This window comes from Nitrosovibrio sp. Nv6 (assembly GCF_900110495.1).
In the GTDB taxonomy this organism is placed as follows: domain Bacteria; phylum Pseudomonadota; class Gammaproteobacteria; order Burkholderiales; family Nitrosomonadaceae; genus Nitrosospira.
Map to the genome: position 1 here is coordinate 1 of NZ_FODX01000006.1, position 206,491 is coordinate 206,491.

Annotated in this window: 168 protein-coding genes, 5 tRNA genes, 1 other RNA gene, 7 pseudogenes and 1 riboswitch; of the genes and pseudogenes, 122 read left to right on the top strand and 59 right to left on the bottom strand. The window is 52.4% G+C overall.

What is annotated here, in order from left to right; translation table 11 throughout:
• Window positions 1-561: 561 nt before the first annotated feature.
• Genes lolA through BMX66_RS11875 form a run of 4 tightly spaced genes read left to right on the top strand, consistent with a single transcriptional unit; the run spans window position 562 to window position 4,761 of the window.
• Window positions 562-1,185 carry an outer membrane lipoprotein periplasmic chaperone LolA gene (gene lolA, locus BMX66_RS11860; RefSeq protein ID WP_090882470.1) on the top strand — a complete coding sequence of 208 codons (624 nt, stop codon included), beginning with the start codon at window positions 562-564 and terminating at the stop codon, window positions 1,183-1,185.
• A complete protein-coding gene (locus BMX66_RS11865) occupies window positions 1,178-2,494 on the top strand; it encodes a replication-associated recombination protein A (RefSeq protein WP_090882472.1) in 1,317 nt (438 codons plus the stop codon). Before lolA ends, BMX66_RS11865 begins: the two co-directional genes overlap by 8 nt.
• 48 nt (window positions 2,495-2,542) lie before the next feature.
• Window positions 2,543-3,907: a serine--tRNA ligase gene (serS, locus tag BMX66_RS11870; protein WP_090882474.1), complete on the top strand. Its 1,365-nt coding sequence runs from the start codon at window positions 2,543-2,545 to the stop codon at window positions 3,905-3,907.
• A 53-nt stretch (window positions 3,908-3,960) separates the two neighbouring features.
• The gene (locus BMX66_RS11875) at window positions 3,961-4,761 is read left to right on the top strand and encodes a DUF6781 family protein (protein ID WP_255398938.1); all 801 of its coding nucleotides are present in this window, start codon (window positions 3,961-3,963) and stop codon (window positions 4,759-4,761) included.
• A 128-nt stretch (window positions 4,762-4,889) separates the two neighbouring features.
• Here BMX66_RS11875 and BMX66_RS11880 read toward each other — a convergent pair whose 3' ends face one another.
• Window positions 4,890-5,462 (bottom strand): redoxin domain-containing protein, encoded by a 573-nt coding sequence (locus tag BMX66_RS11880; protein WP_090882475.1) that lies wholly within the window; start codon window positions 5,460-5,462, stop codon window positions 4,890-4,892.
• Window positions 5,463-6,730: 1,268 nt separating this feature from the next.
• On the opposite strand from BMX66_RS11880, the gene coxB reads away from it, so the two are divergent.
• The 5 genes from coxB to BMX66_RS11910 all read left to right on the top strand — a co-directional run bounded on the left by coxB (window position 6,731) and on the right by BMX66_RS11910 (window position 11,225).
• On the top strand, window positions 6,731-7,867 hold the full coding sequence (coxB, locus tag BMX66_RS11890) for a cytochrome c oxidase subunit II (protein ID WP_090882479.1): 1,137 nt from the start codon (window positions 6,731-6,733) through the stop codon (window positions 7,865-7,867).
• Window positions 7,868-7,883: 16 nt separating this feature from the next.
• Window positions 7,884-9,464: a cytochrome c oxidase subunit I gene (ctaD, locus tag BMX66_RS11895; RefSeq protein ID WP_090882481.1), complete on the top strand. Its 1,581-nt coding sequence runs from the start codon at window positions 7,884-7,886 to the stop codon at window positions 9,462-9,464.
• 116 nt (window positions 9,465-9,580) lie between these two features.
• A complete protein-coding gene (locus BMX66_RS11900; RefSeq protein WP_090882483.1) occupies window positions 9,581-10,138 on the top strand; it encodes a cytochrome c oxidase assembly protein in 558 nt (185 codons plus the stop codon).
• On the top strand, window positions 10,139-10,345 hold the full coding sequence (locus tag BMX66_RS11905; RefSeq protein ID WP_090882485.1) for a DUF2970 domain-containing protein: 207 nt from the start codon (window positions 10,139-10,141) through the stop codon (window positions 10,343-10,345).
• A gap of 31 nt (window positions 10,346-10,376) precedes the next feature.
• Window positions 10,377-11,225, top strand: coding sequence for a cytochrome c oxidase subunit 3 (locus BMX66_RS11910; protein WP_090882488.1), 849 nt, complete (start codon window positions 10,377-10,379; stop codon window positions 11,223-11,225).
• Window positions 11,226-11,258: 33 nt separating this feature from the next.
• On the opposite strand, the gene BMX66_RS11915 is transcribed toward BMX66_RS11910, so the two are convergent.
• Window positions 11,259-11,453, bottom strand: a complete 195-nt coding sequence (locus tag BMX66_RS11915; protein ID WP_090882490.1) for a twin transmembrane helix small protein — start codon at window positions 11,451-11,453, stop codon at window positions 11,259-11,261.
• A 61-nt stretch (window positions 11,454-11,514) separates the two neighbouring features.
• Here BMX66_RS11915 and BMX66_RS11920 point away from each other — a divergent pair, with 61 nt between their 5' ends.
• From BMX66_RS11920 to BMX66_RS11935, 4 genes are all read left to right on the top strand, one after another.
• The gene (locus tag BMX66_RS11920) at window positions 11,515-12,228 is read left to right on the top strand and encodes an SURF1 family protein (RefSeq protein ID WP_255398939.1); all 714 of its coding nucleotides are present in this window, start codon (window positions 11,515-11,517) and stop codon (window positions 12,226-12,228) included.
• 25 nt (window positions 12,229-12,253) lie between these two features.
• Window positions 12,254-12,811 carry an SCO family protein gene (locus tag BMX66_RS11925; protein WP_090882492.1) on the top strand — a complete coding sequence of 186 codons (558 nt, stop codon included), beginning with the start codon at window positions 12,254-12,256 and terminating at the stop codon, window positions 12,809-12,811.
• Window positions 12,812-12,949: 138 nt separating this feature from the next.
• Window positions 12,950-13,846, top strand: coding sequence for a heme o synthase (gene cyoE / locus BMX66_RS11930; RefSeq protein ID WP_090882494.1), 897 nt, complete (start codon window positions 12,950-12,952; stop codon window positions 13,844-13,846).
• Between the two features lie 10 nt (window positions 13,847-13,856).
• Entirely contained in the window at window positions 13,857-14,483 is a 627-nt protein-coding gene (locus tag BMX66_RS11935; protein ID WP_255398940.1) for an SCO family protein, read from the top strand.
• Window positions 14,484-14,591: 108 nt separating this feature from the next.
• Here the strand turns inward: BMX66_RS11935 and BMX66_RS11940 are convergent, their stop codons facing one another.
• The 3 genes from BMX66_RS11940 to BMX66_RS11950 all read right to left on the bottom strand — a co-directional run bounded on the left by BMX66_RS11940 (window position 14,592) and on the right by BMX66_RS11950 (window position 17,206).
• Entirely contained in the window at window positions 14,592-15,959 is a 1,368-nt protein-coding gene (locus BMX66_RS11940) for an FAD-binding oxidoreductase (RefSeq protein WP_090882496.1), read from the bottom strand.
• Window positions 15,960-16,041: 82 nt separating this feature from the next.
• Window positions 16,042-16,629 (bottom strand): BON domain-containing protein, encoded by a 588-nt coding sequence (locus BMX66_RS11945; RefSeq protein WP_090882498.1) that lies wholly within the window; start codon window positions 16,627-16,629, stop codon window positions 16,042-16,044.
• A 238-nt stretch (window positions 16,630-16,867) separates the two neighbouring features.
• Window positions 16,868-17,206, bottom strand: a complete 339-nt coding sequence (locus BMX66_RS11950; protein ID WP_090882501.1) for a YraN family protein — start codon at window positions 17,204-17,206, stop codon at window positions 16,868-16,870.
• 153 nt (window positions 17,207-17,359) lie between these two features.
• Here BMX66_RS11950 and rsmI point away from each other — a divergent pair, with 153 nt between their 5' ends.
• The 3 genes from rsmI (at window position 17,360) to sixA (ending at window position 19,475) form a co-directional block, all read left to right on the top strand.
• Entirely contained in the window at window positions 17,360-18,205 is an 846-nt protein-coding gene (gene rsmI, locus BMX66_RS11955; protein ID WP_255398941.1) for a 16S rRNA (cytidine(1402)-2'-O)-methyltransferase, read from the top strand.
• A gap of 251 nt (window positions 18,206-18,456) precedes the next feature.
• Entirely contained in the window at window positions 18,457-18,696 is a 240-nt protein-coding gene (locus BMX66_RS11960; protein WP_090882505.1) for a thioredoxin domain-containing protein, read from the top strand.
• A gap of 326 nt (window positions 18,697-19,022) precedes the next feature.
• Window positions 19,023-19,475, top strand: a complete 453-nt coding sequence (gene sixA, locus BMX66_RS11965) for a phosphohistidine phosphatase SixA (RefSeq protein WP_090882788.1) — start codon at window positions 19,023-19,025, stop codon at window positions 19,473-19,475.
• Window positions 19,476-19,495: 20 nt separating this feature from the next.
• Here the strand turns inward: sixA and BMX66_RS11970 are convergent, their stop codons facing one another.
• Together BMX66_RS11970 and BMX66_RS11975 are read right to left on the bottom strand one after the other, a co-directional pair.
• Complete coding sequence (locus BMX66_RS11970; RefSeq protein ID WP_177168785.1) at window positions 19,496-22,039, bottom strand: NAD-dependent epimerase/dehydratase family protein; 2,544 nt, start codon at window positions 22,037-22,039, stop codon at window positions 19,496-19,498.
• A gap of 231 nt (window positions 22,040-22,270) precedes the next feature.
• Entirely contained in the window at window positions 22,271-22,783 is a 513-nt protein-coding gene (locus BMX66_RS11975; protein ID WP_090882507.1) for a PRC-barrel domain-containing protein, read from the bottom strand.
• 525 nt (window positions 22,784-23,308) lie between these two features.
• Here BMX66_RS11975 and BMX66_RS11980 point away from each other — a divergent pair.
• On the top strand, window positions 23,309-25,207 hold the full coding sequence (locus tag BMX66_RS11980) for a potassium transporter Kup (protein ID WP_090882509.1): 1,899 nt from the start codon (window positions 23,309-23,311) through the stop codon (window positions 25,205-25,207).
• A 105-nt stretch (window positions 25,208-25,312) separates the two neighbouring features.
• On the opposite strand, the gene BMX66_RS11985 is transcribed toward BMX66_RS11980, so the two are convergent.
• Window positions 25,313-25,389 (bottom strand) — tRNA-Arg (locus BMX66_RS11985).
• Window positions 25,390-25,528: 139 nt separating this feature from the next.
• Here BMX66_RS11985 and BMX66_RS11990 point away from each other — a divergent pair.
• The gene (locus tag BMX66_RS11990; RefSeq protein WP_090882511.1) at window positions 25,529-26,104 is read left to right on the top strand and encodes a c-type cytochrome; all 576 of its coding nucleotides are present in this window, start codon (window positions 25,529-25,531) and stop codon (window positions 26,102-26,104) included.
• A gap of 133 nt (window positions 26,105-26,237) precedes the next feature.
• Window positions 26,238-27,065 (top strand): symmetrical bis(5'-nucleosyl)-tetraphosphatase, encoded by an 828-nt coding sequence (locus BMX66_RS11995; RefSeq protein WP_090882513.1) that lies wholly within the window; start codon window positions 26,238-26,240, stop codon window positions 27,063-27,065.
• On the opposite strand, the gene BMX66_RS12000 is transcribed toward BMX66_RS11995, so the two are convergent.
• The 8 genes from BMX66_RS12000 to gcvT all read right to left on the bottom strand — a co-directional run bounded on the left by BMX66_RS12000 (window position 26,992) and on the right by gcvT (window position 34,628).
• Entirely contained in the window at window positions 26,992-27,807 is an 816-nt protein-coding gene (locus BMX66_RS12000) for a lysophospholipid acyltransferase family protein (RefSeq protein ID WP_255398942.1), read from the bottom strand. The two genes, BMX66_RS11995 and BMX66_RS12000, sit on opposite strands and share 74 nt — an antisense overlap.
• A gap of 218 nt (window positions 27,808-28,025) precedes the next feature.
• Window positions 28,026-28,478, bottom strand: coding sequence for an outer membrane lipoprotein (locus tag BMX66_RS12005; protein ID WP_369826987.1), 453 nt, complete (start codon window positions 28,476-28,478; stop codon window positions 28,026-28,028).
• Between the two features lie 19 nt (window positions 28,479-28,497).
• Window positions 28,498-29,433 carry a carbohydrate kinase family protein gene (locus BMX66_RS12010; protein WP_090882519.1) on the bottom strand — a complete coding sequence of 312 codons (936 nt, stop codon included), beginning with the start codon at window positions 29,431-29,433 and terminating at the stop codon, window positions 28,498-28,500.
• A 62-nt stretch (window positions 29,434-29,495) separates the two neighbouring features.
• On the bottom strand, window positions 29,496-30,941 hold the full coding sequence (gene gcvPB / locus BMX66_RS12015) for an aminomethyl-transferring glycine dehydrogenase subunit GcvPB (protein WP_090882522.1): 1,446 nt from the start codon (window positions 30,939-30,941) through the stop codon (window positions 29,496-29,498).
• Window positions 30,942-31,032: 91 nt separating this feature from the next.
• Window positions 31,033-31,530, bottom strand: coding sequence for a thiol peroxidase (gene tpx, locus BMX66_RS12020; protein ID WP_090882524.1), 498 nt, complete (start codon window positions 31,528-31,530; stop codon window positions 31,033-31,035).
• Between the two features lie 60 nt (window positions 31,531-31,590).
• Window positions 31,591-32,949, bottom strand: coding sequence for an aminomethyl-transferring glycine dehydrogenase subunit GcvPA (gcvPA, locus tag BMX66_RS12025; RefSeq protein WP_090882526.1), 1,359 nt, complete (start codon window positions 32,947-32,949; stop codon window positions 31,591-31,593).
• 104 nt (window positions 32,950-33,053) lie between these two features.
• Window positions 33,054-33,446 (bottom strand): glycine cleavage system protein GcvH, encoded by a 393-nt coding sequence (gene gcvH, locus BMX66_RS12030; protein WP_090882527.1) that lies wholly within the window; start codon window positions 33,444-33,446, stop codon window positions 33,054-33,056.
• Between the two features lie 42 nt (window positions 33,447-33,488).
• Complete coding sequence (gcvT, locus tag BMX66_RS12035; protein WP_090882792.1) at window positions 33,489-34,628, bottom strand: glycine cleavage system aminomethyltransferase GcvT; 1,140 nt, start codon at window positions 34,626-34,628, stop codon at window positions 33,489-33,491.
• Window positions 34,629-34,639: 11 nt separating this feature from the next.
• A riboswitch (glycine riboswitch) is annotated at window positions 34,640-34,748 on the bottom strand.
• A 348-nt stretch (window positions 34,749-35,096) separates the two neighbouring features.
• Between gcvT and BMX66_RS12040 the strand changes: the two genes are divergently transcribed.
• The 9 genes from BMX66_RS12040 (at window position 35,097) to metW (ending at window position 44,856) form a co-directional block, all read left to right on the top strand.
• Window positions 35,097-36,674: an ExeA family protein gene (locus BMX66_RS12040; protein ID WP_090882529.1), complete on the top strand. Its 1,578-nt coding sequence runs from the start codon at window positions 35,097-35,099 to the stop codon at window positions 36,672-36,674.
• Between the two features lie 107 nt (window positions 36,675-36,781).
• A complete protein-coding gene (gene gshA / locus BMX66_RS12045) occupies window positions 36,782-38,077 on the top strand; it encodes a glutamate--cysteine ligase (RefSeq protein WP_090882532.1) in 1,296 nt (431 codons plus the stop codon).
• 118 nt (window positions 38,078-38,195) lie between these two features.
• On the top strand, window positions 38,196-39,173 hold the full coding sequence (gene gshB / locus BMX66_RS12050) for a glutathione synthase (RefSeq protein ID WP_090882534.1): 978 nt from the start codon (window positions 38,196-38,198) through the stop codon (window positions 39,171-39,173).
• Window positions 39,174-39,440: 267 nt separating this feature from the next.
• Window positions 39,441-39,845 (top strand): PTS sugar transporter subunit IIA, encoded by a 405-nt coding sequence (locus BMX66_RS12055; RefSeq protein WP_090882536.1) that lies wholly within the window; start codon window positions 39,441-39,443, stop codon window positions 39,843-39,845.
• Window positions 39,835-40,104 carry an HPr family phosphocarrier protein gene (locus tag BMX66_RS12060; RefSeq protein ID WP_090882538.1) on the top strand — a complete coding sequence of 90 codons (270 nt, stop codon included), beginning with the start codon at window positions 39,835-39,837 and terminating at the stop codon, window positions 40,102-40,104. The genes BMX66_RS12055 and BMX66_RS12060 overlap by 11 nt, the downstream gene beginning before the upstream one ends.
• Window positions 40,101-41,828, top strand: a complete 1,728-nt coding sequence (gene ptsP / locus BMX66_RS12065) for a phosphoenolpyruvate--protein phosphotransferase (protein ID WP_090882540.1) — start codon at window positions 40,101-40,103, stop codon at window positions 41,826-41,828. The genes BMX66_RS12060 and ptsP overlap by 4 nt, the downstream gene beginning before the upstream one ends.
• A 247-nt stretch (window positions 41,829-42,075) precedes the next feature.
• Entirely contained in the window at window positions 42,076-43,203 is a 1,128-nt protein-coding gene (locus tag BMX66_RS12070) for a homoserine O-succinyltransferase MetX (RefSeq protein WP_090882542.1), read from the top strand.
• Window positions 43,204-43,363: 160 nt separating this feature from the next.
• Window positions 43,364-44,059 (top strand): HugZ family pyridoxamine 5'-phosphate oxidase, encoded by a 696-nt coding sequence (locus BMX66_RS12075; protein ID WP_090882544.1) that lies wholly within the window; start codon window positions 43,364-43,366, stop codon window positions 44,057-44,059.
• A 164-nt stretch (window positions 44,060-44,223) separates the two neighbouring features.
• On the top strand, window positions 44,224-44,856 hold the full coding sequence (gene metW, locus BMX66_RS12080; protein ID WP_255398943.1) for a methionine biosynthesis protein MetW: 633 nt from the start codon (window positions 44,224-44,226) through the stop codon (window positions 44,854-44,856).
• A gap of 21 nt (window positions 44,857-44,877) precedes the next feature.
• Here metW and BMX66_RS12085 read toward each other — a convergent pair whose 3' ends face one another.
• On the bottom strand, window positions 44,878-46,266 hold the full coding sequence (locus BMX66_RS12085) for an AmpG family muropeptide MFS transporter (protein ID WP_090882546.1): 1,389 nt from the start codon (window positions 46,264-46,266) through the stop codon (window positions 44,878-44,880).
• A gap of 73 nt (window positions 46,267-46,339) precedes the next feature.
• Complete coding sequence (locus BMX66_RS12090) at window positions 46,340-47,113, bottom strand: exodeoxyribonuclease III (protein WP_090882548.1); 774 nt, start codon at window positions 47,111-47,113, stop codon at window positions 46,340-46,342.
• Between the two features lie 27 nt (window positions 47,114-47,140).
• Here BMX66_RS12090 and pyrE point away from each other — a divergent pair, with 27 nt between their 5' ends.
• The gene (pyrE, locus tag BMX66_RS12095) at window positions 47,141-47,794 is read left to right on the top strand and encodes an orotate phosphoribosyltransferase (protein ID WP_090882797.1); all 654 of its coding nucleotides are present in this window, start codon (window positions 47,141-47,143) and stop codon (window positions 47,792-47,794) included.
• On the opposite strand, the gene BMX66_RS12100 is transcribed toward pyrE, so the two are convergent.
• A complete protein-coding gene (locus BMX66_RS12100; RefSeq protein WP_090882550.1) occupies window positions 47,791-48,306 on the bottom strand; it encodes an LEA/WHy family protein in 516 nt (171 codons plus the stop codon). The two genes, pyrE and BMX66_RS12100, sit on opposite strands and share 4 nt — an antisense overlap.
• Window positions 48,307-48,666: 360 nt before the next feature.
• Here BMX66_RS12100 and rnpB point away from each other — a divergent pair.
• An RNA gene (gene rnpB / locus BMX66_RS12105) (RNase P RNA component class A) lies at window positions 48,667-48,969 on the top strand.
• Window positions 48,970-49,164: 195 nt separating this feature from the next.
• Entirely contained in the window at window positions 49,165-49,761 is a 597-nt protein-coding gene (locus tag BMX66_RS12110) for a hypothetical protein (RefSeq protein WP_090882553.1), read from the top strand.
• 329 nt (window positions 49,762-50,090) lie between these two features.
• Here the strand turns inward: BMX66_RS12110 and BMX66_RS12115 are convergent, their stop codons facing one another.
• From BMX66_RS12115 to BMX66_RS12140, 6 genes are all read right to left on the bottom strand, one after another.
• Entirely contained in the window at window positions 50,091-51,278 is a 1,188-nt protein-coding gene (locus BMX66_RS12115) for a serine palmitoyltransferase (protein WP_090882554.1), read from the bottom strand.
• Window positions 51,279-51,530: an acyl carrier protein gene (locus BMX66_RS12120; protein ID WP_090882556.1), complete on the bottom strand. Its 252-nt coding sequence runs from the start codon at window positions 51,528-51,530 to the stop codon at window positions 51,279-51,281.
• A 42-nt stretch (window positions 51,531-51,572) separates the two neighbouring features.
• On the bottom strand, window positions 51,573-52,487 hold the full coding sequence (locus BMX66_RS12125; protein WP_090882558.1) for an NAD-dependent epimerase/dehydratase family protein: 915 nt from the start codon (window positions 52,485-52,487) through the stop codon (window positions 51,573-51,575).
• Between the two features lie 7 nt (window positions 52,488-52,494).
• A complete protein-coding gene (locus BMX66_RS12130; RefSeq protein WP_090882799.1) occupies window positions 52,495-54,321 on the bottom strand; it encodes a fatty acyl-AMP ligase in 1,827 nt (608 codons plus the stop codon).
• 642 nt (window positions 54,322-54,963) lie between these two features.
• On the bottom strand, window positions 54,964-55,308 hold the full coding sequence (locus BMX66_RS12135) for a SpoIIAA family protein (protein ID WP_090882560.1): 345 nt from the start codon (window positions 55,306-55,308) through the stop codon (window positions 54,964-54,966).
• Window positions 55,309-55,343: 35 nt separating this feature from the next.
• Window positions 55,344-56,450, bottom strand: coding sequence for an aromatic ring-hydroxylating oxygenase subunit alpha (locus BMX66_RS12140; protein WP_090882561.1), 1,107 nt, complete (start codon window positions 56,448-56,450; stop codon window positions 55,344-55,346).
• Between the two features lie 236 nt (window positions 56,451-56,686).
• Between BMX66_RS12140 and BMX66_RS12145 the strand changes: the two genes are divergently transcribed.
• The 15 genes from BMX66_RS12145 (at window position 56,687) to epsG (ending at window position 72,748) form a co-directional block, all read left to right on the top strand.
• Window positions 56,687-56,941, top strand: a complete 255-nt coding sequence (locus BMX66_RS12145; RefSeq protein ID WP_090882563.1) for an exodeoxyribonuclease VII small subunit — start codon at window positions 56,687-56,689, stop codon at window positions 56,939-56,941.
• A complete protein-coding gene (locus BMX66_RS12150; RefSeq protein WP_090882565.1) occupies window positions 56,931-57,824 on the top strand; it encodes a polyprenyl synthetase family protein in 894 nt (297 codons plus the stop codon). Before BMX66_RS12145 ends, BMX66_RS12150 begins: the two co-directional genes overlap by 11 nt.
• Before the next feature lie 49 nt (window positions 57,825-57,873).
• The gene (gene dxs / locus BMX66_RS12155) at window positions 57,874-59,718 is read left to right on the top strand and encodes a 1-deoxy-D-xylulose-5-phosphate synthase (protein ID WP_090882567.1); all 1,845 of its coding nucleotides are present in this window, start codon (window positions 57,874-57,876) and stop codon (window positions 59,716-59,718) included.
• A gap of 60 nt (window positions 59,719-59,778) precedes the next feature.
• Window positions 59,779-60,576, top strand: a complete 798-nt coding sequence (folE2, locus tag BMX66_RS12160) for a GTP cyclohydrolase FolE2 (protein WP_090882569.1) — start codon at window positions 59,779-59,781, stop codon at window positions 60,574-60,576.
• 148 nt (window positions 60,577-60,724) lie between these two features.
• Window positions 60,725-60,801, top strand: a tRNA-Pro gene (locus BMX66_RS12165).
• Window positions 60,802-60,836: 35 nt separating this feature from the next.
• Window positions 60,837-60,913 (top strand) — tRNA-Arg (locus BMX66_RS12170).
• Between the two features lie 63 nt (window positions 60,914-60,976).
• Window positions 60,977-61,051 (top strand) — tRNA-His (locus BMX66_RS12175).
• A 578-nt stretch (window positions 61,052-61,629) separates the two neighbouring features.
• The gene (locus BMX66_RS12185; protein ID WP_143058231.1) at window positions 61,630-62,481 is read left to right on the top strand and encodes a DVUA0089 family protein; all 852 of its coding nucleotides are present in this window, start codon (window positions 61,630-61,632) and stop codon (window positions 62,479-62,481) included.
• Between the two features lie 1,899 nt (window positions 62,482-64,380).
• The gene (epsA, locus tag BMX66_RS12190) at window positions 64,381-65,181 is read left to right on the top strand and encodes an XrtB/PEP-CTERM-associated transcriptional regulator EpsA (RefSeq protein ID WP_090882575.1); all 801 of its coding nucleotides are present in this window, start codon (window positions 64,381-64,383) and stop codon (window positions 65,179-65,181) included.
• Window positions 65,174-66,592 carry an undecaprenyl-phosphate glucose phosphotransferase gene (locus BMX66_RS12195; RefSeq protein ID WP_090882578.1) on the top strand — a complete coding sequence of 473 codons (1,419 nt, stop codon included), beginning with the start codon at window positions 65,174-65,176 and terminating at the stop codon, window positions 66,590-66,592. Before epsA ends, BMX66_RS12195 begins: the two co-directional genes overlap by 8 nt.
• Before the next feature lie 136 nt (window positions 66,593-66,728).
• The gene (gene epsL, locus BMX66_RS12200) at window positions 66,729-68,030 is read left to right on the top strand and encodes an XrtB/PEP-CTERM-associated polysaccharide biosynthesis outer membrane protein EpsL (protein ID WP_090882580.1); all 1,302 of its coding nucleotides are present in this window, start codon (window positions 66,729-66,731) and stop codon (window positions 68,028-68,030) included.
• A 529-nt stretch (window positions 68,031-68,559) separates the two neighbouring features.
• Window positions 68,560-69,528 carry an EpsD family peptidyl-prolyl cis-trans isomerase gene (locus tag BMX66_RS12205; RefSeq protein WP_090882582.1) on the top strand — a complete coding sequence of 323 codons (969 nt, stop codon included), beginning with the start codon at window positions 68,560-68,562 and terminating at the stop codon, window positions 69,526-69,528.
• Window positions 69,529-69,573: 45 nt separating this feature from the next.
• Entirely contained in the window at window positions 69,574-70,371 is a 798-nt protein-coding gene (gene epsE, locus BMX66_RS12210) for a polysaccharide export protein EpsE (RefSeq protein ID WP_090882584.1), read from the top strand.
• Between the two features lie 16 nt (window positions 70,372-70,387).
• Window positions 70,388-71,794, top strand: coding sequence for a chain length determinant protein EpsF (epsF, locus tag BMX66_RS12215; protein WP_090882586.1), 1,407 nt, complete (start codon window positions 70,388-70,390; stop codon window positions 71,792-71,794).
• Window positions 71,795-71,818: 24 nt separating this feature from the next.
• Window positions 71,819-72,748 (top strand): chain length determinant protein tyrosine kinase EpsG, encoded by a 930-nt coding sequence (gene epsG, locus BMX66_RS12220; protein ID WP_090882588.1) that lies wholly within the window; start codon window positions 71,819-71,821, stop codon window positions 72,746-72,748.
• A gap of 192 nt (window positions 72,749-72,940) precedes the next feature.
• Here epsG and BMX66_RS12225 read toward each other — a convergent pair whose 3' ends face one another.
• On the bottom strand, window positions 72,941-73,324 hold the full coding sequence (locus BMX66_RS12225) for a VanZ family protein (RefSeq protein ID WP_158593418.1): 384 nt from the start codon (window positions 73,322-73,324) through the stop codon (window positions 72,941-72,943).
• On the opposite strand from BMX66_RS12225, the gene xrtB reads away from it, so the two are divergent.
• From xrtB to BMX66_RS12295, 14 genes and pseudogenes are all read left to right on the top strand, one after another.
• Window positions 73,317-74,231, top strand: coding sequence for an exosortase B (gene xrtB / locus BMX66_RS12230; protein ID WP_090882590.1), 915 nt, complete (start codon window positions 73,317-73,319; stop codon window positions 74,229-74,231). The genes BMX66_RS12225 and xrtB overlap by 8 nt on opposite strands.
• Before the next feature lie 2 nt (window positions 74,232-74,233).
• A complete protein-coding gene (epsI, locus tag BMX66_RS12235; protein ID WP_090882592.1) occupies window positions 74,234-74,920 on the top strand; it encodes an exosortase-associated protein EpsI, B-type in 687 nt (228 codons plus the stop codon).
• A 4-nt stretch (window positions 74,921-74,924) separates the two neighbouring features.
• Window positions 74,925-76,028, top strand: a complete 1,104-nt coding sequence (gene gmd, locus BMX66_RS12240; protein ID WP_090882801.1) for a GDP-mannose 4,6-dehydratase — start codon at window positions 74,925-74,927, stop codon at window positions 76,026-76,028.
• A gap of 12 nt (window positions 76,029-76,040) precedes the next feature.
• Entirely contained in the window at window positions 76,041-77,030 is a 990-nt protein-coding gene (locus BMX66_RS12245; protein WP_090882594.1) for a GDP-L-fucose synthase family protein, read from the top strand.
• A gap of 412 nt (window positions 77,031-77,442) precedes the next feature.
• Window positions 77,443-78,945 (top strand): hypothetical protein, encoded by a 1,503-nt coding sequence (locus BMX66_RS12250; protein ID WP_143058232.1) that lies wholly within the window; start codon window positions 77,443-77,445, stop codon window positions 78,943-78,945.
• Entirely contained in the window at window positions 78,942-80,483 is a 1,542-nt protein-coding gene (locus BMX66_RS12255) for an oligosaccharide flippase family protein (RefSeq protein ID WP_090882598.1), read from the top strand. The genes BMX66_RS12250 and BMX66_RS12255 overlap by 4 nt, the downstream gene beginning before the upstream one ends.
• Window positions 80,484-80,530: 47 nt before the next feature.
• The gene (locus tag BMX66_RS12260) at window positions 80,531-81,766 is read left to right on the top strand and encodes a polysaccharide pyruvyl transferase family protein (RefSeq protein WP_090882601.1); all 1,236 of its coding nucleotides are present in this window, start codon (window positions 80,531-80,533) and stop codon (window positions 81,764-81,766) included.
• An 88-nt stretch (window positions 81,767-81,854) separates the two neighbouring features.
• Window positions 81,855-82,559 (top strand): methyltransferase domain-containing protein, encoded by a 705-nt coding sequence (locus BMX66_RS12265; protein ID WP_158593419.1) that lies wholly within the window; start codon window positions 81,855-81,857, stop codon window positions 82,557-82,559.
• 308 nt (window positions 82,560-82,867) lie between these two features.
• Window positions 82,868-83,417 (top strand): annotated as a pseudogene (locus BMX66_RS12270) (DDE-type integrase/transposase/recombinase); the annotation flags it as partial.
• 48 nt (window positions 83,418-83,465) lie between these two features.
• The gene (locus BMX66_RS12275) at window positions 83,466-85,679 is read left to right on the top strand and encodes a beta-galactosidase (protein ID WP_090882605.1); all 2,214 of its coding nucleotides are present in this window, start codon (window positions 83,466-83,468) and stop codon (window positions 85,677-85,679) included.
• A gap of 134 nt (window positions 85,680-85,813) precedes the next feature.
• Complete coding sequence (locus BMX66_RS12280; protein ID WP_090882607.1) at window positions 85,814-87,043, top strand: glycosyltransferase family 4 protein; 1,230 nt, start codon at window positions 85,814-85,816, stop codon at window positions 87,041-87,043.
• 7 nt (window positions 87,044-87,050) lie between these two features.
• Window positions 87,051-87,890, top strand: a complete 840-nt coding sequence (locus BMX66_RS12285; protein WP_090882609.1) for a WecB/TagA/CpsF family glycosyltransferase — start codon at window positions 87,051-87,053, stop codon at window positions 87,888-87,890.
• A 273-nt stretch (window positions 87,891-88,163) separates the two neighbouring features.
• Complete coding sequence (locus BMX66_RS12290) at window positions 88,164-88,862, top strand: class I SAM-dependent methyltransferase (protein WP_090882611.1); 699 nt, start codon at window positions 88,164-88,166, stop codon at window positions 88,860-88,862.
• 352 nt (window positions 88,863-89,214) lie between these two features.
• Window positions 89,215-89,868 carry a class I SAM-dependent methyltransferase gene (locus BMX66_RS12295; protein ID WP_090882613.1) on the top strand — a complete coding sequence of 218 codons (654 nt, stop codon included), beginning with the start codon at window positions 89,215-89,217 and terminating at the stop codon, window positions 89,866-89,868.
• A gap of 446 nt (window positions 89,869-90,314) precedes the next feature.
• On the opposite strand, the gene BMX66_RS12300 is transcribed toward BMX66_RS12295, so the two are convergent.
• The gene (locus BMX66_RS12300) at window positions 90,315-93,452 is read right to left on the bottom strand and encodes a right-handed parallel beta-helix repeat-containing protein (RefSeq protein ID WP_090882615.1); all 3,138 of its coding nucleotides are present in this window, start codon (window positions 93,450-93,452) and stop codon (window positions 90,315-90,317) included.
• Window positions 93,453-94,510: 1,058 nt separating this feature from the next.
• Between BMX66_RS12300 and BMX66_RS12305 the strand changes: the two genes are divergently transcribed.
• From BMX66_RS12305 to BMX66_RS12340, 7 genes are all read left to right on the top strand, one after another.
• On the top strand, window positions 94,511-95,530 hold the full coding sequence (locus BMX66_RS12305; protein ID WP_090882617.1) for a glycosyltransferase family 2 protein: 1,020 nt from the start codon (window positions 94,511-94,513) through the stop codon (window positions 95,528-95,530).
• 330 nt (window positions 95,531-95,860) lie between these two features.
• Entirely contained in the window at window positions 95,861-96,991 is a 1,131-nt protein-coding gene (gene wecB, locus BMX66_RS12315; protein ID WP_090882621.1) for a non-hydrolyzing UDP-N-acetylglucosamine 2-epimerase, read from the top strand.
• 134 nt (window positions 96,992-97,125) lie between these two features.
• Entirely contained in the window at window positions 97,126-98,160 is a 1,035-nt protein-coding gene (gene galE, locus BMX66_RS12320; RefSeq protein WP_090882623.1) for a UDP-glucose 4-epimerase GalE, read from the top strand.
• A gap of 116 nt (window positions 98,161-98,276) precedes the next feature.
• Window positions 98,277-99,716 (top strand): mannose-1-phosphate guanylyltransferase/mannose-6-phosphate isomerase, encoded by a 1,440-nt coding sequence (locus tag BMX66_RS12325; protein WP_090882624.1) that lies wholly within the window; start codon window positions 98,277-98,279, stop codon window positions 99,714-99,716.
• Window positions 99,717-99,998: 282 nt separating this feature from the next.
• Entirely contained in the window at window positions 99,999-100,922 is a 924-nt protein-coding gene (locus BMX66_RS12330; protein ID WP_090882626.1) for a PEP-CTERM sorting domain-containing protein, read from the top strand.
• 586 nt (window positions 100,923-101,508) lie between these two features.
• On the top strand, window positions 101,509-102,408 hold the full coding sequence (locus tag BMX66_RS12335) for a PEP-CTERM sorting domain-containing protein (protein WP_090882628.1): 900 nt from the start codon (window positions 101,509-101,511) through the stop codon (window positions 102,406-102,408).
• Between the two features lie 151 nt (window positions 102,409-102,559).
• Window positions 102,560-103,459 carry a PEP-CTERM sorting domain-containing protein gene (locus tag BMX66_RS12340; RefSeq protein ID WP_090882630.1) on the top strand — a complete coding sequence of 300 codons (900 nt, stop codon included), beginning with the start codon at window positions 102,560-102,562 and terminating at the stop codon, window positions 103,457-103,459.
• A gap of 221 nt (window positions 103,460-103,680) precedes the next feature.
• Here the strand turns inward: BMX66_RS12340 and BMX66_RS16045 are convergent.
• Window positions 103,681-103,802, bottom strand: a pseudogene (locus tag BMX66_RS16045) (IS200/IS605 family transposase); the annotation flags it as partial.
• Window positions 103,803-104,020: 218 nt separating this feature from the next.
• Here BMX66_RS16045 and BMX66_RS15700 point away from each other — a divergent pair.
• A complete protein-coding gene (locus BMX66_RS15700) occupies window positions 104,021-104,590 on the top strand; it encodes an FxDxF family PEP-CTERM protein (protein WP_177168786.1) in 570 nt (189 codons plus the stop codon).
• Window positions 104,591-104,729: 139 nt separating this feature from the next.
• On the opposite strand, the gene BMX66_RS12355 is transcribed toward BMX66_RS15700, so the two are convergent.
• Window positions 104,730-104,806: transfer RNA gene (locus BMX66_RS12355), tRNA-Val, on the bottom strand.
• Between the two features lie 107 nt (window positions 104,807-104,913).
• Between BMX66_RS12355 and BMX66_RS12360 the strand changes: the two genes are divergently transcribed.
• From BMX66_RS12360 to BMX66_RS12385, 6 genes are all read left to right on the top strand, one after another.
• Window positions 104,914-105,642, top strand: a complete 729-nt coding sequence (locus tag BMX66_RS12360) for a pseudouridine synthase (RefSeq protein ID WP_090882805.1) — start codon at window positions 104,914-104,916, stop codon at window positions 105,640-105,642.
• A 53-nt stretch (window positions 105,643-105,695) separates the two neighbouring features.
• The gene (gene rfbB, locus BMX66_RS12365; protein WP_090882632.1) at window positions 105,696-106,760 is read left to right on the top strand and encodes a dTDP-glucose 4,6-dehydratase; all 1,065 of its coding nucleotides are present in this window, start codon (window positions 105,696-105,698) and stop codon (window positions 106,758-106,760) included.
• Window positions 106,757-107,659: a dTDP-4-dehydrorhamnose reductase gene (gene rfbD, locus BMX66_RS12370; protein WP_090882634.1), complete on the top strand. Its 903-nt coding sequence runs from the start codon at window positions 106,757-106,759 to the stop codon at window positions 107,657-107,659. Before rfbB ends, rfbD begins: the two co-directional genes overlap by 4 nt.
• Window positions 107,656-108,543, top strand: coding sequence for a glucose-1-phosphate thymidylyltransferase RfbA (gene rfbA, locus BMX66_RS12375; RefSeq protein WP_090882636.1), 888 nt, complete (start codon window positions 107,656-107,658; stop codon window positions 108,541-108,543). The genes rfbD and rfbA overlap by 4 nt, the downstream gene beginning before the upstream one ends.
• Entirely contained in the window at window positions 108,540-109,091 is a 552-nt protein-coding gene (rfbC, locus tag BMX66_RS12380) for a dTDP-4-dehydrorhamnose 3,5-epimerase (RefSeq protein WP_090882638.1), read from the top strand. Before rfbA ends, rfbC begins: the two co-directional genes overlap by 4 nt.
• Window positions 109,092-109,160: 69 nt before the next feature.
• Window positions 109,161-110,267, top strand: a complete 1,107-nt coding sequence (locus BMX66_RS12385; RefSeq protein ID WP_090882640.1) for a fatty acid desaturase family protein — start codon at window positions 109,161-109,163, stop codon at window positions 110,265-110,267.
• Between the two features lie 55 nt (window positions 110,268-110,322).
• Here the strand turns inward: BMX66_RS12385 and BMX66_RS12390 are convergent, their stop codons facing one another.
• Entirely contained in the window at window positions 110,323-110,583 is a 261-nt protein-coding gene (locus BMX66_RS12390) for a hypothetical protein (RefSeq protein ID WP_143058233.1), read from the bottom strand.
• A 413-nt stretch (window positions 110,584-110,996) separates the two neighbouring features.
• Between BMX66_RS12390 and BMX66_RS12395 the strand changes: the two genes are divergently transcribed.
• Together BMX66_RS12395 and BMX66_RS12400 are read left to right on the top strand one after the other, a co-directional pair.
• Window positions 110,997-112,277: a nucleotide sugar dehydrogenase gene (locus BMX66_RS12395; protein WP_090882644.1), complete on the top strand. Its 1,281-nt coding sequence runs from the start codon at window positions 110,997-110,999 to the stop codon at window positions 112,275-112,277.
• Window positions 112,278-112,296: 19 nt separating this feature from the next.
• Window positions 112,297-113,352: an SDR family oxidoreductase gene (locus tag BMX66_RS12400; RefSeq protein WP_090882646.1), complete on the top strand. Its 1,056-nt coding sequence runs from the start codon at window positions 112,297-112,299 to the stop codon at window positions 113,350-113,352.
• A gap of 55 nt (window positions 113,353-113,407) precedes the next feature.
• On the opposite strand, the gene BMX66_RS12405 is transcribed toward BMX66_RS12400, so the two are convergent.
• The 5 genes from BMX66_RS12405 to BMX66_RS12425 all read right to left on the bottom strand — a co-directional run bounded on the left by BMX66_RS12405 (window position 113,408) and on the right by BMX66_RS12425 (window position 116,981).
• Window positions 113,408-114,019, bottom strand: a complete 612-nt coding sequence (locus BMX66_RS12405; protein WP_090882807.1) for a tetratricopeptide repeat protein — start codon at window positions 114,017-114,019, stop codon at window positions 113,408-113,410.
• Between the two features lie 248 nt (window positions 114,020-114,267).
• Window positions 114,268-115,164, bottom strand: coding sequence for a hydrolase 1, exosortase A system-associated (locus BMX66_RS12410; RefSeq protein ID WP_090882648.1), 897 nt, complete (start codon window positions 115,162-115,164; stop codon window positions 114,268-114,270).
• A 1-nt stretch (window position 115,165) separates the two neighbouring features.
• Window positions 115,166-116,011, bottom strand: a complete 846-nt coding sequence (locus BMX66_RS12415; RefSeq protein WP_090882650.1) for a hydrolase 2, exosortase A system-associated — start codon at window positions 116,009-116,011, stop codon at window positions 115,166-115,168.
• Complete coding sequence (locus tag BMX66_RS12420; protein WP_090882652.1) at window positions 116,008-116,259, bottom strand: acyl carrier protein; 252 nt, start codon at window positions 116,257-116,259, stop codon at window positions 116,008-116,010. Before BMX66_RS12420 ends, BMX66_RS12415 begins: the two co-directional genes overlap by 4 nt.
• Window positions 116,260-116,261: 2 nt before the next feature.
• Window positions 116,262-116,981 carry a GNAT family N-acetyltransferase gene (locus tag BMX66_RS12425; protein WP_090882654.1) on the bottom strand — a complete coding sequence of 240 codons (720 nt, stop codon included), beginning with the start codon at window positions 116,979-116,981 and terminating at the stop codon, window positions 116,262-116,264.
• A gap of 458 nt (window positions 116,982-117,439) precedes the next feature.
• Between BMX66_RS12425 and BMX66_RS12430 the strand changes: the two genes are divergently transcribed.
• Window positions 117,440-118,906 (top strand): PEP-CTERM sorting domain-containing protein, encoded by a 1,467-nt coding sequence (locus BMX66_RS12430; protein WP_255398944.1) that lies wholly within the window; start codon window positions 117,440-117,442, stop codon window positions 118,904-118,906.
• A 144-nt stretch (window positions 118,907-119,050) separates the two neighbouring features.
• Here the strand turns inward: BMX66_RS12430 and BMX66_RS12435 are convergent, their stop codons facing one another.
• The gene (locus BMX66_RS12435; RefSeq protein ID WP_090882658.1) at window positions 119,051-120,373 is read right to left on the bottom strand and encodes a hypothetical protein; all 1,323 of its coding nucleotides are present in this window, start codon (window positions 120,371-120,373) and stop codon (window positions 119,051-119,053) included.
• Window positions 120,348-121,943 carry an MBOAT family O-acyltransferase gene (locus BMX66_RS12440; RefSeq protein ID WP_304528646.1) on the bottom strand — a complete coding sequence of 532 codons (1,596 nt, stop codon included), beginning with the start codon at window positions 121,941-121,943 and terminating at the stop codon, window positions 120,348-120,350. The genes BMX66_RS12435 and BMX66_RS12440 overlap by 26 nt, the downstream gene beginning before the upstream one ends.
• A gap of 530 nt (window positions 121,944-122,473) precedes the next feature.
• Here BMX66_RS12440 and BMX66_RS12445 point away from each other — a divergent pair.
• From BMX66_RS12445 to BMX66_RS12490, 10 genes are all read left to right on the top strand, one after another.
• Entirely contained in the window at window positions 122,474-123,196 is a 723-nt protein-coding gene (locus BMX66_RS12445) for a WbqC family protein (protein ID WP_090882662.1), read from the top strand.
• A gap of 239 nt (window positions 123,197-123,435) precedes the next feature.
• Window positions 123,436-124,557 (top strand): dTDP-4-amino-4,6-dideoxygalactose transaminase, encoded by a 1,122-nt coding sequence (rffA, locus tag BMX66_RS12450; protein ID WP_090882664.1) that lies wholly within the window; start codon window positions 123,436-123,438, stop codon window positions 124,555-124,557.
• Window positions 124,558-124,561: 4 nt separating this feature from the next.
• Window positions 124,562-126,253 (top strand): ArnT family glycosyltransferase, encoded by a 1,692-nt coding sequence (locus BMX66_RS12455; RefSeq protein WP_090882666.1) that lies wholly within the window; start codon window positions 124,562-124,564, stop codon window positions 126,251-126,253.
• Complete coding sequence (locus tag BMX66_RS12460; protein ID WP_090882668.1) at window positions 126,253-127,470, top strand: TIGR04063 family PEP-CTERM/XrtA system glycosyltransferase; 1,218 nt, start codon at window positions 126,253-126,255, stop codon at window positions 127,468-127,470. Before BMX66_RS12455 ends, BMX66_RS12460 begins: the two co-directional genes overlap by 1 nt.
• On the top strand, window positions 127,467-128,585 hold the full coding sequence (locus BMX66_RS12465) for a glycosyltransferase family 4 protein (protein ID WP_255398945.1): 1,119 nt from the start codon (window positions 127,467-127,469) through the stop codon (window positions 128,583-128,585). Before BMX66_RS12460 ends, BMX66_RS12465 begins: the two co-directional genes overlap by 4 nt.
• A complete protein-coding gene (locus BMX66_RS12470) occupies window positions 128,582-129,958 on the top strand; it encodes a phenylacetate--CoA ligase family protein (protein WP_090882671.1) in 1,377 nt (458 codons plus the stop codon). Before BMX66_RS12465 ends, BMX66_RS12470 begins: the two co-directional genes overlap by 4 nt.
• Window positions 129,959-130,249: 291 nt before the next feature.
• Window positions 130,250-131,725: a lipopolysaccharide biosynthesis protein gene (locus BMX66_RS12475; RefSeq protein WP_090882673.1), complete on the top strand. Its 1,476-nt coding sequence runs from the start codon at window positions 130,250-130,252 to the stop codon at window positions 131,723-131,725.
• 754 nt (window positions 131,726-132,479) lie between these two features.
• Complete coding sequence (locus tag BMX66_RS12480; protein WP_090882676.1) at window positions 132,480-133,451, top strand: glycosyltransferase family 2 protein; 972 nt, start codon at window positions 132,480-132,482, stop codon at window positions 133,449-133,451.
• Window positions 133,448-134,641 (top strand): ATP-grasp domain-containing protein, encoded by a 1,194-nt coding sequence (locus tag BMX66_RS12485; RefSeq protein WP_158593420.1) that lies wholly within the window; start codon window positions 133,448-133,450, stop codon window positions 134,639-134,641. Before BMX66_RS12480 ends, BMX66_RS12485 begins: the two co-directional genes overlap by 4 nt.
• A 39-nt stretch (window positions 134,642-134,680) precedes the next feature.
• The gene (locus BMX66_RS12490) at window positions 134,681-135,430 is read left to right on the top strand and encodes a class I SAM-dependent methyltransferase (RefSeq protein ID WP_090882680.1); all 750 of its coding nucleotides are present in this window, start codon (window positions 134,681-134,683) and stop codon (window positions 135,428-135,430) included.
• A gap of 360 nt (window positions 135,431-135,790) precedes the next feature.
• On the opposite strand, the gene BMX66_RS15705 is transcribed toward BMX66_RS12490, so the two are convergent.
• A complete protein-coding gene (locus tag BMX66_RS15705; RefSeq protein WP_177168788.1) occupies window positions 135,791-135,955 on the bottom strand; it encodes a hypothetical protein in 165 nt (54 codons plus the stop codon).
• Window positions 135,956-135,991: 36 nt separating this feature from the next.
• Here BMX66_RS15705 and BMX66_RS12495 point away from each other — a divergent pair, with 36 nt between their 5' ends.
• The 6 genes and pseudogenes from BMX66_RS12495 (at window position 135,992) to BMX66_RS12525 (ending at window position 141,007) form a co-directional block, all read left to right on the top strand.
• Complete coding sequence (locus BMX66_RS12495; protein WP_143058234.1) at window positions 135,992-137,140, top strand: phenylacetate--CoA ligase family protein; 1,149 nt, start codon at window positions 135,992-135,994, stop codon at window positions 137,138-137,140.
• Window positions 137,137-138,222, top strand: coding sequence for a CapA family protein (locus tag BMX66_RS12500; RefSeq protein ID WP_090882684.1), 1,086 nt, complete (start codon window positions 137,137-137,139; stop codon window positions 138,220-138,222). Before BMX66_RS12495 ends, BMX66_RS12500 begins: the two co-directional genes overlap by 4 nt.
• A complete protein-coding gene (locus BMX66_RS12505) occupies window positions 138,219-139,178 on the top strand; it encodes a lysylphosphatidylglycerol synthase transmembrane domain-containing protein (RefSeq protein ID WP_090882686.1) in 960 nt (319 codons plus the stop codon). Before BMX66_RS12500 ends, BMX66_RS12505 begins: the two co-directional genes overlap by 4 nt.
• Before the next feature lie 89 nt (window positions 139,179-139,267).
• Window positions 139,268-140,215, top strand: a complete 948-nt coding sequence (locus tag BMX66_RS12510) for a class I SAM-dependent methyltransferase (RefSeq protein ID WP_090882688.1) — start codon at window positions 139,268-139,270, stop codon at window positions 140,213-140,215.
• Window positions 140,216-140,241: 26 nt separating this feature from the next.
• Window positions 140,242-140,720 (top strand): annotated as a pseudogene (locus BMX66_RS16050) (transposase); the annotation flags it as partial.
• A gap of 62 nt (window positions 140,721-140,782) precedes the next feature.
• Window positions 140,783-141,007, top strand: a complete 225-nt coding sequence (locus tag BMX66_RS12525) for a flippase-like domain-containing protein (RefSeq protein WP_255398953.1) — start codon at window positions 140,783-140,785, stop codon at window positions 141,005-141,007.
• A gap of 71 nt (window positions 141,008-141,078) precedes the next feature.
• Here the strand turns inward: BMX66_RS12525 and BMX66_RS12530 are convergent, their stop codons facing one another.
• From BMX66_RS12530 to BMX66_RS12540, 3 genes are all read right to left on the bottom strand, one after another.
• The gene (locus BMX66_RS12530; RefSeq protein ID WP_090882697.1) at window positions 141,079-141,954 is read right to left on the bottom strand and encodes a hypothetical protein; all 876 of its coding nucleotides are present in this window, start codon (window positions 141,952-141,954) and stop codon (window positions 141,079-141,081) included.
• Between the two features lie 59 nt (window positions 141,955-142,013).
• Window positions 142,014-142,772 (bottom strand): FkbM family methyltransferase, encoded by a 759-nt coding sequence (locus BMX66_RS12535; protein ID WP_158593421.1) that lies wholly within the window; start codon window positions 142,770-142,772, stop codon window positions 142,014-142,016.
• A 201-nt stretch (window positions 142,773-142,973) separates the two neighbouring features.
• The gene (locus BMX66_RS12540) at window positions 142,974-144,002 is read right to left on the bottom strand and encodes a glycosyltransferase family 4 protein (RefSeq protein ID WP_090882701.1); all 1,029 of its coding nucleotides are present in this window, start codon (window positions 144,000-144,002) and stop codon (window positions 142,974-142,976) included.
• A 326-nt stretch (window positions 144,003-144,328) separates the two neighbouring features.
• On the opposite strand from BMX66_RS12540, the gene BMX66_RS12545 reads away from it, so the two are divergent.
• A complete protein-coding gene (locus BMX66_RS12545; RefSeq protein ID WP_255398946.1) occupies window positions 144,329-145,303 on the top strand; it encodes a glycosyltransferase family 2 protein in 975 nt (324 codons plus the stop codon).
• Between the two features lie 97 nt (window positions 145,304-145,400).
• Here BMX66_RS12545 and BMX66_RS12550 read toward each other — a convergent pair whose 3' ends face one another.
• Window positions 145,401-146,384 carry a sulfotransferase family protein gene (locus BMX66_RS12550; RefSeq protein WP_090882703.1) on the bottom strand — a complete coding sequence of 328 codons (984 nt, stop codon included), beginning with the start codon at window positions 146,382-146,384 and terminating at the stop codon, window positions 145,401-145,403.
• A 689-nt stretch (window positions 146,385-147,073) separates the two neighbouring features.
• On the opposite strand from BMX66_RS12550, the gene cysC reads away from it, so the two are divergent.
• The 4 genes from cysC (at window position 147,074) to BMX66_RS12575 (ending at window position 150,861) form a co-directional block, all read left to right on the top strand.
• A complete protein-coding gene (gene cysC / locus BMX66_RS12560) occupies window positions 147,074-147,748 on the top strand; it encodes an adenylyl-sulfate kinase (RefSeq protein WP_090882708.1) in 675 nt (224 codons plus the stop codon).
• Between the two features lie 125 nt (window positions 147,749-147,873).
• Window positions 147,874-149,220: a putative O-glycosylation ligase, exosortase A system-associated gene (locus BMX66_RS12565; RefSeq protein ID WP_090882710.1), complete on the top strand. Its 1,347-nt coding sequence runs from the start codon at window positions 147,874-147,876 to the stop codon at window positions 149,218-149,220.
• 88 nt (window positions 149,221-149,308) lie between these two features.
• Window positions 149,309-150,331, top strand: a complete 1,023-nt coding sequence (locus BMX66_RS12570) for a polysaccharide deacetylase family protein (RefSeq protein ID WP_090882712.1) — start codon at window positions 149,309-149,311, stop codon at window positions 150,329-150,331.
• Window positions 150,332-150,387: 56 nt separating this feature from the next.
• Window positions 150,388-150,861 (top strand): DUF3565 domain-containing protein, encoded by a 474-nt coding sequence (locus BMX66_RS12575; RefSeq protein WP_090882714.1) that lies wholly within the window; start codon window positions 150,388-150,390, stop codon window positions 150,859-150,861.
• 152 nt (window positions 150,862-151,013) lie between these two features.
• Here BMX66_RS12575 and BMX66_RS12580 read toward each other — a convergent pair whose 3' ends face one another.
• Window positions 151,014-151,958 carry a PEP-CTERM sorting domain-containing protein gene (locus BMX66_RS12580; protein ID WP_090882716.1) on the bottom strand — a complete coding sequence of 315 codons (945 nt, stop codon included), beginning with the start codon at window positions 151,956-151,958 and terminating at the stop codon, window positions 151,014-151,016.
• Between the two features lie 322 nt (window positions 151,959-152,280).
• On the opposite strand from BMX66_RS12580, the gene BMX66_RS12585 reads away from it, so the two are divergent.
• The 12 genes and pseudogenes from BMX66_RS12585 to BMX66_RS16160 form a co-directional block, all read left to right on the top strand.
• Entirely contained in the window at window positions 152,281-152,670 is a 390-nt protein-coding gene (locus BMX66_RS12585; protein WP_090882718.1) for an ATP synthase subunit I, read from the top strand.
• A gap of 16 nt (window positions 152,671-152,686) precedes the next feature.
• Window positions 152,687-153,493 carry a F0F1 ATP synthase subunit A gene (gene atpB, locus BMX66_RS12590; protein ID WP_090882720.1) on the top strand — a complete coding sequence of 269 codons (807 nt, stop codon included), beginning with the start codon at window positions 152,687-152,689 and terminating at the stop codon, window positions 153,491-153,493.
• A gap of 68 nt (window positions 153,494-153,561) precedes the next feature.
• Window positions 153,562-153,834 (top strand): F0F1 ATP synthase subunit C, encoded by a 273-nt coding sequence (gene atpE, locus BMX66_RS12595; RefSeq protein ID WP_074796793.1) that lies wholly within the window; start codon window positions 153,562-153,564, stop codon window positions 153,832-153,834.
• Between the two features lie 35 nt (window positions 153,835-153,869).
• The gene (locus BMX66_RS12600) at window positions 153,870-154,340 is read left to right on the top strand and encodes a F0F1 ATP synthase subunit B (protein ID WP_090882722.1); all 471 of its coding nucleotides are present in this window, start codon (window positions 153,870-153,872) and stop codon (window positions 154,338-154,340) included.
• Window positions 154,341-154,343: 3 nt separating this feature from the next.
• Entirely contained in the window at window positions 154,344-154,880 is a 537-nt protein-coding gene (locus tag BMX66_RS12605) for a F0F1 ATP synthase subunit delta (protein WP_090882724.1), read from the top strand.
• Between the two features lie 12 nt (window positions 154,881-154,892).
• Window positions 154,893-156,434: a F0F1 ATP synthase subunit alpha gene (gene atpA / locus BMX66_RS12610; protein WP_090882726.1), complete on the top strand. Its 1,542-nt coding sequence runs from the start codon at window positions 154,893-154,895 to the stop codon at window positions 156,432-156,434.
• 3 nt (window positions 156,435-156,437) lie between these two features.
• A complete protein-coding gene (gene atpG / locus BMX66_RS12615; protein ID WP_090882728.1) occupies window positions 156,438-157,319 on the top strand; it encodes a F0F1 ATP synthase subunit gamma in 882 nt (293 codons plus the stop codon).
• 30 nt (window positions 157,320-157,349) lie between these two features.
• On the top strand, window positions 157,350-158,729 hold the full coding sequence (gene atpD, locus BMX66_RS12620) for a F0F1 ATP synthase subunit beta (protein ID WP_090882730.1): 1,380 nt from the start codon (window positions 157,350-157,352) through the stop codon (window positions 158,727-158,729).
• Window positions 158,730-158,817: 88 nt separating this feature from the next.
• The gene (locus BMX66_RS12625) at window positions 158,818-159,237 is read left to right on the top strand and encodes a F0F1 ATP synthase subunit epsilon (protein ID WP_090882732.1); all 420 of its coding nucleotides are present in this window, start codon (window positions 158,818-158,820) and stop codon (window positions 159,235-159,237) included.
• Between the two features lie 779 nt (window positions 159,238-160,016).
• The gene (glmU, locus tag BMX66_RS12630) at window positions 160,017-161,351 is read left to right on the top strand and encodes a bifunctional UDP-N-acetylglucosamine diphosphorylase/glucosamine-1-phosphate N-acetyltransferase GlmU (protein ID WP_369826988.1); all 1,335 of its coding nucleotides are present in this window, start codon (window positions 160,017-160,019) and stop codon (window positions 161,349-161,351) included.
• A 67-nt stretch (window positions 161,352-161,418) separates the two neighbouring features.
• Entirely contained in the window at window positions 161,419-163,266 is a 1,848-nt protein-coding gene (gene glmS, locus BMX66_RS12635; protein ID WP_090882734.1) for a glutamine--fructose-6-phosphate transaminase (isomerizing), read from the top strand.
• 141 nt (window positions 163,267-163,407) lie between these two features.
• Window positions 163,408-163,569: pseudogene (locus tag BMX66_RS16160) on the top strand (IS3 family transposase); the annotation flags it as partial.
• A 57-nt stretch (window positions 163,570-163,626) separates the two neighbouring features.
• Here the strand turns inward: BMX66_RS16160 and BMX66_RS12640 are convergent.
• The 5 genes from BMX66_RS12640 to BMX66_RS12660 form a co-directional block, all read right to left on the bottom strand.
• Window positions 163,627-164,127: an MEKHLA domain-containing protein gene (locus BMX66_RS12640; RefSeq protein ID WP_090882736.1), complete on the bottom strand. Its 501-nt coding sequence runs from the start codon at window positions 164,125-164,127 to the stop codon at window positions 163,627-163,629.
• 113 nt (window positions 164,128-164,240) lie between these two features.
• Window positions 164,241-165,968, bottom strand: coding sequence for a thiamine pyrophosphate-dependent enzyme (locus BMX66_RS12645; protein WP_090882738.1), 1,728 nt, complete (start codon window positions 165,966-165,968; stop codon window positions 164,241-164,243).
• Window positions 165,969-166,416: 448 nt separating this feature from the next.
• The gene (locus BMX66_RS12650; protein ID WP_090882740.1) at window positions 166,417-167,841 is read right to left on the bottom strand and encodes a hypothetical protein; all 1,425 of its coding nucleotides are present in this window, start codon (window positions 167,839-167,841) and stop codon (window positions 166,417-166,419) included.
• On the bottom strand, window positions 167,841-169,202 hold the full coding sequence (locus BMX66_RS12655; RefSeq protein WP_090882742.1) for a hypothetical protein: 1,362 nt from the start codon (window positions 169,200-169,202) through the stop codon (window positions 167,841-167,843). Before BMX66_RS12655 ends, BMX66_RS12650 begins: the two co-directional genes overlap by 1 nt.
• Window positions 169,203-169,234: 32 nt before the next feature.
• Complete coding sequence (locus BMX66_RS12660; RefSeq protein WP_090882744.1) at window positions 169,235-170,257, bottom strand: nucleoside hydrolase; 1,023 nt, start codon at window positions 170,255-170,257, stop codon at window positions 169,235-169,237.
• Window positions 170,258-170,806: 549 nt separating this feature from the next.
• Between BMX66_RS12660 and BMX66_RS12665 the strand changes: the two are divergent.
• The 3 genes and pseudogenes from BMX66_RS12665 to BMX66_RS12670 all read left to right on the top strand — a co-directional run.
• Window positions 170,807-171,189, top strand: a pseudogene (locus tag BMX66_RS12665) (integrase core domain-containing protein); the annotation flags it as partial.
• 98 nt (window positions 171,190-171,287) lie between these two features.
• A complete protein-coding gene (locus BMX66_RS15825) occupies window positions 171,288-171,479 on the top strand; it encodes a patatin-like phospholipase family protein (protein WP_199679322.1) in 192 nt (63 codons plus the stop codon).
• On the top strand, window positions 171,427-172,284 hold the full coding sequence (locus BMX66_RS12670; protein WP_199679323.1) for a patatin-like phospholipase family protein: 858 nt from the start codon (window positions 171,427-171,429) through the stop codon (window positions 172,282-172,284). Before BMX66_RS15825 ends, BMX66_RS12670 begins: the two co-directional genes overlap by 53 nt.
• Window positions 172,285-172,358: 74 nt before the next feature.
• On the opposite strand, the pseudogene BMX66_RS16055 reads toward BMX66_RS12670, so the two are convergent.
• Window positions 172,359-172,884: pseudogene (locus tag BMX66_RS16055) on the bottom strand (DDE-type integrase/transposase/recombinase); the annotation flags it as partial.
• A gap of 282 nt (window positions 172,885-173,166) precedes the next feature.
• On the opposite strand from BMX66_RS16055, the gene treS reads away from it, so the two are divergent.
• From treS to BMX66_RS12685, 3 genes are all read left to right on the top strand, one after another.
• Window positions 173,167-176,466, top strand: coding sequence for a maltose alpha-D-glucosyltransferase (treS, locus tag BMX66_RS12675; RefSeq protein ID WP_090882748.1), 3,300 nt, complete (start codon window positions 173,167-173,169; stop codon window positions 176,464-176,466).
• Window positions 176,467-176,475: 9 nt separating this feature from the next.
• Window positions 176,476-178,332 (top strand): malto-oligosyltrehalose trehalohydrolase, encoded by a 1,857-nt coding sequence (gene treZ / locus BMX66_RS12680; protein ID WP_255398947.1) that lies wholly within the window; start codon window positions 176,476-176,478, stop codon window positions 178,330-178,332.
• Window positions 178,333-178,427: 95 nt separating this feature from the next.
• Window positions 178,428-183,623, top strand: a complete 5,196-nt coding sequence (locus BMX66_RS12685; protein ID WP_090882751.1) for a malto-oligosyltrehalose synthase — start codon at window positions 178,428-178,430, stop codon at window positions 183,621-183,623.
• Between the two features lie 281 nt (window positions 183,624-183,904).
• Here the strand turns inward: BMX66_RS12685 and glgX are convergent, their stop codons facing one another.
• Window positions 183,905-186,028 (bottom strand): glycogen debranching protein GlgX, encoded by a 2,124-nt coding sequence (gene glgX, locus BMX66_RS12690; RefSeq protein ID WP_255398948.1) that lies wholly within the window; start codon window positions 186,026-186,028, stop codon window positions 183,905-183,907.
• Window positions 186,029-186,694: 666 nt separating this feature from the next.
• On the opposite strand from glgX, the gene BMX66_RS12695 reads away from it, so the two are divergent.
• Window positions 186,695-189,157: a choice-of-anchor D domain-containing protein gene (locus tag BMX66_RS12695; protein ID WP_090882753.1), complete on the top strand. Its 2,463-nt coding sequence runs from the start codon at window positions 186,695-186,697 to the stop codon at window positions 189,155-189,157.
• Between the two features lie 860 nt (window positions 189,158-190,017).
• Here the strand turns inward: BMX66_RS12695 and BMX66_RS12700 are convergent.
• From BMX66_RS12700 to BMX66_RS12730, 6 genes are all read right to left on the bottom strand, one after another.
• Complete coding sequence (locus tag BMX66_RS12700; protein ID WP_090882755.1) at window positions 190,018-191,487, bottom strand: alkaline phosphatase PhoX; 1,470 nt, start codon at window positions 191,485-191,487, stop codon at window positions 190,018-190,020.
• A 483-nt stretch (window positions 191,488-191,970) separates the two neighbouring features.
• Window positions 191,971-193,440 carry an OprO/OprP family phosphate-selective porin gene (locus BMX66_RS12710; RefSeq protein ID WP_255398954.1) on the bottom strand — a complete coding sequence of 490 codons (1,470 nt, stop codon included), beginning with the start codon at window positions 193,438-193,440 and terminating at the stop codon, window positions 191,971-191,973.
• 1,318 nt (window positions 193,441-194,758) lie between these two features.
• Window positions 194,759-195,757, bottom strand: a complete 999-nt coding sequence (locus BMX66_RS12720; protein WP_090882763.1) for a PstS family phosphate ABC transporter substrate-binding protein — start codon at window positions 195,755-195,757, stop codon at window positions 194,759-194,761.
• Window positions 195,758-196,212: 455 nt separating this feature from the next.
• Window positions 196,213-197,460 carry an MFS transporter gene (locus BMX66_RS12725; protein ID WP_199679324.1) on the bottom strand — a complete coding sequence of 416 codons (1,248 nt, stop codon included), beginning with the start codon at window positions 197,458-197,460 and terminating at the stop codon, window positions 196,213-196,215.
• Window positions 197,461-197,518: 58 nt separating this feature from the next.
• Window positions 197,519-197,653 carry a hypothetical protein gene (locus BMX66_RS16060; protein WP_255398949.1) on the bottom strand — a complete coding sequence of 45 codons (135 nt, stop codon included), beginning with the start codon at window positions 197,651-197,653 and terminating at the stop codon, window positions 197,519-197,521.
• Window positions 197,654-198,142: 489 nt separating this feature from the next.
• Window positions 198,143-199,249 carry a sulfate ABC transporter substrate-binding protein gene (locus BMX66_RS12730; RefSeq protein ID WP_090882767.1) on the bottom strand — a complete coding sequence of 369 codons (1,107 nt, stop codon included), beginning with the start codon at window positions 199,247-199,249 and terminating at the stop codon, window positions 198,143-198,145.
• A gap of 630 nt (window positions 199,250-199,879) precedes the next feature.
• Between BMX66_RS12730 and BMX66_RS15710 the strand changes: the two are divergent.
• Window positions 199,880-200,073: pseudogene (locus BMX66_RS15710) on the top strand (transposase); the annotation flags it as partial.
• A 140-nt stretch (window positions 200,074-200,213) separates the two neighbouring features.
• Window positions 200,214-200,678 (top strand): hypothetical protein, encoded by a 465-nt coding sequence (locus BMX66_RS12740; RefSeq protein WP_090882769.1) that lies wholly within the window; start codon window positions 200,214-200,216, stop codon window positions 200,676-200,678.
• A gap of 226 nt (window positions 200,679-200,904) precedes the next feature.
• Here the strand turns inward: BMX66_RS12740 and BMX66_RS16065 are convergent, their stop codons facing one another.
• The 3 genes from BMX66_RS16065 to BMX66_RS12750 form a co-directional block, all read right to left on the bottom strand.
• Window positions 200,905-201,036 (bottom strand): hypothetical protein, encoded by a 132-nt coding sequence (locus tag BMX66_RS16065; RefSeq protein ID WP_255398950.1) that lies wholly within the window; start codon window positions 201,034-201,036, stop codon window positions 200,905-200,907.
• A 13-nt stretch (window positions 201,037-201,049) separates the two neighbouring features.
• Entirely contained in the window at window positions 201,050-201,508 is a 459-nt protein-coding gene (locus BMX66_RS12745; protein ID WP_090882771.1) for a bactofilin family protein, read from the bottom strand.
• A 466-nt stretch (window positions 201,509-201,974) separates the two neighbouring features.
• Window positions 201,975-202,484, bottom strand: coding sequence for a hypothetical protein (locus BMX66_RS12750; RefSeq protein WP_090882773.1), 510 nt, complete (start codon window positions 202,482-202,484; stop codon window positions 201,975-201,977).
• Window positions 202,485-202,831: 347 nt separating this feature from the next.
• Here BMX66_RS12750 and BMX66_RS12755 point away from each other — a divergent pair, with 347 nt between their 5' ends.
• The 3 genes from BMX66_RS12755 to BMX66_RS12765 all read left to right on the top strand — a co-directional run.
• Window positions 202,832-203,125 carry a helix-turn-helix domain-containing protein gene (locus tag BMX66_RS12755; RefSeq protein ID WP_090882775.1) on the top strand — a complete coding sequence of 98 codons (294 nt, stop codon included), beginning with the start codon at window positions 202,832-202,834 and terminating at the stop codon, window positions 203,123-203,125.
• A 443-nt stretch (window positions 203,126-203,568) separates the two neighbouring features.
• Complete coding sequence (locus BMX66_RS12760) at window positions 203,569-203,790, top strand: hypothetical protein (protein WP_143058237.1); 222 nt, start codon at window positions 203,569-203,571, stop codon at window positions 203,788-203,790.
• 296 nt (window positions 203,791-204,086) lie between these two features.
• The coding region (locus BMX66_RS12765) for a sensor domain-containing diguanylate cyclase (protein WP_090882779.1) at window positions 204,087-206,491 on the top strand (2,405 nt) is incomplete at its 3' end.

Genomic DNA, 206,491 nt, shown 5'->3' on the forward strand with positions numbered 1-206,491 from the left:
TATCGCCACCGCCAGCATGGTGATCAGTCCAAACTTGTACCACCTTGAGTCATACCACAGCGACATGTCGTAATCCCGACCGCCCGACTTCGCCTTACTTGACGTTCCTAGTGTTGTTGCCATATCGTTTTCCTCCTGTGACCAATACTTGAACTTGAAAATAAAAGTCAACATTCAGTTGGCGGAAATAATATTCCGCCAGCGAATTTTAGACTTTCCTGTTTACAAAAGAGTTCCGCTTTTCTTCGATCTGGTTTTTTGCAGGTTTTGCACACCCACTCCTTAGCACCACCTGAGAAACCTTTAAACCTCCTCTCCCCGCAAAGGTTTACTCCGCTACAAGAACTACAAGAACCGATATCCTTCGATGATTGTGCTAAAGCGCGAGGACGTTTATGCTTCCGGTAAAGAGCGGATAAAATCACCGCCTCAGGCCAATAAACCAGTGCCCCTTCAGATTGCGAGGAACAGCAATTCTGCCGGATTCAGGTTGAGTGCAGCCGAAATTTATCTACGTCGCTAAAGCGTTTTTTTGACTGTCCTTGATTATAGGAAATATTCATGAATTTTTCAGACCGCTGCTGGTTTTTTTTTATGTTTTTTTTATTTGTTTCTGTTGCCGAGGCTGGCGCGATTAGCAGTCTCAAGAATTTTATGCAGAATACGCGAACTGTCCGGGCGGCATTTTCGCAGATGGTTCTCGATAAAAACGGACGTGTGGTGCAAAGAGGGGGCGGTACGATGCAATTCGAGCGCCCGGGTAAATTTCGATGGATTTACGAGAAACCGTACGAGCAACTGATTGTTGGCGATGGTGACCGTATATGGTTCTACGATCATGACCTCAATCAGGTAACCGTCCGCAAGCTTGATGTCGCTATCGGCAGCAGTCCAGCCGCATTGCTCGCGGGAAGCAGCGATATCGAGAAAAGCTTTGATCTTGCTGAAATGGGCCTGGATGACGGTATCGAATGGCTTGAAGCCACACCCAAAACCAAGGAAAGTACGTTCGAATGGGTCCGCCTGGGATTTACGCCAGAAGGCATACTAAAGGCAATGGAGTTGCGCGATCATTTTGGCCAGACCACGGTGCTTACATTTTCGGAGGTGGAACGAAACCCCAAACTTCCACAGGAATTGTTCAAATTCAGTCCCCCTGAGGGGGCGGATGTGATCAGTGATTGACCTGTTCGAGCAGCGCGAGCCTGCCGCGCCGCTTGCGGAACGCTTGCGTCCTCATGCACTGAAAGACATTGTCGGACAGCAACACTTGCTTGGTCCCGGGAAGCCCTTGCGTCTGGCGTTTGAATCGGGCAAGCCGCATTCAATGATATTGTGGGGACCTCCTGGCACTGGCAAGACCACTCTTGCTCGGCTCATGGCATTGGCGTTTGATGCGGAGTTCATCGCGCTTTCGGCAGTGTTATCCGGGGTCAAGGATATTCGTGACGCAATTGAACGGGCGCGGGCCGTGTTGCAGCAGTCGGGACGCCACACCATTCTGTTCGTGGATGAGGTTCATCGCTTCAATAAAGCGCAGCAGGATGCCTTTCTACCCTTTGTAGAACAGGGATTGGTGACGTTCGTTGGCGCAACTACCGAGAATCCTTCGTTTGAAGTCAATAGTGCCCTGTTATCACGGGCACAGGTTTATGTGCTAACGGCCTTATCGGAAGATGAACTCGCTATCCTGTTCGAGCGTGCAAAGAACCTGGCATTGCAAGGACTGGAGTTTACGGATGATGCCAGATCGTTATTGATCGAATATGCAGACGGTGATGCCCGGCGGCTACTCAATTTTCTTGAACAAATAAAAACCGCGGCGGTAACCGAAGGAATTACAAAAATAGGGGTGGAATATGTGCGGAGCGCGCTTTTTCGCAGCGGGCGCCGGTTTGACAAAGGTGGAGATGAGTTTTACGACCAGATCTCGGCGCTGCATAAATCCCTGCGGGGCTCCAATCCCGATGCCACGCTTTACTGGATGTGCCGCATGCTGGACGGAGGGGCGGACCCCCGCTATATCGCCCGGCGCCTGGTTCGAGCATCTGTGGAAGATGTCGGGTTGGCCGACCCGCGTGCGCTGCGGGTAGCCTTGGACGCCTCCGAGACATACGAACGTCTCGGCAGTCCGGAGGGCGAACTGGCGCTGGGGCAGGCAGCGCTATATCTTGCTTGTGCGCCCAAGAGCAATTCCGCCTACGTTGCTTATAATAAAACCCGGTCTGTTATTAGTGCCGATAAGTCGCGTCGCGTACCGGAGCATTTGCGTAACGCGCCTACCCGTCTGATGAAGGAACTGGGCTTCGGGCGAGACTATCGTTATGCTCATGACGATCCCGAGGCTTATGCCGCTGGGGAAAATTATTTTCCTGAAGGAATGCCGGCAACGAGATTTTATGAGCCGTCAACACGAGGGTTCGAAAGTAAAATTGCGGAAAGGCTGGCGCATTTGCGCGAGATGGACAAGCAGGCGAATAAAAATTCTAAATAAGGGCATTTGAATGAAGCGTTGTCCGGCCCCCGCTTTTTCGGAGTAAGCATGTTAGACATTCAGTTGTTGCGCACCCATCCAGACCATGTTGCAAGACTCCTCGCCACGCGCAACTATGTTTTTCCCTTGACGGAATTCGGCGCGCTGGAGGCGGAACGAAAGAATATTCAGACCTATACCGAGGAACTGCAGGCGCGGCGAAATGCTGCATCGAGACAGATCGGTAATGCCAAGAGCAGAGGAGAGGATGCCAGCAGCATCCTTGCGGAGGTGGCTCATCTCGGCGACGAACTGAGGCAGGCGGAAACTCGGCTGCAACAAACACAAGCGGCATTGCAGCATATATTGCTGCAAATTCCCAATCTGCCGCATAGCAGTGTACCTGAGGGTAAAAGCGAAGCCGATAATCGGGAAGTGCGCCGTTGGGGAACGCCGCGCTCGTTCGATTTTGCAGTGAGAGACCATGTCAGCATAGGCGAGAGTCTGGGATTGCTGGATTTACCAACCGCGACCAAGCTCAGCGGTGCACGGTTCAGCCTGATGACAGGCGGCCTCGCACGCCTCCACCGCGCTCTGGCGCAGTTCATGCTGGATATCCATACGCAGGAGCATGGTTATACTGAAGCGTATGTGCCATATCTGGTCAATGCGGATAGCTTGCAAGGCACCGGACAGTTGCCTAAATTCAAGGATGATTTGTTCGAGATCCCCCGGAAAAAAATGGGTATGGTCGAATCTCTTCCGCGAAATGAGGGGCATGCTCCGTTATCGAGCAACCTCCGATGTGAGTATGAAGATGACGATTTGTATTTGATTCCTACTGCCGAAGTACCGCTCACTAATATCGTACGGGATCGAATTGTTGCTCTTGAGTCGCTTCCCCTTAAACTTACCGCGCATACCCCGTGCTTCCGTTCGGAAGCCGGGAGCTATGGTAGAGATACACGCGGGATGATCCGGCAACATCAATTCGAGAAGGTGGAGCTGGTGCAAATCGTGCATCCCCAACGATCTTACAAAGCGCTGGAAGAGCTTACCGGGCATGCCGAAACGATTCTTCGGAAACTCGGACTGCCTTATCGCGTAATGGCGCTCTGCACGGCCGACATGGGTTTTGCGGCGACCAAAACGTATGACATCGAGGTGTGGCTGCCGGAACAGAATACCTATCGAGAAATTTCATCATGCAGTAATTGCGAGGCGTTTCAGGCACGGCGCATGCAGGCGCGTTTTCGCAATGAGAAAGGCAAACCGGAGCTGTTGCATACCCTGAATGGCTCGGGGCTGGCCGTGGGAAGAACGCTCGTCGCGATTCTGGAAAATTTTCAGAATCCGGATGGCAGCGTATCGATTCCTGAGGTTCTGCGGGATTATATGGGTGGCCTTGGCCGGCTCACAGCACAGACCGCATGATAAATGAATAGTAAACCATATAAATTTTTTAATCTTAGGGGGGTTTAACTATCATGGAGAAGAAATCTGGTGGCGAAGGTTCTTCTGACAAAACCGCAGGCAAAAAGGTCGACAAAACCGTGAGTAAAACTGCAGGCAAAACCGCAAGCAAAGCAGCGGGTAAAACGCCGGGTAAAACTTCGAACAAAACGGCAGTCGCGCTGGAAGCCGAAGTGCGCAACACGATGGCTCAGGGAAGTGATGTTCGGCAGGAAGTGCGGGATCTGACAGTGAGAGCCCTGAGTACGCAAAACCAGGATCGGGAATCGCTGAGGCACGTTATGACAGCTGTGATGAAAGGCGTACGCGAAGGAGCACAGCAAAAGCTGCAACAATCACCCTTACACACGCAAACCGCCATGAAACCTATGCGCGATGCCGTGGCTGGATTGGATTCCGCACTGGCGCAGCTCGCCGAAGCTTCGAAACTGGCATTGGAGGAGGCTGCAGGCCGTGCGCAAAAGTTTTCAGATGAGGAGCTTACGCGGGTCCGCACCGATCTGGAAGGTGTTGAAAATCTCTTCCTGGATGTCTTGCAGGGATCCGCTTCCGCTGCTCAGGATCTGGTGAAGGAAACCTTGGGTGATCTTGTGACGCACGCGAAGCGCAACGGGACAGCTGTCGGTTCTGCGTTGCAGGATACCCTTTTGACTTTCAACCGGCAGATGACCTTGGCCGGACAAAATCAGCTTGAAGCGGGCTTACAGTTGACTCATGCCATCACCAATCTGATGCGCCAAACGGCTGCTGGCGTTCTCACGGGCATTGCAGAGCGCGTTAAACCAGAGGATAAGCCCACAGGAAATCGGAGTTGAAAGATTTTTTGGCTGGCTGCTCAGCGAAGTCCTGCCGACAGACCCCTGGACGTCCCAATGCACGCTTGCTCTGCGGCATTTAAAGCAATTACAGGGAGCCCTGGCATTGCTCTACGCTGATATGCAAATCAGATGCTGCACCCATCTTCATCGCAGGCTCGATTTTCCGCGATTGCCGGACCTGTTTCCGGCGGGCTTGCCGATTCATCAATTTCTTCGGAAAGTAATGCGCCAATGGAAAATCCGACTGTGAGATCACTCACGTGTCCAAATTTATGCAAACGGATGCGGCCCGTTTTGTCTATCAAAATGAGGGTGGGCGTCCCCTGCATGCGGTAGGCGTGCATGGTCAGGGGAATGCCTTGTGGCTGGTCTTCATATTTATCAATACCAATCGGGAAGCGCAGCCGATATTCGTGCACAAAAACCTCGAGCGCCTCACGCCCCATCACGGCATGATGTTCGAAAACCGTGTGCAGTCCAATCACCGCTACGCGATTGGGATCAAACTCCTGATATATTTTCTGGGCCTGCGGAATACCGATCTGTACGCAACCCGGACAGAAGATTTGAAAGGTATGCAGCACAACCACCTTACCGCGTAATGAGGCGAGCGTAAGGGGGTGAGGTGTATTAAGCCAACCCGATGTCTGCAGTTCCGGCGCCAGGCTTGCCCTGATACTCTTGTTTGTTTCCGCCATTTTTATACTCTCAAAAATAATCCGTTTACTATTATAAGCGAGCGGCTGAATAAGTCCTAATAGCGGGGCGGGACGAATTTTGGCGGATGTGTGCTTAAAAACCCAAGGGCGAGGGGCGAAGGAGAGGACAGGAAACAAGGGCTAGGTTTTCTTCGTACCGGTCAAGCGGGAGGAGCCGGGGCAAATGAGTCGAAGTATTGCCCCGTCGATATTAGTTTGGCCGCAAACCGTTTTCGTCCTTAACGGTACGGCGATACCGGGAAAATTGTCCTGAAAGTAGCGGTTTCCGCTCGCGATCGCATATGTCGGCGCTTGCCGGTCGCTTGACTGGAACCGCGCCATTGCGAAACCGCCCCGTTTCCTTATGACGAGCCCAGCTTTGGGTCGTACTCCAGGTCGTATTTTGAAACTCCAAAAATGGGAGCGCCGTCATTCATGTGGCGGTAGATAATCGGAATCTGTTCCGATGCGGGTCAGAGGATCCGGCAATGACAAGTGAGTAAATTTGAGTTTGATGGCTGATAATCACCACAATGCAAATAGGGTAAAATCACCACAATTGGAAAAGGGGAAAATACCGATTTTTAGAATAAGGGCATTATTGGTACCGGCTGCCAGGATCATGTTTCGTTCTTGTACGCCCCATTCCCGTGTGGTAGAATTTTTCCGTTTCAGTAGTGGTGTTTCGGCGACCAATTAAAGCGGATACCGGAAAATTTTGAAAAGCTGGATCAGCTTGAATGGAAAAAAGCGGAAATATAGCCGAAAGACCAGGTAATACATGGATTTAAGTGACGCTTCAAGTCATGCGTTTTGATTAAGAAGATAAGCAAAAAACATAAAATGGATCATGATGAAAACATATATCCATTTCGTGGGCTTCCGCTTGATTCCCGATTTGATGAACGCGGTATTAGTATCAACCAGGGAATTTATTGTTCAGGTTCGAATAATGGCGGTGCATAATTTTTTATGTTTTTAGTTGAAACCCGGAACTTATGTAAATGCCGTTATTCTTAGTGTTTGAAATTCGCATAAAGCCAGCATAAAAAACCATAGTGAAACTATAGAATAACACAATTACCGACGTTCGCAACATGGCTATTTACGCAGGACAGATCTGGTAATGAAGAGACTTGCGTCCGCCGTCTGGCGGTATCGACCTAAGCAAAAAATGATCTGGAAGCCAGTCCGTGAGGCCGGTCACACATTGTGGAATTTTAGAATTATTGGCTCGTACTGTAATCAGTAATCAAGTGGGGGGAAATATGAGCAGTAAAGCAGCAGCAAGCATAGTGGGGATGATGGCGATCGCGTTGTATTCCGGATTGGGGATGGCGGCGGCGGATCCTTACCAGTTGAATTTGCCCGAGCCGCAGACGATCATAGCCAGGCAGATATATGATCAGCACACCATGCTTTTGTGGATTTGCCTGGCGATCTTCATTGGTGTATTTGGCGTCATGTTTTATTCGGTACTCAAGCACCGCAAGTCTGTTGGTTACAAAGCGGCAAACTTCCATCACAGCACCACGGTCGAGATCATCTGGACCATCATCCCGTTCTTCATCCTGGTGGGAATGGCTTTTCCTGCCACCAAGACCATCATCGCGATGAAGGACACCTCCAGTCCTGACATTACCATCAAGACCACCGGGTACCAGTGGAAATGGGGATATGACTATCTGACGGGAGAAGGGGAAGGGATCAGCTTCTTGAGCAACCTCGCCACGCCCCGGGCGCAGATAGAGAATGCCTCGCCCAAGGAGGAGAACTACCTGCTGGAAGTGGACAACCCCGTGGTAGTGCCTGTCGGCAAGAAGGTTCGCATCATCATCACCGCCAACGACGTCCTGCACGCCTGGTGGGTACCGGCATTGGGCGTCAAGCAGGACGCCATCCCCGGCTACATACGCGACGCCTGGTTCACGATTGACAAGCCCGGCACCTACCGCGGGCAGTGTGCGGAGCTGTGCGGCAAGGACCACGGCTTCATGCCGATCGTGGTGGAAGCAGTGGAGCCTGAAAAATATACCCAATGGGTGGCGGAACAGAAGAGCAAATCGGCTGCGGCAGTTGTGGATGTCAGCAAGGAATTCACGATGGACGAGTTGAAAGCCGAAGGCGAGAAAGTGTATGCCGCCAACTGTGTTGCCTGCCATCAGGCCAATGGCAAGGGTATTCCCGGCACATTTGCCGCGCTGGACGGATCGAAGGTAGCCACGGGTCCGAAGGCAGGCCACATCGACATCGTCATGAACGGCAAGACTGGCACGGCAATGGCTGCATTCAAGCATCTGTCGGATGTACAAATCGCGGCGGTGGTCACCTACGAGCGCAATGCCTGGGGTAATGCGGCAGGCGACGTAGTGCAGCCATCGGAAATCAACGAATTCAGAAAATAGCATCAAGGAGGAAACCATGGCAGCAGTACACGATCACGACGTTGCGCACGCCCACGACCATCATCCCAGCGGCATGATGCGCTGGATGATGACAACCAACCACAAAGATATAGGCACGATGTATCTGTGGTTCAGCTTCATCATGTTCCTGACGGGTGGGGTGATGGCGCTGACTATCCGCGCCGAGCTGTTCCAGCCCGGCCTGCAGATTGTCAATCCCGAGTTTTTCAATCAGCTGACCACGATGCATGGGCTGATAATGATTTTTGGCGCCATCATGCCGGCCTTTGTCGGATTTGCCAACTGGCAGATTCCGATGATGATCGGCGCTCCGGACATGGCCTTCGCCCGTATGAACAACTGGAGCTTCTGGCTGCTGCCGCCGGCGGCCCTGCTGCTGTTGAGCTCGTTCTTCGTACCGGGTGGAGCCCCTGCCGGTGGTTGGACCATTTATCCGCCGCTATCCGTGCAGATGGGCATGGGCATGGATATGGCAATCTTCGCGATCCATATCATGGGTGCTTCTTCCATCATGGGTTCAATCAACATCATCACGACCATTCTGAACATGCGCGCGCCCGGTATGACGCTGATGAAAATGCCGATGTTCGTCTGGACCTGGCTGATCACCGCCTACCTCCTGGTGCTGGTAATGCCGGTACTGGCGGGCGCGGTCACCATGCTGCTGACCGACCGCAACTTCGGCACCAACTTCTTTAACGCAGCAGGCGGCGGCGATCCGGTGATGTTCCAGCATATTTTCTGGTTCTTCGGGCATCCGGAAGTCTACATCATGATTTTGCCGGCGTTCGGCATTGTCTCCGAAGTCATCCCGACTTTTGCGCGCAAGCCATTGTTCGGATATTCGTCGATGGTTTACGCCACTGCCTCGATTGCCATCCTGTCGTGTATCGTCTGGGCGCATCACATGTTCACCGCGGGCATGCCGGTAACCGGACAGCTCTTTTTCATGTACGCAACGATGCTCATTGCGGTGCCCACTGGGGTGAAAGTATTCAACTGGACAGCCACCATGTGGCGCGGCTCCATGACTTTCGAGACGCCCATGCTGTTTGCCATTGGCTTTATTTTCCTGTTTACTCTTGGCGGCTTCAGCGGCGTGATATGTGCTGTTGTCCCGATAGATATTCAGGTGCAGGATACCTACTATGTGATTGCGCACTTCCACTACGTACTGGTATCGGGTGCGCTGTTCGGAATATTTAGCGGAGCTTACTACTGGCTGCCGAAATGGACCGGACACATGTATGATGAGACGCTAGGAAAAGTGCATTTCTGGCTGACCATGATCTTCTTCAACCTTACATTCTTTGTCCAGCACTTCCTGGGATTGGCGGGCATGCCGCGCCGTATTCCCGATTACGCACTGCAGTTTGCGGATTTCAACATGATTTCCAGTATCGGCGCCTTCGGCTTCGGCCTGAGCCAGTTGCTGTTCCTCTATGTTGTACTGAAATGCATCCGCGGTGGGGCAAAAGCACCTGCTAAAACCTGGGAAGGGGGCAAGACGCTGGAATGGACTCTTCCATCACCCGCGCCGTATCACTCCTTTGAAACACCCCCGGTTGTCAGGTAAACAGGGGCTGATATGAGGGATAACGCAGAGAGAAGGCGTGGTGCAATCAGGACAGCCCTCTTTCTGCTGGTGATCGTGGTCGGGATTTTCGTTGCCGTCATTGTGAAAAACTTGTGATGAATACAATCGAAGCCAACTCCGTAGTAATGAAAAAGCTGCTGATTTTTACAGTAGTGATGTTTGCCTTCGGCTTTGCATTGGTCCCATTTTACGAAAAGATCTGCGAGGTCACAGGTCTCAACAACCTGTTGCAGGCGGATACACTTGCGGAGAACCCACAAGTTGACACTACCCGGTGGGTGACGGTAGAGCTCGATGCCAATATCCAGGGGCTGCCTTGGCAGTTCAAGCCCCTCCAGTCCAGCTTGCGTGTACATCCCGGCGAATTGGTGGAAGTGATGTATGAAGTCAAAAACAATTCCGACCGGGAGATCAACGGTCAGGCAATACCCAGCTACAGCCCGCAATTGCTTGCCAAGCACCTGAAGAAACTCGAATGTTTTTGTTTCAGCAAGCAGGTATTAAAGCCGAACGAGACGCGGCAGATGCCGGTTCAGTTCGTCATTGAGTCGGGTTTGCCAACTGACGTCAACACCGTAACCATCTCGTACACCTTTTTCGAACTGGCGGGTGCCAACGCTGCAAATTTGGTTACCAAAACGAATCAGAGCTGAATGACATCGGCAGAAAAAAACAAGAAGGCGACGTTTTGGCAAATAGCAAAAGCAGTATCATGGGCTTTTTTCGGGGTGCGCAAGCAGAGCGATCTAGACATGGACGCGAGCAACTTAACGCCGAAGCAAGTGATAATTGGCGGTCTTATAGGTGCAACCCTCTTTGTTCTGACCTTGATATTGCTGGTTAAAGTAGTAACAAATTAGAGATTAATCAATTACACGCAGGAGAAAGAGCATGAGCCAGGGGAGTCACTATTACGTTCCAGCGCCATCGACTTGGCCTATCACCGGGTCAGTAGCGCTGTTATTCATGGGTTTCGGCGCGGCATTTTCAGTCAATAAGATGCCGCTGGGCTACGGGTTGCTGGCATTTGGTTTCGCCGTACTCATTTATATGCTGTTCGGCTGGTTTGGCACTGTCGCACGGGAAAGCGAAAGCGGCAAGTTCAACCAGCAGGTGGATAAATCCTTCCGCTGGGGGATGAGCTGGTTCATCTTTTCCGAAGTCATGTTTTTTGCCGCCTTCTTCGGTGCGCTGTACTACATGCGGATATATTCTGTTCCCGAGCTTGGCGACCTGGAGCATAAATCACTATGGCCGGATTTCACGGGGGACTGGCCTACCGCGGGTCCCGGCATTACCGAAAAGTTCATGCCCATGGGACCGTGGGGTCTCCCAGCCATCAATACCGTTCTGCTGCTGACCTCGGGGGTGACGGTTACGTGGGCGCACTGGGCGCTCAAGCTGAACAAGCGCGGACAGCTCAAACTGGGACTGTTTCTCACATTCGCCCTGGGATTTCTCTTTGTCGGCCTGCAGGCGTATGAGTATGGCCACGCCTACTCCGACCTCAATCTCAAAATGTCCAGTGGCGCCTATGGCGCAACATTTTTCATGCTGACGGGTTTCCACGGCTTCCATGTGACGCTGGGTTCCATCATGCTGTTCGTCATCTATTGCCGTGTGCTGAAGGGACACTTCACCCCTGAGAATCACTTTGGCTTTGAGGGAGTAGCCTGGTACTGGCACTTCGTGGACGTGGTCTGGCTCGGACTGTTCATTTTCGTTTACTGGTTGATATAACGGCTTGCGCACTCATACCGCGAATTCAGCCTATCATTGGCTTAGCGGTATGATGCCGAAATAAGTTCCGAGCATTAACAATGCGAACAAAAGAACCGACAGTCCGATACGCAGGGTTAAGGACTTGACCGCCCGTGTTCCTTGTCCTTTGTCCTTGATCAGGTAATACATGGCGGACGCCAGGCTGGCAAGGATAAAAAACATGAATAGAGCAGCAAAGATTTTCAAGATCAGTCCCTGTAATAATGGCGTTTAGGATTAAGTTTAGCGGAGTTCTGCACACTATCCAATGACTATTTTAGGCTGGCGGTTTACGCCGCGATTATGGTCAACGATAGCCGCGGCGGTTGTCATAGTGATAATGGTGCAACTTGGCAATTGGCAACTTTCCCGCGCTCGGGAAAAGGAATCACGGCAGGAGCAGCTTGATCTCCGTTCGCGGGAACCGGCCGTAGCGCTGTCAGCGGTTCCAGTCAAGCTGGAAGATTTTCAATACCGCCGGGTCGAGGTACGCGGAAAGTACGTTCCCGAGCACACGATTTATCTTGATAACAAAATATACAAGGGGTTGGTTGGCTATAACGTGATCACCCCATTGAGAATTGGAACAAGCTCAATGCATGTTTTGGTAAATCGGGGTTGGATAGTATCGGATCGGGACCGTAGCAAATTGCCGCAAATAGCTACGCCCGACGACCCGGTAGTTGTCTCGGGAGTCGCGACGACAGCGAATCAGAAAACACTGGAGCTATCAACGGAAATGATAGCTGGACAGGTTTGGGAAAATCTCGATCTTGAGCGCTATCGAAGCGCCACCGGGTTAGCAGTGCAGCCGGTAATGATATTGCAAACGGACGATGTGAAGGACGGTTTGGTGCGCGAGTGGGTGCGGCCGGGTTCGGGGTCTGGCAAGAACACGGGTTATGCCTTTCAATGGTTCGCGATGGCGCTCGCTGTATTGATTATTTATTTGGTGTTAAGTGTCAAACAAGAGCGTTCCTAACAAAAGCAGGCGCACGCTGATTTTAATGTTCGTACTGTTGTGCGCGCCTATTATCGCTTCTTATGCGCTGTTTTTCGGGAACGTACGACCTGGCACCGATAATTACGGCGACCTGCTCGAAGTCAAGACCTTGACGGGTACCGGATTGAACTACACTGACCAGACCATATTCCGTGTGCGTGACCTTCGAGGCAAATGGGCACTGGTGTCGGTGGATTCCGGAAAATGTGACGAGCAATGCCGCCAGAAACTGTATTACATGCGCCAGGTGCGCCTGATACAAAACGCGGAAAGGGAACGGATAGAGCGGGTATGGCTGATTGATGACGGCGAATTACCTTCGCCTGAACTCGTGAAGGAATTTGAAGGCACGTGGTTTATCAACGCGAAGGATAGTGACCTGCTCAAGTCGATTCCAGGGAAAACTTCGCAGCGCGACCACATTTACGTTATTGATCCTATCGGAAATCTCATGATGCGTTTCCCCAAGGATCCGGATCCGAAAAAGATGTCAAAGGATATTAAACGATTGCTCAAGGTATCCCAGTTGGAACATGCAATGGGGACCGATAAAAGGCACTGAGGCTTGCCGAACGCAATGAAAATCTGGATATGAAAGCCGATTACCTGCAACGGCCCGCAATTTTCTGGCAGTTGCTGTAATTTTCGAAAGTCGCTAGGTGCAGGCTCATTGCCTGCGATGAATAAGGAGAGGAATGTTATGACCACTACGAGTATTGCCTGGCAGCAAACTGCGTCGCGTATGCAGCAATTTTACCGGTTAACCAAGCCGAGAGTAGTGTCCCTCATTGTTTTCACTGCCGTCATCGGCATGTTTCTTGCGGTTCCTGGTGCTGTTCCCTTAAACGCCTTGATATTCGGCACGGTGGGAATTGCTTTCGTGGCGGGCGCCGCCGCCGCGGTAAATTGCCTGGTCGAACAAAAGATCGATGCGGTGATGGCTCGTACGCGCGGCAGGCCCTTGCCACGAGGAACCGTTACATCGCCCGAGACCCTGTTTTTTCTGGCGCTGATCGGTGGAACAGGCTTGCTGATGCTTCATCAGTTGGTGAATCCACTGACCATGTGGCTGACTCTGGGGACCTTCGTTGGCTACGCAATAATCTATACGGTGATACTGAAACCCAATACTCCCCAGAACATCGTCATAGGCGGCGCTTCCGGCGCAATGCCGCCGGTACTCGGTTGGGCCGCGGTAACCGGCGAAGTTTCCGCCGACGCTCTGCTTCTGTTCCTCATAATCTTCGCGTGGACGCCTCCGCATTTCTGGGCGCTGGCACTCTACCGAAAACTGGAGTATGCGAAGGTAGGCATGCCAATGCTGCCAGTCACACACGGTGATAAATATACCCGTTTGCAGGTTTTGTTATACACGTTGATACTCATCGCCGTGACATTGATGCCTTATGCCACGCAAATGAGTGGACTCATTTATCTTGCAGGTGCGGTAGTGCTGGATGCCGTATTTCTGTACTATGCAGTAAAAATCTACCTTGATTATAGCGATGAGCTTGCGCGGAGGGCGTTTCGTTATTCCATCGTGTATTTAGCCGCGTTGTTTGCCGTGCTATTAGTAGATCATTACATCCGTTTCTAACCGGTTGCGTGTGAGATATAGGCCCTTTACCTTTAACACGCTGGTATTAACGGCAATAGTTTTCCTGCAGGCACTTTTTCTAACGGCCTGCAGCGATACAGCGAAGCCCAAGCCGGAATTTCTCGCGACGGATATCAGCAGCGTCAGTTTCGGCAAGGATTTTCGCCTTGCCGACCACACCGGTAAAATGCACACCTTGTCGGACTTCAAGGGCAAGGTAGTCGTATTGTTTTTCGGCTACACTCATTGCCCTGATGTATGTCCCGCAACCATGGCCAATCTTGCCGCCGCCATGGAGAAACTCGGCCCGCAGGCCGACCGCGTACAAGTATTATTCGTAACGGTAGATCCAGAACGCGATACCCCTGCAATCCTTCAGCAATATCTTTCGGCGTTCAATCCCGCATTCCTTGGCCTTTCCGGTAACCCGCAGGCAACGAAAGATGTAATAAAGGAATTCAAAATTGTTGCTCAAAAGCAAGCTGGAGAATCTCCCGGGCATCATACCGTGGACCATTCCACCGGAACCTATATTTTCGATACCAGCGGCAAGCTCCGGCTATATGTCACTAGTGATAAAGGCCCGGATGTTTTTGCACACGATATTGCGGAACTGCTAAAAGCATCGGAAAAGTAACGGCTGACAGAAGTTCGCGCCGGGGGGAAGGAAAGTAGCGATTTCTCTTGAAACCGGATTAAAGCAGAGGTCGAGCAGTTTGCACTGACCTGCATTAGCGATCCGACATTAAGGAAATAGCTTCCCGGGGTTTAGAATATTGTTTGGGTCAAATACCCGTTTGATCTGTTTCATCAGGGCCAGTGTCGCGGAATCAATCTCTTTCCCGATATACGTGCGTTTTTCGCTACCAACGCCGTGCTCCCCCGACAATGTGCCGTTGAGCCTGATCACCAGATCGAATATCTCGTTCAGGCACATCTCGGCGCGCTTCATCTCCTGCTCAACCTCGGGATTCACCAGCAAATTCACATGAATATTGCCATTGCCGGCATGACCGAAATTGACATTTGCAATACCAAACCTGGCGCTCAGGCGGCCCAATTCATCCAGAAAGACCGGTAGCGCTGAAATGGGCACAACGACATCCTCGTTGATTTTCTTTGGGGCGATATCACGTAGTAACGGAGACAGCGATTTTCGAGCGCGCCATAAGGTCGAGGCATCCTCGGTTTTCTCCGCATGAATCAATCCCTCATTGCGGCATGCCGATAGAACCTCCGCGCATGACTCCGAAATATAATGTTCGGGTCCATCCACTTCGATCATCAGCATGGCACAAGCATTCGCCGGCAACATGTCTGGATACCGGCTACGTATCAGACCAAGCGCGCCCGCATCGAGGAACTCAAGCGCACTAGGGGTCTGAGGAAGCGCCATAACCTGAAGTATAGCCGCAGCACAGCTTGCGATATCCCGGTAGTGCGCTGTGAGACCACCATAGGCTTGAGGAAGGGGAGTGAGCTTGAGCGTTGCTTCTGTAATCACCGCCAGCGTACCCTCCGAGCCTATCAAAAGCCGCGTAAGATCGTAGCCCACCACGCCTTTGGTGGTATAGCAGCCGGTCCGGATTATTTCACCGCTTCCCAGAACCGCTTTCAATCCCAGCACATGATCACGGGTGGTGCCGTACTTCACAGCGTGAGGACCACCTGCGGAGGTGGCCAGATTCCCCCCAATGCTCGAGTAAGCCGCGCTGGACGGATCTGGCGGCCAAAAGAAACCATAAGGCTTGGCGGCATCCTGCACCGTTTGGTTAATCACTCCTGGCTCAGCAACAATCACGCGATTGGCGGGGTCGACCGTGATAATACGCAGCATCCGTTCCAGCGATAATGCAATACCGCCCTGTTCAGGAAGACTTCCGCCCGAGGTCCCGGTACCACGTCCGCGCGGCGTAAGCGGGATATGATACTCATTACAAAGCGCGACGACTGCTTGCACTTCCAACGCGGTAACAGGAAATACCACTGCATCGGGGGGGAAAAGTTTGCGGGTATTGTCGTAAGCATAGGCATAACAGTCCACTGGGTCCGTATAAAACCGGTCTGAGGGAAGCAGGCTGTCAAGTTGTGCGACGATAGCAGGCGACAGCATCAGGAAGCTGCGCCAGCCATTGGATCAACCCTACGACTACAAGAGTGCAAACACCTGATACGGCGAAAAGCGCCCAAAACAGTCACTCCAGGTACTCGAAAACTTTCACCACCTTTCGAACCCCGCCTGTTGACCTCGCGATATCCACCGCACTCTCGGCTTCATTGACCCGTACAAGCCCAAGCAGGTAGACGATCGCATCCTCCGTCACCACCTTCACGTGATTAACCTGAAATTTGCCGCCATCCATAAAACGCGCCTTGACCTTGGACGTAATCAATGCGTCATTACTACGGGAGGCAAATGAGCTCTCTCCTCCAACTGCTATCTCATTTGTAACCCCACGCACATTTTCCACGCCTCTCACCAGTTTCTCCACCTCCCTTTTCAAGGCTTCGGTTTGAGCTTCTCCGGTAAGCAGCACGTTACGGTTGAAGCTGGTGATATTGACATTAACACTTCCGCCCAGCTTTTCACGGATCCGCCGGTCGCTCTTTATCTCAATTCCTTCATCCTCCACGAACATACCGCTCGTACGCCGATCCTGGGATACCGCCACCCCGGCACCGACACCCGACGCGACCCCACCCGCAACCAGTAGCGCGCAGCCCGAAAGGAGGGGAAACAGCAATACGAGCAATAGCAGCCCGTTCCAATTCTTATATTGCATCAGTACCCCTAACAAAACCATTATCCAATGAACACGTGATGCAGTCATCCTTCAAAAAGAATTCCGACACCAGGAAAATACAACAATACAACGCTTCGCATTTGACCAAAACACCTTTGAATTGTCAAATGTCTGAATGCATTACAATTATCTAAAAATGCAGATCTCTCATGCCACCCGCCAGCCGGGACAACAGTCTAACCCAAAACCTGAAATTACTGCCACGCCAGCTCCAGTTCTATTCACCAAAAGCATTTTTGATCCATTCTACATCCTCACCGTCATGACCTGATAACAATACCGCATCGAAGCGGCAGGGTGGCTCAAACTTGAGAGAAGCGAGATAATGCCGCGCAGCGCGCAACAACTTCCCTTGTTTCACCGACGTTATGCTGGCTGCTGCGCCACCAAAGGCGGCGTTCGTCCGCATCCGTACCTCAACGAACACTAATGTTGTCCCGTCACGCATGATGAGATCAATCTCCCCAAAGCGACAGCGGTAGTTTCTCTGAATCAAAACAAGGTTATGATATCGAAGAAACGATTCCGCGTACCGCTCTGCCCCGCTACCATTCAAAATGAGCGCTCCAGTAATATGTTTACCCGCACTAATCGGATATCAGCACGTATGCGGATAAACCGGCAATAACTTTCTTACAATGCGCCTGACCCCGCTCATTAGCCAAACACCTCATCAATGCATTTCCCCAAAATAATAATATCACCGGGCATGTTATACGTCGTTGCCACGCCAATAGGGAATTTGCGTGACATCACTCTGCGGGCGCTTGATGTACTTGCGGCGGTAGACGTCATTGCTGCGGAGGATACTCGAACCACAGGGCATTTGCTCACCCATTATTCGATACAAAGAAAGATGGTTGCCTTGCATCGGCACAATGAAAGCACTACAGCAAAAAAAATCGTGGGTTTACTTTCACGCGGACAAGCTGTAGCGCTTGTTACCGATGCCGGTACACCGGGAATCTCCGACCCTGGCGGAATTCTGGTAAAACAGGTACGGGAACAGGGCTATAACGTGGTTCCGATTCCAGGTGTGAACGCGGCAGTATGTGCGCTTTCAGTAGCAGGTACCACCGAGCCGCATTTTCTGTTTTATGGTTTTCTTCCTGCCAGTGCCGGATTACGCCGACGCGAGCTGCAAAGTTTAAAATCCCATCCTTATACCCTGGTATTTTATGAAGCGCCCCACCGCATTCTCGAGTGTATTTCCGATCTAGCTGAGGTGTTAGGCGTACATCGCCAAATCACGATCGCGAGAGAGCTGACAAAGTTGTTCGAGACAATTCACACCTGTGCCACCGGCGAAGCGCTGGCGTGGCTCCAGGCTGACTCAAACCGGCAGAAGGGCGAGTTCGTGTTATTACTATCGGGAGCGGAAGCGCGGGGCCAAGGCGAACTGAGTGACCTGGCCCAGCGGACACTGGCAGTGTTACTGCAAGAGTTGCCGTTAAGACAGGCAGCTAAGCTCGCCGCAGAAATCAGCGGGGAAAGCAAAAATATGCTTTATTCCCTGGCACTAGCCCTACAGAGCGAAACTACTCCGAGAAAATAGCCAGCCAATCCTTATCTGGACTGCGGAATCCGAAAGCGCCATGGAAGGCTCATCATAAACAAACCCAAAACTCGGGTGATTCCTTGTCAGAAATCCCGGGAAAAAGAAGCCCGCAAGCATCGCGACTGATGAGTACTGGCGCAAGCATGGGGCAGCGACTATAATCACCCCGTCGCAGGGTGACAATTTGATCGGTTCTTGCGAACGTGGGTAGTCCCCACGGACATTTAAATTTTTTGGAGAGATTGACTATGAAAACACCTGCTACCTTTTATCACGCTGGCTGTCCTGTATGTGTCGAGGCCGAGCATCAGATTGCTGATGCGCTGGATCCCGACCGTTACGAGGTTGAGCTCGTAAATCTCGGCGAGCAAAAGGATAGAATCGCAGCTGCTGAAGCGGCTGGCGTCAAGTCGGTTCCCGCAATTGTTATCAATGGAGCACCTTTCCACATAAACTTCGGCGCCCCAATGTCGGCATTGAAGTCCTAATTGCGGCGGAATGGCGGGCGGACCGCCCGCCATTCATCCTCATGTCCATCGCAACCTCTGTGACGCCCCTGATACCATCCCCAAATGCAGTCCCTATAACCTGAACAGTACTCCCACTTCTTTTTTCCTCCTCCCCTCTCAAGAGCGCTTGGCTCGCCCGCCGACGAAGCTGCTGATAGTCTGACGAGAATCACCCCAGTGGCATGGCTGAATCCGCCAGAGCCAACTCACTGGCCAGCTCATTGGCATGTGGGCAAAACACATAGTTAGCCTCTATACTGAATACCGTCTGCCCTATTGACCAACGATTTATGCGGGAGGAACCAGTGGAACTCATTTTATGGCGTCATGCGGAAGCCGAGGATGGTTTGCCGGACAGTGCACGAAGACTTACGGAGAAGGGATTAAAGCAAGCCCAGTCAATGGCTGAATGGCTTAAACCGAGATTGCCAAAAAACACGCGAATCATAGCCAGCCCAACCATGCGCACCCGGCAGACTGCAGAAGCACTTGATGATGATTTTGAAACCGTCAAGGAAATCGGACCTGCCGTGTCGGCGAAAGCGATTCTCTCCGCAGCCGACTGGCCAAATGCCAAAGGCGCAGTTGTGGTGGTAGGCCATCAACCCACACTAGGGGAAGTCGCAGCCCGGCTCATGTCCTGCGATCCCATGGAGTGGAACATCCGCAAGGGTGCGGTATGGTGGTTCAGTTACAAAAAGAAGGAAGGTATCGCGGAAACAGTTTTGCGAACTAGCATATCTCCAGACATGTTGTGATACTCATCCGTAGTTCGAAATCAGGCATTCCACGGCAATTTCGTTGACCCAATCGAATTCCATCGATCCCACGCGCCATAATGGCTTTTGATCGGGCCTACAGGCAGTGCAAGCAGAACCAATAGTAATCCTGCGATAATGCTTGCCGCAGAACCCATATCAGAATAGCCCGTCAACACCAGGGGAGCAGGAATCAGCCACATCCCAAACATGATGTTGGCAAAGCGCAACGGACGGCCCACTTCACTCAACGCCATAATCGAGAATGTGACGACGAGCGAGCCGATCAGGTGGTCGCTATTCGCGGCCGCCCCGGTGGCATCGAAGGTGACGCGGGAAAACATCAGCGCAACGCCAATGATAACGCTGGCCGTCATATTCCACGTAAAGCGGACACCAGCTCCCATTATCTCGCGCAGCACCGCCATCGGGGGTCCTTCAAAGTTACTGGAATAATCCGGGCTTCCGCCTTCTATCGTGTCTCCATGCCACAATACATGCCACCATGATTTGCCATTCTTATGCCGGTCTTTGAGGAACTGCAGCGTCGCCAGAATCTCATCGAACGAATACGGAATCTGTAGCAGCATCGCTACCGCGGCGATCAGGCATAACGTGCACCACGTACCTATTACAATCGGCTGGATGATGATGAAGTAGATACTTACTACGCCCAGCGGCACAATCAATACTCCGAATAACAGCACCATCCAGGGCATAGTGCGCCAGCGCCGTTTGTCGCCGATCAGGCCGGTCAGAATTTCCATTACATAGACGGTTGCACCCAGGCCGGCATCCGCTACCGGCCATGCCTCGGATACCTCGGAAGTAACGATGCGCGCGGTGCCGTCGCCAAAGAATGGATCCCAGACATTTTCGATATGGCCCAATTGAAACGCGGCCATATAGCGCGAAAGAAATAAGCCCACAAACGCCAGCGCTACAATCGGAATACGATTGGTCATCCCCGAGGGGCTGTAGCTCCAACCGGGCGGTGTGTCGGGACCGCTCATCCGGGCGATGGCGCCGATACCGGGCGGAGGTGATACCACCACTGCCAACAAAATAACGAGCGCGCCTATCAGGGTATCGTTTGCATAGACTGCCGCACTAGGCGTCCAGAAAAAAAGCGGCGCAAACAACAACCAGATACCGAGAATGGCTGTAACCCAGCGTGCCCAGCCATTGTCACGCGACACCGATAGAAAGCCGAATAGCACGATCAGCAAGCCCGTGACGACATCACTGGCCGTCATCCAGGTGGCTGACAATGGAAGGCCGCGTTGAGTAGGCGTAACGAGATCCTCGGCTACCATCCACGATTCGGTTAGCCCAAAAATAAATGGACTCGATATCAGCCACAATCCCAGCGCGACGTTGGCAAAGTGGCACCAAACGGTTTGCCTGTGCTCGTGCCGTTCCTGCTGGTTGTTTTGAGCAATAAGGGTCGCGCTGGGAAGATGGCTTTTTTCCATTTCTTCCAGCCATAGCGGCATCGCTATTTTATTGCGCTTGTACCATGCGGCAGGGCTTTGTTTCAGATTACCGACCATTTTCGGCAGTGTTTCGCGCAGCGTATGACTGGGGCTCCAGTTCAGCACCTTCTTCGCCCGGGAAATATCCAGTTCGAAATGATCGTCGGACAACGCTACCATGAACGGTTTGACGAAAGGTTCAACCCCTCGATCAATGGTGTCCGGAACAACGTCTTCAATTTTGTTCTGCAACCAGGCACCCGCAACCGCCACTGTTTTTGGAACCTGATGAGTAGCCCACGGTTGGCCATGAATCAGCTGCCCCATCAAATTCTGCAGGCCTTCATAGCTTTCCGTGGTCGGCTCGCCTATCAACAGTGTAGTTTCCTCTGGTAACTGCGAGCGTCGCTCCACTGTTTCGCGAAATGCGCGCGCTACGTCATCCAGGTGTACAAAGGATTGACCATGAGACGGATTGCCGGGAAATACATGGCTCTGCAGTTGGCGCTCATAGATACGTTGAATCTGAGTACTCAGGGATGGCACTTCACCCCAGTCCGTATAGACGCCTGCCAGGCGAAATATCACGAACGGAATACGTCCGTGGTGCGCGCGAACCTCGTTTTCCGCCGCCACCTTGGATTCCGGATATGGCCATTTTGGTTCAAGAGGCCCTTCTTCGCTGATGGGCAAGCCCGGTTCCGAAGGCGCATGCACCAGCATGGTGCTGGCATATATGAACTGCTCGACGTCAAATGCCTGCAGCGCTTCCAATAGCCGCCGGGTCCCCTGCACATTCACCTCTTCATACAGGGGATTCGGTTCATCCGAGAAATCGTAAAAGGCAGCCAGATGAATGACGGATGCAATGCGTTGTCCATAGCGCTGCCGCAACTGTTCGCATGCGGTTGCCATTGCCTCATCGGACGATATGTCCACGGTAATGCAGTTCAATGCGCTATCGCATTTCTGCTCGAAACCGACGATCCTATAATCCTCGCCCAGTGCCGACGCAATGCCTTTACCGATTCTGCCTTCCGAGCCGGTAATGAGGACAAGTGGCTTTTTCGCAGATATGCGATTTTTCATTTCATCGCCGGAGTGATGGGAGCGAGCCATGCAGCGGTCCTGTTCGGCCACCTCTGTCCGCCACTGCCCTATCTCCATGCTCGTCCAGGTTCAGCCAACCGCGGGCGTAGCTGCCTCCCTATTCATAAATTATGCACAGGGAGCAAAGGTGCCAATTCCCTCTCGCGTTAGAACGGGCAGACGTCGGGAATCATGAGCAGGCTCTTTAACAGTTAGAGCCGTGCTGTGTATTTAGCTGATGCGTCCTGAATCCATTTTGGTCGTCTGGCGCTTGGTGTAGGGCGTCTCGTCATACGGTATGTCGGGTGTGTCCTTAGGCTGTGCAGGTTGTCCAGAGGATTCCTTATAGGACTTGGTTCCATAATAAGAATGAATCGTGGTCTGCCAAGTGGGATCCGCCATATCCGGCCAATTATCCTTGTCGAATCCGGGGGCGGATTCCAGCCGCTCCTTATCAACGTCAAGTATGAAACGCTTTTTCGCAGTATCCAGCTTCAGCGCATTCCAGGGCACAGCGAAGAGCTTGCCGCCCATGCCCATCAATCCGCCGAAAGACAACACCGCATAGGCAATCTTACCGTTGTTCATATCCAGCATGATTTCCTTGATATCGCCGAGGTCTTCGTCTTTTTGATTGTAAACATCCTCTCCCATGAGCGTGTCGGCACCCATCAGCCGGGGGCCAGGCCCCTTCTCGTCATAGCCTTTGTACATCCCATACGTATCGCGATCTTCGTAGCTCATGTTTGCCTCCTAGTGATTAGCGATGATTTTCAATCAATGTATCGGTGGATTTCCAGGCACCGCAATGATTAAAGGATAGGGGAGAGAATCATTTTGATCGGTACGGTAAGTCACACAAAGAAATTTTGTTATTGATCGGCCGGAGGAAATCTTTCTGCTATAAGGTGTAGGGCCATGGCAAGAATGACGTGTCGTTTCCTGCAAAATGTGCCCGGTTCTCTCGTGGAGACGCTGAATGAACCCTTTGCGTTGTCAGCATCCGGGTCGTGTACAATGCGGAAACGCTGTCGGTGCTGTCAGGGCTCGATTGGCGGCAGGCACGGTTTCCATAAGCGTGCGCAGGTACATTAACCCTTTAAACTCTTCAAAGACCCCTTTAACAAAGTCTTCAATTACCGCTTGTCTGCCTTGTTTAGCGTAAAGAAAGGTTTCCCGTAACTCGTGCCGTCCATTACTTAACGTTATGACTTTCTTAGTTCCCGCTATCGTCACACCAGGTCATCTCCGCGTCCGGATACATCAATCATGACCAGCCAAAGCACGGAACGCAAAAGCCCTGCTGGTCATCAATCCCTGGGCTTGCTGAGCCTCGCCGCGCTGGGTGTCGTCTATGGAGATATCGGTACAAGCCCCTTATACGTCATGAAAACCGTTTTCGACCCGATCCATGGGCTTGTTGTCAGCGAGGGCAATGTGATCGGTGTGATCTCTCTCATTTTTTGGGCACTCGTGATTGTGGTGTCGCTCAAGTACATAACATTGATCCTGCGCGCGGACAATAATGGAGAGGGCGGTATTATGGCGCTGCTGTCGCTTGCCAGTTCCTCGGTGGCGAACCGGCCGCGCCTGCGCAATATCCTGTTTCTCATTGGCGCATTTGGCGCGGCACTATTCTTCGGGGATGGTGTTATTACACCGGCGATCTCGGTTTTGAGCGCGGTGGAAGGCCTGGAGGTAGCAACGCCGCTGCTCAAGCCATATGTACTGCCAATAACATTGACTGTGCTGATTGCGCTTTTCATGCTGCAACAACGGGGTACAGGGGGAATCGGTGCGATGTTCGGTCCGATAACGCTGATATGGTTCACCACCCTGGGGTTCGTCGGCCTGGTGAATATCAGTCTCGCACCACAGATATTGGTGGCGTTCAGCCCTTTACATGCCGTATCGTTTTGCCTGAACAATGGTTGGCTTGCATTTATCGCGTTTGGAGCTGTAGTGCTGGCGGTTACGGGCGGAGAGGCGCTCTATGCCGACATGGGGCATTTTGGTGCGAAACCCATTCGATTGGCGTGGTATGGATGCGTCCTTCCCGCGCTCACGTTGAATTATCTCGGCCAAGGGGCGCTCCTGCTCTCGAACCCATCAGCAATCTCCAATCCCTTTTTTCTGTTGTTTCCCTCCTGGGCGCTTTACGCTGCCGTCGGGTTGGCGACGGTGGCGACCGTAATCGCATCGCAAGCGGTTATTTCCGGCGTCTTTTCGATGACCAAGCAAGCCATTCAGTTGGGATTCTTGCCGCGGATGCAAATCAAGCATACATCCGACCGCAAGATCGGCCAGATATATATCCCTTTCGTCAATTGGGCTTTGCTGGCGGCGGTAATTATGGCGGTACTGGGATTCGGCTCGTCATCCAGTCTCGCCTCTGCCTATGGGGTCGCTGTTACCACGACGATGGTGATTGAAACCATACTGACCTTTTTTGTAATTCGCTACGCCTGGAACTACCCCTTCTTCCTGTGCCTGTTGGCGACGGGATTTTTCCTGTTGATCGACACGACTTTTTTTGCCGCCACCATGCTGAAAATCGCGCAGGGGGGATGGTTTCCGCTCGCGATCGGAGGGGTAGTCTTCTTTGTCATGTCCACGTGGAATCGGGGGCGTCAAATTCTGGTTGAGCATTTGCGCTCGGCGGCAATCCCGCTCCAGCCATTCCTGGAATCACTAATGGCGCATCCGCCGGCGCGCGTCGCCGGCACATCGGTTTTTTTGACCGCGGATCCGGATGGCGTACCCCATGCGCTACTACATAATCTCGCACATAACCAGGTCCTGCATGAGCGCGTCGTGATTCTCACCGTGATGTACATCGAAACCCCGCGGATACTCAAAGAACATCGAATATCCGTGAAGCCATTGGTCGACAACTGCTACCAGGTTACGGTGCGATATGGTTTCAAAGACGAGCCCAATCTGCCCTATGCGCTTGAATTGTGCGAACCATATGGACTTGTGTTCGAGCCGCTTCAAACATCGTACTTTCTCAGCCGCGACATCGTCGTACCCAGTCCAGGCGCCGGCATGGGTTTGTGGCGGGAACGTATCTTTGCCGCAATGGCACGTAATGCAAGCAACGCTGCCGAATATTTCAAATTACCGGCAAATCGTGTCCTTGAACTCGGCGCGCGGGTAGAGATATGACCTTATTTTCCTATTCCACGAACCGTCAGGCCATTCACGTCATTCAGCTGAATAACGGGTACGGCACAGTAGGGTGTGAAATGGATGTAACCCACTTATTGAGATTGGCGCGCCCAACACGATTCGAACGTGTGACCCCCGCCTTCGGAGGGCGGTACTCTATCCAGCTGAGCTATGGGCGCAATATAGATGAGATAGGAGTGTTTATTGAATTTGCCGCTAGGATAACGTTTTTTCTCCCCCCAGTCCAACCTAAACAAATCGCTTTTGCTTGAATACGCGAACCTATACAATAATGATTTTTTTACTTGCGGAGTTATTGTGAGCGGCAGTGAAGATGATGGGCATTCCTCGGCTATAAAGACACCTAAACAATTAGTTACGGTCATCGTGGCCGCGTTTGTGTTTCCGGTTATGATTCTTTGGCTATTGGGCAAGTTTATTACCGGAGATGCTCCCATAGATCCAAATAGCCGTGCTTTTTCTGACGAAGCCGTTGCGCAGCGTTTGGAGCCGGTGGGTAAATTGGTGCTCGCGGGTGATTCTTCTCACGGTGACGTGCAACTGGAAGCTGGATCCGGTCCGGTAGCGGATGCCGCATCGGCGTCCGTGGCTGCTTCCGCCGCTGCGTCGGTGGCAGATGCGGGAGACCCGATAGAGAAAGCGAAGGCAATTTATACCGCCAGTTGCGCCGCCTGTCACACTACCGGTGCGGCAGGCGCACCCAAGCTTGGGGACAATTCGGCTTGGGCGCCGCGCATCAAGGCCGGCAACGAGACGCTCTACACGAGCGCACTCAAGGGCAAAAACGCAATGCCGCCCAAAGGCGGGAACGCCAGCCTATCGGACGCCGAAGTCAAAGCGGTAGTCGATTATATGGTGAGCCAGTCAAAATAATTCGGCGCGGGTAGTGGAACGGGTGTAACAGGGCGATAGGGGGTTCCGTATCGCCCTTGTTTTTGGCAAGGATGTCTTCGCTAATATACGGCTATACGATTGCATTAATCTCTGGTTAACTCTCCTTCAATCCATGGCCACATTCGCAATCGGTGACTTGCAAGGCTGTTATCAGGAATTCAGGGAGCTTCTTGACCTGATTCATTTCGACCGTGCAAAAGACAGGCTGTGGCTCGTCGGGGACCTCGTCAACCGTGGTCCTGATTCGCTGGCTATATTGCGTTTTGTGAGGGACTTGGACGAAGCAGCAGTAATGGTACTGGGAAACCATGATCTGCATCTGCTCATGGTCGCTGAAGGATGCAGCGAACTGCATCGGAACGACACCCTGCAGGATATCCTCGATGCACCCGACAGGGACGAGCTGCTCTATTGGTTGCGTCAGCAGAAGCTGTTGCATGTGGCGGGGAATTACGTGATGGTACACGCGGGCTTGCTGCCATCCTGGACCGTCGAGCAAGCCTCTCTGCTGTCAAAAATAGTGGAGACGGCGTTGCGCAGGACGGACTTCCACGAACTTTGCGCCAACATGTATGGAAACCAGCCCGACCATTGGGACGATAGTCTGGAAGGCTACGAGCGCCTGCGAGTGATCATCAACGCCATGACACGAATGCGTGTCTGCACCCCTGATGGAAAAATGGATTTTTCTCACAAGGGTCTGGTGCAGGACATTCCGGCCGGTTATCTACCATGGTTCGAGACACCAAATCGCGCCAGCCGGGAGGCCACCATTGTTTGCGGGCATTGGTCGGCGCTGGGTCTGCAAGTCCGGGATAACCTGATAGCATTGGACACGGGTTGCTTGTGGGGCGGGAGCCTTACCGCTATTCGTCTGGAAGATCGGAAGGTTTTTCAGGTGTCTTGTGCGGCAGAGGAAGAGACAAGGCGCTGGCAATAGCCTGCTCCGCGCCCCGTGCAAGTTCTCGCCGGTTTTTTCCGCTACTGTCAATCGGATCGGCGAAGATCAGTTCTACATCGATCCTGGGTTGCCGCAATACCCGGCGCAATGATTCCAGCAGAGAAATATTGACTAGCGGCGCCGCTTTACTGATTTCACCCGACATGCCGGTATAACGTATTGCGACGGGGTACAGCCTGGCTGAAACGGTTATCGCGGATTGCAGCAGTGACGCATGGAAATGCCGAAGCGCGTTGCCGTCGCCGGTAGTGCCCTCAGGAAATAGCGCAACCCGATCCCCAATTTTTAACGCATCGGCGATATCCTCATTTATTCTGGCCGTATCGCGGCGCTTGGTGCGCTCTATAAACAACGTACCGACGTTACGGCTCAACCAGCCGAACAGTGGCCAGCCGCGAATTTCAGCCTTGGCTACGAAACGGGCGGGACATACTGTTATCAGCGAGTAAACATCCAGCCATGAGACATGATTGGCGGCTAGCATCACCGGTCGTGCTTCCATCGGTGGCGGAGTGCCATGATAACGTAATCTGATACAAAGAATCGCAAGTAGTCGCGCTGACCATTTCTGGGCCATACGCCTTTGCGCTGGCTGACCGAGATGCGGATAAGCTGCGGACTGAATCAAGCCCGAAATAATATGCAACAACAAGCGGACGGAGCGAAAAACCTGCGTCAGTCGACTATTGATTTCATTTTTCATGTCATTATTATTATGCATCAATAATGACAGTACCTCGACATGGCATCAGGCGCTCTTTCCGGCGAAACTCCCCATGAATCCCCTCCTCGAACTCATCCCCGATGGAATCGCCGCGCTTTGGTTTAATCCGTTTATGGTTTAACCCGCGTTGAGGCCCAATTCCTCCCGGACGCCGTCGCTTGTACTCTCTATTCCTGAAATCCGGGGGTCATCCAGAGCCCCCTGCTATTTTCCGACTAGTGCGAGACGCGTGAGACCCCACCGCCTCCCAGAATCCTTACACGCTCGCCGGGTTTGAATTCCTCATCGGCTTCCTGGGTTATGGATACCAGAGAGCCGTTGTCCAGTTTGACGGTGATCTCCAGCCCAGTCCTGCTTGTAACACCTTGTTCCAGCGCCTGCCCCACCAGGCCGCCGCCGAGTGCGCCAAGAACAGCGGCAATGGCGCCCAGCCTGCCGCTAGCAGCGGTGCTGGCGCCTATCCCGCCGGCGACACCGCCGGCTACCGCCCCGATACCACTGCGGGTACCCTCGATCTTTACTTCCCGCACACTTTCCACTACCCCGGTACGCACGCTTTGTTCCTGACGGGCCTGACCGCGAGTGTAGTCGCTGCCCGACGACCCCGCTGCACAGCCAGTCAAAATAGCTACCGATGAGCATATAAGCGCTATCGCAAAGATATTCATCCGGTTCATTGCGCCCTCGCTAGAGAATGCGGCTGCCGAAATTTTCAAAATATCGCTGGTCTATTTCATCCCGCGTGAACTTGTGATTTTGCCCGCCCCGCTCCGCAATTTTAAGGGCTCCCATAAGGGAACCGAGCTGCCCGGTGCTCTGCCAATCCATTCCGTTGGTAATTCCGTACAGCAACCCTGCGCGATAAGCATCGCCGCAACCTGTCGGATCGATCAGCTTATCCGGTTTAACGCTTGGAATCTCGATCTGTTGACCATCAGTGTAAACTACCGACCCCTCGGCGCCTTTTGTGACAATCAATCCTTTTACAAGTTTTGCCAGCGCTTCCAGCGTGCGTCCGGTGCGCTCATGCAGTAGTTGACCTTCGTAGTCGTTCACCGCGATGTAATCCGCCTTGCGGATAAAATCCAGCAGCTCTTCACCGTTGAACATGGGCAACCCTTGTCCGGGATCGAACATAAAGGGAACTCCCGCCTCGTGAAATTCGCGTGCATGCTGCACCATGCCATCCCTTCCGTCCGGTGCAACAATGCCGAGGCTTACCTTTTTTGCATCAACTACGTGATTCTCATGCGAATAATTCATCGCACCAGGGTGAAAGGCGGTGATCTGGTTATCTGATAGATCAGTAGTGATGAATGCCTGTGCGGTAAACGTGCCCTGTACCTGACGAATATGGGTCTGCGCAATATCCAGACTCGCCAGACGGGATGCGTAAGGCTGATAGTCATCGCCAACGGTGGCCATGATAAGCGGCTCGCCGCCTATCATTTGCAAGTTGTAGGCAATATTGCCAGCACAGCCGCCAAACTCCCGGCGCATATCCGGTACCAGAAAAGCGACGTTCAGGATATGAATTTGTTCCGGCAGGATGTGGTTCTTGAAATGGTCTTTGAACACCATGATGGTGTCGTAAGCAATGGAGCCGCAAATGAGTGTATGCATGGGCCTGCCAAGGGATTAGAGAAAGTTTTTCAACTTTTGAATCAGAAGCTGTCTGGACACGTTCAAACCTGTTTCCAGGTCAAGTCCAGCTCGCGCGCGGCTTTTACATCGTCCAGCCTGCGTACGGGAGTGGTATGGGGCGCGTTTTTAACCAATTCCGGCTGATTGTGGGCTTCTTCCATGATTTCCTTCATGGCCGCCACAAACGCATCCAGCGTTTCCCTGGATTCGGTTTCAGCGGGTTCGATCAGCATGCATTCAGGTACCAGAAGCGGAAAATAAATAGTAGGGGCGTGGTAACCCTTGTCCAGCAGCCGCTTGGCCACGTTCATCGCAGTGATGCCCGTTTTTTCCTTGAGTTCTTTCAGCGTCACGATAAATTCATGGCTGGCGCGACGGGTCGGATAGGCGATCTCAAAGCCCGCCTTGCTCATTTCCGCCATCAGGTAATTGGCATTAAGCGCAGCGAATTCGGCTACGCGGTGCATGCCTTCCGCCCCCAGCAGACGCACGTAGACATAGGCCCGGAGCAGTACACCCGCGTTACCCATATGCGCCGAAAGTCTGCCGATCGTTTGCGGGATATCCTTTTCCGTCAGCCAGCGATACATTCCGTTGTCGGATCCCACTACCGGCACAGGCATGAAAGGCAATAAACGCGGCGCGACTCCTACCGGCGCCGACCCTGGGCCCCCGCCGCCATGGGGGGTGGAAAAAGTCTTGTGGAGGTTGATATGAATGACATCAAAACCCATATCGCCCGGCTTCACCTTGCCGAGTATGGCGTTCAGGTTTGCGCCATCGTAATACAGCAGCCCGCCCGCCTCGTGGACGAGTTTGCTCATCTCGGCGACGTTCTTTTCGAACACGCCAAGTGTCGAGGGGTTGGTCAGCATCAGTCCCGCCGTTTGCGGCCCAACGGCTGCTTTCAGCGCTTCCATGTCCACGTCGCCTTCCTTGTCGGTGGCTATCTCCACCACCTTGTAGCCGCACATTACCGCTGTGGCTGGATTGGTTCCGTGCGCAGCATCGGGGACGATGATTTCGGTGCGAGCGGAGTCGCCGCGAGATTCATGATAAGCGCGTATCATCGCGATGCCGATCAGTTCGCCCTGCGCACCCGCCATCGGCGTAAGGCATACTCCCGCCATGCCGGTTACATCTTTCAGGATTTCCTGCAACTCGTACATGCATGCCAGAAATCCCTGACCGGTACTTTCCGGCGCCCGCGGGTGCCGCGCCAGAAATTGAGGCAGCATGGCAAGCGAATTGCACGCCCGGGGGTTGTACTTCATCGTGCAGGAGCCAAGCGGATAAAACTGCGTGTCTATCGAAAAATTCTTTTGCGATAGCCGCGTGTAATGACGCACCGCATCCATTTCGGATACTTCCGGCAATAGTGGCGGTACTTTACGCATCAGGTTCTGCGGAATGCCAACTATTTCCGCAGCGGCTGGGGATTGAGAATAATTGCGCCGCCCCGGGCGTGAATGTTCAAATATCAGCATGGTTAAATCCGAGTGTTTACGATCAGTGTTTTTTTTGGGGAAGCAGGTTGGGGGAATCGGATGACCTGTGTCTTTTTTGCGCTGGGCACCCTTAGGATTGCAGCGCAGCCAAGGCCGCATCGTAGTTGGGTTCATCCTTGATTTCGGGTACGAGTTCGGCATGAATTATTTTATCGTTCTCATCCAGTACCACGACAGCGCGGGCAGTGATGCCGGCCAACGGACCGTCGGCGATGGCAACGCCATAATTTTTCATGAATTCAGACCCTCGCATGGTGGAAAGTGTCACAACCTTATCCAATCCCTCGATGTCGCAGAAGCGGCTCATCGCAAACGGCAGGTCAGCGGCGATTATCAGCACCACCGTATTGTCCATGTTGCTGGCCTTTTCGTTGAATTTGCGGGTCGACATTGCACAGACCGGGGTATCCAGGCTGGGAACGATGTTGAGCACCTTTTTCCTGCCCGCAAAATCGGCCAGCGTGACGTCTTTCAAGTCCTTGTTCACCAGCGAGAATTCTGGCGCTTTATCGCCCACCTTTGGAAAGGTTCCTTCAATTTTGATGGGATTGCCGGCGAGAGTGACCATGCTATTTCTCCTTAATTGAGAGTGAATAATTCCGAGTGGTTGAGAATCGACTAAATTGAATTACGAATTTTCGAGGACGCCGCGCAATTGGCCAGCGTACTTATCCAAATCCTCTGATGTTTTCGTTTCCGTCGCGCATACCAGCATTGCATGGCCAAGTTCCGGATAATACCCTTCCAGATCCAGTCCGCCCAGTATTCCCCGGGATTCCAGTGCATGCATGATTTCCCCGGCCGGCGCCGGCAGTGAAACGACTATTTCGTGAAACAACGATCCGTTGAAAAGTCTTTTCACCCCCTTTAGCGTTTCCAGTTTTTCCAGCAGGCTCAATGTGTTTGCATGGGACTGCGCGGCAGTTCGGCGCAAACCTTCCGGGCCCATGAGCGCGAGATAAATAGTTGCCGCAGTGACCATCAGCCCTTGATTTGTACAGATGTTCGAAGTGGCTTTGGAGCGTCGGATGTGCTGTTCGCGTGCCTGAAGGGTAAGTACAAAACCACTCCTGCCATCCTGATCCGTGGTGCGCCCAATGATGCGGCCGGGCATCTGGCGCACCAATGCCTGCTTGCAGGCCATGAAACCGAAATAGGGTCCGCCGCTTGAAAGGGGAATTCCAAGTGGCTGGCCTTCGCCCACTGCTACATCCGCGCCCTTTTCGCCCCACTCCCCCGGCGGGGTGAGTATTGCGAGCGCCATGGGGTTGACCACGCCTATGGCCAATGCATTTTTGCTGTGCGCCCAGTCGGTGAGCGTATCAACCTCTTCGAGCACGCCAAAAAAATTGGGTTGGGGAATGACCAGCGCGGCAAATTCTTCCTTGCCAAACTCATCCAGCGCTTCAGCCAGGGTCTGACCGGATGCCTTGCAATAAGGTAGTTCAACGACATCAATACCCTGATTCCTGACAATGGCGCGCACTACGCTGCGATAAACAGGGTGAACGGTCGACGGTATCAGAATACGGCGCGAGGACTTATGCGAGCGTACCGCCATCAATGCAGCTTCCGCCAAGGCGGATGCGCCGTCGTACATGCTGGCGTTGGACACATCCATTCCGGTGAGCGACGCCATTATCGTCTGGTATTCGTAGAGCAGTTGCAGCGTGCCCTGGCTGGCTTCCGCCTGGTAGGGGGTATACGAGGAGTAGAATTCGCCGCGAGTGGCTATTTGCCATACAGCAGCCGGGATATGGTGTTCATAGGCGCCGGCACCGATGAAGTTGAGATAGCGTCCGTCGGTCTCAGCCCGTTCCAGCATGAGCCGTGATATTTCCATCTCGCTCAAGCCGGGGGGAACCCCTTTCAGGCCGCCGCTTTTCAAGGCAGGCGGAATTTCATCGAACAGGTTATCTATGCTGTTTGCGCCGATGCTCGCAAGCATCGTTTGTACATCTTCTTGAGTATGTGGAATGAACGGCATGGGTGTGTGTTCCGCGATTCGTCTGGTAATGAAGTGAAGCCTGAATAATGAAAATATAAGGCTGAAAGTGTTAGCTGCGCGCTTCGTTTTCCATCGCCTGCAATTTATTGGTTTTCTTCGCTTTCGAGTATTTTCTGATACGCTGCATAATCGAGCAGGTTAGCCAGATCTGCCGCATTTACGGATTTCAGCTTGAAAAGCCAGGCTGCATAGGCATCCTGATTGATTTTCTCGGGGGCCGATTCCAGATCGGGATTGACGGCAGCCACTTCTCCCGCGATGGGTGCATATACGTCGGCAGCCGCCTTCACTGATTCGACGACGGCGCATTCCTCTCCCTGTTTGAGTTTGCGACCCACCTTGGGAGTTTCCACGAATACCATGTCACCCAGCAACTCCTGGGCATGCTGGGTAATACCTATGGTCGCTGTGCCGTCGTCTTCAAGCCTCACCCATTCGTGGGATTTGGTGTACTTCAGATCGTTTGGAATACTCATGTTTTGCTCCAGAATTAAATGACAGTTACTTCACTGCCCATATCAAACCAAAATTTTGCCGTTTCGCACGAAGGGATATTTCACCACTTTCGCTCTCAACATCTTGTCCCGCACCACTACCTGTACCTCATCTTCAGGAGATGCATTCAGAGGTAGCCGCGCGAGTGCGATGGACTGGTTAAGCGTCGGAGAAAAGCCTCCGCTGGTAATTTCGCCTTCGTCTCCGTGTTCGCCTTGGCCTGCCTTCGCATCGTACTGTATAACGATCTTCTGATGGCTTCGTAATACTCCCCGATCCAATAAAATCAGGCCAATCAGTTGCCGCGTCACAGGTTTTTCAAGAAGTGCCTGCTTGCCGATAAATTCCCGATCACTTTTCAAATCAATTGTCCAGCCCAACCCGGATTCTAACGGATTGGTAGTTTCATCCATATCCTGGCCGTAAAGATTCATTCCGGCTTCAAGCCGTAGCGTATCGCGCGCACCCAGTCCCGCGGGCGCGACGCCCGCGGCATGGAGCGCGTTCCAGAAATCTGCGGCATCAACTGCCGGCAGCATTATCTCAAACCCGTCCTCGCCAGTGTAGCCGGTACGTGCAATGAAATACTTGTCAAAAAAAGTTGCCTGAAACAGCTTGAGATTCTCTGTTTCAGCCTGAGACCCCGCAATGACTTGCCAAACCTTGGCACGGGCGTTAGGTCCCTGCACGGCGATCATGGCGAGATCACGGCGCGGGATAATTTCCAGGCCGGGAGCGATTTTATCTCGCTGGGCCTGCATCCACGCCAGGTCCTTTTCGGCGGTGCCGGCATTGACGACCGTACGGAAATGCGATTCCGCAAGAAAATAGATGATGAGATCATCTATTACGCCTCCCTCGGGATTGAGCATGCAGGAATAGAGTGCCTTGCCGGGCTGTGTCAGTTTGTCCACGTTGTTGGCGACGAGCCGACGCAAGAAATCACGCGCAGCCTCGCCCTTGATATCGAGGGCCAGCATGTGCGAAACGTCGAACATGCCCGCATCACTGCGCACCCTGTGATGTTCATCAAGTTGGGAGCCGTAATGCAAAGGCATATCCCAGCCGCCGAAATCGACCATCTTGGCGTTCATGTCGCGGTGGGTTTGATTAAGAGTGGTTGCTTTCAAAGATCGATACCTCAAAAAAAAGGGTGAAGTCATATGCGACATGACTTCACCCCTCTGTCCTTGTTACCTGAGAGATTACGGAATATGTGCTCCTCCATTCCGTCTGCCCCTTCGGTGGCCAACTCCATGTTGGCACTCTCCAGATTGCCCTTTCGCAAGCGGTTCTCAAGGATCAAGGCTGACATGATCTACGCCTGAGCGATTCCGGGGGGTTGCGCCTTCGGCGGCGCCACTGAAAATTGGCGCGCTCTTCCGCTTGGATATAAATGGCAGATACGAACTATACTCCAGCAATCGGGATCAAGACAAGGTGTATCACATCCTGAACTGTCCTCGCATTAGATTCCAATATTAATCGATCAAGGAATTTTGAACTTATAGTGGTATCTTATCCAAGCCCAGCAGGATTTTGACTCGAATTTTTCTGCTACTTGTCTGAACGAGTAAAGCGATTTGACGCTGTGATAACACCGGCGGGCTTTCCGAACGCGTGAGGTAATAATGTATTTTGGCCACTTTGGGCTTTCCGAGCCGCCCTTTGCCCATTCATCAACTACCGAATTTTTTTACGAAGGGTCCAACCGGGGCGCGACGCTGGATGCGCTCATCTATGTGCTCACACACGGTGAGGGAGTTGAAGGCGTTATCCAGGTCACAGGCGATGCCGGCAGCGGCAAAACCACGTTATGCCGGTCGTTGATGAAGCGATTGCCTGCACAGATGCAAACCATTTATGTCGCCAAGCCCGATTTGTCGCGAGAAGAATTTCTCCGTTCAATTGCAGACCAATTGAATTTCGGGGTCGCCGAAAGTTGCGCTGCCGCTGCGCGGTCCACACATGCGATAGAAGAACTGCAACGCGCGCTGGCCGAAAAATATACCGCTAGCAGGCAAGTAGTGTTACTCATGGATGAGGCCCATGCCATGTCTGCGGAGGCGCTCGAAGATGCATTGACGCTATACGACCTTGAATCGTCCTGTCACAAGTTGCTCCAGATTGTCCTGTTTGGGCAGCCCGAACTTAAAGATACGCTGGGTTTGCCGCAGATACGCAAGTTCAAGAATCGCTTCACTCATCACTTTGTCTTGCAGCCATTCAATGCTAAAGCGGTTGCGGAATATCTGATGTCCCGCCTACGTGACGCGGGCTACCGTGGCCCTGGTATATTTTCTGCCGAAGCCATACGAATGATTGCCAGGGCTTCCAGCGGACTCATCCGCCGGGTGGATATTCTTGCTGATAAGTCCATGCTGGCTGCGTCCCGTGCTAATGCTCGTGAAATAAAAGCGCAGCATGTTAAAGCAGCCTTTGAGGATGACGCAATCACGACCCGTTTCCACTGGCGGGACAGGCTGGATCTGTTGAACTATCGCCCAGTCAGTACACGCATCATATTTTCCACCTTAGCTGCAGGGATGCTGAGCGTGCTGGGCTGGCAGGCACTTTATTCCTCCCCAACGGAGGTTGCCTCTATTGCCGCTTCGGCGCCGCTTGAAGCACACCTGCCAGTGCGGGCTTCGATCACCGCGCCTGCTCCAGTCCCAGCTCCAGTGTATCCCGCGAGAACTCCCTCCTCAGTTTCGGTAGCGGCCTCTACGCCTCCCGCGCCCCCCTCCATATCTTCCAAACCTTCCATATCTTCCCAGTCTCTTGAAAATGCGGTGGAAATGTCAACTTTCCCTCAAAACCAGCCGGGTGCCGCGGCAGAGCAGCCGAGGAGTGCTAAATCGAGTATCGCCGGGGTAAAGTTGGCAGAGTATGCGTTGTTGGCGCAGCGGGTTGGGGAAACAAGGAAAGCCGTCGCTGCGGCGGATCCGGATTTCTATACAATTCACCTCTTTGCCACTGATAATGTCCAGCCAGACCGGATGGAGCGATTTCTGGCACGGGCTCAGGGTGTCGTTGATCTATCCGATCTCTATGTGCATCCGGTAACTGACGGAGACCAGGCCAAGTTCAGAGTCACCTACGGTATTTACTCCAGTCGCGATGAAGCCACTGCGGCAGTGGCCGAACTTCCACAGAAATATCAAAGCGCTTTTCACGCTGAACTGTATACTTTGAGCGAACTACGCTGATCCTTCATCGCATAGCTTTCCGCTTTAGCGGGTTACCGTAGCATGTAATCCAAACCCATGATGTTACAATGGTCACTGTCCGTCAACCTCGACCTCCACCCTATTCCATGCCGGCGCCTCATCTTGATACTGCCCTGAGCGGCCCAATCCTTGATCTGGAGAGATGCATCATCGATGCCATGCCCTCGATTGAGCACTGGCTGCGCAACGAGTGGCAGAAGCATTCCGTGCCGTTTTACTGCTCTGTGGATTTACGCAACAGTGGATTCAAGCTGGCGCCCGTGGACACGAATCTGTTTCCCGGGGGATTCAATAATCTCAACCCGGAATTCATGCCGTTGTGCGTACAGGCGATGATGGCGGCGGTTGAGAAAATATGTGCCGGTGCTCGAAGTGTACTGTTGATTCCCGAAAATCATACCCGCAATATTTTTTACCTGCAAAATCTGGCAACGTTGCAAGCCATTATGCGGCATGCGGGCATAGAAATTCGCATCGGTACTCTGCTGCCCGAGATCACCACCGCCACAACGGTCAGCCTTCCCGACGGTGGCAAGCTTACGCTGGAGCTGGTTCAACGCAAAGGCGATCATCTGCTTGTAGAAGACTTTGATCCGTGCGTCGTACTCCTCAATAACGATCTCTCAACCGGCATTCCCCCGATCCTGCAAAATCTCGAACAGACTGTCATTCCGCCTCTCCATGGGGGATGGGCGACGCGTCGAAAATCGCAGCATTTCGCCGCCTACGATAATGTGGCTCAACAGTTTGCCGGCCTGATCGGCATCGATCCGTGGCTCATCAATCCCTATTTTGCCGCCTGTGGAAAAATTAATTTTCGTGAAAAAAAAGGGGAAGACTGCGTCGCGAACACCGTAGACGAAATCCTGCGCGACATCCGGGAAAAATATGTGCAATATGGGGTCAAGGAAGACCCTTTCGTCATTGTTAAAGCCGATGCGGGTACTTATGGCATGGGTATCATGACGGTAAAGGACGGCGCCGAAGTCCGCGCGCTTAACCGTAAACAGCGTAATAAAATGGCAGTGGTGAAAGAGGGCCTGCAGGTGACCGAAGTCATGGTGCAGGAAGGGGTATACACTTTCGAGCGAGTTAATGAAGCAGTCGCGGAGCCTGTCATTTACATGATCGATCGTTACGTGGTTGGCGGATTTTACCGCGTGCACACCGGGCGCGGCATTGACGAGAACCTCAACGCGCCTGGTATGCAATTCGTACCGCTGGCGTTTGAAGACACCTGTCTGTTGCCAGACCGCGAAGCAGGGCCAGGCTGCAGCACCAACCGATTTTATGCTTATGGCGTGATTGCCCGGCTGGCGTTGCTGGCGGCTGCGCAAGAGCTGGAGAAAAGCGAAGGGCGCATTGCGGCCGCTGTTGCCTAGCAACAAATCCGACTCATGCGGCGCTGACAAATACTGTACAGGCTGTCTAATCTGAAACATCCCGCTCTTTACGATGTCTTGTACGCGAGCAGCGTGCGTAACCGAGGGTTCATGATTCATGAAGCTCGCTTTTATACTCGACCACCTCGATTCAATCAAAACATATAAAGACTCAAGCTTTGCCATGATGCGTGAGGCTGCTTCCCGTGGCCATAGGTTGTTCTCCCTGCAACAGGGCGACTTGGCCTGGAAAGGAGGTGAGACGATCGGTTTTGCGCGTGTGCTGGAGTTGGCGGGCGATGCCGATGGCGCGGATAGCGGGGATAAGGACCGCCGCTGGTATCGGACAGAAGACCCGGAGGAAATTCCGTTACAGGAATTTGACGTTGTGCTGATGCGCAAGGACCCTCCATTCGACATGGAGTATGTCTACAGTACCTATTTGCTGGAGCTGGCAGAAAGCCACGGTGCGCATGTAATCAATAGCGCGCGCGCGGTGCGGGATCATAACGAGAAGCTCGCCATAGCGAAGTTTCCTCAATATACCGTGCCTACCCTAGTCACAAGGCAGGAACACCTGATTCGCGATTTTCTTGCCGAACACCGCGATCTCATCCTGAAACCCCTGGATGGCATGGGGGGAGCGAGTATATTTCGCATCCACCGCGACGATCACAATTTAGGCGTGATAATAGAAACCCTGACGCATTACGGCACACGTACCATTATGGCTCAGCGGTATATTCCCGAAATCATTCAGGGTGACAAACGCATCCTGCTGATCGCTGGAGAGCCAGTACCCTATACGCTTGCACGCATTCCCAAACCAGGGGAATCGCGCGGCAATCTTACCGCAGGCGCTACCGGGTTAGCACAGCCTTTGACCCGGCGCGACCGTGAAATCGCGGAAGCGCTGGGGCCCGCATTATATGACAAGGGTTTAATGCTGGTTGGGTTGGACGTGATCGGTGACTACCTCACCGAGATCAATGTCACCAGTCCCACGGGCATGAGGGAAATTGCCGATCAGACCGGCTTCAACGTGGCTGGAATGATGGTGGATGCGCTTGAAGAGAGTGCCACTAAAAATCTTTGAGCAAGGTACTGCGCCAGAGACCCAATAAGATATTTCATTCCGATTCTTGTCTGCCCAGCCTGGACTTACGTTAGGCCGATTCTCTGTATTGTATTTTTGTGTGGCGCTGTTTGCCGAGCTATCCTCGCGAAAACCTGAAGCCATTCGTAGAAGTCTTTGAAGTCTTCCGTCGAAGACGCGATTGCCAAAGGACGTCGCTCAGCCGCACGAGGCCGACAATGCTAGAATGCTTTTCCATCCTCTGATAATCAAATATGGCAGCAGACCATGATTGGAATTTTAATTATCTCGCACGGTAATCTGGGCGATAGCCTTATCCATTGCGCTAATCACGTGATGGGGAGGAAGTCGCCGTATTTGACGCATCTGAGTATTACCATTCAGGACGACCCTGATGTTGTCATGCCGAGGGCGCTCGAGCTGGTCAGAGAACTGGACCAGGGCGATGGCGTACTGGTGTTGAGTGACATCTGCGGTGCAACGCCGTGCAATATAGCCAGTCGGCTGATTAGCTCGGGAAAGGTGGAGTGTCTCGCTGGCGTTAATCTGCCAATGCTGATACGGGCGCTTACCTATCGCAATGAATCACTTGGGGTAGTTGGGGAAAAAGCATTGGCAGGCGGCAAGGAAGGCGTCATGCGTCTGGATCCAGGACTGCAAAATGCAATATAGAGAAGTCAAGATTCTGAACAAATTGGGAATGCATGCCCGTGCTTCCGCAAAGCTTACCCAATTGGCCGGCCGATACCGCAGCGAAGTATGGTTGTCACGAAATGAGCGGAAAGTCAATGCAAAAAGCATTATGGGAGTCATGATGCTGGCGGCGAATCAGGGCGTCACCCTGGGCATTGAAACAACGGGCGCGGACGAGGCAGAAGCGATGCAGGCCCTGGTAAACCTGATCGAGAATCGGTTCGGAGAAAGCGAGTGAGCTTTGTGTTGCACGGTGTGGGGGTTTCCGGCGGCATTGCGATAGGACACGCTCATCTTGCATCCCATGCCGCGCTGGAGGTGGCGCATCACACCGTGCCGCAGGATCAGGTCAGCAATGAGATCTCCCGCCTCGACACGGCATTCACAGCAGTTCGTGAAGAGCTTGAGGCATTGCATGCCTCCGTTGTCAGTGGCCCCGCAGCCGCAGAATATGGCGCATTTCTCGATCTGCATCGGATGATTCTGGACGATCCCACGCTTTCCACCGCGGCAAAAACCTATATTGCTCAAAACCAGTGTAACGCTGAATGGGCTATCACCCAGCAGATGGACGTATTGATGGCGCAGTTCGAGGAGATTGAGGATGCATATCTCCGTGAACGAAAAACCGATGTCATTCAAGTGGTGGAAAGAGTACTGAAAGCTTTGCTGGGCCACCCCGGTTATGTTCCAGCCCCGCTAAAGCACGATGGGGACAGTATTCTGGTTGCCCATGATTTAAGTCCCGCCGATGTGCTGCAGTATAAACAGCACTGGTTTACCGCGTTTCTCACCGACTTGGGCGGTTTGACTTCACACACCGCTATCGTCGCGCGCAGTCTCAATATTCCCTCTATCGTGGCCCTGCATCATGCGCGCCAGCTCATTCGTGATAACGATGTGCTGATCGTGGACGGCAGCCAGGGTGTAGTAATAGTCGATCCTGACGAGCATGTGCTGTCTGAGTATCGGCTGCGCCAGAGCCAGCTCGAATTGGAAAAACAGAAGCTGAAGCGCATCAAGACAATTGCTGCGACGACGCTGGACGGCACGACGATAGAATTGCACGCCAACATCGAACTGCCTCAGGATGTTGAACAGGTAAAAGAAAACGGAGCGACCGGCATCGGCCTGTTCCGCAGTGAGTTCCTGTTTCTCAATCGCGATACGCTGCCCGACGAGGACGAACAGTTTGAAGCATATCGTACCGTGGCCCGAAAAATGCGGGGACTGCCGGTAACGATACGCACATTCGATCTGGGCGCCGACAAGAATCTTGACCACGCAAAGCGAGTGGCAGCCAATCCGGCGCTGGGATTGCGCGCCATCCGGCTGAGTCTGGCTGAACCGCAAATGTTCAATACCCAGTTGCGCGCGATTCTGCGCGCTTCCCGTTATGGCCAGATTCATATTCTGGTGCCGATGCTCTCCAGTGTTTCCGAAATCACGCAGACATTGCATTTTGTCGAAAACGCCAAACAAAGCTTGCGCAACGAAAAAATTCCTTTCGACGAGAAAATACAAGTGGGAGGAATGATTGAGATCCCTGCCGCTGCGCTGTGCCTCGATATTTTCATGCGCAAGCTGGATTTCCTGTCAATCGGCACCAACGATCTGATTCAGTACACCCTGGCGATAGACCGTGCCGATGACTCTGTGGCACACCTCTATGACTCGTTGCATCCGGCGGTGTTGCGACTGGTGGCTCATATCATACGCAGCGCCAACCGGACCGGGATACCGGTGTCGGTATGCGGCGAAATTGCCGGGGATCTGGTGTTCACCCGGCTTCTACTCGGTTTTGGGCTCAGGTCATTTTCCATGCATCCCGCGCAACTGCTGACTGTGAAAAGAGAGGTATTGAGAAGTAACCTGCCTGATATCATACCGCTCACGCAAAAAATACTTAAAGCCGACGATCCGGATAGAATTCATGCGTTATTGATGAAGCTGAATGGCTGACGTTTTTGTATGAGGACTAATGAGCAACGATGCGCAGTTGGATTTTCAGAGGTGTGTTTGACTATAATTGCCGGTTACGGATTGCATTCATCGCGCCCGAAGATACAACCGCCAAGTCACGCAGGATCTTTTTATACGCGAATACGCGAGATAAGGGAGATCAAAATTGCTGTTTATCTTTTACATGTATTTGCAGTTCATTAGTTATAAATCATCCTTCTGATCTCCTGACGGTTTTTTCACGTTAATGCAAGATTCTGATTCAATTAGTATCGTCGCGCCGCAAATTGCGCGTTTCGACACGCCCTTGCATTTAAAGAGCGGGACAGCGCTCGACAATTACGAGTTGGTATATGAAACCTACGGCGAACTCAACGCCGCCAGATCCAACGCTGTACTGATTTGCCACGCACTTTCAGGTAATCATCATCTCGCTGGCTTCTACGCGGACAATCCAAAGAGCGGAGGCTGGTGGAATAACATGATCGGCGCCGGCAAATCCATCGATACCAAAAAATTCTTTGTCATAGGAGTGAACAACCTTGGCGGTTGCCACGGTTCCACCGGACCTGCCAGCATCAATGCAAAAACCGGCAAATGCTACGGTCCGGATTTTCCGGTAGTGACGGTAGAAGACTGGGTGCAAACACAGGTAAGGCTGGCGGACTACCTCGGCATCGATCAATTCGCAGCAGTGGCGGGCGGCAGCCTTGGTGGAATGCAGGCCCTGCAATGGACGCTCGATTTTCCGGAAAGGGTGCGCCACGCACTGATCATCGCCGCTGCAGCCAAGTTAACCGCGCAAAACATCGCTTTCAATGATGTTGCACGCCAGGCGATCATTACCGATCAGGATTTTCACGGCGGGGATTACTATTCGCACGGCGTAGTGCCACGGCGGGGGTTACGGCTTGCCCGCATGCTGGGGCATATCACCTATCTGTCGGATGATGCGATGGCGGCGAAGTTCGGACGGGAACTGCGTAACGGCGCACTCGCGTTCGGTTACGACGTTGAGTTCGAAATAGAGTCGTACCTGCGCTATCAGGGAGACAAATTCGCCGACCAGTTCGATGCGAATACCTATTTGCTGATGACCAAGGCACTGGATTATTTTGATCCCGCATACCAGCACAACAACGATTTGAGCGCGGCATTCCGCGCCGCCAAGGCAAATTACCTGGTGTTGTCTTTTACTACCGACTGGCGTTTTTCGCCCGAACGCTCGCGCGCCATTGTCAGAGCATTGCTGGATAACGAACTGAATGTCAGTTATGCGGAAATCACGTCCAGCCATGGACATGATTCCTTTCTGATGGAAGATCGTCATTATCACAAGCTGGTTCGCGCTTATATGGACAACATTGTTATATAAGAAGACAGAGATAATCGTATGGAATGGATCCTTGAAAAATCGGCCATTAAGCGGTTAAATTATCCATTGTTTATGCGGATCGCCGCCATGACTTGCGTCCTCGGCAGATAAATGAGCATCGCCCGAAGCTTTATTTCCAGATACGCCTTACCGGAGTTCCATGAATAGTGCGTGTGCAGCTCGTCGGTTGTTACGAGCCCATCGCTATGGCGCGTTATGTGCCCTGTCGAAGAAGTTCAACGGCCATCCATTCGGCTCAATGACGTCGTATATGGTGGATCACGACGGCAGCCCGCTCATCCTTATCAGCACATTGGCGGAGCATACCAAGAATATCCAGCACGATCCTCGCGTCAGCCTCATTACATACAGCCAGGACGACTCGGATATCCAGTCACAAGCGCGCATCACGGTGGTGGGCGAGGCACAACCGGCAATGGATAAACAGCAGATCGGTACGCGCTATCTGCGCTATTTTCCGGAGGCACAAAGCTACCTCGTCATGAGCGATTTTTCTTTCTACCGCATCAGGCCGCTGACGCTGCGTTACATTGGCGGCTTCGGCAAAATCCATTGGGTTTCGGCAGCCAGCTATCTGGTAGCGCCCTATCCATTGATCGAACAGGAGGACGGCGTCATCACACACATGAACACGGATCATCGCGACACTATGCGCCGCTACTGCCGGCACGTTCATCAACGGGATACGCTGAACGTGGAAATGCTGGGTATCGACTGTGACGGTTTCGATGTGCGTGCCGATGACCGGATATTGCGTTTCGATTTTACGGAGAGGGTTCTGGATGCGCAGCAGGCCAGACGTGCATTAGTGGAAATGGCGCGAAGCGCAGGATAATCCTCCTACCACCGATGTGATCAGGGTGACTACACTCTGCGTGTAACTAATTAGACGCTACAATATTCGGAATTCTGTCACTCCCTTCGCCTGACGAGAACCGTTTGATGCCATTTGGCCCGAACCTATAAACAACATTTTTTGATGCGGGATTCATAACTCCTGTGAATACTGAAGACGTGGCTGACATTACTGCCCCATCCGTTGCCTACACGCATAGGCCCGATTTTGCCGTCATTGCTGCATGGGTAAAACCGGGCGCGAAAGTGCTTGATCTCGGCTGTGGGGATGGCTCGCTTATATGTTTTTTGCGCGACGCACGCAACATCCGCGGCTATGGCGTGGAAATTGACGATACCAATGTTCTGGCTTGTTTCAATAATGGGGTAAACGTAATACAGAGCGATCTGGAATCGGGGCTGCAAAGTTTCGAATCGGGATCATTCGATTATGTGGTTCTCTCGCAAACGTTGCAGGCAGTAAAAAATACGGAGAACATCGTCAAGGAAATGCTGCGGGTGAGCAAAGAAGGCATCGTGTCATTCCCGAATTTCGGGTACTGGAAAAATCGCCTGCAGGTTTTATCGGGCAACATGCCTGTTTCGGAAGCGCTGCCCTATCAATGGTTCGACACGCCTAACATTCACAACTGTACGTTGGGTGATTTTGAGGAATTCTGCAGCCAGCATGGCGCACGCATTCTCGAACGCAGTGTAATGAGTGGAAATCATCAGATCACATTTATGCCTAATTTGCTGGGAATGCTGGCGTTTTACCGGTTTGAACAGCAGAAATAGCGGCAGAAATACTTATCAGTATCACTTCAAACGCGCAGAGGACTCGGCAGTTTCGAATTTCGCCCGTCCGGCCAGCCATACCAGAATTAAAACCGGCAGGCCGAGTAACGCCGTGCCGGTAAAGAAGCTGGCATAACCGTACGCATCGACGAAGTCGCCGCTGAATCCGGCGATGAATTTTGGCAGCAACAACATCACTGAGCTGAACAGCGCGTACTGCGTAGCGGAATAGGCCGAGTTGGTGAGACCGGAAAGATAAGCGATAAAAGCTGAAGAGGCGATGCCGCCGGACAGATTATCGGCTGAGATGGTAAATATCAATCCGGTGACGTCGTGCCCGCGCCCTGTCAGCCAGACAAAAAGCAGATTAGTCGCCGCCGACAATACTGCTCCCAGAAAAAGCGTACGCATGATACCGATTTTCGCCGTCAGCACCCCTCCTATGGCTGCGCCGACGATCGTCATGATGACCCCATAAACCTTGGAAACCGTTGCCACTTCGTCCTTTGTGTAACCCATGTCGACATAAAAAGGGTTGCTCATCACGCCCATTACGACATCCGAGATGCGGTAAACGGCGATTAACGCCAGAATCAGCAAAGCCTGCCCGCCATGGCGCACAATAAAGTCACGGAAAGGCGCTACCATTGCTCCATACAGCCAGGCGAACAGCTGTTCGAGTTTGCTGTTCAGATGCCAGTGAGCGATGGTTTTCCGGGCGCGGTCCTCATTCTCGGAGATGAGACGAGTGACTGGAACTTCCGGCTCGCGGATAATCAGGGTGGTAACAATCCCGACCCCCATGCAGGCAGCCATCGTCAGGTAGGCAATACGCCAAGGCGCGTGCTCGTAAGTCACCTCTGAAAGATCTGCGGCCGCAGCGATCCACAAAGCACCAGCGGAAGCCAGAATCATCGCCAGGCGATAACCCGCCTGGTAAGTGGCGGCCATGGCGCCCTGTAGCCTCGGTGCGACGGCTTCGATCCGATAGGCGTCCAGGGCGATATCCTGAGTGGCGGAAGCGAAAGCAACAGCCAGGGCGAAGAAGACCATATGCGCCAGGTTCTCGAGTGGGTCGGTGCTGGCTATACCGACCAGCGCGACGGCAATGGCGACTTGCGATAGCAAAAGCCACGCACGCCGCCGGCCAAGCAATCGCGTTAATAACGGCAACGGCAGGCGATCCACCAGCGGAGACCACATCCATTTGAAACCATAAGCCAGACCGATCCAGCTCAAGTGGCCGATAGTGGAACGGTCGATTCCGGCTTCCCGCAGCCAGAATGAAAGCGTGCCCATTACCAGCAACAGGGGCAAACCGGCAGAGAAGCCCAGTGACAGCATTCCCAGCACCCTGGGATGCGTATATATGCGAAAAGCATGCAGCCAGCTGGATAGGGTGGCTGACATTATTCCAGACCCGGCATTCGGACAGGACGTGGTCTCCCAATCGGTTTTGAGCGGTCAACCGTCGGGATCGGAATCATAAATTGTAGTCGTAGTCGATAATAAGCGGCGAATGATCAGAGAAACGTTCGGTCTTGTAAATCGAAACCGCGTTGGCTTTGGCAGCAATTCCCGGCGTGGCAATCTGATAGTCGATGCGCCAACCGACATTTTTCGCCCAAGCCTGTCCTCGATTTGACCACCAGGTATATTGCTCAGGCTCTACATTGATTTGCCTGAATACGTCTACAAACCCAAGCTCTTGAAAAACGCCGGTAAGCCAGGTGCGTTCTTCAGGAAGAAAGCCGGAATTCTTCTGGTTGGATCGCCAGTTTTTCAGATCGATTTCCTTATGGGCAATGTTCCAGTCACCACATAAAATAATCTCACTGCCGCAATCAGCCAGTTTTTTAAGCATGGGGAAAAATCGCTCCATGAAAAAGAATTTGGCAGCCTGCCGATGCTCACCGCTCGATCCCGAAGGAAAATAGATCGATATCACACTCAAATGGCCAAAGTCCAGGCGTAGAAAGCGTCCTTCCGCATCAATCTCAGGAATGCCTAACCCCTCGATGACATTGTCCGGCTCATGCCGGCTATAGATACCCACACCGCTGTATCCTCTTTTTTCAGCACAGTGAAAATAACCATGGTAGCTATCAGGCGCGAGGATTTCCCCAGTAATGTCGCTGGTTTGTGCTTTCAGTTCCTGCACGCATACCAGATCCGCGTCCTGCATTTTCAGCCATTGAAAAAAACCCTTGCTTGCGGCGGAGCGCACGCCGTTCAGGTTAAGCGTTATAATTCGCACGTCTATTTTTTCCGATTTGTCATAGTGATATCCGATTTCCGGCAGGAGTTCATTGAATTTGCCATCAGCCGTAACGTATTGTGCTTTGGTGAATTCAAAACTAAAGCAGGGCGAATGTCGCCATATTTTTTTAACGCCGGGCTGTTCAATGATGGGGATTCTCTGAGGAAGCTGGGTCAATTTTACGCCAAAGCGATTCTTGCTGCCCATCTTCAATTTGACATGCTATTTGGCCCTGCTTACAAAGGCATTCCGCTGGTGAGTTGTATTGCCATTGCGCTGGCCGAGCGTGGATATAACTACCCTTTCTGCTTCAACCGCAAGGAGTCGAAAGATCATGGCGAAGGCGGAAACCTCGTGGGCGCGCCGCTTGCAGGACGCGTGCTGATCGCGGACGATGTGATTTCCGCAGGTACTTCCGTGCGTGAGTCTGTTGGCCATATTCAGGCTGCTGGCGCTACGCCGGCAGGTGTGATTATCGCGCTTGATCGGATGGAGCGTGGAAACGGGACGCTTTCGGCGGTGCAAGAAGTTTATTGTGCTTATGGAATTCGCGTCGCGAGCATCGTCAACCTGGACGAAATTACAACTTATCTGCGGACCAGAAAAGACCAGGCGCACAATCTGCGCAAGGTTGAAGAATACCGCGCACGATATGGCATAGCTGATCAGACAGCCTAGTTGCTTGATGGATGTTCAGCAGGGGGCTGATTCAGAGGTTCATATGGCATTTCCTCCGGCGGGGTTGGCAGCATGATTTCTCCCTTCGAGTCGAAGCGCCTTCCGCCGATGGGCCCCATTCCGCCCAGTCGGCCGTGCAGCTGGTAGTCAGCCTTGGTACGGTCGCCAGTTGCGAAGTCGAATGCGTGACGAATCATTGCCGTTGCGGGTACGGTAACCGGAACGGTAATGACCGTTTCTCCAAAGCGCGGAACAACACCGCGCTGGGCGCTCACGCCGCTCGCGAAACTCATCCCCCGTAAATCCAGATCAAGCGCGATACCATCGTAATCAAGTGGTTTTTCGCTATGATTCTGAATCCTGAGGTGTACTGCGAAGCGCGCCTCCATGCCTTTTCCCTCCAGAGGCTCAAGTCCAGCGACGGAAATCCGAAGCGGATCCTGCCGCTCCAATGCCGCACATCCGGAAAGGAGGAGAAACAACGCCGAGACAAGCAATATGAGGTGGTTCATAGGTTACCAGCGCTACAAACCGAAATCATAACTCGAATAGTTCATGGTTTGACGCATTTGCGCTTATTTTTTGCCTGATATGAAGAAGCAGCTGATCGAGTATTATTTTTTAAGGGTGCGTTTCCCAAGGAACGCCTTGCTCGAGGAGCAAATTGCTGAAGGACGCGTTGCCCGGGGAGCGGAAAGCATACTGGAGACTACCCCTGCCGGTATCTAACCAGCAGGTTTGGATCGTTTATTACCTGCTGAACGACAGCTCATACTCCCATACATGTTTCAGCTCGAGTCCGCAGATAAGACGTCACATGTTCGAACGGCTGAGTTTGCTCCGTTCGCCCAGGTTAGGGTATTATTCATATCGAAGCTGGCTAGACAGTCGCTGCTTGCCTTTCAGCAATGAAAGGCAAGGGGAGGAAAGTCCGGGCTCCACAGAGCAGGATGCCGGTTAATGACCGGCCGCCGCGAGGTGAGGAATAGGGCCACAGAGACGAGCGTATTAAGTTACGGTGAAACGCGGTAACCTCCATCCGGAGCAAGACCAAATAGGCAGGCTATGATGCTGCTCGCTGAGCCTGCGGGTAGGTCGCTTGAGCGCGCGGGCAACCGCGCGTCTAGAGGAATGATTGTCCAAGACAGAACCCGGCTTATCGGCCAGCTTCCTTTGTTTTTGAACCTGATACACGGGAACATACCGGAACACGGCGAAAATGCGGCGTCAGCAGGAGTTGAAGCCGCGGAAAGGATAACAGAATTTGAAGAAATACTCTGCTTCCTCCCGACCGGTTTGTTATACAATCGGCGATTGCTCGCGCGGGTGCGAGGCGCCTGATCAATTTGCGGATTTGAAACGGAGATATTATGAAGAGAATTTTTGGGTGGGCTGCGGGGCTGGCATGGGCTACGCTGGTAGCGCTGGTAGCGTTGCCGGCTCATGCGCAACTCATGCTCGCCCATGAAGGCCATCATTCAGGTGACTGTGCCATCAAGTCAGGAGCTTTTCCCGTAGCTTTCAGTGCTTATGAAAAACCCAAGGGCGACCTTCCGCCCACTCATGCGTATTGCGATCATGTTCCGGAAACGGGCGAGTTGTATTTCACGGTGGATTTGACCGATCTCGATTCTCGCGAAATCCCCATAGCGCTGCGTCTTGTCATGGAAGGGCATGGAGAAGGTGGGCATGAGATTATGTCCGTACCAGCTAAACCTTATCCATCGGGAAGTATTACATTTTCGGTGAATCTGGAGGAACTCGGTCAATACGCCCTGCTACTGGAGACGGAGAAAGCGGGTAAAATGACCACAGCGGTACGGATTCCGATACATGTAGGTGGCGGCGGTGGCCATGATGGACATGGTTCAGGCTTTGGCATGACAGAAATTGCTTTGTTGCTGGGCATAGGGGGGGCTGCCGCTTTCTTCCTGTTGCGCCGCCGAACGAGCGCGAAGATGTCCTGACTGGTTAATTCGATCTCTCTGTTCAGTTATAACACTCGTTCAATAGTTGCGTCCTGTCAAGCCGGTAGACTACTGGTTTGACAGGACGTAAATATTGGACTCCCGTAGGGCATCAATAACCTATCCCTTGGAATAGCCATCCTTCGATTCATGACGAAGGCGGTAGTTGTCACCTGCCGATCTATTCGGGCGGAGTCTTCCTATCTGAGATATTCGAATCTCATGTACGGGAACCACTATCAAAGTAGAGGGAGAGGGGTCAAACACAGACTTTCACGGATTTTTCAGAGATCGCTGTCAATCCTCCACAGGAATAAAATTTCCTGATGTTATTGGAAAATAGTTTTGCGTAGCTCGGAAAAAGCGTTGCCCACATAGTCCATCTGTTCACTGCTGTGGGCTGCGCTAACGCTGCAACGCACCAATGAATTTCCTTCGGGCGCGGCAGGCGGTACGACCAGATTGACATAGATGCCGTGTTCAAGCAGACCCCTCCATAGCGCCAGCGCCTGCTGCGGCGTGTCAAGTATGGTTGCGATAACGGGACTGGGCTCCGGACCAAGCCGATAGCCGAGCTTATCGAGCCGGGAATATAGTTTATGTACATTCTGCCAGAGCTGCCGGCGTAATCCGGTACCGCCCCGCAGTAACCTGAGCGCCGCCCGTGTCGATGCAATGGTAGCCGGTGTAGGCGACGCGGTGAATATATACGGGCGGCTGACATAGCGTAATTGATCAAGTTGTGGATGTTTGCTCACACAATAGCCACCGATACCGCCCAGACTTTTACTGAAAGTACCGGTGATGAAATCAACTTCGCCAACAAGTCCCGTTTCTTCCACCAGACCCTGGCCTGTCTTACCCAGCACCCCGAGGGAATGCGCTTCGTCCAGAAGAAGTGTGCTGCCGTAAGTGTCTTTTAATTTAACGACATCAGCCAGCGGCGCTCGATCGCCCAGCATGCTGTAAATGCCTTCAACAATGATGAGCGTGGAACGAGAGCGATCTCCCAAACGCCGAAGGCGCTTTTCCAGATCGACCATATCATTATGTCTGAACCTGATAATCTCGGCGCCACTTAAGCGGCATCCATCATAAATACTTGCGTGGGAGTCGCCATCAATAAGAACAACGTCACCAGCGCCCGCCAAGCCAGAGATCGTGGCGAGATTGGCTTGATAACCGGTTGTGAATACGATGCAGGAATGGCATTGGTAAAAATCTGCAAACTCCTGCTCAAGGGCGCGGTGACCACTGTAACTGCCGTTGGCCATGCGTGATCCCGTCGTGCCTGTGCCCTCGCTATCGATCGCCGCATGGGCTGCCTGCAGGCATTCGGGCGCGAATGTGAGCCCCAGATAGTTGTTCGTACCGAGGAATAGTATGCGGCGTTCGCCAATTTTTGCCTCGGTGGAAGAATAAACTGCATCTATGGGCGTACCAAAAACCTCAACGTCTTCAGGTAACAGGGCTTTTCGCGCCGCCGCAACGGCATCAAGCTTATCTAGCAAACTCATTTATTTTGCAGTTCTTATCTGATGAATTAACGTCGCGAGCTCGTGAACAGTCTGAACATCCGCAAGCGCATTGATTGGCACGGAAATATCAAACTCATCCTCGATTTCCATGATCAAATTCAATAACTTGACGGAGTCGATTGCAAGCTGATTAATAAGATCCGTGTCCGGTGTAATTTCTACATCAGGACCGGTAAATTGCTTGAGATGGTGGCACAGTTTCTGCAGTACATCGGTGTAATCGCTCGCCATGGCTTGGTTCTGATTTGATTTGACGGGTTAAAATTATATTGCTTATATTGCTTCAGGCAAGGCATCACGCAGTTGAACGGAAGGTTGCCAGTTGGGAAGCGCCCGGGTCAGAGGCGTAATATCGCACACCCAGTTGGGATGGCGTAACTCCCTGACCTTCCCCGGCGTCAGCATTGGGGAATATCGCAGTAACCGGGCCAACCACAAATTAATGGTGGCGATCACCGAAACAAGTGCTCCTGGAAAGAAAATGCAATGCACAGGCCGTTGCCAGACCCCTTGTGCAATGTCCGCCACGGATTGACTATCGTAGCCCCCCGGCATTCCGTCATCGAGCTCATAAAGTCCTCGCACAGGCGTCTCGCTGGAAAGCCAGCAGATAATAGCCGTGACCAAATCATCGACGTGCAGTAAACCAAAGCGCATCGCACGCGGCCCGACCATTGGTAATATCCCGCGTTGGGTCACTCTGAAGAGGGGGCTCATTTCCTTATCGCCTGGACCATAAACCGCAGTCGGGCGAAAAACTGCACATGCCATTTTGTCCGAGCAGTCGCTCAACACCTGCTCAGCCATGCGCTTACTGGTTGCATACCAGGAAAGCTCCGGTTGTCTTGCAGCAAGGGAGGATATAAGGAGAAAACGAGGCGGCGAACTTTGCTCCATCGAGGCGCGCGCCAGATTTTCCGTACCGCCAACATTGGTATGAACGAAATCATCAAGAGAACTGCCCCGGACCTGGCCGGCGCAATGCACGACGGCAACAGTATCTTTGACAAGTCGCCGCAATGCATCGACGTCGTCCAGATCGCCTTCGATCCATTGCGTAAACTCATCATCTACGCGTGGGCGCCTGGTCAAGGCCCTGACCTTCCACCCTTCCTTGATCAGTGACTGTAAAAGCGCACGACCAATAAAGCCGGTGGCGCCAGTCACGGCCACCAATGACTGCGACATCTCCCGATTATATGTCCCCAGACTCGGCTGATAGCTGGTCTGTCAGGTTGGTTCGCTGTATGAACCCCTGGCGTGCCGCAAAACGCGATAATTTCCCGGAGGAGGTCCGAGGCAACGTATGCGGAGGAACCAATTCAACCAGGCAATTAACGCCGAACGCCATGTACACAAGCCGCTGCAATCTGCTGGTGAGAGATTGCCGATCTGTTACTGACGTTAGGCGACATTCGATAACCAGAACAATCGTCGTAGCGTCATTAGCGTCAGTTATGCCAAAAGCGGATGCTTCCCGGGTCCTCACCTCAGGCTGCTGCTCGGCAAGTTCTTCTATATCCTGAGCGCGAATGTTCCGTCCGTTGACAATTATTACATCGGTGCGGCGGCCAGTAACATAAAGCTCGCCATCAAAAAGGAATCCCAGATCGCCCGTATCCAACCAATTGCCAGGCTGGAGCGTTTTCCGGGTATCTTCCGGATTATTAAAGTAACCCGTCATAATACTGCTACCTTGCACCAGAACGCTGCCAACCCTTAAATCCGGCAACTCCTGCCCGGCATCATCGACCACCTTGACTGTATGTCCGGGCAAGGCGCGGCCGCAATTTACAAATTCGCTATATTTCCTGCCATCCGCCTGTAATCGAATTGCCATCTTTTTATCAACCAGGGTTCCTGCATCAACTCGCAGGCTCTGAAAACCCTGACCAACTTGAGAAAAAGTGACCGCAAGTGTCGATTCGGCCAGCCCGTAGCAGGGGAGGAAGGCCCGTGCATCAAATCCCGCAGGTGCGAATTTTTCCGCAAAATTCCTCAGGGTATCGGGTCGGATCATTTCGGCGCCGACGCCAGCGGCGCGCCAGCTGCTAAGATCAAGATCTTCCAGGTCGGAATCGCGAACCCGCAGGGTGCAGAGTTTAAGACCAAATGGCTGACTAAACGCCACAGTAGCGCGATTCCTGCTAATCAGCCGCAACCATTGAAGTGGTCTGATCGCGAAATCCCGTGTTGCCAGATAATCAACAGAAACCTGTGCCACCATGGGGGCCATCACCATGCCAACCAGGCCCATGTCGTGATAAAACGGCAGCCAGGACGCGCAACGGTCACCCGCGTGAATTTCCAATCCATGGCGAACAATTCCCTGCAGATTGCTCATCAATGCGCGTTCTGTAATGATCACTCCGCGCGGAACACGGGTGCTCCCGGAGGTAAATTGGAGATAGGCGATTTCATCAGGATGATTCAGCGGCAGGGTCGCATCTGGAAGCGGGAAATTACCGAGTTGCTCCGGAGTACCGACCCAGCGCAATTGCTGCGACCCCTCGGCAGCTTCTTCGAGGAAGTTAATATAATCCACATTGGCGACTGCGGCACTCGCCTGGCCGGCTTCAAGCATGCCGCGAAGCTGTTGAACATACACCGCATGACTGCCGAGATTGACCGGGACGGGCATTGCAAAAGGAATCAGTCCCGCGAACCGGCATGCAAAAAATAATTCGACAAACTCCGGGGTGGTATCGGCAATAATTGCCACACGATCGCCACTGGTCAGACCAATGCCGAGCAGCCGTTGCGCCGAGATACGGGCATTTTGCCTTAGCGCTTGATAGGGAAGGACTGAGCGTAGATTGCCTCTGGCATCGTAAAAATTATATCCAGCAGTCCCCGCTGCCGCATATTCCAATGCAGCGGTCAAGGTTTCAAAGTCAGCCAATCTCTGAATTTGAGTGTTATGAGTCGGTGTTGGGGTTATTGCTATCGGTGACTCGTTTAATAACCGAGGATCAAACGCTTGCGTTAGCGGAGCGTTCAACTTCGCTATTGTTGAACTCAAGGTCTTCCCCTCCAAATTAATGGTGCTAGTCATCTTTTTGTAATGTAAAGGATTCCGATCGGAAACATTATTCTCGTTGCAATTATCCGCTGATGGCTGAATCGAGGCGCTCAGCTTGAAAATCAAATTATTAAAGCAAAAATCCCACGTACCGCCCCCTAAAACCGACACGTGTTAATTTAATCAATTAACGAGCTCCTATTATAGCTACCTGTCGGAGCACCGCGACCTATATATACGGGGTAAAAACACCAAACACCGCCGGGCCTCCGCACGCAGATGCCGTTTAAATAAATAATTGCAGGTTTTTCGCTCGTTTTCCAGGGCTGCAAGAGCAACAGGGTCCATTCTGTACGAGTTGGCAGCCAATATAAAGAGATTTTGGAGAATGGAAGAGAAATGTGTAGCTTTTTTGCAACACTTGCTCGAAACCAGCGATACCAATTTTGGTCCTGCGAAGCTGACCTCAATTTATCTGGCTGCACGTGCGGCATTCTACATCAACACAAGTGCCGAATGGACGAGTAGTTTCAATCGCCAAACGAGTCCCACCCCGTAGCCAGGCGTTTTACCAAGTGTTGTTAAATGCGCCCCTATTTTGCCGCAAGGTATCGGCAACTCCGGAAACCGGAACCCAATACTTCAGGCTCCAACCCATGCTTTCGCGTCCCCGTAATCATTGAATACCCTGATGTCGGCGTCAACGAATAAATTAGACACCCACGCACTCCAGGCACGCCATTGGTTCTCGGTGATTATTGCGACCCGATTGAATTCGCTGCCGTGTTCCCGGATGAACTTGATGTCCTCCCATACGACGTCGACGGTGTAATCCACCATATCGCGCCAATCGAACAGTACGTTCAATTTGCCGTCGCCCCGCGATTTCCGGAGCACCTGCCCCTCGAATTCCTTGTAGTCAGCCAAGGTAAATTCACCGAAAACGGCAACGCTGATCAGATTATCAGTTTCCTGAATGGTAATCATGGTAATCCCGACAAAACGCGAATTCTACAGGCATACTAATAGTCCTTGATGTGCGGTTCGATTTCCCGTCGCAAAAATTCATGGAAGTGTGCCATACCATCTTCCATCGGCGACTGATAGGGGCCGGTTTCGTTGATCCCCCGCTCAAACAGGGCCCGGCGTCCGGCGGTTATCAGCTTGCAGATTTCATCATCCTCGACCGCGGTTTCGTGGTAGGCCGCTTGTTCTGCTTCAATAAATTCACGTTCAAACAACGCTATGTCTTCTGGATAATAAAATTCGACCACGTTTGTGCAGCGCTCTGTTCCCGCTGGAAGCACCATGCTGATAATCAATACATGAGGATACCATTCTAACATGATGTTGGGATAGTAGAGCATCCAGATCGCGCCGTGCCTTGGCGTTTTTCCCGCGGTTTGACGTAATAGTTGTTCATGCCATCTGGCGTAAACCGGCGTACCTGGTCGAGTGAGATCATTGTTTATACCTACGGTCTGTACGTTGTACCATTCTTGAAATTCCCATGCCAACCTGGTGGTATCAACGAAGTTGCCCAGCCCTGGATGATACGATTCGACGTGATAGTCTTCGAGATAAACCTCGATAAAAGTCTTCCAATTGCAAGCGTATTCTTCTATCTGAACGCATTCCAGCACATGGCCGGAAAAGTCGAAATCCTGGAGCACGCTCAAGTTCGCCAGGTCGCGTGCCACATTTCGCTTGCCTTCAAAGAGCAGGCCGTTCCAATTCTGCAATGGCGTATTGCCAAGATTGAGGCAGGGATTTTCGGAAAAATGGGGAGCACCAAGCAGTGTGCCGTGCAAATCGTATGTCCAGCGGTGTATGGGGCAAACAATGTTTCGGGTATTGCCACGGCCCTTGAGCAGCAGAGATTGCCGGTGGCGGCAGACGTTCGACAATAGCTCAATGCCGCCTTTGTTACGCACCAGTATTTTGGCATTGCTCATCCATTCCGGCACATAATAATCACCCACCTCCGGCAGCATGATTTCATGGCCGACGTAACCGGGCCCCCGCTCAAATAAATAACGCTTTTCCAAATCGAGAATACGGGGATCGAGATACCAGTCAATAGGCAGTTGCGTCGGCGCCAGTTGGAAAACATCAACGAGATCGGACATATCCGTTACTTTAGACCTTTTCGAGGAGTAAAAAAGATAGTTGAAATATTAAAATGCTGACCAAATGCAGCAAGAAATCCGGAAAGGGCCTGCTCTCTCCCGGAAACGCTTATAATCTCGACTAAGAGACCCTTTTTGAGGGAAAGTTTCGTGGATATAATTGACCTGACCCCGCTTATTGCGTTATTTTTGTAGCTTCCCGGCAATATACCTATTCCGTGACAGATGTGTTTATCATGACAAAGCCCGCTAACCCCGTCAAATTTTCGCCGCCGGAAAGTTTTGAAGCCGCACTGGCCGAATTGGAAAGCATTGTAGTAGAAATGGAAGCAGGGCAAATGCCACTTGAGCTGTCGCTCGAAGCTCACAAACGTGGCACGGAGTTGTTACAATACTGCCAATCAAAGCTACAGAACGCACAACAACAGGTACGTCTTCTTGAGGCCGAAACACTGAAAAATTTCTCCCCATCCGGTATCGATGACCGCTGATTTCCAGGATTGGGCGAGGAGCCGCCAGGTACGCATAGAAAATTCCCTGCAGACCCTGCTTCCCGCCGCAAATGTTGCCCCCGAGCGTCTGCACGACGCGATGCGTTACACCGTTCTCGGTGGAGGCAAGCGCGTGCGTCCGCTGCTGGCCTTTGCGGCGGGAGAGCTGAACGGGGCGGATGAGGAGCGTGTGACAATCGCTGCCGCCGCAGTAGAGCTCATACATGCCTATTCGCTGGTGCATGATGATTTGCCTTGTATGGATAACGACGTGTTGCGGCGGGGTAAGCCGACTTGTCATGTCGAGTATGGCGAAGCCATTGCCTTGTTGGCGGGCGACAGTTTGCAAAGCCTGGCCTTTCAATTGCTGGCCGAAAACTGCCTGGCGGATAACCCGCAGATACAATTACAAATGATCAAGCGCTTGGCATACGCCTCGGGCTCGCGTGGCATGGCCGGCGGACAGGCGGTTGATCTCGCCAGCGTCGGCAAGATGTTAAGTCTGCCAGAGCTGGAATTCATGCATATTCACAAGACTGGAGCTCTTATCCGTGCTGCCGTCATGCTTGGCGCCTCTTGCGGTAGCCGCTTGTCCGAAAACCAGCTGATGAGCCTTGATCATTTCGCCAAATGCATGGGCCTTGCGTTCCAGGTAGTGGACGATCTGCTGGATGCAGAAGCTACCACCGCGACGTTAGGCAAAACCGCCGGGAAGGACGCCGAAAATAATAAACCAACATACGTGAGCATTCTGGGAGGCGTCCAGGCACGTGAACTGGCCGAAGCGTTGCGGCGCGATGCATATCAGTCGTTGGAGCCTTTTGGTGCAATGGCGGAGCGGTTGCGGCAAGTAACCGACTTCATCATCCAGCGGGAGTTTTAAGGCCGGTATATTTCCCATGGTAAAGAATATTATTATTTTCAAGGTTTAAATGTATCCACTGCTTGATACCATCACTTCCCCTTCCAAATTGCGCAAGTTGGAACGCAAGATGCTGCCGCAACTTGCCGATGAGTTGCGCCGGTTCCTGGTTGAATCTGTTTCCAAAACGGGCGGGCACCTATCCTCCAATCTTGGCACGGTCGAGCTGACGATAGCACTACATTATGTTTTCAACACGCCGCATGACCGCGTGGTATGGGATGTAGGTCATCAGACTTATGCCCACAAAATTCTGACCAGCCGGCGGGAGGGCATGAGCAAATTGCGAATGCAGGGCGGCATCGCGGGATTTCCACGGCGGGACGAAAGCGAATACGACGCCTTTGGTACAGCGCACTCCAGCACTTCCATCAGTGCCGCATTGGGCATGGCGGTCGCGTCGCAGCGGGAGGGTAAAGGCCGATGCGCAGTTGCGGTGATCGGCGATGGCGCCATGAGCGCGGGGATGGCATTCGAAGCCTTGAACAACGCCGGTGCCATGAACACCAATCTGCTGGTGATTCTAAATGACAACGACATGTCAATTTCGCGTCCGGTAGGTGCGCTCAACAATTATCTCGCAAGGCTCATGTCCGGGCGGTTTTATGCCACGGCACGCCGCGCCGGGGAAAAAATGCTGGGCGTGGTTCCGCCCGTGCTGGAACTCGCCAAGCGCGCCGAAGAGCATGTAAAAGGCATGGTAACCCCTAGTACATTGTTTGAAGAATTCGGCTTCAACTATATCGGTCCCATTGATGGTCATGACCTTGATGTGCTGGTTGGCACCCTCAACAACATCAAACATCTTGACGGCCCCCAGTTCCTGCATATCGTAACGCGTAAAGGCGCGGGTTATAAGGCGGCGGAGGAAGACCCGATTCTTTACCATGGGGTAACCAAGTTTAATCCCGACGCGGGAATTATCCTCAAAGCCGCCGCCAAGCCTTCCTATACGCAGATTTTTGGAGATTGGCTGTGCGATATGGCCGCATTGGATCAGCGTCTCGTAGGTATCACGCCGGCGATGCGCGAAGGCTCGGGCCTGGTGAGATTTTCCCAGGAGTATCCTGATCGTTATTTTGATGTCGGGATCGCGGAGCAGCACGCGGTCACTTTTGCCGCGGGCCTAGCTTGCGATGGAATGAAGCCGGTAGTGGCTATCTATTCGACTTTTTTGCAACGGGCTTATGACCAATTGATCCACGACGTCGCTATCCAGAATCTCCCGGTAGTATTCGCCATCGACCGCGCAGGATTAGTCGGCGCAGATGGTCCCACTCACGCCGGCAGCTTCGATTTAACCTATCTACGCTGTATTCCGAACATTACTGTGATGGCCCCCGCTGACGAGAATGAGTGCCGTCAGATGCTCTATACCGCGTTTCAGATGGATACACCGACAGCGGTGCGATATCCTCGCGGCGCCGGGACAGGCGTAACACCGCAAAAGCAAATGGAGATGTTACCGATAGGATGTGGGGAGATTCGCCGCGAAGGAGTAAAAATCGCGCTGCTGTCGTTTGGCAGCATGCTCAAACCCTGTCTTGAAGCGGCAGAAGAATTAAATGCTACCGTTGCGAACATGCGTTTTATCAAGCCGTTGGACAACGAACTGATCTTATCTTTAGCGGCAAACCACGAATTGCTGGTGACGGTGGAAGAAAATACCATCATGGGCGGTGCAGGTAGCGCTGTGCTGGAATCGCTGGCAAGCAGCGGACACGCCGTTCCGCTGCTGCAATTGGGTTTGCCGGACGTTTTCATAGATCAGGGCGATACCTCTCAAATGCTGACCGATTGCGGGCTGGACAAGGCGGCCATCATGAGGGCCGTCAGAGCGAGATTCTCTGAGTAGCCGGCTCCACTCTCCGGTATACATATTTCATGCTGTGCCCCCATCAGGAAGTCAACACCCATGAACGACATGAATGTTCCCATTGCGGATGTGCAGGGCGCGTTTGATACGCGGCATATTGCGATCAATCGGGCGGGGATCAGGTCAATTCGTCATCCGGTAAAGATAATGGACAAGGGGGTCATTCAGCATACGGTTGCCGTGTTCAATATGGGTGTGTATTTACCCCATCACTTCAAAGGGGTGCACATGTCGCGTTTCGTGGAGATACTGAACGACCACGACAGTGCAATCTCGGTAGAATCTTTTGAAAGCGTGCTACAAGCCATGATAAAGAGACTTGAAGCGGAGGCCGGCAGCATCGAGATGACGTTTCCTTATTTCATCAGCAAAACTGCGCCCGTTTCCCGAATAAAGAGTCTGCTGGATTATGAGGTAACTTTCGTCGGTCAAATTGATAGCGGAGGCTACCAGTTCACGATGAAAGTCGTCGTGCCTGTGACCAGTCTGTGTCCGTGCTCGAAGCAGGTTTCGGCATATGGGGCTCACAATCAGCGGTCCCATATGTCAATATCAATTCGGAGCAACAGCTTTGTCTGGATCGAGGAATTGATACGGATTGCCGAAGACCAGGCGTCATGTGAGCTCTATGGATTGCTGAAACGTTCGGATGAAAAGTATGTCACCGAAAAGGCTTACGACAATCCCAAATTCGTCGAGGATGTGGTGCGCGATTTGGCGGCAGTACTCAACCGCGATACGCGCATAGACGCATACGTAGTGGAGGCGGAAAATTTTGAATCCATCCACAATCATTCGGCTTACGCGCTGATTGAACGGGATAAATTGAAGAATTGAGCTTGTCATTAGCAGCGGTTGACGAAGGCTGCCTCGCACGCAATATTCATGGGCGAATTACCTTTTGCCGGTGGAGGTCGAGATAATCTCTTCTGAAGAAACCCAAAATTGACCTTTTCTTGACAGGAAGGTATATTATCGCCCTTTCCGGGGTGTAGCGTAGCCTGGTAGCGCGCCTGGTTTGGGACCAGGATGTCGGGAGTTCAAATCTCTCCACCCCGACCATTCATGTTAATCTGAGGCGAAATCCGATTTGAGTGGTGCCCGTAGCTCAACCGGATAGAGCACCAGCCTTCTAAGCTGGGGGTTACAGGTTCGATTCCTGTCGGGCACGCCATAGACTATCTTTTCTAGCGAATGGCGCCTGAGCTTCAGACGATGCATTATGGTTTCTCCGATGGTGGCTGTAGCTCAGTGGTAGAGTCCCGGATTGTGATTCCGGTTGTCGTGGGTTCGATCCCCATCAGCCACCCCATCAAAATCAAGGCACTAGAATACTTTTTTTGCCCCTTCCTGATTTTTCTAAAGGTTATCTTGGGCAATTGGAAAGTTGTCCAAGATAACAAGCCTGTTTTCCTGCCGAACTGATATAGCCGAGTCGAATGCCGCGTTTGGAGTATAGAACCTTTCGATGTAATCGAAGATGTCTGATTGCGGGTGTAAGTTGCCATCGCTGAGGCGCTCTATCTTCGGTGTGGAGAAGAAACTTTCCATCACGGCGTGTTATCACAGTTGACGAGTTGCCGTTGCTCCCGTACCCAGCGATGAAGCGTGTTGCTTTGATCCCCAAATCCCTCTAAATCCCTCTAAATCCCCACTTCGCAGATGCCAGACTGACTTGCGAGCCAGACCGCCTCGCGCTTGAACTGCAAAGAAAACTGCGCTTAAAACCGCAAATTTCCTGTCCAGAAGAAATGAGGGCTGCGGCGTCGATCGTTATTACACTCGTCCCTCGTCCAACTGCCGCTGGTGTCTCGTTATTCTATAAGCTACTGAATATGAGCCTGTTTTAAGCCAGGCATGAACCTTGCTTGGCGTTAAAAGGATCGATGATTGTTGCAATCAGAAGTCACGAGTAACCCAAACCACGAGGAGAATAAGAATATGGTTTCCGATAAGGCTCACGTTTTGGATAGTGCAACACCGGTAGCACGAATGAGAAAGGACGGATTGATGGAACGATTGACGTTAACAGTCGGCCGCGCCAGCCTAACCAGCATTGTTGTACTGTCTCTTCTCTTACTTGGAAAATCATCTTACGCAACAACGTTTACTGAGATTGGAGACACAGGCAATCTTCCGGGTACTGCACAGATAGCGAGTGTCGTTGGACTTCTCACAGAAATTCACGGAACATTGAGTCCGGCAGATGGAGACGCCCAGGATATGTATCTCATACATATCGCTGGCAGTGGAACTTTTTCAGCTACTACCGTGGGTGGGATAGGTTTCGACAGCGAACTATTTCTTTTCGATGCAAGTGGAAAGGGCGTATATGCAAATGATGATGTTGCTTCTAGAGACTTCGCCCCGTCAACGCTCCCTGCTGGCAATCCACTCACACCCATTACTGCTGGAGATTACTACCTGGCAATTACACAATGCTGTTCCGCGCCAATCAGTTCGGGTGGTCAAATCTTTACGATCGCAGGGCCGAACCATCGCGCTCTAAGCGGTCCGACCGGCGCTGGAGGTGATTCACCGGTTACAGGGTACTCGGGCGGATTTGTTCAGATTCCTACGCTGGGTGGGCCTTATCAGATATTTCTTACAGGTGCTCATTTTACAGGTACTCATGCTGCAGTCGTCTCGGAGCCACACACATTCGCGTTAATGCTTGCCGGGTTAGGCATGATGGGTTTCATCGGGCGCCATCATCGCAAAATAAAGTCAAAACCAAGCTAGCTTGGATCTAGATACTGGGCTGGGTTTTGTTGGCGATGGAAGGGAGACTTCTTTAAGGAAGCGTTGAACACATCATCAGATTTGAGATAATAGCGCATCCCACTCGCGTGGCCGTCAGCCCATGGTGCTGAGGAGTATGTTCGTATCTACTCATGCAGAACTGGTTCAATCTGTGGAATCTCTCGGCAAGTCAGAAGCAGCGCAACCGCAAACTTTCCTCTATCCGGGCACGGGTGGAACAATGTATTCCGGGTGACCAAGCGACAATTTGGCTTTGTCAGAACCCAGCACTATGCATAGCGTCAGGCATATGCCCATCTCCTATCACAGTGCATCCTGTCCGGTTCAATTGGGGGCTAGTCTAGGCTTGGCGAATCTGCACTTGCTGCGCAGGCAGTTATTGGCGCCTGAGGGGCGAAATCCATCCGCTACGCCCTAGGGCAACGATGAAACAGAAAAAAGGGAAACTCGGCAATAAAATATGGCCGGGAAATGAACTGTCGGTTTTCGTGCTAAATAAACAGCAGCTAGCACTTCCTTAAGCATCGGGCTTTTTTAAGTATTGAGCTTTAGTCCAATTATCTTTGCGCCTGCGCCTCTTAGGCTACAGGGACAATATTACCCGTAGGAGTCCTATGAAGTCGTGCAAGACGCAGGTGTGCTTTGCAGCCTCACTTCAAAGATAGAATTCTCAGGCCCGCCACTTTAATAACCGCAATAAGAACGGCATAGTCGGTTTGGCATCAGGCAGAACATCAACGTCAGCACGATTGATGAAATCCTCGCCATAGGCAATGATCGTAATCTTGTACGCGTTAACCCACGGAAATAATATCTCTTGGTTTTTCAGGGTTACCAGCAATCAAAGGCCACTCATCAGGCATTGCCATGTCATTGATTTAGCTATAAATCATGCCTTGGCGACTTTCCCTCATGTCTGGCGGTACCATTCAATACCGTCCAATTGGAAAGATTCGTCAATCCTTTCACGCTGTCCATACAAGCAGTTCACTTCTGGGACAACAATCTGTCAAATGTAACAAGAATTTTTCCTACCCGTGGTTCAGCCTTTGGATTGAACTGCGACCCCACTAAAGCGTCTCTTTTGAGAGACAACTAAAAGCCATAATAAACAGCACATTATCGATGCAGATAGATACTTGGTTCTTTTTTTGGAGACAATGTCGCCACGCAGTCTACCTGCTAACTCCATGGTTTTACGCCATTATAAGAAGGTACATATGATGGCATAGTTTTTGCTTAGTTAAAAGTGAATGAGGGAAAGGATGGGATTATGGCGCAGCAGAAATTATATGTTCGCTATCGTACAGACAGTCTCCGTCGCAAAAGGAAGTATCCGATTGTGGGTCGTTATCACTCTTCATCGCAGCCAGCATCCTAAATATCTGTAAATTGTTCGTTAATTTACCTAAGTTAAGTTAGGCATCTTTGTCATCTTTCTTAATTGTAGTTGTTGTGGATTGCTGTGCTGTTTCAATAGGTTGATTGCGGAAATACTCCAGTAACAATGATGGGTCATTATGGCGGCACAAGGAAAAGCTTCGGAAAACGCATTAACGCCTCCTTGTATTTTCAGCTTAAGCGATAGTGCTGGACCCATCCAAGACGTGCAGGCGCATGAAATCAGATTTGAAATACCCGTCCAATTTTGGTTTATGCTGAAAAAAAGAAATCTGCTTCCGCGCTAACAGCATTTGATGCTGAAAGCGGTTCCATATTAGGGCGTGGATGCTAGTCTGGATATAAGGATAAAACAGGCAGGGATAAAACAGGCAGGATAAAAAAGGTGCATCCGAGGCGGACTGATAATCAGGATACTAAGATAACTGCTTGAAACGAGCTTTCCAACCCATCTAACTAGACCAACTAATTCACGATATGGGTTTGTTCTCCTCTCTTTCCGCTGACCATCTCCAACGTTATTTCCGCATCATTCAGGAAGGACTAGCGGTGCGTCAACACTTTGACCTGCTAATGTGGCTACAGGGAGAAGTGCAGCAGTATCTGCCGCATGAGATCATGCTTGTCGGCTGGGGCGATTTCAGCTCGAATTCAATTCAGCACGACATTATTTCCCCATTACCCGGGGTTAGAACGGCGAGATCGGAATCGGCGGTCCTTTCTCCATTGTTGCGGACACTTTATAATCGCTGGATCGAACTAGGCAGAATGCCATGCGCATCAAATGTGGGGGCGACCGACACAGCTGGTTCCCGTATTGCGCAGGCAGGCAGCCCGAAATGTTCTTTTGGCATAGCTTTGCAAGGTATGCATTCATCGCTTCTGCATGGCATCAGCGACAAGCGCGGCCGCCACGACTGCCTTTACGTGATTTTCAGCTCACAGGATAAACTCAACGATTCCACACTTGGCGCAATGGAAATCCTGTTACCCTATCTTGACACCGCAATGCGCCGGGTAGCACCTTTGCCACAATCTTCCTGCCAGCCATCGTTCCTCGCGAATCCGCGAGAAAGCGAAAACCACGGACTGAGCGAGCGCGAAATCGAGATTATGGAGTGGGTAAGGAAGGGCAAAACCAATGCCGAGATAGGTAGTATTTTGTGCATTAGCTCCTACACTGTGAAAAACCATCTGCACCAGATTTTCCGGAAACTCGACGTTTACAATCGGGTGCAAGCGGTTTCCAAAGTTGAGCGCCGCGCCCGTCATGGCTGAAGCACATCCTACATTTTCCGCTTCAACCGTTTCCACGCGGCATGCCCAGGGGCCGCTCGGCAATAATATGCTTAGCGCTGTCGAGGCCATACTGGACCCTGCTGTACTGACACTTTCACTCTGGCTTGTGAGCGTCAGTATTGAAGGAGAATTGCTTCCGCCCTACCTGATCCTTGCCGTCATTGTGTTTTCGATCACCTTTCCGGGTTCCTCGCGTCTGCAATCTTCGGTCAAATTACTAATTTTCCATGTCCTCTACAGTTGGTTCTGGGTAGCTCTGCTGCTGTTCTTTCTTGGCTTTGCCACCGGCTACATTGCCGAATTCTCCCGTGAGGCCCTGATCACCTGGCTCTGGGTGGCGCCGATGAGTCAGATCGGGGCACATCTGGCGCTACGGTCCGTGGCTCCTTATCTGCTCATGCTGCAGGGACCACCGCAGCGGGCCATCATTGTGGGGATGAACGAGCAGGGCGTTGCGCTGGCCAGCCGGATTCATGAGACACGCTATTCGAAAATCGAACTGTCCGGTTTTTTCGATGACAGAAACCAGAGCAGACTTCATCAGGCCGGGCATGGCTCACTGCTCGGCAGGCTCCGCGAACTCCCTGATTTCGTCAAGGAAAACCGCATCCAATTTATCTATCTTTCGCTGCCGATGGCCTCACAGCCGCGCATTCTGCACGTTCTTGATGAACTGAAAGACACCACGGCCTCAATATACTTTGTACCTGACATGTTTATTACCGACCTTATCCAGGGCCGCAGCGGAACAGTTTGCGGCACGCCGGTCATTTCCGTATGCGAATCGCCTTTTACAGGCTCCAACGGTGCCATCAAACGGGCTAGCGATATCATTCTATCCCTGCTCATCCTGGCGTTGATTTCACCCCTCCTGCTACTTATCGCGATCGCCATAAGATTGGATTCGCCGGGCCCTGTCATTTTCAAACAGCGCCGTTATGGTCTGGATGGAGAAGAAATCGTCGTATATAAGTTCCGTTCGATGCGTGTCTGCGAAGATGGCGATACTATCCTGCAGGCGCAGAAGGGGGATAGCCGCATCACGCGCATCGGCGCTTTTCTGCGCAAGAATTCCCTTGACGAATTGCCACAGTTCGTCAACGTCCTGCAGGGCCGCATGAGCATCGTCGGCCCTCGGCCTCATGCTGTGGCCCACAACGAAATATATCGAAATCTGATAAAAGGTTACATGATCCGCCATAAGGTCAAGCCAGGAATTACCGGCTGGGCCCAGGTCAACGGCTATCGCGGCGAAACTCGAACTCTCGATAAAATGCAGGCGCGAATCGATCACGATCTTGATTACTTGCGCAACTGGTCGTTACGGCTCGATCTGCATATCATCCTCAAGACCATCCTGGTGGTCCTGAAGGATCGGGCCGCCTATTGAGATTCAATCATTGCCGCTACGCTTACATCTATCTACATTGTCCGACAATAATACTTTTGCTATCCTTCTCTATTCCCCAGCCGGGCAAGGTGATACCCTTGCGGTATTTTGTGTCATGGAAAGATAGAGCCCTCTAATGAAAAAAATATTGCTCCCAAATCTTTCTCTACCTTATAGACGCTGTCTCGCGATTATTATTCCTTCATGTTTCTTGCTGGCCGCGTCGCATTCCGCAGCACAACAGGCCAAAGTTGCCCCCGGGGATACGTTCGGCGCGACGGTTGGCAGCACGTTCATGTACGATACCAACGTTTTCCGTATTTCTCCCCTTATTGACCCGGCTGCTTTAACCGGCAAACCAACTAGATCGGATCAGATCATAACTTCAACGGCAACACTTAGCCTGAACAAGGTTTATTCGATGCAGCGTTTCGAGGTCAACGGCAGCCTCGTCGATAACCGTTATAACAATTTTGATTTTCTGAATTTCCTGGGGAAAAACTATACGGCCGCCTGGCATTGGTATCTGACTCCTTATCTTCACGGCAGGTTGACCAGCAGTCACAGTGAGGCGCTCAACAATTTCGCGAATCTAACCGGTTTCGCCAACTCTACCACTCGTAATCTTCGCACTACGGACAACTTCCATTTTGAGGGAATTTTCGAAATTGACAGGGCTTGGCACATCATTGGCGGTATTGACCACAACGTATACAAGAACAGTCGAGTTACTGTGCAGGACTTTAACAGCAAGGTTTTCTCAGTCGAAGGAGGCATTCGTTATTCTTTTCTTTCGAGCAGCTCGCTAACCTATAAGGTAAGAAGTGGGCAAGGAGAATTCATCAATAGAGCGGCACCCATTGTCGAAGCTCTCTTCGATACCCGTTTTGACGAGATGGAACATGAAGTTCGTCTGATCTGGCCCGTTACCGGAAAAACTTCCATTAACGCTCGCGCCGCCTACTTGAAGCGTGAACACGTACACTTTCCTCAGCGCGACTTCGGCGGATTCGTAGGTAACTTCAATCTAAACTGGGCGATTACCGGTAAAACACAGATCAACGCAGGTTGGACGCGCCAACTCTCCAACTATCAAACTGCGTCGTTTGCCTTTCGGCATCCTATCTTTGAGCGTTTCTCCAGCAGTTTCATTGCCACTGATCGCTTCACGGTAGCCCCGATCTGGCAGATTAGTGACAAAATCGCGTTGCGCCTGCGCTATGACTTTGTCCTTAGCGATTTCCAGGGCGCTGTCATCCCGCTCCCCGCGGGTGAACGCAGCGATTCGATGCATTCAGCTCTCGTTGCTTTGGATTGGCAACCTTTAAAAGCGGTGTTTATCAGCGGATCCCTCCATAGGGATCACCGTAATTCCAACCTCAGAGGTTTCGACTTCGATAGTTCTGCAGCCAGTATTTCGGCAAAACTTAACTTCTGATTATCAAGCAGGCAAAAGCCATGGTGAAATGTTGCGGAATATAGCTGATTCAACAAACGAAGCCCCGTCGGACCGGAGTAATTTTCCCGGCCTGACCGTCGTGCCTATCAACCTGTACATTGGGGGTTAATATAGTACATATGGACTATTGCGCTGAAAGTGCTACCTCCGCTACCGTGCATTCAGCCGAGTGGTATTTCGCGGAATCTCATACTGTGCAGTTTATTGATAAAAGACACTACTTGACGCATTCTTCTATTGTCGGGTTTTCCTTATGAGGTCATTGGATTTGAGCTTAAAAACTAAACTGACGACTGATAGCATTGGGTATATTCTTTCCGTAAGCTTTTCTTTTTTCGTGCTTCAACGACCGTTACGATAATGTAATTCTGTATGGGCAAGATGTGCTGTAACTCTCGCGTTAGCGAAGCCAGTTAGGGCATACAAGCTGATGGGCCTTATAAATATGGGGCGTTCTACTTAGGTTCTGAATGTTATTGGTATTTACATTTTTTCATTCAAGGCGCATATGAGATTCAGCCGCAAGAAAGTCATACCACAAATAATTTCCCTGTCACTTGCGCTAGGGCTGGCAGGTTGTGGCAGCAAAGATGTCGAGAAACCCGCCAGTCAGATAGCAGCTAAAGTCAATTCGGGCGAGATCTCCGTTCATCAAATTAATTACGTACTCTCTCGCGCCAGTGCGGGCGCCAGCAAACCTGAAATGGCGCCGAAGATTCGCCGCGAAATTCTCGACAGACTTATCGATCAGGAATTGGCCGTCGAACAAGCCGTGGGCAAGAAACTTGACCGTTCACCCGATGTCCTCATGGCAGTGGAAAATGCACGCCGGGAAATTCTTGCCCGAGCTTACATCGAGCAATTGACCGCGGCGATGGATAAACCCACTATCGATGAAGCCAAGAAATATTACTCGGAAAATCCGCAGCTCTTTGCCGAGCGCCGCATCTACAACATTCAGGAAATTGTGGTTCCGGCAACTGCCGGGGTCACTGAAGAATTGCGCGAAATGTTGGACACTGAGAAACCCATGGAAAGTATAGCGAATTGGCTCAAGGGCAAGGGAATCAAATTTGCGGCTGGCAGCGCTACACGGTCGGCCGAACAGATTCCGCTTGAACTGCTGCCTAAAATACATCCGCTGAAAGTCGGCCAAGGCCTGATTATTCAAAATCCGCAGTCCGTCACCGTAATGCGACTCGCCGCAGCGCAGTCGGTACCTGTATCGGAAGAAGCGGCGCTACCGCGTATCCAACAGTTTCTGGGAAATCAGCGTGCATCGGAAGCTGCGAAGCAGCAGTTCAAGGAGCTTAAATCCAAGGCTAAAATCACTTATATGGGTGAATTCGCGGATATGGATACCGGTACGGCATCCCAATCGGGTTCAACTCCGGCTATGGCGCAGGCTACAGATGTGAGGGCGCTGAAATCCAAGGCTGATATCGGTGTGGAAAAAGGTGTTGCAGCTTTGAAGTAGAAGTCTTGTCCAATTTATAGAATGTGCATAAGGAAATTTGAAACCATGATCCAAGCTCTAATACGTATACTGGCCCTTCTTTTTGCCCTGTCTGCGGGAAACGCGCTGGCGGGAGACAATCTCGACTATCCACTTGGCCCGGGGGACGTGTTGCGTATTCAGGTTTTCCAGAACCCTGATCTCACAACTGAAACCCGCGTTTCCGAAAACGGCTCTATCACTTATCCCCTTGTCGGCCCGGTGGAAGTCGGCGGCCTGTCTATTGCTGACGCCGAGCAGAAGATTGCCACCGCACTCAAGAACGGCCGCTTCGTCAAGCAACCGCAGGTTAACATCGTCCTCTTGCAGATGCGCGGCAATCAGGTAAGCGTGCTCGGCCAGGTCAACCGACCGGGGCGTTTCCCGCTCGAAACTCTCAGTCGCGTCAGCGATATGCTTGCCGCTGCCGGCGGAGCCTCCCAGACCGGCGACGACTTTGCCATTGTCACAGGCATACGCGATGGCAAACCCTTCCGCAAAGTAATAGACATCCCCGCACTCTACCTCACCGAGAGATCAGACGAAGATATGATCCTCGCCGGTGGAGACACAATCTATGTCCATCGCGCACCAGTTTTCTACATTTATGGCGAAGCACAGCGTCCCGGCGCCTATCGAATCGAGCGTGGCATGACAGTCATGCAAGCGTTGGCTCAAGGCGGTGGCCCAACCCAGCGCGGCAGTGAGTGGTGGTTGCGTCTTCATCGGAAGAATGCTGATGGCAATGTCGAGAAGATTTCCCCCGAGATGACTGACACCGTGCTGCCTAACGATATCATCTACGTTCGCGAAAGTATTTTCTAATCATGGTCGAGATGTAATGACACTCCAACAATTCCTGCTTATCCTGCGAGCGCGTTATAAGATAGCTCTTCTCACGCTGCTGGTTACGGTATTAACTACCCTTGTGGTCAGCCTGCTGTTACCTAAGCAATATACCGCCAGTTCCGCGGTGGTTGTTGATGTCAGATCGCCCGATCCTATTGCGGGCATGGTTCTGCCCGGTATGGCCAGCCCCGCATACATGGCTACGCAGGTAGATATTATCGATAGTGATCGCGTAGCTCAGCGTGTAGTCAAGCTGCTACGCATGGACGAAAGCCCGGTTATCCGAGAGCAGTGGGTAGACGCCACGGGGGGCACAGGTGATTTTAACGCCTGGCTGGCTGATCTGTTAAAACAGAAGCTTGACGTCAAACCGTCGCGTGAAAGCAACGTGATCAACATCGAATTCAGTGGCGCTGATCCCAATTTTGCCGCCACGGTGGCGAATACTTTTGCTCAAGCTTACATCGACGTCAACCACGATCTCAAACTTGCGCCCGCCCGCCAATCCGCGGCATGGTTTGAAGATCAAACCAAGGCGGTGCGTGAGCAGCTGGAAAGAGCCCAGGAGGCACTTTCGGCCCATCAGCAGAAAACAGGAGTGGTCGCCACCGACGAGCGTCTGGATTATGAAACCGCCAAGCTCAATGAACTCTCCTCGCGGTTAACCAACGTTCAGACTGAAACCACGGATAGCAGCAGCAAGCATAAATCCACCAGCTCCGAAACGCTGCCTGAAGTGATGCAAAGCCCGCTGATCAATAGTCTTAAATCAGACATCGCTCGCCTTGAAGCAAAATTTCAGGAGAGCAACGTGAATTTGGGCGTAAACCATCCACAAACAAAGCGTACCCAGTCTGAACTTGCCTCCCTCCGCAGAAGACTCGCAAGCGAAACTCAACAAATCGCCAGCAGCATGGGCACTTCTTACGAAGTCGGCAAGCAAAAGGAAAAAGAGTTGCTGGAAGCTATGGAAGCTCAAAAAAAACGCGTGCTTGAGCTCAATAGGGAGCGAGATGGAATCGCTGTGCTCATGCGCGATGTCGAGGCTGCGCAACGTACATTTGAAGCCGTAAGTCAGCGTGCCGCCCAGACCCGCCTTGAAAGCCAATCCGTTCAGACCAATGTTGCAACTCTGAACCCAGCCACAGTACCGACCCAGCATTCTCGACCGAAAATCCTGCTCAACGTTCTGATCTCCATTTTCCTCGGCTCGCTGCTTGGAATAGGGATTGCTTTGATGCTCGAACTGGCTAACCGCCGGATACGTTCAGCAGACGACCTTCTCCAGGCCATTGATCTGCCAGTGCTTGCGGTTATTCCAGGCCACGGGGCTCGCGAAGTTCCCAAGTTACCCAAGCTACCCAAGTTGCCTAAACAGCTTGGATCCGCAGCGAGCTGAACACCAAAAAAGGGAACCCAGACCATGAAACCGGTAAGCGCAGCCTTCCAAACCTTCAAGCGGAATCAGACCACGAATCCTGGCGAGCCATCGATTTACGGTAAAGCCCAGCTCAACGGCGCCGGCGGTTCGATTGGAGCCATCCTCGTCGATACCGGACGCCTCTCTGCAGAAAACGCCGAGCGCATTCTACGGCTGCAAATAGAGCAGGGCAAGCGCTTTGGCGATACTGCCATCGGGTTAGGGTTGTTAACCGAAGACGATGTTCGCTTTGCACTATCGCGTCAATTTAACACCCTCTACCTTCCTGCGGGCGATAACAGCCTTAACCATCAGTTAGTGGCCGCCTATAAACCTTTCAGTCCGCCTGTCGAGAAACTTCGTGCCTTGCGAAGTCAACTTATGTTGCGCTGGTTCGATGCAGAGGCGCGGCTGAATTCACTCGCCATCGTGAGCCCTGGCACGGGGGAAGGGCGCAGTTTCATTGCTGCCAATCTGGCTATCGTGTTTTCGCAGCTTGGCAAGCGCACCTTACTCATCGACGCCAACCTGCGTGCGCCACGTCAGCACGAATTATTCAAGCTCGGCACTAATCCCGGTTTATCCGGTATGCTTGCCGGTCGCGTCGGCATCGAAGCCATCGCCCGTATGCCTTCACTGCCTGGGCTCTCGGTACTACCGGGTGGCGCAGTGCCACCTAATCCGCAGGAACTGCTCGGTCGCGCAGGCTTTCATGAGTTGTTGCAATCGCTAATACGCGAATTTGACGTTGTCATCATCGACACCCCTGCTGCACGCGACTATGCTGAAACACAAATGATCGCGGCCCGTGCGTCTGCTGCCCTCATTGTGGTTCGCAAAAATCTTACTTCAATGCCCGACACGATCGAATTAGCCAACAGTCTTCAACAGACAGGCACGTTGTCGGTGGGGTCAGTGCTGAACGACTTCTGAGTGAACCAAGATGGAAGAGATGAATCTGGGTTTGTGAGCATGATACCCGCCTCTCTGCATCTACCCGGCAGCGCTGCAATCATTTTTGAGGTAACCAGGCAAGTTCTTGCCCCCCATTTTTTGCCAACCTTTCTTTCTCTCATTGGGGATTGGAATCTGGATGATCAGCATTCCTCAACTACTAACATGGTGCTAACTGCGTCTTATACGTTCTATGGCAAGCAACGCCGTACCAATGAGGCTGCCCGATACGTCTGCCGCAAGATCCAACCATCCTGCCTGCCGGCCGGGCAGATACATCTGATGCCATTCATCAAGCATACCGACCAACAGCGACCCCAAAAGTGCGACGACCAGCCTGCGCTTTCCCGGCAAGCCGCTAGCAACACCAATTGTCCAGGCGAGCAACGCAAAAATAGCGCCGTGAGCGAATTTATCCCATGGCTCCGGTATCAGATTCACGGCAACAGGTTGCGCGCCTCCAACAAACAAGCTGACAACGATCCCGAGCGTCAACAGCATGGCTGTGGCGCGGACGGAGCGAGATAATGGGTGTTGCGAAAACAAGATGAGCATTAATTCTTCAATTATCTTCAATAAAAAAAACCTGCCGGAGGGATGGCGCAACCGGCTACCCATCTGGCTGCCTATCATCGGGGGATTAATCGTACTTTATTTGCCGAGCCTGGTCGATCTATTTCGAGGCATCTGGAGTACCGACCAGCAAGCGCACGGTCCCATTGTACTTGGCATCGCCTGCTGGCTTATTTATCGCAAGTGGCCCGAAATGTGGCGCTTGAGCGAGGACCAGCCCACTGCCCCTGTAGCCGGCTGGCCCATCTTTATTTTCGGTCTGCTACTCTATGTCATTGGCCGGTCCCAAGAAATTCTGCTCTTTGAGATCGGTTCGGTCATCTGGCTGCTTGCGGCTATTCTCCTGCTCATGCGTGGCGGCGCCGCGCTAAAGGCGCAATGGTTTCCGCTCTTCTTCATGCTATTCATGATTCCTCTCCCCTCCTCGGTTGTGGATGCCTTGACGATGCCCATGAAGATGGCGGTTTCCTATGTTGCCGAGACCATTCTTTTCTGGGCGAACTATCCCATCGCCCGTACGGGAGTTATCCTCCAGATTGGGCAATACAAGCTGCTCGTAGCAGATGCGTGCGCGGGCTTGCATACCCTCTTTACGCTCGAGGCGCTGGGTCTGCTTTACCTTAACATCATCCGGCACGATTCCTTGTTCCGGAACGTCGCCCTTGCTATTTTTATCGTTCCGATATCCTTTACCGCCAACGTCATCCGCGTAATGGTATTAACGCTGATTACATACCATTTTGGTGATGAGGCGGGGCAAGGCTTCTTGCATGGATTCGCGGGCATGGTGCTCTTCCTTAGTGCGCTGCTGCTGATCATCGGGGTGGATTCGCTGTTGCAGCTCAGCGTCAAGCTGCGGCGTGACCGTAGCGCCTTAAGTAGCGTGTAACAATGAATCTCTGGCTCAGAAACTTCCTTCTTCTAATACTCATGCTCGCTGCCTCGGGACTTGCGCTGGCTCTGCGTCCAACCCAGAAAATTGCCGATCAGGGGCCGGCCATCGATCTGGAAACGATAATCCCGACGACGTTCGGAGACTGGCATGTGGAGCAGCAGAATTCCGTGCAAATTGTCGACCCGCGGCAGAAGGAAATGATTGACAAGATTTACACTCAGACTCTCAGCCGCACCTACATAAACAGCCGCGGGTATCGCGTCATGCTTTCGATAGCATATGGAGACGACCAGAGGGACTCAATGCAAATGCACTATCCCGAAATCTGCTATCCCGCGCAGGGATTCTTGCTCGAGGGCAAAGAAGCAGGCAACTTGGCTACTGGAAGCGGTTCAATTCCCGTTACTCGCATACTGACCAGTCTCGGCCAGCGCAACGAGCCGGTGACCTACTGGACCATAGTTGGCGATCGGGTATTTCAAGGCGGGCTTCAGAAGAAACTTGCTGAAATGAGATACGGTATGACCGGCAAAATCCCCGACGGTATGCTGATCCGCATTTCGTCTATCGATGGCGAAACAGCGAATGCATACGACATACAGACTCAATTTGCCGATCAGATGCTTCATGCTTTAGAACCGGAATATAGGAGAAAGTTGAATGGCAACGCGCGAATCAACTGATCCAGTGAAAAAGATCGCCCTCATCACGGGCATCACTGGGCAGGATGGTGCTTATTTAGCTGAATTTTTGCTCAAAAAGAATTATATCGTTCACGGAATCAAGCGCCGCTCGTCGCTGTTCAATACCGACCGCATCGATCATCTATATCAGGATCCGCACGTTTCGCAACGCAACTTTATCCTGCATTACGGGGACTTGATCGATTCAACGAATCTGATCCGCATCATCCAGCAAGTCCAGCCTGACGAAATCTACAATCTGGCCGCAATGAGCCATGTCGCGGTCAGCTTTGAAACGCCAGAATATTCCGCCAATGCGGATGGCATTGGCACATTACGAATACTGGAGGCCATCCGCATCCTTGGGTTGGAAAAAAAAACGCGTTTTTATCAAGCCAGCACCTCTGAACTCTATGGTTTAGTGCGGGAAACTCCGCAAAATGAGACAACGCCTTTCTATCCTCGCAGCCCTTATGCGGTGGCAAAGCTATATAGTTATTGGATTACGGTCAACTACCGCGAAGCCTATGGCCTTTATGCCTGTAATGGCATCCTCTTCAATCACGAAAGCCCCATTCGCGGGGAAACCTTCGTAACCCGCAAGATTACTCGCGCGCTTGCCCGGATTAAACTTGGCCTGCAGGATTGTCTCTATCTAGGTAACCTGGACTCCCGGCGTGATTGGGGTCACGCTCGCGATTACGTTGAGATGCAGTGGCTGATGCTACAACAGAACCGGGCAGACGACTTCGTCATTGCTACCGGTGTCCAGTATAGTGTCCGTGATTTCGTAAACGCGGCAGCAGAAGAGCTTGGTATACATATAAACTGGGAAGGTCACGGTGTCGACGAAATAGGGCGCATCGATCAGACATGTCCAGTTCGGGAATCGCGAGTTATCGTACGTGTAGATCCCCGGTACTTCCGTCCAACTGAGGTCGAGACTCTGCTCGGCGATCCATCCAAGGCCCGGAAGAAACTCGGCTGGGCGCCAAAGACTACCTTCAGGGAACTCGTCAGCGAAATGATTCGGGAGGACCTCAAGAGCGCTGAGCGAGATGAACTCGTCAAGAAAAACGGGTTTGGCGCTTATGACTATCATGAATAGGAACCGATAGACATGGACAAAAATGCCAAAATTTATATAGCCGGTCATAACGGTTTAATCGGGTCAGCTCTTGCACGCAATCTTAAGGCGAAAGGCTACCTCAATCTCCTGACCCGTACTCATGCTGAACTCGATTTAACCGACCAGAAAGCAACAGAGGCTTTTTTCGCTGCTGAGAAGCCCGACTACGTTTTCCTGGCTGCCGCAAAAGTAGGTGGTATTTATGCCAACAATACCTATCGTGCCGATTTTATCCGGGACAATTTAACCATTCAGACTAATGTGATTCACGAGGCACATCGCAATAAGGTCCAGCGATTAATCTTTCTAGCTTCCAGTAGCATCTACCCCGCCCTTTCCCCACAACCTATTAAGGAAGAATACCTCCTCACGGGTCCGCTGGAGCCGACTACTCAGCCTTATGCTCTCGCAAAGATTGCAGGGATTGAAATGTGCTGGAGCTATAACCGGCAGTATGGCGCCCAGTATTTGGCCGTAATACCCACGAACCTCTACGGACCCGGGGATAATTATGATCTCAACACCAGCCACGTCATTCCGGCATTGATACGGAAGTACCACGAGGCCAAGGTCAACGGCGCACCCACGGTCACTGTTTGGGGGACAGGTACGTCGCGCCGGGAATTCATCTACAGTGAGGACATGGCCGAGGCCTGCGTGTTCCTGATGAATTTGAGGGATGACGATTATTCCCGATTACTGTGGCCGGCCGGGACGCCGCTGGAGTCTACCGCTTTGGGCCTTGCACCTCTAATAAATATCGGGGTGGGCGAGGACATCACCATACGCGAGTTGGCGGAGATGATAGGTAAGGTCGTAGGCTACTCGGGTCGCATGGAATTCGACCGCACCAAGCCGGACGGCGCTTCCCGCAGGCTGATGGATATTTCGAGGTTGAGCTCTCTCGGATTCAGGTCCACTTTAGGGTTAGAAGAAGGGTTGACTCGAGCCTATGCAAACTTCCGCGCTACTAAGTGCTGACTATGGGCACAGCAAACATACCTCCCTCGCCCGGGTTAACCGAACCTTATGGAAATTCCATTTGATACGTGGATCTAGGACAAAATGGACCTGCCCGAATAAAATTCGTGAGCTTCAGCAGACGCGGCGACTGCGTTGGACGTTTGTCAACGCGACTTGCTGATGAGCCGCCCGGAATGATTGTCATAGACAATTCATTCATACTTCATGTTCGCCCAACGTCCAAAAAACATTGGAAGCAATCGTCCCGGAAACTGATACAACGCGATAGTCGTTTCTGCATGTCCTCATGTTATTGCTCAGCCAGAGGTGTGCAGGCTTCACTTTCATGTGGAATCGAATTTACTGTAAGAACTCCCGAGAACCTGTTTATTAAGACACCGTTTACCCCAACCTTCGGGCCCCCACCCCAATGCTACAAACCCGTCCCCTAGCACACAGCGTCTTCCCGATATCTTTGCTGTTCGGTGTTTTTGCCATTTTCGTGGGGTTGCTGTGCGCGGTATTGCCCCTGGCGGCCGCATTGCTGATGGCAGCCGCCGTGGGAGCGGTAGTGGTCTTCATCGCACCCATACGGTGGGTTACAACCCTGGAGCTTATTCTCGCAACTGTGATTGCGGGTGCCGTGGAATATTTTCTAGGGATAGCCCAAGCTAACTGGGTGCCCTATTTGCTGGCTCTCTTACTGGGCTTGCGCGCACTAATGGAACGAAAAACGCCGCATGAAAAAAAAATCGCAGCCACCATTCGGTCGCCCCGGCCATGGTTCATCCTGCCCTTGATAATGTATTTCCTCACCATATTGGCTTCTGTCGGGTTCAACCTTTCACCTCTCGCGCAACTCGTCGTGGGTCTCAAAAACTATGTGTTCATGTTTGGGCTGTTTCTCGCCTTCCTCGCTGTCCGACCCTTCGATACAACAACGGCACTCGTTTGGAAGGCACTCATAATTGTCGCGTGTGTTCAATTACCCGTAGTCCTGTATCAGAAATTCTTTATTGCAAGCGGCCTATCTAACGTGGGTGGCGCTGCCGGCTTGAGCTGGGATGCGATATCGGGCACTTTTGGCGGGAGCCTGCTTGGGGGCCGCTCGGCTGCTATGGCGCTCTTCGTCATCATGGCAGTCGTCGTTTCTTTGGTCGCATGGCGCAATCGCAAGATTAGCCTTTCCCGTTTACAATTGATTTGCTTACTAGTCCTCCCATCGCTAATTCTTGCTGAGGTAAAAGCCGCTATCGTCTGGCTTCTTTTTTCCGGCACCCTGGTTTTTTCTCGTCAAATTAGAACCCGCCCTCTTGGATTTCTGGTTGCGGTGCTTATGCTCCTGACAGTTGCTGTTGGCATCGCCGCCGCATATAAAGCGATGTATTACGATGGAGGCAACCGCTCGGGTGGCTACGCCGAACTCTACGATAAACAGATCACATATTTTTTTGATCCGGATTTGTTCAATGCGGGAACACGCGAATTGGGACGAACGGCTTCCATTATTTTCTGGTGGGACCAGCACGATATTTCTGATCCCGTTCGGATGATAGTCGGACATGGACTGGGCGCGAGTCGTGGGAATAGTTCATTTGCGGTGGGTGAAGTAGCGAAACTTTACGATTTTCTTATCGATACCTCGACTGTGACAACGTTGCTGTGGGACCTTGGACTTTTAGGCTTAGTGTCCTTTATAGGCGTTCTTTTTCTTGGTGCCATTGAAAGCTTCCGGCTTGCTCGTCGAAAGGATTTACCGCTGGAGTTGCAGTCAAGTATCGAGTGCGCCGGAATCGGCCTGCTCCTGATCTTGAGTGGACTCATTTACAACCGGGATGCTCTAGACGCTTCGGCGGTTCAGTTTCTGATCTACTTTTTCCTTGCTATCCTAGCGCGTGCAAAGGCCTATGGCATCCGGAGCCCGGCAGCATGACAAATGCCCATAGCCATCCTTTTTCCGGATGGCAGATCCGAAGCAGTTTAGGTTACTTCACCGTTGGCAAAATTGCATCAGGCCTGATCGGTTTGGTATTGCTGGTCGTATTGGTCCGTTTGTTACCAGCGACCGAATACGGCGCTTACGTTATATGGGTTGCGATCATGGAGATCACACTCCTGGTCAGCAATGCCGGAGCCTATCCGATAGCGCAGCGCTATATTACTGAGGCTCGTCTGTCCCCCAACTTGCCCTGGCTACCTAGGCTGGTGTGGGGCTCGCTCACGTACCGTCTTCTAACACTGGCAATTGCAGCGGCGGCGTTGCTCATTTTTGCCCAGAACCTGTTGGACGCCGTAGGCCTGACAGTATTCTCCGAGTTATTTTTGCTATATGTTTTTGCCATCGTATTCGAAGGCGCAGCCCGTTACATCGATTTGGTATTTGACGCGCTATTGCAGCAGGGTCGCAGTCAGTTTTGCATTTTAATCCGAAGCGGTACGCGGTTAGCCGTAGTGCTTAGCCTTCTATATATGAAGGGAACCCTCACCCTGCAGGACGTAATCTGGATGGAAGTCATTGCCGCCCTCTTTGGCTTTTCAATCTCAACCTTAATATTATTCTTTTACCTGCGCCAGGTGTGCGCCGGATTGAAAATAACTAGCAACAAGGGACCCTTCGAACTAAAAAGAATTTTCGTATTCTCCCTTCCGCTTTATGTTGCCCAGTGCATGTCTCAGTTATACAGTCCAGATGCGGTAAAAATGGTTATCAGCCGCTTTCTAGGCGTGCTGGAGGCAGCGGCGTTTGGTCTTGCCCATGCATTCGGCCTCGTTCTGCAACGCTACCTGCCGGCGCAATTGTTAATTGGACTGATTCGGCCAGTGCTGGTCGCCCGCAGGGCCGGCGGCGGCAGCAATGATGAGCTGGTTCATATCGGCAATCTAATTCTCAAGGTGAACCACTTCTTTCTCATTCCCGTTATTGCATTTTTCGGCATACGGGGATTCGAGTTCGTTTCAGAGGTTTCCAATGGGAAACATCTTGCTGCCGGTCATCTGCTTTTCTGGTTATCAGGCCTGCTCCTCCTTCAAGGCCTGCATACTATTTTATCCGCTGTTGCCATAGCCCTCGAGGACCGTCGGGCAGTGCTTGCTGGGACTTTCGCAGCTGCTCCTGGCATCCTCGCCGGCATTGCTCTCTCCGATAACTTTGGAGCAAACGGTATGGTAGCAGGTCTCTGGATTAGCGAGTTACTTTGGTGCAGCGCTGCCTGGTGGTGCTTGCGCAACGCAAAATTTCACTTTCGGATCAACTGGGGCAGTTGGCTCAAACTGGCAGCCTGCGGTGGGTGCGCAGCATGGGTGGCAAACTGGAGTAGAGCACTCACGGATAATAGCTTGCTTGATCTTGGCCTGTGCGCTTTCATTCTGGGTCTGACTTATCTCGTTGTATGCAGCCTTCTGAAGCCGTTTTCGGCTGAAGAGCGATCCTCCATTAACAGATTGCTACCTTGGCCCATGTTCTTTTTTTAGCGAACTATTGTTCCATCAAGCGCTTCTTAATATTTTGGAGTTTCAGGATGAAGTTCTACCTGGCGGGTCAAACCAACTTTGGTAATCGGGGCTGCGAGGCGCTGACACGCACCGTTATCAGTACCCTCTCGGAAGAGTTCGAGAACACCTCTTTTCTTGTTCCCGCAACTGATCCCGAAGCCGATGCGAAGCAGTGGCCGCAAATGGCTCGCTATGGAGCGACGTTTGTCTCTGCAAACCACATACCCCCTGCAATAAAGTGGTGGAATCGGGCGATTCGTTTGGCGCCGTGGATCAAACCATTTTGGGAACCGTCTTATGCGTTGCCGTCTTATGCTTTCCGGGACATGTCGGAGTGCGATGCAATACTGATGATTGGCGGCGACACGATTTCGCTGGACTATGGATCAGGTTCGCTTTTCATGGCCAGTGGCTTCATGGACGCCGCCGCCCGGGCCGGCCATGCAACCATGCTAGTTGCCGCATCGATAAGTCCATTCAAGGATCCTGTGTTCGAGCGCTACATGGCGCGGCATCTCAAGCGATATTCCGTAATTACCGTGCGGGAAACGGAAAGTCTTGCCTATCTGAAGCATGTGGGGTTGGACAATGCGGTGTTGGTAGCTGATCCTGCGTTTGCGCTCGAGCCTGAGGCGGTCGAATGGGCGCACCCTTTGACTCAATCGAGTGCCGTGTTGGGATTCAATATCAGCCCGGTAATCGAAGAGAGCTGGCGGCGGGCTGGCAATTCAGGCAACCTTGTGGAGGAATCAGTTGCATTCCTCAGAAAAGTACTGGCAGAGACGGGTTTGAGAGTGGCACTTATACCGCATGTGGATCCGCTTGATGATAGCCTCTATAACAGCGATACCTCAATTCTTGATCGTATCCAAACCAGCTTAGGTGGACCTTCGGCGCGCCTGGTACTGGTCCCTAGAAGTTTTAATGCCGCGCAATTGAAATATCTTATTGGACGCTGCCGATACTTCATGGGAGGACGCACGCATGCCACCATCGCGGCTTGGTCACAGGGTGTCCCTACTATATCGTTCGCATATAGTACCAAGGCTTACGGCTTAAACAAGGACTTATTCGGCACACTTGACTTTGTCTTGCAAACCCCGCGGATCTCTCGCGATAGTCTTTGGAAAGCCTTTACTGAACTGAGGGAAAGCGAGAATTTTATCCGATCCCTGCTTGCCCAGCGCATTCCCGAATGGAAACGCAAGGCCTCATTAAGCGCAAATGTTCTAGCCGAACATTTAAAAACGCGAATATATTAATTGAACTATCGGGGTAGGCATTCCATGGGGACAACATCAACTGGTTTTATCAGGGAATAACCAGAGCTTGGCTGAGGAGAGGTATCAAGTGACAATCTATAATCAGTATACGAAACGCGATCGATTCAGAGTCGGGATTAAAATAAAATTGCGTCAAGCGCGCTCAATCTATGAACTTGGAATTTGTCATTTTAATAATCCGAAACATATCTTAGAAATTGGTCCAGGTGATGGTTATATCGCAGCTCTTACACGTGATGACGGATTTTCATATACGGCAGTGGAGGGTAGTGATTCAGTTGCGTCTCGGCTGCGGAATGAAGGTTTTTCGGTTGTCCAAACTTATGTTCCGCCATTACCGCCAGAGATAAGAGGTTCCCAAATCTGCTTCCTGCTTCACGTTATCGAGCATCTGACGAGTGCTGCGGAAGCATCACAGCTAATTTCACAAATTCGGAGTGCTCTGGATGAAGATGGCATTCTGGTAATCGCGTGTCCGGACTATGTAAAGTGGGGGCATTATTTCTTTGACTGCGACTATACCCATGCAATGCCATTTACTCGGCGACGCTTGCAGCAGCTTCTTCGGGACCATCAGTTTGAAATTGTTGAAGAAACAATTTATAGCGGACCGTTATTTGGCTATAGAAGTCTCTTGTTGGCTTGGTTCGCCAAACTTTTTTACCCTCAAATAGTCGACGATGTCGTTGGAAGATTTATTAAAAGGGATGCATTGAGTCGAGGATTATTTACCCTTTTGCCTAATCTCCTGGTTGTCGCAAGAAAACTCTAGATCCTGGGTCAACGTTTGGGACGACGCATAATATCGATCAATCAATCAGATCCTGGGGTAGCGGCTCCCCATTCAACCGGACACGGAGTCCACCGATGACAGGAGATAGGCATATGCCTGGTGAAATCCATAGTGCTTCAGATATCGAACGTATTGAAGTGGTCCACCGGGGTCGAGCGCCGCAGGCGCTGGTGCCGCGGTGCGTGAATTGAAAAAGTGGATTCGCGAGCTGGAGCGTGTACTGGGCAAGAAGACCATGGAAAATGAGATTTTGCTGACCGGCATGCGGGCATAAAACTGCACGGGTTTACGAAGGCAAGGGCGTCACGCTGCGCTCCAATTTACGCTGGTGCTCGGATGGTTTCGAGATTGCCTGCTGGAATTGGCAAGTGGTACGGGTTGTCTTTGCGCTGGATTGTTGTGATCGGGAAGTTATTAGTCATGTGGCCACTACCGGCGGCATTACCGTTGAGATGGTGCGGGACCTGATGATTGAAAGTGTCGAGCGGCGCTTTGGGCGGGCTGCACGGCCCCGCAGGAGCAGTCGATTGGCTCAGCGACAATGGCAGTTGCTACACCGCCAGAGAAACGGCAGTCTTTGCTCGGGATATTGGATTCATCAGCTGCTTCACGCCCGTCAGAAGTCCCGAATCGAACGGTATGGCCGAGGCCTTCGTCAAGACCTTCAAACGGGATTACGTGTATGTTACAGATCGTCCTGATGTCACAGCTTGACCAGTGGTTCGAGGATTGCAACGAATATCATCCTCACAAGAGGTTGAAGATGAAGTTGTCAAGGCAATTCATCGCAACCAGTTATTAACCGCATCCCCACCTGGTTTTCTGAGGAATAAATAGGCGGAATTCTGAAGGTGGGCGAAAGGTAAAAGGTCGGAGGTGTCGATAATGCTACGTTTATTTTTACTCGTACTGTGCCTGAGCTCGAAACCAGCTGCCGCAGATCAATGGCTACCGCTCGGAGATCAAGAACTTAGTGTCGCTCCTGGGAGTGCCCTCGATTTTTCCCAATTGGTCGAGGTGGGCCCAGCCGGCAAGCATGGCTGGGCCAAGGTGCTTGAGGATGGACATATCGGCTTTGAACGCCGCAGCATTCCCCAGCGATTTCTCATCGCATCGATGGGGTTCAGTAAGCTGAACGGGGGGTTGCCCGATAAAGCCGGAAGCGAGCGCCTGGTTCAGGAGCTGAAGCGCACAGGCTACAACATGGTGCGCTTGCATCAATTGGACGCTCATCTCATGACAGGCCGCTCGAAGGACTTCGATTTTGATCCGGAACAATTTGACCGCCTCCATTACCTGCTTGCTCAACTCAAGGAAACAGGGATCTACTGGATTGTCGATGGCTTGACCTCCAATAATGCCGCCTGGGGCGACGTTCGCCCGCACCGTTGGGTGAAAAAACACCACGCGAAAATGGACGTACTCACTAAATCGAAGGGTTTTGCGCATTGGGCGACACTGGTCGAGCGCCTTTGGGGCACGAAGAATCCGTATACCGGGAGCGCTCCGCTACAGGATCCTGCAATGCTGGGCATGATCTTGGTAAATGAAGGCGCTGTTGGTTTTCTCGCCGCCCTCGAAGGCAGTTATCCAGATAATCTCGGTCCTCTCTTCCGGGATTGGCTGAAAGATCGTTATCGAAATAATGCAGCGCTAAAGGCCGCTTGGGGGGGCGAGTTGAAAGCAAAAGAATCTGTTGACGGGGTGGTGGAAGTGCCTGCGACGGTTCGCGGACGTGGTCCCCGCAATGTAGACTTCGCTCGTTTTGTCAGCGACCTGGAACGTAAAAGCTATAAGGCGATGGAAGCGCATGTTCGTAAACTGGGTTTCAAGGGCTTGACAACCGCCTTCGACAACTGGCCACATTTCGGAGCAGATATTACTCGTACCGCTGTTCAGTGGGTCGATATGCATGCTTACCATGCTGAGGCCAGCGCGCATGGGCAGCCTGGCTCTAAAATTTCGCAATTAAGTATGCATGACAATGCTGCGAGTTATATCCGTGGACTCACCACTACGCGTCAATGGGGCAAGCCTTTTACAGTGACAGAGTACGGTCAACCTTTCTGGAACCGCTGGCGTCATGAGTCGGCCGCATTGATGCCGGCGGTGGCCGCTCATCAGGGCTGGGACGCGATCTCTCAATACGCCGAAACTCCTGTCCAGTTTGATTACGGACCATCGCCGTTCACCCGTATGCAGGCGATCTATCCATTTAATGTAGGAGCCGATCCGATCGCCAGAGGCGCAGAGCGACTCGCGGCGTTGCTGTTTCTGCGAGGCGACGTGGCGACAGCGAAAGGCCGCATTCATCTGCACCTGGACGCGGAGCGAGCGCTAACTCATAGCGCCGGATGGGAACGGGCACCGGAGAGTCTTTCCAAGCTCGCCTTCGTATCCGCTGTCGGGCTTGATTTTCGCTCAGAACCTGTGAAAAATCGCAAACGCGAGGTCTCGTTCGAGATGACAACCGGAAGGCCGATCTGGTCTGGTAAACTGGATACAGCGCTAACCCGCTCCGGTCTGGGTTCCGGCGATAGCCAGCTCGCTGTCTTACGCGATGCGGACATTATCGAAGCCTCAAATCGCACCCGATTGGATGCGGGGGTATTCGAGTCGGATACCGGCGAGGTCGTGTTTAATAATCAGACAAAACAGATAGAGGTCCTAACGGCCAAAACAGTGGCGCTGGTCCTTAGAGGCGGGTCAGCCACAACGGGTCCACTCACTGTAAAGGATGCGAGCGGCCCCGCCCTCTTCGCGCTTTCAGCACTGGACAATCAGCCAATCGCAAAAAGCAAACGGTTGCTTTTGTGGGTGCTGACTGACGCAATCAACAGTGGGATGAAGTTCAAGGATGATGAGCGGACGGCAATTAAGACTCTTGGAGGTTTTCCTCCACAAGTGCAGACGGTTTCTGCGACGCTGAAAATCGCAACTGAAGGCGACGCCAAGCTGAAGGCTTGGCCGCTCTCCCTCAGTGGCGCGCGCCGGCAGGCGGTTTCCCTCGTTCCAGTGCCGGGTGCCATTGAACTGCGATTGGACACGTCAAAATTGCGCGATGGCCCAGCGCTTTTTTTCGAGATTGCCGCCGAATGAATGCGATGGTAAGCAGGTCGGTCGGGATTTGCTCCGCTTTTCTGCATATAGACGACCCATGCTATTGACCCCGTGGGGCTTGGCAGGATTCGAAGTTAAACTAACCTTGACCGATGATAAAAAAATGAATATGCATGATGAGTACTATACGCGTTCGCATCTTTTACCCCGCTGATCCAGTTGGCATTGTTCCTGGCGGTATTGATACGTTCATTCGCGGTATCGTTAAATGGGCGCCAGAGGACATCGAATTCAGCCTGGTTGGCATGACGACTGATCCGGTCGCACGGCCCGTGGGTCGTTGGACGCGCTGCAGTGTTGGACGGCGCGAGTTCGACTTTTTTCCAGCCGTCTGGGTCGCGAATGCAGGCGACCGTTCCTACGTGCCACTTTCGCTGCGCTACACCGCTGCAGTCGCATTGGCACCACAGGCTGTGTATCAGGACTTTGATATAGTGGAACTGCATCGTATCGAGCCAGGCTTGTTATTCGGCGAATCACGACCCAAAAACGCTTTTTTCCATACTGACTACTCAGTTATCCACAGAGCGACAAAAACCGATTTCCGCTGGAAGTATTTACCTCGTATTTACGATCTGATGGAACGAAAAATTGTACGGGGACTTTCCTCAGCGTGGTGCGTTAGCAAGCAGTTCACTGCGGTGCTTGAGACCAGATATCCGGCGTCTTCCACGATGATTCGATACATCCCGACCTGGGTTGATACGGAAGTGTTTTCCCCCCTACGAGATGATCTCCGGGCAGAGCAGCGGAGACGTCTCGCTACAACATTAAATATCGATGCGGCCGCATCGTGGATCATTTTTGTTGGCCGACTTGATATAACAAAAAATCCTGAACTCTTGCTGTCTGCTTTTGGGCGACTTGTGTCTAGGGGACGGCACATTGTGCTTCTCTTCATAGGAGATGGTGTTTTGCGGGCTGGGCTCGAGAAAAGAGTAGTTAAAGAAGGCCTTTCGGCGCACGTGCGGTTTCTTGGGCTGAGGGGACCTGCTGAAATTGCTACCATTCTTGCATCGGCCGACGTCTTCGCCCTTTCGTCGACTTACGAAGGTATGCCGATGGCAGTTCTGGAAGCGCTTGGAGCAGGCCTTCCGGTCGCGACCACCGATGTGGGGGAGGTGCGCAAAGTGGTGTGCCCCAAAGTGAACGGTGCTATCTCCACGGATCAAAGCGTGGAAGGGTTTTCCATGTGTCTCGAGGATGTGCTTGATAATCTCAACCATTACGGGGGAGCGCCCGCAATACAAGCGATCCAGCCTTTCCGTCCGGCTGAGGTGTTAGAACCGGTTTATCAGAACTATCGGAAGCTCAGTTCGAGCTTTCGAAAACAAAAGAGGTAAAAAGAGCATGGAAGAAATCAAATCCACCTATCCCGGCAGGCAATACGGCTTAGTCGCCGGCATTCCCATTGATTTGGTCGACTGGCCAACGGTGCGACAGGTAGTCTGTAACTGGGCCATAGCTCGGGAAGCGCGTCAGGTATGTGTTTGCGACGTTCATTCAGTGATTACAGCAGGGCGAAATGGCAGCCATCGCAAAGTCATTGAAGAGGCGGATATGGTGACTGCGGACGGAGCTCCGGTGGCCTGGACTTTGCGGCGCAAGGGGTTCTCAGGTCAAACTCGAATCAACGGTCCTGATATGATGTGGCATCTATGCGCCGATGCGCCTCGGCGCGGCATCAAGGTCGGACTCTTCGGGTCTGCGCCGGAAACGCTAGAACGCCTGCGCGCAGTTATGGAGAAGACCTTCCCACAGCTTGACATATCCTATTGCGTCTCACCGCCATTTCGCCAGCTCACCCATGATGAGGATAATGAGATTTGCGACAGCATCAACAGGAGCGGTGTCGGTCTTCTGTTTGTCAGCCTGGGATGCCCAAAGCAGGAAAAATGGATTTCGGAACACCGTGGCAGAATACACGCTGTTATGATTGGGGTGGGAGCTGCTTTTGATTACCATGCCGGGGCTGTTTTGCGTGCTCCACTCTGGATGCAATCGAACGGACTGGAGTGGCTTCATCGATTATGGTCCGAGCCGCGACGGCTATGGAAGCGCTATTTGATAAACAACTCACAGTTTATTATTAGAACATTATATGACTGGTTTTCGGGAGAGTTTGATAAGGCAAAAGCTATTTCAAATGAAGTGCCCCGCTCCGGCGGGGTGCGCAAGTCCGGAAAATAACTTGTCTGTGTATGTATCGATCAAATAGAAGATCGAGGTTATTTAGCTCGTGGCTTTCCACATTCTATTTTTTGCGTCTTGTGAGTTGCGAGAGGGCTTTAGTTAAACCGGAGGGAAGCCCGTTCATAGCGTTTGACACGAGTTACAACGGTAATATCTTTTTGCCAAGCTAAGCTGCAGTATTATCTATAATCGGTGTGTTCGTCTCTAATAGCCTAATTTTCTTATAGAGAAGGGAGCATGTGTGCGAGGGAATAGCGAGGGGTGCGAACTATGAGCGATAGCAGCATCTATGACAATGGAACTTATCTTGAGAAAAATCCGGGTTGGCACGAAGAAGATTCCACATGGAAAGCAACTCAAATATCCAAAATAATCACGGGGAATAAAATAGCCCCATCGACGTTGTGTGAGGTAGGCTGCGGGGCGGGGGAGATATTAAACTGCTTGTCGAGCGAGTTCGCTAATGTAGCTTTTTCTGGATATGAAATTTCTCCGCAAGCGTTTGAACTTTGCAGGACTAAAGAAAAAAATAATCTGAAATTTCACTTGAAAGATATCTCCGATCACTCAGATCAAACATTCGATGTCGTAATGGCGATTGATGTATTTGAACATGTCGAGGATTACTTTGGATTTCTTCGAAAGCTCAGAACAAGAGGAATATATAAAATATTTCATATCCCCCTGGACTTATCCGTTCAATCTGTGCTTCGAGGCTCACCTATTTTAAATGTCAGGGAGTCAGTCGGCCATATTCAATATTTTACAAAGGAAACCGCCTTGGCAACCTTGAAGGATACAGGATATGAAATTGTTGATTATTTTTACACGGGAAGCTCCCTGGAACTCTCTAATCATTCTTTAAAATCTCACCTAATGAAGCTGCCTAGAAAGCTTTTCTTTAAGCTTAATCGTGACTTGGCCGTCAGGATACTCGGTGGATTCTCACTAATGGTACTGGCCAAGTAGGAGAATTATATCGTATACGGCTAACAGAAAATCACGTTTACACGTGAACGAAATTCAACAGCCTGCTAATCAAAGGATATAAAATTCTCAGCACAATAGCCTTAGAAGAAGTCACTTCCTTGATGCGCCTGGGAGACAATTTATTGCAGCACCAAAGGCAAACTCTTATACTTCAATCTCAATCGTAGTTAAAATGCCGTGGAGGATCGCTACAAAATCACTCTTGGTTTATGGATGAATCAGTTCTGGTCAATGGCTCAGCCTCATACACAGCGGCATCCCGCCTTCTCAGCCAGAAACATACGGACTTTGGGAGAGGCTGCGGAGGGAGGCAATATTTTGGGAGAGACGAATGAAATCTGCATTGCGTCACTTTGCTAATGCCGTATCGGGAAAAAGTCGGGAGCGGAAATGGCATCAATTTTTGGCACTGATGAAGCCTCAGCCTGATGAAACAATCCTTGATATTGGCGTCAACACCACCGAATATACTGATGTGGACAATTACTTGGAGAAGCGGTACCCGTACCCAGAAAAGATCAGTGTAGTCGGGGTTAGCGAAGATTTTACTGAATTTAACAAGCGCTATCCGGCAGTGCGGACATTTTCGTCCGACGGGCGCAACCTGTGTTTTGAGAGCGATTCATTTGATATTAGCTATTCTAACGCGGTAATTGAACATGTGGGGCCTCAGCCTGACCAGCAGCGCTTTCTTGAAGAAATGCTTCGAGTCGGGAAGCGCGGCTATTTGACTACGCCGAACCGCTTGTTTCCGATCGAGACCCATACGAGCATCCCCCTGCTGCACATGGTGCTGACGCGACGTGCATTCGATACATTCCTGCGCCTCATCGGTAAAGGGTGGGCGACTGATTATATTTTCCTATTGTCAGAGCGCGAGTTGCGATCGCTGTTGAGGTCAGCCGGAATTCGCAATTATCAGCTAGTTCGTAATCGGTTCCTCGGCCTGCCAATGACGTTTACTGTTACGTGGCATAAGCAGTGAGTCATTAAAGGCTTGAGCTGAGGCCAATAGCGACGCCTTGGCTGAGTTGGCCATGGCATTGATCAAGTATCTGTTCCAACCCATGCGGAACAGGTCATTCACCCACATTCGTCTCTGCTTCTTCGGCTTCATGAATTCACTGGAAATCGAGTGGAAATAACTCTGATTCTGACAATTCCTCAGCCGTTGTACCCCCTCAGTGCTAATATCTATAAGGGTTAGAGCCTATTTCAGAGCGACTACCGAATTTAGAACTTGTTTTGAAAGCTTGGCGGATTCAAGCATTCTCTCGACTTCGAGAACTGCTCTGCCATATTGTTTTCCTTTGACAGTTCGAACGTTACTTGTTACGGCGTAAGGTTGTTGCTAATCTGCTTTATTAATCTTGATATCTCGTGCAAGTTCTACGGACGTCCCGGCATGGGAGACGCCCGCGGCGCTGTAGATCATGAGCCTGTCAGAAAAGGACAGCCAAGACTGTTTGCAGCTGATCCCACCGGTGTCTCGGGACATTGATCCTGTATGTCGGCAATGCCGTCTCCATCCGAATCGATGAGAGTAGAGTCTCGGGTGTAGATGATTTCCGATGAGTGCGGGGCTACTGAGCGTGGCCAGGTAATCGGTGTGCCATCGACGAAGGAAACGTATTGACCGCATAGGGTTGGGTCTTCATCAGGGCATGAGGCCTCCGATTCGGTACCGCTGGGGTTGGTCAACAGTGCAGTACGCAGCGTCGCACCTACCTGCTGCAGAGGAACTATCTCGACATTGGCGATCGTAAATTCTTTCCCCGATTCGACATAGAAATCGATACGCGCGCCGTTGTCGCCGGTAACGGGATCGCCCTTTTTTATGGTTGAAATCGATTCGATGAGTAAGGTATGGCGTTTCCAGTTCCGGCTTCCGTAAATGGATGTCATCCTATGGGTAAATAGCTCGTAACCATTATCGCCCCCGCCCCCCCGCCTGGGGGCAATCGCGACTCTCTGATTGTCGATTTCAGTCTTTATATCGAATGTCAGGCGATACCAGTGACCCGCTTCGACGGAAAAATTCGGTGACATCAACAGGCTTGGGGTGGCGCCAGCGATCATCCTGATACAGGGGAAAGCGCCGCAGGCTCCAACGGAGGTCGTTGCGCCTGTGCTGCCGTTACCCCAAGGTCGCCAGCCGTCTTGAACACTCGTGGTCGTATTAATTGGAGCGAGGACGCTTTCGCCCTGGACCTGGAAGCTGGTGTAGCCCGCTTGAGTAATTTGTTTGCCATTCGGATCCAGATTGCGCGCTACACCGGCAGTACGCGCCGATTGCCATTCGATGAAGTCATATTCTAACTCGCCCCCATTCCAGCGTTCTCGGGCGATCCGCTTGGATATAAGTGCAGAGTGGTGGTTGAAGTCATAACTTGCGAAGCGTGTTGTGCTCGAAAAGGTAGTTTGCGCCACCACGCCCTGAGCATCACCAAGCGGAAAGATGAGATTATTGGTGACGATATTGCCTGAAATGTCGCCCGCAGGATCGAAACTTCGAGTTCCTTCCTGGAACCAGATCTGGTAGCGGCGATTTCCGTAGAGCGTGTTGCGGTCGATAAGGTTGCGGGCAGTGTTGTGAAGTAAGATGCCATACTCGGCATTTTCGACCGTGTTTCCGATAACGGCAATGTCGGAACCAGGTTCGTCCAGATAAACTCCTGTCGTGTGCGGCCGCTCGTCGGGATGGCCGTGGAGGTCACCGTTCAAATTGCGGATAATATTCTCTTCGATTTTGCTATTGTGATTTTGACCATACATGTAGATACCCCCACAGTCGTGCAATACAGTGCAGGCGTTTTCGATGTTATTACGGCTTACTGAGCTGTTGGGCCCGATAAGTATGCCATGATAAGCCGCGTCACGAATGCTGTTTCTATCAATAGTAGCGCCAGCGCCGGTATTGACGGCAGCAATCGAGGGGCGGGGAAGGGATATAATGCGGCCGTTCTGAATCTGCACCGCGCTGCCTTCAATTTGATTATCCAGGACCCGTAAGCGCAAGGCTGACCGAACTCCATTGACCATTCCGCTTATGGCGTCGAGCCCCGTGTTGATAATGCGATTATTCTGAATCAAGTTGTCTTGTGATGCTGCGGCCAGCAGTCCTTCCTCAACAGTTTCCTCGATGTGACAATCGATGACGGCGACACGAGCACTGCGAGAAAGATCGATTCCCTTTCCTACCCGCCTTACCGCCAAGCCGTGTAGCTCGATGTCTGTACGTCCAGAGAGGTCGATGCCGCTTGGGAGATGAACGACAGAGACACGCGTACCAGGCTCCGCCGCGTCAATGGGGCGAAGATGAATCGCCTTATCGAGGATGTCGTAGACCCATTCACCTGGCTCGTCAAGCATCCACCGGGCGCCAGTAAAAAAATAGCCATATCCTTTGCGTAGAGGATATCTGGTAGGAGAATCCAGCAGTAGCATGCCTTGGTTAACGCCAGAAATAAGCTTGCGTTCGAGCCTCCAGCCGGATGAGCGGACGAAGACGGATACACCGGGGTTCAGCAGTTCGACGGTGGTAAGCGCGGATAGGTCGCTGCTAAGCGGAAGGTAAGTACTGCCTGTCTTGTTATCGTTGCTTACCATATCAGCATCTGACGTGAGCACAAAATACGGCGATTCCGGCGCATTTGAATCATGCCCTCGATTTGGATGATGAGCGATAGCATGAGCTGTGTTGCCGACGTAAAGCGCGATGGGCGTATCAACAGCGGGACTAAGGCTTACATTGTCAAGTCGGATTATGCCGGCATTCCCGGTGCCCTGAATGTCAAGACGCGCATGCCGAACCGATAAGGCTGTCCGGAAGGGCAGACTGATAGTCTGCCAGGTATTATTTCCTATAATGGGAGTTGTGGCACCTATTGTATCCCAGGGCGATTCTGCACGCCGTATATTGGCCCGGGCGGTCTTGCCGATAGGAACCCACATGGTCAGTGTGAGTTGATAAGTAGTCCCAGCCTGCAGCGGAAAGGCGGCGGAGCTAGCCGCCCACCAGAGCGTGGAACTGGTGCCGCCATTGATGACGAGGCAAGGACCTGTGTCGGAGGCGCAGTTAGTGCTATCGACAGCGATATTCAAGGAGCTGTCGGAGGACCAGCTATTCCACTTGGCCGTGCCCTGATCAAACTGGCCATTCTGAATAAAGTTAACCGGGAAAGAACTACGGTAGGCACCTGCCTCTCCAGAGCTCCAGGCGGAGGCAGGGATGGCGATACTGCCGTCAATCAGCGGCTTCACGTTGCACGGCGCCGGGTAAGCTCCTACCCGGATTGGCTGCGAGAGGCTACCAGACATCCCAAGTCGTAGAGTCTCATTCCAGACTTGGCCACAACGGAGAAAGACAGAGTCGCCCGGAAGCAAGTTGGCTCTCGCCACCTGGGCTAGAGTCTGCCATGGTCCGTCGGCAGCACCGGCTTGGGCTGGTAGATTGCCGGACCAGGCGTCATTGCCCAGTTTGGAGTCCACATAATAGGTTGCTCCCAAAGCGAAGTGCGGGAAAATGAACAGGGTGGTAATAACAAGTGCTTTTTTAATGATGATCATAGAATTATCTGTTAAAAAAATAACTGTAAGAGCTAGACATGGCAGAGGCTTGGTGAAACGCCTCTCGATCTTGCCGCAACCCGATGGTGGTTTTTGCAGGCGGTCTGCTTGCCCGGTCTTCTGGCAAAGGGAGTTGATTATTCGCGTCGTCGCCTTTCGCGCATCCCCATCCCGCAACGCCTCGTCGCGCCCGCCTAGGGTTATTCGGAGATTTATTTACGGGTTACCTGCGGGTTACCCGCGAAAAAATTAATCAGGGCGGACTATACGTGGCGTTTCAATCTCTTGAGTCGGGGAAAAAGATAATAAAAGCATCGTTGTTTTACCGGGGCGCATTTCCAGGAAAATATACGTTTCCCGCATGCAAAAGTTCGTCCAATAATCAATTCCCTTGCTCAACATTGATGGGAACGGGACTGATCGCGCAGTTTGAGGTACTTGCTGTTCAGCCTCTTTCTGACCAGTGTGACGCAACAGCCAGGCTAGCGCCCAATCTTCGCGTTTGATAAGCTGATCACCGCCGCACCGTGCGCTGTCTAGAGGCCAGTTCTCACGCGCGTGGTAATTTCACTTGGCAGGTATATGGTATGTATCTATCAACATTGCTATATGGGAGTGACGGCGTGTAACTAAAACATGGGATGTTTCTTTTATAAAAGGCGGACGCGGTTAATAAGAACCTGCGAAGGGGATTCTGTAGCGCGCTTTTACAGGCAATCTGAGGGGCGATAACCGTTAACTCTTGTTATTGATGATTATATCTCGAACTGAGCGGTTTTATCAGCTCTTCTATATTCCTTCTTTATGAGGTAAAGTTATCAGGCTGTTCAAGATAAGTGAGTTTTCAACGTTGTCTCTGTAACCCGGCTTGAACGCAGCAAAATTCTCTTTTCAGGTTCTCGGACCCGCAACGAGCCTTCAATTTTACGGCGAACCGGCGAGCGAAGTGAAATTAATCCGATGTTCAATGTGTCGCGTAAGCATTTATGCTTGATGGATCATTATCTACTGTTGCGGCATGAAGTGATTTGAGAATTCAGGTACGGCAGGTCTAGGGCATGAATACTCCGACAAAGCGCAACGGGCGTGTTAGCATTCTTATCAAGGCACTCAACGAAGAGGCGCGGATTGCAAATTGCCTGGCTGCTGCCGTGCGTGAGGCACAATCACTTGATGGGGAAGTGATTCTGGTTGATTCACTATCAACGGACCGAACCGTCGAAATTGCGCGTGCCTACCCCATCCGGATTGTACAGTTCTCCTGCTTGGGAGATCGTGGCTGTGGCGCTGCTGTTCAACTCGGTTACCAGTTTGCGCAGGGAGACTATATTTACATTCTCGATGGTGACATGGAGTTGCAGACCGGTTTTATTGCCAGAGCACTGAATGTGCTGGAAACTGAACCGGATGTCGCCGGAGTCGGCGGTAGACTCCTGGACAGGCAGATTCGAACTGCTGCGGACCTGAGACGTGCGCAGACGCTGGGGAGTTTGAGCCAGAGAATAGAAGTGGATGAATTGGGTGGTGGCGGTCTCTATCGGCGTGAAGCCATCGAATCCGTCGGTTATCTTGCTCATCGCTGGCTTCCGGCCTTTGAAGAGGCTGAGTTGGGCTTCCGCCTGCGCGCTGCAGGTTGGCGATTATTCCGATTACCTGACCCTGCCGTGTTGCATACTGGTCACACGGAGTCAAATTGGGATATGGTGCGCCGGCTCTGGCGAAATCGTCGCGCCCACGCCGTCGGCATGTTTTTGCGTTCCGCCCTCGGGAAGGCCTGGTGGTGGCGGGCGGTGCTAAGCCAACGGATTGTGATTCTCACGCCCGGAATACACCTGGTGGTCCTGGGAATCGCAATTCTGCTCGGGAATAGCTTACGAGCTACCGTGGGAGTCTGGTTGGCACTAGAATTTGGAGTCTGGTTATGCCTATGGTTGGCGCTGGCTGTCAAGAAACAGGACCTGCAAATAGCGGGGTTTTCTTTAATCAGTTGGCACATCTCAACTGCGGCCGCACTTATCGGCTCAAGCCGACCTCTAGCGGATCCACACACGCCTATCGCCGCAAGGGAGATCATCTGATCTGAGAGCAACCGCCATCCTGTTATGATGTGTTCCGCCGAAGCCCAAAAAAGTGATCGTGAGCCGTAGATAGGGCATCACAAGAATAGCAGGCAATTCGAAGAGATTCAGTTGTCGGTTGGCTAGGAAAGCAGAAAACGACCGATGGTTCGTCGACTCCCTTTTACTATCGGGACTGCTCATTTCTGATGCTCTGCGGTATAACATTAGATACAAAATTCTTTTAACTTGTGTGGTGAATGCTTTTATGACGAAAGCTTTGTTGAGAGACGTCGCTTTCCTTTTATTTTTTGTGCAGCAGATCACAAGCGCAGTAAGCAAGATCAACACGTGAAATATATCTATCTGGTTGCCGGCGCTCGTCCCAATTTCATGAAAATTGCTCCTATCGTACGTGCAATGCGCGCTCATGGCGGCTTGGGTTTTAAAATTATCCACACTGGCCAGCATTACGACCGGGATATGAATGAGGTATTTTTTGAAGAGCTTGGTATTCCTGAGCCGGACGTATTCATGGCCGCAGGCGGAGGTAGCCATTCGCAGCAGACCGCCAGGATCATGGTAGCATTTGAGGAATTGTGCCAGACTGACCGGCCTGATGCTGTGCTGGTAGTGGGTGACGTGAATTCGACTCTCGCCTGTGCCATCGTTGCGAAGAAGCTGAGCATCCCGGTGGCTCATGTTGAAGCGGGTTTGCGCAGTGGGGACATGACCATGCCGGAAGAAATCAATCGCCTGGTTACCGATAGCATTTCGGATCTGTTTTTTGTTACAGAACCAAGTGGCGTTGCGCACTTGAAACGCGAGGGCAAGGATGATTCCGCGATTCATTATGTGGGACACGTAATGATCGATAACTTATTATATCAAGTAGAAAAGCTTGCCGGCATTGATACTGCTCTATTCGGAACGAATTGTTTCAAGGCAGCTAATAGGGTGAATAGCAAGTCTGGTAGCGGGCGTTATGGCGTGGTCACGCTGCATCGACCGGGCAATGTTGACAGCGCCGAGATAATGAGACGCGTCGGTCGTGCGCTGACGGAAATCGCAACGGAATTGCCATTAATTTTCCCAGTACATCCCCGCACGCGTAATAACTTGGAGAAATTCGGAATTGATCTGGGACCAAACATAACGCTGGTGGGTCCGCAGGCTTACATGCCTTTCCTCAATCTTTGGAAAGACGCTGCTGTCGTGTTAACGGATAGCGGCGGTCTGCAGGAAGAAACCACGGCTCTCGGTGTGCCTTGCATTACCATTCGCGAGAATACTGAGCGTCCAGTAACAGTTGATGAAGGTAGCAATGTGCTGGCTGGTACTGAACCTGCGCGGATAATTGCTGAAGCACGGAAAGTGCTGCGCGGGGAAGGCAAACAGGGTTGTCGTCCCCATCTATGGGACGGCAAAGCAGCCGAGCGAATCGTCAAAATACTTGCGATGGAATTCGCTGGTGATTCGTAGCGGGTCGCTCGGACTGCATTATTCTCGTAATCCATGAGTTGAACGCGATAGGAGCGAAGAACGTGCTTCGTAATGATGGTAACGCTGAAATGAGTATTTAGTATAGAGTTATTAGCCATTCAACGGGATATCCCATGATTCTTGTCACCGGTGGTGCTGGTTATATTGGTTCGCATACTTGCGTCGAGTTGCTTAACGCGGGTCTTGATGTCACCGTATTTGACAATTTTTGCAATAGTCATCCCGAGGCATTGGCAAGGGTGGAGCGTATCACGGGGAAAAAGCTCTACCTGGTACGGGGCGATTGCCGGGATCGTGCCGCGTTGGCAGCAGCTCTGCATGACAGTGGTGCGGACGCGGTAATCCATTTCGCCGGCCTCAAAGCCGTAGGCGAATCGGTCACGCAGCCTTTGGCGTATTACGACAACAATGTCGTCGGCACCCTGCGCTTGCTTGAGGCGATGAGTGAATGTGGCGTAAAAAAGCTGGTATTCAGTTCCTCTGCTACTGTCTACGGTGAGCCGAAGTGGTTGCCACTGACCGAGGATCATCCGCTCGCCGCCACAAACCCATATGGACAGAGCAAACTGGTCGTTGAGGAAATTTTGCGCGACCTCTACCGCAGCGATTCTTCCTGGCGCGTCTGTATTCTGCGTTACTTCAATCCCGTTGGAGCCCATACTAGCGGTTTGATTGGAGAAGACCCGCGCGGTATCCCCGATAACCTGATGCCTTTCATAGCCCAGGTAGCGGTAGGCAGACGGGAAATTCTCAACGTGTGGGGCAACGATTATCCAACGCCCGATGGAACGGGCGTAAGGGATTACATTCATGTGGTCGATCTGGCGTTAGGCCACCTTAAAGCTTTGGAAGCACTGGACGCGTCGGCCGATTCGGGTACACCGGAGCTGACCGGGTGTCTGACAGTAAATCTGGGAACTGGCACGGGCTATAGTGTTCTTGATATGGTACGGGCTTTTGAGCAGGCAAGCGGCCGGAGAGTGCCCTACAAAATTGCTCCCCGTCGTCCCGGCGACATAGCCTCCTGCTACGCGGACCCGCGATTGGCCTATGACTTACTGAAATGGCGCGCAGAGCGTGGCTTGGAAGAGATGTGCGCGGACACATGGCGCTGGCAAAGCGCCAATCCCGAAGGATATGGAGTTTGAGGTTTAAAATATGAAGCAGTGCGAGCGTTTCTCTTTCCCCGTGGCCATCCTCGCGCGGCAGCAGGACCGTTTCTATTACACATTGAAAATACATCGCTCTCATTGGTGAAATTTCCATGCAATCATTAATTCCTGTGGTGCTGTCCGGAGGTTCCGGCACGCGCCTCTGGCCCCTTTCTCGCGAGAAATACCCAAAGCAGCTTTTGCCGCTTATCGGGGAGGAGTCGCTGTTGCAGGTCACGCTGCGACGCGTGGAGGGGCTGACAGATATACAAGTTGAGACCCCGCTTGTGGTTTGCAATGAGGAATACCGTTTTATCATTGCTGAGCAGCTTCGATTGATGGAAACAAAGGGTACTATCCTGCTCGAACCTGCCGGCCGTAACACGGCTCCTGCACTAACTCTGGCCGCTCTGGCTGCGATGCGTGATGGGGGAGATCCCGTCATGCTGGTAATGCCCGCCGACCACGTAATTCTGGATAAATCACACTTTCAGGCGGCAGTACGTGAAGGCGCCACACTTGCGGCTGAAGGCGCAGTCGTTACCTTTGGCATCACGCCTGACTCACCCGAGACGGGCTACGGCTACATCCAAGCGGGTGAGCCGATCGGAACCGAAGGTGCCAGCAGCATAGCGCGCTTTGTGGAAAAGCCTGATCTCGCCACGGCGCAGGTTTATCTGGATGCAGGTTCTTACTTCTGGAATAGCGGCCTGTTCATGCTGCGCGCCTCAGTATGGCTCTCGGCTATGGGGGTATGCCGTTATGATATTTTGGCGGCCTGCCGTGAGGCATGGGACGTGCGGTCAACAGACGGAGATTTTGTACGTGTTGGTAAAGAGGCGTTCTTACAATGCCCCAGCGACTCGATCGACTATGCGGTAATGGAACGTATTGCCGTTGGCGAAAACACGCTTCCGGCTGGAGTAATGATGCCATTGTCAGCCGGTTGGTCCGACGTCGGCGCCTGGGATTCGTTGTGGCAGGTGCTGCCCAAGGACCATCAGGGAAATGTAGCGCAAGGCGATGTGTTATTACATAACTGCCACAACATGCTGGTCATGGCGGAGCATCGGCTTATAGCATGCGTGGGAATAGAAGATATGGTGGTGGTCGAAACACCGGACGCCATTCTCGTCGCTCATATGAGCAAGACTCAACAGGTAAAGAATATCGTAGACCATCTCAAGCGTGAGGGCAGGCCGGAAGGCGAGTTGCACCGCAAGGTATTCCGCCCATGGGGATGGTACGACGGTGTCGATTCAGGTGAGCGTTTTCAGGTCAAGCGCATCGTGGTCAAGCCTGGCGCCGCCTTGTCGCTGCAAATGCACCATCACCGGGCGGAGCACTGGATTGTCGTTCGAGGCACGGCTCAGGTCACGCGGGGGGACGCGAGTTATCTGGTATCCGAAAATGAGTCGACCTTTATTCCGTTGGGTGCGCGACACCGGTTGGTAAACCCCGGTTGTGTACCTCTTGAGATGATCGAAGTCCAATCGGGCTCCTATCTGGGTGAAGATGATATTGTTCGCTTTGACGATGTTTATGGGCGATAAAGAGTTCGCGGCACCGTCGATCCACTGGCATCATCCATGACCCTCCGTTATTTTTTTGGGTCATTTCTTTTTTCCCTAGTCCATACGGTCTATTGACCCTTGCTCTATATTCCGAGCATTCTGTAAGGGCTTATCCAAGATCATCGGGAATTTGCATTGTTAACTATCTGCCCTATCTTGCGATAAAGCAATTGCAGAGCGTCTTGCTGGTCGTCTACCCTGGCCAGGTTTTCCATTTTTCGATTCCGTCACCTTTGCCAACCTTTCGCGTCGGAGAACAATATGAATAAATTACGAACATGCCCCCAGCTTGTCATGATCGTGGCGATAGCGGCCTTGATCGGCTCCACGATGCCAACGGCATCTCAGGCCAGCGATTATGCGCCCGGTTTTCGTTGGGATCGCAGTGAAGACTGGGTACCGGGTACGGTGCCAGGCTCGACCGCCGGAAATCCGGCCGCGGATAAGAATGGCAATCCGGTATGGTTTTACGGATATACATCCGGCGGGGAACTGGGATCGGCAAACCCTTGGTACGCTCAGGAGCTTTCTCCCCAGGTTTGGAGCGACGGATGGTTGACAGGCTACCCAGGACTTTGGGCCCGAATATATAAAGGGCCTGGTGCTGATAACATGGGTACTGCCCCGCCGATAGATAGATGGACAATGTCTCACGAGATGACCGCGAGCACCCACTCTGCCGCTTATATGCCCGTCGTGGAATGGCGTAATCCAATAGGCGGTAGTGCGATAGTGGATGTTGGCGGATCTTTTAATATTATTTGGGAAGGGATTTATACTGATAATGCGCCTGATGGTCTCGTCGATATAGCTGTTGCCCGAATGGATAGTTCCACGGGTTCTGCCGATCTGCTCTATTCGGCGACACTGACGAATCCGAGAGCGGGCGACGCTCTCTGGCCTGGAGACGGTAACGCGTCTTTCTCGACAGTCACGCAGCCATGGGGCGTTTCCGGACTGCGTTTGGATGAGGGCGATGCATTGCGATTCACGCTTCGTGTAAGAGGCGATGAAACTGAACCCAATTTTTGGGTGTTGTTGAACGATCAATCTACCGATATCCGGCTGGTCAGTACGGTACCCGAGCCAGAACAGTTCGTCTTGCTGGCATTAGGACTGGGCGTTCTTGCGGTCCGGTTGCGGCAGAGGAATTTGACTAATCGAGCCAGGCGTCAGCACTACTGATAATCTCAATTTTAAAAAAACGTCTGGATTTCAGCTTCCGCTAAATAAAAATCGAGCTATTCATTGATCACGACAAAAAATCATAATCAAGCGTCGCCGCCCAATCGTGTCACGATGGAATGTCGAATGTAGTACATACGGCATAGGTCAGGCGAAGGGATGATATGAGTTGGTTGGCATTCGAGAATGAGCCATCTTCGCCAGGCATTCGGTACGGGTGTAGAGTCCTTGTTGTCACTGCTGAGATGATCGAAGTTCGATGAGCCCTTCTCTATAGCTGAGGTGGGGCAGTTAACATCCCACCTCACCCTTTAGGTATTTATTGAAGCTGATCTTTTTTGACTAGCCAGAAGGGCCTATTGACCTCTACTCGATATTCGGCGTAATTTGCACGGTAGGTTTTTAAGATTTCAGAACTGGTGTGTGTTGATAAGTAAGCATTGATAGTGGGATAGTGGGCCATTGTGTCTTGATCAAGCAATTGCAGAGGAGCCTGGGGGAGTCATTTACGTCAGTTAATGCGCCCTACAGGTCTTATATTTTTTAGATTCCGTCATCTTTGACAACATTTGCGTCGGAGAATAGTATGAATATATTACGGATATGCCCACAGCTTGCCATGGCAGTGGCTTTGATCGGTTCCACAGTGCCAATCACATCACTGGCCAACGACTATGCGCCCGGTTTCCGCTGGGATCGGAGTGAGGATTGGGTACCGGGAGCAGTGCCGGGCTCGATGGCCGGAAATCCAGCTATGGATAAGAACGGCAATCCAGCATGGTTTTATGGATATACATCCGGTGGAGAACTGGGATCGTCAAATCCATGGTACGCACAGCAATTTTCACCGCTGGTTTGGAACGATCAGGTAAATGTAGGGGGAGGTCAGGGAGTTTGGGCTCGAGTATATAATGGTCCAGATACAAATATCATAAATACTGATCCGCTCATCGATAAATGGTCAATGGCTCACTCTTTGACTGAATACATACGATCGGCCGAGTATATGCCTGTGGTTGAATGGCGCAACCCTGTAGGAGACGGAGCGATCGTAGATGTTGGCGGATCTCTGAAGGCTACATGGGAGGGGCATTATACGGATAATTCACCTATGGGTCTCGTCGATATAGCTGTTGCCCGGTTGGACGCGTCTGAAGGTTCCTTCGAACTTCTTTACTCCACGACACTTTCAAATCCCACTGAGGGTAGCGCGTTATCGTCGTTTTCGACAATTACGCAGCCTTTGGGCATTTCGGACGTGCGGTTGGATGAGGGCGATACCTTGCGATTCACGGCTCGCCTGAGGGGCGATGAACATACGACGCCATTCTGGTTATTGCTGCACGACGAGGGGACCGACATCCGGTTGGTCAGTTCTGTACCCGAGCCAGAACAGTTCATTCTGCTAGCGTTGGGGCTAGGTGTTCTTGCGGTCCGATTGCGGGGGAGAAATTTGACTGATCGGGCCAGACGCCAGTACTGCTGATAATCTCGATTAAAAAAAACGTCTGGATCTCAGTTTCGCTAAATAAAAATACACGTCGAGAAGGGCTGACCATTGTGTCCCTGCGATCAAGCAATTGCAGAGGAGCTTTGGAATTAGCCACCTGTTGTCTACATTTCGTTAGGAGAACAATTTGAATATATTTCAAATATGCCCCAAGCTTGTCATGGCAGCGGCCTTGATCGGTTCCACAGTGCCAATCACATCGCTGGCCAACGACTATGCGCCCGGTTTTCGCTGGGATCGCAGTGAAGACTGGGCACCGGGTATAGTGCCAGGCTCTATGGCTGGGAATCCGGCCGCGGATAAGAATGGCAATCCGGTATGGTTTTATGGATATACATCCGGCGGGGAACTGGGATCGTCAAATCCATGGTACGCGCAGCAACTTTCGCCAATGGTATGGGATGACGAGTGGTGGGGTGGTTCTGGTCAAGGACTGTGGGCTCGAGGATATAATGGACCGGGTGCCGATAATGTTGGCACCAATCCACCCATCGGTAAGTCGGCAATGGTGCATGATCTAACCGCGCACACCACGTCTTCTGAGTACGTTCCTGTGGTTGAATGGCGCAACCCTGTAGGAGACGGAGCGATCGTAGATGTTGGCGGATCTCTGAAGGCTACATGGGAGGGATATTATTCGGATAATTCGCCTATGGGTCTCGTCGATATAGCTGTTGCCCGGCTGGACGCGTCTGAAGGTTCCTTCGAACTTCTTTACTCCACGACACTTTCAAATCCCACTGAGGGTGGCGCGTTATCGTCGTTTTCGACAATTACGCAACCTTTGGGCATTTCGGACGTGCGGTTGGATGAGGGCGATACCTTGCGATTCACGGCTCGCCTGAGGGGCGATGAGCATACGACGCCCTTCTGGTTATTGCTGGACGACCAGGCGACCGACATCCGGTTAGTCAGTTCTGTGCCTGAGCCAGCACAGTTCATTCTACTAGCGTTGGGGCTAGGTGTTCTTGCGATGCGACTTTGGCGGAAGGATTTGACTGGCCCTGCCATGCGGCAGTACTGCTGATAATTTCGATTGAGAAAAACTCTGATTTTGGCTTGCAGCAAATAAAAACCAAGCTATTCGATGATCAAGACAAAAAAGTCTTACTCAACAACCACCGGCTAAAGCCGGTGGTTGAAATTAGGGATTGAAAGTCCGGATACGCGTCGGCTGAACGACGCGTTCTAATCAGGATCCATGTTGAAATCATCGTTCGACCTCGGTTCAAAGTGATGCTCCAAATACTACTTGATCATCTCTGCCGTCATGTGCTCCTCCGTGGCTCTCTCGCCCAAAAACGTCTTACCCAATACTTTTTCTTCAAGTGCGGAAACTCTTCAAACCACTTGCTCGACGTGCGCCCTTGATCCGCCTAAAGTATTGATAGTCCTATCGCTCTATTGATCCTTTTCCTATCAAGTTGTAGCCTTTCCACGTCGGGTTTTGCGAATTGAGATTTTCGAGACTCGGTGCGGTAAGTATTATCAACAAAAAAGTTGTCAACCGCTTTCCATATCGTGAAAAGAGATGTGCGCAGAATGGTTGATTTAACGTTCCAAGTACATAAATGATAGGAGGTACAAAATGATTAAATTTTCACTGAAACAAGCCGCTCTTGCAGCAGCGTTGGCAGGCATGAGCGTTGGCGCATATGCCCAAACGCAAGAGGATCTGGGAAGAATAGATTTCTCTTCGCCTGCGGCATTTAACAGTGTCGTGGCACCAACCACAACGGGCTTTAGTGACATCTTCACGTTTACCGTCGCGGAACCTAACCTGGGTGTAAGCGCAAGCGTGGTGGACATTCCCCTAAGCGTTTCCGGATTTACCTTCGATACGGCGCTTGCCACGATGTCGCTCGTGTATGCGGGTGCCGATAATACAATTGGTGGCGGTGACGATACGGTTCTGCAGTCAGTCGTACTTCCGTCGCCGGGCAACAGCGAGGATAACTTGAACTTGACATGGGAAACGCCCATCGTCTCGGGTATGCACTATCTCAACGTCACCGGCGTAACAGGTGGCACGGAGGGAGGTATATATGCGGGCGCGATCGCAGCAGTTCCTGAGCCGGAAACTTATGCCATGCTTCTCGCAGGTCTGGGTTTAATGGGTGCTGTTGTCCGACGCCGGGGAATGCGCAAAACGTCATAAGTGAAGAAACGTAACCTCTTGCTTTCAAGATGCAATAAAACGGCCTCCTCTGGAGGCCGTTTTATATGGCCCCTTCCCTTCCTTTAAGGGCCGAGATAAGCTAGCTCTGCCTCGAGTTTGGCAATGCGATACCACGCTATGGTAGGCGCGATTGGACTCGAACCAACGACCCCCACCATGTCAAGGTGGTGCTCTAACCAGCTGAGCTACGCGCCTGCGAAACCAAATTTTATCTGAAACCGGACCGTCGTTCAAATTATAATGGGCGATTCCGCCGATAGCGGTATTTGGGCCGCAGCCAGGCTTTTCCTCGCGGTGAACTGATGGAAAAAATCCGCTTATCCAAGCTCATGTCTCAACAGGGATTATGTTCCCGCAGAGAAGCGGATAGCTATATCGAACGCGGCTGGGTGTTTGTGGATGACGAACGCATTACCGAGCTGGGCACGAAGGTTTATCCCGTACAGAAAATAAAGCTCCATAACATGGCGCAAGCGCAGCAGTCAGGCCAAGTTACAATACTGCTGAATAAGCCTGTCGGCTACGTATCGGGGCAACCGGAACCGGGCTATAAGCCAGCAATCAGTTTGGTAAACCGGGAGTCCCACTTTCAGGGTCAGGCAGCAAGGCGGTTCAGCCCGGTATATTTGAAGGGCTTGGCTCCAGCGGGCCGTCTTGATATCGATTCATCGGGCTTGTTGGTGCTCACCCAGGACGGCCGCATCGCCAAACAGCTGATCGGAGCAGAGTCGGGGATCGAGAAGGAGTATCTGGTTCGTGTGGAGGGAACATTATCGAAGTCCGGACTGCGTCTGTTAAATCATGGTTTGAGCCTGGATGGTGAAGCGTTGAAACGCGCCGAAGTGATTTGGCAGAATCGGGATCAGCTACGTTTCATTTTGCGCGAAGGCAAGAAACGGCAAATCCGTAGAATGTGCGAGCTGGTGGGGCTGGAAGTCACCGGTCTAAAGCGGATTCGCATTGGAAAGGTTAAACTGGGCGAACTGCCGTTAGGAAAATGGCGTTACATCAAGCCGGACGAAGCGTTTTGAGCGCATTCCGAAGTGCTGGTCACAATTAATTTCATAAATTTCAGGAACAGCAAATGATTTTGGTAACCGGGGGCGCCGGATTCATCGGCGCCAATTTTGTGCTGGATTGGCTAGCTCAATGTGACGAAACAATTGTCAACCTCGACATACTTTCCTATGCGGGGAATCTGGAGAACCTCGTCACGCTGGCAGAAGATGAGCGGCACTTTTTTATAAAAGGCGACATCTGCGATTCCGCCCTGGTAACGCACTTGCTCCGGCAGTACCGGCCCCGCGCCATCATCAATTTTGCTGCTGAAAGCCATGTTGACCGTTCCATCCATGGCCCGGAAGATTTTATTCAGACCAACATCGTCGGCACATTCCGGCTCCTTGAAGCCGGACGCAGTTACTGGAATGGCTTACTGGGACAGGCGAAGCAGGATTTCCGTTTCCTTCACGTTTCGACCGACGAAGTTTATGGTTCCCTGCGCAAGGGCGAACCGCCTTTCACCGAGACTCACCGTTACGAACCCAACAGCCCGTACTCGGCAACCAAAGCTGCCAGCGACCATCTGGTACGCGCGTACCACCACACCTACGGGCTGCCTGTGCTCACTACCAACTGTTCCAACAACTATGGTCCATACCAATTTCCGGAAAAACTCATCCCGCTCATTATCGTCAACGCACTTGCGGACAAACCATTGCCTGTATATGGCGACGGCCAGCAAGTTCGCGACTGGCTATATGTAAAGGACCACTGCAGCGCCATTCGCCGCGTACTCGATGCCGGCATTCCGGGGCATATCTATAATATCGGCGGCTGGAACGAGAAACCTAATATTGATATCGTCGAGACGATTTGCGGATTACTGGATACGCTGCGGCCTCGAGTTGCCGGACCATACCGCAATCTGATCAATTTTGTCACGGATCGTCCTGGCCATGATCGCCGCTATGCCATCGATGCAAGTAAAATCGGGCACGAATTGGGCTGGAGACCGGCTGAAACTTTCGAAACCGGCATTTGCAAAACCGTTCAATGGTACCTCGACAATCCTGCCTGGGTGGGCAATGTGCAATCCGGAGCCTACCGGAACTGGGTCGAGAAGAATTACGAAGGGCGTGTCCCGTGAAAATTCTTCTGTTCGGGAAAAGCGGCCAGGTGGGATGGGAACTACAGCGTAGTCTTGCGCCTTTGGGCGAGCTGGTGGCACTGGATTTTGATAGCCAGGAGCTGTGCGGTGATTTCAGCCGTCCTGATGGCATCGCTGAAACCGTTCGCGCGGTTGCTCCCGATGTGATCGTGAATGCCGCCGCTCATACCGCCGTGGACAAGGCTGAAAGCGAGCCTGAGCAAGCGCGCACCATCAATGCTCTGGCTCCCGCCAGACTTGCCCGCGAAGCCGGAAAGCTTGGCGCCTGGCTGGTCCATTATTCTACAGACTACGTATTTGATGGAAGTGGGAGCACGCCTTGGGTGGAGACCGATTCTGCGGGGCCTTTGAATGTGTATGGCATAACCAAGCTGGACAGCGAGGACGCTATAATTGGATCAGGCTGCCGTCATCTGATCTTTCGCACCAGTTGGGTTTTTGCCGCACGCGGCGGTAACTTCGCAAAAACCATGCTGCGTCTGGGCCAGGAACGCGATCGCCTCACCGTGATCGATGACCAGATTGGCGCGCCCACCGGCGCCGATCTGCTGGCCGACGTCACTGCGCATGCCATTCGTACGGCCGTGCTACGGCAAAGCGTATCCGGCCTGTATCATCTGGTTGCGGCAGGCGAGACGTCATGGTACGGTTATGCACAGTTTGTATTAAACTTCGCTCGTCAAGCCGGGGTCACTCTCACCGTCGCGGCAGATAACATTCTACCGGTACCCAGCAACGCATTTCCCTCACCCGCCCGGCGACCGAAAAACTCGCGTCTGGATACCGGAAAACTGCAAAACACCTTCAATTTGAATTTGCCATCCTGGCAAACCGGAGTGGCACGCATGCTTACCGAAATTCTCGAGAAGGCGCCATGACTCAACGCAAAGGCATCATACTCGCCGGTGGCTCCGGCACCCGGCTCTACCCCGTGACCAAGGCAGTCTCGAAGCAACTGCTGCCTATTTACGACAAGCCAATGATCTACTACCCACTCAGTACCCTCATGCTGGCAGGTATCCGCGACATTCTTGTCATTTCCACGCCGCAAGACACACCGCGGTTTGAGCAGCTGCTTGGCGATGGCAGCGATTGGGGTTTAAACCTGCAATACGCGGTGCAACAAAGTCCTGACGGATTGGCTCATGCCTTTACCATCGGCAAGGATTTTATCGGCAATCATCCCAGCGCGCTGGTCCTGGGAGATAATATTTTTTACGGGCACGATCTGCATCTGCAACTTCGGCGCGCCATGGAAAAGGGGGATGGCGCGACCATATTCGCGTATCACGTGCAAGATCCCGAGCGTTATGGCGTTGTCGCTTTCGATGCTCATAATCGAGTTTCTACACTGGAAGAAAAACCAGCTCAGCCTAAAAGCAACTATGCTGTCACCGGCCTTTATTTCTACGACAACCAGGTCGTCGATATCGTCGGCGGGCTCAGGCCTTCCGCCCGCGGCGAGTTGGAGATTACCGATGTCAACAGGATGTATCTGGAGCGTGACCAACTCAGTGTGGAAATCATGGGCCGCGGGTATGCGTGGCTGGATACGGGCACGCACGAAAGCCTGATAGAAGCCAGCAACTTCATTGAAACGATCGAGCATCGTCAGGGTCTCAAGGTGGCCTGCCCGGAAGAAATCGCCTACCGGCAGGGGTTTATCAACATCGCGCAGCTTGAGAAACTGGCGCAACCACTCATCAAGAATGGTTATGGGCAATACCTGATGCGTTTATTGGACGAGCGGGTGATTACGTGAAAATAATTACCACTTCCATCCCGGATGTCCTGATAATCGAACCCAGAGTCTTTGGCGACAGCCGGGGATTCTTTTTCGAAAGCTTCAATCAGAAGGATTTCAGCCAGGCTACTGGACTAGACGTGAATTTTGTGCAGGACAATCATAGCCGCTCCGCCAAAGGCGTATTACGCGGCTTGCACTATCAGATCCGGCAGCCCCAGGGCAAGCTGGTGCGGGTAGTGCGCGGGGCGGTGTTTGACGTATCGGTAGACATTCGCAAATCGTCTCCGACCTTTGGTCGATGGGTCGGCGTGGAATTGACCGAGGATAACTACCGCCAGTTGTGGATCCCACCGGGATTTGCCCATGGTTTCTATGTGCTGAGCGACAGTGCCGATTTCCTGTACAAAACGACAGAGTACTATGTTCCCGACCTTGACCGCAGTCTTTTATGGAGCGACCCCGAGATTAATATTTCTTGGCCCATAAATGCGGGTACGCAGCCCGTTATTTCAGCAAAAGACACGAACGCAGCAAGGCTGGCTGACGCCGAACTGTTTGAATGATACCTCGGCCTTTAATTTGATGATCCGCAATGACAAGGGGGAAAACACTGATCCGATGAGTGTTCGACAATGATAGAAAAGACAGCAGGCCGGGAATTTCCATTGCGGGAGGCGCACAACCTCGTCCGTGATCTCATGACGCCTAATCCCTGGATTTACTGGATCGATTTTCTCTTTCATATTTCACTGGGCTGGGCCGCCTTTGTGATTTTTCTGTCTATGCCGCTTTCCTTACCGTGGCAATTTCTGGCGGGTATCGTTGCCACGTTCGCCTTCTATCGTGCAGCAATTTTCATTCATGAACTGGCGCACCTGAAAAAGGGCACATTTCAGCTTTTCCGTCTCGTCTGGAACATCACTTGCGGGATACCGCTACTGATTCCTTCCTTTACCTACGATGGCGTGCACAACGACCATCACAAGCGCGACGTGTATGGCACGGACAAGGACGGAGAGTATGTGCCCTTCGCAACCTTGAAGCCTGTGGTCATGATCGGGTACGTAATGCTGTCATTTATTTTGCCGCTTTTCTTCATAATCCGTTTTCTGCTGCTTACACCGTTGTCTTACCTCATCCCGCCATTGCGTAAATTCGTCTGGGAACGAGCCTCCTCGCTCACCATCGATATGAATTATAAACGTGGGGAGAACGCAATACGCAATGATAAGCACTGGAAAATACAGGAGTTCGCCGCTTTTGTTTTCATAACAGCAGTGGTTGCGGCCATTGCACTCGAAGTTCTGAGCGCCCGATTCCTGATTCTCTGGTATGTGATTGCCATGTTCATCTTTTTTATAAATTCATTACGTACGCTAAGCGCCCATGCTTATCGAAACCCCGGTGATCAGCCGATGGAATTTGCCGAGCAATATCTCGACTCCATCAACGTTCCAGGCAACTTGCTCATTACCGCCTTATGGGCTCCAGTTGGCTTACGCTACCATGCGACACATCATCTTTTCATGAGCATGCCCTACCATAACCTGGGCGAGGCGCAACGGCGTCTGGTGAATGGTTTGAGCGATAACACGCTTTATCTTGAAACGGTTCGGACCAGTATGTGGGATGCCCTGCAGCGAATTTGGGGCGAAGCTTCCGCGAACACGCGGAGAGCCAGCGTACCTTGTACTGACGCTACATTTGAGGATTCTGCAGGCAGAGAAAAAAACGCGTGATAAAAGGCCTTATTGTTACAGCCCGGTAGTTAAGAAGTCGGAACTAAGCCTCGTTTTACCAACTTCGTGCGTAGCGCGCCGCGTTGATTCCTGGACCGAATGGAATGCGAGGCACGAGAGGCAGGGGTGCGAATGCCATACGGTAGCGAATTTCTGCCGCTTCCGGCGCCAAGGGACAAGTTTTCTTCAAAAGCGGCAGCCCCGCACGATTTTTCCTTGTTCTACCAATCTCCACCCCGGAGTATTTAATATTGCAGAGATGGTCGCAGCCAGTTGATAGGCCTTTTTTCGGCATCGCAACTAGAGGTCTTTTCATTGATGATCCGCTCCTTCTGATAGCAATGCCTGCTTATATGCCTTCGACGGCATGAGCCGGTTTTTTTGTGCTACAAGCATATCACCCCCGGAATATAACCCACGGGCGACTTATCCTGTTGTTTTTGAATCTGCTGGCAATGGGATTTGCCTGTTCATGATTCGTGTCCCGGTAACGTTGCAATTTCGGCAGAATTTTTACCTTCAGACAATTGATCTGGGCAACGTTTTAGCGACCTCCGAGCCGTCCATTTCGCCGGTATGATATGCTGATACAAGTCGTGGGGAAATTGGCCTTTGGTACAGTTCCCTTAGCATCGTTTATTCAAGAGAATGTGGTCGAAGTTACGCATATGATTTCCGAACAGCAGCACATATGGCAGGCATAAATTATAAATAAGTGGGAGATAACTGATGAGCGTGGTAGCTGTGGTTGGATTAGGCTATGTAGGATTACCTCTGGCGGTTGAATTTGGAAGAAAACGTCCGACAATAGGTTATGATCTTTCCCGCAGCAAAGTCGAGAGTTATAAGCAATTCATCGATCCGACCGGCGAAGTTTCCTTCGATGATCTACAGGCGGCGAGCTACCTTCTTGCCACCAACGATCCGGCTGAGTTGTCGCGAGCCGACTATATAGTCGTAGCCGTCCCGACACCCGTGGATCTTGCTCATCAGCCGGATTTCACGGCACTCGTTGGCGCCAGCGAAACTGTCGGAAAGCATATGAAGCGGGGCGCAATCGTTATTTATGAGTCTACGGTTTATCCTGGAGCAACTGAAGAAATCTGCGTTCCGGTTCTGGAGAAGCATTCGGGCATGAAATGGAAGGGAGATTTCCATGTTGGCTTCTCCCCTGAACGTATTAACCCTGGCGATAAGCAACATACGCTTACCAGTATCTTGAAAGTCGTATCCGGGGACGATGACGATACGCTGGAGAAAATCGCCATGCTCTACGAAAGTGTAATTTCCGCTGGCGTATACCGTGCATCAAGCATCAAGGTTGCGGAAGCCGCCAAGGTGATCGAGAACACTCAGCGTGATCTGAATATTGCATTGATGAACGAGTTGGCCATCATTTTCGATAAACTGGGAATAGATACCATGGAGGTTCTGCAGGCTGCGGGTACGAAATGGAATTTCCTTCCCTTTCGTCCGGGATTGGTCGGGGGACATTGTATCGGTGTTGACCCCTATTACCTGACGCATAAGGCGGAAATGATCGGTTATATACCCCAGGTGATTCTGGCCGGTCGCCGGATCAACGACAGCATGGCGAAGTTCGTCGCGGAACAGACCATAAAACACATCATCAAGGGTGATATAAATGTCAGAGGTGCGCGAGTGAATGTTCTCGGTCTGTCCTTCAAGGAAAACTGCGCCGATCTGAGAAATTCCAAAGTTGCCGATTTGATTAATGAGCTCAAGTCCTACGGAATAGAGATTCATGTGCATGATCCTGTCGCGAGTCAGGAAGAAGCTCATCATGAATATGGTCTGCAACTGGAATCCTGGCAAAATCTTCCCCGCGCCGATGCACTGATCGTGGCAGTTGCACATCGCCAATTTGTAGACAGACCGCTGGCGGATTTCCGGTCCAAGATCACAGACAAGGGTTGCTTTATCGACGTTAAATCCCAGTTTGATCCGGCAGCGCTCCGTGAGGCTGGCCTCAACGTTTGGAGACTTTGAGAAAAGGGCCTGCCGGATAATGACGAGATATCAACATGTGCTTCAACACTTGGAAAATCACCGGTATCAGTGGCTGGTAACGGGTGTCGCCGGTTTCATCGGTTCCAATTTACTGGAGGTCTTGCTCAGGCTGAACCAGAAGGTGACGGGGTTGGATAACTTCTCGACTGGCCACCATCATAATCTCGAGCAGGTAAAGGAACTGGTCGGCGAAAACGCCTGGCTCAATTTCAGCTTTATCGAAGGCGATATCTGTCAGCTGGAAACGTGCAGCAATGCATGCAGGGGCGTCGATTTTATCCTGCATGAAGCAGCCCTGGGGTCCGTGCCACGCTCTATTCAAGACCCCATCCGTACAAACGAGAGCAACATTTCCGGCTTCCTGAATTTATTGGTAGCGTCTCGCGATGCCGACGTGAAGCGCTTTATTTACGCAGCATCCAGTTCCACTTATGGAGACCATCCTGATTTACCTAAAGTGGAATCGGTAATTGGCCGGCCGCTCTCCCCATATGCTGTTACCAAGTATGTTAACGAACTCTACGCGGATGTGTTCGCTCGTTGCTATGGTATGGATTCCATCGGGCTGCGCTATTTCAATGTTTTTGGCCCAAGGCAGGACCCACGCGGCGCTTATGCGGCAGTGATTCCCCAATGGGTTTCGGCGCTCATCGGGAACAGAACGTTATATATCAACGGAGATGGCGAAACCAGCCGCGATTTCTGTTTTATCGAGAACGTCATTCAGGCCAATCTTCTTGCTGCACTGACGGAAAATCCCGAGGCGGCCAATCAGGTTTACAATGTGGCGGTCGGTGAACGCACAAGCCTGAACCAACTCTATGAAGCAATGCGCGCGTTACTCTTGGATAAGTTTCCCCGGCTGCGGGATCATAAGCCTACCTATGTAGATTTTCGCAAGGGCGACGTACGGCATTCCCTGGCTGACATTTCCAAGGCCGGCAAAATGTTGGGCTTCGAGCCGACCCATCGAATTGATGAAGGGCTCAAACAAGCGATGGATTGGTATATCGCGCATCTTGCCCCCGAGAAAGAGGAACTCAATGCGGAATAGGCGCTTTTAACCGTAGGTCAGCAGGCTTTCTAAGCTGATCAGCCTATTTTTCAGACTAATCGTTCCATTTTCCCATTTCCATCAATTGATTCTTCAGGCCTGGCAGTGGGAAGCCCAGTTCATACGCTTTTTTTGCATACGTATTTGCCTGTTCATAATTCTTTTTCTTCATATAGAGCAAGCCAAGGTTGTAGTTGATGGTAGGGTTTTCGGGCTCAAGATTAACTGCAATCTCAAATTGATCCGTCGCTTTGTCTATTTGCCCCGCTTTTGACAAATAATTGCCGTATACCATACGCACCATTGCATCGTTTGGCTTGTAGCGAATGGCGCGATCAAAAAAACATTCCACAGAATACTTTGCGCCGGTCGGTTTTAACGTTTTCTCCCTCAGGGAAAGTTTGCCGAATGCTGCCAGCGCGCGATGGTGATTTGGGAAGATCAAAAGCGTGTAGCTCAAATCACCCCCAAGAGTTCCCGTATTTCCGTAGCGCAGGTTTTCTATACTGGCAGTAAAATGGTGTTCCTCAACAGTCCTCAGAAATGTTCTTTGTTCGTCGCTCGTGTAGTCACGCACATTTCCCAATTCTCCACAGTAAGCAGCGGCCCAAAGATTTGTGGAAATTATAAAACTTGCCAATATGATAATGCTGGGTATGAATTTCACTACCGTTCCCCTCATTATGAGTGATTTTGCTGCAGGCGCTGCAACAGCATGGCAACGCGCTCTATATAGTCCGTAGCAAAAAATTGTTCAGCTTGCTGACCTCGATATCAGAAAAGCGACCGAATTCTTTCGAACTCCCATGACCGCCAGAAATGGGCGGTTCTAATAGTCTCGCGATGCCAGGAGACGCATTGTCACATTCTCCCTCTATCAGCACCGCGGTGGGTATGTAAAACCATCAGGCAGGTTCACATATTGCCGGAAATTGTCTCGCCTTGAATCCACTCTGTTGTCCAAACTGCTACCTGATCGCGCCACTCTCTTCGGGAAAACGTATGGTTAGCCTCCAGTAAATTGAGGCGCGACACTTGTGGCGAGGCCAGCAGTTTTTGCCATTCGGGCGAATCTTGAACGAGATCCGAGAACTCCTGAGCTGTGAGATCACGCCCACTGATGATCAGGAGCACCTCTCCCTTGAAACGACTGAGTGCATGATACATTCGCTCCGGTAATGGAACGGAGCTGCAGAATTTATCAGCCGCGTTTTCCTTAAAGCGATTGCCAGCTTTTTCTCTTCCTGTCAGGGTTGCATGGATGGTTCTGAAAAGCGACTGCGCAGCTGCAACATAGTCAAAATTCCCTCGCCATATCTTGGACCAGAACTCCGGTTGGAAGATACGCGTCGTGTAATAATGCTTCAGATAAACCTTGGCGGATCCTTGATCTGTCCTTACCCATGGGTTTAGCAAAACCAGTCCGGTAACCCTGCGATCCTGATAAGCATAGAAAAGCGCAGCCGATGCCGCATCACACAAACCTAAAATCACCACTTCATGTAGCAACGGTACCTCAGCAAGAAATTTCTCTATCGCGCAACTCAGATCCTCCTCCACATCTTCGAAGGTTCTTGCACCTCCCTCGCTGTCGCCCATTCCCCGGAAATCAAACCGAAGAACTGGAATTCCATGCGCGGCCAGGTGACGGGCGAGTAGCGTGAATTGGCGGTGGCTTCCCACCCGATATTGAGGTCCGCCGACTACAATCAATACTCCCTTGGAAGTGTAGTGTTCAGGTAGACTTAAAATCCCGTACAGCCAATCTTGCTCGCAGCGAAAGACAACACCACGCTCGTCGAAATTCATCATGCTACTGAAGCAAAGCATCCGCAGTGGCCGATACCAGCTCAGGACATTCGGTGATTTCCTGCGTCGCCCAAAATGATGAGCACGCTACTAGATACACATGCGGATCAATACCACGTCGTTTCCATTCCCCGATAACCTGTACCCCAGCCGGCGTCATTGAGCGGCCTGCCTCAGCCACGATCTCGAACCAGTGAATAGTGCTTTTCCCGATGGACAGCTCGGCCGCTTTCAAACGATCAATAGCGGCAGCCAGCTCGGGTGCAAGTTCGTACCCGGCTACCTCCAGTACTTCTCCCTTCTCCATGCGCTGGCGCATCATATTCGTCCCCGTTTTTTTTTCAGCGGAATCGCCTGCGAGTATTTCATTTGCTAGTCGTAAGCGCAAAAACTGATTCAAGAATGATTCTCCATTAATCACCGGTTGCCAAAGAATCAACCGGTCAATTGGATCTGGCTGATCCTTGGCGAAGTCCAATGCCAGCAGCGCGCCCAGGCGCAGACCCCAGAGGCTGACCGGTACAGCAAAATGATTCTCAAGCCAATTTCGCGCGCAGGCCAAATCCTGTTTCCAAATATCCCAGCGCGCATCGCAAAATTCGCCACTGCTATCACCGCAGCCGAAAAGATCTATTTGCAGCACGCTAAACCCCGTCGCAGCAAAGGCTCTTGCCTGCATCGCGGCCATACGCCGGGACTTGTTCATCTCGTCGCCAAAGGGATGAACATATATGATAACCCCGCGGCATGCCTGGTCGGGATAGGGTTTATGGAAAAGACAGAAACGCTGTCCGGGTTCGGCTTCCAAAAAAAACGGCTCGGCAGGATAAGTATCGGAACGACCTGTCATTCCGCCAATTTACGCTCGACGAAATAGGTAAGACTGCCGACGGTTTCGAAAGTCCTTGCGCTGATCTCATCATCGTCGACTGTTATATCAAATTGCTCCTCCAGGGCAGTAATCACATTGACGACCGCCATGGAATCTAATTCGGGAATAGCTCCGAGCAACATCGAGCCCTCGTTGAGCGCATTCTTTCGTTCTCCTAGGCTTAGCACATCGGACAGGATGTTTTTCACTTCTTCAAGGTACTGCATGCTTACTCCATGGTTGATTTATCTTGTGGTGGGCTGCACGTTGCCCGGAGGCCCTCAGTATGCAGGCGAAACTCAGGAAATGAATCGGCATGGGACGAGAAATGAAAATACGGAGAGATGGAGGCGAACGTTAGTTGCCACCTGCCAGCGTAAAAAAAAATGGCGCTCCCCAAGGACACGGCCCCAAGATGTGCATGAGCGCGGAGGGAGCCCGAATTGAACGCGGAAATGCGGCTGCATGACCATAAGACACCATTTTCAGCCAAAATGCGATTCGCCTCGCCCCAGAGACGCGAAAAAGTTCGGCCCAGCCGAAAATCGGGTGCTACATACACATCGAAATCCCAAGCCGTCTGTTCCGTCGGTAGCGTTATGTAGCGGGCGCGCACTTCATCTTCGTGATAATATTTATTACCCAATACCAGCCACAGAAAGCCGATAAAGTGCGCATCCTTTGAAGCGCCCAGGCATAGTGCACCTTGCTCGAACCTTGCCTGAATCGCTGCGGCCGGCCGGGGAAACTGCCGGACAATTTCATCGTGTTCGTCAATCAGCCGTATCTCTATTTTCCCGCCCTTCCCCTGCGGAGTCAGAGCCGCTTTCGCAACTGGCTGGGCCGTAAAATAATATCTGTACATACGACAGCTTCCCCCCGACGCCTTTACCAGAAGTTTGTTGAGCAGGAAAAGACAGAAATTGAACCCGCCCCACTGCTGCAACATCTGACACAACTCGTTTTTTCGTCCTGTCGATATCATGACGCTTCAAAAAAATATTGCATGTGGTTAGCGCCGGCTGTCAGATTGACGCGACCGACTGACTATTAGGCGATCAAGTTAGATAGCTGAGCACGAATTGATCGGTTATCCGATCAGGTCAAACAAAGCCGCGTTTGGGGTACCGAGCCTAAGTCACCATGCAAACACTCGCTACCTAAACAGCATCCTGTTTTCTCGTCATTGCGGAAACAAAACGCTGAATAGTACTATAGTTGTATCGTGGAATAAGAACGAAAATAAAAACGTCTTTACTTCTCACTGATTTTCTTCTACCTTTTAATTTCAACCCTCTTTCGGATTTCAAGCTCTAGCGCTTACCCGAAGCCGGCCTACCTATTTTTTTCATTTCGAGAGGCGGACATATGTGCACACTGAGCGTGGTGAATAAAAGTAAAAGCGTAATGAATAAACCAGGAAGAAGTAAAGGGGCAGTTGCAAAAAACTGGCTTCGGTTATCGAATCTTACGCTTTCTCTATTAATGACGGGTAGCTTCTCCCTGGTTGCGGCGCAGGCACATGCGCAAACCTCCTCAGAGCGCCTGTCGTCATTATTGGCAGCGATTCCGGCTGGCGGCTGGGTCCAGGCAAACACCAATTTTTTCTCTGATGCATGGCCCACTGGTGCTGACGCGGTACAAGCGCCGAGTCACGAGTTTCCAGGCTCAATCGTACGAGCGTGGAGTTCCTTTGCCTGGGATTCCGGTCGTGGGGACCTTATGCTCTGGGGAGGCGGCCATGCAAATTATGTCGGTAACGAGATGTATGTTTGGGACGGAGCTACCGGGGAATGGGGACGCGGCTCTCTCGCGAGCAGGGTGGACGCAAACGGTTTTGTTGTGGATAGCGCGGCGCCACAATCTGCGCATACCTACGACAATAATATCTATCTTCCTGTCAATGATATGTTCCTTACATTCGGTGGGGCGGCCGCGAGTGGAGGTGCGTTCCAGGAAACAGATGGAACCAATGTGAGCAATGCCGGACCATTTTTATGGGATCCAACCAAGGCCGATCCGAACAAGGTCGGGGGTACCACTGGCTCAGGCTGGAACACTACCAATGTTGCCGAAGGCGGCAATATGTGGATTGACCGGGACATGCAAACCGCATCTCACGTTAACGGAACAACAGCCTACACAACCGAGGACGGCAAAGACGTGGTTTACCTTACTGCTGATACGGGTGCATCAGGGTTTCCACCGCTGTACCGCTATACGTTGGGCGACGTGAGGAACGGGGGGCAGGACACGTGGGAAAAAATTGGTGTCAGTTGGAATACAGTCGGCTACCAAGGTGCTGCAACCATTGATACAACACACAATTTGTACATCAGAACAGCCAGCCCCAACTCCAGCTATACGTCGGATTTGGCGATATGGGATCTGGACAATTCCAACGTTGCCAACCCCAACCAAAACACCGATGTTGGGGTGAATCTGGTGAACGCCGATGGCAGTGACTTCAGAATGACAGGGAATTTCGGCATTGATTATGATTCAGCGCATAACACAATCGTGCTGTGGGATGGCAATAATGGAGGTGGAACCGTATGGTCGGCCAGCGTGGTCACGGATGAAAACGGCGATATCGGCCCTGACACCACCTGGACTATTTACGAAATGGAGAGCTCAACACCAGAACATCCTCAGGGAAACTTTACCACCGGCGTTCTCGGCAAATGGAAGTACGATGCGACGCTTGGCGCTTTCATCGCTCTGGACGAGATTTCGTCTACGGGGGACGGAGGGTGGGATGCAGGTGTATGGTTATACAAGCCGGCAGCAGCTATTCCGGAACCGGAAACTTATGCGCTCTTTCTCGCGGGACTTGGCCTGATAGGATGGGTTGCCCGTAGACGTCGCGCCTGAATACCGGCTGTCAAATCAATACCGCACCGGCGATCCGGTGCGGTGACAAGCTTATGCCTAGTGTGAGGCATGTTGACTATATCGGTGTCGCATACCGCTCCGCTCACGCCCAGATGCGTGCAGGTCATCCTCCTGATTTCAAACTTATCCTGTTTCTTCATTAGCTACGCGCCCCGCAACAAGGTCTATTGCCTCTACAAAGAGTGTCGGATAGCTTTTCATACAGTTCGAGCGCTCATGATAGATACGCCGCAGATTCACGGCCGCATTCGATTCGTTCAGCGGGAACCCGAATATATCCGGCTTGTCTTGCTCCGCGTTTACCATCTGCAATGTATCGGTTGATTGGGAAAAAACCGACTCCAGCATGATGTCGCCAAGGTCCTTCTTGAAATGCCCCGCTTCCCAATACCAGCGGGTAGCCGTCGTGCGATCTCCTTTTGCGGGAATCTTCTCGCAGTTGTACCTGCCATAGCCGCTGAAATCAAACAAGGCAATGCGTGCACCGGGATGACGTTGTTTTGCGGCGGATACCTCGCGCACTAAAAGATCCTTCCATTTCAAGAATGAAGACCACAGCCTTGTCTCCTCGAAAAGAGCAAGTATCTGGGCGTGATACGGATAGATGATCAATTTCACGTCGCTGCCGGACTCAGCCGCAATGTCGAGAATCGCTCGCAAATGGTCAAAATCAGCAGAAGAAAGTGAGCCTTTTGCCTTCATGAGATAAGTTTCAGTATTTTCCTGCGCTCTCTGTCGAAACAACGGGTAATAGCCTTCTCTGCGCACGATCGGGCCGTATGAGTTTAATGGATTAAACCCTCTTGAAGTCATGGTTTCCGCTTCATTATCCCGTTGAATGAACAATGTGCGGATGGCGTCCTTTACAGACGCTAGCGAAAAAAGGCTATCAAAACGCCAGAACCAGTGGGTAATCGGATGGCGGTCATTGGCTGGACGCGGATGCAATATGGCAGAGGCCGCTTTTTTCGGTGCTTCCATGAAATCCAGAAACTCGACGCCAAGCACTACAACTTTCGGTTTGATCCCGATTTGATTCAGGTATTCCACTTGCGTGCGGGCATTACCGATGCCAGTCCCGGGGATGGCGAGGTTATACGCCGACAAACCCTGCCGGACAAATACCGGCGCCTCCGGATCGAAGCCCACCTCGGCGCGAGAGTTACCCAAGATCAGCGCATCTGCCCGCATTTCAGCAGCCCGGGTAAGCTTTATCTCACTTTGATAGCGTGTTAGCTGAGGCTTGGCGAGATTGAACCCGGCGCGAACCACAACGCGGTACTGATCATAAGGGTCCACGATCACGACCAGAGCCACGACGAGCGCAATTCCCGTCAGAGTGGAGATCGTGAACCAGCGCATAAAACGCGAGGGCTCAAGCGGTTTCGTCATGGAGGCATTACGCGGGTTCGGGCGGGTATCAGAACTGGAAGTAAAGAAATTCATTTGGACGATTCAACGACAGCAAACTGATCACTGTCAGAGAACCGAGGAAAACAGCCCAGAGGCGCGATGGCATCCAGGCCAGTCTATACGCCATTCCCCCTCTTGGCGTTTGTGCAGTAGGCTTGAAATCGAGCGCCGGTTCAAAGCGGTGAACAAGCTCTTGCGTATTGGGCAGTAAAAAAGCTATCGCTGCAGCAAATGCAATCCACCCCCACGTTTCTACAAAATGCGAGCCCCCGCCCAGGTAAAAGTTCACGCCAAGGTTCTGGAGCGCCGGTACCAGTATTTCGACTCGATTACCGATGGCATCGGGCAATCCGATACCAAAGGCTCCGGTCATGCCTCGAACAATTTCCCATGAGGTGGCAAGGTCAGGCGAACGAAAAAATACCCAGGCGAAACACACTGCAATAAAGGTTGCTACGGTGGCGGTAAACTTCCATATCGCCGACTCGGAGGGAAAACCCAGGCGTTTCGATATCACAGCCCAAGCGTGATGAATTACCAGATAGCAACCATGCAACCCGCCCCAAATGATAAAATTCCAGCCAGCACCGTGCCACATTCCACCCAACAGCATAACAGACATCAGATTGCGGTAGCGATTGAATAGGCCGGACCGGTTCCCACCCAGCGGAAAATACAGATAGTCACGAAGAAATCGAGACAGAGTCATATGCCATCTTCGCCAGAACTCGCTGATGTTTTCCGCTTTATATGGAGAATTGAAGTTAAGGGGAAGCCGGACCCCAAACAAACGGGACAACCCGATGGCCATATCCGAATAAGCTGAGAAATCAAAATAAAGTTGAAAGCTGTAAGCAAGAACGCCGCCCCAGGCGATAAACAGCGAAGGCGAATTCGTACTTTCGAACAATGGACTTGCATAAGGAGACAGATTGTCTGCAATCAACACTTTCTTGGCGAGGCCAATGGAGAATATCGTGACGCCGACAGCAAAGTTGGTTGCTGAAAGTCTGTACATTCGCCCATCGGCGAATTGGGGCATCATTTCCTTGTGATGGAGAACCGGGCCTGCGATGAGATGCGGAAAGTAAGTAACGAATAGAAGATAATGAACAAACCGGTATTCGCGCACCTTGTCCTGGTATGTATCGACGAGGAAAGCGATTTGCGTGAATGTATAAAATGATATGCCGATCGGCAGAATGATATCCAGTGTCGAAAAGTCTTCATTACTGATGAAGCTCGCTGTATCCAGGAAGAAATTGGCGTATTTGAAATAGGCGAGCAGACTTAAATTGGCTGCTATGGCCAAAGCCAGCCAGCGCTTCCGGGAAGGGCTTGTTGCCTGCGAAATATGCAGCCCTCCCCAGTAATTAAATCCGATTGAAGCAAGCAGCAGCGGAACGTAGCGATAATCCCAGTACCCATAAAAAAACAGGGACGCGAAAGCAAGCCATCCCGATGCCCATGTGTGATTCCGGCGCCCCAGCCAGAAAAAGCCTCCAAGCACGACTGGCAGATAGGCAAAAAGGAAAATAAAGGAATTAAACAGCATGCGCCCAGGTAAGACCTGATAGAGGTGACGATTGCGACGGTAAGGCATTATAAAATGCGAAAATGCTTTCGTAGTCGCTTAATCACAATTGAGATAGTGCCCGTCTGGCTTCAGCCCAACAGATTATGCGCGTCCCAGACCGGGGCCCTGAGAAATAAAATAGTCTAAATAATTGAACGTGGCAATCAATGAAAGGCAAAGAATAGAGGAATATGGCAGAGCGAAAAAATAAGATAATGAAGGAATCCGAGGCCAACAGGATACAACCTGAAATCAGCATCATCCCGATAATATATCTATCGAAATCCACTCGTTGGGGGCAAGCCCATTGCCGTCCCTGGCGTAATATTGGGTGAGGACTCGGCGTGATTACGGAGTCAACAGAGAGCCAGGATCTGTGTATTTTGGATTCCCGCAAAAATAAAGAGCAGGACTTAACGTTTTGGATTGGAGTACGAGCTTCATGCTGCCGGAAGCAAATAGCCCAGAATGAGGGAGGTTAAAAAACTGTTCAAATCAGGAAATATGTCGTTATAGACACATATAAGTCTTATTCAACCACAAGGCATTAAAGCATAATGAATAAAGATGGGGAAAAAGCGAACTTATCAAAAGTGGATCATCGCGTCGCCATACTGCAGTCCAATTACCTGCCTTGGAGGGGCTACTTCGATCTCATCCATGACGTTGATCTTTTCATTTTTTATGACGACGTGCAATATACCCATTCGGATTGGCGCCACCGAAACAAATTGATGACCCGTGATGGGCCTCGATGGCTGTCGATCCCGGCAGGTCACGATTTGAAGCGCCTGATATGTGAGGTGGAAATTCCCGATCAAAGCTGGAAGCAGCAGCATAGACGCATAATTGAGCAGAATTACCGCAACGCACCTTTTTTTAAGGAATCGGAACCCTTGCTGGATTTCCTCTATGAGAACGCCCTGACAAATCTTTCTGATTACAATCAGCGCGCAATTAAGTATCTCTCCGGTATTCTAGGGATCCAAACAAAGTTTAGCGACAGTCGGCTTCTCGCAGTTGATGGCCGGAAAACAGAGAGATTAGTTGGCATTCTTGAGAAGGTTGGTGCGACAAAATACATCAGCGGGCCATCAGCCAGAAGTTATATCGAGGAGCCCATGTTTGCCGAGGCCGGTATTGAATTGGCGTATAAGGAATATCCTGTTTATCCAGCTTATCAGCAATGCTTTTCGCCATTCTCGCCCCTTGTCACAGTGCTCGATCTGCTACTGTGTGTGGGACCGCAAGCACCTGCTTATATCTGGGGCAAGCCCTAGTGACGATGAAAAGCCGAGGTAAGAAGTAGCAGAGATGCCTACCCTGACTGGCTTTGAATCCCGTTACGTTTATCCTGAGCCCGGCTTTTACCGTCGTCCTGTTTTTCTCCGTACTTTTTCTGAACGAGTCACTGACCGGCAGGGCATACTCGAATACTGTAATGGTAACGAATGTCAGCGCCTTTGCTCGCCGGTGATATGCCATTTTTCCGTAGCTCAAATCCAGGCACATCTCAGCCATGATCCCATTTAATAAACCTTACATGACTGGAAAAGAGCTCTGGTATGTCAGCCAGGCTCATGCCAGCGGACATCTTGCGGGCGACGGAATTTTTACTAAAAAGTGCAATGCATGGCTGGAGCAGCGGATTGGATGCCAAAAGGCTCTGCTGACGCATTCCTGTACTGCTGCCCTGGAGATGGCGGCAATTCTTGCTAATATCCAGCCGGGTGATGAAATTATCATGCCTTCATACACTTTCGTCTCGACTGCGAATGCCTTCGCCTTGAGGGGAGGCACGCCAGTATTCGTTGATATCCGGCCTGACACGTTCAATATTGACGAGACGCTGATTGAAGCTGCAATCACGCCAAAAACCAGAGCAATTGTGGCAGTTCACTACGCGGGGGTGAGTTGCGAGATGGATACCATCATGTCCATTGCGGCAAGGCACGACCTGCTGGTAATCGAAGATGCCGCGCAAGGCATTATGTCCAGCTATAAGGGGCGGCCGCTGGGAAGTATTGGACACCTCGCCGCATTGAGCTTCCACGAGACCAAGAACATCATATCTGGAGAAGGCGGAGCTTTATTAATAAATACCCCCCGTTTTGCCGAACAAGCGGAAATAATCAGGGAAAAAGGCACCAACCGAAGTCTTTTTTTCCGCGGCCAGGTGGATAAGTATACCTGGGTGAATTTTGGCTCATCCTATCTTCCCAGCGAACTCATCGCGGCATTTCTATGGGCTCAGATGGAAGAGGCGGATGCCATCACCAAACGCCGGCTTGATATCTGGGAAGCATATCATGGTAATTTCGAGGCGCAGGAAATGGAGGGAAAAATCCGCCGCCCCATTATTCCCCTCGAATGCACTCACAATGCTCACATGTATTACCTCCTATTGCCAGACCTGGATAAACGTACATCCTTTATCGATGCTCTCCGGCAGAGGGGAATAGGGACAGTGTTTCACTACGTGCCGCTTGACAGTTCCCCGATGGGAGTAAAGTGTGGCCGCAAGTCCGGAGCATTAACCCAAACAAAGCTGCTGAGCGAGCGATTGGTGAGGCTGCCCCTGTGGCTTGGATTGGAAGAGTTCCAGAGCGAAGTCATCCGGCAGGTCATAGCAGAGTTATGAAAAAATGACCACGCCCGGCCCGCAATATTCGGCGCAAACTCCTCCGGCTGATTCCGGGTTTAAACTTCGCCCGCGGCTCAATTCCGGCGATACCCTATTTCTGCTGGTGCTGTGGTGCAGCGTATGCCTGCTCTTCTGGAAAGCACTTGATGCCGGAGAATTCTGGTGGACGGACGAGTCCCGTCACGCAATGAACGGCGTCTTCTTTCTCGATCTTTGGCAGGATATGCCCTGGAGGGCGCCTTATGAATACGCTCTGCAGTACTTTGCCCAATATCCCGCTCTGGCATTGAACTGGTATCCGCCTTTCTTCCCTGTGGTCGAATCAGTATTTTTTGCCGTGTTTGGTATCAACGAATTTGGAGGGCGGCTCGCAGTTCTGGTATTTACTCTCATCGGCGCAACTGCCTGGTATGTCTGGGCGCGGCCCATCTGGGGACGCGAAGCCGCCATCTTGTCATGCCTGCTCTATCTTTCGGCTCCCGGGACGCTCCATTGGACCCGTTCCGTTATGTTGGAGGCGCCGGCGGTAGCGATGATTATCGTTTCGGTTTGGACATTCGATCGATATCTGAGCCGCCCTAGCCTGAGCCGTGCCGGAATTGTCGGTCTTACGTTGGGCTGCATGCTGCTACTCAAGCAGACCACGGTCTTCATTCTGCCTGCTCTGTTGATCTATGCGTTGTGGACTGGATACGGGCGGATGCTATGGCGCAAGGAAGCAGTGTTGGCGTATGTCATCGTGGGCTCGGTCGCGGCATTGCTGATGGTGCACGCGCTAAAGTTCGGTTCGGTACCGACAAGCTCTTTTGTCGATAAGTTCGGATCAAATAGTTCGGTGTTATTTAGTGCCAGCCGTTGGGGAAGTTTTTGGCCTGCATTATTGAGTGCTTGCGAATTGCCGCTTTTGGCGGCTATCTTTATTGGCTTTGTTTTCAGATTATTCAACAAGGGTACGAAGCAGGATGTGCTGATATTTCTTTGGATTGTGACCTCGTATATTTTTACGACGATAGTCATAGGGCCAGCGAATGTTCACCGATATACGATTTACGTGCTGCCGCCGCTCGCGTTGCTGGCCTGCATGCCGTTGAGCCAGGCGGCGATGGCAAACCGCAACATCCGTGGAATCGCATTCGTCCTGTTGGCCACACTTGCCGCGTGGAACGTATATTCGGGATCGATCAGGCCGCATAGTTATGTATCAGGATACGAACAAGCAGCTGAGTTTGTCACCGGACAGGAAAATACGGGCTTGATCATGTTTGCCGGGAAACATGATGGCAATTTTATTTTCCATCTGCGCGCGCTTGATCCAGAGAAGAAAAAGGCTGTATTACGAGCCGACAAGATTTTAGTATCCATGGCGGTGCACAAGTCGTTCGGTACTGTCTCATATGTCAACTCCGTAGAGGATGTCATTCAACTGATCGAACGTTTCGGCGTCGGCATAGTTGTGATAGAGAGTCGCGATATAGTTGAACTACCGGAATTCAAGCTGCTGGCCGAAGCCATGAAGGATCGGCGATTCCAGATGATCAAAGAGATACCGATCCAGACCAATGTGCCGGAATTTGCCGACCTGTCAGTCCAGGTTTACCGATACTTGGAAAAAAAGGAGCAAGCAGACGACCTTGTCATTCCGCTGCCGCATATGGGGATGGAAATCAAGTTGAATCCGCAGCGGAAAAATTGATGCGAATACTCCACATTCTTGACCATTCCATTCCCCTTCACAGTGGCTATACATTCCGGACGCTTTCCATTCTCAAGGAGCAGCGCGCTCTGGGGTGGGAAACCTTTCATCTGACTGGTTCGAAACAGGAAAATTGCAGCGTATTGGAGGAGGATGTCGAGGGATGGCATTTTTATCGCACCCCGGCCGCGGCAGGTCCAATGGCGCAGCTGCCTGTTCTGAATCAGGCCGCCGTTATCGAGAGTCTGACCCGCCGCCTGAGTGATGTGGTCAAAATTGTCAGGCCGGATATTCTGCATGCCCACTCTCCCGTTCTGAACGCGATACCTGCGCTGCGCGTCGGCCGAAGTTCAGGTATCCCGGTTGTCTATGAAGTCAGGGCATTCTGGGAAGACGCGGCGGTCGATCACGGCACCGGTCGCGAATGGGGAATGCGATATCGCCTCACCCGTAGTCTGGAGAGTTACGCCCTCAAGCGGGTCGATGCGATAACCACTATCTGCGAGGGATTGCGCGGGGACATTCTCGGGCGAGGTATCGCGCCAGAAAAGGTAACGGTCATTCCCAATGCCGTGAATATCGAAAATTTCAGCGTGGGTGATAAACGTGATCAGCAACTGGCTGAAGAGCTCGGGCTAGAGGGCAAGCCGCTGGTGGGTTTTATAGGTTCTTTTTATGCGTATGAGGGCTTGAGCGTTTTATTGCAGGCACTACCGGAAATGCTGTCCGGCAATCCCGACATTCGTGTTCTGCTGGTCGGCGGCGGTCCGCAAGAAAAAGAATTAAAGGCCATTACGACGCAACTGGGCCTGGAAGACAAGGTGATCTTCACTGGCCGCGTACCTCATGCCCAGGTCCAGCGGTATTACAATCTGATCGATATTCTGGTCTATCCGAGGCTTCGTATGCGGCTTACCGACCTCGTTACCCCACTCAAGCCCCTCGAAGCCATGGCTCAGGGCAGGCTGGTCATGGCCTCCGATGTGGGCGGCCATCTGGAGCTCATTCAGGATGGGGAAACAGGCATCCTTTTCAGGGCCGGCGACCCGCACGCCCTGGCGCTCAAAGTCCTGAGCGTTCTTTCCAGCCCGCATCTTTGGGCTGGCCTGCGTGTCGCTGCTCGCCGTTTTGTGGAAACCCAGCGTAATTGGCCAGCCAGTGTGGCAAGTTACAGGAATGTTTACGCTCCGCTTGCCTCAAAGGAGCGCCGTCCGTGAAAAAGCCCGGCTTGCGTGTTGGGTTAGTGGGACCTTTACCTCCTCCTTCGGGCGGAATGGCAAACCAGACGTTGCAATTGGCCAGGTTATTGCGAGGGGAGGAGGCCGAGGTAGAGCTGATTCAGGTCAATAGCCCCTATCGTCCTGCCTGGATTGGGAAATTCAAGGGTGTAAGGGCCGCATTTCGTCTGCTGCCCTACCTTGCTCACCTCTGGTTTTCCGCAGGCAGGGTTCAGTTATTTCATGTGATGGCCAATTCTGGCTGGTCGTGGCATCTCTTTGCCGCTCCAGCCATCTGGATTGCCAGGATCAGGAGGAAGCCCGTCATTATCAATTATCGGGGAGGCGAAGCGGATACCTTTTTTGATAAGGCCTTTTTCTGGATAAAACCCAGCCTGTACCGGGCAGATGCAATCATCGTTCCTTCAGGTTTCCTTGAAGCTGTATTTGAACAGCGGGGCTTTTCAACCAGCATCGTACCCAACATTATCGACCTTGGCCGCTTCGGCGCAGGAGCACGTTTTGCACCTTCATCGGGGGCGGATTTCCCGCACATCATCGTTACCCGCAACCTTGAGCCGATTTACGACAATGCCACCGCCTTGCGAGCCTTTACTATTGTAAAACGCACGTTTCCCACAGCAAAACTCACCGTGGCCGGCTCCGGTCCCGAGCGCCAGGCACTGGAAGAGCTTGCATGTAGGCTGGGCGTGGTAGATGCGGTCACATTTACAGGCCGTCTGGACAACGAAGGCATGGCCGCTGTCTACGGCGGCGCCGATGTCATGATCAACCCCAGCCTGGCCGACAACATGCCTATCTCTATCCTGGAAGCATTGGCCAGCGGCGTTCCCGTAGTGAGTACCGATGTTGGCGGCATACCCTATCTGGTAGAGCATGGAAAGACCGCTTTGCTTGTGTCCCCAGGGGATCCGGAAGCCATGGCAGATGCTGTTCTTCTATTGCTCAACGATCCTGCCAAGGCAACGCTTCTCAGGCAGGCGGGCGCCGAATCGGTGCAATGCTACACATGGCCAAATGTACGTGACCGGTTGCTCGGCGTGTATGACCAGGTTTTGACAAAGTCAGACAGATTCGCGGTAAGTAACAAGTGAGGGCCAGTTCGCCGAAAGAAAAAGAGTGGTACACGTCATTTATATCGGGGCTTTTTTTTCCCTTTCACGAGCGTATCAAAAACCATGATAGCGTCGCTGTCCGTAAGGAGCTGGAAATCTCCCAATGGTGGGATCCAAAGTGTCTGGAGGCGCTCCAGCTTTCAAAATTGCGCCGGTTGCTCGCCCACGCAGAAGTACACGTACCTTTTTATCGTGCTCTCTTCTCGGATATCTCGTTCAATCCGAAAGGGGTAAGCTCTCTGACGGACCTTGCATATCTGCCGCTGCTCGACAAATCGAGAATCCGCGCCAACACTGAAGCGCTCAAGTCGGAGAATGGGCAGAGTCTGGCCCGCTTTAACACTGGTGGTTCCAGCGGCGAACCGTTGATCTTTTACATCGGCAAGGAGCGGGTCAGCCACGACGTTGCGGCGAAATGGCGCGCTACACGGTGGTGGAATGTGGATATCGGCGACCGGGAGATAGTCGTCTGGGGTTCACCCATCGAGCTCGGCGCGCAGGACGGCATACGCGGCCTCCGCGATTGGCTGCTAAGGACGAAGCTGCTCCCCGCCTTCGAAATGTCGGAACAAAAACTGGACCGGTTCCTGGATGAAATACGCGCAGTGCGACCAAAAATGCTCTTCGGCTATCCTTCCGCTCTATCGCATATCGCCCGTCACGCCAATGCACGGGGGCAGCGGATGGACGATCTGGGGTTGCGTGTTGCATTCGTTACCTCGGAGCGGCTCTACGATGAACAGCGCCGGCAGATCAGTGAAACGTTCGGCTGCCCGGTGGCGAATGGTTATGGAGGCCGTGACGCGGGTTTCATCGCCCACGAGTGTCCCGAGGGCGGTATGCATATCACCGCCGAGGATATTATCGTCGAGATCGTGGATCAACAGGGCATGCTGCTGCCCTGCGGCGAGGCAGGCGAAATCGTAGTGACCCATCTCGCTACAAAGGATTTCCCTTTCATTCGCTACCGCACCGGCGACATCGGCGTGCTGGACAGCAAGCTCTGCGCTTGCGGACGCGGCCTTCCCCTCCTTAAGGAGATCCAGGGACGCAGTACGGATTTTCTCATCGCGCAGGACGGCACGGTCATCCACGGCCTGGCTTTGATCTACATCCTGCGCGATGTGATCGGAATAAGCAACTTCAAAATCATCCAGGAAAGTTTGAATCTCACGCGGATATCGGTAGTTTTGGAATCAAAGCTTGCTCCAGAGACAATTGCGAAAATCGAACAAGGATTCAAGGCCAGGCTGGGCCAGACCGTTAATATCGTGATCGAGGAGATGGCCGAGATCCCGCCGGAGAAATCCGGCAAGTTTCGCTACGTGGTGAGCAAGGTTGCAACGGTTTGATCGGAAGCGCCGCGGCTCTCAACATCTTATTGTGTAATTGCATCGTTTCCTGCACTGGTGCCATCGAATCAAGGGAGCAATTTATACCCGCATCACGCCGTCGGAAACGTTATGCAATTGCAATAAAGCGTCCGGGAGTGGATTTCGGCTCAAGTCCGAATGCTATTCTCGCCGGAATAAACAGGCAACATTAGAAAACACAGTTAACTTTTCGATGCCTGGCAGGAATGATTACCCGAGTTCCGGGACCGGCAACACGGCCTGACTCACGCTTCGCACAAGTGCAAATTCATGGAAAAGCAACAAGGTCACACGGAAATCATTGACAAAATCCTGTCGGGCGCCCGCTCGGCGGTGATACTTCGACTGATCGGGCAGGTAGTCAGTTGGGCCAGCACCATCATTGTGGTGCGTTTCATCAGTCCTGCGGATTACGGACTCAATGCCATGCTGGAGGCGCCCCTTGAACTGCTCATGCTGGTCAGCGCGTTTGGACTCGACCTTGCTCTGGTTCGATCCAGGAACGTCGAGCACGAGGAGTTGCGTAGCGTCTTTGGCTTGCTTCTGGTCATCAATGGATTGCTTTTTCTGACCTATTTCTTTGGCGGAAGCGTGATGGCGGTATATTTTGATGAGCCTCGTCTCGAGCAATTGGCAAGGGTTCTGGCTTTTGTTTTTCTTCTGGCGCCCTTCCGCGTCATCCCCAACGCGCTTCTGGACCGCAACCTGAAGTTCAAGTTGAGAGCCTTTGCCGAATTTATCGCGAATATCAGTGCCGCCGTCACAACGCTCGTGCTCGCAATCTTGGGTTGGGGGGTCTGGGCGCTGGTAACAGGGATGCTGGTCAACCGGATCCTTCTGGCCATCATATTGATGATCCTGGAGCCATGGGCCATCACTCCCTCTCTGAATTTCTCAGCCGTGCGCGGGATGATGGCTTTTGGCGGGGTCTTGTCTCTGGGAGGGGCGGTGGTGCTCATCACCGACAAGCTCGCGACCTTTATTGCGGGTCCTGTTTTAGGTGCTGAGCTGCTCGGCATTTATGCAGTCGCTTTTCAGTTTGCTCTATTGCCGCTTGCCAAAATAATGCCGGTGATCAACCCGATTATCTTCCCATCGTTTTCAAAATTTCAGGAGCAACGCGATGTCGCCGCGTACTATTTGGGTAAATCTCTGGGTATCGTATCGCTGGGCCTGTTTCCCATCATGATAGGCCTTGCCTGCGTTGCCCAGGAGTTTGTGGCAGCGGTACTTGGCGAGAAATGGTCGCAGGTCGCCGTGCCGCTCGCACTTTTATCCGCTGTCATGCCGTTCAGGATGACCACCTCTTTTTTACGGCCGATACTGGCCAGCATGGGGCGTGCCGACCTGTCGCTGAAGTCTACGATCGTTGCATTGATTATCTTGTTACCCCTGACATTGATTGGTGCGCATTACGGGGTAGTCGGCCTTGTATCGGCCTTGATGGCGACCGAACTGATTGTCGCATTTTCAACTGTCGGCATGAGCAAGGCTGTTCTGGAAACGTCTTTCACAAAAATTGCGCTAAGCTTTCGCCCAGCCATTGTTTCGTCCGCTGTCATGGCGGCATGCCTGCTAAGCGCGAAGGCCGTATTTGGCGGTGAGGATAGTCTTGGAAGATTGCTTATCGAAATTGCCGGCGGCGGACTCATTTATTTCTTAACGCTGTGGATTTTCTATGGAAAATGGCTGGAGGATGCGATAAAGCTATTCCTGGGAAGGCATAAAGCAAATTCCCCCGCCTAGCAGCCCGTCGATCTTCTCCTCAATTCCGCTCGCAACTTCGAATTGTCGGATAGTTCTGATCGCGTTTTCATTAAACGGATTTTCAGGCGTCCATCAAATTACGTCATGCGGAAACCTCCTGAACGTTTGAATCCTGTTTGCAGGGCCTGGGCGCAAGTGTGCTCTTTAATACCATTCATTCACCGGTCAATAAGCGAACTCCGACCTATTCCGTACGGGTATAATCCACAAATCATCAATTTCGACATTGCCTGAAGCAAATGACGTTCGCCTCGTTGGCCTTAATGGGACGCAGAAACAGGCTTTTCCGGAACCCTTCCTCGCAGCGAGCAAAGCGTTCGTGCGAGGTCGGCACTACCCTAGAACGGAATCGATAGGGCCGCCCCCTCCGCCACAAACCTGGTTCTATGAGGAGCGAATCGATGGGTTGCTTTACTCCGCCTGATCTAACGGACGGCACGGGCGCCCGGCGGGACAACGATTCTCAGGTTTCAGGCTCCCTGTCGAATGTAAAGTCTGGCGCCATAAGCGGTGAACGCCAGCAACGATATGTTCGGGCACGGGGCGAATCTTGACGATTTGATGGGGACCATCCGCATATCCCCAAAACAACGGCTACCCGATGCCGGTGCGGTCTCGGATTTCAGCGACACGGACGGAAAAAAGATCGTCAGTCTCAACTCAATTGGCAGGCTTATGCTAAGGTGCTCCAAACGTCAATCGGTTAGAAATTCGATGTGGATAATCTGGATTCATGACTTCTATGACTTCTTACAGCGTTGTAATACCCGTATATAAATCAAGTCAGTGTTTGCTGGAACTGGCTAACCGGCTTGATACGGTTTTCGGCGAACTGAACTCAGACTATGAGATTATCATGGTTGATGATTGTTCCCCGGACGACAGTTGGAACGTGGTCTCAGAACTGGCGCGAACCCGGCTCGGTTACAAAGGGGTTCAATTACTTACAAACTCTGGCCAGACCAGAGCAACCATGGCTGGGATTAAAGTTGCCAGTGGTGAAATAGTCATCACTATGGATGACGATCTTCAGCACGATCCTCGACTCATTCCGTTATTGTTGGACGAGTTAGAGAAGAAGGGAGATTACGACTGCGTTTTTGCCTATTTCCCCGAGAAAAAACATGCAGGCTATCGCAATATTGGCTCCAAAATCATAAGCGGGATTAACTCCCGGGCGTTTGGATCCAGCGAGAAGATCAAAGTTTCGTCGTTTCGACTGATGCGCGGATACATGGCCCAGGTCATTCGCCAAAACCAATCGGCAAGTGCTACTGTGGGTGGTCTGATTATTGCAAACGCTGCGCGAATAAAGTCTGTTCCCATCCCCCACCACGAGCGGTTTTCCGGCAAATCGAATTACACTCTGGCGAAGCAATTCAAGCAAGCTTTTGACAATATATGCAGCGTGAGCATGCTGCCGCTGCGCATGATCTCCGTGGCCGGGCTATTAGCCTCCGTGCTGAGTGGCGGGCTGCTTTGCTATTTCCTGATCAAATACTTTACGGGTGGTATTTCTCAACCTGGTTGGACGAGTCTTGTGATTTTAATCACGTTTTTTGCTGGATTGATTCTCCTGTCGCTTGGAGTCATCGGAGAATATATTGCTCGCATGTTAGGCGAATTGCAAAAATCCAAGGTTACTATGGTCCGTCGGACTATCGGCTTTCCGGAAGATACGGCCGACAAGAGGGAGCGTTTTTGACTGACGCGAAGAAAATCATGATTTTGGGGGCCGGCAACACCGTCACTCCTCTGATTGAACAAGCCAAGCGACGCGGGCTTGTTACTATTGTCGTCAGCCCGGACGGTGATTATAAGGGCCTGAGCCTCGCCGACCATCAGATCCATTGTGATTTTCGCGACACCGAAACGATTCTCAAACACGCAAGACATTACGCCATTGACGGTATTGCCTGCACGGGAACTGATGTTGTCGTTCCCACAATCGGCCGTGTGATCGATGAACTTGGCCTGTATGGAACCGGTTATGAATCCGCTGTTGCATGTTCCGACAAGTGGCTAATGAAGCAGGCTTTGATCAGGTGCGGGGTGATGACTGCGCGTGGTGTAGTTTGCGATTTGCCTGATGCTCTAGGTTCGGCAGTGGAAACGGTGGGCTTTCCCTTGATGAGCAAAGCAGTGGATTCATCGGGCAGTCAAGGCGTCTTCAGGGTCGATCGACCGGAAGAGCTTCTTGATGCCTGGAACGCTTCAAAGCAAGCTTCCAGTTCAGGGCGAGTCGTTCTGGAGGAGTATCTCGAAGGCCTTGAATATGGGGCCCAGGCTGTTGTTGAGGGGAATCGTGTCAAAACCGTGTTTCTTCACAATGATCAACTGACTCCGCCTCCGAATCACGCGCCGATCGGACACTCGATTCCTTGCACTTTAAGCCGTGATCAGCAAGCCCGTTCATGTATGGAGATCGCGGCCGCGATTGAGGCTTTGGGTATTTGTGACACGGTGTCGAATGTGGACTTGATGCTTGTTGGCGATACGCCCTACATCCTTGAAATCGCCGCTCGCATGGGTGCGACCTGCCTTCCGGAAACAATTTCCATCTATGGCAGCTTCAATGCCTATGATGCAGTGCTGTCTCTAGCTCTGGGCGAGCCGGTTTTAGTGACAGATATATGCAAGGGAATGCCAAATGCATCTCGAATGATTGAAAGCCCGCAGGATGGTGTGGTACTCGAAATTCGAGTTCCGGAATCGGTGCGTTCGCATCCAAATCTTCATCGGCTGTCGATCTATGCAAAACCCGGCGACACAGTGCGCCGGTTTCAGGTTGGACCGGATCGCATCGGGGATGTCATTGTCACAGGCTCATCAGTCGTTGAAGCCGAGCAATTAGCCGCTGATTTGGCTTCGCTTGTAGAGGTCGTGTTCGTCTAAGTCTCCCACTGATATTTTTCGAATCAACAGGAAAACAAGATGAGTCAAAATGAAAAGGATCGTTTGGAGCAGATTGCCGGGTTTTATCATTCAACTGAAGCAACCGAGGCTGTGGATCATTTTCATCTCTATTTAAGAGATATGGCAATTCCTCGAGAGGGTGGACGTTCCGCCTTGGAATTGGGCTGTGGTAGTGGGCGATGGACCCGGGTGCTGTGTGAACGCTATCAGGAAGTGGATGCGGTTGATGCTGCCGCCGAACTTGTCGAGCAAGTAGTCAACGAGATGAAGAACAAAGGCGCAACCATTCGCGGGCATGTTAATCTGATCGAGGATTTCCTGGAATCGCCAGGACGCACCTGGCACCATGTCTATTTGACCATGTTGCTCGAGCATGTGGAGGACCCCATTGACATACTTGTCAAAGCAAAAAGAGCATGTGACCCGGATGGTTCCATTTTTGTCGCTGTCCCCAATGCTTCGTCCATTCATCGCATCGTAGCAATGCGTGCCGGCCTGATTGGTAAGATCGACGAGCTGTCCAAAAGCGACTTGAAGGTTGGGCACAGAAGAGTTTATACGTTGGACTTGCTGAAACATCATCTGACCGCTGCCGGTTTTTTCATTTCAGAAGTTACACCGGTCGGATTAAAGCCAATTACGCATCAACAGATGCAAATCTTGCCGGACTCTGTTCTTTGGGCTCTCTGCCAATCAGGCGATCTGGCTCCCAACAATCCCGCCTATTTTGTTGTCAGGGCTACAGCCGGAATGCATGCTTTAACCTGAAAGAACCCGCCCACAAGACGAATGCTTGCCTGATCCCTGACGGTGATTGGCTGGTGAGGGGCGGATCAGTTGGCTGCCGGAATGAAGCCGAAGCGGGTCAGTGTCAATTCCTGATACTACCAAGAATAGAAAAAAGAACTACTGCGCAGGGTAGCATAAAGTAAGTAAAACAACACAACCTCATACCCAACCGCTTGCACAACTTGACATACATAACTTAGAGGCCCTGCTAACCCTAATAACCATATTGCATTACTCAGGTATACTTACAGGCATGGAAGTCACTCAAGCCCGGTACAAGCGAATCGTACATTGCCTGCAACTCGGGCCGGACATTATTTGCGGCATGCCGTCGGATCTTCAGCAACTGCCGCCCGCCGGGAGAACGCTGCCCTGATGTTTCGATACGCTTCCCTGGCCGGCCACTACGCCGACAGCGTGCGGTTTGCGCGACTGTCCTCCTCCGCGACCCGCCGCCACCAACTCGTCCGGTTCCGGCGCCTGTTCGAGCACGCCCGCGAACATTCGCCTTTCTACCGGCACCTGTACCGCGAGACCGGCGTGGACCGACTGGTGATCCGCGACTGGGCCGACATCGAGCGTGTGCCAATGGTGGACAAGGCACTCCTGCGGACGGTGCCCACTCAGGACCTGATGACCCGGCCGATCACACCGGATCTGGTGCGTATCACCACCAGTGGGTCCAGCGGCGAGCCCTTCGTAATCTATCAGGCCCGGATGGAACAATACACCTCGCATGTGCGCGTGTTCGCGATGCTATGGGAGCTGGGCTGGCGCCCCTGGCAGCGCATCCTTATGTTGACCCGGCTGGAACCCGAGGCTGTTTTGCCGGTGGAACAGGACCTGGGGCTGCTGACACGGCTGCGTAGGGGCTTCGGGCTGTTCGAGCGCGATATTGCTTCGATCTACACACCTCTGACGGAGGTTCTGCGCTGGCTCGACGCACACGCGAACGCACCTGTACTCTGGTCCACGCCGGGTATCATCACGATACTGTGCGACTTTCTCGAGGAGCAGGGCCGGCGCTACCGGTTCAGGCTGGTGGTGCTGACCTCCGAGACGCTCAGCCGGACGCTGCGCGCGCGCTGCGAGCGTCTGCTCGGCGCGCCGGTGGTGAGTCACTATGGCCTGCAGGAATGCCCGACCATCGGTCACGATCCCGGCGACGGCGGTCATTTTCGTATCCAGAGCCATGCCTGCATGCTGGAACTCATTAATACCCGGATTGAGGAGGGGGGGGATGGCACGTTGGGGGACGTGGTGCTGACCAATCTGGTCAATCACACCATGCCCTTCATTCGCTATCGGACCGGGGATACCAGCGAGGTCCTGCCGCGGCCCGACTGCCCCGCCAAGGTGCTGGGGCTGATCCTCGGCCGGGTGGATGATGTGCTGACCCTGCCCGGTGGCAGGCGATTCGCCCATCACCATGCGCATGCGCTATTCATGGACTTCCCGCTTTGCGCCCAGTTCAAGTTCGTCCAGTACCCGGACGGCCGGCTGGCCCTGAGGCTTCGACTGCGCGACGGTGAGGCGCCGGAGGCGGTGCGGGACGCAGCGCTAGCGCGCTGGCGGACGCGCTTTGCCGAGGTGCCGCTGGCGGTGGAGTTCGTCGACACCATCATGCCGGTGGATGCGCGCACCGGCAAGTTTAAGAACATTGAGCGACTGAGTGCTGGACCCGCATGATGAAAGTCAATTTCTTCGGCGATATCTGCCTGGACGGCATCGACTGGCAACGATTTGAGTTCGACCCGGCGCTGCAGACGCTGATGGACGATGCCCTCAATGTCGGTAACCTGGAGTGCCCGATCACCCTCCACGAGGTTCCGAAGCCCCTCCAGGTATGCAACCTTCGCGCGCCGGCGGAATCGCTGGCTCTACTGCAAGGTTTTGCTGCCGTGTCCCTGGCGAATAACCATGTACAGGATTATGGCGAGACGGGCTGCCGGGATACGCTCGCAGCACTCGGGCAGACAGGCATTGGTCATTTTGGTCTCGGGCCGGATCAGCGCTCCGCACTCACCCCGCTGATTCTCGAGCGTGGTGGCGTGCGCCTCGCCCTGCTCGGTGCCACCCGCTACGCCAATGCCGGGGATGGCCTGCCTGGCACCGCCAGTGAGCGGCCATCGCGGTTGCGGCGCGTCATCCGCCGGCTTAAGGCCGACGGCTGTTTTGTCGTGCCCTATTTCCATTGGGGTTATGAGTACGTCCATGTGCCGTCGCCGCGGGAGCGCGGTATCGCCCATGCCTGCATCGATGCCGGTGCAGACCTGGTCATCGGTGCCCATCCCCATGTCTGGCAGGCGTGTGAGACATATCGTGGTCGGCAGATCTATTACAGCCTCGGTAATTTCATCTTCCACTCGCGGGTGTTCGATGGCCTGTCGCCTGTGCCGAACGACCCTCGCTTGCAGGAGGGGCTGGTCATTAGCGTCCAAATCCGGCCGAATCACCGGTATGATGCCGCTGTGCACGTGGTCCGGTTGACGGATACCAGCGCGCGTCTGCTGGACGCCACCGGCAGTGCTCCCATCCAGACCCGGATGACGGCCCTGGCGGACCTATTGGCGGGGCCGCGACTACCCTATCTGCGCGCCTATTTCCGGCAAACCCCGGCCATTGCACGGCAAAACGTGCGTATTCGCAAAGAGTATAAGACGGCGGCCGCGGGCAGCTGGGCTGACCTCTTGAAGGTCTATCGTAGCTTCAACGGTCAGGACGTGATGAACCGTCTGGCCGCCGCAGTCATCGGCCGCCTGGAGCAATGAAACGCGGTCTGATCAAACTTGCGTTGACGTTGGCTCTGTTGCTGGCGTTGTTCCATTTGTTGGATATCTCCCTTGCCGGCATCCTCGACCGCCTGCGCAACTTTGGCTTTGTGGTTGTCGCGGCCCTGCTGCCGCTGACATTGATCCCATGGGTGTCTGCCAGCCGCTGGGGTTATTTGCTGGGTTTAAGTGGTATCAAAGAGCGCATGACCGTGCTCTGGGAGTTCAACTGGAAAGCAACCTTTCTCGGTCTCTTCCTGCCTGGATCGCAGGGTATGGATTTTTTCCGCATCCTGTTCATCGAGCGCCGCCACCCCGGGAGTCGCGGCGTGGCGGGGAGCACCGTAGTCATCGAGCGGATGATCGGTTTCCTGCTGCTCGGCCTGTTTGCCCTTCTGGCCCTGTCCTTTGTCTATGATGAGGAGCGGTTTCGCCCGGTGCTGGCCCCGGTGCTGGCCGTGAACGGTGGGTTGGTCCTGTTGGTGCTGGCGGTATTTCTGGTCCGTTGGCGTGCGCCAGACGAGGGCAGTCCCGGTATCAGGCGAGGGATTACCCGCGCTGTGCGGTATCTGCATCGCCTGCATCAGGCAGTGAAGGGATTCCCATATCGGCGGGGTTTGCTACCAACCGTCATTTGGATCGCGGCCTTTCAACTGTCGCTTGTGGCTGTTGTCCACCTGCTGTTCCTTGCATTCAATCACCCGGTGCCCTTTGTTCAAAACCTGTTGTTTTATCCGTTGATCGGCTTGTTGACGGTGGTACCTGTCACAGTTAGCGGATTTGGTGTGCGGGAGGGGGCTTTTGTGTTTTTCTACTCGCTTGTCGGTGTTCCGTCCGAAGTGGCGGTGGGTGTTTCGCTGCTCAACTATCTGCTGGTCATCGGTGTTCCAGCGTTATTAGGCGGCCTGTTGCTGCTGTTCGACCGTGGCAGGCAGATTGCGGGGCGCCCCGGATGAGTCAGTGGGGTGCGTTTTCAAGCGTGAGTTGCCGGTGCATCTGCATCCAGAATTCACCCAATCCATCTTACTAATCCAAGGCTTCACCCATGTCTCAGAATCACAATATCAGCTGTACCTATTGGAGTCAGGCGCACAGCCGCTCTCTGGGACCCGATGACGCCTGCCCGCTAAACGAGTGGTGCGCTGGCAATCCGCGTGGTGCGCTGCTGGCAATGCATCCGAGAGGTTTTCCCGTATTCCTGCCGAGTGCGTCAATAGCCGCTTCCGACGAGTATGCCAACGGTGATCCCTATCTGGTGCAGGACGGGCTGGAAGGTGGCTCCGGTTTCCAGCAGCGGCGTGTCGAGACGACCCTGAAATTGGTAGCTACCGCGCTGTCGCGAATATCACCGACAGGCGGGGCCGGGACAGTGCGGATCCTGGATGTAGCCTGCGGCGCTGGCCATCTGACCGCTGCGGTGTCTGAGCAGTTTCCGATGGCGGAGTTGTATGGGATCGATTACTCAGTAACCGCCGTCGATAAGGCGGTTACTGAATATCCTACACTTACCTTTTGCTGTGGTGATGCTTACGACTTGCCTTACCAGGATGGTTGGTTCGACCTGGTACTGCTCAACAACATCTGGGAGCATGTTCCGGACCCATTGCGGTTACTGGCGGCCGTACGTCGGGTGCTGAAGCCTGGCGGGTTCGTGGTGGTCTCGACGCCAAGTCGCTACCGCTTTGGCAACCTTGTTCGGGTGCTGGTGGGGCGACCGGTATTGTTTATGTCTCGCCACCATGTTACGGAATACACGGTCGGCCAGGTGCTCGAACAGTTCCGCTACGCTGGTATGGAGGCTGAGGTGTTTGACCGGCCTTGGTCGGGCCCTACCTACAATTTGGCGACCTTTCTCGCCTATAAGATAGCCTCGCCGGTGTTGACCGTGCTGTTGCGGCTAATTGGTTCCCATCACTCACTGGAACAGACGGTGTTCTATCTTGTGCGCAATAGCGACACAAATAATAAGGTAATCGGAAGTGCTGGCTCATGAATCCGCAACCGGGCCAACCAGGTTTGGCACTGGACACGACCTATATTCCGATGGCCAAAGGGTTTGTCTATCTTACTGCCGTCGTGGATTGGGCCTCGCGCAGAGTATTAGCTGCAAAGGTAGCGATCACGCTGGAGGCCTGCCATGCGGTCGATGTGTTGCAAGAAGCATTCAATCGCCATGGCAGACCGGAGATTGTGAACACTGACCAAGGCAGCCAGTTCACCGCGCATGAGTTCGTGCAAGCCGTCAAGGATCGGGGTGCAACCTCAGCATGGACGGGTGCGGAGCCTGGAGGGATAATGTGTTCGTCGAGCGCCTATGGAAATCAGTGAGATACGAGCGGGTGTATTTGCATGCCTATGATTCAGTCGCTGAAGCCAAGCGGTCGATCATGCAATACATGGACTGGTACAACCGGTCCAGGCCACATTCGAGCCGGGGCAAGAAAACACCTGATGAGGCTTATGCCGTGATGCTGTCGACGGTTAAACTGGCAGCGTGAAAATTAGCAGAGATTCCACTTAAAAAAGCGCTTCTGTTGTTCAAATAAACAGGGCCACTTCTCTGTACCCGTTGATCGGGATGTTGACGGTGGTGCCCTTGACCGTAAACGGGTTTGGGGTTCGGGAAGGGGCGTTCGTGTTTTTCTATTCGCTGGTCGGCGTACCAGCGGAGGTGGCAGTGGGCGTCTCCCTGCTGACCTACCTGTTGGTCATCGGCGTCCCGTCCCTGCTGGGTGGGCTGCTGCTGTTTGATCGTGACGAGCAGACCGGCATTCCGTGCGAATGAGCAGGACAGGCTGCTAGGCTATCTTTTGAATTTCCCCTTGAATTTTTGTCTCCTGTCAGCGAAACGTCCACTCAGGTCGAACGCATTGTCAGCGATTTTGCGAGGGTTTGATAGGAAGGGGGATGCCCCGAGGCATATCCGGATAAATAATAACGTGCAGGTTCGAAATGATTTTCCGCGGTAAAAGGTGCCAGGAATTTATCAGCTACTAGTTCCCTCCTGATAAAAAAGGCGTTTGCTCCGGATAAATTGCAACCCACAAGGCAGTATCCCATTTTATGCAGATTGACTTCGAGAAATTTCAGCGAAGCGCCAAAGCAATCATCGCCCACCCATGTGTGCTCCGCGGCATAATCCATGCAAAATAGAACGGGCGGCGCAAATTTGGCGTTATATTCAATCATGATTACCCGTGGACTGATGCAGGATATGGCCTGAAGCACATGGTAGTCATTTCCATCGATATCTACCGATAAAAGATCAATTTCGCTCTGTGTGATATCTGATGAAATCAGGTCATTAATATTCGACCTCGTAATAAAGGACTCGGTAACCTTTAACTTTCCGCTTTTTATAATCGGGGAAAAATGATTACGAATATTGGCAATCGCCGTGGAAGAGGCATCAATCCATAAACCCTGCCAGTCGTCAAACAGAAGGGCGAGCGTGTTGTTTTCCAGCCCATTTCCGATCCCGAATTCCACGAATGTCTTGTTGGTCGTGCCAATCCTGTAAAATATTTCTCGTATGATTCCATCCTCATCATTTTGCGAATATATCTTTCTCCCGAAAGGCATTAGACTTTTAGGCTCCAGATAGCGTACATCCGCTCGCAGGCGGTCTATTTCAGCGCGTACCGAAAGCTGATGGGTTCGATTGGCGTTCGCTGACATATCTCCAAGCGAAACCACCAAATGACGTGCGAATCTTTTCAGTTCTGTCAGCATGATTGTTCTGCTCTGTTATCGTCAAAAGGTTCGGATGGCTACACGTCCAATTAATTAGGTTATAAAGGCCGGCATTCCAGATTTTGATGAAGCCCAAATTCTTTCGAGCTCTTCACAGGTATGGTGTCTCCCGTCACGCGAATGATGGAAACCTGGTAATCCAGCGATTTCCATAGATCGAGCACATCATCTGACGAGCAGTTGGCTCGTGCCAGATTGTCCAGGTCTAGCTCCATGAAGACAAGCGGGCGGAAGCGTGTGATTGTTTCCCTGGCGCCCTCCAGTGCCTTTATTTCAGCTCCCTCAATGTCGATTTTGATGACGTCCACGCGTTTTAGGGTCTGATCCTGGACATAGTCGTCCAAACGGATTAACGTTACCGCCTCGGAAACCTGCCGTGTCTCTTCCCCGTGGGCAGTATAAAGGCTGGCTGCGCCGCTGTTATTCATCTGTCCCGCATGCGAGGGCAGGAAAAGAACGGCTTCACCTGGCTGGTCGTAGAGCCCCCTCCGGTTGAGAACGATGTTTTCGAAGCCGTTCAATTCGATATTGCGAGCGAGTCGGGCAAAATGATGGGCGCTTGGCTCAAAGGCATGCACTTGCCCACGGTAGGCCCGACGGGCTGCCACAAGTGTAAAGCTGCCGATATTGGCTCCCACGTCGATGAAAACCCCGTTCATAGGTAAATGACGCTTGAGAAGCACGACGACGCCTTCATCGGCTTCCTGAAAGCCTTGCCAGAATATCTGAGACTCGATGTGGTCCGAAAGCAAGGTGACGATCCGGATATTGTCATCAAAAGTGGTTTCCAGCTCCAAAGGGGGATCAATCCGGGAGAAGCTTCTCCGGAGCCTCAGTATAAGCCTCCATGCCCAATGCTTTAAAACATCTGATCCAAGTGCGTTGCGTACAATAGTTTGCAACAGGCGAGCCCACACTTTTAACATTTGCCGTCGTGACCTCTAAAAACCATCATGAATAAACCACCGACAGGCCTGCCTTTGCGGATCCGCTGCCATTCATCGGCTTTGCCCCACCTGCGCCGCCGCGTATAGCACTTTGGCATGGCATTCCGCACTCCTTTCCCAGGAAAAGTCGGCGGCTCTGCGCATGCCTGCAGCGGCTCGTTCCGGCCTTAGGTCGGGTTTGCTACAAACAAGCTGCATGGCTTCCAGTAATGCTCTTTCATCGCGCGGATCGACAGTCAAAGCCGCCGCTCCGGCAACTTCGGGGCATGCCGAAACATTCGATGTGATAACGGGACATCCAGACGCCATGGCTTCGACGATAGGCATGCCGAAGCCCTCATACAGAGATGGAAAGACGAAAGCGAGCGCACGACGATAAAGCTGTGCCAACTCCTCTGTCGTCAGGACATTCGAGAGCACCCTCACGCCGTCGATTTTTTCATACCGGCCGGCACTATTTTTTGGAAGTTTTAGCACAAGTTCAACATCATGGTTGCGCCTGAGCCGGCGAAAAGCCCGCACAATCCGATGGATATTTTTACGTGGCTCGTCATTGGAGATATGAAAGAAATAGGTTTCCGGTTCCATTCCGGAGCGAGGCGTGAATATCTTCTCATCCACCCCGTGATGGCAAACATGAATCCTTTCGGCGGGAACGCCCGTGAACCGTATCGCTTCTACTTTCACAAAAGCAGAAACAGCGATAATACCGGCTACTCCGGTATGTGTCTCATGCCAGAGGGCGCGCTTGCGTCTGGCATATCGGTCGGACATGATCAGACCTTTAAAGGTGCGGAAATACTCCCATCCGTTGAGCGCCACGGGGGCGAATCCATGGACCGTTACTACCAAGGGAGGAAGGTGGCTTCCCAGCAGAAACTCGGGAGGGGGATTGCCCCCGCCGGAACGAATATCCCAAAGAACATCCACCGATTTCGGCAGGTTCCTCCTGTCTGCGAATGGTATGACTATCACGCCATGCCTGGGCAGACATCTCTGGACATTCTCGGCATAAACCCTGAAGCTCTGAGGAATTTCAGGTCCGTGATAAACGCCAACACGCAGTCCGATAACTGTCATTTGATTAATTTCCCGCCAAGACGTATTTTATTGTCAAGCTATGATTCAGGTAGCCCAGGCGTACGTGTTAATTTTATTAAAAAATAGTTTTTATGATTTATCGAGATGCAGAGTATTTGTGTTCCTCATTCTCAAAAGCGAAAAGTGAAATTCGCGCGATAGTCGCAAATGCCATAATTTCTTCCTGCACGGTGAATGAGCTATCAGTTTTCTGCAAAAAAGAGCGAGAGTCTCCGGGGCTGTAGATGACTTATAATGTCGCGATCATCTCAAGCGCATATACAAAACTTCCAACTTCCGAATCCTAGAGGTCAAGGTTAAACCTCTTGAGTATACCAATAAGAGAAATCTCTTCCAGCATGGCAGTGTTTGCGCCTACTGTTTCCATCATTATTCCTACCTATAATTGTGAGGCCTATATCGCCGAGACGCTCAATAGCGTGCTCAGCCAGACTCTCAGGAATATTGAACTGATCATAGTCGACGACGGTTCCACAGATCGTACACTGGATATCGTGGCCTCCTACGGCTCACCCGTCCGGCTCCTGAGGCAGGCAAATTCAGGTGTATGCGCAGCCCGCAACTACGGGATCCGGGAGGCGGCTGGCCGATATATCTGCCTGATGGACCATGACGACTACTGGTTTCCCGATAAGCTTGCGCTTCAGGTGGAGCAGATGGAGGCGCATCCGGAAATCGGATTGGTCTACAGCTCATTTATCTGGTGGCATCCCGACGAAAAAGGCATGTTTCCCGGTCCTGACAGCTTTGAGGCGGCGTCATTCCCCGCCGGCATCGATGAGGAGTTTTCGGGCTGGATTTATCACCAGCTTTTACTTGATTGCTGGATATTGACCAGCGCAGCCTTGATACGCGCGGAGGTGTTCGATAAATGCGGGGTATACGACGAATCTCTTCCTTATAGCGAGGATTGGGATCTCTGGCTGCGCATTTCGCGCGAGTATCCGGTTATCAAGTTGAATAAACCCTTGACGCTATATCGCCAACACCCACAACAGGGAAACCGCATGGCGAGGGATATCGATTATCGGACCGAACTGCTATGGAGTGCAGCCACAAAATGGGGATTATGCAGTCGCGATGGCCGTTGCATTACCAAGCGTAAGTTCGTACAGAATATCGCCTGCTACCAGATGGAATTCGGCCTTAGGCATCTTGCGTCGGGCAATCTGAAGATCGCCAATCATTCCTTGGTGAAGGCCTGGCTGAAGCACCCAGTCAAGTTGAAAACGCTTGCATATATCCCTGCCGGGTTACTGGGGTGGCGGCCGAAGTGGTAGATAGGCTTGTGTAGCGTTTTCGAGCGCTTATAGCGTTCTTGGAACGGTTAACCAGTTGGGGTAACGTGACACGTTTTTCATCACGGATGAGGCAGTCTCAATACTTGCGTACCCATTTTTCGATCAACCATACGGGCTTGACAAGCAGCCAGCTCCAGGAAGTATAAATTCGAAAGAACTTGGTCCTGTAGTCCGCGCGCTCCTGATTAAGATAACGGATCTGCTCAAGCAGTTCCACATTCCATTTTTGCCGATAAGCCGAAAAATCAGCTGCGACACTGTCGATCATTTCATGCTGATGCTCGCTTTCAACCGTCATTTCCTTGAAAATTCGATATAGCTTGTGAGCCATCAATGACAGTGCTTCGTTTGCATTCCCCGGCATTGCCAGTACATCGGCTTTATGGTGACGAAGATCAGGAGAAACAAATTCACTGATATTTTCGCTCGCATCATTTACCGATACAGGAAAGACGAGATTGGCTTCCCGCTCTATTCTGGACAATACCTCAGCAGGATTCTTGACAACCTGATCAAAATCAATAAAAACGCGTGGCAGCCCCCTGGAATACAACTCGGCAGACAGCGAGTGGCTTAGCCACAAGATCAGTGCCTTTTCCCGGGAAAATCCGTCCCGTTTCTGCAAGGATGCAACCACCTCGAACGGGTTTCTGTTCATACAGATAAAAGTTGGTTTAATCTGCCGGGCATTCAGGAGGGGAAGCCACAATGGCAGCAATCGGCACATGCGGGGATCCTTGAGTGCCCAGATATAAGCGTCCGAAAAATCGCGTTCCACCAGTTTATCCAGCCGGTCAATAAACGGCTGAATCACGTCAGCCTCCAGCCATTTGTCGCACAAGGGCAACAGATCATCCCACTGAGAGCCCAGGCTTAATAGTATTTCATCGTGTGTATCGACAATGTCCTCATGCTCCCAGAAACCTTTTTCGTTAACGCCCTTCTGGGGTGCATACAAACGCCTTCCCATCTTGACGCCGACGTGGCTCAGCAGCCCTGTCAGCAATGAAGTGCCGCTACGATGCATTCCCAAAATGATCAGCGCATTGTTATTGCTCACTCAAACCTCTGTTCATTCAGACCAAGGTGCCGTTATTCGTCTAATACGGATGCCGACAAAATTTCCTTAATCGGCAAGAAAATCTCATTCGAAGCAAACGGAGCATATGGCGTACGTATTGCAGCGCGCGCGTATAGATAGCTAACTCCAGCGCAACCCCGCACCCGCCATCTCTCGCCTAGGCAATCGCGCCATCCTGGTTTACGTGATATGCCTATCCGCGAGTAGTCGCATGCATATAATGGCACGCCGGCTAAAACCTTATCCGCATTTTAGTTCAACTTTCAATGGCTACGCGAAAGTCGCCCATAATTCTGTATTGTGCGAGTAGAAGCTTGCTGCCATAATTATTTGAACTTCTTGTTGATCAATAAAAGCTATACGCTCAATCTGTACGCGAAGTTCGGGTAGAGCAATCAGCCATGGAATTTCGTTGAATACGTCAGGACAAACTCCTCCAGCATTTTCATCGCGCGATAGCTGCCCAATTATCCCACTGGACCTCATATTATTATTATCACTTCAGTTTCAGATGAAAGAAGCTGACTGCAGAAGACGAAACGTTTTCCTCAATCTTGAACCGCACCGCAAGCTGATTAACTGAATAGATCAAAGGTCGCGGCTTGAGCCGTTAGATTGTATTGATACAGATATAATTCAGGTCGAAAAAAAAGCTCGAGGCTAAAGACATGAATAAAAGTACCAATACCGTGTGGCACAGTGCCACAATTACCCGCGGCCACCGGGAAAGGTTGAACGTACATCGTTCGGTGGTATTGTGGTTCACTGGTCTTTCCGGCTCGGGTAAATCCACTTTGGCGCATGCGGTGGAGGACAGGCTTTATCAGTTGGGCTGCCGCACGTTTGTGCTGGACGGCGACAATGTGCGGCAGGGTTTATGTTCGGACCTCGGTTTTTCGGTTCAGGATCGATCCGAAAACATCCGCCGTATAAGCGAGGCGGCAAAACTTCTGGTCGAGTCCGGGGTGATCGCCATGACCGCGTTTATTTCGCCGTTCCGAGCCGACCGCCAGCGGGCGCGCAGTATTTTTCCACACGGGGATTTCATCGAAATCTTTTGTGAAGCCAGTCTGGACGTATGCGAGCATCGTGATATAAAAGGTTTGTACAAGCGGGCCCGGGCTGGCGAGGTAAAGGAGTTTACGGGAATCTCATCACCGTATGAGGCGCCCGTTAATCCAGAGCTGGCGGTAAGGACGGGGGAACTGCCGCTTGAAGATTGCGTTGCGCAGGTGATCGAATATCTGCAGCAGCGCAATGTCTTCAGGCAAAGCCCGAATGGCAAAGATGAAAGCAGCGATCAAAAGGGCCGGGCAGAAATCGTTAGTCATAGGGCAGATTGACGGTTTATTTTGATGAAACTCAATCGGATCAGGACATCACAGTTAACGATGATTCTCCGCGATATCCTCTTCTTTGTTTTGTATCGTAAAGAGACGCGAATGGCTCCAAATCCCGGCGTGCCAGCATGAGGGACGTTCTCGTCACGCTGATCGTCTTTGGCTGGCTGCCCCTGGTCTTCAAAAAGCCGTATATGGGCGCGTTGATGTGGGTGTGGATCAGTGTCATGAACCCGCATACCCAAGGGTGGGGATTTGCTACCACATTTCCGTTTGCCGCAATTATTGGGGGCGTGACAATAATCTGTCTCGCATTCTCGAAGGAGGAGAAAAGTTTCCCCATCACCCCGGTTACCGGTGTCTTTATCTTTTTCGTATTATGGATGAATGTGACCTCGTTTTTTGCTATTTATCCAGACGAAATCTACGACCAGTGGAACAAGGTCATGAAGATCATGCTGATGACTTTTGTGGTGTTCATGCTCATCAAGACAAAAAAACATATTCAGCTTCTCATCTGGACCATAGTCATCTCCCTGGCATATTACGGCGTCAAGGGCGGCATTTTTACGATAGTAGGTGGTGGAGTGCATATGGTCTTGGGGCCTCAAGGAACTTTCATTGGGGGAAATAATGAAATTGCGCTGGCGCTTATCATGACCATTCCCCTGATGCACTATCTGCAAACCATTTCCCCGAGCATTTGGGTGCGCCACGGCTTGACGGCCGCCATGTTGCTTTGCGCGCTCGCCGCGCTGGGCTCCTACTCGCGCGGGGCTCTGCTGGCGCTCGCCGCGATGGGGGCATTTCTATGGCTTAAAAGTCGGCACAAGGTCCGCATCGGAATGCTGTTGATCCTGGCTATTCCCCCGGCAATCGCGTTCATGCCCGAGCAATGGTCAGAAAGAATGGATTCGATTAATTCATATGAAGAGGACGGCTCCGTTCAGGGGCGTTTCAACGCCTGGTGGATGGCCTATAATCTGGCCAAGGAACGGCCATTGACCGGCGGCGGTTTTGAGGTGATTACCCCTGAACTGTTTTACCTTTATGCGCCCCATCCAACTGACTTGCACGCTGCCCATAGCATTTATTTTCAGGCGCTCGGCGAACATGGTTTTGTCGGGCTCGGATTGTACCTGCTACTGGGACTCTTAACATGGCGGACAGGTTCATGGATCATCCGAAATACGAAAAACCTTGAAGAATACAGGTGGGCCTCCAACCTGGCGACGATGATTCAGGTGTCCCTCATTGGCTTTGCCACAGGCGGAGCATTTCTCAGCCTGCTCTATTTTGATGTGCCATATTATCTCATGGGGGTCATGGTGGCGACTCGTTTCCTGGTGGCAAAAGAATTGAAGCAGAAAGGCTCGTCAGTTTCCGATAAAAAAGGTGCGGATTCTACAGGTCAATTTGGGCAGATAAGCCCGGCACAACCCCAGCCCCAGCCGATTGCTCGGGATTCGGGCTAGGACATGGGTATCGCTATCGGAAGAACTGGAAGCCGCAGTTCCTCTACCGATCATCTGGCCGCTCTGGCCGTATTTCCGGGTCTTGTCTATGGAAACGCCTGAGCCGGGCTACGCGCAAGCCCCTGTCAAGCCTATTCAACCACGGCTCACCTCGCCGAGCCGCGCGCTCCTGCAACTATTTTCGCCAGGTGGTTTGCGCAGCCGTTTGTCCATATTGATCTATCATCGTGTGCTGCCTCAGCAGGATCCATTGTTTCCAGGCGAGGGTGACGCCAAATCCTTCGACCGGCAAATAGGACACCTTGCAGCCTGCTTCAGGATCATACCGCTGGGTGACGCAGTCCAGGGCCTGCGTAAGGGGAAGCTGCCGCCGCGTGCCGCCTGTATCACCTTTGATGACGGCTATGCGGATAACGCGGAAATCGCCTTGCCAATTCTGCAAAAACATGGAGTCTCCGCCACTTTTTTTGTTGCGGCCAGTTTCCTTGACGGCGGGAGGATGTTTAATGACACTGTGATAGAATTAATCCGTTATGCGCCGGGCAGTACTGTTGATCTTGAGAGTTTAGGCCTGGGAAAGTTTGAGCTCGGAACAATTCCCCAACGCCGCCAAGCCATCTATCACCTGCTAAGCAGGCTCAAGTACTTACCTCCCGCATCGAGGCAATCGAAGGTGGAGGCTATGTGTGCGCTCATCCCCGTCGTCCCCGCCACCAATCTCATGATGACCTCGGATCAGGTCAGGATATTGCATGCGGCAGGGATGGAAATTGGCGGACACACCGCCAGTCATCCCATTCTGGCGCAAATGGAAAATAGCGCAGCTTGCGCCGACATTGCCACTGGCAAAGAGATGCTCGAGGGAATTATCCGCGCGCCGGTGCGGCTTTTTGCTTACCCAAACGGCAAGCCGGGGCAGGACTATTTACCGGATCATGTTAGTATGGTCAGGAATCTGGGCTTTGATGCGGCGGTCTCAACCGCCCATGGAGCAGCAAGAACGGGCAGCGATCTGTTTCAATTGCCGCGATTTACCCCGTGGGACCGAGAGCCGGTACGTTTTACCCTGCGGATGGTTCAAAACCTGCTCAGGGCAGTAGAAACGGTATAGCGACCATTTCAAGATATGGTATTACGAATTTCTAACGAACCCATTATATTCAACTTATGGATAGGCCCATTACGGGTTTCGAGCTCGACAACGAGGGAGATCCCATAGCGCTTCTCAGTTGCGGGCATACGCAGCATGTTCGGCATAATCCGCCATTTATCAATCGCCCCTGGGTTACTACCGAGGAAGGCCGCAACAGCATGATGGGACAGATGCTCAACTGTGTTCGCTGCGATAAATTCGAACTGCCCGATAATTTTATTCCCTACAAGCGGACATCGGTCTTTACCGAGGAATCTGTTCCCGGCGCATTGAGAAAAGATCACTCCACGAAAACCGGTGTGTGGGGAAAGATTGTCGTGGAAGAAGGAAAACTTCGCTATCGCGTATCCGACCTGGGGGCGGACGTGGAATTATCTCCGGACAACACCGGAATTGTCATTCCGGAAGTTCTGCATAATGTGGAACCGCTGGGCGCAGTCCGTTTTTTCGTGGAATTCTATCGGGCGCCGGATAAGGCTGCGCAATGATTATAAAGCCGTAGGGTATAGGTAGCGGACGCAGAAATTGCATTGTGTTATCTGGCTTCCGGATTGAGTCCGTTGTCAGCGCGAGCGGGTGATTTTTTCCTGATACGGCAAACACCGTCATTCTCGGAGTGGATATACGGTATCTTTGAACGTCATGGGTTCCGCAGTAGCGGAAACGGCAAATAAGCAGTACAACCTGCGCCTGCCCCTCGCAACCTGTAGATTTTGGGTTCAGGGAGCGGAGGCGCAACGGATGTGGCAATAGCGACAGCCCAGCCTGGTCTTTGACTTGAGTCGACAATTGGCGTGTAGCCTTCGATTGGAAGAAAAAAAGCGTGGAATGAAGTACTCCAGTTTGAAAGCCCCGTGGAACTTAGTCCACGATTGAGGGGGTGGTTTGCCTGCAACGGATTAATGACCGGGTTTTGCTCCGAGCCTGCGTAATCAACGTATCCATCGAGATCGCTGCGCAGAAAGGAGTTTTCATGCGTCCACCAGAAAGACCCGGGATGTTCGCCATCCAGAAACGAAACAATTCCAAGGCCATTGCCACTTCCCGCCCAATTGACGGCGTTTACCAAATGTCCCACTGCGCCGTCCCAACAATCGGTTGAAGTGAATGGGGGAGCGCATTTGCCGTCACCTTTTGAGGAACGCGAATCATCCAAAATATTTCCAGTATCGCCCCGGATTGCATGAAAATCGGCATCGGCGGCGGTAATAAAGGTTCGGTCTCCCCGGGCGGCTTCTATCGCCGCCCTGTTATCCAGAATGCCATCGTAATCCGGAACCGCTGGCGGTCCATTTGCCGATCCGGTAAGAAAAGCTTCCCCACTTTCAATTACCAGAACATCAAACGCGGCAAAATCCGGCGCCGCGCTGCCCGCATCCCAGTAAGTCAAATTCCAGCTTAAGCCGTCGGTTTGAGGAAGAGAATGAACAATTTTGGAGAGTTGTGAGATTTTCTGCCGATATTCGGAGGCCTGATCAGCATAGGTGTACCACAACACATTGATAGAGGCGCCTTGCGCTGATGAAGTAAAGCTGAGACTCGCTGCCAGCGCCGCATAAAAAATCCAGGGATGAATTCTTATCATCGTAACCCTTTGTCAGGTTAAGGAAATAGTCAATAATCGTAGCTTGATTTCAAGATATTACCAACCACGTAACTGCGTTCCGTCTCCCGCGTTTTTGCAGAAATTCACAACGCAAGTGTGGACTTTCCATTGACTGTCGGGCTCAAGCAGATTAGAATCCGCGTGTTTTGAAAATCAGTCAAGCCAAGCCTTGAAAATCCGGTATGGCCTAAGAAGAACCGAAGAAGGCGCCGGCTGGGAACGAAAATCAGGTCTTCCGAGAAGAGATTTGCAACCCGCCTAATGTCACATCAAGCAGTTGCTTTCTGACACGCCAAAAAATATGCCCTGGATACGAAACAAGCCAGTTCGCATTGTCATGCGTTGGCAGTTGATTGTCACGGGGGCAATGGTGTTGGCCCTCGGCTTGGTGTGGGGATTTCACGGTGCAGCTTCGGCATTGCTGGGAGGAGTAGTCAGTATTATTTCCGCTGCTGCTTTTTCGGCAATTATCTCCCGGTACCAGGGTTCCACCGCGGGCGGCGTATTGATTACGGCACTGAAAGCGGAAGCGGTGAAAATCATCGTTATGGTTGTCCTGCTGTGGCTCGTGTTGACACTGTACAAAGATGTTGTCGCGGTCGGGTTCATCGGAACATTCGCGCTTACCGTCCTGATTTTCGGCATGGCGTTGTTTGTAACGGATGACGCAAAGGTTGCACGAATAAAATAGTTTGAACAGGTAAAAAATGGCATCAGGCGCAGAACTCACCCCCACTTCATATATGGCGCATCATCTGACGAACTTGACAGGTTCGGTCGGTGAAGGCGCGTTCTGGACATTGCATATCGACACGCTTGTAATGTCGCTGCTGATCGGTATCGTCAGTTTCGGCTTCCTGTGGTGGGTCGTGCGTGGGGCGACCTCCGGCGTTCCCAGCAAGCGCCAGGCTTTTGTCGAACTGGCCATCGAATTTATCGACGGCCAGGTCAAAAGCACTTTCCACGGTGACCGGCACGCGTTTGTCGCCCCGGCAGCCCTCACTGTGTTTGTGTGGGTGTTCATGATGAACGCGGTCGATTTCCTACCCATAGACATTATGGCAGCGGTATACGAATTGCTGGGCTTGCACAACTGGCGCAGCGTTCCTACCGCCGACGTGAATACTACATTCGCGCTTGCGCTCTCCGTCTGGCTGCTGATGATTTTTTTCAACGTGAAGGTCAAAGGGCTGGGTGGCTGGATACATGAGCTGGTCTGCACCCCCTTTGGCAAGAATCCCCTGTTGTGGCCGGTCAACATCCTGTTTAATCTGGTCGAATACGTTTCCAAGCCGCTTTCCCACTCCCTGCGTCTTTATGGAAACATCTACGCGGGGGAAATCATTTTCCTGCTGCTTGGCATGTGGGCCGCTACCGGTTTGGCCGGCACCGTATTCGGAACGCTGTTAGGCGCAGGATGGGCAATCTTCCACATTTTAATCGTCACATTACAGGCGTTTATTTTCATGATGCTGACGGTTGTTTATCTTTCCATGGCGCACGAGTCTCATTGATTCAATGTGATTCAACGCCGTCTGTTTATCAAATCACTATTTAACTACCACGACGAGAGGAAAACGAGATGGACAATTTGCAATACTTGGCGATGATTCAGGCCTATACAGGCATTGGTATCGGCCTGATGATCGGCCTCGGCGCAGCGGGCGCCTGTATCGGTATCGGCATCATGTGCAGCAGCTTCCTAGAGGGCGCTGCGCGTCAGCCGGAAATGATGCCGACCCTGCAAGGCAAAGTGTTCCTGTTACTCGGATTGATCGATGCGTCGTTTATTATCGGGGTCGGTCTGGCAATGCTCTTTGCGTTCGGCAATCCATTGCTGGCCGTCATCAAATAATAATGCCGGCTCGGTAACATTCTCAGAGGCTAGCCATGAATATCAACTTCACGCTCATTTCTCAAGCGATGGCGTTCGCCATATTTATCTGGTTCACAGTCAGGTTCGTCTGGCCTCCGCTGATGCGCGCCATCGAAAACCGGCAGAAAAGCATCGCCGACGGATTGGCGGCAGGCGAGCGGGGCAGAAACGAACTGGAATTGGCCAGCCATCGTTCCGCCGATGTGGTGAGGGAAGCCAAGCACCGGGCAACCGATATCATTACCCAGGCAGAAAAACGCGCCGCCGAGATCGTCGAAGAAGCGAAGGCGGCAGCGAGGGATGAAGGCGATCGCATTATCGTGGGCGCCAAGGCGGAGGTCGAGCAGGAAGTATTCCGCGCGAGGGAAACCCTGCGGCAACAGGTAGCGGATCTGGCTCTGGCGGGCGCCACAAAAATTCTGCGCCGCGAAGTGGATGCCAAAGCGCACGCGGATTTGCTCGCATCCATCAAAGCGGAGCTCTAGGCGATGGCTGAAGCCCGCACGATTGCACGGCCTTACGCTGAGGCGGTTTTCAAGTTGGCGAAAGCTAATGACGAGTTGCCTGCATGGTCCGGAATGTTGCAACTTGCCGCGGCAATCGCTGCGGATGACCAAGTCCGGTCGCTCATCGGTAATCCAAAAGTCCCAGCGAGGCGGCTGGGAGAACTGCTTCTCGACATATGCGGCGACAACCTCAACGACGAAGGCCGCAACTTCGTTTTGCTGCTGGCGGAAAATGGCAGAATCGAAATATTGCCCGAAGTGAGTGAGTTGTTCGAGCAACTCAAGACCCGCCACGAAGGCGTGTTGAGCGCGAACATTATTTCTGCGTTTGCCGTGAGCGATGCTCAATTGAGAGATCTGGTGACCGATCTGGAAATCAAGTTCAAGCGAAAAATAGAACCCAAGGTAAGTATCGATCCGGAATTGATAGGCGGGGTGAAAGTTGAGATCGGCGATGAAGTGCTCGACGCTTCTGTGCGAGGTAAACTGGAAGCCATGGCTGTTGCACTTAAAAGCTAGGAGCTATTTGAAATGCAGTTAAATCCATCCGAAATCAGTGAACTGATAAAAAGCAGAATTGAAGGACTTGCCGTCTCCGCGGAAGTCCGCACTCAGGGCACTATTGTTTCAGTCACCGACGGTATCGTGCGCATTCACGGCCTTTCCGACGTGATGCAGGGCGAGATGCTGGAATTTCCCGGCAATACTTACGGTCTTGCGCTCAATCTCGAACGCGACTCTGTCGGCGCGGTGATCATGGGCGAATACGAGCACATTACCGAGGGCGATATCGTCAAATGTACTGGCCGTATTCTTGAGGTCCCGGTAGGGGAAGAACTGATAGGCCGGGTAGTTAACTCGCTGGGGCAGCCGATCGATGGCAAAGGCCCGATCAAAACGCAACGTTCCGAGCCGATTGAAAAAATTGCGCCGGGTGTGATATGGCGGCAATCGGTGAACCAGCCCGTGCAGACCGGGCTTAAATCCATTGATTCAATGGTCCCGATTGGGCGCGGCCAACGGGAATTGATCATCGGCGACCGGCAGACAGGCAAGACGGCGGTGGCGATAGATGCGATCATCAATCAGAAGGGCGAGAACATGACGTGCATCTACGTCGCGATCGGACAGAAGGCGTCGTCCATCAACAACGTAGTGCGCAAGCTTGAACAACACGGAGCGATGGAATACACGATCGTGGTGGCTGCCACCGCGTCTGAGTCGGCGGCGCTGCAATTCATTGCGCCTTACTCCGGCTGCACCATGGGCGAGTACTTCCGCGACACCGGTAGAGACGCGCTCATCATTTATGACGATCTGACCAAGCAGGCATGGGCTTACCGGCAGATTTCGCTGTTATTGCGGCGACCGCCCGGACGGGAGGCTTATCCTGGCGACGTGTTTTATTTGCATTCGCGTCTATTGGAACGCGCCGCGCGAGTCAGTGCGGCATATGTGGAAAACGCCACCAATGGCGCAGTCAAGGGAAAAACGGGCTCACTCACGGCGCTTCCGGTCATTGAGACCCAGGCGGGTGACGTCACTGCTTTCGTTCCCACCAACGTTATTTCGATTACCGACGGCCAGATCTTTCTGGAAAGTGATTTGTTCAATGCCGGTATCCGTCCGGCCATCAATGCGGGTGTTTCAGTATCTCGCGTAGGCGGCGCGGCACAGACAAAGGTTATTAAAAAGCTGGGTGGCGGTGTGCGTCTCGCATTGGCCCAATATCGCGAGCTTGCGGCATTTGCGCAATTTGCCTCCGACCTCGACGAAGCTACGCGCCGACAATTGGAACGCGGCAAGATGGTCACGGAATTAATGAAGCAGCCTCAATATGCCACCTTGAGCGTATCCGAGATGGCGATTACCCTGTTCGCCGTCAACAAGGGATATCTGGACGATGTCGACGTGAGGCGTGCATTGGCGTTCGAGTCGGCGCTGAAAGGCCACATCCGCAGTAAGTACGGCGCCATCATGGACAAAATAGAAACCACGAAGGATCTCAACGCTGAGACCGAGAAGGAACTCGACGACGCGATTCAGGATTTCAAAAAGAACGGAACATACTAAGCAATGGCCGGCAGCAGAGAAATACGTAACAAGATCAAAAGCGTAAAAAATACGCAGAAGATCACGCGCGCCATGGAAATGGTGGCGGCTTCCAAAATGCGGAAGGCGCAGGAGCGCATGAAGAAAGCGCGCCCATATGGCGACAAGATCCGTAATGTCGCTGCGCACATGAGCCGTGCCTACACCGAGTACCGACATCCATTTCTGGTGGACCGCGACACGGTGAAACGGATCGGCATTGTTGTGGTGACGTCTGACAAGGGTCTGTGTGGTGGACTCAACACGAACGTATTGCGTATGGCGGTAAGTAAAATGAAGGCCTGGGAAGCGGAGGGCGAGCAGATCGAAGCGTGCTGCATCGGCAACAAGGGCCTCGGATTCATGAACCGGCTTGGCGCCAATGTCATTTCGCACGTAGTAAGCCTGGGCGATGCGCCGGATCTGGAGAAATTGATTGGCGCCGTAAAAGTCTTGCTGGATGGTTACACCCAGGATCGCTTCGATCGCGTATATATTTTTTACAACCGTTTCATCAATACGATGAAACAGGAACCGGTGATGGAACAGTTGCTCCCGCTTTCCGACGAGCGTCTCAAAGCGGGTGACGGCCCTACGGGTCAGCGCGGCGTATGGGATTATATTTACGAACCTGAAGCCAAGCCTGTGATAGACGACATCATGGTGCGGTATGTCGAGGCGCTGATTTACCAGGCTCTGACAGAAAACATGGCGTCCGAACAATCGGCGCGAATGGTGGCAATGAAAGCCGCGTCGGACAATGCCGGGAATGTGATCAATGAATTGACGCTGATTTACAACAAATCGCGCCAGGCCGCCATTACCAAGGAATTGTCGGAGATCGTCGGGGGCGCGGCAGCCGTTTAAATATTTTGATTTAGCATTTTAGGGAACAACATGAGCCAGGGAAAAATTGTTCAGTGTATCGGCGCGGTGGTCGACGTCGAGTTTGCGCGCGAAGAGATGCCGAAAGTGTATGACGCGCTTGTGCTTGAGGGAACGGAGCTGACGCTCGAAGTACAGCAGCAGCTGGGAGACGGCGTGGTGCGCACGATTGCGCTTGGGTCCTCTGATGGGCTGCGTCGCGGCATGATGGTATCGAATACCGGCGACCAGATTCAGGTCCCCGTCGGCACCAAGACCTTGGGCCGGATCATGGACGTCCTCGGCAGGCCGATCGACGAGATGGGGCCTATCGGTGCTGAAAAAACCATGTCGATTCACCGGAAGGCGCCGGCATTCGACGAGCTTTCCGCTTCTACCGAACTGCTGGAAACGGGTATCAAGGTTATCGATCTGGTCTGTCCATTCGCCAAAGGCGGAAAGGTAGGGCTGTTTGGCGGCGCGGGCGTGGGCAAGACCGTCAACATGATGGAATTGATCCGAAATATCGCCATCGAGCATAGCGGGTTTTCCGTGTTTGCCGGCGTGGGCGAACGGACTCGGGAAGGTAACGATTTCTATCACGAAATGAAAGATTCCAACGTGCTGGACAAGGTCGCGCTGGTTTACGGCCAAATGAACGAGCCGCCTGGCAACCGGTTGCGCGTGGCACTGACTGGTCTGACCATGGCGGAATTCTTCCGTGACGAAGGCCGCGACGTGCTGCTCTTTGTAGACAACATCTATCGTTTCACCCTGGCAGGTACCGAAGTATCGGCCTTGCTGGGCCGGATGCCATCCGCTGTGGGTTACCAGCCGACACTGGCTGAGGAAATGGGCCGCCTTCAGGAACGCATCACATCGACCAAGTCCGGTTCCATCACTTCGATTCAAGCCGTCTATGTGCCGGCCGATGACTTGACCGACCCGTCTCCCGCCACGACTTTCGGCCACCTTGACGCAACCGTCGTGTTATCGCGCGACATCGCTTCACTCGGGATATACCCGGCAGTGGATCCGCTTGATTCCACCTCGCGCCAGCTCGATCCGCTGGTGGTTGGCGAAGAGCACTACACTACCGCACGCGACGTGCAGCAAACCCTGCAGCGTTATAAGGAATTGCGCGACATCATCGCGATTCTGGGAATGGACGAACTTTCACCGGAAGACAAACTGGCTGTGGCGCGGGCGCGCAAGATTCAGCGTTTTCTTTCACAGCCCTTCAACGTTGCGGAAGTATTCACCGGCTCGCCCGGCAAATACGTGTCTTTGAAAGAAACCATCAAGGGTTTTAAGGGCATCGTTGCGGGAGAGTACGATCACCTGCCGGAACAGGCGTTCTATATGGTTGGCGGCATAGACGAAGCGGTCGAAAAAGCCAAAACTTTACAATAACGAGATAGCTTCATGAGCCTGGCTTCGCAATGCAACTGCTATCGGCGACAAAAACAGGCCGGACAATAAATGATAAATGGGAACTAAAATGGGTGTGTTTCACGTTGATATTGTCAGTGCGGAGGAATCCATCTATTCCGGCCCTGCCGAGTTCCTGGTGGCGCCGGCCGAAGCGGGAGAAGTAGGCGTTTATCCTCAACATACGCCCATGCTGACCCGGATCAAACCGGGATCGGTGCGCATCAAGGCGCCGCTTCAGGAAGAAGAGTTGGTCTACGTTTCCGGTGGTATGCTCGAGATTCAGCCGGATGTGGTGACCATCCTTGCCGACACCGCAGTGCGCGGGGCCAATCTCGACGAAATGAAAGCGATTGAAGCCAAGAAACGAGCGGAAGAAGCGATGAGAGACCGGTCCTCCTCCATGGACTATGCACGGGCACAGGCTGAACTGGCCGAAGCGATCGCGCAACTGGCAGCGATTCAGAAACTGCGGAAACGCGGGCACTGAACAACCCGGACTCCAAAAAAGGGCGGTAATAACCGCCCTTTTTAGTTGGATGAAACAGAAATGTTTCCAAAAGCTTCTGGTACATCGGGGCAAGCGCAAATAACTGGCGCAACCCAAAGTCCACAAAATACCACGACCTTCGTCATTCCGGGCTTGCGAGCAAGCGTACACATAATTCCCACTCAACATCTGCGAACTTATCATTCATCCGCACCAAAATACTGGCGGTTTCGTCATTCCAAGACTTTGGCTCGAGGTGCAGCCGGAAGTATTGCCGCGCACGCGTGAGCCAAAATACTGCGTGTTTCGCCATGCCGGGCCTGACCTGGATCGAGTAATGCCGAGAATCCCATCATTCAGTCTCGACGCCCGAATCCAGTAATACTATGAATCCCGTCATTCCGGGCTTGACCCGGAATCCAAGGGTCCATACCAACATTGGCATGTTTTGCACGTCACTAAATACCAGCTTCCGCCGGTACGACGTTTGTACTTCTACTTCCCTATATCCACCTGATCAACAACAAATGAGAATAACGCAAGTTCAACTCCATTATTAGTGCCACACCACACTTGGCGTTCAAGTGCGCTATGTGATAAATTAACCCTAGCAAAAACGCTGGCATGAAACCCCTGCCATTCTTTAAATTCAAGCGACATTGATGGCGACTGTATGCCTGGAGTAGGCTGTCTGTCGCTTGTCCGACATTCCTTACCGTCCTCTCATTGATGTGTCTAAACTGAATATTGTCATTCTCGCTGCCGGACTCGGCAAGCGCATGAACTCCGCACTGCCCAAGGTTTTGCACCCATTGGCGGGCAAGCCCCTGCTGACACACGTGCTCGACACGGCCCGCGCATTGTCGCCGCGGAGAATTTGTGTTGTCTATGGACATGGCGGCGAAGCTGTGCCTCAGGCAATGGGCGACCCGGCGCTTACCTGGGTACAGCAGATGCCCCAACTGGGCACCGGCCATGCATTAATGCAGGCGCTGCCGCACCTGGATAAACATGGTATGACGCTGGTGCTGTACGGCGATGTCCCGCTGACCAGCATCGAAACGTTAAAAAAACTGATCGCGATAGCGGGCGAAAAGACGTTGGGTCTGCTGACTGTGGAACTGGTTGACCCATCCGGCTACGGTAGAATCGTGCGAAATAGTGTAACAACCAAAATCGCCGCCATTGTCGAGGAAAAAGATGCGAGTCCATCGCAGCGCGAAATCCGCGAAATCAATACCGGCATCATGGTGATACCGAATCAATATCTGCACGATTGGCTGCATAAGCTGGAAAACAACAATGTTCAAAAGGAATATTACCTGACCGACATTGTCGCGATGGCGGTCAGGGATGGTGTCCACGTAGAAGCCACACAGCCGGACTATGCCTGGGAAACGGTTGGCGTCAACAGCAAGGCGCAGCTTGCGGCGCTTGAGCACGTCTATCAGAACGAATTCGCAACAAAATTGCTGGAACAGGGCGTGACCCTGGCAGATCCCGGCCGTATTGATGTTCGCGGTCAACTTGTCTGCGGAAGAGATGTCGAAATCGACATCAACTGCATTTTCGAGGGCGACGTGCAGTTGGACGACGGCGTGAAAGTGGGTGCTCACAGTATCCTGAAAAATGTCAAAGTAGCGGCGGGATCGGTGATCGCACCGTTCAGCCTGATCGAAGCTGCTGAAATCGGAAAAAACTGCCGCATTGGCCCCTACGCCCGCATTCGTCCAGGAACCAGGCTGGCCGATGAAGTTCATATAGGCAATTTCGTCGAAGTCAAGAATAGCGCCATTGCCGCCGGCAGCAAGGCAAATCATCTGAGTTACATCGGCGATGCCGTAGTGGGGAAAAATGTCAACGTTGGTGCGGGGACGATTACCTGCAATTATGACGGCGCCAACAAACACCAGACGATTATCGAGGATAATGTTTTTGTGGGCTCCGATACGCAATTCATCGCGCCGGTAACAGTGGGGCAGGGGTCCACTATTGGCGCAGGCTCGACAATCACCCGAGACACGCCGCCGGAGCAGTTGACATTGTCACGCGCCAGACAGACGACTATCGAGGGATGGCAACGGCCAGTCAAAAAATCGAAAGCCGACAAATGAAATATGGGATGAACGAATTCTCCCAACATTGTTTTTCCCGGAAAGATAGTCGAGAGGAGAGCTTCAAATGTGTGGAATAGTCGGCGCGGTAGCAAAAAGCAATATTGTTCCCACCCTGCTGGAAGGTTTGCGCCGTCTTGAATACCGCGGTTATGATTCCGCCGGGATTGCGCTTAACAACGGTGGATTGCATAGATTACGTACCACCGGACGGGTTGCGGAATTAAGCAAACTCGCGGACGAGCAACACTTCAGCGGTGAGACCGGCATCGCTCATACCCGCTGGGCCACCCACGGCGCGCCTTCCGAGCGTAATGCCCATCCACATTTTTCCGGTGAGAAATCAAGGGTGGCGGTGGTGCACAACGGAATCATCGAAAATCATGAGGTGCTGCGTCAGCATTTGCAGAACGTCGGATTTACGTTCACTTCCGATACTGACACCGAAGTTATCGCCCACCTTATTTCGTTTCACCTCAGGAAAAACCCCGATCTGTTTGAAGCAGTATGCCGTTCGATAGGCGAGCTGGAGGGTGCTTACGCAATCGCGGTAATGGAAGAGGCGCGGCCGGAACGTATCGTCGTCTGTCGCAACGGGGCGCCGTTGTTGCTGGGATTGGGCGAAAACGGCAACTACGCGGCCTCGGACGCTTCTGCCCTACTGCAGGCCACCCGGCGCATGATCTACCTTGAAGACGGTGACGTAGCTGAATTGCACCGCGATGAATATCGCATTGTTAATTGCCTGCCCGATCATGCACGTAAGGAAGTCACTCGCTCGGTGCAGGAGAGTGAACTGACCAACGAGGCGGTGGAGATGGGTCCCTATGCTCATTTCATGCAGAAGGAAATTTTCGAGCAGCCGGGTGTCGTCGCGAATACGCTGGAAATGGTCATCAACGCTCAATCCATTTCCCCAGGTTTATTTGGCAGCGAGGCTGAGAACGTTTTCAACAATACCGATAGCATTCTTATACTGGCCTGTGGCACCAGCTATCATGCCGGACTCGTCGCACACTACTGGCTCGAAACCGTGGCGGGGCTCCCCTGCAATGTCGAGATCGCCAGCGAATACCGCTACCGTAACCCGGCAGTTGGCCCCAACACCCTGGTGGTAGGAATCTCCCAGTCCGGTGAAACAGCCGATACCCTGGCTGCTCTGAGTTATGCCAAATCAATGGGGCATCGCTACAGCCTTGCGATTTGTAACGTGGCCGAAAGCGCGCTGGTTCGGCAAACCGACTTGCGCTTCCTCACCCGTGCCGGACCTGAGATCGGCGTAGCCTCTACCAAGGCATTTACGACGCAGTTGGCCGCACTGATGCTGCTCACCATAACACTCGCAAAAATGCGGGGCAGATTAACCGGCGAGGCCGAGCGCGAGATGATCGCCGCCCTGCGTCACCTGCCTGTTGCGCTACAGCATGCGTTGCAGGTTGAACCGCAGGTCAAAGCCTGGGCCGAACGATTCGCCCAAAAAAGTCACGCACTGTTTCTGGGCCGGGGCATGCATTATCCCATCGCCATGGAAGGGGCGCTTAAGCTCAAGGAAATATCATACATCCACGCAGAAGCCTACGCAGCCGGGGAGCTGAAGCATGGTCCGCTCGCGCTGGTCGACAAGGATATGCCGGTAGTCGCCATAGCCCCCAACGACACGTTGCTGGAAAAACTCAAATCCAATCTACAGGAAGTCCGCGCGCGCGGCGGCGAACTCTATGTTTTCGCCGATGCCGATTCCCGTATTCAGGAAAGCGAAGGTCTGCACGTCATCCGTCTGGCGGAACATGCCGGCTTGCTCAGTCCCATCCTTCATACCATCCCGCTGCAATTACTTGCTTATCATGTTGCATTGCAAAAAGGTACCGACGTGGATAAGCCGAGAAACCTGGCGAAATCCGTGACTGTGGAGTAATCGGACGCTAACTCGGCTCGATCTGATCGAGATGCCAAGTTTGCTTGTAAATATTTATTAACTAGCAATCACGGTGCCTGGAGAGAGGGGCAGGTGTTTATGTATACCGTTTTGAACGGTGCGAAGCTGCCTAAGCGGTGCAAACGGGAGCGAATACACCGCGCCAGGTGTATCGAACTCAGGCTGAAGCGAGGGCAGATATATTGTATCGAGCGATTCCACAACCCAAGAAAGCGTCGACAACTGGAATGCGTCAGCAGCATGATTTAGACTTAACTAAAACCGTCCGTGGAAATGGGGTAAAGCCCACACAGACTGTGGCCTAACGCTCAACGTCAATAAACTCCTGAAGGATACCAATCACCGGTGGACTGGCCTAGCGGTCGGAGAAAGCCATGTCCAGTTGCTAAAACAAGCAGCCTGACCGTAATAACGCAGTTGACTGTCGTAGACATTCCAGACTAGGGCCCGCTGAATCAGGAAACGTTTCCCTGTCTTGGTTATGCGAATGCCGGAATAATTGTCGATATATTTCGCGTTGCCGGCTTCAACCAATAGCCGATCGCGCTCCTGCCGATTGACCGGTTCGGTTGAAAACCTGGAAGGCATACCGACCAATTCGTCCCAAGGCATCTCGAATAGCTCCAGCGCGGTTCGATTAGCGTAATTAAACGAAGGATCGCTGTCGGCATTATGCGATAGCAATGCAAAATCGGCATCAAGCAGCTGTCGTACCCGATCTTGCCCATCCACCGTTCCTAGCAAGGGCTGTTTCAGCAGGCGTTGGTAACTGTCCAGAAGCAAGGCAACATGCGACTCATAAAATTTATTTGTCTGATCTGGTGGTTCTAGCTTGAGCATACTTACTCCATTCACGAGTGAGCCGCCGAAGTGGTAGATTCTTTTTGTTAACTAACATAAGCAATAAGACTAAACGACACATCCTATTAAGCCGATGATAGCGTCCATTGCCACTATAGATTTCTGACACGGGGATTACTTCCCAACTCTTGCCTCGGATCGACGGAAACCTCAATCAGCATGGACCGGGCTGGCGGTTTTTCGAGTTTATTTAGTATTCCGTTAAGGTTCGATAAATCAGTTTTCAGCTTTTCTGCTTCCCAGCCAGAAGCACGTGCAATCGCACAGTAATCCAACGAATAGAGCTGTGAGTGATAATACTCATTCGGCACATCTGGAATAATTTTGGACAGCCCTTGCTCAACAATAGAATAATTTGCATTGTTAAACAGGAACAACACAACGCCAATTTCTCTTGCTTCGCCAAGGCAGCCAGCAAATAGCCGGAAACAACCATCGCCGCTAAATAAAAATACCGTTTTTTGTGGAGCAGCAAGCCTGGCACCAATAGCGGCGCCATAAGCGCCCCCCATAGCGGAACCTCGATACAGCGAGTAGAACTGGATATTGTTGTTAGGCCGCTGCGTGACGTACTGGCGGTCCTTATAGGCTAAACAGACGTCATCAATACCGATACTGTCAATAGGCCACCAACTATCAAGGTGCTGATACAACTTGGCAAGGTCAGTGTAGTCTTTTCCTGGCAGGGGCAGCGCGCCGGTATTTAACTCTTTGGGAGCAGGTGAAGCATGTTTATTGTGAAATGACTGCTGTTCGATGGCCTCAATAATGGCACATAGAGTTATGTCAAGCGGCGCGTAGAAATGTTGATATGCGCCTCGCGAGACGTGGCTGAAACCATTATCGATGTGACCGTAAGCGTCTCTGATATTGGTAATAAAAAAAGTATGAGCTGCGGAGATTTTTTGCAGATTGATGGTATATTCATCGGGGCAAACGCCAATAGCCAGCAACACATCGTTTTCACCCAGTGATTGCCAGAGCGTTAACGCCCGATCATTGCCCCCAAATGAAATATAGCCGTACCCATAGGGATTGGTTCGACAGACCGCGTTTGCACCATTGATGCTCCAGACGATCGGCGCTCGAAGTTTGGCACACAGCTGAGTGGTCAGGTAATTTGCATCAGGATAACGTGCGAGTTCTTCTCCTGCGAGAACCACAACCCGGCGGCCTGCGCTGGCCTGACGGAAGGCTTCAATAAAAGGAGCCGGATTGGCAACAGCCATTTGCTGCTCAGTAGCAGGTGGCCTGTGGTCTGGCGATGGAGAAGTCAACACTTCATGAATTAGCACTAACACGACGGGTTTACTGTTATTCAGCTGCACCTTTGCTTGCGTAAGCTTTTCTGTCAGCGTGGCCGTATTGTCGAGCACGAAAACGGAATTGGGTAATTCAGCCTGCAGTTGCTGAACGATATTACTACCGTAGAGGGAAGTATCCTGCAACGGGCAATATCCTTCGGTCCCGGCTCTGCAAATCGGAACCAGGTATACGGCTGGAATATCATGCAATTTGGCATCAGTTAACCCGCAGCTAAGCAGCTTGGTTGCCGCACCCATGGTGGCAATTGCAGCAGCTATTCTACCACTGGCCAAGTAATAACCCAGAGGGACGAAGCCGGCACTGTATTCACCAAGACTAAGAAATTCGGCCACATTATTGCGCTGGTGCGGTTTAAAAGGCGATAAATATTTCAAGAAATGGAACACACCACCGCCGGTGACACCACTATACAAATCCACGCCCCATTCAGTCAGAGTAGTCAGCAAAAACTCATACCCAGTGTCCTCGAAGTTGCGTTCTGGTGGCTTCATCATGGGCCTCGAAAAAATAAACAGTTTGTATTTCTCTGCTTACAGTTGAGCCAAGCGTCCTTTCTTGATCATGTGCATGGGAACAAGTCTGTCGACATCTAGTAGCAATATTTTTAAAGAAAGTATGTGATCGAACCTGAGGGAAGCGAATTTACGGAAAATTTGGACTCGACTCTGGGCTCAGCCTTCCCTTGATGCGCTACTGCTCGTTCTTTAACTAGCGGTGTATTCATCTTCATTATCTCCCTCTGCAGTTTGTCGCTTTGCATCCCTGTTTGAAGACGATGTTTGGGGAAGCTCAGTGCTCCTCAGCGAAGAAATTTAAACCTGTTGGCTAATGTTTTTTGACGTTGATTGTTGAATGTCGATTGTTGATTGAGAAAAAATACTGTCGCCACCCAGTAAAACCTACTGCCCTACGCGCGAAGTAGGTTAAATATTTGGCAGGAGTTTATTTTTTGTTAGTTGTGCCACCAGGAAGATACGCGCGAAGGGCCAGAAGCCAACTGAAGTCCGCGCCAGCACGCTGAGCACCTTGATGGCAATTCATGCAGCTATCATACTGGTGAAAAGTTTCCATTGTAATGTTTGCTAACTGGCATTCGGGGAATGGCATGCCGCCTGCCTGTACCGGAGTTCCATCCTCGCAGCCAAAATCATTATCTGTGGGCGTTTTTGCGGAGATAGACGGCAGCTGCGGCCACTGGCTGCCAATCAATTGATAGTTCGCCCATACCGTACCTTTTAATAACTCGCGATACATCTTATTCATACCCGTCGTCGAATAATCGGTCGCGTTGGCAATGGGTTTGGGTGTATCGGGAATCTGGCTGAGGCGTACCACATTAATCGGTTCCGGATTAAAATCGTTCACCTCGGGCACGCGGCTAGAGCCTGGATGAGCTGCAGGGTTTGCGCGCAATACTCCCGGGTATTTTTTGTAAAGCTCCGGATCGTAATAGGAAGGCGGCATATCTGCCGGCGTTGATGGATCTTCCCCTAAATTATCTACTTGCTCAAACGTCGCCCACACCCACTGGGGAAAATCCGGCGTTTTTTGCGCGATATGAAAACCCACTAGCCCAACGGTGGTTGCTTCACAATCGCATATAATCATGCTGTTGTGTTTATCGGAGCAGGTGTCGGGAATAGACACCAACGCATTCTCCAAAGTAAAAAAACGACTGTGAAATTTTTTGTCGACTTTTTTCAAATCGCGCCATGCGGCTTTAATTTCGATGACCCCGGTAGTGTCTTTGCCATTGCCCGAAGGTAGGGTAATACCATCGCTCGGCCAATTGGCTTTGTTGTAGTAGCCGTGGTCGCGAATAAAATCGTATTCCACTTTATTGGCGCGCACTTCGTATCGAGTGAATAAACCGGTTTGATCCGGCAGGGGACCACCAAAGGCTTGATCGAGCTCGTCGGCTACTGATGTGAATTTTGAACCGGTAACCAACACGGGGCGTTTATCACCCGCCTTAATATTGCGGCAAACTGCCGTGCCGTTATCTTGTTGCCAACCGATAGGTTTATCGCCATTTTGGGGGAATAAATCAAAGGCGGATTTCCAACCGAGCCATACCGGTTGTAAATCTTTTTCATATCTTCCGAACACGCTCGGGTCGCCGGGCTTGTAGGGGGCTCCATGAGAATCCACCTTGCTCGGCCACATGAGTGCGATAAAGTTTTGCCAGCTGAAATAATCAAAATAAGGGCGTTTAACAACGCCGGATGCCGCGAAGCGGTGGGCAGGTACTTCATTTAAATGCTGACCTCTAACCATTGGTTTGAGATCTTTGTAAAGATTGTCTGCAGCAAAACTTGGGCAAGTCACCGCCACGAGCACGCTGAGTCCGATAAGTAGCTTTTTCATTATTTATCCTCACAAGCAACGGCTTTACCATTGGCTTTGAATAGCGCCCACTCTTGCAACGCAATTTGCATTTGCAGTGAGGTATCCAGGTTCATCGTATTGGCGTAATTGCCTCCGGTGTAATTTTGCGGGAATTGAATCGTTTGGAAATATTCGACGTTGTCCTGACTGTATTTTTCACATAAGCCTTCGAACCCAAATACCGGTGGACTATAAGCACCTTTTGCAAACGTATAACCTGCTTGATTGGCAAAGGCGCCACTATGGCAAGACAAGCATGAGCTCTGTCTATTATCGACCGGGCCCGCCAAACGGCCATTGCAACCAAAGTGTTCAAACGTGCTGATCGATCTATTAAGTACACTTTGGCGCGCTGTGATCGATTCTGCTTTCGGCACAGCAGGGAACGTCCAGGGGTCAGCGCCCCATTGCAAACCAACGGGTTGTAAGTTATCCCACAGAGTTTTGCCTGCACCATCCACATACGCGAAAGTGCCGTAGACCCAACGGCTAGGTGAGCGTTGATCGACAACAGCAACATCTACTTGCACCAGGCGCACTTCTTGCACTTCGCGTTTACATAAAAACTGATTATTTACTTCACGATGGCGATCCGCTTGCCAGACCGGACTGGCTTTCAAGTAGGGAACATCATCGGGCGTGGCAGTGGTGAATAAAAATTTGACGACGACTGTGCCTTCGATAAATGGCATGCCTTTGGTGGACGTGATGCCGTTCACTGTTTCAATGTTGGGCGTGCCTTTTTTGCTCCAACTTTGGCCGATGGTATAGCCGCCAATTTTGTTGTACATCCCTACTGCCCAGGTCTCAAAACCGGGTTGGTCGCCTGTTTTTGAATTAGGTAAGGCATGCAGGCCTTGCCTTTTTTCACCGTAAAAATCGCTAATCACCGCAGTGCGTTCGTTCGTTAATCCATGAACATATTCCCGGCCGGTTCTGGTGTCATAGGCCATCCAGGGAATATGAAACCATTGAGTTTCGCCATTAACACTGGTTTTAAATCCTTCTTGATTATTGAGATCGAAGGTTTGACCTTTTTTTACATAATCCAGAATAGCCTTAATGTATTGATTGTAAACACTGTTGTTTTTCCATGACGGTACGCCGGCGTCTGAAAAATCGGCTTTCATCGGCAAATTAATCGCCAGCCATGGGCAATCCTTGGTGCTGCACGCAGCGGGTTTTTGTTTAGGATAATCATGGCTCAATTCGAAAATTGGGCCTTTCCAATTATTTGGCGCCAAGTAAACAGCGTCCCGGTATGCCAGGGTTTTTGCGTTTTCGGCAAGGGCACCACTGGCAGCAACGCTGCATACTAAAGCAATGAGAGCTCGTTTCATCAAACGATCCTTATTCAAAATGAGTAATATTGTTAGCGTGCGATGATGTTCAAAAAGGTTTGATATACAGCCTGCGGGTTTGCAGTGAGCGCGACATTAACGGCGTGTCCGTTGTTTTCATCCACAATGAGCATGCCGGATTTATCATCTTCTTCATCCAGCTCCTGTTCGATTCTAAGTACAAAGGTTTGAGCAGTTACCAGTGTCGGATCAACCAATACACAAGCGGCCAGTGGGTCCCAAAAATCCAGATACTTACCTATGCCTTGGTTAATCGTGTCGCTCGCTAATACTTGCGTGAGGAAGGTGGCGACAGGGTTGTTGATCTGTGCAAGTTGCGCAGCAAACTGTGTGGTAATTGGTACCTGTGAGGTTGCATTGAGTGCAACCAGCGTAATGGGTGTGCCGCTGGAAAAGATTTCTTGTGCCCCACGCGGGTCGATGAAAATATTCCATTCGGCGACTTTGTTGGTGTAGTAAGGAGATTCTCCCATCGTTGCCTGAAGATTGCCTTCAGCGCCGGGTTTTACAAAACACGGCAAGAGGTTGCCGCCCATCATCACGATATGCTCAAGATTTTTACTGAGCGCTGCGCGCAGTTCTGTATCGGTTTTTGCGCATTCAAATAAGCGCCCCCAATTAGAGCCTCCTCCAATACATAACACGGTGGTTGGTACTGTACTGTTAATAAAGTAATCGCGTAAAAAATCCTGGGCATCAGCGAGTGGTGGATTGGGGTTTGTGCCGGGGAAGGGCACGTTATTGTGTTGGTCGGCGGCGTTTCTATCGACCCCGGGAAAGGTGTTGCTGTAACTCATGGGCGCTTTAGCACCGCGTACAACGGGAATTTTCAGTGCGGCTTCATCATCCAGCAAGGTGAGCATATTGCTGACGTTGATTGTGCCTGGCGTTAGATGAACATCCCCGGTGCCGGTAACGGTGATGCCTTTTACGCTGATATCGGGATGCTTGAGTAAATAGAGCATCGCCATGTAATCGTCAAAATCAGCGTCGGTATCAATTAATACCTGGGTTTTTGGTACCGGTTTTTCCATAACGAATCCTTGTCTTTTATTGATTGGATTTAGCAAAGTTCCGTTTAATCTATCCAAGCCCTGTTCAGCCGGTGAGCTTTGTAAGGCGCCTTTTTATAGCCTGGTCACCTAAAGCTATTTCCAAGTATTGCAGCGGCATGGCTGAGTGTTCACCATAGAGGATAAGGAACGTCAGCAATGTCGGAAGCAAAGGGGGAAAAGTGGGCTATTTCTCAGAATGGATGCGGAACAGTTGCTCTCGATTAACGCACTTCGAATGCAAGGCGCTTATGCTGCGAGGCGGGTCGTCGCACCCGAAAGGTGCTGCGAGAGGCCTTTGTGGTCTCGGTTTTTTCGCTGCGGATTTAACTATCGATGTATGGGGGGTGCACAAAATAACCAACGGTAAATGACCTGAAGGCGGCATTCACGTCTGTGCTTACAGAACTGCTTATAGCTGCTGAAGGCAACCGGGGTTCAGATTGAATCAGCTAAGCTCGACTTAAAAAACTGCAGTAATTCTTGCCGCAATTCCTTAATACCAATCTATTAATAGGCTAGCTGATCATTAACGATGTTGTGACAGTACTCAACAGGATCCGACAGAGCGGACGCGTACCGGGAATTCTGTTTTGCGATAATGGAAGCGAATTCACGAGCCAGATTCTCGACCTGTGGGCGTACCACAATAAAGTCAAAATCGAGTTCAGCAGGCCAGGAAAGCCAACCGATAACGCATTCATCGAATCATTCAATGGGACATTCCGAGACGAATGTCTGAATGCCCACTGTTTGAGTCGCTCAAGGAGGCAAAAATGCAAATCACCACATGGCGGCAGGAATACAATGAGAGCCGTCCTCACAGGGCGCTTGGAGAAATCGCCCCAGCCGAATTCGCGCGCCGGCACTGGACGAAAGGGGAATCTGATATCGAAAATAGGGCCGACGACTAACTCTGGAACTGGCTACAAAAACCTGGGCCGATCACAGTTTTCCAGAAGGCTCGTGTAAAAACGGATCGAAAAAACATGAAAAGAGAGTGGGGAGAGAGATGACCTTCAAAATAATCTGCTGCGACGGGGGCGGTATTGGTGGTTTGATGACCGCTCTGCTGCTACAGGATCTTGACAACCAATTTGGTGTTGTCGCCAAAGCCGACGGCTTTGCCGGTACCTCAACAGGAGGGCTGATTGCTTTGGGATTGGTCAACAATTCCGATAAACGACATCGTCAGCATTTATGAAACCAAAGGGTCGATCATTTTCAAGCCTAATGGATGGTTGTTTGAGGAGAAGGAAAAGGAGTGTTTAGCTCCTCAAAGCATCGAAGAGTTTGTATCGGGGCCTGGCAGGTTATCCTGTCAGTACACGAATTCAGGCCTGATCTCTATCGCCATGGGCCTGTTTGGCAGCAAAAGCCTGAGCGAGGCTAAAAAATACATCGAGATCAATACTGTGCGTTTGTGGAACGGCAGCTCGTGGGAGCCTGCCACCTTTTCCAATGCGGCCGGCAACGCATACGCCGATGTAATGATGAGGGATGCAGCGCTAGCCACCTCAGCGGCCCCCACCTATTTCCCGCCGTATCAGATCGACAGCTTGGGATATTTCGCCGATGGTGGCACTTACGCTAATAATCCGAGTATGAGTGCTATTGCCGATGCCCTGAAAGGCGGACGCGCAGATGCGCTGGGGAATGTACTCGCCCTCTCCCTCGGAACCGGTCTCGTGCCGCAAGGAATTGCCCCTTCCTCCATCTCTGATCCACTGAACTGGGGCGTGAACTACTGGATGTGGCCCTATGCTTCCAACAATGTGCCTCCCACTGCCCTGATGAACCTAATGATGGACTGCACCTCACGGGCGGCGACCGTAGAAGCGCAGAATTTGCTGTTGGACAACTTCTGCCGAGGAAATGTCCCGATGCCGGAGGCCATCGGGCTGGACGAGTGGAAGCAGGTGGGCACACTGAAGCAATATGCTGCGGCCTATATGAGCTCGGCCCAGTGGCAACAGGTGCGTACCTGGGTTGGTGCGAACTGGCAATAGTTATCGTCCGGCATCCCAATGTTGTCGGTGGGCTTGCCCGGACGGCTGAAGTCGAGCTCGATGCCGCGCTCTTAGGCCCATTTGTCCATGACCTTGGAGATGAATTCGCTGCCATTGTCGACTTTGATAATGCGGGGCAAGCCGCGCGTGGTTGCAATGGTGGTTGAGCGTATTCACGACATCGTCTCCTTTCAGGCTCTGGCCCACCTCGATGACCAAGCTCTCCGCATATAGTTGTCCACTAGGTCAATGCGCGCAGGCGCTTGCCATCAAACAGGGCATCGGCTACGAAATCCATGCTCCAGATCTGATTGATGGCAGTGACAAAGTACTTGGGCTGGCGTAGCCGCGCCGATTTGTTGCGCTTGGGACGCTTGAGCCGTAACGACAGCCCTTCCTCCCGATAAGCCGATAGACACGCTTGTGACTGTCCTTGAAGCCTTCCCGCTGCAAAAGGACATGCACCCGCCGGTAGTGCACCCGTGCAGCGGCAATTTCCTTGATGCGCATGAGCAGAATCGATGAATCACGGGGGCGAGACTTGTAGACGTACACGGTGCGCGACAGCTTGAGCAACACGCATGTCTGCCTCAAGCTGGCGTACGGTTTACTGAGGTAGGGTCAAGAGGAAGGCGTGTTCCGGCAACACCATAACCCAAAATTGTCGAAAATATCAAAATCTCGCCTTCATGAAGCATGGTTGAAGGAGGCAGCATACCTCAGGCCTATCGCCCCATCTCCCAAGAGCCGCGAAAAAGCGCGCCAAATATCCGCCAAACTCAAGCAAAATGAGCAACTGCATCTATTCTTAATAAGGATAGCCGGGTATCTGCCGGGCAGGAAGGCGGGATCCGCAAAACCTGGTATAGAAAACAGCAAACTATGGAACGAGAAGAAGACCCGCTATGGTACAAGGACGCCATCATCTATCAATTGCACGTCAAGACGTTCTTTGATAGCAATGGCGACGGTATCGGAGATTTTCCGGGCTTGATCTCCAAGCTCGATTATCTGCAGGAGCTGGGCGTGAATACGCTCTGGCTCCTTCCGTTCTATCCGTCGCCGGGGCGCGACGACGGTTACGATATAGCCGACTACCACAATGTGCATCCGGACGTTGGCGATATGGCGGATTTCCAGAAGTTCATCAACGAAGCGCATCGCCGGGGTTTGCGTGTAATCACTGAACTGGTAATCAACCACACTTCCGATCAACATCCGTGGTTTCAGGCAGCGCGGCGTGCTCCCAAGGGCTCGATCGAGCGCGACTATTATGTCTGGAGCGACGACGACTCCAAATACAGTGGTGCGCGCAGCATCTTCACTGACATAGGGCGGTCCAACTGGGAGTGGGATGAGGTAGCCCAGACCTACTACTGGCACCGCTTCTTTGCCCACCAACCTGACCTGAATTTCGCCAGCCCCCATGTCTTCAACGCCATCATGGATGTGATGCGGTTCTGGCTCGATGCGGGGGTTGATGGCATGCGCCTGGATGCAATGCCTTATCTGTGCGAGCGCGAAGGTACCAACTGCGAGAACCTGCCAGAGACACACGCGGTGATCAAGCGCATGCGGGCCGAACTGGATAAACACCACCGCAACCGCATGTTTCTGGCAGAAGCGAATCAGTGGCCAGAGGATGTACGCGAGTATTTTGGTGATGGCGACGAATGTCATATGGCCTTTCACTTCCCGCTCATGCCGCGTATGTATATGGCTATCGCGCGCGAGGACCGCCATCCGATCGTGGAGATCATGGAGCAGACGCCCGATATTCCGGACAGCTGTCAATGGGCGGTGTTTCTGCGCAACCACGACGAACTGACTCTGGAGATGGTCACGGACCGCGAGCGGGACTATCTCCATCAAACGTACGCGATTGACCCCCAGGCGCGCCTCCACCTCGGCATTCGCCGCCGGCTCGCGCCGCTGCTGGACAACGACCGGCACCGGATTGAACTGATGAATCTGCTGCTGATGACCATGCCCGGCTCGCCAATTCTCTATTATGGCGACGAGATCGGCATGGGTGACAACCTTCTCCTTGGGGACCGCAACGGCGTGCGGACCCCGATGCAATGGCTAGGAGGGCCCAACGGAGGATTTTCTACCGCTGATCCCGAACAACTGTTTCTACCGCCCATCGTCGATCCCGTATATGGTTTTGCAGCGGTGAACATGGACTCGCAGCGTCGCCACTTATCGTCACTGTTCAATTGGACAAAACGTCTGATTGCGATGCGAAAGGCGCATCGTACCTTCGGACGAGGCACACTGCGCTTCCTGCGGCCAGGCAATCGCAAGATTCTCGCCTATCTGCGCGAGCACGAGGATGAAACGATTCTATGCGTGGCAAACATGTCGCGGACGGCGCAGGCGGTGGAGCTGGATTTGAGCCAGTTCAAGGGCAGAGTACCGGTTGAATTGATGGGACTCACTGCCTTTCCTCCGGTCGGCGAGCTGCCGTATCTGCTCACCTTGAGCGGGCATGGGTTCTATGCCTTCCGCTTGGCCACGGATGTGGTGGCGCCCCCATGGCACGAGGAGCGTCAGTTGTCGCCGGATCTGCCTGTACTCATACTCGTGGAGACCGGGTGGGGCACCCTGTCCGCCCGCAAGGAGGACAGCGGAGGCACCAATCAACTGATGGCGCGGCGCGCGCGGGAGCAGCTTGAGCGGCAGATCCTGCCGCGCTTCTTCCATTCCCAGCCGTGGTTCAGGAACGCGACAGTGGAAAAATTCGAGTTCGGCGAGATGCATGAGTGGTCTACCGAACGCGGCAGCTGGCTGTTAGCCATCGTTATGTTAACCCTTGGCAATGGTGAAACGCATCGCTACGCGATACCGCTGGCCCTCGCATGGGAGGACGAAGACGAGAGCCTCGTGGGCACGCTGCTGCCTGCGACCCTGGCTAAGGTGCGGCGGCGCGACCGAATGGGGGTGCTGTTCGATGCATTCTGGGATGATGGTTTCTGCCGTGCGGTGATCTTGAGCATGGAAGAGCGCTCGACACTCGCCTTTGATGGAGGACAGGTTCGTTTCCGGGCAACAAGCGCTTTTCCCAGTGTCAACCATTCGGGGAATACAGCAGAGGTGACGCGAACCGTATCAGAACGCGGGCGCCTGTTGGTGAATCTCGGCGACCGGCTGGTATTGAAGGGCTACCGCTGGCTGCTTGCCGGCGTACATCCGGAACTGGAAATGTCGCAATTCCTGACAGAGACGGCGAAATTCACCCACATGGCGCAACTGGCCGGCACCGTGGAGTACACGGGTGCCAAGGGGGATAGCGCAACGCTGGGGATACTGGAGCGTTACGCGGAGAACCAGGGTAGTGCCTGGGCTTATACACGGGACTATCTGGAGCGATATCTGGACGAGTGTCGTACGCAGCAGAAGCGTCTCATTGATTCGCGGCATGCCGCTTATACGGCCCTTATCAAAACCCTGGGCCAGCGCACGGCTGAATTTCATCAGGCGCTCGCGCAGCCGGACCCCGCCGGTGCCTTTGGCAGCGAGCCAATCACACTGGAAGATGTTGCCGAATGGGTGAACAATGTTCGAACGCAGATGGACGAAATGTACACATTGCTGGAAGCGCAACTGCCGCGGCTGACCGACGCGGCGAAGCTGATCGGCAACGACCTGATTGCAGCTCGGCCGCAATTCTACCGGCGCATCGGTCGCGCGGCAGCGGTGCGCCCCGAGGCGACGAAGGCACGCTGCCACGGCGACTATCATCTGCGGCAGGTGTGGTTGTCAAACAATGATTTTCTGATTACGAATTATGGTGGCGGACCTGAACGGGCATGGCGGGAGCGCCGCTGGAAACATACCCCGCTGCGCGATGTGGCAGGCATGCTATTTTCGTTTTGGGAAGCAGCCGCAGCCGCGCTGGACCATGTGGCGGCCGAATATCCTGAAGCAGGCGCTGCGCTCCAGCAGCATGTGGAAAACTGGCGAGCGCTCGCAACGAGCGATTTCTTCAAGAGCTATCGCAGGGCAATGAAGGGGCACGCCTTGTTTCCTTCCGATGCCTCGGCCGTCGATACGCTGGTCACGCTGTTCATGGTGGAAAAGGGCGTTGCAAGCGTGAGCAGCGCGCTCGCGCAACATTTGAAAACTGTGGACGGGCCCATGTGGCGGCTGATCCAGTTGATGCAAAGTGGAGAAGAATAGGATGTATGCGTGCTGACGCGAACCTATGACATGCCCCATGGGGCGCAAATCACAGAACAGGGAGTACGCTTTCGTCTTTGGGCGCCCAGCTGCAAACAGGTGCGGCTGTGCCTCACGCTCACGAATAGGCAGCAGGAGCGGGTACGTCCCATGCACGCGCGCGGCGGCGGCTGGTTTGAATTGACGGCATCGGAAGCGGGGGCGGGGACGCGCTACCGGTTCGAGGTGAACGGGGCCCTGCGCGTTCCGGACCCGGCTTCCCGCTTCAATCCGGACGATGTGCATGGCGCAAGCGAGGTGATCGATCCGGCGGCCTTTGCCTGGCGGGACGCGACGTGGCGAGGACGCCCGTGGGAAGAGGCCGTGATTTATGAACTGCACGTCGGTACGTTCTCGCCGGAGGGAACCTTTACCGGAGTGACTCAACGGCTGGACTATCTCGTGGAACTGGGGGTCACGGCTATCGAACTCATGCCGGTGGCCGATTTTCCCGGTTCGCGCAACTGGGGCTATGATGGCGTCCTGCCCTATGCGCCTGATAGCCGCTATGGTTGTCCAGCCGATCTAAAGGCATTGGTTCAGGCGGCACATGCGCGAGGCCTGATGGTTCTGCTTGATGTGGTCTACAACCACTTCGGGCCCGAGGGGAATTATCTCTACGTTTACGCAAAAGAATTCTTTACCGAACATCACCATACGCCGTGGGGCGCGGCGATCAATTTTGATGGCTCCCATAGCCGGGAGGTGCGACAGTTCTTCATTCACAACGCGCTGTATTGGCTGCAAGAGTATCACCTCGACGGCCTGCGACTCGACGCGGTGCATGCTATCGTCGACGATTCAAGCCCCCACATTCTCGTCGAACTGGCGGAACGCGTACACTCTGCCATCGGACGGGAACGCCAGGTGCATCTGATTCTGGAAAACGATTCCAACAATGCGCGCTATCTGGGGCATGGATGGTACGCCGCCCAATGGAATGATGACATTCACCATGCGCTGCATGTCCTCGCAACTGAAGAGAGGGATGGGTACTATATGGACTATGCCGACGATCCTGTGCGGCATCTCGGACGCTGCCTGGCGGAAGGGTTTGCCTATCAGGGAGAGGTATCAGCCTACCGGGAGCACGCGGCGCGTGGCGAGTCGAGTGTTCACCTGCCGCCGCAAGCCTTCGTATCCTTTCTGCAATCTCACGACCAGGTAGGCAACCGGGCTTTCGGCGAGCGCATTACGCACATTGGCCAGGAGGCCGCGATGCGTGCCGGGGCAGCGGTCTATCTGCTGGCGCCCAGCATTCCCATGCTGTTCATGGGCGAGGAGTTCGCCGCGAACTCGCCTTTTCAGTTCTTCTGTGACTTCGGTGAGGAACTGCGCCAAGCCGTCACAAAAGGCCGGCGTCGAGAATTCGCCCGGTTTGCGCGTTTTGGGGACGCTGCAATGCAGGCCTCCATACCAGACCCCAATGCGGCCCAGACTTTTCTCAACTCGAAAATCGACTGGAATTCGCTCAGGGAGGAGGTGCATATCGGCTGGCTGGACTATTACCGCAACCTGTTGAAGCTTCGGAAGGAAGTCATCATGCCCCGTCTGCCCGGAATGAAGGGCCGCTCTGCGCACTTCGAAGTTTTCGCCCCAGGTGGCCTGCGGGTGCAATGGCAACTGGGTGACGGTTCGACGCTGCGGCTGCTGGCGAATTTTTCGGGAGAGAGCGTGTGCGCGGCCGTGCCAGCCGGGCATATCGTGTTTGCCTCCTCGCCAGGTGCAGCAGAAAATATGCTGGGCCCCTGCTCTGTCGTATGGACGCTCGAGCCGCCCCCCTCCGTTGGCGGGATGGAACGTCCGGTAGGGATTACGGAGCAATAAATACCGGTTGTACTAATCATCGACAAAAGTCCGGGGATAAGGGATAAGGGAAAGCTAAAGCCAAGCTAAAACTAGAGCCAAGGAAAACCAAGGGCATGAGCAATCCGCTTGATCAACTGTGCGATTTGTATGGCGTGCTGCCCTGGTACAGCGATATCTGGGGAAATACACACTACATCTCCGAGCCCGCGAAGCGTGCCCTGCTGGGCGCAATGGGGGTGGCAGCAACAACTGAAGATGAGGCAGCCGCCTCATTGCACGCTTTCAAACGGCGCAAATGGGAGTGCGCGATGCCGCCTGTACAGGTGGTTCGCGAGTCGGCGCGGCCGTATCGCATCGCCATCGCTCTCCCCGTTGCCGAGGATAAACTGGCTTATCGCTGGTATCTGCGCAGGGAGTCTGGTGCCGAGGACGGCGGAGAATTCACTCCCATCGAGTTGGAAGAGGTCGAGCGCTCTCGTGCTGACAGTCTCGATGATCTCGACGGACAGGAATTCGTGCGGCGGGTGCTGGCGCTGGATCTCCTGGTGGAACCGGGCTATCACCGCTTCTCGATTGAACGGACAGATGGGCGCGGTGTTACTGGCGAAATGCCGCTTATCGTTGCCCCCGCAGCCTGCTACGAGCCAACAGCCATCGAGGGCGAGGGGCGCGCATGGGGGCTCGCCCTCCAGCTCTACGGCATACGCTCCGAGCGCAACTATGGCATCGGAGACTTCGGGGATCTTCGCCGCGTAATCGAAATTTGCGCCGACGCCGGTGGAAGCACACTGCTGCTCAACCCGCTTCATGCGTTATTTCCTGACGCTCCGGAGCACGCGAGCCCATATAGTCCCTCCAGCCGCACCTGGTTCAACCCGCTTTATCTGGATGTGGAGGCCATCCCCGATTTTGCCGAGTGCGAGGAGGCGCGCTCAATGGTACTTGCACCGCAGTTCCAGGCGCAGCTACGGGCGCTTCGGGCTACCGAACAGGTGGATTACCGCGGTGTCGCAGAGGTGAAATCGAAAGTTTTCGGCTGCCTGTACCGGTATTTCCGCAGCACGCAGCTGGGCCAAAGTACCGACCGGGCACGAGCTTTTCGCGCCTTCCAGTCCGAGCACGGCGAGAGCCTCCGCAAGCACGCGTTGTTCGAAGCGCTGCAGGAGTATTTCCGCGCACAGGATACTGCGGTATGGGGTTGGCCTGCCTGGCCGGAAGCCTATCGTGATCCAGATGCGCTGGAGGTAGCAGCATTCTGCGAAGCCAATCTCGACCGCGTGGAATACTTCGAATACCTGCAGTGGCAGGCTTCCATGCAATTGGGCGCGGCCAGGACGCGGTCGTCGGAAGTGGAGCTAGGTGTGGGTGTGATGCTCGATTTGGCAATCGGCGTGGCGGAAGGCGGCGCCGCCACCTGGGCGGAGCGCGGACTTTATGCGCTTGACGCGCGCGCAGGCGCGCCGCCCGACGATTTCAACCGTCTTGGCCAGGATTGGGGGCTGCCCCCGTGGATTCCACATCGACTGACCGCATCGGCCTATGTGCCTTTCATTGAGATGCTGCGGGCCAATATGCGTGATTCCGGGGCGTTGCGCAAAGACCACATCATGGGACTACGCCGCCTGTTCTGGGTCGTGCGAGGTCTGCCCGCGGCGGAAGGCGCGTATGTGCTCTATCCGTTCGAAGATATGCTCGGCATTCTGGCTCTCGAGAGCCAGCGGAACCGCTGCCTGATAGTAGGCGAGGATTTGGGGACCGTGCCGGATGAAGTACGTGAAGCCTTGCAGCCCATGAATGTGATGTCAACGCGGCTGTTGTATTTTGAGCGGCGCGACGACGGAAGGCTGAAGCCACCGCATGAGTATCCCGTGAATGCCGTCGCTGCGGTGACGACTCATGATCTCCCGACCCTGGCTGGGTTCTGGCAGGGGCTCGACATTGACCTGCGCGACCGCCTGCATCTGTTTCCGGATGACGAGGCCCGCAATCGGCAGATCGTTGAGCGCGCGGCAGACCGTGCGCAGCTACTGGTGGCGCTGGAGAGCCAAGGCGTGCTGCCGTCGGGCGGTGGACTACATCAGGTCGGCTTTCCCGAAATGACGGCGGAGCTCGCGGCGGCAGTGTATACCTATCTGGCACAGGCGCCGTCCAAGCTTCTGCTGGTGCAGATGGAAGACGGCTTCGGGGTGCGCGAGCAGCCGAATTTGCCAGGCGCGGTAGAGCCCGCCTACCCTTGTTGGCGGCTCAAGCTTCCTCTCAATCTCGAGGAGTGGCACGGAAGCGCCTATTTACACGGTATATTGCTTGCGCTGCGGCAGGAACGTCCGGTATCGCACATGCCGGGCTCCGCCAGACCTGTAGCCAAACAGGGTATAAAGCTGCGGATTCCGCGGGCAACTTACCGGCTGCAATTGAATCGCGACTTCAACCTGAGACAGGCTGCGGAATTGATTCCGTACCTTGATGAGCTGGGTGTCAGCCACTGCTATCTCTCACCTATTCTCAAGGCGCGTCCAGGCAGTCGCCATGGCTACGACGTCACGGACCATGGCAGTCTCAATCCAGAGGTTGCCAGTGCAGGTGACTTCGAACAGTTCGCCGCCGCCTTGAAACGGCGCGGAATGGGCCAGATCATGGACCTGGTGCCCAATCATATGTGCATCACGGGTAGTGATAACGGCTGGTGGCTGGATGTGCTGGAAAACGGCCCGGCTTCGCGGTTCGCCAGCTACTTCGATATTGACTGGTATGTTATTGGGGAGCACTTGCCGGGCCGCGTGCTGCTGCCTGTGCTGGGCGACCATTACGGCACAGTCCTGGAGAACGGCGAACTCAAACTTGCTTTCGACCCCGAACAGGGCGCCTTCAGCGTCTTCTATTACGAGCATCGGTTCCCCGTCGACCCGCGGGAGTACCCCCGCATCCTGGGTCACGATGTGGAACGGCTGCAGACGCGGCTGGGCGGCCAGCACCCGGAGTTTCTGGAACTCCAGTCCGTGATCACGGCCTTTAGCCACCTGCCATTGCGCGACAACGTTTCTCCCGAGGCAATGGCTGAGCGCGCTCGGGACAAAGAGATACACAAGCACCATCTGGCCTCCCTGTCCGCGATGAGCGCGGACGTTGCACGGTTCATCCAGGAGAATGTGTCGGTGTTCAACGTGTTCAACGATGGCGCGCAAGATGACACCAGGAATCTTGATCTTCTGCACGAACTGCTGGAGGCCCAGGCCTATCGTCTCGCTTTCTGGCGTGCGGCTGCGGACGAGATCAACTACCGCCGCTTCTTCGACATCAATGATCTGGCGGCGCTACGCATGGACAACCCGGAGGTGTTCGAGAGCACACACCGGCTGGTGCGCGAGCTGCTTGCACGGGGGTATGTCGACGGGTTGCGCATTGATCATACGGACGGTTTATACGCGCCAAAGGAATACTTAGAGCGCTTGCAGGCAATGGCGGCGGCGCTTTCTCCGAGGACGGTGAAGGATGACGGCAAGCCACTGTACATCGTGGTGGAAAAAATACTCGCTTCCCATGAGCACCTTCCGGAGTCCTGGCCGATACACGGCACGACTGGCTATGACTTTGGCGCGGTTTGCACTGGCCTGTTTGTCGACAGCCACACTGCTGACCGTTTCACCCGCATCTATCAGCGCTTTATCCGGGCACGGCCGGACCTGGGCGCGATGGTGCAAGCGAACAAGCATCTGATCATGGAAAGCGCCCTCTCGGGCGAACTACAGGTGCTGGCTACACAGCTGGCGCGTATCGCGAAAGGCGATCGCCGCACCTGCGACTTTACCTTCAACAGCCAGCGCAGTGCGCTTGCCCAGATCGTCGCAAGCTTTCCGGTTTACCGTACCTATGTCTCTAGTTGCGAAAGCTCCCCGGAAGACGCCCGCTATGTGGATTGGGCGGTGGGGGTAGCGAAAAAGCGCAGCCAGGCGGTCGATACCAGTATCTTCGATTTCGTGAGGGACGTGCTGCTGGCGCGACAGGCCAAGGGCAAGAGCGACGCATATCGGAACGCGGTATGTATCTTTGCCATGAAGTTTCAGCAGTACAGCAGCCCTGTGATGGCCAAGGCCATGGAGGACACCACTTTCTATCAGTACAACCGATTGATATCGCTGAACGAAGTCGGCAGCGAACCGCACCGTTTCGGTGTGTCGCTCGCTGCATTCCACAGGGAGAATCAGGAACGCATGGCCCGTTGGCCGCATGCAATGCTGTCCACCTCGAGCCACGACAACAAGCGATCGGAAGACGTGCGAGCGCGAATAAGTGTGCTCTCCGAAATACCCGACCAATGGAACCTCGTCATTTCACGCTGGAGCAAGCTCAACCGCAGCAATCGCCGAGAGTTGGATAAGGACTATGCACCGAGTCGCAATGATGAATATCTGCTATACCAGACACTGCTCGGCATATGGCCCTTTGACACTTTGGACAGGCCTGATGCGGCCGAGTTGGCACAGCTCTCGGATCGAGTCACCGCCTACATGCTCAAGGCTGGGCGTGAGGCGAAAGTGAACAGCTCCTGGATCAATCCAAACAAGGAATATGAGGAAGCGACGCAAGAATTCGTGCGCGGGCTTCTTTCCCCTCAACCGGTCAATCTGTTCCTGCGCGATTTCCTGCCGTTCCAGCAACAGGTTGCATGGATAGGCGCTTTCAACAGTCTATCGCAGTTGCTGCTCAAGCTCACGTCACCCGGGGTCCCGGACATCTACCAGGGCAACGAAATGTGGGACTTCAGCCTGGTGGACCCGGACAACCGGCGTGGGGTGGACTACGAGGCGCGCCGTGCGGCCTTGCGGGCACTCCGGTCGATGGACGCCAAAGAGGGCGTCAGCGCATGCGCACGGCGCCTGATGGAGAATATGCGGGATGGCCGGATCAAGCTCTACCTGAGTTGGAAGGCGCTGACCTTCCGACGCGAGCGTGAACAGCTTTTCCGGGATGGTGACTACATGCCGCTAAAAGCGTCTGGCCGCCGCGCAGAGCATGTGTGTGCCTTCGCCCGGCATCATGGAAACGACGCGCTGCTGGTTGTTGTGCCACGGCTGTTCGGCAAGCTCGTCGGGGAATGCGGCCGGTTTCCAGTCGGCGAAGCTCTGTGGGTCGATACCTGGATCGAGTTGCCGTCCGACCATCTCCACGAGAAGTGGACCAACGTGTTGACGGACGAGACCTTCACCAGTCAGAGACTGGGGGAAGAGCTCGGAAAAGACCAAGGACTAGAGCTGGCTCAAATTTTCAGGACATTTCCCTATGCGCTGTTGCACGCGCAGGAGACGGCCTGATTCCGTGATCACCAGGCATTGGAAGCCGAGGAAGTCTGCCACTACCCATCAAAACACGTCATACCCGTGAAAGCGCGCATCCATGTTTTTTTGCCATTGAAACGCTGTACCGATGAGCGGCGCACCCCGTCATACCCGCGAAAGCGGGTAACTATGTTTTTTTTCTAAGCGTTTTCTTTAAACCAATGGATTTCCGCTTTAGCGGCAAAGACGATCCAGGGGTAGACCTCAGCAGATCCTGATGCAGCGACGCCATGCGATCTTTGTCATATAGCAGATTCTCAGGTTTGGCGCTGTAGCAGCACCAAAGACCTTGACGCTACTGCCAGGCTGACGCCGGCTTCGAGCGGCGACGGACCATCGACATCCTCATCCTGTACCCAGCCCTCGCCCGTGTCGAGCACCTTCAGCCAGCGTAACCCCCAGCGGTTTGGAGGCAGGATGAAATCGGTCGCGTCGAAGTGGGCGTTGAAGATCAGATAAAAACTGCCATCTGTAACCGGTTCCCCACGGGCATTCGGATTGGGAAAACTTTCTCCATTGATGAAAACCCCCAGGCTTTGGATCACCTCGCGGCCCCAAAACTCCTCGCTCGCCTGTTCCCCCATGTGATTGAACCAGGCGATGTCGTCCTGGTCCCCGCCGTGGATCGGCTGACCCTGAAACCAGCGGCGGCGGCGGAAGACCGGGTGCTCGCCACGGAACCGAATAAGGCGTTCCGTGAATTCCCGTAAATCTTCATCCACGTGACTCCAGTCTATCCACGAAATCTGATTATCCTGGCAGTAGGCATTGTTGTTCCCCTGCTGGGTGCGGCCGAATTCATCCCCCGCGAGTAACATGGGGACACCTTGTGACAGCAACAGGGTAGCCAGAAAATTGCGCTGCTGCCGGGCGCGAAGGGTGAGCACTTCCGGGTCGTCCGTGGGGCCTTCGGCGCCGCAATTCCAGGAACGGTTATCGTCGTAGCCGTCCCGGTTGTCCTCGCCGTTGGCCAGATTGTGTTTTTCGTTGTAAGACACCAGGTCGCGTAGAGTGAACCCATCATGCGCCGAGATAAAGTTGATGCTGGCGAACGGACTGCGCGAGTTTTCGCCGTAGAGGTCGGAACTTCCGGTAAAGCGATAGCCAAATTCGCTCAAGGTCGGATCCTGGGTTCGCCAGAAGTTTCGCACGCAGTCACGATACTTGCCGTTCCATTCGGACCAGCCCGACGGGAATTTGCCAACCTGGTAACCGGCTTCGCCCAAGTCCCATGGTTCGGCGATCAGCTTGATCTGGTTGGTCACGGGGTCCTGCTGGATGATGTCAAAAAATGCACTCAACATCTGCACTTCGTGCAGTTCGCGCGCCAGGGCGGAGGCCAGGTCGAAGCGGAAGCCATCCACGTGCATTTCCAGCACCCAATAACGAAGCGAATCCATGATCAGTTGCAATACATGAGGTTGACGCATATTGAGGCAATTGCCTGTGCCGGTATAATCTCTGTAATAACGCCGATCCTCCATCAACTGATAATAATAGGCATTGTCTATCCCCTTGAGGCACAGCACTGGTCCCAGGTGATTGCCCTCGGCGGTGTGGTTGTACACCACATCAAGAATGACCTCGATGCCGGCCTGATGCATGGCCTTGACCATCTGCTTGAATTCAGCACTGGCCGCCCCCGGCCGCTTGTCTGCGGCATAGGCGCCATGAGGCGCCAGGTATGAAATCGAGTTATAACCCCAGTAGTTGCGCAACCCCCGGTCGACAAGGTGTTTATCATGCACAAAATAGTGCACCGGCAACAACTCGACGGCAGTCACGCCAAGTTGTTTCAGATATCCGATCGACGTAGGGTGGCCAAGTCCCGCATAGCTCCCGCGCAGTTCAGGCGGTATGTCGGGATGCTGTGCTGTAAAGCCTTTGACATGCAATTCGTAGATGACTGTTTCGTGCCAGGGCCGTTGTATCTGACGATCGCCGGCCCAGTCAAAGAAGGGCTGCTGGACAATGCACCTCGGCATGAAGGGCGCACTGTCCTTGTCATTGGAGACGTTGGGGTCGGCATCGAAATGGTAGGGGAATAAGGCTTCGTCCCAGCAAACATCGCCGTCGATGCCCTTGGCGTAGGGATCGAGCAGGAGTTTGGCAGGGTTGCAGCGATGGCCTTGCTCGGGTGCCCATGGTCCATGCACGCGGAAACCATAGCGCTGCCCGGGTTCGACGCCGGGAACGTAGCCGTGCCAGCAGTGGCCAGTGGCCTCCGGTAAATCTGTCCGGGTTTCCCGGTTGAGTTCGTCGAACAGGCACAGTTCGACGCGCTCGGCCGCCTCTGAGAACAGCGAGAAGTTCGTTCCTGCGCCATCGTACGTAGCACCGAGCGGATAGGGGTTCCCCGGCCAGACTTTCATTGTAAACATTGGCCCCTGCGGCCATGATAGACGAGCGTGCCACTTGCCAGGGAATCTCTGAACAAGTCCTCAGAGGAGCGCGTCGCTGGCAAAATCGGGATTATCACAAGGCGGGCGAAGAAGGTAGCTTGAACTACGATGCACGGGAGTGCAAGTAAGCAGTGCCCCAAAGCAGAGCCCAAGAGGCCCGGGAAGTAAGGTCGAGAGCGCACGCGGACCTCGAACTACTTATGTGCCATCGGGAAGTTCCTGCCGATTTCCGCAATTTTATTTTTCCTTGGACTTCAATTTGATCATCTCAGGTTTACTTGATTGTTTTTAAGATCAACGTCAAAAAAATACGGCGGATAAAATAAACTATAGCAGCAAACTGAATTTTTACCAGGAGTTAGCATGCAAGTCGATACGGCAAACGCCTTTAGGCTACTCGACCGGTTATGGATCCGAAAACTGACTCTTGGCTTGGTTCGAAAAACCAGAGCAGTTGCAGTTCAACCAAGAATCGGACTCTACAATGGTTTTGTAGGTACTAGCGGAGGCAGGACAATTGCATTCCTTCGGTTACTTTTTTGAGTGCGCCTGGTTGACAATTTATATTGATGATCTAATTTGAGATGAGGAGTTCTTCAGCTTTTTCGCTACGCTGGATTGCAGAATCCCTGAAAGGAGATCGGCATGGAAACAGGAAAGGTCTATCCCCCTCGCTATAGCGGTTTTATCGTCATTCGAATCGCACAGGAAGCCGCTCCTGCGAGTGAGTCGATGAAATCATTACGATCGTTTGCCGCTGAATGCCAATTGCATGGTATCGAGAAACTGCTTGATTCGTACGAAATCAAAGACACACGGCCAGTGATACGTGCGTTGCCACCGGAAAAGATACGGGAACTTGAAAAACAGGCGGCTCAAACCGAACTGCCGCCGTTACATAGCCTCACTTCCTACTGGAAACTCGATGTTCGCCATTGTCCTGAAAAATCAGAAGAGATCGTAAAACGTTTCAGTGCCCTCGATGAAGTAGACGTTGCATATCGCGAATTGGAAGCTACGGATCCTGCGGTTAGCCCGGGGGACGATCCTTATAATGCCAATCAAAACTACCAGAATGCGGCTCCCATTGGAATAGACTCACGCTGGGCCTGGACGCAACCGAACGGCGAGGGTGCTGGTGTTGGATTTGTTGATTTGGAACAAGGCTGGTTTCTGGATCACGAAGATTTTGCAAGTAAATCACCGACTCTTTTGTACGGTGATAACCGCGACGGCGTTGATGGGTATGTTGGTAACCACGGAACTGCGGTTCTTGGCGAAGTTATAGCTGACGATAATACGGTTGGTGTTGTCGGAATCGCACCATCGGTATCGGCCGTTAATGTGACAAGTCACTGGGATACTGCCAGCAACTCATCAGGACACGTAGCTGACGCGATTGCTGGTGCTCTGCCGGCACTGCAGGCCGGTGACGTATTATTGCTGGAGATTCAGAAAGGTCTTTTACCTACCGAAACCGATGTCGCAGATTTCGACGCGATTCGGCTCGCCGTCGCTCTCGGAATCGTTGTAGTGGAAGCAGCGGGAAATGGTTCTTTTGATCTGGACAGCTATACAGATGGAGACGGCAAATTCGTACTTAATCGAGGGAGTGCTGATTTTACGGAATCAGGGGCAATTGTGGTGGGCGCCGCTCTTTCACCTCTGCCTCACAATCGCGCAGATTTCTCGAATTTTGGTAGCCGCGTCGACTGTTATGCCTGGGGTGAAAATGTTGTAACTGCAGGCTATGGAGATCTCGACGGCGGCGGCGGTGATAACACTAAAACATACACCAGCACCTTTAATGGCACTAGCTCAGCATCGCCTATTATTTCAGGAGCGGCGCTCATTGTTCAAGGCATGTACGAGGCAAACACAGGAAGTCCACTTTCGCCCCTTCAGATGCGTGCTCTGCTGTCGGATCCAACTACAGGTACTGCTCAAGGCGGAGATGTACCTGGCAACATCGGTGTGATGCCAGACTTGCGTTTGATAATTGAAACTATTCTACCGAGACTGGTCACGGTAGTCGCAGATAGCGGTAACTTTGGCGAAGTATGCATCGGATCCTTTAAGGACATGATGCTGAACCTGAGCAACAGCGGCGGCGACATGCTTGCTGTAACCAACATTACCTCCTCTGATGCTGCTGAGTTTCTTGTTCCGAGCGTTTTGTCATATCCCGTCACCATCGAAGCAGGGAATGCTATTGAAGTACCGATCCGATTCCAGCCAGACAGTCTCGGGCCAAAGGCGGAAACCATTACCGTGTTCAGCAACGATCCAAGCGGTTCGAAATCTGTGGAGGTATCAGGAACAGTAAGGGCGCCAAGGTTGGTTGCGATAATTGCGAATGTGGGCAATTTTGGCAATGCCTGCATCGGATCCTTCATAGATCAGACAATAACTTTAAGCAATAGCGGTCATTGCACACTCACAATAACCAGCATCACTTCGTCTTCTGCCGAGTTCCTTGTCCCCAACGTTCTGGCGTATCCAATTGTAATAGCAGCTGGCAGCTCCTTGCAGGTGCCTATTCGGTTTGAACCGAATAGCGTCGGCCCAAAGGCGGGCACGATCACGATCATAAGTGACGATCCGGCTAGCCCGAAAGGGGTCGCAGTTTCCGGAAATGTGCCTTCCGGAAAACTCGTGGTCACAGGCTCTACATGTATCGGCGGCGTGAAGGCATGTTGCCTTGGCGAACGCACTATCTCCATCTGCAATGTGGGCGACTGCAAACTATACGTGACAAGCGTTGCATTCAAGCGCAAAAGCAGGCATTGGAAGCTGATTAACAACCCGTTCCCCGCGATGCTGCTCCCCGGTTCGTGCCTGAGCGTCTTGATTCGGTACAAGGCGACCGAAAAGTGCCCGAGGTCTTCCGAGCTGATTATTACAAGCGATGATCCAGAAACCCCCGTGAAAACTCTCGACGTTATGGCCTACACGATCTGGAGCGATTGCGGGTGCAAAAATTGTGAGGATTGCCGTAAGGGATGTTGGGAGAAGCACCATGACCAACCTTGTAGCGCGCAGAGTGTTGACGCCTGTTGCGATGATGAGAATAACGATGATGAGGATGATGGCGATGACGAAAGCTGACCCTCATCACATCACTTGCGCTCTAAACCGGCGTGACGCCGTTAGCAATCCAGAATTTGCGCAGAAGTAACAGGCAAACCGCCGATGAGTGAACGCACTTATTCCCGGTTCGTTAAGATCAAATGCAGGCCGACGGGAATAAACGCAGGTTCATTTGCAGTTAATTCCGGCTTGTGGAGATGAATGGTTGCGGTTATTCCTGGCACAAAATCGTGCTGAATGCTGGTTGGAGCGTTACAGAATCCGAAAAAATTGTATGCCAGGCATTGACATGTCGTCACAAGTCACTCCCGCTTTGGATTCGCTAGCGTACAGACTCACATATATCAAATGGTTATAATTTTCACAGGAAGACTTCCAACATCATGGGAGGTGCAGACATGAGCATTCCTGGGTTTACCGCGGAGGCTGCTTTATATGATTCAGGAGAACACTATCATGCATTTGGAGCTATCAGGCAGGTCGCAGATGGGGTACAGTTAGCGCAGATAAGAGGGGAAACCTGTCCTGAATGCTGCAATAACTGTTTCTTTACCTGTTTTGATGGATGTCAGACTTTAACTTGTTTACGGCGTTGTTTCCGGACGTGTAACTTCCTTTGTGGCGGCTGCTGCCCGGTTGTTTAATTAAACACAAATAATTACCGGAATGCGTCCGCAACCGCTCCGGCTATTTAGGTAGATCTCCGAGATTTGGCTCTAGTCATGCCGTATCCCGGTTCCAAAAAATGTCTAATTTGTGATTGACACCAACAATAACCTTCTCAGTTTCCCTGAGCGACCCTTGTACTTCCCAATTCGATGCATGAGGACAATTTGGTGCACGCCATGCACATTGTTCTTGATCAGTGCTAATCGAGGTTAAGGGTTTTGCTTCAGACGACGCCCGGCCACAAGTCCCATCAAGCCCACACCTGCCAGCATGACTGACAAGGCCATCGATATCGGCATTGCGGATATCAGATTCGATTCCGGCATTGGGGAGACCGGATTCGATTCCGGCATTGTGGAGGCCAGATACGGTTCTGGAATTGCGGAGATCATGATCGTACTGTCCACGAGACTATCCGGATGTTGCACATTCACATAAGCGATATTGGCATCAAACTTGTCAAAATAAAGGCCGGTAGCCTCGGCACCTATGGTGGATAGAGAGGCCCAGCGCGCGACAGAATCAGCCACGCCATCATTATTGGCATCCCGGGCAAACCAGATGTCAGCCATCCCGGCGGGCTGGTCCTCAACAATGTAAATATTTCCAACCGCATCGATCGCCAGATTATCCGGATTGGCCAAGGAAGTGCCCACCGGTGCGCCCGTCGACTTGTCAAGGGTGCTACGGTTTACAAAGAGCTTTGCTTCATTGGAAGCAAGATTAATGGAGTACACCTCGTGGGTCGCCGTGGTGGCCACAAATAGCATTTCATCTCCGTTGGCCAAGGTTTTGATCTCGATATCCTCGGGACGCTGGTATCCGGTACCTTTCACTACCTTCGCCGTCTCGCGGCCATCGATGGTTCCATCGGCATTCATCACCGATATCCCATCAATGGGGCCGCCGGTGGCATCAGTAATCGGAATCCAGATAAAAGACCCTGCTGTATCGGCATTGTCACCGCCGTTGATCTGCAGGACGAAGGTCCGGCCGTTGGAGAAATATTCGTTGCCAGTAGTGGCGGCGGGACTGGCCGACACGTATTTGTAAATACTGCCGCCATTAAACTCATCAACAAAATACAGATTGTTCTCCTTATCAAAGGCTAATCCTTCATGCGCCACGCGCGGCACGATTGAACGATGGACGAAACGGGAGTCAGCGCTGCCAGCAGCAGTTGTCGGATTGATCAGTTCAAATAAACGTCCTTTAGCGCTCCCCTTTTCCCAAGACTCCTCGGCGGTCAGGTAGCTGCCCCAGGGTGTCCAGCGAGAGGCATCTCCCTTGGTGAAGCCTTGTGTGCCGGGCCGAACGAGGGTTTTGACTAGTCCTGTTTTTAAATCTATTCGCTGTACTCCTGCCTCCGAAGTTTCAAAGGGGATAAACAGATATCGGCCGGCATCCACGCCAGTCTCGTTAGCGGTGATCATGTCCCAGCCGCCAGAGTTGGGCTCCCCAAGGTTGAGTTGGCTTGCGCGATCCGCGATCCGAATCTGCGAGAAATTAAGTGAAGAGAACGTAAACGGAGAACTCTCCGGGAGGGAGCCGGCAGTAACGCTGCCCGGGAGGGCGTTGAATTTGGCGAAATGCGTATTGGCAGCGGTAGCTTTCGCCGTCCCAATCATTACCAGAAGTCCCGCTGCAACTATAACGTTCAGTATCTTGTGTTTAAACATGGAGGCTCCAAAATTGAACGCTGATATGTACCCTCATTTGGCCGTCACTACTGAAAAGCACGTGTGCTCCCAGGCTCATCCTTTAAGCGGCTGCCGGCCCCTGCAGGGAAATATACCCTCTGAATATGAAGGAAGGATGACAGCGCCGGGGATTCAAGCGGAAGCCGATTCTATTTATGTGCGAACGCTTTAACACTCTGGGCAAGGGTATTACGTGCAATAAAGAAAAAACCCGCCGAAGCGGGTTTGAAAGGGGCAATGTTGGGAGATTGACTTGAAACTCGTCTGCGACATCCTTTGGCTTTCTTGTCATCTCCATATTTTTTCCGGGCTTTGCCGCACCTGTTGGCCAGGGAAAACAGTGGATCAGAAAATGAATCAGTGGGGAATTCTTGGTGCCAAACACATAATTCTTGGCTGCTCCTGGTTACAATTTGAAGCGACTGATCCGTGATTTCACGCACTTTCTCCAGCGAATCTGAATTAGAACGCTATTTGACTACGGAACATGAAAGTATTCAGATCATCCGGCTGGCCGCCGCTAGCGGTCCTCAAAGGCGAATCCTTGATTTCCAATATTTTGTCGTAATTAAACATGAAACGAATGTTGCTGTTCACGTACCAGTTCAGGGCAACGGTAAAGTTTTTCATTTCACCTGCTCTGAAGGCGCCATCGTTCATGTCTACTCCGCCGACACGCGCCGCCAACTCCCAGGCGCCCCATCCACCGTTGGAAAAGCTGAAGTTACGGGTCGGCGCCACTCTGAAGAACCGTCCTTCTTTATAGTTGCGTGATTCACCGGTGAGCGTCCATGCGGCTTCTCCGTACCAGCCATTTAAGCTTAGTGAATCCAGACCGTTTCGACCGACCCAGCTATGGGTATACTCGCCTCCCGCGCTGAACGGGCCATATACGCCGCTTGCCTCCAGGCCAAGCATCTTGACGTCCTGAATATTTCCTATGGTGCCCGAGTCAATCGGAAACAGATCAGTCATGTGCGACGTTTCATGCCTGAATCTCACGCCATTGGAGGGACCGAACGCCTGACCGCTGCCGCTAGGTTGGCGATAATTTCCTGCCACACCTAAATGGACAACCTTTGTCTTTTCGCTAATGGGTGCAAAAGTGATACGCGAATTGGTTCCCCAGCTTTCATCCATGCTGTTGTTATTAGAGTCGATTGACTCGCCATAAAGTCCAACCTGTCCAGTCCATTTTTTATCGCTTTTTGACAGATTTAAACCAATAGCGCGATCTACGAGCGGCGCGTTAAGCACATTCATTAATGATCTTTCCATAAACATAAGATCGTTGGAGCTTTCTTGTAACTCACGGCTGAAAGCCTGTTTCTGGTGGCCCAGGTTGACCTTCGCGAAATCCAATCCCTTGTATGAGATAAACATATCTTTAACGCCGACACTGTTATCGGCAAAGTCGATCTGGCTCTTAAAATCCCAATCTTTAAAGAAAGTACCTGAAAACTCCAGGCGCCCCCTGCGCAGTTCTGCGCCATCATTGGCTTCAACCGGAGCACCGTCTCTGAAAAAATTATCATTACTGCTATGGGTGTAATCCGTGTGAATCCGGCCCCCGATCTTGAACTTGAAATTCTTGTCTGCTGTTTCGAATTGCAAGCCGTTTTTATCCAGTTTGAGTTGCTTTTCGCTTTCTTTGACACGTTCCTCGATGGACTCAACCTTGCCGATGAGCTGAGCCCGCTCCGCCTTTTCTTTTAATCTTGCGCTTCTATCGCCGGGTACTGGCTGTTGGGTTCTCTCTGCCTCCGGCGCTGGCGTTCCGTTTGTCGATGGAGCACGTTCAACTCTCTCATAAGTACCTAAAGGTTGGCGGTCAGCTCCGGGCTCTCCATATATCTGCTTGGTTTTGGTATCGATGTAAAGATCAATCGCAAAAGCCCCGGATGATGTGATTGACCCTAAGACAGTAGCCACTGCCAATGCAAGTTTCGAAAATTTCAAAGCTAGCTCCCAGTTGTTGTATTGATCGGTTATGTTTATTGGTATAAACCGGGAGTAAGAATACGGAAAAGAGATGACTGCCTTATTACGGTTTCGTAACAGTTCTGTGACTACAGGCAGTGCGAGCTATGATGACTGATCCGACGAATACGTAAGGCAAAGCCTCCAACCTGCTATAGATGGAAACCGAGCTTTACCTTTTCGCATGATAGGCCGCCTGCTTACAGAATTTAAAAGTAACTGAAGGCAACTTTCCCCAAGTGCTGCCGTGCTACTGAATGTTTGCCGATGGATTTTTACGGAATTGAGGAGACGAACACTTAGAGCCGACCGTTTTCGGACGGAGCTTCAGGCAAGAATTCGAATCTATAAGATCCATAGGCGCCATACCGATGCTAGGCCCTTCGTCATTTGCCCAAAACACTTTTTTCTCGGGCCATTCGACCAGTACCTCCTCATACACGTATGGGACTTGTGACCAGTAACACAGAAAAGTCGCGAAACCTTTTCGCTCTACGCTGCCGGCTTTATTTCGTATGTACAGGACGTATTTTTTAAGCTCTTCTGGATTGAACGTAAATTGGCGCTTGTTCACCGCCTCCTCCACTGGAATAGACATAGAAGTTGACGTGCCTGGTCAAGGTCAAACCAGTTGCCCAGGCAGTTTTGGTTCCAGCCCCCGCTACCCCCGCTATTAGGGTGGCGGGTTGGCATCAGTAGAGTGAGAAGAAGGGTTAATAGGGGCAATGCCTACGCTAGGCCCTGTGCTATTCTCCCATAGCACTACGGATTCTGGAAAACCAACGAGTTCTTCTCCGTGCACATAGGGAGATAAAGAACCATAGGTTTTTCGCGAATCGTAAGGTAGATTAGAAATAACGTTATTCATGCGCTCGATATAGCCCTCGTTAGTCCGTATATACACAGCGTATTCGAACATTGTTCACTCCTGTTCTGATGAGATTCGGTTCGACATCGTACTGTATATTTATTACGAAATTTTTAAGGGCTTGGGAGATAGCTCATGGGAGGCGGCTGCAGTGATTCCCAGGAACAAGTCTTCGGCGAAGGGTTGTACAAGAACATCTGACGGAAAGGAGGTGTGGAACGATAAACTCACAACACTGAACAGTTGAATTTGATCCGGCGCATCGCGCTGCTCGAATCGGGTAACTGTCAGATGAGGTCGCAACTGCTACAGCTCAGCCGTAAATATTATATCGGTGTAAGGTTTAACGGCTTAAATAGCAGTAGTTATAATGCAGTCTGCCACCTCATCTTTTTTGTCGTACTATAGGCTGGCCTCACGTTTGAGCAATTCATCGATCTTGAGCCCCACCGCCGGTTGGCCGCTAAATACTGTGCCAAGCTTCTTCTTGTTTAGGTGCTCCAGATTGGTGGTGTAAGCTTGAGCAGGCAGCGGAAAGTATTTAACTTCTTTTACCAGAGCTGGTCCTTTTTGCATATAAAACTCAACAAACTCCTTGACTCCGGGTTTTTCTGCCGCCTTGATATTCACGTAAATAAAAATCGGGCGTGATAATGGCTGGTAGCTTCCATCCTCCACCGTTTTAATGGATGGGATAATACCGCCCTGGCCCCCATCAACAGCGAGCGCTTTAACCTTTTTCTGATTTTCAGAGTAGTAAGCGAAGCCAAAAAAACCGAGCCCGTTTTTATTGCTCGCCACCCCCTGTACCAGCACGTTGTCGTCTTCGGAAGCGGTGAAATCCCCCCGACTCGATTTGGCCTTTCCGACGATTGCTTCCGTAAAGTAGTCAAAGGTGCCCGAGTCCGCGCCTGGGCCGTAAAGGTTTATCGGATCATCAGGCCATGCCGCGTTTACCTGATTCCACCTGGTTATTTTCCCCTGGGCGTCGGGCTCCCAAATCTTTTTTAATTCTGCAACGGTAATGGCTTTAACCCAATCATTTCTTGGATTCACCACAACCGTCAATGCATCATACGCCACTGGCATTTCAACGTATTGCACCCCGGCAGTTTTACAACTGTCCATTTCTTTTTTCGAGATGGGGCGCGAAGCGTTGGCGATATCGATTTCACCGCGGCAAAATTTCTTGAAGCCGCCGCCGGTGCCTGAAATGCCAACTGTGACTTTAACGGCACCCCTGTTGTCTATTTGAAAATCTTCCGCCACTGCTTCGGTAATGGGATAAACAGTGCTGGAACCGTCAATTTTTACAATTGGCTCAGCATTCGCAACGCTGACACCTCCAAGCAGTCCACCCAATACCACTACTACTATCTCAATACCCAGCAATTTCAGCATTTCGTTCTCCGCAAGATGGATCAGGAGACGCTTTCCGGTGACATCCCTGCTCTGGCTATTAACTCGAACTCCGTCAGTACACCAGCCTAGCGCCCTGCATTAAGTTATTGGTATAAGTATTTTTGCCTTTTTTGGACAATTACGAAAATAGAGAGGGTTTAACGCAAACCTGGTATTTTCATCTGATTGTTTCGTCTTCTTAGGAAGACCATTGGGAGAATACTGCCCAGTCATGTCGATATCATTTCAGTTTTGTGGCCGTTTTATGACACTCGGAATTTGGCTATAAACGAGAGGCAAAGCGGTGGAGGCAATCTCAGGAGAGTTCAAGTCGGCACGACCGGAAGATTGCATGGGCAATGAAACAAGATGATGAGTCTTGGTAATTTGATGGTTTTGTTCCTATCCTTTCATGAAGGACGACTTGCCTTTACCGTCATCTAAAACGGATTTTTCTATTCTCGATCCCGCGGAACATTCAGGCGTCTGAAGAATATCAACAAGGCCATATCATAGGCAATCTTCAAAGCTCCACAAGCAATCAAAGGTGCGCTCAACAATCCGCTGGCCAGCAAGGCCCCGGTGAAGGTTGGGCTCGCTATCGAAGCAAGGCTGCGGGATACCGCGGTGAAGCTTGCAGCGGCAGTTCGCTCCGCCGGGGTGACCACAGCCATTACATAGGCAGTACGTGTCGGCACGTCCATCTGCGATAATGCACTCCGTAAGAACAGCAGAGCGAGTGCGGCTTCCAGATTTGGGGCAATTGCAGCAAAAATGAGGCACACGTTAGCAGGGATGTGAGTGAAAACCATCGTATTGAGCAGCCCGATCCTGCGGGCGACGACCGGTGCAGCAAGCTGGGATCCGGCCGACAGGAGTCCCGCGCAGAAGAAGAATGTCCCAGCCTGTCCGAGTGACAGTCCAAACCGCTCAAAGAGCCAGAGCGTCAGCAGTGAATTTCCCAGCAATCCCCCAGCAAACGCATCAATGCTGAATAACATGGCAAGCTTGAAAACAATACTGCGTGATGGTCCCAGCGGCTGCGGTAGCGGGGCAGGATGGATCTCGAACGCCGGGAGAGTTCGATAGAGCAGCCAGACCGAACCGCCGAGTAGACCATACAGCACGAACATTGCGCGCAGGCCATCAATTAATGAAAGACCCGACCATGGCACGAGCCAAGCTGGGATCCCCGCGGCTAAGGCGCCCGCGGCGGCGCTCAGTGAGCCAATAAGCGAATAACGAGCGAATAGTATAGTTCTTGCGTTGCCGCTAGCCGCCTGTGCCAGGCGGGCATGCTCCAGCGGCAAAAATACGCTTACATCACCCGAACCCGGACTAAGTGTTCCTACGAATGCGATAACAAACAATGGCCAAAAAGACGAAACGCTCGCGAAGCCAAGGCCGGTAATCGCCATTAAAAAGGCAGCGGACAGCAACAGCCGGCGAGTTGTCCATCTGTAGCCAATCGCACCGAGCGTCAACATGGCCAAGGCTGATCCGGCTAACGTTGCCGTGCTTAAAAAGCCTACGTCCAGTTGATCAAATCCCAGCGCCAGCAGATAAGCGGGCAAAAGCACAGCAACATAGCCATCGCCAAAGGCGCGCAACGCGCGAGCCGCCAGTAATGGAAAAGTGGTTTCATCTGCCCCCGCGGGCATGAGTAACCGGGTAAGTATCCTGCGCCCCACGCCCGTGCTCACTACTTGACCCCCTATCTGCGATCTGTCTATAAAGTAATGCCGATTTTGTCACTCAGGATTATTCGGCGCTACCTTGCGCATCTAACGCCTTTTTAATGTTTTTCTTGCCAGACGACTTGGCGCTCATCTCAATTGCATGCGATTTCCACATGGCAGTGGCTATTAAACCTAAATCCGGCAGTTGATCGCTCATTTTTCAGTTTTGAATTATGATTCAAAAGAATTTTTGTATCACTTGAGCTTCACATTTTTGGTGAGTTCGCTACGGGGCGGATTGCACGGTTTTTGCGGCGCATAGCTACGTTGCAACTCCTTGGAATGGAGCGCCCTGGAGCGTGGCACGCGGGGATTGGGCAGCGCAGGGGATGCTCACGACCGCATACATGGCGCCCGCATCCCGCTGCGGGGTCGCACCTTCCTGCGGAAGGCACTGCTCCGTCCTGCGCGGTCGCACCATTCCGCGTCGTCACGCCTTGCCCTGCACCCCAAAAACCGCACACTCCACCCCGTCCAACTACCGGATTTAGGTTAAAAGTAAAAGTGGATCGGGCTACGTTGTATCGTCAGCCCCTGACGGACAAAGAAAGATTGAGCGCTCCCTTCCCCGCAAGGAGAAAGGAGAGGGGGAATTGAAGGAACCGCCAAAGGGGCGGTGAACCGAAGCCTGTCCGTTCAAAAAAACTCACGCGCATGCTGATCGCGCGCATCGCATTATCTTATAAGCGGCGTTGATAGAGCTATTCATCGAGGCAAAATTCGGAACATCACCGGTGATCTGGTCAAAAACACCGCCCCTGGCAAAATGTATTTTCTGGGCTCTCTGCCAACCACCGGACACCTCGTCAACCGTAAATAAGTCAAGGTGAGGAAACCGGTCCTCGTACCTGGCGGCGACAGAGGGATCGCGGGGACGGTAATAGTGCTTGGCGGCGATATGCTGTGCCTGGGGTGTATGTAGATATTCGATGTATGAAGCCACACCGCGTGCGCCTTTCCCGTTTGCAACCGCATCCGCTACGCTAATAATGGGTTCAGCCACTATTGATATAGACGGGGTAACTATTTCAAACTTATCGTTTCCACTATTCTGAACGATGCGGTGCGCTTCATTTTCCCAAGTGAGAAGTACGTCGCCTATATTGAGAAAGACAAAGGCAGTAGCCAGGTTTCCCGGCTTTTTACCCTCGTAATCCACTGTCTGGGCGTTGGCAAACAATTGGCTGACAAATTCACGTGCGGTTTGTTCACTGCCGCCTGATTGCCTCATTGCATATCCCCAGGCAGCCAGATAATTCCAGCGACCGTTTTCAGAGCGCTTTGGGTTCGGGGTAACTACTTTTATATCAGAACGTACCAGATCGCCCCAGTCCCGCAGTTCCTTCGGGTTGCCTTTCCGTACGAGAAACACGATGGTTGAGGTATAGGCTGAAGGGTAAGAACCAATTCGAAAATCCCGCGCCAAAGGCTCGCGGAGTGCGGGTGCAATAGACTTTTCCTTATCATTCAGCCTGGCTACATCGTAGGACAGCGCGAGGGCCGGAACATCAAGTCCATCGACCGCAATATGCACCGGCTTGCCCAGTTTGCTCCGTGCCTGCTCGACTTTGATATCCAGGCCCGTCCGGGTTTTCCAGTGAGAGGCGAACGCGACATTCAAATCCCCGTATAACCGCCCTGTGGCGCCGAGTGCAGGAAGATCGCCAAAATTATTCAGAGTGGCATAGGCCGCGCCCAGGCTCACCAGCACTATAGATATACCAACAGCAAAACGGGAGCTGTCCAGCAACATTTTTATTTCCTCCAGAGCACTACGGATTCAGGAAAACCAGCGAGTTCTTCTTCGTGCACATAGGCTAAAACACCACAGGTTTTTTGCGGATCGTAAGGTAGATTAGAAATAACGTTATTCATGCGCTCGATATGGTCCTCTTTAGTCCGTATATAAACAGCATATTCAAGCATGGCTCACTCTTGTGCCAATGAGATTCGATTCGCACATCGTACTGTGGATTTATTACAGTATTTTTAAGGGCACTTGGAGGCGGCCCATGGAGACAACTACGTGATCCCTTGGGAGAGGAAGTCTTCAGGAAAGGGAAATGGGGGGATTTAACGCAAGCCTGAGATTTTCATCTAATTATTCTCGCCTTCTCAATAGGAAACAATTGGGAGAATACCGCCCAGTTATGTCTGTATCATTTCCGTTTTGTGACGGTTTTATGACAGCTGGTGAGTTTGGGTATAAACGAGGCGAGTAAGCCGCAGCTCCACCCTGTGGTTCTGGATGGCGAATCGATTTTGGGGGAATCCGGGCTGGCGGGCCAGCTCAAGAAACAATTGGCCGAGCGCATGCTGGGCGCGGAACTGAACCATCACTCACCGCCGAGGCTGTGCAGGCAGCTGGCAACCGCCGCAACGGCACCAGGCCGTGTATCTGGCGTTGGGCATCCGGGCAGACGGCCGCAAGGAAGTGCTGGGATTGTGGATCGAGCAGACCGAGGATGCCAAGTTCTGGCTCAAGGTCTTCAATAAATTAGAAACCGTGGATTGTTCGACATTCTGATCGCCGTAGTCGACGGCCACGGCTTTCCGGAAGCGATCGAGGCGGTCTACCTCCTCCGCCGCGCCATCGTGGACTACCTCAAGAACCGCTATACGACATCCAACTGGCGTGTGTGCCTTTAACCGGGATTGCCCGGCGAGTCTACAGCTATAAAAGCTGTAGGGATCCGTGAACGCTGCTGGGGCTATGCATGAAAGAACTGGCGATGACGCGGATGCGATACGGCTGCCGCAAGATCGGCATTCTGCTCGAGCGTGAAAGCCTCTGTCACAGTATGGGCATGTTGTACCGTATTTATCGGGAGGAAGGCCTTTCGTTAGGCTGTCAGCCGGACGCTGGCAACACATCCAGGTTGCCCGGCGCCCGATTTCATAACTTCTTCAATCTCTCCGGGTTTTCGATATTATCGAAAGCAAGTAAGAACGTGTGCTTCTTCAAACTCTATTTCATCGTGGATTTTCATTCCGTTGAATTCTCGCGCAGAGCTCGGCTGAAAGTCACGTATTCGTCCACGAAAGCGGAAACCGTCCATGACTTGCACAATTTCTACCAACACCAATTCTGTGCCGAGGAGCAAGGACACGTTGTCACCGTGGGTGACAGTATCGTTATAACGGACTCCATAAAGACGTTTTCCAGCATAAATGATGGATGAATGGGCAATACGCTTGGTGAACATCTCGTAGCTCTTCGCTTGTAAGCCTCAAGTAGAAACGGGAATAGGGCAAGCTGCTCTATCCCAACTTGAAACTGGCGATATTGCCCCCTCACGTATATTGGGCAGCGGTGCCACGTGTGCCACTCGTGCTTTAGCTAGCTGTGAGAGTTTACAGGTAGGACAAATTGGGGTCACAACTGCCTGGCGCGACACATTGTTATAGTTAATCTTTTATCAAAATCCCAAATACCTTTGCCAACAATCCCGCCAGGCTTCCCATGCCCTTGTCTACCGGCGCCAGGTATTGCTCAAGGTTCGTCAGGTCACGCATATCCTGATCGCTGTTGAGAGCCAAATTTTTCGATTTTTTATCGTTCGTCCAAATCGCCTGCAAAGTGCAGCCGCGAAGGTGAGGCGCCTTCTGCGGACGATATTAACGTAACTACCTTATTGCTGGGTTGCACTTTATCCAGACGACGGCACACACCATTGACCGTTGCCCCAATATGCATTGCCATATTTTTGTAAGAAACTGCTCCGGAGACCGTGGCTTCGGCTTGCAGTTCAAGATATTCGTGTGAGTGGATAGGCCCAACGACGGTCCCGTTGATAATCGCGTATGAAACTTCGATTTGGCCTTGAACAAAGGCGTCCTTACTCATGATCAGTGTGCTGGGCCTGTCGCCTGAGGCGGTAATATTTCCAGTTACACGGCCATCTATTCGCAATCCTCCCTCAAAGTTGATATCGCCGCGAATTTCGGTATCTGTACCGATAAGTGAATCTATATGGTTTGGCGGTTCATGGAGCTTCTTTTTTCCAAACATATTTTTTTAAGTCCTCTCGTAAAAGAAAGGCATGGCACTGCAGCACTCAATTATGAGTCGCCACAAGCGCCGCAATTGAAGTTTTCTAGAGAGCATTGTTGAGCCTATCGCTCAGACGTCGGTTCGGCTGACGCCTATCCATCTCCCGTCGCTCTTTGATTGGTGAGGGCGAAACTTCCTCTTCTCCGGCAATTAACCAGTCCAGGGGAAGGAAGATTTGAACGCGGTTTAATCAGCTTATTTTTTCAATTAAACAAAGGTTTCATTTTGAAAACCGAAGGATAGTTATGCTTGACTTAAATGTCAACTATCATTTAACTTCATGGGGAAAACGAATTCTGGAATCTTTTTCCTGAATAATTTTGCAGTTCAGGCTTATCGCCCGGGTCTAACAGCGAGAAAAATTTATGGCGCGATAAAAAAACCCCTTATAACGGGTGGGGTAATAATCAGCGCAAGGGGAGGACTACTCGATTGATGGCAGAGGTACGTTCAGCTCTTTGGCCTTGGCCTCGACAGCCCCGGAAGTTCTGCCAAGCTTCAATGCGATTCTCCTGATAGGTACATTCTGGCTGACCATGGCCTCCAGAATGCGAATGTGCTCTGCTGTCCAGGGACCATATGAATTATACGCTCGCTGCCGTCTTTCGCCCTGCCGCCTCTCGCCGGCTCTGCGTTCCGGCTCACGTCGGGCAGCCCCAGGGTGCGCGTTATCATCTCTGCATATCCTGGCTATGATTTGCTCCGCTGTCGATGCTAGAGACGATTGCGATTTCCGGGATACGCAATCCTCCGCAATAATTTGCAGCAACTCAACAAGCTCTCCTCGGCTCTCGGGCGGCAGGATGTTCAAAACACTCTTCAATATTTGATATGACTGCTGAAGTTCCTCGTTCCAAGGATCTAATACATCTTCATCTGGATTTTCTCCATTTGCGAGGCCAACATTCTTGCCAGGTTTCACCTCATCTTCCATAAGAATCCTCCTTTTCAATCAGACACTTTTTAGACAATGCCGATAAGCGGCTGGGTTGCTTTCGAACGTGTGAAAATACAGCGTTCCTCCCATTTTACTGGCCCCTGCCCGGCGGCGTCATCCATTCGTGTGTTTCACGGGCCACCATCTCTTCTCTTCCCCTTCCAACAACTACATCATGTAGCAGTGCGTCTTGCGCGCTTGGGACCAGCGCATCAGTTCAATGCGCCGCTCGTGCTAGTCGTCGTCGTGCTAGACGTCGACATGTTAAACAACTCTTGACATTTATGTAAAGTAAAACTAGTCTTTAAATAGAAAGCGAATTTTATCTATATTAGCATCGAAATATGCATATAGGCATAGGTACCCGTCTTACACAATTACGGCTCAGATATAAGCTTAACCAGAGCCAACTGGGCGAGCTATGCGGTGTTACTAAAGCCGCAGTTTCTCAATGGGAGAAGGAAACCTCCATGCCGGAAATAAGCAAGTTGATTAAACTGCGCTCAAAGCTTTTCTTTTCCCTGGACTGGTTGATTACAGGAGAGGAAGAAGTAATGCTGCGACCAGTGATCGAACGAAGACAATATAACAGGCGTCAATGGAACCGGCGCTTTAGCGACAGGTTCAACATTCTCTGAAGCTGCCCGGTTACCATGATGATGTTGCCTGGATGAGGATTTAAACACGGCATTTCGGAGAGAAGGGTTCTGGCGATTCCCTATCTGCTCAACTGGAAGTTGGAATACTGGCAGGGCTGAGCTGAGTTTCATCGATCTTGGATTTTCCTCCGTTTTTTGTACTGAATCTTTCCGGCGAAACTTTTGTCACCGGTTTAATAGAATATCTCACGCAACCTCGTCGAACTCGACGGCGAGCGTCTCCAGAAACCTGACTGTCATCATATGGAACCCTGCCTGAAGGTCGCATCGGCAACGGCGCGATCAGGTAAAGAGTGCGTCGGCAGGCCGGACCGCCCGCCGAGGCAAGCTTCGGATCCTGTGCAAGCGGCTTGGTTCTGTCATACAGCTCCTGGTCAAAGCTGCGCGGCCCGTTCGATTATCCCGGCCCGATGTAGGCCACAATGGTGAGCAAATCCTCGCGTGCCTTCAGCCGCCCCTCGATGCAGCAAGGAGTCTTTGCCTTCGCCATGGATCAGCTGGTTGGGGATGCCATGTGTGCACAAGGGCTGGAATTCGGCCTCGTAGCCCAAGCCGTCGGTGCAGCTATTCACATGGGCAATAAGGGCGAATGTCCGCTGGTCCTGCACTTGATGCTCATGTGCCTTGCATCCAGATCAAATTAATCCAACGGAGTTTTTCCCTTTTCCGGGGATAGATTGGGGATAGGGTTGTGAGCAAAGATTAATTAATTCAGCCAGAGCATCTCAAGTTTGAGGCGCAACTGACGTAATTAGGCTATTGCAAACTGGAAAACTGCCATGGATCCATGTTCCGCCTCCTAAATCTGCTTCTCGCCGGCTCGGCTGGTTACGTGAGCAGGTTTTTGCACATTGTACTGGAGGCGATCGCTATTTCAGAAGTCTCGCATAAGCTAAAGTAGATAGGCCGCGATACGATAGAGGTTCGCGGCGTTTTGGGGATGGAGACAGAAATCTACAAACGTGCTTTTCCTGCCGAACACACCCTCTCTCGGCGGGCTGTCGCCGCTCTAACGTTTACGATTTTTATATCACTTACCCTGGTGAGTGGGCTTTTCGTCCACAATTTACAGGAGCGGAATGAAAATGCTCGATTCGATAAGGTGGCAGCAGAGGCTATCCAAAAGATCGAGCACCACTTTTCGGCATATGAACAGGTGTTGAAAGTGGGGCGGGGGCACCTGCTTGCCTCCAACTTCGTTTCACGGGATGGATGGCGCACATATGTGAATGCGCTGCGGATAAATGAGAGATATCCGGGCATTCACGGTATCGGTTTCGCCAAATATATCCCACCTTCAGAGCTTGCTGCTCACATTGAAGAAGTGCGCGCGGAAGGATTCCCTGACTATAGAGTCTGGCCGGAAAACTCGCGCCAGGAGTACACCTCGATCGTCTATCTTGAACCCTTTTCGGGAAGCAACCTGCGCGCGCTTGGGTACGACATGTTCTCGGACCCCGCGCGACGCACCGCCATGTCCCGCGCGCGCGATACTGGGGAAGCCGCACTCTCGGCAAAGCTGGAGCTCGTCCAGGAAACCGGCGAAGATATCCAGGCCGGCGTTCTTATGTATGTCCCATACTACGGGGTCGAAGACCTGCCGGGAACGTTGGAAGAGAGGCGCGTATCGCTTGTTGGCTATGTATATGCGCCGTTCAGAATGGGGGATTTCGTACGAGCCACCCTTCGCACCGAGCTTGATATTCTGAATTTGAGAATATTTGATGGCGAGGCATTGGAAGAAAATTCTCTTCTTTTCGACAGCGGAAAACATCGGCCTGGGCCGCCGCCCGCACCTGAATTTAAACGAGTCATACCTCTATCCGTGTATGGGCAGACTTGGGCAATCGAAGTGTCTTCACGTCCTGCATTTGAAGAAGCGACAGAAAGTTACGGGGCGTTTCTCGTTCTGCTAGGCGGAATTCTGCTCAGTATTTTGACCACCATGGTTGCTTTTGTCCTTTCTGAGAACAAAGAGAAGGCTGCGGCACTAGGGCGTATAAATAAAAAACTGCTATTGGCAATGGAGGAGCAGAAGTCAACAACACTGGAGCTTCTGAATTCGAAGATTCGAACAGAGAGGATTCTGGAAAGTATTGCCGATGCTTTTTACACCTTGAATCGAGAATGGCGCTTCACTTATGTAAACAAGGAAGCGGAAAATCTGCTACGGCGCGACCGCAACGATCTCCTGGGCAAAGTGATCTGGGAAGAACTTGAGGAGACAAAAGGAACAATATTTGATCGTGAATATCATCAAGCACTCGTGGAAAACGTCGCAGTGACATTTGAAGAGTTCTATATTCCCCTTGGCAAATGGTTTGAGGTACACGCATATCCGTCGGAAGAAGGGCTGGCTATTTATTTTCGCGATATCACCACGCGCAAAGAAGCCGACGCGCGCATTCGCCAACAAGCTTCTCTTCTCGACAAGGCAACGAACGCGATCATTGTTCGTGGAATCGATGATTGTATCCAATTCTGGAACCAGGGTGCCTGGCGGCTTTATGGCTGGATATCCGAAGAGGTAATGGGCAGACCGGTTGGCATGTTATATGACGGTATGACAGCTTTTAATGAAGCAACCAGGTTGCTGCTCGATGCCGGCGAATGGCGGGGCGAAATAAAGCAGCGGCGCAAGGACCAAAGCATGCTGGTCATCGAAGCCCATTGGACTTTGGTTAGAGATGACGAGGGATGCCCATGGTCGGTTTTGGAGATCAATACAGATATTACCCGGCGAAAGAGCGCTGAGAACGAAATCCAGTACTTGGCATTCTATGATTCTTTGACGGGATTACCCAACAGACAACTTCTGCTGGATCGCCTGCGGCAAGCCCTCGCTTCTGGCGCCCGGCACCGGCACACCGGCGCATTGCTGTTCATAGACCTCGATAACTTTAAATTGCTCAATGACACGCTCGGCCACGACTTGGGTGACAGATTGCTACAGCAGGTCGCTCCTCGCCTGATCTCCAGCGTGCGCGACAGCGACACCGTAGCCCGGCTGGGCGGTGACGAGTTTGTGGTGATACTGGCGGCCAACTTTAGCGAAGATCACGACGAAGCCGTTGCTCAGGTAAGAACCATTTGCGAGAGGATTCGCAGCGCGTTCAATCAACCTTTTAGTTTGGACGTATACAAACATCACACCACGCCAAGTATCGGCATCGCGCTATTCAACGATCAGTCGCACACGGCCGACGAACTGCTGAAGCGGGCGGATCTCGCGATGTACCAGGCAAAAGCGTTAGGCCGCAATGCCATGTGCTTTTTCGATCCGGATATGCAAGCAGAAATGAATGCTCGCGCTATTCTGGAATCGGATTTACACAAAAGCTGGGA

Coding starts and splice junctions, on each gene's coding strand:
- BMX66_RS12625 (WP_090882732.1), top strand. CDS start 158,818: ATGGGTGTGTTTCACGTTGATATTGTCAGTGCGGAGGAATCCATCTAT.
- BMX66_RS12460 (WP_090882668.1), top strand. CDS start 126,253: ATGCGAATACTCCACATTCTTGACCATTCCATTCCCCTTCACAGTGGC.
- BMX66_RS12415 (WP_090882650.1), bottom strand. CDS start 116,011: ATGACAGGTCGTTCCGATACTTATCCTGCCGAGCCGTTTTTTTTGGAA.
- BMX66_RS12330 (WP_090882626.1), top strand. CDS start 99,999: ATGAATAAATTACGAACATGCCCCCAGCTTGTCATGATCGTGGCGATA.
- BMX66_RS16060 (WP_255398949.1), bottom strand. CDS start 197,653: ATGAGCGATCAACTGCCGGATTTAGGTTTAATAGCCACTGCCATGTGG.
- BMX66_RS15825 (WP_199679322.1), top strand. CDS start 171,288: ATGACCTTCAAAATAATCTGCTGCGACGGGGGCGGTATTGGTGGTTTG.
- glmS (WP_090882734.1), top strand. CDS start 161,419: ATGTGTGGAATAGTCGGCGCGGTAGCAAAAAGCAATATTGTTCCCACC.
- BMX66_RS12295 (WP_090882613.1), top strand. CDS start 89,215: ATGAAATCTGCATTGCGTCACTTTGCTAATGCCGTATCGGGAAAAAGT.
- BMX66_RS12255 (WP_090882598.1), top strand. CDS start 78,942: ATGACAAATGCCCATAGCCATCCTTTTTCCGGATGGCAGATCCGAAGC.
- BMX66_RS12600 (WP_090882722.1), top strand. CDS start 153,870: ATGAATATCAACTTCACGCTCATTTCTCAAGCGATGGCGTTCGCCATA.
- BMX66_RS12505 (WP_090882686.1), top strand. CDS start 138,219: ATGAAACGCGGTCTGATCAAACTTGCGTTGACGTTGGCTCTGTTGCTG.
- BMX66_RS12195 (WP_090882578.1), top strand. CDS start 65,174: ATGGCTGAAGCACATCCTACATTTTCCGCTTCAACCGTTTCCACGCGG.
- BMX66_RS12760 (WP_143058237.1), top strand. CDS start 203,569: ATGGTGAGCAAATCCTCGCGTGCCTTCAGCCGCCCCTCGATGCAGCAA.
- BMX66_RS12425 (WP_090882654.1), bottom strand. CDS start 116,981: ATGTTGCAGCAGTGGGGCGGGTTCAATTTCTGTCTTTTCCTGCTCAAC.
- BMX66_RS12490 (WP_090882680.1), top strand. CDS start 134,681: ATGAGTCAAAATGAAAAGGATCGTTTGGAGCAGATTGCCGGGTTTTAT.
- atpB (WP_090882720.1), top strand. CDS start 152,687: ATGGCATCAGGCGCAGAACTCACCCCCACTTCATATATGGCGCATCAT.
- BMX66_RS12070 (WP_090882542.1), top strand. CDS start 42,076: ATGCAAGATTCTGATTCAATTAGTATCGTCGCGCCGCAAATTGCGCGT.
- BMX66_RS12655 (WP_090882742.1), bottom strand. CDS start 169,202: ATGAAACGAGCTCTCATTGCTTTAGTATGCAGCGTTGCTGCCAGTGGT.
- atpG (WP_090882728.1), top strand. CDS start 156,438: ATGGCCGGCAGCAGAGAAATACGTAACAAGATCAAAAGCGTAAAAAAT.
- BMX66_RS12420 (WP_090882652.1), bottom strand. CDS start 116,259: ATGCAGTACCTTGAAGAAGTGAAAAACATCCTGTCCGATGTGCTAAGC.
- BMX66_RS12305 (WP_090882617.1), top strand. CDS start 94,511: ATGAATACTCCGACAAAGCGCAACGGGCGTGTTAGCATTCTTATCAAG.
- folE2 (WP_090882569.1), top strand. CDS start 59,779: ATGAACGACATGAATGTTCCCATTGCGGATGTGCAGGGCGCGTTTGAT.
- BMX66_RS12445 (WP_090882662.1), top strand. CDS start 122,474: ATGAATAAAGATGGGGAAAAAGCGAACTTATCAAAAGTGGATCATCGC.
- dxs (WP_090882567.1), top strand. CDS start 57,874: ATGTATCCACTGCTTGATACCATCACTTCCCCTTCCAAATTGCGCAAG.
- BMX66_RS11905 (WP_090882485.1), top strand. CDS start 10,139: ATGACATCGGCAGAAAAAAACAAGAAGGCGACGTTTTGGCAAATAGCA.
- BMX66_RS12500 (WP_090882684.1), top strand. CDS start 137,137: ATGATGAAAGTCAATTTCTTCGGCGATATCTGCCTGGACGGCATCGAC.
- BMX66_RS12360 (WP_090882805.1), top strand. CDS start 104,914: ATGGAAAAAATCCGCTTATCCAAGCTCATGTCTCAACAGGGATTATGT.
- BMX66_RS12040 (WP_090882529.1), top strand. CDS start 35,097: ATGTATTTTGGCCACTTTGGGCTTTCCGAGCCGCCCTTTGCCCATTCA.
- BMX66_RS12660 (WP_090882744.1), bottom strand. CDS start 170,257: ATGGAAAAACCGGTACCAAAAACCCAGGTATTAATTGATACCGACGCT.
- BMX66_RS12645 (WP_090882738.1), bottom strand. CDS start 165,968: ATGATGAAGCCACCAGAACGCAACTTCGAGGACACTGGGTATGAGTTT.
- lolA (WP_090882470.1), top strand. CDS start 562: ATGAATTTTTCAGACCGCTGCTGGTTTTTTTTTATGTTTTTTTTATTT.
- BMX66_RS12530 (WP_090882697.1), bottom strand. CDS start 141,954: ATGCTGACAGAACTGAAAAGATTCGCACGTCATTTGGTGGTTTCGCTT.
- BMX66_RS12325 (WP_090882624.1), top strand. CDS start 98,277: ATGCAATCATTAATTCCTGTGGTGCTGTCCGGAGGTTCCGGCACGCGC.
- BMX66_RS11960 (WP_090882505.1), top strand. CDS start 18,457: ATGAAAACACCTGCTACCTTTTATCACGCTGGCTGTCCTGTATGTGTC.
- BMX66_RS12000 (WP_255398942.1), bottom strand. CDS start 27,807: ATGCATAATAATAATGACATGAAAAATGAAATCAATAGTCGACTGACG.
- BMX66_RS12440 (WP_304528646.1), bottom strand. CDS start 121,943: ATGCCTTACCGTCGCAATCGTCACCTCTATCAGGTCTTACCTGGGCGC.
- atpD (WP_090882730.1), top strand. CDS start 157,350: ATGAGCCAGGGAAAAATTGTTCAGTGTATCGGCGCGGTGGTCGACGTC.
- BMX66_RS12740 (WP_090882769.1), top strand. CDS start 200,214: ATGAAAGAACTGGCGATGACGCGGATGCGATACGGCTGCCGCAAGATC.
- BMX66_RS12145 (WP_090882563.1), top strand. CDS start 56,687: ATGACAAAGCCCGCTAACCCCGTCAAATTTTCGCCGCCGGAAAGTTTT.
- BMX66_RS11900 (WP_090882483.1), top strand. CDS start 9,581: ATGAATACAATCGAAGCCAACTCCGTAGTAATGAAAAAGCTGCTGATT.
- rfbB (WP_090882632.1), top strand. CDS start 105,696: ATGATTTTGGTAACCGGGGGCGCCGGATTCATCGGCGCCAATTTTGTG.
- BMX66_RS12285 (WP_090882609.1), top strand. CDS start 87,051: ATGGAAGAAATCAAATCCACCTATCCCGGCAGGCAATACGGCTTAGTC.
- tpx (WP_090882524.1), bottom strand. CDS start 31,530: ATGGTCACTCTCGCCGGCAATCCCATCAAAATTGAAGGAACCTTTCCA.
- BMX66_RS12140 (WP_090882561.1), bottom strand. CDS start 56,450: ATGTCCGATCTCGTTGATGTTTTCCAACTGGCGCCGACGCAACTGCCT.
- BMX66_RS12575 (WP_090882714.1), top strand. CDS start 150,388: ATGGATAGGCCCATTACGGGTTTCGAGCTCGACAACGAGGGAGATCCC.
- rsmI (WP_255398941.1), top strand. CDS start 17,360: ATGTTATACGTCGTTGCCACGCCAATAGGGAATTTGCGTGACATCACT.
- BMX66_RS15705 (WP_177168788.1), bottom strand. CDS start 135,955: ATGTTCGCGGGCGTGCTCGAACAGGCGCCGGAACCGGACGAGTTGGTG.
- BMX66_RS12585 (WP_090882718.1), top strand. CDS start 152,281: ATGCCCTGGATACGAAACAAGCCAGTTCGCATTGTCATGCGTTGGCAG.
- treS (WP_090882748.1), top strand. CDS start 173,167: ATGGAACGAGAAGAAGACCCGCTATGGTACAAGGACGCCATCATCTAT.
- BMX66_RS12260 (WP_090882601.1), top strand. CDS start 80,531: ATGAAGTTCTACCTGGCGGGTCAAACCAACTTTGGTAATCGGGGCTGC.
- BMX66_RS12290 (WP_090882611.1), top strand. CDS start 88,164: ATGAGCGATAGCAGCATCTATGACAATGGAACTTATCTTGAGAAAAAT.
- BMX66_RS11975 (WP_090882507.1), bottom strand. CDS start 22,783: ATGAGCTACGAAGATCGCGATACGTATGGGATGTACAAAGGCTATGAC.
- gshB (WP_090882534.1), top strand. CDS start 38,196: ATGAAGCTCGCTTTTATACTCGACCACCTCGATTCAATCAAAACATAT.
- BMX66_RS12335 (WP_090882628.1), top strand. CDS start 101,509: ATGAATATATTACGGATATGCCCACAGCTTGCCATGGCAGTGGCTTTG.
- atpA (WP_090882726.1), top strand. CDS start 154,893: ATGCAGTTAAATCCATCCGAAATCAGTGAACTGATAAAAAGCAGAATT.
- BMX66_RS12685 (WP_090882751.1), top strand. CDS start 178,428: ATGAGCAATCCGCTTGATCAACTGTGCGATTTGTATGGCGTGCTGCCC.
- BMX66_RS12480 (WP_090882676.1), top strand. CDS start 132,480: ATGACTTCTATGACTTCTTACAGCGTTGTAATACCCGTATATAAATCA.
- BMX66_RS12120 (WP_090882556.1), bottom strand. CDS start 51,530: ATGGCGAGCGATTACACCGATGTACTGCAGAAACTGTGCCACCATCTC.
- coxB (WP_090882479.1), top strand. CDS start 6,731: ATGAGCAGTAAAGCAGCAGCAAGCATAGTGGGGATGATGGCGATCGCG.
- BMX66_RS12565 (WP_090882710.1), top strand. CDS start 147,874: ATGAGGGACGTTCTCGTCACGCTGATCGTCTTTGGCTGGCTGCCCCTG.
- BMX66_RS11945 (WP_090882498.1), bottom strand. CDS start 16,629: ATGCAATATAAGAATTGGAACGGGCTGCTATTGCTCGTATTGCTGTTT.
- BMX66_RS12475 (WP_090882673.1), top strand. CDS start 130,250: ATGGAAAAGCAACAAGGTCACACGGAAATCATTGACAAAATCCTGTCG.
- BMX66_RS12390 (WP_143058233.1), bottom strand. CDS start 110,583: ATGAAAAGACCTCTAGTTGCGATGCCGAAAAAAGGCCTATCAACTGGC.
- BMX66_RS12395 (WP_090882644.1), top strand. CDS start 110,997: ATGAGCGTGGTAGCTGTGGTTGGATTAGGCTATGTAGGATTACCTCTG.
- BMX66_RS12005 (WP_369826987.1), bottom strand. CDS start 28,478: ATGAATATCTTTGCGATAGCGCTTATATGCTCATCGGTAGCTATTTTG.
- BMX66_RS11940 (WP_090882496.1), bottom strand. CDS start 15,959: ATGCTGTCGCCTGCTATCGTCGCACAACTTGACAGCCTGCTTCCCTCA.
- BMX66_RS12245 (WP_090882594.1), top strand. CDS start 76,041: ATGGACAAAAATGCCAAAATTTATATAGCCGGTCATAACGGTTTAATC.
- glmU (WP_369826988.1), top strand. CDS start 160,017: ATGAACTCCGCACTGCCCAAGGTTTTGCACCCATTGGCGGGCAAGCCC.
- BMX66_RS12730 (WP_090882767.1), bottom strand. CDS start 199,249: ATGTTGCTGGACAGCTCCCGTTTTGCTGTTGGTATATCTATAGTGCTG.
- BMX66_RS12010 (WP_090882519.1), bottom strand. CDS start 29,433: ATGCATACACTCATTTGCGGCTCCATTGCTTACGACACCATCATGGTG.
- BMX66_RS12570 (WP_090882712.1), top strand. CDS start 149,309: ATGGAAACGCCTGAGCCGGGCTACGCGCAAGCCCCTGTCAAGCCTATT.
- BMX66_RS11910 (WP_090882488.1), top strand. CDS start 10,377: ATGAGCCAGGGGAGTCACTATTACGTTCCAGCGCCATCGACTTGGCCT.
- rfbA (WP_090882636.1), top strand. CDS start 107,656: ATGACTCAACGCAAAGGCATCATACTCGCCGGTGGCTCCGGCACCCGG.
- BMX66_RS12510 (WP_090882688.1), top strand. CDS start 139,268: ATGTCTCAGAATCACAATATCAGCTGTACCTATTGGAGTCAGGCGCAC.
- gshA (WP_090882532.1), top strand. CDS start 36,782: ATGCCGGCGCCTCATCTTGATACTGCCCTGAGCGGCCCAATCCTTGAT.
- epsA (WP_090882575.1), top strand. CDS start 64,381: ATGGGTTTGTTCTCCTCTCTTTCCGCTGACCATCTCCAACGTTATTTC.
- xrtB (WP_090882590.1), top strand. CDS start 73,317: ATGAGCATTAATTCTTCAATTATCTTCAATAAAAAAAACCTGCCGGAG.
- epsF (WP_090882586.1), top strand. CDS start 70,388: ATGACACTCCAACAATTCCTGCTTATCCTGCGAGCGCGTTATAAGATA.
- BMX66_RS12250 (WP_143058232.1), top strand. CDS start 77,443: ATGCTACAAACCCGTCCCCTAGCACACAGCGTCTTCCCGATATCTTTG.
- BMX66_RS12750 (WP_090882773.1), bottom strand. CDS start 202,484: ATGGAAGATGAGGTGAAACCTGGCAAGAATGTTGGCCTCGCAAATGGA.
- BMX66_RS12755 (WP_090882775.1), top strand. CDS start 202,832: ATGCATATAGGCATAGGTACCCGTCTTACACAATTACGGCTCAGATAT.
- glgX (WP_255398948.1), bottom strand. CDS start 186,028: ATGTTTACAATGAAAGTCTGGCCGGGGAACCCCTATCCGCTCGGTGCT.
- rffA (WP_090882664.1), top strand. CDS start 123,436: ATGATCCCATTTAATAAACCTTACATGACTGGAAAAGAGCTCTGGTAT.
- BMX66_RS12135 (WP_090882560.1), bottom strand. CDS start 55,308: ATGATTACCATTCAGGAAACTGATAATCTGATCAGCGTTGCCGTTTTC.
- ctaD (WP_090882481.1), top strand. CDS start 7,884: ATGGCAGCAGTACACGATCACGACGTTGCGCACGCCCACGACCATCAT.
- BMX66_RS12115 (WP_090882554.1), bottom strand. CDS start 51,278: ATGAGTTTGCTAGATAAGCTTGATGCCGTTGCGGCGGCGCGAAAAGCC.
- BMX66_RS11980 (WP_090882509.1), top strand. CDS start 23,309: ATGACCAGCCAAAGCACGGAACGCAAAAGCCCTGCTGGTCATCAATCC.
- BMX66_RS12110 (WP_090882553.1), top strand. CDS start 49,165: ATGAAGAGAATTTTTGGGTGGGCTGCGGGGCTGGCATGGGCTACGCTG.
- BMX66_RS12085 (WP_090882546.1), bottom strand. CDS start 46,266: ATGTCAGCCACCCTATCCAGCTGGCTGCATGCTTTTCGCATATATACG.
- gcvT (WP_090882792.1), bottom strand. CDS start 34,628: ATGACTTCACCCTTTTTTTTGAGGTATCGATCTTTGAAAGCAACCACT.
- BMX66_RS12745 (WP_090882771.1), bottom strand. CDS start 201,508: ATGTTTGGAAAAAAGAAGCTCCATGAACCGCCAAACCATATAGATTCA.
- BMX66_RS12435 (WP_090882658.1), bottom strand. CDS start 120,373: ATGAATTTCTTTACTTCCAGTTCTGATACCCGCCCGAACCCGCGTAAT.
- BMX66_RS12455 (WP_090882666.1), top strand. CDS start 124,562: ATGACCACGCCCGGCCCGCAATATTCGGCGCAAACTCCTCCGGCTGAT.
- epsI (WP_090882592.1), top strand. CDS start 74,234: ATGAATCTCTGGCTCAGAAACTTCCTTCTTCTAATACTCATGCTCGCT.
- BMX66_RS11925 (WP_090882492.1), top strand. CDS start 12,254: ATGTTCGTACTGTTGTGCGCGCCTATTATCGCTTCTTATGCGCTGTTT.
- BMX66_RS12055 (WP_090882536.1), top strand. CDS start 39,441: ATGATTGGAATTTTAATTATCTCGCACGGTAATCTGGGCGATAGCCTT.
- epsG (WP_090882588.1), top strand. CDS start 71,819: ATGAAACCGGTAAGCGCAGCCTTCCAAACCTTCAAGCGGAATCAGACC.
- BMX66_RS12605 (WP_090882724.1), top strand. CDS start 154,344: ATGGCTGAAGCCCGCACGATTGCACGGCCTTACGCTGAGGCGGTTTTC.
- epsE (WP_090882584.1), top strand. CDS start 69,574: ATGATCCAAGCTCTAATACGTATACTGGCCCTTCTTTTTGCCCTGTCT.
- BMX66_RS12150 (WP_090882565.1), top strand. CDS start 56,931: ATGACCGCTGATTTCCAGGATTGGGCGAGGAGCCGCCAGGTACGCATA.
- BMX66_RS12075 (WP_090882544.1), top strand. CDS start 43,364: ATGAATAGTGCGTGTGCAGCTCGTCGGTTGTTACGAGCCCATCGCTAT.
- BMX66_RS11995 (WP_090882513.1), top strand. CDS start 26,238: ATGGCCACATTCGCAATCGGTGACTTGCAAGGCTGTTATCAGGAATTC.
- gcvPB (WP_090882522.1), bottom strand. CDS start 30,941: ATGCTGATATTTGAACATTCACGCCCGGGGCGGCGCAATTATTCTCAA.
- serS (WP_090882474.1), top strand. CDS start 2,543: ATGTTAGACATTCAGTTGTTGCGCACCCATCCAGACCATGTTGCAAGA.
- BMX66_RS12580 (WP_090882716.1), bottom strand. CDS start 151,958: ATGATAAGAATTCATCCCTGGATTTTTTATGCGGCGCTGGCAGCGAGT.
- cysC (WP_090882708.1), top strand. CDS start 147,074: ATGAATAAAAGTACCAATACCGTGTGGCACAGTGCCACAATTACCCGC.
- BMX66_RS12100 (WP_090882550.1), bottom strand. CDS start 48,306: ATGAACCACCTCATATTGCTTGTCTCGGCGTTGTTTCTCCTCCTTTCC.
- BMX66_RS12280 (WP_090882607.1), top strand. CDS start 85,814: ATGATGAGTACTATACGCGTTCGCATCTTTTACCCCGCTGATCCAGTT.
- galE (WP_090882623.1), top strand. CDS start 97,126: ATGATTCTTGTCACCGGTGGTGCTGGTTATATTGGTTCGCATACTTGC.
- gcvH (WP_090882527.1), bottom strand. CDS start 33,446: ATGAGTATTCCAAACGATCTGAAGTACACCAAATCCCACGAATGGGTG.
- epsL (WP_090882580.1), top strand. CDS start 66,729: ATGAAAAAAATATTGCTCCCAAATCTTTCTCTACCTTATAGACGCTGT.
- BMX66_RS11875 (WP_255398938.1), top strand. CDS start 3,961: ATGGAGAAGAAATCTGGTGGCGAAGGTTCTTCTGACAAAACCGCAGGC.
- BMX66_RS12410 (WP_090882648.1), bottom strand. CDS start 115,164: ATGATGAATTTCGACGAGCGTGGTGTTGTCTTTCGCTGCGAGCAAGAT.
- BMX66_RS12205 (WP_090882582.1), top strand. CDS start 68,560: ATGAGATTCAGCCGCAAGAAAGTCATACCACAAATAATTTCCCTGTCA.
- BMX66_RS12650 (WP_090882740.1), bottom strand. CDS start 167,841: ATGAAAAAGCTACTTATCGGACTCAGCGTGCTCGTGGCGGTGACTTGC.
- BMX66_RS12385 (WP_090882640.1), top strand. CDS start 109,161: ATGATAGAAAAGACAGCAGGCCGGGAATTTCCATTGCGGGAGGCGCAC.
- BMX66_RS12275 (WP_090882605.1), top strand. CDS start 83,466: ATGCTACGTTTATTTTTACTCGTACTGTGCCTGAGCTCGAAACCAGCT.
- BMX66_RS12640 (WP_090882736.1), bottom strand. CDS start 164,127: ATGCTCAAGCTAGAACCACCAGATCAGACAAATAAATTTTATGAGTCG.
- BMX66_RS12540 (WP_090882701.1), bottom strand. CDS start 144,002: ATGACAGTTATCGGACTGCGTGTTGGCGTTTATCACGGACCTGAAATT.
- BMX66_RS12720 (WP_090882763.1), bottom strand. CDS start 195,757: ATGCTGAAATTGCTGGGTATTGAGATAGTAGTAGTGGTATTGGGTGGA.
- BMX66_RS12300 (WP_090882615.1), bottom strand. CDS start 93,452: ATGATCATCATTAAAAAAGCACTTGTTATTACCACCCTGTTCATTTTC.
- BMX66_RS12430 (WP_255398944.1), top strand. CDS start 117,440: ATGAATAAACCAGGAAGAAGTAAAGGGGCAGTTGCAAAAAACTGGCTT.
- BMX66_RS11970 (WP_177168785.1), bottom strand. CDS start 22,039: ATGAAAAATCGCATATCTGCGAAAAAGCCACTTGTCCTCATTACCGGC.
- BMX66_RS12400 (WP_090882646.1), top strand. CDS start 112,297: ATGACGAGATATCAACATGTGCTTCAACACTTGGAAAATCACCGGTAT.
- gcvPA (WP_090882526.1), bottom strand. CDS start 32,949: ATGCCGTTCATTCCACATACTCAAGAAGATGTACAAACGATGCTTGCG.
- cyoE (WP_090882494.1), top strand. CDS start 12,950: ATGACCACTACGAGTATTGCCTGGCAGCAAACTGCGTCGCGTATGCAG.
- atpE (WP_074796793.1), top strand. CDS start 153,562: ATGGACAATTTGCAATACTTGGCGATGATTCAGGCCTATACAGGCATT.
- BMX66_RS12060 (WP_090882538.1), top strand. CDS start 39,835: ATGCAATATAGAGAAGTCAAGATTCTGAACAAATTGGGAATGCATGCC.
- BMX66_RS12695 (WP_090882753.1), top strand. CDS start 186,695: ATGGAAACAGGAAAGGTCTATCCCCCTCGCTATAGCGGTTTTATCGTC.
- BMX66_RS15700 (WP_177168786.1), top strand. CDS start 104,021: ATGATTAAATTTTCACTGAAACAAGCCGCTCTTGCAGCAGCGTTGGCA.
- BMX66_RS12700 (WP_090882755.1), bottom strand. CDS start 191,487: ATGTTTAAACACAAGATACTGAACGTTATAGTTGCAGCGGGACTTCTG.
- BMX66_RS12225 (WP_158593418.1), bottom strand. CDS start 73,324: ATGCTCATCTTGTTTTCGCAACACCCATTATCTCGCTCCGTCCGCGCC.
- BMX66_RS11880 (WP_090882475.1), bottom strand. CDS start 5,462: ATGGCGGAAACAAACAAGAGTATCAGGGCAAGCCTGGCGCCGGAACTG.
- BMX66_RS12125 (WP_090882558.1), bottom strand. CDS start 52,487: ATGTCGCAGTCATTGGTGGCCGTGACTGGCGCCACCGGCTTTATTGGT.
- BMX66_RS11920 (WP_255398939.1), top strand. CDS start 11,515: ATGACTATTTTAGGCTGGCGGTTTACGCCGCGATTATGGTCAACGATA.